Here is a 230686-nt window from a genome sequence, read left to right as displayed (position 1 = left end):
TGGCACCGAAGCCCTCCGTGCCCTTGTAGTTGCCCTCCTGCGTGGCAGTCAGCAGCGGGTGCAGCACCTTGATGGGCGCCTTGAACATTTCCACAAATTCAAGCAAGCCCTGGTTGGCCAGGCACAGGCCGCCGCTGTAGCTGTAGGCGTCGGTGTCGTCCTGCGCAAAGGTTTCGAGCTTGCGGATGTCCACCTTGCCCACCAGGCTGGAGATGTCCTGGTTGTTCTCGTCGCCCGGCTCGGTCTTGGCAATGCCCACCTGCTTGAGCACGCTGGGGTAGCGCTTGACCACACGGAACTGGCGGATGTCGCCGCCGTACTCTTCCAGCCGCTTCACCGCCCACGGTGACAACACGCGCTGTAGGTACCGACGCGGAATGCCGAACTGATCCTCCAGAACGGGGCCGTCTTCTGCGGCATCGAACAGGCCCAATGGCGATTCATTGACCGGCGAGCCCTTGAGCGCATAGAACGGCACCTTCTGCATCAGGGCCTTGAGACGCTCGGCAATCGAGCTCTTGCCGCCACCCACAGGGCCCAGCAGGTAGAGGATCTGCTTGCGCTCCTCCAGTCCCTGCGCGGCATGTCGAAAGAAGCTCACCACCTGCTCGATGGACTCCTCCATGCCGTAGAACTCGGTGAATGCGGGGTAGCGCTTGATGACCTTGTTGGCAAACAGCCGCGACAGGCGCGGGTCGTTGCGCGTGTCCACCATCTCGGGCTCGCCAATGGCTGCCAGCATGCGCTGGGCCGAGGTGGCGTAGGCCATGGGATCACGTTTGCATTCGGCGAGGTACTCGTCGATCGACATTTCCTCTTCGCGGCTACGGGCATAGCGCGCGGCGAAGTTGCTGATGGCATCCATACGACCTCCTGTGGCGGCACCCCTGGCGGGCTCAGGTGGTGCCACGGTGTTGCATTCGCAATCGCTACCGGCTTGACCCTTTGTAGCACCACGAGCTGCGCTTGAACAGCAAATTCGTGGACGCATGGCTGGCCTTTTCGGGGCGTTGCACACACAGCGATAGAGCGTGGCACACTGCGCGAAGTTCACCCCGCAAAATCCGCTTGCGGGTTGCCCCGGATAGGGTATGCACTGACAACCCACAGGTCATGTCGATGACCACTGCATGGACCATGCGCCCACGGCTTGTCCGCAGGACGCCCCCGCCCCCCGTCACAATGAACTGGCGCTGGAACCGTCGCCCCGGTACAGCCAGGGCACATCCAGCACCCGCTCGCCCAGCAGCTTGAGCGACAGGTCGCGCGCCCAGCGCACCGGCCCGATCGCGTGGAAGATGCGCCCGTTGCGCGTGGAGCGGGCTTGCACCCGTGCATTGCGCTGCCAGCGGTTGACGGCGTAGCGGCGCAGGCGCAGTGGCACGTCCAGGTCGTGCATAGACAAGGCGCGTTCAAGCTGGGCAGCGTCTTCAATCGCCATGCCCGCGCCCTGCGCCAAGTAGGGACGCATGGGGTGAGCAGCGTCGCCCAGCAGCGCCACCAGGCCTTGGGCCATGTCGTCGGGGCTGCGCACGGGGGGGCGGTCGCACAGGGGCCACAGGCGCCAGCCGCTGCCTGCGGCCTCTACGCTGTGCACGGCATGTTGTAGCGCGGTGCTGGTGCCGTGCAGGGCATATTCCAGGTCGCGGGCGTTGGCGTCGTGGTCCCAGGTTTCCAGGTTGGCGGGGGCGGGGCCTTGCACGATGAGCACCAGGTTTTGCAGCTCGCCCCGGCGCACGGGGTACTGCACCATGTGCAAGCGCGGGCCCAGCCAGGCGGTGACCTGGCGCGTGCGCAACGAGGGTGGCAGTGCGCTTTGCGGCAACAGGGCGCGGTAGGCCAGGTGCCCCGTCACTCGGGGGCTTTGGTAGCCCAGCAGTTGGGTGCGGGTGCGGCTCCACAGGCCGTCGGCGCCAATGAGGGCGTCGCCCTCAATCTCCTTGCCCTGGCTGGTGCACACCGTCACCACGGTCTCGGCCCCTGGCACGCTTTGGGCGGTGGTGCTGGCATCTGCAAAGGATTCGATGGCCAGGCCCTGGTGCAGTTGCGCATCGGTGTAGCGCTGCACGCCCTCGTGCAGCAGGGCATGCAAGTCGGCGCGGTGGATGGTGGCGTAGGCCGCCCCGTAGCGTTGCACCGCTGTGCGGCCCAGCGCCAGGGTGCCCAGCACCTGCCCGCTGAGGGCGCTGCGCACCTGCAACTTATCGGGGAAGGCCGCCACTTGCTGCAAGGCCTTTTGCAGGCCCCAGGCCTGCAGGCAGCGCACCACGTTGGGCCCCAGTTGCACGCCTGCACCGACCTCAGAGAACGCGGCCACGCGCTCGTACATGCGCACATCCCACCCGGCGCGGGACGCCGCCAGCGCCGCTGCCATGCCGCCAATGCCGCCTCCGGCAATCAATACCTGCTTTTTCATCCGAGCATTGTCGGGCCTGCGGGGGCGCCTAGGAGCCTGTCGGACTTGGAAATCGTCGGCTGCAAATTGACCTCAGCGGTCCATTTTTCACCGTCTTTTTGCCCCATAGCCCGGCTATGGGGCCGCAAATCCGGCAAAAACTGTCCTCGCCGGGGCCAATTTTCGCTTTCGACGCTCCAAGTCCGACAGGCTCCCAGGGCCTCCACAGGCCCTGCCCCAGATCAAGTTTTACGCTTCGGCGCCTGCGGGCCCGAGCGCGGCCTCCAACACCGCCACAGGCATGGGGCGGCCAAACAGATAGCCTTGAAACGCTGGGCAGCCATGCTGCTTGAGGAATTCAAGCTGGCCTGGCGTCTCCACCCCTTCGGCCACCACGCCCAAATCCAGGCTGTTGGCCAGCGCCAAGATCGTGCGCACGATGGCGGCGTCGTTGGGGTCGGTGAGAACGTCGCGCACAAAGCCCTGGTCGATCTTGAGCTGATCCAGCGGCAGGCGCTTGAGGTAGCTCAGAGACGAGTAGCCCGTGCCAAAGTCGTCCAGCGAGAAACCCACGCCCCGCTCGCGCAACTGCTGCATGCGGGCAATCACATCCTCCACGTCGGTCAGCAGCAGGCTCTCGGTCAGCTCCAGCTTCAAGCGCTCGGGGTTGGCGCCGGTCTGCTGCAGCACCTGCAGCAGCTGCTCCACAAAATCGGCCTGCCGAAACTGCCGCACGCTCACGTTGACCGACAGGAACAGCGCCCGGGTGAGCCGTGTGCGCGACCAGGCCACCAGTTGCTGGCAGGCTGCCTCCAACACCCACTGGCCCAGCGGAAGGATCAGCCCGGTCTGCTCTGCCATGCCAATGAACTCGGCGGGGGCGACTACGCCGCGCTGCGGGTGGTACCAGCGCACCAGGGCCTCGGCCCCCTGCAGTTGGCCGCTGCAGTCCACCACCGGCTGAAAGTACAGCCGCATCTCCTGCAGCTGCAAGCCCCGACGCAACTCAGTCTCCAGCACCGAGCGAGCGCGGGCGGCGGCCTGCATCTCTGGGTCAAAAAATCTCTGTGTATTGCGGCCAGCCGCCTTGGCTTGGTACATGGCCAGATCGGCGTGCTTGAGCAGTTCGTCCACCGAGCAGGGCTGGTGCGGGCCAAACAGCGCAATGCCAATGCTAGGGGTGCTGTGGTAGCCGATGTCGCCCTCAGGGCCCATCGCGTAGGGCTTGCCCAACGTGGTGATGATGTAGCTAGCAACCAGGGCGGCTTCGGCACTGGCCTGTGCAGCATCCGTGCTCAAGTCTTCCAGCAGCACTACAAACTCGTCGCCCCCAAAACGCGCCACGGTGTCGGTGGCACGCACGCAGCCTTGCAAACGCTGCGCCACCTGCACCAGCAGCTCGTCGCCCTGGTCATGGCCCTGGGTGTCGTTGAGGTCTTTGAAATTGTCCAGGTCAATGAACAACAAGGCGCCATACACAGGCCGCCGCGCCACAGTCTTGAGCGTGCGTTGCAGCCGGTCTACCAGCAACCTGCGGTTGGGCAGGCCAGTCAGGGCGTCGTAAAACGCCAGACGCTCAATCTGGCTTTCCACGCCCTTGCGCTCCGTGATGTCGCGGCCCACGCCGCGATAGCCCCGCAGAGCGCCCTGCCCGTCAAGCAAGGGCACACCGCTCACGCTGATCCAGTGCAAGGTGCCGTCAGGGCGCCTTCGCTGCAGTTCCAGGTCGCGAAAGGGCTGTTTGGATGCCAGCACGGCACGGTGGGTGGCCCAGTCGGCCTCGTTCATGTTCAGCGCGCCCAGCTCCCAGCGGGTGCGGCCCAGCACGTCTGCCTGGGTGATGCCGTTGATGCGCAAGTCGCCCGCCAGTTGCACGAAGCACCCTCGGGCATCGGTCTCCCAATACCAGTCCGAAGACAGATCGCTGAGCGAGCGAAAGCGCGCCTCGCTCTCGCGCAGCTCGGCCTCCACGCGCACATAGTCGCTCACATCGGCAAAGGTGCGGACCAGCCCGCCATCTTCGACCGCCGTCGTGCGCACTTCCAGCGTGCGGCCGTCGCGGGTGGCGCGCCAGTACAGGGCGGGCGATGCCGCTACGGCCCCTTGGGCTACGTACGCTTGCCCGCGCACATCCACCAGCGAATAGCCTTCGCCAAAATCACCACGCTGCGCCTGCACCTGCGTCACCTGCGCCAGCGTGGGCTGGGTGGTCATGAGCGATTCGGGCAGGTCCAGCAACTCCAAAACGCGCTGGTTATAGATGTGCACGCGACCATCGGGCCCGGTCTTTAAGATGCCTTGGCTCATGCGCCCCAGGGTGACCTGCAGCGCCAGCCGCTGCCGCTGCAATTGCCCCAGGGCCTGGGGCTGCTCTGGCCCCTGCGGCAAGGCGGGCTGCTGCAACAGCGCTGCCAGGCGCTGCAGCAGCTCGGGCAGATGTAGATGGGCCGCCTCATGGGATGCGCACGCAGGGCTTGCGTCCATGGGAACCTGCGCGCGCAGCACATAGTCGCCCAGCCCACAGCGAAAGCCCCGTGCGGCCAGCGCCTCTTGCGCCGGGGTCACGCACAGCAGCACAGGGTGCCCTGCGCACAGCGCCAGCGGCCCGGCCACATCGGTGGCCGTGGGCGGCAGGCACAGCACCACCGCCCGCCAAGCCTGCGAGGCCAGCGCGCCAGCCGCTTCGGCCGCGCAGGTGCCATGCACGACCCGGCAATCGGGCAGCGTGGTGGCCAGCAGCGCCTGGGCCGCCTGCGCGTGTGCCACATCCTCGTCAATCCAGAGCACCGCTGCGGTCATGCACGCGTCCTGGGGGGTGGGGGTTGTGTAGGCTGTGCGCCCTCCGGGTGGCTCAGGTCATGGTCGCGCTCAAACACGTCTACAGGGACCGGTCTGCCAAACAGATACCCCTGGAACCCCTCGCACCCGTGCAGCCTCAAAAACCCCAGCTGCCCCGCCGTCTCCACCCCCTCGGCCACCACCTCCAAGTCCAAGCTCTTGGCCAGCGCCAAGATCGTCCTCACAATCGCCGCGTCGTTCGGGTCGCTCAGCACGTCCCGCACAAAGCTCTGGTCTATCTTCACCTGGTCCAGCGGTAGCCGCTTGAGGTAGCTCAAACTCGAGTACCCCGTGCCAAAGTCATCCAGCGCAAAGCCCACCCCTTCTTTCTTGAGTTGCTCCATGCGCTCTATCGTGTCTTCTATGTCTCCCAGCAGCAGGCTTTCCGTGAGTTCGAGTTTGAGTCGGCTTGGGTCGGCTTGGCAGTCTTTCAAGGTGCCCAGCACTTGGGCCACGAAGCCTGCTTGTCTGAATTGCCGGGCGCTGACGTTCACGGACAGGGTCAGGTGCGCTGTGGCCGGGTTTTGCGCCCAGGCGGCCAGTTGGCTGCACGCGGTGTGCAGTACGGTTTGCCCCAGCGGCAGGATGAGGCCGGTTTGCTCTGCCAGGGGGATGAAGTCTGCCGGGCTGATCATGCCGCGCTGGGGGTGGCGCCAGCGGGCCAGTGCTTCTGCCCCCACGAGTTTGCCGTCTTGGTCCACCACGGGCTGGTAGTGCACCATGAGTTCGCCCCGCGCCAGGCCTTGGCGCAGGTCGGCTTCCAGGTTGGAGCGGGCGTTGACTGCCGCTTGCATGTCGGGGTCAAAGAAGCGTTGGGTGTTGCGTCCTGCAGCTTTGGCCTGGTACATGGCCAGGTCTGCGCGTTTGAGCAGTTCGTCTACGCTCAGGCGTTGTTCCCCGTACAGGGTGATGCCGATGCTGGGGGTGCTGTAGTGTTGCCCTCCGTCCAGCGCGAAGGGTTCGTTCAGGCTGGCCAGCAGTTTGTCGGCGACGATTTCTGCTTGGCTGGCGGCTTCGTGCAGGTCGGCGCTGAGGTTTTCCAGCATGACGACGAATTCGTCCCCCCCAAAGCGCGCGACGGTGTCGGCTTCGCGCACGCTGCCCACCAATCGGGCGGCCACTTGGGACAAAAGCTGGTCGCCCATGTCGTGGCCCAGGGTGTCGTTCAAGTCTTTGAAGTTATCGAGGTCGATGAACAGCAGCGCCCCTTGGGCTTTGGTGCGTTGGCCTGCGGCGATGGAGCGTTGCAGGCGGTCCAGCAGCAACCTGCGGTTGGGCAGCCCGGTCAATGCGTCGTAGAACGCCAGCCGCTCGATCTCTTGCTCTGCTCGCTTGCGGTCTGTGATGTCGCGGCAAACGCCCAGCACGCCCGTCACGCGGCCTTGCGAATCGCGGATGGGGGTTTTGATGGTTTCAAACTGGCCCTGGTAGCCGTCTTCGGCAAAGGTCAACGTCTCTTCGTACACCAACGGCTGCCAGGCCGCAATGGCCCGGCGGTCCATGGCACGGAATCTCTGGGCATCGGCTTCGGGCACAAAGTCCAGGTCGGTGAGGCCCACGATGTCACGCTCCGGGCGGCCCGCAAACCGCTCAAACACGGGATTGCCAGCCAGGTACACACCGTTCACATCCTTGAGGAACACCATGTCGGGCATGGCGTTGACCACGCGGGCCAGGTGGGTCTTTTGCTCGGCCAGCTCAAGCTCAATGCGCTTGACGTCCGTCAATTCATAGGCAAACAGCACCACTGCAGGGGGCGACTGACCGGCCGCTGACTCCGGCACGATGGTGGTGCGCCAGTACTGGGCGCCCCTCTCGGTGTCCGACCGGTGCTCAAACACCACGGTTTGCCCGGTGAACGCCTGCTCAATGGGCTCACGCAAACGCGCCATGAGCCAGGGAGCAATCACCTCGGGCAGACGCTGCCCCTGCAGGGCCTGCACTGGCTGCTGCAGCCAGTCGGCCTGCTGCGCGTTCATGTAGAGCACACGCAGGTCGCGGTCGATGCGCGCCACGCCGCCGGGCACCCGCCGCAGCACCTCGGCCATCTGCGCCTCGTGCGCATGGGCGGCCACTTCGGCCTGACGTTCGACGGTGATATCACTCTGCACCCCGTCCCATATCACCCGACCGCCATCCAGCGCACGGGGTGAAGCGCTCAAGCGCATCCAGCGCAACTCACCGTCCGGGCGGCGCATGCGCACCACCACCTCCATCGATGCCATGGCGTGGAACGACTCGCGGCGCGCGGCCACCAGCGCCTGCAAGTCTTCCGGAACGATCTGGCGGTGCAGCACCTCGATGTCGCTGAGCACCTGTGCAGCCGTCACGCCATTGAGCCGCTCAATCGCATCCCCCATGTGCACAAAACGGGTGGTGCCGTCGGCATCACGGACTATCTGGTAGAGCACGCTATTGGGCAAATTGCGCCCCAACAGCTGCAGTCTCAATTCACTGTCGCGCAAGCGCTCTTGCGCCTCGCGGACCTGCACGTAGGGGCGACGGATGCCAGCAATGAAAACGCCCTGGAACAGCAGCGCATACGCCAGCACCCGAAAGCCGTGGGCCAGCGGGTTGCCCCAACTGGAATGCTGGCCGTGCATGCCGCCCCCCAATCCCACCACCAGCTCACCACACATGAAAGCGCCCGCAGCCCAGGCCATGAATCGCTCACGCCCCTGCCCCGCTGTGCCCCAGTAAAGCCACACGGCCGTGGCGCCCAGCGCAACCACCAGGACCAGCCCCAGGGGCTTGCGCAGCCCTGTGTGCGCAAACCAGGCAGGCACACCTACCGAAGCCAGCCACAGCATGCCAAACGCCCACAGGCACGCCGCCGCAGCCCAGGCACGGGGCTGCCCCGGCAAGGAGTAGCGTGCTGCCACCAAGCTGAGCGCGGCCCACTCTGCCAGGCGTGCCCAGGTGCTCATCCACAGCGACACATCGGCCGAGCCCCCCGCCAAATGCCCCTCGGGCGAGTGGGCCACGGCACCGTGCAGAAAGTTGCACACCGCCGCCAGCCCAAACCCCACCACCAGCACGTTGGAGCGGCCCTGCTCGCGCGGGTCCAGCACGTTCAAGGAGACCGATACCACCAGCAACCCCAGCAGCACCGAGGCCAGCTCCATCAAAGGCTCGACCCCGTGCAGGGCATGCCCCTCGCCCCCCAGCAGCATGGACAGGAGTGGCAGCAACAGCACCAAGGCGGCCACCACCAGCACCACCGTCACGGCGGGTGCATCAGAGGCGAAGGCGCCTGCAAGAGCGCGGCGAGAAAGAAAACGCATAGGGCAGGGGCCGATTCGAAAACGTGAGCCACAACAAGCATTTGGAGCCGGCACCGCAAGGCGCCCGTGCAGGCCCGCACACCACACCACCTTGAAAGCCCCAACCGCAGACGCAGCAGCGGCGCAGATTCCCGACCGCATCGGTGAACATCCTCCACCACACAGGGCGGGGCGCTACCGCAGCAGCCTGCGCAAAAGAGGCTCTGCACAGCTTTGAGTGTATCTAGGCGTTAACGCCTGTCCATCCACTCTTCCCCGCCGTTGCGGCGCGGGTACGCCGCCAACGCCAGGCCGTTGGCACACCCCCTGCCCGCCCCCAGGCAGACCTAAGTCAAGACTGCAGCAGTTGCCGCAACACAAAAGGCAGGATGCCGCCTGCCTGGTAGTAATCCACCTCAATGGGCGTATCGATGCGCAAGGTCACCGTCACGTCCTGGTGGGTTCCATCGCCACGGTGGATCACCAGCTTGGCGTCGCTTTGCGGCGTGAGCGCGGGGTCTGGCACCACATCGATGACTTCGCTGCCCGTCAGGCCCAGCGTCTCCCACGACTGCCCGGCCTTGAACTGCAGCGGCAGCACGCCCATGCCAACGAGGTTGGAGCGGTGAATGCGCTCGAAGCTGCGCGCTACCACGGCCTTGATGCCGAGCAGCTGCGTGCCCTTGGCTGCCCAGTCGCGGCTGGAGCCGGTGCCATATTCCTCGCCCGCAAAAACCACCGTGGGCGTCTTTTGCGCCATGTACTGCATGGCGGCGTCGAAGATGAACATCTTCTCGCCATGCAGCGGGCCCTGGTTCTGGAAGACAGTCACGCCGCCCTCTTCGCGCGAGCCATCGGCCGTGGGCGGAATCATCAGGTTCTTGATGCGCACGTTGGCAAAGGTGCCGCGCACCATCACGTCGTGGTTGCCCCGGCGCGCGCCGTAGCTGTTGAAGTCTGCCTTTTGCACACCGTGCTGCAGCAGCCACTGGCCAGCAGGCGAGCTTTCCTTGATGGAGCCTGCGGGCGAGATGTGGTCGGTGGTGATGGAGTCGCCAAACAGCGCCATGACGCGGGCGCCGAGCACCGAGGGAAGCTTGGCATCTTTTTGGCCTCCAGCGCTTGACTCATAAGCGCTGGCAGCTCCATTTTCAATAGCAAATTGGGCGAAGAACGGTGGCTCGGCAATGTAGGTGCTGGCAGGCCAGGTGTAGGCGTTGCCGCTCACGCCTTTGATCTTTTCCCACAGCTTGCCGGGGTCGGTGGCAACCTTGGCGTAGTTCTCGCGGAAAGCCTTGCCGTTCATCGCGAACTTCAGCAGGGCGTGGACTTCATCGCTGGTCGGCCAGATGTCGCCCAGGTAAATGTCTTTGCCCCCCTTGCCCTGGCCCACCGGCTCGGTCATCAGGTCCTTGAGCACCGTGCCCGCAATGGCGTACGCCACCACCAGCGGCGGGCTGGCCAAAAAGTTGGCCTTGAGGTTGGGGTGGATGCGCGCCTCGAAATTGCGGTTGCCCGACAGCACGGCCGCGCAAATCAAATCATTGCGGGTGATGACCTCGTTCAACTCAGGCGTGAGGTCGCCTGCGTTGCCGATGCAGGTGGTGCAGCCGTAACCCGCCACCGAAAAGCCCAGCTTTTCCAAATACGGCAGCAGGCCAGTTTCGGTGAGGTATTCGGTGACGATGCGCGAGCCAGGCGCCAGCGAGGTCTTGATGTGCGGCTGCACCTTGAGCCCCGCCTCCACCGCCTTCTTGGCCAAGAGGCCCGCCGCCAGCAGCACGCTGGGGTTGCTGGTGTTGGTGCAGCTGGTGATGGCGGTAATCAGCACATCGCCATTGCCCACCGTAGGGTCTGCGCCTTTGGAGGGCAGCGTGGCGAGGGATGCCTGGTCATGCGCCGTGGCCAGTGCGGGCTTGTTGGCCTCCATCTCCACCACCGAGCGCGGGGCGCCCGCCGGGGTGGGTTTACCGTCGGGCGTGGACTCTTCGGCCACGGCGTCGCCATGGCGGTGGATGTGGTGGCGCGTGTGCAGCAGCTCGGCCGGGCGGTTGAAGCCGTTTTGCGCGTTGGGCTTGCTGAACAGATCGGCAAACTCGCTACTGACTTTGCCCAGCTCGATGCGGTCTTGCGGGCGCTTGGGCCCCGCCAGGCTGGGGGTAACGCTGCCAAGGTCGAGCTTGACCACCTGCGAGTAGTCCACCTCGCCCGCCAGCGGCACACCGAATAGGCCCTGGGCCTTGAAGTAGGCCTCGAACGCTTCGATCTCGGCCTTGGTGCGGCCCGTACCTTTGAAATAGTCAATCGTCTTTTCATCGACCGGGAAGAAACCCATGGTCGCGCCGTACTCGGGCGCCATGTTGCCGATGGTGGCGCGGTCGGGCAGCGCCAGGGTGCGCGTGCCTTCGCCAAAAAATTCGACAAACTTGCCCACCACCTTGTGCTTGCGCAGCAGTTCGGTCACCGTGAGCACCAGGTCGGTGGCCGTGACGCCTTCGCGCAGCTGGCCGGTCATCTCAAAGCCCACCACATCGGGCGTGAGGAAGTACACCGGCTGGCCCAGCATGGCGGCCTCGGCCTCGATGCCGCCCACGCCCCAGCCCACCACGCCGATGCCGTTGATCATGGTGGTGTGGCTGTCGGTGCCCACCAGGGTGTCGGGGTAGTACACGCCGTCTTTGCGCTTGTGCACACCGCGCGCCAGGTATTCGAGGTTGACCTGGTGCACGATGCCAAAGCCCGGAGGCACTACGCCAAAGGTGTCAAAGGCCTGCATGCCCCATTTCATGAACTCGTAGCGCTCGCGGTTGCGCTGGAATTCGAGCTTCATGTTCAGGTCGAGCGAATTCTTCTTGCCGTAGTGGTCGACCATGATCGAGTGGTCCACCACCAGGTCCACCGGCACCAGCGGCTCGATCTTCTTGGGGTTCTTGCCCAGGCGCGCGGCCACGCTGCGCATGGCGGCCAGGTCGGCCAGCAGCGGCACGCCGGTGAAGTCCTGCAACACCACGCGCGAGACGACGAAAGGGATTTCGTCCTTGCGGTCTGCGTTGGGCGTCCAGTGCGCCAACTCCTTGACATGCTCGGCCGTGACCTTGCGGCCATCGCAGTTGCGCAGCACCGATTCGAGCACGATGCGGATCGACACAGGCAGGCGGCGGATCTGCGGGAACTGCTTGGCCAGCGCGGGCAAGGAATAGAACTGGCCCTCTTTGCCAGACGCTGTCTTAAAGCGCTGGAGGGTGTAGGAAAACGCGTGGTGCGCGGAGGCAGACGGCAAGACTGTGGCTGGCTTGGGCAATGAGGCCATGGCGAACTCCTGTGAAGACAACGGGGGAGAAACCGGTTCAAAGAGCGTGAGCCCTTCCCGCCCTGTCATTTGCCGCAAGCATCAGAGCACTGGTGGCACGACCGGGCGGCAAAGGCGCGGGCGTCGGAACCCGTTGACGGTCTTTTCGAGGGCACGAAAGGCCATCCCCAGGTTCTGGGGGCGCTGCATCCATTCTGGCAGCCTCGGGCAAGGATGCAATCGTGGGGACATCCAGCGGCAGCCACCATGGCGAGGGGACGCCGCGAGGCAGACCGCCAAGGCCCGATGATTCACACACTGAATGCTGGGGCCATCGTGCGTAACACGGAAACTCCATTGGCGGGCATAACCAAGACACTTCTACGGATAACCCACATCGGGTTAACGACTTAAACCGCGCACGCACCACTTTGTGGCACAGAAGAAGCACGCCAAGCACCTACCCTTCTCACGCTGAACGCCCATCCCCCAGTGGGAAAAGCGCGCCGCACCTGTATTGCGCAGTTCTCAGGCCGCAATATGCCCAGGACCAAACTGGTCCATCGCAATGCCGCCAACAGCCCTACCCGCATGTTTAACTTTGATTAGAAAAGGGGCAGGCAGTGATGAAGCACACCGCGAGAGCCCCATTGTTTCCGAAACGTCAAAATGACACCAAAGTGTTTGCCTGAAAAACTGCTGGGAACAATGCGGGGGTAAAACACGGCCCACTTTTGTCACCGATGGGCCCGAAACCCTGCTGCAATGGCTGGTGACAAAATCACGGAAACCTGCATGCCAATGGATCAGCCATAAAAAAAGCCCGCTAACGCGGGCTTTTTTTATATTGACCGTGAATGACGGTCATTAAATGATGAATTGCTCACGGTTTTCGTTTTGAATCCACTTGGGCGCCTTGCCACGGCCCGTCCAGGTTTCACCAGTGGCGGGGTTGCGGTACTTAGGGGCCACCTTGGTACCTGCGCTGGCGCTGCGTGCGCGGCCCGTGGGGAATACGTCTTGCGAAGTCAAACCAAATTCAGCCACCAAAGCACGGACCTGGTTCACAGCGTCGCTCAGTTCGCGTCGGCGGGCTTCGCTGATTTGTTGCTCCAGGGCTTCACGTTGCTTCAGCAGTTCTTTGTAAGTGGTCATGGTGCGTAATCAAAAGTAAGTAGGACAGTTTCGCGATTATAAGAAAAAATAGCGCCTATCGCCCTTGAGTCCAGAAAATTGACGGAGTTCCGCAAGGAATTCAAATAACGCCTTCAAAAAGGCTGTATTTAGGGTCAGCGATTCAGCCCCAGTGCCCGCCACCCCGTCCAACCCTCTTGCGGCATAGCCACGCCACCTCTTGCATGGAATGGACCCATTCAGAATCTGGGCACGGCCTAGTCTGCCAATACCGACATCACCCACATCAGAAAATCCGTGTATCTCACCACACCGCCATTTCATCATTGCGCCGCCGCTGCCCGATCCAAAGATGGCTTTGCGGCGCAGGCTGCGCGGTATTTGCAGGAGAACGCCCTACGAAGCTGACTTGGCGGAAAATCGGCTCGATACCCATTTTTGGAACGACATGGCTATTTATTGCATCGGCGACATTCAAGGCTGCGACAGTGCATTGGGCAGGCTTTTGGACAGCATTGGTTTTTCACCCAGCCGCGACACCGTTTACCTGTTGGGCGACCTGGTCAACCGGGGCCCCGAATCGGCCGCTGTGCTGCGCCGCTGCGCCGCCCATGGCGACGCGCTGCGCGCGCTGCTCGGAAACCACGATCTGCACCTGCTGGCGGCCGCCCACGGCGCGCGCAAGCCCTCCAAGCGCGACACGCTCCACCACGTGCTCGACGCCCCAGACCGGGATGCACTACTGCAGTGGCTGCGCCACCAACCCCTGGCACGCCAGCATGAGCATGCGGGCGAAACGCTGCTGATGGTGCACGCAGGCGTATTGCCGCAATGGACGGCGCAGGACGCACTGGCTTTGGCCGATGAAGTGCATGCTGTATTGAAGGGCCCCGACCTGCCTGACTTTTTGCACCAGATGTACGGCAACCTGCCTGACCGCTGGAGCAACGCCCTGCAAGGCACCGAGCGGCTGCGGGTGATCGTCAACGCCTTCACGCGCCTGCGCTTTTGCTCGCCAGAGGGGGTGATGGACTTTGAAAGCACCGAAAGCGCAGCCAGCGCCCCGGCAGGCTTGGTGCCATGGTTCGAAGCCACAGGCCGCCGCACTGCAAACACGGTGATGGCCTTTGGGCATTGGTCTACGCTGGGCTGGCTGAACCGCCCTCACCTGCTGGGGCTGGACACAGGCTGCGTCTGGGGCGGCTGCCTCAGCGCTGTGAGGTTCGGCAGCACGCTGGCGCAGCGCGAGTTGATCCAGGTGCATTGCGAACAAGCCCAGGCGCCGGGCAATTGAGCAAACCGCAGGCGCTGTAGCCAGATCACTCAGACCACAGCGCTGAAATGCTGCCCGCGACCTGTCGCATGTCCGCAGCGAATGGCTGCACCACCCAAAGTGGCCGTGACTACACCGACACCAGCCTGCGCTGCATTGCCGCAGACTGCCAAATGCTGCCATCGCTTCGCGCCATCAGCACTGCCAGGCCCGGGGTTTGCTCAGCCAGCGCCCGGCCGGCCTCGGGGCCCCGCACCATCATGGCCGTGCCCAGGCCGTTGACTTCGGCCACCGAGCGGGCCACCAGGCTCACACCGTGCACGCCTTGCGTAGGCCAGCCCGTGTGGGGGTCCAGCACATGGTGCTGGCGCTGCCCTGCATGCATGAAGCAGCGCTCGTAGTCGCCAGACGACGCCACCACGGCAGGGCCTGGCAATGCCACAGCCCCCAGCAACTGCGACGGCGCACGCGGGTCGCGCAGCCCCACGCGCCATGGTCGACCCTGCAACTGGCCTTGCACCAGCACATCACCACCACCGTTGACCATGGCGTTCTCTATGCCATGCGCCTGCAGCACCTGCATGCCTGCTTCCAGAATCGGCAGCTTGGCAATCCCCCCCAAGTCCAGCGCCATGCCGGGTCGCTGCAAAAACGCCGTGCCAGCGCGCGCATCCAGCACCAGCGCACCGGCATTGACGTACTGCAACTGGCGAGCCACTTCGCGGGCATCGGGCATGCGCTGCTCACCCGCCCCAAAATGCCAAGCCTTGAGGCCACCCACGGTGGCATCAAAAGCACCGCCGGTCGCGGCAGACACGCGCTGTGCTTCCTGCAGCACCGCCATCACCACTGGCGGCACCGGCACAGCGCGCACGCCCGCAGCATCGCCAATGCGGCGCACCGCACTGTGGGGTTCAAAGCGGCTGAGCAAGGCCTGCAGCGCCTGCATGCGGGCAAAGGCCTGGTCCACCGCTTGCCGCAGCAGGGCCGTATCCGGGCCTTGCACCACGATGTCCACCGCCGTGCCCAGCAGCGTCTGGCGATCCCGCAGGACAACGCCTTGCACGGTACTTGGCGCGGCCACAAGCGCAGCGGCACGGCCTGACCAAGCCCAGGCCAAGCCACCCAGCAACGGCACCGCCATGACCAAGCGCCGGCGCCCCAGGGCGGACACCGCAGAAGAGAGGGCTTCGTGCCGCATGCCGCCTCCGTCAGATGGATTGATCGGCCATGAAGTCCACAGCGGCCTTGACTTCGTCGTCCGTCAGGCTGGCGCTGCCGCCACGGGCCGGCATCATGCCCTTGGCACCGGTAAAGCCTTCGCGGGCGTGCTTGTACAACACGTCTTTGCCCTGCGCAATGCGGGGGCCCCAGTCGGCCTTGTCCCCAGGCTTGGGGGCACCGGCCACACCGGCGGCGTGGCACATCGCGCAGGTTTTGCCGTACACCGATTTGCCCACCGTGTTTTCTGGCGCAGCGGGGGCTGCAGGCGCAGCTGCCACCGCAGGGGCCGGTGCCGCTACCGCAGGGGCTTCCGCAGGCTTTTTGTCACCACATCCGACCAGGGTCAACGCCAAGGCCGCCGCACACACCATGGAAATCTTTTTCATCTCAAACATCCTGTCTTTCGTTAAGTCCAAACCGTCAAACATTCAAGGCCAAAGGCAACACAGGCCATACACAGCACCTCGCCAGCCATCGGCTCTAACCGTGAAAGCAATGTAATTTGGCAGGGCCCTGATGGACAGGGGGGCGCCCTGCCAAAGGATGAGCCAGATCAATATGATTCATATTAGGTGAATCTATTATTGCCGCCATGTTACTCACCTGCCAACACCGATCACTGCGACTGTGGGTATTGGCCTGTTTCGTCTTCGCACTGCTGGTGGCGGCTGTATCCCCGGCCCTGCACCCCCGGGCGATGGAACTGGTGTGCTCCGGCACTGGCGCAGCCAAGTGGGTGGTGCAGACACCCGATGGCATGGTCCCGGCAGACGCTGCGGGCCTGGACTGCCCCGTGTGCCTGGCAGCCGATGCGCCGCCACCCGAGGTGGCCACGCTGGCGCCACCTGCCCCATCACCGCTGATCTATGCCACCTGGCACCGCCAGCCGCTGGAGCCTCCCCTTTCGCACCATCGCCCGCCAGCGCGGGCTCCCCCTGTTTTTTCCTGAGCCATCCTAAAGAGGTAAACCATGAGCGATAAAAAAGACCTGCAACCCGCCAACGCCGGCCTGGGCCGACGCAGCTTCATCAACACCGCCGCCCTCGTGGGCCTGACCGCTGGTGTGGCCGCTTGCACCGAAAAGCCCAGTGCCGCCACCCCTGCTGCACCGGCATCGGCCGCCCCCGCCGCCAGCCACGCGGCCGGCGGCGCCAACGTGCACCTCAAGCCCGGCGAGCTGGACACCTATTACGGCCTGTGGAGCGGCGGCCACACCGGCGACATGCGCGTGCTGGGCCTGCCCTCCGGCCGCGAGATCACACGCATCCCCTGCTTTGTGCCTGACGCCCTGGTGGGCTGGGGCATCACCAATGAATCCAAGGCCGTGATGGGCACCAAGGCCGATGGTCACCTCGAATACACGGTGGCCGACACCCACCACACCCACGCCTCGTACAAGGATGGCAACTACGACGGCCGCTACGCCTGGATCAACGACAAGATCAACAGCCGCATCGCGCGCATCCGCCTCGATTACTTCGTGTGCGACAAGATCACCAAGCTGCCCAACGTGCAGGGCTTTCACGGCATCTTCCCGGACAAGGCCGACCCGGTGGACCCCGCCATCAACTACACCACGCGCGTGTTCTGCGGCGGTGAGTTCGCCATTCCCCTGCCCAACACGGGCACAGAAGACTCGGGCAAATACCGTTCGATGTTCAGCTGCGTCGATGCAGAAACGATGGAAGTGCGCTGGCAAGTGCTGATCGACGGCAACTGCGACCTGGTCGCCACGTCATACGACGGCAAGCTGGCCGCCACCAACCAGTACAACGTGGAGATGGGTGCCAAGTACGAGGACATGATGTCCGCCGAACGCGATGCCTGTCTGTTCTTCAACGTGGGCCGCATCGAGGCCGCCGTGAAGGCTGGCAAGTTCAAGACCATCGGCACCAGCAAGGTGCCTGTGGTGGACGGAACGCACGAGGCCAACAAGGACCCCAAGACGGCGCTCACGGCGTACGTCTCCGTACCCAAGAACCCCCACGGCGTGAACGCCAGCCCCGACGGCAAGTACTTCATCTGCGCCGGCAAGCTCTCGCCCACTGGCACCGTGATCGAGCTGGCCAAGGTACTGGACTACTTTGACGGCAAGCTCGAAAAGCTGGACTCCGCCATCGTGGCCGAAGTGGAGCTGGGCCTGGGCCCACTGCACACCGCGTTCGACGGCCGTGGCAATGCCTACACCACCCTGTTCCTGGACAGCCAGGTCGTGAAGTGGAACGTGGAAGCCGCCATCAAGTTCCACGCGGGCGACAAGACCGCCAAGTACGTGGTGGACCGCCTGGACGTGCAATACCAGCCCGGCCACTTGAACGCATCGCAGTCCGAAACCAAGGCCGCCGACGGCAAGATCCTGGCCGTGGGTTGCAAGTTCTCCAAGGACCGCTTCCTGCCCGTGGGCCCGCTGCACCCCGAGAACGAACAGCTCATCGACATCTCGGGCGAGAAGATGGTGCTGCTGGCCGACCACCCCGTGCGTGGCGAGCCCCATGACTTCATCATCTTCAAGCGCGACCTGGTGCGCCCCAAGCAGGTCTACACGCTCGACGAGTTCCCGCTGGCGGTCAAGGACCCCAAGGAGTCCGGCGTGTTCCGCAGCGGCAAGAAGGTCACTGTGAAGATGACCTCGCAAGCCCCGGCCTTCAGCCTGCGCGAGTTCAAGCTCAAGAAGGGTGACGAGGTCACGCTGATCCTGACCAACCTGGACAAGATCGAAGACTTGACCCACGGCTTTGCGATCCCGAACTACAACGTGAACTTCATCGTGAACCCGCTGGAGACCAAGTCGGTGAGCTTCGTGGCCGACAAGCCCGGTGTGTTCTGGTGCTACTGCACGCACTTCTGCCATGCACTCCACTTGGAAATGCGCACTCGGATGATCGTGGAGGGTTAACCAGGGCGATCCCCCTGAGGCGCTGCGCGCCTTCCCCCTTCTCTCTGCGCGCTTCGCGCTCCGGGAAGGGGGACGCCACCAGCGCAGCGGGGCGGCCCTTGCGCGGTGGCCCTCGCCTGGAGCGCGCCAGTTGCGCAGGCCGCGCTTCTTGTAGAGCTGGAGTGTTTTGACCTCCCCCAGCCCGTTCAGGCTGAGCTTGTCGAAGCCCTGCACAACTCTCAGCAATGGCAACTCCGTAAAGCCGAGCAGATTGATATTTGAATTCAATTGGCCGCTAGCGCTTGATAAATAAGCGCTAGCAGCTATCAAAAAGATAGTCCCATGATGTCCCTCCGTCGGCAGTTCGCCACGCTTCTTCTGGTCTTGCTGGCAGCCCTTTGGCTGGTGCCGCGCGCCCATGCCGCAGCAGGCGCCTACGAGGCCGAGCTGCCCGCCGAACTGGCCAGCGCGCGCGACATGTGCGCACTGGTGCCGTGCAAGGACGTGTTTCCCGGCGCCAGCCATTTCTCTGAACGCAAGGGCCAGCCGCCCTATGTAGAGGCTTACGACAACGACAGCGCGCAAAAGAAGCTGCTGGGCTATGTGATGCTATCCACCGACATCACCGACACCCCCGCTTACTCCGGCAAGCCCGTGGTCACGCTGATTGGCATGGACAAAGAGGGCCGCTTCGTGGGCGTGAAGGTGCTCAAGCATTCCGAGCCCATCCTGCTGCTGGGCATCCCTGAATCCGCACTGCTCAAGTTCAACGCCCAGTACCTGGGCAAGTCGGTGGCAGACAAGATCGAGGTGGGCCAGTCGCGCCCCGATGAGAACGTGCTGGGCCTGGACGCCATCTCGGGCGCCACGGTCACCGTGATCGCGCAGAACCAGGTCATGATGGCCTCGGGCTCGGCCGTGGCGCGGCAGGTGGGCATCCTCGCGCCCACCGTGCGCGAGCCGGCCCGTTATGCCGAAACCGGCAAGTGCCTGACCTGGGCCGAGCTGGTGCAACAAGGCACTGTGCAGCGCCTGCGCGTGCAGCCCGAACAGGTGGGCCTGGACAAGGGCCCCGACCCGTTCATCGAGCTGTGGTTTGGCGACCTGAACCACCCCGACATTGGCAAAAGCGTGCTGGGCGAGAACGGCTGGAGCAACTTGCGCCTGCAGCTCAAGGAGGGCGAACACGCCTTCTTCATCGTCCGCACGGGCGGCAAGGAATCGTTCAAGGGCTCGGGCTTCGTGCGCGGCGGCATCTACGACCGCGTGCAGGTGCGCCAAGGCGCGGATTCGTTCACCTTCCGCGACCTGGACGCACTCAACTTGTATGGCATCGAGGCCGCAGGCGCGCCCAGCTACAACGAATCGGTCATCTTCATCATCCGCTCACCCGCGTTCTCGGCCGCCTACCCGTGGAAGCTGAGCTTTCTGGGCAACCGCGTGGATCGTGCCACGGGCACGCGCAGCTTCACCAGCTTTGACACGCCCTACTGGCTGCCCGCCGCCATGCTGCAAGGCGGGCGCCCCACCATTGAGGAGCCGGATGCCCCCTGGGTGCGCGTGTGGAAGTCGCGTGCGGTAGAGATTGCGCTGTTCGCCGCGCTGCTGATCGCCGTCACCGTGGTGTATGCCCTGCGCGAGAAGCTCACGCGCCTGTCCACCCACAAGAACAAGTGGCCGGTCAACGCCTTCAAGTACAGCTTCTGGGCCCTCAGCATTGGCTGGATCGGCTTTGGCGCCATGGCACAGCCTTCCATCACGCAGGTGCTGACCTGGTTCCACGCGCTGCTGTTCCAGTGGACCTGGTCGCTGTTCCTGTCCGACCCGTTCATCTTCCTGTTCTGGATCTTCATCATTGTCACCGTGTTCCTGTTCGGGCGCGGGCTGTTTTGCGGCTGGATGTGCCCGTTTGGCTCGCTGCAGGAGGGCATCTACAAGATCGCACGCGCCGTGGGCTTCAAGCGCTTCCAGACGCAGCTGCCGCAGAAGTGGCACGACCGGCTCAAGTGGGTGAAATACGGCGTCTTCTTCGGGCTGCTGGTGGTGTCGATGTTCTCGATGGGCCTGGCCGAAAAGCTGGCGGAAGTGGAACCGTTCAAGACCACCTTCCTGGTCGGTGTGCTGAACCGCGCCTGGCCCTACAGCCTGTTCGTGGCGGTCATCCTGGGCACATCGATTTTCATCGAACGGCCCTACTGCAAATACATCTGCCCACTGGGAGCCTCGCTGGCCATGCCCAGCACGTTCCGCTGGTTTGGCCTCAAGCGCAAGCAGGACTGCAACAGCTGCAAGGCCTGCGCCGTGGGCTGCGGTGCACAGGCGATTGACGCAGACGGCCGCATTGACCACCGCGAATGCCTGCACTGCCTGGACTGCATGATTCTCTACACCGATACCAAGGGCTGCCCGCCCCTGGCCAAGGAGCGCAAGCGCCGCGAAAAGGACGGCCTGGAGATCACACCCATCGGCGCCAACGGCTACTTCATCCCGATCCACCCGGCCACCGTGCAGGACCAGATCTCGGCCAAGGCCGCGAAGGGGCCTGACCCACGCATGCCCACCACGCCAGCACTGCCCGCACACAAGGCCGACGCCAAAGGCCTGCGATGGATCTGGCTGGAGCTGGTGGACCATCTGTGGCCCTGGAGCCGCGAAGGCTGGGCGTCGCGGCGCGCGCTGCAGATCGCGGGCTTCTCGCTGGCCGTCGCCGCCAGCGCGGCCTGGGTGATGACCGCCATGGGCTCGCTGTCGTCGGGCGCCATCATCGGCTGGTGGTTTGGCTGGAGCGTGTACGAGGTGCTGATCCGCCTGTCGGGCAAGCGCTATGTGAAGGACGGCCCGTGGTGGCAGGGCCAGTACCGCCGGGCGGGCGTGATGGACATGCTGAGCTATGTGGGCTTCAAGAACCTGCTGATCGGCGCGGCGCTGTTCCTGGCCATCAAGGCCGTGGTGGGACTGGCGTGATGAAGCCTCCCCTAGCTGCCACCGCATTCACCGCACTCATGGCGCTGGCTACGTGCCTGCTGGCCCTGCCCGCCCACGCTGCCACCGTGCAGGTGCGCCCCGGGCAAGACCTGCAAGCTGCCATCCAGGCCGCCAAACCGGGCGACACGGTGGAGGTGCAGCGTGGCTTCTACCGCGTGAACCTGCGCATCGACAAGGCCCTGACGCTGCGCGGCATCGACCGCCCCACCCTCAGCGGCGGGCAGCAGGGCGACACCGTCCGCGTCACCGCGCCCGACGTGGTGATCGAGGGCCTGATCGTGCGCGACTCGGGCACCAGCCTCAAGGACCAGAACGCGGGCATCTACATCTACCCCGGCGCCCACCGTGCCGTGGTGCGCCACAACGACCTCACCTACAACCTGTTCGGCTTGTGGATCGAGAAGGCCAACGACGTGCAGGTGCTGCACAACACCATCACCGGCCTGCGCGATGTGGGCTCGTCCCAGCGTGGCAACGGGGTGCAGCTGTACAACACCACGGGCGCGCGCATCGAGGGCAACCAGATCAGCTTTGTGCGCGACGCGCTGTATGTGGATGTATCGCACCACGCCGTGTTCCGGGGCAACAAGCTGCACCACAGCCGCTACGGCACGCACTACATGAACTCCTACTACAACCTGTGGGAGGACAACGACACCTACTACAACCGGGGCGGCCTGGCGCTGATGGAAGTGCGCGACCAGGTGGTGCGCAACAACCGCGCCTGGGGCAACACCGACCACGGCATCATGCTGCGCACCATGCAGGACTCGGTGATCGAGAACAACGTGGTGGCCGAGAACAACCGGGGCTTCTTCATCTATGACGTGGAGTACGTCACCCTGCGCGGCAACCTCGTCACGCGCAATACCGTGGGCGTGCACCTGTCGGCGGGCTCCACCCGCAACAAGGTCGAAGGCAACGACTTCATCGGCAACCGCGAGCAGGTGCGCTATGTGGGCGCCCGCGACGAGCGCTGGGGCACCGAGGGCGGCAACCACTGGAGCAACTACCTGGGCTGGGACCGCGACGGCAACGGCGTGGGCGACGTGCCCTACGAAGCCAACGACATGGTGGACCGCCTGACCTGGCGCCACCCCACCATCAAGCTGCTGCTGGCCAGCCCTGCCGTGCAGGCACTGCGCCTGGTGGGCCAACAGTTTCCGGTGCTGCGCGTGCCCACCGTGGTGGACCCCAAGCCCCGCATGCAACCGAACCACCCCGAACGGAGCCACTGGCGTGACCCGCAACCCACCCCCCATTGAGCTGACCAACCTGCGCGAGCCCGCCATTGAGGTGCGGGGCGTGCACAAGCACTACGGCGCACTGCACGCTGTGGACGGCATCGACCTGCGCGTGGAGCGCGGCGAAATCCTGGGCCTCATCGGCCACAACGGCGCGGGCAAAAGCACGCTGTTCAAGATGATCCTGGGACTCACGCCTGCTACCGAGGGCGAGATCCGCGTGGGCGGCACCCGCGTGCTGGGGCGAGACTTTCGCACCGCACGGCGCCACCTGGGCTACCTGCCCGAGAACGTGGTGCTGTACGACAACCTGAGCGGACTGGAGACGCTGTACTTTTTTGCCCGCCTTAAGGGCGCACCCCTGGCGCAATGCCCCACGCTGCTTGAACAGGTGGGCCTGGCCCACGCGGGCAAGCGCCCCGTGCGCGAATACTCCAAGGGCATGCGCCAGCGCCTGGGCTTTGCACAGGCGCTGCTGGGCGAACCCCAGGTGCTGCTGCTGGACGAGCCCACCAACGGCCTGGACCCGCAGGCCATCCGCGACTTCTACGCCACGCTGCGTGGCCTGCAGGCCCGGGGCGTGACCATCGTCATCACCTCGCACATCCTGGCCGAGCTGCAAGAGCGTGTGGACCGCCTGGCCATCCTGGCCGCTGGCAAGCTGCAGGCCCTGGGTAGCGTGCAGGCGCTGCGCGAGCAGACCCACATGCCGCTGGCCATCGCCCTCACCCTGGCGGCCACGGACCAAGCGGCGGGTGTGCTGGCACTGGCCGAGCTGCCGGGCATCACGACCACGGCCACCCCAGACGGCCTGCACGTGGAATGCCCCCGCAGCGCCAAGATGGCCGTGCTCGCCGCACTGGCGCCGCTGGGCGCACGGCTGCTGGATGTGAACATCCACGAACCTTCGCTCGAAGACGTGTACTTCGGGCTGCGCGAACAATGAAAAACCCTCTGCTTGCACGCTGCACAAGCCCCTCTCCCCTCGCGGGAGAGGGGTTGGGGAGAGGGGGCCTGAGCACGCGCTGCGCTTGCATCGCCCCCTCTCCCCCGCCCTCTCCCACAAGGGGAGAGGGAGCAACACCGCCCGCTGGGTGGGTTATGGATCACTGATATGGAATTCCACCAAATCCTCACCATCGCGGGCAAGGAGTTCCGCGACCGCATGCGCAACCGCTGGGTGCTGGCCGTGGCGCTGGTGTTCACCGTGTTCTCGCTGGCCATCGCCTACTTTGGCGGCGCGCAGCAGGGCACGGTGGGCTTTCGCTCCATCGAGTTCACCATCGCCAGCCTGGTCAGCCTGGTCATCTACCTCATCCCGCTGATCGCACTGCTGCTGGGCTTTGACGCCATCGTGGGCGAACGCGAGCGCGGCTCGCTCGACCTGCTGCTGTCGCTGCCCATCACGCGGCTGGAGCTGCTGCTGGGCAAGTACCTGGGGCTGGCGGCGGCGCTCACGCTCTCCACGCTGGCGGGGTTCGGGCTGGTGGCGGTGCTGCTGGTGCGGCAGTTCAGCGGGGCTGCGCTGTTCCACTACGGCGGCTTCATGATCAGCTCGGTGCTGCTGGGGCTGGCCTTTTTGAGCATGGCGGTGCTGCTATCGGTGCTCACGCACGAGCGCACACGCGCCTCCGGTCTGGCGATTGCCGCCTGGTTCTTTTTTGTGCTGGTGTTTGACCTGCTGCTGCTGGGCGCCCTGGTGGCCACAGGCGGCAGCGTCGGCGGCGAGGCCATGGCCTACCTGCTGCTGCTCAACCCGGCCGACGTTTTCCGCATCCTCAACGTGTTCTCGCTCGACGACGTGCGCACCCTGTACGGCCTGACCAGCATCGTGCCCCCTGCCCTGGCCAAGCCATGGCTGATGGGCGCGGTGATGGCGGGCTGGATCGTGGTGCCCCTGAGCCTGGCGAGCTGGAGATTCAAGCCATGACGAACAAATCCCACAACCAATACCAATACCAATGCGCCTGCGCCACCCGGCGCCAACTGCTGGGCTGGGCGGCCCTCGCATCGCTGGGCACGCTCACCGGCCTCACGGGCCTGACCGGCTGCAGCCAGGCGGACAACAGCGCGCAGTCCCTGAAACCCGTGGAGATCGACCGCACCACCAGCTGCGAACTCGACGGCATGCTGCTGGCCGACTACCCCGGCCCCAAGGCGCAGGTGCGCTTTGCAGGACAGGACAAGCCCTCTTTCTTCTGCGACACGGTGGAGCTGTTCAGCACCCTGCTGGCCGGTGAGCAGGTGCGTGCCGTGCAGGCCGTGTACGTGCAGGACATGGGCAAAGCCGACTGGAATGCACCACAGGGCCACTGGATAGACGGCAAGACCGCCATCTACGTGGTGGGCGGCAAGCGCCACGGCTCCATGGGCCCCACCATCGGCAGCTTTGCGCAAGAGGCTGACGCGAAAAAGTTTGCTGTTGAATATGGCGGCAAGGTTCTGCGCTTTGCCGAGATCACGCCCGCCATGGTGGACCTGAGCGGCGGGGCGCAACAAGACACCCGGATGTGAGGCCGCCATGCGCCTGCTGCCCCATCCTCCGCTTGCCCATACCGCCCGCCCCGTCCATGGCGACGCGCGCAAGCCCACCCGGCGCGGCGCGCTGGCCGCCTTGCTGCTGGGCACGGCCGGTGTAGCGGTATGGCAATGGCAGGCGCGGGCAGCGCAAGGCGCCATCTCTTCGGCCAACCTGCCTGGCGTGGGGAACGACGTGTGCATCGTGGCCCCTCCCACGCCGTACAACCCGGCATCCGGCCAGGCCCTGGCCGCTGCACGCGAGGTGCCCCAGGACGCCCGCTGCCCCGTGTGCGGCATGTACCCGGCGCGCGCGCGTGCCTGGGCGGCGCAGGTCATTTTTGCGGACGGGGATGCCTACTTTTTCGACTCACCGCTGAGCCTGATGCAGTACCTGGGCAATGTGGCCCACTACACGCGGGGCCGCACCCTTGAGGCCATCGTGGCCCGCTACGTGACCGATACCGGCACAGGGGCCTGGGTGGACGCACAGCAGGCGGTGTATGTGGCGGGCTCGTCGGCCCTGGGGCCCATGCGGGCGGGCAACCTGCCAGCGTTTGCCAACACGGTGGCTGCACAGCGGTTTGCGCAGCAGCGCGGGGGACGGGTGCTGGGTTTTGCGGCGGTAGACACCGCACTGCTCCAGTCGCTAGCACCCCAGCGCAGCAGTGCAGAAACCCACGCGCACTGAAACGGCCTACGGCACCTTTGCGATAGCAGCTGGAAAAGCTATCATTTTTATAGCTGCCAGCGCTTATCAACCAAGCGCTAGAAGCCCAAAAGATCTAAAAACCTACAGACCTGGGTAGATCCTGCCTACTCAGGCTTGGCTGGAAGGCTCGGGTGCAGGGGCCGAAGCCTTGAACAATGCCGCCACCTTGCGCTTGGGCTTGATGTTGGCCGAGACGCCACTGCGCACGGGCGCCTTGGCTGCGGCCTCCCAGGCGGGAGCGGCATCGGTGGTGCTGGGCTCGTACGGCTTGGCAAAGAACGGATCGCGCGACACAGCCGCTGGGCGAAAGCCACGGTGTTCGCGGTGTTCACGCCCTTCGCGGGGCTCACGAGATTCTCGAGGTTCGCGGCGATGGGCGGCACCGGCATCGCGCGGATCGCTGGAGTCAGCACCATCGCGCCAGGCACGGCGGCCGTCATTGATGCGCTCCTTGGGCCGGTCTTCGTCGTACTCCAGCGCTTCCAGGTCGATCTTCTTCTTGATCAGCTTCTCGATGTCGCCCACCAGGCGCGCATCGCTGCCCGAGACCAGCGTGACCGCCAGACCCGAGGCCCCGGCACGGCCAGTGCGGCCAATGCGGTGCACGTAGTCTTCGGCGTTGAAGGGCACGTCGAAGTTGAACACGGCGGGCACGTCCTTGATGTCCAGCCCACGTGCGGCCACGTCGGTACACACCAACAAATCCACTTCGCCTTTTTTGAAGGCCTCTAGCGCCTTCAGGCGCTCGTCCTGGCTCTTGTCACCGTGCAGTGCAGCGGTCTTCAAGCCTTCACGCTCCAGGCTGCGGGCCAAGCGGCCGCAGCCGAGCTTGCTGTTCACAAAAATGAAGGCCTGCTTGATGCCCCGGGTCTTGAGCACCTGGTGGATGGCACGGCGCTTGTCATCGTCGCCCGCGCTGTAGAAGCGCTGCTCCACGGTGGAGGCCGTCTCGTTCGGGCGGGCCACCTCGATGGTGATGGGGTTTTGCAGGTAGCTGCTGGCCAGGCGCTTGATCTCGGGTGAGAACGTGGCGCTGAACAAGAGCGTGGTGCGCTGCTTGGGCAGGTACGACAGGATGCGCTGCAGATCGGGCAGAAAGCCGATGTCCAGCATGCGGTCCGCCTCGTCGAGCACCACGTACTCGACTTGGTTGAGCACCGCGTTTTTGGCTTCGATGTGGTCGAGCAGACGGCCCGGCGTGGCCACCAGCACTTCCACGCCTTTTTTCAGCTCGATGGTCTGGGGCTTCATGTCCATGCCGCCAAACACCACCGTACTGCGCAGCTTGGTGTGCTTGGCGTACAGCGCAATCTGCTGGGCCACCTGATCGGCCAGCTCACGCGTGGGCAGCAGCACCAGCGCACGCACGGGGTGGCGGGCCGGCGAGGTCGAGCTGTTTTCGTGCTGGAGCAGGCGCTGCAGCAGCGGCAGCGAGAAAGCGGCGGTTTTGCCAGTGCCCGTCTGGGCAGCGCCCATGACGTCTTGCCCCGTCAGCACGACCGGAATGGCCTGCTCCTGGATAGGCGTCATGGATTCGTAGCCCATTTCGGCTACGGCGCGCGCTAGCGGCTCGGCCAGCGATAAATTGGAAAAGGAACTTGTCATTTAGCCCGCTATTGTCGCACCGTGGGCTGACAAAGGCATTTTTTTCGAAATTTGAAACGCCGCGCCATCCACTCACTCCCGAGAAAACCCGAATTCGCTATCAAATCGATAGCTGCCAGCGCTTATTTCAATAGACTTATCCAGCATTTCCGTCAAAAACACGAAACCACTGCATTCAACACGCCGCAGCCCCAACCCCACCCTGCCCGTGGGCTTGCTCACAGGCTGCGGGCAGAAAACGTGTCGCACGACTGCACGCTGCCTTGCTTGAGCCCCATGTGAAACCAGCGCTGGCGCTGGGCGCTGGTGCCGTGGGTGAAACTGTCGGGCACCACCGCCCCACCGCCAGCACGCTGCAGGGCATCGTCGCCAATGCGGGCGGCTGCGTTCATGGCCTCCTCCACATCGCCCTGCTCCAGAATCTGCCGCGCGTTTTGTGCATGGTGCGCCCACACCCCGGCAAAGCAATCGGCCTGCAGCTCCAGCCGCACCGACAGGGCGTTGTATTCCTTCTGGCTCACACGGCCGCGCATCTGGTCTACCTTGGCGCTGATGCCCAGCAAGTTCTGGACATGGTGGCCGACCTCGTGGGCCACCACGTAGGCCTGCGCAAAATCGCCAGGGGCGCCCAGGCGGTTCTTGAGCGTCTCGTAAAAACCCAGGTCGATGTAGACCTTGCGGTCGGCCGGGCAGTAAAAAGGGCCCATGGCCGCCTGGCCGGTGCCGCAGGCGGTGGGTGTGCTCCCACGGAACAAGACCAGGCGCGGCTCCTGGTAGCGCCCGCCCCCCTGGCGAAAAACCGTCTGCCACACGTCCTCGGTGTCGGCCAGCACGGTGGCTACAAACCGCGCCAGCTTGTCGTCGGCCGCAGGCCGATGGGCGGGGGCCTGCTGCACCTGGGCTGGGGGCGTACCGCCGCTGAGCAGCCCCAGGATAGTGAGCGGATTGACGCCCAGAATCCAGCCGCCCAGCAGCGCGATCACGATGGTGCCAATGCCAATGCTGCGCCCCCCAAAGACCGGGCTGCTACCGCCTCCACCCTCCTCCCGGCGGTCTTCCACATTGTCAGATTCCCGGTTGCCTTCCCATTTCACGATATCGCTCCTGCATCCCGCCACACGGCGGGGTTTGTGGGCTATCTTAGAACCTGTTTTCGGGGCACCCGCTGGGACCGTGGGCCACGAGGATCAAAACACAGCCTTCGGCCCGCAAATGCACGGGTCTATTGGGTCATAGAAAAGGTTCTTAGGCCCCAACCCTGTGTAAAGTGCCACTATACAGCCGCCCCGGCCCTGAGGCCGGCCCCCGATTTGAGCCCTGCGCCTCTCCTGCGGGCGCGCCAACCTACTACGAATCCACAAACCGACCATGACCGAGTCTTCCCCCCCAGGACACAGCCTGCGCACCCAGATTGCTTTGGTGTTTGGCACCCTGGTGGTGGCCTTGTCGGTGCTGCTATCGGTGGGGTTTGGCGAAGTGCTAAAGCAACGCATTCAGCGCGATGCAGGTGCATCGCTGCAAGGCGTGGCAGACAACACTGCCACGCTGCTGGCCAATGGTTTGTTTGACCGTGTGCGTGAGGTGCAGGTGCTTGCGTCGTCCGAGGTGCTGTGGCGCAACGGGCTGGAGGCCCCCGAGGTCATCCACATGCTGGCTCGCCAACAGGCCATCCACCCCCAAAGCCTGTGGCTGGGCGTGGCAGACGCTCAGGGCATTGTGCGAGTCGCATCGGGCAACATGCTGGTGGGCCAGAACGTGAGTGAGCGCCCCTGGTTTAAGGCGGGTATTCAAAACGCCTATGTGGGCGATGTACACCCGGCCAAGATGCTGGAAAGCCTGCTACCCCCCAGCCGCAATGGAGACCCCTACCGCTTCGTGGACTTCTCGGCCCCCATCCGCATCGGCCCCACCACGGTGGGCGTGCTGGGCGTGCACGGGTATTGGGAGTGGATTAACGAGATGATCCAGACGCTGATGCCTGCTGCCGCACAGGCCCAGCAGCTGGAGGTGTTCATTTTTGACAAGGCTGGCCAGCTCATTCACGCCCCGGCAGAGCAGCAAGCCTTGCTACAAAAGCGGGGCCAAACGTTGCCAGACCCGGCTTTTGACAAAGTACCGGCCGATGCGCAGCAGCCCGGCAAAACCTTGGTACTGCGGTGGGTAGACGACAAAAAATACCTCACAGCCCACACCCGCATGCAAGCCCGCAACGCCGAAAGCGACCTGGGCTGGCACATCGTGGCGCGCATGCCGGTAGACATCGCTTTTGCCGAGGCAGAGCAAGCGGTGCAGCGGGCACTGCTGGGGGGTTTGGCAGCCGCCTTGGTCGCCGCTTTTTTGGCTTGGCTGGCAGCACGTCGGCTGAGCGAAGACCTGGACGCACTGGCCCGTGCGGCGCAGGACCTGGAAGCGGGCAAGCCAGGGGCAGAAATCCCGGCCACGCAAAGCAGCCGCGAGGTACGGCGCCTGTCGTCGGCCCTGCGCCGCATGACCCACCGGCTGCTGGCCGCCAACGAGGCCATGGAAGCCCAGGTGCAGCTGCGCACCCAGCAACTGGAAGACGCCAACCGCGAGCTGGACCTGCAAGCCCGCAGCGATCCCCTGACGGGCCTGCTGAACCGCAGAGGCTTTGATGCGCAGTTGAATTACGCCCTGGCGCTGGCGCGCCGCAGTGGCCGCGCGTTGTCGCTCATCACGGTGGATGTGGACCACTTCAAGCGCATCAACGACACGCACGGCCACGACGTAGGCGATGAGGTATTGCAGCGCCTAGCCCACACGCTGGCACAGCGCCTGCGGGATTCGGACGTGGTCGCCCGGTTGGGGGGAGAAGAATTTGCAGCGCTGCTGCCCGACACCGATCTGGACGGCGCCCGGGCCATTGCCCAGACGCTGGTGGATGCGCAGGCGGCCCTCACCGACCCGGTGGTAGGCCGCATTACCGTGAGTGCGGGCGTATCGACTCTGCGCGGTGCCGATGACACGGCGCAGCGCCTGCTACGCCGGGGCGACGAAGCCCTGTACGAGGCCAAAGGCCAGGGCCGCAACAGGGTGGTGGTGCAGGGGTAGCCTGAGCCGCCTGCCCCGCAGGGGCCCAGGCCCGGCAGGGACTCAGAACTGGCCTCAGGCCTTGGGCAGTGTCACGCCCACCTGGCCTTGGTACTTGCCGCCGCGGTCCTTGTAGCTGACCTCGCAGACGTCGTCCTTGTCGCTTTCAAAGAACAGCACCTGAGCGCAACCTTCACCCGCATAAATGCGCGCTGGCAGCGGCGTGGTGTTGGAGAACTCCAGCGTCACATAGCCTTCCCATTCGGGCTCAAACGGGGTGACGTTGACGATGATGCCGCAGCGCGCATACGTGCTTTTGCCCAGGCAGATGGTGAGCACGTTGCGCGGAATGCGGAAGTACTCCATCGTGCGGGCCAGCGCAAAGCTGTTGGGGGGGATGATGCAGCTGTCGCCGTGGAAGTCAACAAAGCTCTTTTCATCGAAGTTCTTGGGGTCCACCACCGTGCTGTGGATGTTGGTGAAGACCTTGAATTCTGGCGCGCAGCGGATGTCGTACCCATAGCTGCTGGTGCCGTAGCTGATGATCTTGTGGCCATCGCGTTCACGGATCTGGCCGGGCTCGAAGGGCTCGATCATGCCGTGCTCTTCGGCCATGCGGCGGATCCACTTGTCGCTCTTGATACTCATCGGTTGACTCCTGCGATGCAGCACCCACCCCACTGCGCGTAGGCCCAAGAGGAAGGGTGCTATTAAATATGTAGCTGGCAGCGCTTTTACATCAAGCGCTAGGGGCATATTTTGCTTGAGAAATCACGGTTTGCTCGATCACCCGGTCGTCGCCCAGCACGATCAGCGCAAACAATAGCTCTTCCAGGCTCTGGGCCTGCTGCGTCTTGCGGGCCAGCAGCGCCGTGGCCTGGGGGTTGAGCACCACAAAGTCCGCCTCGCAGCCCGGCTGCAGGTTGCCCACTACCCCAGCCAGCCCCATGGCCTGCGCCGCGCCTGCCGTGTGTTGCCACCACAGCTGGGCGGGGCTCAGGCTCAGGCCGGTTTTGGTCTGGCCTTCGCGCGCCACGTAATACGCGGCCATCATGGTGTGAAACGGGCTGAAGCTGGTGCCCCCGCCCACATCACTGGCCAGCCCGTAACGAAACCCGGCCCGGTCAGCGCCTGCGTAGTCAAAGAAGCCACTGCCCAAAAACAAATTGCTGGTGGGGCTGATGGCGGCAGCGGTCTTGCGCTCGCGCATCAGCGCGCGGTCGGCATCATCGAAGTGGATGCAGTGGGCGTACACGGCCCGCTCGCGCATCAGGCCAAAGTCGTCATACACCGCCAAGTAGCTGCGCGAGCGCGGAAACAACTCTCGCGCCCAGCGGATTTCATCGAGGTTCTCGGCCACGTGCGACTGAATCCACACATCGCCGTAGCGGGCTGCCAGCTCACCCGCGCCACGCAGTTGCTCGGGCGTGCTGGTGGGGGCAAAGCGCGGCGTGATGGCGTAGCCCAGCCGGTCCACGCCATGCCAGCGCTGAATCAGGGCCTCGGTGTCGAGCAGGCTTTGCTCGGTCTGGTCGCGCACGCCATCGGGCGAGTGGCGGTCTTGCAGCACCTTGCCCGTCACCAGCCGCAGGCTGCGGCGCTGGGCCTCGGCAAACAGGGCGTCCACGGACTCGGGGTGCGACGTGGCAAACGCCAGCGCCGTGGTCACGCCATTGCGCAGCAGCTCGTCCACAAAGAACCCAGCTACCTCATCGGCATATTCAGGTTGGGCAAAGCGCGATTCGTGGGGAAAGGTGTAGTTCTCCAGCCAAGGCAGCAGGCCGTCAGCGGGTGAGCCAATCACATCCGTCTGTGGAAAGTGGACATGCAAATCCACAAAGCCCGGGGCCAGAATGCGCCCCGGCCAGTGCGTGACTGCGCCCTGCCCGGCCCCGGCCCATTGCGCAGCCAGCGCCTGCCAAGGGCCAGCAGCCACCACGCGCTGGCGGCCCTGGACATCAGGAGCCACGGCCAGCAGGCCGTCTTCGTCGTACAGGGCTTGGCCATCATCGGCAAAGCGCAACAGGGCAGATCGAAATACTTGCATGGGGCGAGCTTAAGGGGCCAAGGCACTCACGCCCATACCGGCGCGGTGATAGTGGGTAGAAACCGGTTAAAAGCCAGGTAGAAAAGGCCGGGTCAGCGCGGCAGCGAGCCTTTAACGCCCTCGACCAGAAAGTTCATTTGCAGAATCTGGGCATCGCTCAGCGTCTGCCCCGGCGCAATCACTTCGCGGCCTTCGGTGTCGCGCACCGCTGCCTTGCCTGCATGGAAGGGGTGCAGCTTGCCAGCGCCCACGGCCTTTTGCGCGGCCAGCACCTCTTGCTGCACGCCCTGCGGCACCTTGGGGCCAAAGTCGCCCACGCGGATCATGCCTTCACGCACGCCGCCCCACAGGTTGCCCGGCTTCCACTGGCCACTTTGCAGGGCACGCACCCGCTCGGTGTAGTACTGGCCCCACTGGTGCGTCACGGCGATGATCTGTGCGTCGGGGCCGGTCTTGCGCATGTCGGAGTGATAGGCAACAGCCATCTTGCCGCGCTCTTGCGCCGCTGCCATCACGGCGGTAGAGCCGGTGTGGAAGGCAATCACATCCACGTCCTGGTTGAACAGGGCCATGGCGGCATCGCGCTCCTTGGGCGGGTCAAACCACACGTTGAGCCACACCACCTTCACACTGGCCTGGGGGTTGACCGAGCGCATGCCCAGCGTGAAGGCGTTGATGCCCTGCAGCACTTCGGGGATGGGGAAGCCCGCCACATAGCCCGCCACGCCAGTCTTGCTCATGCGGCCCGCCGCCATGCCCGCCAGGTAACGGCCTTCGTAGTAGCGGGCATTGGCCGTGGCCACGTTCGCGGCCTGCTTGTAGCCGGTGATGGACTCGAACTTCACATTCGGAAAATCCTGCGCTACCTTGAGCGTGGGCTCCATGTAGCCAAAGCTGGGGGTGAAGATGATCTGGTGCCCGGTGGCGGCCAGATCGCGGATCACGCGCTCGGCATCCGCGCCTTCTGCCACGTTTTCGACAAAGGTGGTTTTGACCTGGTTGCCCAGAGCCGCCTCGACGGCCTTGCGCCCCTCTTCGTGCTGGCGCGTCCAGCCGGCTTCAGTGATGGGCGAGACATAGACAAAGCCGGCCTTCACAGGCTCGGTCGTCGGCTTCGCTGGGGTTTGGGGAAAAGCGGGGGAGATGAAAATGGCGCCCGCAAGCGCACTCACACAAGCCGCACGCAGTGCGGTGGCGAGGTTTTTGTACATGGTGTTCCTCTACATGGCCCGAAGTTCAGAAACAAGAAAACCGCCGGGCAGCGGTTTTCAAGAGCTGCGGATTCTACCGCTTGCTCAGGCCAGGCGCTTGAGTTTGGAATCCCCCTGGTAGCCCAGGCGGAACTGCCCAACCACTTCACTCAGGCGCAAAGCCTGGTCGTTCAGGCTCTGCGCTGCAGCGGTGGATTCTTCCACCAGCGCCGCGTTCTGTTGTGTCATCTGGTCCAGCTGCGTCACTGCGATGTTGACCTGGCCAATGCCATGGCTTTGCTCTTTGGTGGCGGCGCTGATCTCGCCCATCATGTCGGTCACGCGTTTGACGCTGGCCACGATCTCATCCATGGTCGAGCCCGCATCGCTCACCAGGCGGGCACCCGCCTCCACGCTCTCCACGCTGGCACCAATCAGGCCCTTGATCTCGCGGGCGGCATTGGCGGAGCGCTGGGCCAGGCTGCGCACTTCGCTGGCCACCACGGCAAAGCCACGACCTTGTTCGCCTGCGCGGGCCGCTTCCACAGCGGCATTCAGCGCCAGGATGTTGGTCTGGAAAGCGATGCTGTCGATCACGCCGATGATGTCGGAGATCTTCTTGGAGCTGTTGTTGATCTGGTCCATGGTGCTGACCACCTGGGCCACCACGTCGCCCCCACGCTGCGCCACTTGTGCGGCCGAGTTGGCCAGCACGCTGGCCTGGGTGGCCGCATCGGCGCTGTGCTGCACGGTGCTGGTCAGCTCTTCCATCGAGCTGGCCGTTTCTTGCAGGCTGCTGGCGGCGTTTTCGGTGCGGGCGCTCAAGTCCTGGTTGCCCGAAGCGATCTGGTGGCTGGCGGTGGAGATGTTGTCCACCACACCCCGCACTTGTTGCAGCGATGTTTGCAGCACCGTGCGCATCTGGTCGATGGCGCGCAGCAAGTGCCCGGTTTCGTCGTTGGAGTAAGACGCCTGGGGTTGCCCGGTCAGGTCCAGATTGGCAATGTCTTGGGCGTTGGCCTCGGCCCGCTTGAGCGGCCGCGTGATGCTGAGCGACAGGTACCAAGACAGTACCAAACCCAACATCAAGGAAATCAAGCCGCACACCACCAGCAGCACACTGGTTTGCGAGCGCAACTCATCGTTGCGCTTGGCAGCGGCATCCAGCTGGGCACGCTGACCCGTGGCCACTTCCTGCACACCGGCCACATAGCTGCGGGCCATGGGTTCAAAGCGTTCGGCAAACGCCTTGGCCGCGCCCTCGGTATCTCCCGCCTTTTTCAGCTTGCTCACTTCTTCACGCGCCGCCAGGTACGCCTTGCGCATGTCCGATATTTTGTCGTTCAGCACCTTCTGCTCAGGCGTCACCATCTGCGATTCGACGTACTTCTGCAACTCATTGGTCTCAGAAATGGCCGCCGCCGTGGCCGGGGCAAAGTACTCGATCAGGCTGGCGTCGCTGCTCTTGGCAATGGCCGCTGCGCGTTGCACGCCTGCAGTGGTGTTGCGCAGCCAGTCTGCAGCAGCGCGCTCCGTCTTGAGGTTCACCGCCAGCATGGCATCGGTGACCTCTCCCATTTGCCGCAGCTTGAACACGGCAAACAGGCTGGTCAGCAGCGACAGCGAAAGAATGAGCCCGAGCACACAGGCCAGGCGCTTGGCAATGGATAGCTGATTGAGAAACATAGGTGATGAGGGTGTGGGTTACGGAACTGGCCGACCAGCACCCGCGTGTGGGGGCCTGGCGGCAGGCTGCGCAACATCCGCCAGAAACCGCTCTGAGGAGTTGCGGCGCCATAGTCCGCGCATTCAGCGCACAAGGCTGGATGCAACAAAGTGCGACATGATACCCCCTCGCACCTTACAAAAGACAAACCGCAAACGGATTGTCAACCCAGGCACCACCCGGATACCAAAGCGCTCCACCGGGGCTGCGCGGGTGGCAACACCCTGCCCCCAGCACCTCAATAGTCGTGCTCGACAAACGTCTCAAAGGTCTCTTTGAGCTTGTGCTCCCAGACTCGCTTTTGGGGGTTGGACGCGAAGCTGGCTTCAAAACTGTTGAAAGCGAGCTGGTACGCGTGCTTGGCCGTGAGGCCCGTGGCGGCAAAGAGCTGGGTGAAGTTCTCGTTGATGTAACCGCCAAAGTACGCCGGGTCGTCGGAGTTGACCGTCGCAGCCAAGCCTGCATCCAGCAGCTGACCCAGGTTGTGGTCGGCCAGGTTGGGGAAGACGCACAGCTTCTGGTTCGACAACGGGCACACCGTGAGCGGAATGCGGTCTTGCGCCAAGCGCTGCATCAGCGCGGCGTCGTGCACCGCCTGCACGCCGTGGTCAATGCGCTCGACCTTGAGCACATCCAGCGCGCTCCAAATGTAGGCGGGCGGTCCTTCCTCGCCCGCATGGGCCACTAGGTGCAGGCCCAGCTCCTTGCAGCGGGCAAATACTCGTGCAAATTTTTCGGGCGGGTGCCCCACTTCGCTGCTGTCCAGCCCCACGCCGATGAATTGGTCGCGAAACGGCAACGCCTGCTCCAGCGTCTCGAACGCTGACTCTTCGCTCAGGTGGCGCAAGAAACACAGGATCAGCGAGGCATTCACGCCCAGCTTCTGGCCCGCGTCCACGCAGGCACGGTGCAGGCCCTGCACCACCGTAGCCATCGGCACGCCACGCTCGGTGTGCGTTTGCGGGTCAAAAAACAACTCGGCGTGCACCACGTTGTCGGCCGCAGCACGCTCAAAGTAGGCCCAAGCCATGTCGTAAAAGTCTTGCTCATGCAGCAGCACACTGGCACCCGCGTAGTAGATGTCGAGGAAGCTCTGCAGGTTGGTGAAGGCATAAGCGCGGCGCAGGCTCTCGACATCGGCATACGGCAAGGTGACGCCGTTGCGCTGGGCCAGCGCAAAAATCAACTCAGGCTCGAGCGAGCCTTCGATGTGGATGTGCAGCTCGGCTTTGGGCATCTTGCGCAGCAAGTCGGGCAGGCGCTCTGCAGAAATGGGAGGGACTTTGAACATCAGCAAGCTCCGTGGGTATTGTTGAAAACATCATGCCCTTTTGGTGCCCGGATGCAAACCGTTCAAACCAAGGACAGGAAGAAAAAAGGCCGCCCGAAGGCGGCCATGAAGGCGTGAAGCCAGCGCCTTACTTTTTGTCGGCACCGGGGATCTTGCCTTCCACGCCCTTGACGTAGAAGTTGATACCGCCCAAGAACTTGTCGTCGGCCACGGCGTCTTTTTCCAGCACGGGCTTGCCGTCCTGACCCACGATGGGGCCCTTCCAGATGACGAAGCTGCCGTCGGCCAAGCCCTTCTTCACTTCTTCGACCTTGGCCTTGGTTTCAGCAGGCACGTCTTCAGCGATGGAGACGATGTCGATCGCGCCTTCCTTCACGCCCCACCAGCTTTGGCCGGTGCTCCACTTGCCTTCCAGCGCATCACGCGTGGCCTTCACGTAGTAAGGGCCCCAGTTGATGACGGCCGATGCCAAGTGGGCCTTGGGGCCGTAGGCAGTCATGTCGCTGTCCCAGCCAAACGCGCGCTTGCCCTTTTCTTGGGCGGTCTTGAGCACGGCAGGCGAGTCGGTGTTCTGGAACAGCACGTCAGCGCCGCCGTTGATCAGGCTGGTGGCGGCTTCGGTTTCCTTGGGTGGGCTGAACCATTCGTTCACCCACACCACCTTGGTCTTGATCTTGGGGTTGACCGACTGCGCACCCAGCGTGAAGCTGTTGATGTTGCGGATCACTTCAGGGATTGGCACCGAGCCCACCACGCCCAGCGTGTTGGACTTGGTCATGGCGCCAGCGATCACGCCGGCCATGTAGGCGCCTTCGTAGGTGCGGCTGTCGTAGGTGCGCACGTTCTCGGCCGTCTTGTAGCCGGTGGCGTGCTCAAACTTCACGTCCTTGAGGTCGCCCGCGATCTTCTGGATGGATTCCATGTAGCCGAACGTGGTGCCAAAGATCAGCTTGTTGCCTTGGCCAGCCAGGTCGCGCAGCACGCGCTCGGCGTCGGCGGATTCGGGCACGCTTTCGACAAAGCTGGTCACGACCTTGTCGCCAAACTCTTTTTCGATGGCTTTGCGGCCGTTGTCATGGGCAAAAGACCAGCCGCCGTCACCCACAGGGCCCACGTAGGCAAAAGCGATCTTCAGTGGTTCGGGCTTGGGCGCTGGAGCAGAGGCAGCCGGCGCAGGTGCTGGGGCCGGTGCGGGCGCTGGCGCCTCGGTCTTGCCGCAGCCTACAACGGCAGCGGCAGCCAGGGCAGACAGTGCCGCCACTTTGAACAACGAACGCTTTTGCAGATCGGTCATGTCGATTCCTTGAAAGAAAACAGTGAAAACGGAGGGGAAAAACGGTAAACAACCATTATGAGCCGGGGTAAAACGGCTTACCGAGGGACGCGGGCATGTTGACGCGAATCCAGGCAGGGTTGCGCGAGATCAAGGCCAGCACCACGATGGTGGCGAGGTAGGGCAACATGCTCAGCAACTGGCTGGCCACCTGCACGCCCGTGGCTTGCAAATGGAACTGCAGCATCGTCACCCCACCAAACAGGTAAGCACCAAGCAACACCCGTGCCGGGCGCCAGGTGGCAAAGGTGGTGAGCGCCAGCGCAATCCAGCCGCGCCCGGCCACCATGCCCTCCACCCACAACGGGGTGTAGACGGTAGAGATGTAAGCCCCCGCCAACCCGCACAAAGCACCGCCCGCCACCACGGCAGCCAGGCGAATGCGGCGCACCGGGTAGCCCAGCGCATGCGCCGACTCGGGCGACTCGCCCACCGAGCGCAGCACCAAACCAGCGCGCGAACGGTACAAGAACCACACCAGCGCCACCACCAGCACCATGGTGATGTACACCAGCGGATGCTGCTGGAAGAGCGCAGGCCCCACCAGCGGGATGTCGCCCAACACGGGAATGGCGTACTTGGGCGATTCGGGCAGCTTGGCCTGCACGTAGCTGATGCCTGCAAACGCCGAGAAACCGACGCCAAACAGACTGAGCGCCAGCCCCGTGGCGTACTGGTTGGTGTTGAGCCAGATCACCAGCACGCCAAAGATGGCCGCCAGCACCGCGCCCGCAGCCATGCCCGCTGCAAAACCCAGCCAGGTGTTGCCCGTGTGCACCACGGTGGCAAAGCCTGCGATGGCGGCGCAGAGCATCATGCCCTCGGCACCCAGATTGACGATGCCCGCCTTTTCATTGATGAGCAGGCCCAGGGCCGCGATGGCCAGCACCGTGCCCGCGCTGAGCGTGGCGCCGATGAGCAATGCGTACGATTCCATCACTTGCCTCCCTTCGAGGCCACCCAGCGGATGCGGTAGGCAATCAACGTGTCACACGCCAGCAGCGTGAACAGCAACAGCCCTTGGAACACCCCGGTGAGGGACTTGGGCAAGCCCATGCGCGACTGCGCCAGCTCGCCGCCGATGTAGAACATGCTCATGAGAATGGCCGAAAGAATCATGCCTACGGGATGCAGGCGCCCCACAAAGGCCACGATGATGGCGGCGAAGCCGTAGCCTGCAGGCACATAGGGAGTGAGTTGGCCAATGGGCCCGGCCACCTCCAGCGCGCCCGCCAGACCCGCTGCACCGCCCGAAATCAGCAGCGCCGTCCACAGCGCGCGGCGCGATGAAAAGCCCGCATAGCGCGCTGCAGCAGGCGCCAACCCGCCCACCTGCTGCGCAAAGCCCGCCCGGGTGCGGAACAGAAACACCCACAGCGCCCCCGCCCCAGCCAGCGCCAGCAGCAAGCCAATCGACACGCGCGAGCCCTGCATCAGCCGAGGGATCTGCGTGACCTTCTCGAACGTCTTGGTCTGCGGAAAGTTGTAGCCCATCGGGTCCTTCCAGGGCCCGTACACCAGGTAGCCCAGCACCAACGTGGCGACATACACGAGCATCAAGCTCACCAGGATTTCGTTGGCGTTGAACTTGTCGCGCAGCAACGCCGTGAGCCCCGCCCAAGCCATGCCGCCGAGCACCCCGGCGAGCAAGATGGCGGGCACGATCCACGGCCCAGTGGTCTTGTCGGCCAGCAGCGCCACGCCGCCGGCCACCACCGCGCCAATCACAAACTGCCCCTCGGCACCAATGTTCCAGACGTTGGAGCGAAAGCACACCGCCAGCCCCAGCGCGATGAGCAACAGCGGAGTGGCCTTGACCATGAGTTCGCCGATGGCGTACTGCGACTTGATGGGTTCCCAGAAGAACACCTGCAGGCCCCGCACCGGATCTTTTCCCAGCGCCATGAACAGGGCCACACCAATAAGCACCGTCACGGCCAGCGCCAGCAGCGGCGAGCCGTAAGTCCACAGCCGCGAGGCCTGGGGGCGCGGTTCCAGCTTAAGCATGGTGCGCCTCCCCGGCTGCAGCCTGCTGGGCAGTTTGCGCCAGATGGGCCTGCACATCGGCATGCCACAGGCCGCTCATCCATTCGCCAATGCGCTGCACCGTCGCTTCGGAACGCGGCACAGAGGGCGACAAATGCCCCTTGGCCACCACATGCAGCCGGTCACAGATTTCAAACAATTCGTCCAGCTCCTCACTGACCACCAACACGGCGCAACCTGCATCGCGCAGCGCCAAAATGGATGCGCGGATTTGCGCTGCCGCCCCGACGTCCACGCCCCAGGTGGGCTGCGAGACGATCAGCAACTTAGGGTTGGCGTCAATCTCGCGCCCCACAATGAACTTTTGCAGGTTGCCACCCGACAGCGACTTGGCGGGCGCGTTGGGCCCACCGGCCTTGACGTTGAAGCGATGGATCAGTGCCTCGGCATGCTTTTGCAACGCCCCCACCTTGATCCAGCCGCTGCCGCTGACCGAGTTGGTGCGCGTGAGCAGCAGGTTGTGCGCCAGGCCCATGCTAGGCACGGCGCCGCGGCCCAAACGCTCTTCGGGCACAAAGTGCAGGCCCAGGGCTCGGCGCTGGGTGGGGCCCATGCGCCCGACGTTCTGGCCTGCCACCTGGATGCTGCCGGGCTCGGCGCGCTGGTCTTCGCCCGACAAGGCGTAGAGCATCTCTTTTTGGCCATTGCCGGACACACCTGCAATGCCCACCACCTCGCCAGCCTTGACTTCGAAGTCGACATCGATCAGGTCCACACCAAACTGGTCGGCGCGCGGCAGCGACAGCCCTTGCACACGCAGGACCGTGGCGCCGGTCTGCACTGCGCGGTGCTCCAGCGCAGGTGGCTCGGCGCCAATCATCAGGCGCGACAGGGACGCATTGGTTTCCTCGGCCGGGTTGCACACCCCAGTGAGCTTGCCGCCGCGCAGCACCGTGCAGGCGGTGCACAGCGCGCGAATCTCGTGCAGCTTGTGGCTGATGTAGAGGATGCTGCAGCCCTCGCTGGCCAGCTTGCGCAACACCACAAAGAGCTTTTCGACCGCCTGGGGCGTGAGCACCGAGGTGGGCTCGTCCAGGATCAGCAGCTTGGGATTCGTCAGCAGCGCACGGATGATTTCCACGCGCTGCATCTCGCCCACGCTCAAGGTGTGCACGGGGCGCAGCGGGTCAATATCGAGGCCGTACTCGGCCGCCTTGGTGGTGATGCTTTGGGTGACATCGGCCAGGGCCTGGCTCTTGTCCAGACCCAGCCACACGTTTTCGGCCACCGTCAGGGTGTCAAACAAGCTGAAGTGCTGGAACACCATGGCAATGCCCAGGGCGCGCGCTTCTTGCGGGTTGCGCACCTGCACGGCTTGGCCGTTGAAATGCACGCTGCCTTCGTCGGGCTTGACCGAGCCGTAGATGATTTTCATCAGCGTGGACTTGCCCGCGCCGTTTTCACCCAGCACAGCATGGATCTCGCCGGGCTGCACCGTCAGCGACACACCGCTGTTGGCCACCACGGCCGGATAGCGCTTGGTGATGCCCGCCAGCTGCAGCCGTGGCGGCGCCGCACCGGGCGCGGAGGAATGGGGGGGAGAACTCATGCGGGGATTGTCTCTCAGAATGACAACTTGTTATCTTTGGGCGTATAGGGGCAAATCATGCCTTGCGGCTTATTCAGCATGCGCAAGCAGCTATTCTTTTCGTAGCGATGCAGCGACGGACTTGACACTGTCGCGCAGCCACATGGCTGCGGCCGAATGGTGGGTGCGCGCATGCCACAGCTGGTAGTACAACAGGCGCGGAAACGCGACTGGGCTGGGCAGGATGGCCACCGGCAGCTGCGCCGTGAACCGCTCGCAAAACTGGCGCCCTGTGGTCAACACCAACAGGCTGGAGGCCACGATGTGCGGAATAGCGCTGAAATGCGCGCACCGTGCTGTGATGTTGCGCGACAGGCCCAGGCTGTCCAGGTGCGCATCGATCACGCCGCGCGCGCCGGGGTGGGTGGGCGTGGGGGCAATGTGCTCGGCCGCCAGCCAGTCGGCCTCGGTCCAGCCCCTGCGCACAGCGGGGTGGTCCTGGCCCACCAGGCACACCACTTCGTCGCCAAACAAACGGCCCATGTGCAGGTCTTCAGGCGGCTGGGGCCAGTTGCCGATCACCACGTCCACATCGCCCTGGGCCAGGTGGGCGTGGTAGTGGGCATCGGCCGACAGGGGCAGGATTTCAATGGGGCACAGGGGTGCCTGGGCCTTGATGCGGGCCACCAGCTGGGGCAAAAAAAGCGGGTCTAGGTAGTCGCTGGCCGCCACGCGAAAGGTGCGGGTGGCCGTGCGCGGATCAAACCCCCGCGCGTCAGAGAACAGCGCCTCGGCCGAGCGCAGGATCAGCGCGGCGGGCTCCACCATGCGCAGCGCGGCATCGGTGGGCATCATGCTGGCGCCCGATCGCACCAGCAACGGGTCGCCCGCCAGGTCGCGCAGGCGCTTGAGCGCCGCCGACACCGCCGGCTGGTGCATGCCCAGCCGTACGGCTGCGCGGGATACGCTGCGTTCAGTGAGCACGGTGTGCAAGACCCTTATGAGATGGAGGTCTATCTTGTCGAAAAGGGCTTGGTCTCTCATAGCGATGGGGGCATGGGTGCCATAAGCTTGCGCATATGCCAGTGGCAATACTGCGTTCTACCCTCTGCTGAACCTTTCAAAAATCGAAGTGATGTCCGCGATGACAACAAGACCCTTGCAATTCTTGCGCCGAGGCCAGCCCGTGGCGCTGGGCAATGTACCACCCGACCGCACCTTGCTGGAGGTGCTGCGCGAGGACCTGGGCTGCACCGGCACCAAGGAAGGCTGCGGCGAAGGCGACTGCGGCGCCTGCACCGTGGTGCTGGGCGAGGCCGATGGCCACGGCAAGGTACGCTACAGCGCGGTCAACAGCTGCATCCGCCTGGCCCATTCGATTGACGGGATGGCCCTGTGGACGGCGGAGGACCTGGCCGAAGACCCGCTGATCCAGCCGGTGGCCGGTACGGCCCGGACCGCCGACGGATCATCACTACACCCAGTGCAGGAAGCCATGGTGCAATGCCACGGCTCCCAATGCGGCTTTTGCACGCCCGGCTTTGTGATGAGCCTGTTTGGCATGTACCAAAACCAGGTCTGCCAGGGCCGCAGCATCTCGCGCGCCCAGGCCGCGCAGGACTTGTCGGGCAACCTGTGCCGCTGCACGGGCTACCGCCCCATTCTGGACGCCGCGCAGCAGATGGCCCAGCTGCCAGCCATGGCCGTGAATGAAACCGCGTTGCTACAAAAATTAGAGCTGCTTGCGCTTATCCCACAGGCGCCAGAGGCCAATTTGGCTTACATCGCCCCCACCACCCAGGCCGACCTGCTGGCCGCCCGCGCTGCCCACCCCCAGGCGCAGGTGGTGGCAGGCGCCACCGATGTGGGACTGTGGGCGACCAAGCAACACCGCCAGTTCCCCCAGGTGCTGGACGTGACCCGCGCCGCCGAGCTGCGCCGCATCGACGACACCCCCGAGCACATCGCCATCGGCGCCGCCGTGACACTGACCGATGCGTTTGCCCGGCTCACCGCCCAGTGGCCCAGCCTGGCCGAGTTTGCCCACCGCTTTGCGGGCCTGCCCGTGCGCAACTCGGGCACGCTGGGCGGCAACGTGGCCAACGGCTCGCCCATTGGCGACTCCATGCCGCTGCTGATCGCGCTGCGCGCCCAGGTGGTGCTGGCCAGCAAAGCGCGGGGTGAGCGCGCGCTGCCGCTGGAATCGCTGTACACCGGCTACCGCCAGAACGTGATGGCGCCAGACGAGCTATTGGTGCGCATCGTGGTGCCGAAGCCATCGGCCACTGAACAGCTCAAGGCCTACAAGATTTCCAAGCGCTTTGACGACGACATCTCCGCCGTGTGCCTGGTGTTAAACCTCGACATTGCAGGCGGCACGGTGCAGCGCGCCAGCATCGGCGCCGGTGGCGTGGCCGCTACCCCAGTGCGCGCACGGCAAACCGAGGCCGCACTGCAAGGCCAGCCCTGGACCGAGGCCACGGTGCAGCAAGCCACGCGCGTGCTGCAGGCCGAGTTCAGCCCCATCTCCGACATGCGCGCCAGTGGCGACTACCGCCGCACGGTGCTGGGCAACCTGCTGCAGCGCTTTTGGCTGGAAAGCCAGGGCGGTGCCCCGGCCAGCATCGCGCAACTGCACGCGACCAGTCTGGAGGGCGCGCTGTGAAAACACCCGCCATACACACCGTGCCTGATACCGCCCTGCCCGCCCCCGCACGCACCGCCATGGGGCAGTCGCACTTCCACGAAAGCGCCCGCGCCCAAGTCGCTGGTGCCGCCCACTACATCGACGACCTGCCCGAAGTGAAGGGCACGCTGTACGCAGCGCCCATCCTCTCCACCGTGGCCCACGGCACGCTCAACGGCGTGGATGCCAGCGCCGCCCGGGCCCTGCCCGGCGTGCGCGGCGTGGTGCTGGCGCAGGACGTGCCCGGCGACAAGCTGCTGGCCGCCTTTGCCCACGACGAGCCCGTGTTTGCCCACACCACCGTGCAGCACATCGGCCAAGTCATCGGGCTGGTGGTGGCAGATTCGGTGATGCAGGCGCGCCGCGCCGCGCGCGCCGTGAAGCTGGACATCACCCCCCTGCCCACCGTGCTGACGGTGCAAGACGCGCTGCAGGCCGAAAGCTATGTGCTGCCCCCGGTGTTTGTGCGCCGGGGCGACGCAGCGGCAGGCCTGGCGCAAGCCGCACACCGCCTCAGCGGCGCCTTTGAAGTGGGCGGGCAAGAGCACTTTTACCTGGAAGGCCAAATTGCCTACGCCCTGCCGCTGGAGCAAAAACAGTGGTGCATCTACTCCAGCACCCAGCACCCCGGTGAGGTGCAGCACTGGGTATCGCACGCTCTGGGCATTGACAACCACGCCGTGCGCGTGGAATGCCGCCGCCTGGGCGGTGGCTTTGGCGGCAAAGAGACCCAGGCCGGCCACCTGGCCGTGTGGGCCGCCGTGGCTGCGAACAAGTTCGGCCGCCCCGTCAAGCTGCGGCTAGACCGAGACGAAGACTTCATGGTGACGGGCAAGCGCCATCCGTTTGCGTACCAATACGAGGTTGGGTTTGACGACGCAGGTCGCATCACGGGCCTGAAGCTGCAGATGGCTGCCAACTGCGGCTTCAGCGCCGACCTGTCGGGCCCCGTGGCCGACCGCGCTGTGTTCCATGCCGACAACGCGTACTTTCTTGAAAATGTAGAGATCGCCTCGTACCGCTGCAAGACGAACACCCAGAGCCACACAGCGTTCCGAGGCTTTGGCGGACCGCAGGGCGTCATCGTCATCGAAGCCATCCTGGGCGACATCGCCCGTGCGCTGGGGCGCGATGCGCAGGACGTGCGTATGGCCAATCTGTACGGGCGCGATGCCAACGAGGGCCGCAACGTCACCCACTACCAAATGGCGGTGGAGGACAACATCCTGCATGCGCTGCTGCCGCAACTGGAGCAGACCGCCAGCTACCGCCAGCGCCAAGCCGACATTGCCACATGGAACGCGCAAAGCCCGGTGCTCAAGCGCGGCATCGCCATCACCCCGGTCAAGTTCGGCATCAGCTTCACGGCCACCCTGTTCAACCAAGCCGGCGCACTGGTACACGTCTATACCGACGGCAGCGTGCAGGTGAACCACGGCGGCACCGAAATGGGCCAAGGGCTGCACACCAAGGTGGCGCAGATCGTGGCCGATGAGTTGGGTGTGCCGCTGCACCGCGTGCTGGTCACGGCCAGCGACACCAGCAAGGTGCCCAACGCCAGCGCCACCGCCGCCAGCAGCGGCACCGACCTGAACGGCCGAGCCGCCCAATACGCCGCGCGCCATGTGCGCGACAACCTGGCATCGTTCGTGTGCGGGCTCGACGGCTGTGGCGCCGGGGCCATCCGCTTCGCGGGGGGGCAGGTCATCTCGCCCAAAGCCACGCGCAGCTTTGAGGCTGTGGTCAAAGAGGCCTACGCCAACCGCATCCAGCTGTGGAGCGACGGCTTCTACCGCACGCCCAAGATCCACTACGACAAGGCCACCCTCACCGGTCGGCCGTTCTACTACTTCAGCTACGGCGCGGCCTGCTCGGAGGTGGTGATCGACACCCTGACGGGCGAGAGCCGTGTGCTGAAGGTGGACATCCTGCACGACGTGGGCCACAGCATCAACCCGGCGATTGACGTGGGCCAGATCGAAGGCGGCTTTGTGCAGGGCATGGGCTGGCTCACCACCGAGCAGCTCGTTTGGAACGACAAGGGCTTGCTCACCACACATGCGCCCAGCACCTACAAGATTCCGGCCACGGGCGACATTCCGGCCCACTTCAAGGTCGACCTGTGGCCCGAGGCCAACCGCGAGGACAACGTGGGCGGCAGCAAGGCCGTGGGCGAGCCGCCCTTCATGCTGGCCGTCAGCGTGTACGAGGCGCTGCGCAATGCGGTAGCGGCCGGGCGTGACGAGAAAGCAGCCAGCACACCCGTGGTGCTGACTGCGCCTGCCACGGCAGAGAACGTGCTCCGGGCCTTGGGGCGGCTGGGCTGAAGCCCGGTTATTGAGTCGGAATGGACCCCATTGAACCGTTCACGCTGAGCCTGTCGAAGCGCCGCGCAAGGCTCGGGCAGGCTCAGCCCGAACGGATTTTCAAATTCAAAGAAGCCGACTCACCCAACAATGCGCGGGCAGCCCTCAGGCCGAGCCCAGCGCCAAGCGACCTGACGCAGGCATCTCGCGCGCGCGGCCGGTTTCCACCCGGTTGCGGCCTGCGCGCTTGGCGTCATAGCAGGCCATGTCGGCGGCGTACAGCACGGCGGCCACATCGGGCATGGAGGCATCCAACGCCACCAGCCCGATGCTCATGCTCAAAGTAAAACTGCTGCCCTGGTAGGACGGCACCCAGGCCTGTACCGCCTGTCGCAGTTGCTCGGCCACAGCCTGACCCCGCGCCAGGGCGCAACCCGGTAGCACCACGGCAAACTGGTCGCCGCCCACGCGTGCGGCCCAGCCTATCTGGCGCACTTGCGACTCCAACAGCCGCGCCACATGGCGCAGCGCATCGTCGCCCGCATCGTGCCCAGCCAGGTCGTTCAACAGCGTGAAATGGTCCAGGTCCATGAACAGCACGACGCCCTCCGCCAGTACACCCGACTGTGCGGTTGCACCATCGCTTCGCACACGGGTGCCGCGCTCCGCCAGCAAGGCGCCCAGGCGCTGGTCAAAGGCGGTGCGGTTGTAGAGCTGGGTCAGGGCATCGTGCGATGCCTCCCAGGTCTGCTGCTGCTGCGCTTGGCGCGCTGCGGTGATGTCTTCCAGAATCCACACCGTGCCACCATCCATCGGATCGGCCCGCACACCACGGCCCTGCACCCGGGCCCACACCGGGCTGCCGTCCTTGCGCATAAAGCACACATCGCCATCAAACGCGCCGTGCACTGCAAACTCGGCCTGCACCCGGGCGCCGGTGCGCTCATAGTCTTCGGCCGATGCGTAAATGGTGCGCGCAGGCTTGCCCTGCAGCTCTTTGGGGGTGTAGCCCAGCATCAGGCAGGCCTGGCGCCCCACCACCTCCAGCATGCCGTGGCGGGTGATGACGATGCCCACCGATGCGTGGTCCAAAATCGCCTGGAACTGGCCACCCAGCGTGGTTTGCAACGCTGCATGGTGGCTGCCCTGGCGGGCCAAGCGCTCCAGCACCTGCACCACATCGCCCACCTCGCCACCCGCCTGGGGCCACAGCCTCGGCGCCTTGGTGTCGTGGCGCAGCAGCTGCTGGGCAGCCATCTGCAGGTGGGCCAGTGGCTGGGCCATCCAGCCCAAAAGGGCCAGCAGGGCCAGCACACCTGCACCGATAGCGACCGCCAGCACCCACCACGCATCGCGCTGGGCACCAGCCAGGGGCGCGAGCAGCGCCTGCGAGTAGCTCACCCGAGCCACCATCCACTGCGGCAGCGGCATGCCCGCCATGCTCACGATGTGCTCTGGCAACACCTGCGAGTCCCCACGGCCCACCAGCGGCTGCGCCTGTTGCAGCCACCGGGCATAGACATCTGACAGGCCCGCTTCGTCGCGCACATTGCCCAGCACCCGGCTGGGGTCGGAATGCGCAAGGATGGTGCCGTCGCGAGAGAAAACCACCAAGCGCGAATGATCGCGCTCGGGCAACGCCATCGAAGGCGGCAGCAGGCCTTGTGACTGCAGCTTGAGCGCCCCCGCCAAAGCCCCCAGCACCGCACCGTCTTCGCGGCGCAGCGGCACGGTGAAGGCGATGCGCGCATCGCCCGTGCCCCCCGCAATCAGCTCCGACACCTGGGGTTTACCATCCGCCAGCGTGCGGCGCAGCACATCGCGCTCGGCAGGCTCCAGCGAGGCTGGTGGCACTGCGTGCCCGCCGCGCAGGTTCAGCCGCAGCTCGCCATCGCTGCCTGCAATCTGCACGGCGTCAAAAAACCCCAGCGCAGGCAGGCTCTGGTACGGCAGGGCTTCAGGGGCATTGGCGGGCTCCAGCATGCGCGGGGCAATGCCTGCAGCCACGGTGCGCAGCACCTTCTGGCTTTGCTCTATCTTGCTGGCCAGCAGTCGGGCGATCACCTCGACCTCGTCGGTCTGCTGCGCCACCACCCGGCGCACGGCCTCTTGGCTGGACACCTGCGACACATGCCATGCAGCGCCTACTCCGGCCAACAGCACGGCACACGCCGCCACCGTCATCATCCGCAGCACCATCGGTCCGGGCAGATGCCAGCTGGGCGCTTCGGACGGCTGCACAGCAGACGGCGGCGCGGTCATGGCGCACCCAAGCAGTGGCGCAATCCCGCCCCGGGGGCTACAGCGGCGTGGGCAGTGGAGATTGCAGGCATGGGGGCTGGATGAACCGTGGTGGGTTCCAGCAAATATACGCAGCCCCCCAGCCCCCTGGGTTGGGTGGAACCCTCATCAAATCACACGGAGAAACCCTAAGAACCTGTTCTAAGCCCCATCGACGATCTCGCCACATCGCCCTCACACGCCGCCCCCAACAAAAACGCCGCCCGTGCAACCCACTGCACGAACGGCGCTCAACCCTTGCGGGTGATTCGTCGAAAGAAAGGACTACTAACCGCAGAGGATCAGCTGCCCGCCATGGTCTGCAAGGCCAGCGGCTGCGGCAGGTTCAGCACATTGCCGGTGCCGTGGATGAGCCCCATCTCACGCAGATGGCGCAGCACGCGCGAGAAGGTCTCGGGGGCGATGCCCAGTTGCGCCGCAATCAGGCGCTTGCGCTGGTGCAGCGTGACGCGCATAGTGCCCGAAGGGTCTTGCTGCGCGTGGTTGAGCAGCCACTGCGCGCAGCGTGTTTCAGCATCGTGCGCCAAGCGGCTCACAGCCAGCTCAGACTGCTGGCGGTAGCCCATGGCCATGTCCAGCAGCAGGCCGCGCGCGCCCTCGGGCATGGCGGCCAGGCTGCTGCGAAAGTCGGCAATCGGGACGCGGCGCACCTGCACGCGGGTCTCGGCCACCATGTCCACCGGCAGCGGCAGGCCCAGCAAGGCCGATGCGGCGTCCAGCCAGAAGGGGCCCTCTACCGCACCCAACTGGTGCCGCAGGTAGCCTTCTTCGTAAAAGCCCCGCAGCACCCTGCCGCTCTCCAGGTGCAATACCGAGGTCAACACCTCGTGGCGCCTGCGCAGCACTTCGCCGGCGGCAAATACTTCCGTCTGGACGGGCAAGGAAAATAAGTTGGATGGCAGCATGCGATTGAATGTGCCGCCCCCACGCGCTTCAGGCTTTGAGCAAGATCAAAAGCCGCGCTGAACCTACCCCGATTAGCTCAAAGCCCGCAGCCATGCCCCTTTGGCAGCCGTCAGCCTGTGGCCAATCCGGCGCATTCAGCGCCCTGCATCCACGCGCATCGCAAGCGCTTGCGGCCAAAAGTGACAACATGCAACGGCCGGGGCATAAAACTTGCTCAGCCTTCTGGCATGCAGGCGAAGTGCACCACTTGGCGGCAATCGGCAGCGCCACAGCCGCCGATTGCGCAGCGGCGCAACTTGAGCGGCATTCTTTGTTTTTGCCTTGTTTACAACCCTTCCAACCCCAGGAGAATCCATGAAAAAAAACCTGTTGGCACTGTCCCTTTCGGTGGGCGGCGTGCTGCTGTGCGCTGGCGGCGCCCATGCGCAAAGCTCGGTCGAAGTGTCTGGTCTGGCCGATGCGTTTGCCGGCTCCATCAAAAACTCTGGCGACGCAGGCCGCAAGTCGGTGGTCGATAGTGGTGGCATGACCACCTCGTGGTTTGGTTTCAAGGGCACAGAAGACCTGGGCGGTGGGCTCAAGGCCAACTTCCAACTGACCTCTTTCATCAAGGTGGACGCCGGCAGCCAAGGCCGCTTCACCAACGACACTTTCTTCTCGCGCGATGCCAACGTCAGCCTGTCGGGCGGCTTTGGCTCGGTGATGCTGGGCCGCTGGATGGCCCCCAACTTCCTGCCCTCTGTGGTGGGCAACCCGCTGGGCGACTCGTTCACCTTCTCGCCCCTGATCCTGCACATGAACGTGCCTCTGTTCAACGGCACGGGCTGGGGCTCCACCACCCCGTCTGACACGGGCTGGAGCAACCAGCTGGTGTACAGCACGCCCGACATCGGCGGCTTCAAGGCCAACTTGCAGTACCAGTTTGGCGAGCAGGCTGGCAACAACGGCAAGAAGAACGTGGGCGCCAATTTCTTCTACTTTGGCGGCCCGCTGACACTGACCGGCTTCTATGAGCGCGACCAGATCAGCAACCCCGGCGCAGGCACGTACCTGGGCACCACCAAGAAGGACTGGATGCTGCTGGGCGCCTACGACTTCGGCGTGGTGAAGCCCTTTGTGAGCTATGGCCAGGCCAAGGCCGACAACAGCCCGAACAAGGCCAAGACCGTGCAACTGGGCGCCTCGGTGCCCGTGGGCCCTTCAGGCAAGGTGCTGGTTGAATGGGTGAAGACCGACCTGTCGCAAACCAAGGTGGACCGCAAGACCTACACCGTGGGCTACGACCACTTCCTGTCCAAGCGCACCGACGTGTACGCCATGTTCATGGGCGACAAGATCACCAACCAAACCTCTGGCACCAGCTTTGGCGTGGGCATTCGCCACCGCTTCTAAAACGGCTTGAGATGGGCGGGTCGCTTCGCAGCGTTCGAGGCGGCTGCTTGCCCGGCCCTGCCTATCAAGGTTTACCAAGGGGCCTGTTTCAGGCCCCTTTTTCTTTGGCGGCTTGGCTCCGGGGCGTGCCTTGGCAACTGTGCGCAGAGACTGCCCTTCGGAAATAGAAGGGGAATTGGCATCCAGAGCTCTAATCACAAGCGCAAGAAGCTATCAATTAAATAGCAAATCAAGGACTGCAACGCGCCTTTGCAGCGCCCCCCCGTGGACGGACCTGGACGCATCCGCTGCAGCAGCGGGCGTATGAGCGCAGAGGGGCTGCTGCCACCCCTCATGTTTTCTCCATTTGTAACCACATTGTCACAAGTCGCCGCTATCGTCAGCCCCTGCTCAGGGATTCAACACAAGCGATGCAAAACATTCAGTGCAGCCGACGGGAGGCGATGGTGGCGCAACTGTCGCCCGCTGCACGCTATGGCACGGGCGCACTCGCCAGCTTGATGCGCGAGGGGGCGCTGCACTGCGTCTTTCAGCCCCTGGCAGACCTGCGCGAGGGCAGCATCTACGCGCACGAGGCGCTGATCCGTGGCCCGCAAGGCACCGCCCTGCACACGCCCGATGCGCTGCTGGCACAAGCCGACAGCGAGGGCATTCTCCAAGACTTTGAGCTGTTTTGCGCCTTCACGGCCCTGGCGCAGTGGAGCAAGCAGGCCGCGCCTGGGCGCCTGTTTGTGAACATCAGCGCAGACGCCCTGGTGCACGGCGTGGGCCTGATCGGAGCCCAGCGGCTGGGCGAGGCCGTGCGCAGCCTGGGCCTGAGCGCCCGCATGCTGGTGCTGGAGATCACCGAGCACGAGCGGGTGACCGACATGCCCCTGCTGCGCCAAGCGATCGATGCCGTGCACGCCTGTGGCGCCCGCATGGCGCTGGATGACTTTGGCGATGGCCGCTCCAGCCTGCGGCTGTGGTCCGAGGTCAAGCCCGACTTCGTGAAGATCGACAAGTACTTCATCCGCGAGATCAGCGATCGGCCCGACAACCTGCAGATGCTGCAGGCCATCAAAGGCATTGCCGATGTGTTTGGCACCACGCTGATTGCCGAAGGCATTGAAACCCGCGACGACCTGCGCGCCCTGCGCGACCTGGACATTCCGTACGGCCAAGGCTGGCTGCTGGGCCGCCCGGCCATGGACCCACGCGACGCAGTAGAAGGCCCCGCGCTGGAAGTGATGCAGGACCGCCGTGTGGCTGTTTTGCCGCACCTGGGGCAGACCGCGCGCCCCGGCATCTTGCGCAGCCTGTTGGTGGTGCAGGCACCCACCGTGGCACCCGCCACCAGCAACGACGCGGTGGCCGCCATGTTCCACGAACGCACCGACCTGCACGCGCTGGCTGTGGTGGACGGCACCCGGCCCGTGGCGCTCATCAACCGCCAGCAGTTCATGAACCACTACGCCACGCTGTACTTTCGCGAGGTGCACGGCCGCAAGTCGTGCCTGGCGTTTGCCAACCACGCCCCGCGTGTGGTGGAGCTCGATTGCGACGTAGACCAGCTGGTGGGCATCCTCACATCGCAAGACCAGCGCTACCTGAGCGATGGCTACATCGTGACCGACAACGGCCGCTACCTGGGCCTGGGCACTGGCGACCAGCTGGTGCGTGCCGTGACGGAGACCCGCATCGAGGCCGCTCGCCACGCCAACCCGCTGACGTTTTTGCCCGGCAACATCCCCATCAGCATGCACATGCAGCGCCTGCTGGAGAGCGGTACCGATTTTGTGGCCTGCTATGCAGACCTCAACAACTTCAAGCCCTTCAACGACCACTACGGCTACTGGCGTGGCGACCAGATGATCCGCCTCGTCGCCCGACTGGCCACCGCGCACTGCGACGCGCGGCGCGACTTTGTGGGCCATGTGGGCGGGGACGATTTCATGCTGATCTTTCAGAGCAGCAACTGGCTGCAGCGCTGCAAGAACATCGTGGACGAGTTCGCGCGCGAAGCCATCACGCTGTTTGACGAGCCCGCGCGGCAGGCGGGCGGCATCCAGGCCGAAGACCGGCATGGCGTGCAGCGATTTTTTCCGTGTACCACGCTGGCCATTGGCGCGGTGCGCATCACCCCTGGGCGCTTTCGGCATGCCGAAGAAGTGGCCAACCTGGCGGCCGTGGCCAAACACGAGGCCAAGCAGGCAGCCACCGGCGTGGTGCTGCATGGAGGTTTTACAGAATCCGCCCTGGGCGCGCTGGCCGCCACGCGGGCGTTGCAGGATGTGCTGGCGGCGTAGGGATTTGGGAGGCAGTACGGTTGTTGGGCGTGTTGAGCGACTACACCGCAATGAGTGGACGCACGGCGCAGAGGCCGTGCCCGCCGCGTAGCCCAGTCGGCCATGGAGGTTGGAAGACCCACGAGGCAGGCCACCCTGCGTCGAGTCCAAGATCGCCTGTGAGCGCCGCAGACCAATCCCATCATTGGTTCTGTTCGCAACCCAAATCTAAGTCTCAGTCCCCCTGCCTTGAGACTTCGCAGGCTATAGTCCGCTCGACGGAGCCCTGCCGGTTTCGCAGAATTTTGATACCTGGGCGTTTTCACAGCGCATTGCCCAAAATCCCAGGCTGCAGGTCACATCCAGGCGAAATCGGTGTCCCAAATCTCCCGCACAGTCCAGCGCATTTCGCCACGTTAGCGGGATACATCCCGTGAGGCTTCGTAAACAACCATGGGCTACCTATGAAGCACAGCGAACGACATAGAACGCACCGAACAGGCTGGCTACGCGCGGGAGTTCTCGGCGCCAATGATGGGATTGTGTCTACTGCAAGCCTTGTCTTGGGCATCGCGGCGACAGGTGCCAGCACTAGGACGATTCTCGTTACAGGCGTTGCAAGTCTCGTCGCTGGGGCCATGTCCATGGCTGCAGGCGAGTACGTTTCTGTCAGCTCACAAGCCGACACCGAAAGCGCAGATCTGACTCGCGAAAAAGCTGAACTGGTGGAGAACCCCACTCAGGAGCATGCAGAGCTAGTGGCTATCTACGTCAAGCGCGGACTTGACGAAACATTGGCATCGAGCGTCGCAACAAAATTGATGGCACATGATGCGCTGGCCGCGCATGCGCGAGACGAGCTAGGCATATCGGATACCTTGGCCGCCAAACCCGTTCAGGCCGCGCTGGCATCCGCTGGCACGTTTGCCGCAGGCGCATTTCTACCCCTGCTAATGGTGCTCGTGCTACCGGCCTCTTCACTCATGTTGGGTCTTGCGGCTAGCTCACTCTTCTTCCTTGCAATCCTCGGGCTGATTGCAGCGCGCGCCGGGGGGTCTCCATTGCTCGTGTCTGCCACCCGTGTGACATTCTGGGGAGCATTGGCCATGGGACTTACCGCCGGAGTTGGAGCCCTCTTTGGTGTGGCAGCTTGACGCGTGCATCAACAGCTCGCTTAGCGTCAAAACCAAACCGCTTCCAAATGGGCATCTCAACGGCCATTGCATCGGTCACCAGCCAAACTGCCCGTTCAACGCGGACAAAAATTCTCTGCATTTTTGCCGATTGACCTCGGCGTTAAACATCAGCCTCCGCTGACGCCACCGCAGCTCCTGGCCTCATCCTGCCGCCGTGCTCCGCAAACCTCAAGGCCCCGTATTCGCCCCCGCCTCAAACCAGCGGCCAATCAGCGCACGCTCGGCGTCGGTGATCTGGGTGGCGTTGTTCATGGGCATGAGCTTTTGCACCACCGCCTGCTGGTAAATGGCCTGGGCGTTTTGCTTGACCAAGGCGGGCGAGTCGAGCCGCAGGTTCTTCATCTGCACCTGCGCGCCGTGGCACAGGTAGCAGCGCTGCTCCAGCACGGTTTGCACCGCTGCAAAATCAGCCTTGGCATCATTTTGGCCTGCAGCGCTTGCTGCACCTGCGCTAGCAGCTCCTGAAACAGGAGCAGAAACAGGCACCGACGCTACCGGCACCGGGCGCATCCACACGATGGCCCCCAAGATGACGGTCACCCCCACCAGCGCATACGGCAGCGGGTTGCCATTGCGGCCCAGCTTGTAGCCGTGGCGCATCACGAAGAACTGGCGAATGGCCGCGCCCGCAAACATCATCACGATGAGCACCAGCCAGTTTTGCGGGTAGTTCCAGGTAAAGCTGTAGTGGTTGCTGAGCATGGCAAACAGCACCGGCAGCGTGAAATAGGTGTTGTGCACGCTGCGCTGCTTGCCGCGCTTGCCGTGAATGGGGTCCACCGGCTGCCCGGCCTTGATCTGGCCGATGACGGTGCGCTGGCCGGGGATGATCCAGAAGAACACGTTGGCGCTCATGGCGGTGGCGATCATGGCGCCCACCAGCAAAAAGGCCGCGCGGCCTGCAAACCAGTGGCAGGCCAGCCAGGCGGCAAGGCACACCAGCCCAAACACCAGCGCGCCCACGATGGCGTCGCCGTTCTTCTTCTGACCAAAGATGCGGCAAATCGCGTCGTACAGCAGCCAGAACACCACGAAGAACGCCAGCGCCACCGCAATGGCCGTGGCGGGTGCCCAGTCCATGCGGGACTTGTCGATGAGGTAGGTGCTGGCGCTGTAGAGGTAAGACACCGTGAAAAGCGCAAAGCCGCTGAGCCAAGTGCTGTAGCTTTCCCAAAAGAACCAGTGCAGGTGCTTGGGCAGTTGCGGGGGCGACACCGCAAACTTGACCGGGTGGTAGAAGCCGCCGCCGTGCACGGCCCACAGCTCGCCGCTGACGCCCTGCTTTTTCAGGTCTTCGTCCTCGGGCGGCGTGAGGCTGCTGTCCAAAAAGACGAAGTAGAACGACGAGCCAATCCAAGCGATGGCGGTAATGACATGGACCCAGCGCAAAAGCAGGTTGGCCCAGTCGAGAACGTAGCTTTCCATATCTCAACCTTGGCAGCGCGGGGCGCTGCAAACCTGCTCACCACTGCGGGCGCTCTGAGCAGAACACACAGGTCGCGCACCTTGGCTGGCAAGCCTTTTGCATGCTTGTGCACGCAAAAACCGCCGGGCCGGGGCACCGCTGCGACCGCAACTCACCTACCGAAAACACCCCAAAGTGTATGCACGAATTGTTCCAGATTCAGCCTCGTCAAATCAGCCGCGTGGCCAGCTACAGCGTCAGGGTCTGCAGCAATTGCGCGGCCACGGCCACGGCAATCACCTCGGGCTGCTTGCCGTGAATGCCGGGCACGCCTATCGGGCTGGTCACCTGCGCCAGCTCGGCCGGGGCAAAGCCACGCTCGGCCAGACGGTGCGAGAAGGTGGCCCACTTGGTCTTGCTGCCAATCAGGCCAATGAAGGGCAAGTCGCCCTGCTGCCGCTGGCGGCGCAGGCAGGCAGCCACCACGTCCAGGTCTTCGGCGTGGCTGAAGCTCATGATGAGCACGCGCGAGCCCGCCGGCAGCGTGGGCACGGCCATGTGCACGGGCTCGGAATGTTCGCAGGCCACGCCCTCGGGCGGCATGGGCGGGAAGATGCCGTCGCGGCTGTCGATCCACGTCAGGGCAAAAGGCAGCGGCGCCAGCACCCGCGCCAGAGCGTGGCCCACGTGCCCGCCACCAAACAGGGCCACCGGCGTGCGCGGGCCCTGCAGCCGGGCGCTCAGGCTGTCGGCATCGGCCGGGCCCAGCGCCTCAAACTGCAGGTGCACCACCCCGCCACAGCACTGGCCCAGGGCCGGGCCCAGGGCGTAGCGCAACTGCGGCTCGCCGGGCTCGCCGGCCAGGCGGCGGCGCGCATCGGCCATGGCCTGGTGCTCCAGATGGCCGCCGCCAATGGTGCCAATCACGCGGTCGGCCAGCACGGCCATCCAGGCCCCGGGTTCCCTTGGGGCCGAGCCTTCGGTAGACTCCACCCTCACCAGCCACGCGGAAGCGCCACCCCGCAGCGCTTCCGCCAGCAAACGTACATCCGTCACATCGGCCCTTTCACCTTTCAAAGGCTGCACACGGCAGTGCCGCATGCAGCCAACGTGTTTCGAGTTTTCTGACTCCACACCCAGCATGCCATCCATTCCCCCCCAACGCGCCCCACGTGCTCATGCGGCCCGCCCCAGCTGGCTGCGCTGGCTGCTGGCCAGCGCCATGGCCGCCCTCGCAGCCTGCAAGTCCCCGCCGCCCGAGGCGCCCGCCGTGCAAGACAGCAAGATGCCCAGCCGCGACTCTGCGGCAGCGCCCCTCACAGCCACGGTGGCAGCCCCCAAAGCGTCTGCCGCCATCTCCGCGCGCGACTACCGCAAGGATGCCGCTGCGCACCTCTACAGCCAAAACCAGCAGCGCATCTACCAAGGCAAGCTGCCCGCCATGCTGTACGCGATTGGTGTGCTGGAGGTAGACATTGACCGCCAGGGCCGCGTGGCCCGCCTGCACTGGGCCCGCGCCCCCCGCCACGCCCCCGAGGTGGTAGCAGAGATTGAGCGCACCGTGCGCGCCGCCGCCCCCTACCCCACGCCCAGCCGCATGGGCAAGGTGACCTACATCGACACCTGGCTGTGGGACAAGAGCGGCAATTTCCAGCTCGACACCCTCACCGAAGGCCAACACTGAGCACCTGGCTGAACGTGTGGGTTGCCATGAAAGCGGGCACTGCTGGCGCTTTCATGGATTGATTGATGGCAAAAACCCCTCTGAGGCGCATTCAGTAAGCGCAAGCAGCTATCAATTAAGTAGCAAAAGACCCACAAACCTCCCAAGCCTCAAGACCCCCGATAGGTCGAATAGCTCCAGGGGCTGACGAGCAGGGGCACGTGGTAGTGCTGGTCGGCATGGGCAATGCCAAAGTCCAGGCTCACCTGGTTCAGAAAATTCGGCTCGGGCAACGCAACGCCCCGGGCCTGGAAGTACCCCGCCACATCAAACGTCAACCGGTAAGTGCCCGTGCGCAGGCTGGCGTTGTCAAACAAGGGCGCGTCGGTGCGCCCGTCGTGGTTGAGCACCAGCGCCTTGATCAGCGTGGCCTGCTCGCCCTGGGTGGCATACAGGCGCACCCCCATACCCGCAGCGGGGCAGCCGTGCATGGTGTCTAAAACGTGGGTACTCAGGCCCATGGTGTGTCTCCGGCAAATTCAAACAAAGAAACCGCAGCGGGCCGGGGCTGCAGAGCCCCTGACAAGCGGTGGGCGGCCAAGCGACGGACCGCTGGGTCGGCGCCACAGCCCCTGCGCGCGCATTGGTGTACGCCCAAAGTGTATGCAGTTTGTGTTCATCAAAAACACGCGCCGCACGAAATTGCCCCGCCCGCTGCGTTCAACGTTCAGCAGGTTTCATGCCCACCCCGACGGGCTGCGGCCCAGCCTGCAGCGCCTGCAATGCGAGGGCCGACAGGCGCTGCACCAGCGCCGGGTACTGCGATTCGGACGTGTTGCCGTAGCCCAGTACCAGCCCATTGCAGCCCGGCCGGGGCAGCAGCGCAAAGCGTGACAGCGGCGCGGGCGCCATGTCGTAGGCGCAGGCAGCCTCGGCCAGGGCCGTGTCGGGGCAATCGGGTGGCAACTGCACCGTCAGGTGCATGCCACTGTCGCCACCCAGCACCTGGTGCGGCACGGCCAGGTGCTGGGCCAGGGCCTGGCGCAGGGCCTGCTGGCGGCGGCGGTACAGGCGGCGCATGCGCCCCAGGTGGCGAGTGAACTGGCCCGTGTCGATGAAATCGGCCAGCGCCAGTTGCTCAAAGCGGTGGCCACCGCGCAGGGTTTCGTGCAGCAGCGTGTGGGCCTGTGCCGCCAGCGTAGCGGGCAACACCACAAACCCCAGCCGCAGCGCGGGGAACAGCGTCTTGCTGAACGTACCCACGTACAGCACGGGCGCACCGGGCTGCAGGCCCTGCATGGCTCCAATCAGCTCGCCCGCGTGGCGAAACTCGCTGTCGTAGTCGTCCTCAATCAACCACGCGCCATGGCGCTGCGCTTGCTGGATCAGCGCCAGGCGCCGCGCCGCCGACAGCACGGCCCCAGTGGGGTATTGGTGCGAAGGCGATGTGTACACCAGCCGGGGTGGCTGCGCGGCCCAGGCGCCCTCGGGTACGGCCAGCCCTGCGCCATCCACGGGCATGGGCACCAGTTTCATGTCGCCGCAGGCAAAGGCGGTTTGGGCGCCCCTGTAGCCGGGGTCTTCCAGCCAGGCGGTGTCGCCAGGGTTGGCCACCAGCCGCACGCACAGGGCCAGGGCCTCTTGCGCGCCTTCGGTGATGACCACTTGCTCGGGCGTGCACAGCACGCCACGCGCCACCGCCAAATGGTGTGACAAGGCCTGGCGCAAGGCAGGCTCGCCCGCCGGGTCGCCATAGCCCAGGGCGCTGACCCCGCCGCGCTGGTAGGCCCGGTCTACCGATCGCTTCCAGGCGCTCATGGGAAACCGCGCCAAGGCTGGCACGCCGGGGCGAAACGCCTGCGCCCCACCCGGGGCAGCACCCATGGTCGCAGGGGTCATCGTGGCGGCCGGCCCAGGGCGCACCCGGGCCACCCGTTCGGCCATCTGCCCAGCATGCCCTGCATGCCCGAGGGCCTGCCCGGCATCACCGGCGGCCAGCCCCACACGGGTGGCCCTCCTGAGCGGCTCTGCCAACGCTGGCGCATTACCCCGCCCCAGCGCAGCCACCCGCGTGCCCTGGCGGCTCGGCTCGATGTAGCCCTCAGCCCCCAGTTGCTCGTACACAGCCGTCACGCTGTTGCGCGACACCGCCAAATCCACCGCCAGCGCACGCGAGCCCGGCAGGCGGCACCCCGCAGGCAGGCGCCCCGCCCAAATAGCCGAACGCAGCCGCTGCAGCAGCTGGCGCTGCAGCGGCTCGGCGCCCGGCCCGCGCAGCAGGGGGGTTTGCAGCAGCACATCGGCCACGGGCGAAAAATGGTGCTCTGTCATTGCTATGGAGACCGGGTAGGGAACAAACATGGCGCCATCGTGGCACCATCAAATGGTTCTTTGATGGCTCTTTTTGAAGAGCCACTGGCATTCTAGAGTTGCACTCCTGCGCACCACCTTGCGTGCATCGTTTGGCCCCCCTAACTCACTTGCTCTCAGCCACCATGACCCAACGCACCAACGAATACGGCCAACCCATCGGCGAGCCCCTGCCCCACTGGAGCCCCCGGCCCGCCCCCACCGGCGTCACCCTCGCCGGTCGGTTTTGCCAGCTGGAGCCACTGAACGCGGCCCGCCACGCCGCAGACCTGTTTGCCGCCTACCAAACCGCACCCGACGGCCGCAACTGGACCTATCTGCCCATCGGCCCCTTTTCCAGCGAAGAGGACTACCGCCGACACGCCGAAGCGGCCGCGCAAAGCACCGACCCGCGCCACTTTGCGGTGACCGACACCGCCACCGGCAAGCCTGCGGGCACCCTGTCGCTCATGCGCATCGACCCCACCCATGGCTGCATTGAGGTGGGCCATGTCACCTTCTCGCCGCTGCTGCAACACACCCCCGCCTCCACCGAAGCGCAGTTTTTGCTCATGGCCTACGCCTTCGACACCTTGGGCTACCGCCGCTACGAGTGGAAGTGCGACAGCCTCAACGAGCCCTCGCGCCGCGCCGCGCTGCGGCTGGGCTTTCAGTTGGAAGGCATCTTTCGTCAAGCCCTGGTCTACAAAGGCCGCACCCGCGACACCGCCTGGTACTCCATCACCGATGCCGAATGGCCCACCGTGCGCGCCGCGCTGCACACCTGGCTGAGCGAGGACAACCTGGACGCGCAGGGCCAGCAGCGCCAGTCGCTCGCCGCCATCCGCGCGGCGCTGCCCGGCGCAGATTGAGGCCGAGGCAGAAGCAGGGTTCAATGCTGAAGTTGAGAGTGGACTTCTTTGAACTTGAAATAACCGTTCGGGCTGAGCCCGTCGAAGCCTCGCACAACGCTTCGACAAACTCAGCGTGACCGGCCCCAGTGGGCCCCTGCCGCATACGTTACCGCCCTACACTGGCACACCCTACCCCCAGCAACCAGGAGATGACTGAATGAACATCCGGCAAACCCTGCTGTCCGCCAGCCTTGCGCTGGCCTTGGCCAGCCTTGCAGCCTGCGGCTCTACCCCACCGCAAGCCACTGCAGCCCCTGCCACCCCTGTGGCGGCGCCCGCCGTGCAGCAAACAGCTGCCGCTGCAGCCGCCAGCGCCGCCTATGACTTTGACATGGACGTGTTCCACCCCGTGGTGGCCAACAACGGCATGGTGGCCACCGAGCAAGAGCTGGCCTCACGCATCGGGCTCGATATTCTGAAAGCCGGTGGCAACGCCGTAGACGCCGCCGTGGGCATTGGCTTTGCGCTAGCCGTGGCGCTGCCCAATGCGGGCAACATCGGCGGTGGCGGCTTCATGATGGTGCACGACGCCAAGACCGGCAAATCCGTGGCGCTGGACTTCCGCGAGGTGGCGCCCCTCAAGGCCAGCCGCAACATGTACCTGGACGACAAGGGCAACGTCATCAACGGAAAATCGCTCTACACCCACTACGCCGTGGGAGTGCCCGGCACCGTGGCCGGCATGGAGCATGCGCTGAAAAAATGGGGCACCCTGCCGCTCGACAAGGTGATTGCGCCATCGATTGCGCTGGCAGAAAAGGGCTTCCCCGTCAGCGAAACCCTAGCCAAGATCCTGCAGCAAGAAAAGAAGAACATGGGCAAGTGGCCCGCCACCACCGAGATCTTCTGGAAGAACGGCGAGCCCCTCAAGCGCGGCGACCTGCTGGTGCAAAAAGACCTGGGCCAATCCCTGCGCCTGATCGGCCAGCAGGGTGCCAAGGCCTTCTACGAAGGCGCCATCGCCCAGAAGATTGCCGCAGAAACCGCGCCGCACGCTGGCGCTGTGACGCTGCAAGACCTGCGCGAATACAAGGTGGCCGAACGCGAGCCCGTGCGCGGCACCTACCGTGGCTACGAAGTGGTGACTATGCCCCCGCCCTCTTCCGGCGGCACGCACCTGGTGCAAATCCTGAACATGCTGGAGCAGTGGCCCCTGGCCCTGTGGGGCCAGAACAGCGCCCAGACGCTGCACTACATGGCCGAGAGCAGCAAGCTGGCCTATGCTGACCGGTCCGAATACCTGGGCGACCCCGACTTCGTGAAGATTCCCTTGAAGGGCCTGACCTCCAAGCGCTACGCAGAATCACTGGCCAAGACCATCGATGGCAACCGTGCCCGCCCCGCCAAGGAGATCAAGCCCGGCCAGCCCCAGCCGTATGAAAGCGACCAGACCACCCACTACTCGGTGGTGGACAAGGCGGGCAACGCCGTGGCCGTGACCTACACGCTGAACACCAACTTTGGCAGCGGCATCGTCGCCAAGGGCACGGGCATCTTGCTGAACAACGAGATGGACGACTTCTCGGCCAAGCCCGGCGTGGCCAACGCCTACGGCCTGGTCGGCGGCGACGCCAACGCCGTGGCCGCCAAGAAGCGCCCCTTGTCTTCCATGACACCCACCCTGGTGCTCAAAGACGGCAAGCCCACGCTGGTGACCGGCAGCCCTGGCGGCGCCCGCATCATCACCACCGTGCTGCAAACCGTGGTGAACACCATCGACTTTGCCAACAACCCCGCCGAAGCCGCCGCCGCGCCGCGCATCCACCACCAGTGGACGCCCGACGAGCTGCGCGTGGAAAAGGGCCTCTCGCCCGACACGCTGGCCCTGCTCAAGCAACGCGGCCACAACATCGCGGTGAAGCCATCGATGGGCCGCACGCAGACCATCCAGATCCGCAATGGGCTGCTGTATGGGTACTCTGATCCGCGCAATCCGGATGGGCAGACGTTGGGGTATTGAGGGCTGATGACGGCGCGCCTGCTGCGAGGTGGGTGCGCTGGGATATGCAAAAAGGGCCGCACGATGTGCGGCCCTTTTTTCTGAGGATGACCCGTCCTATTTGGAGTGGACGGTTTCGGGGTCGTTTTGCAGTTGGCACTCCTTGGCAGGAAGCAATCACCAAATTTTGGCAATCTGAACCTCCCTTGTCAGAGCGCCCTCCGCAACGGCTATGCGCTCTGCGGTTTAACGGGAATCCAGCCTTGGAAACCCTGAATGATGCCCCAGAGCTTTTGCGGAATCTTGAGGCCGTCGACCTTTGCGGGATCAATCGCAGCCTCCAACTCCTGGCCCTGCTGCACTCGGTGGACCCAATCAGGGTTGATGATCAATCCTCGGCCGACCGCGACCATGGAAAGACCGGTGTCCAGGGCCTGGACGGCTTGGTCTGGCGTCTGGACACTGCCTGCAGCCAACACGGGAACACGCCCGGCTACCTGTTCAACGATGCGGGCAATGATGGTGTTTCCGGTCGAGTCACCCATCGGCTGATCAGACAAGAGATTTGCCAATGAGATGTGGATGTAATCGACACCCAGTTGCAGCAACTGCTCAATAAAAACCAGCGTCTGGTCAATACGATAGCCTTCTTCACCCGGCTCTTCCGGCGAGAGGCGCACGCCTATCGCAAAGGGACGATCGGCATGCTCTGCAATCACACGCTTGACCTCAGCCACGACAGCCAGCGGAAACCGCATGCGGTTTTCCTGCGAGCCACCCCATTTGTCAGTACGCACGTTCGTAGCGGGAGACAGAAAGTTCTGCAACAGGAAACCATGGGCCCCGTGCACTTCGATCCCATCGAAGCCGGCTTCGATGCCACGTCGCGCTGCCTCACCAAACGCTTTGACCATCTGATCGACTTCGTCACCCGTTAAAGCTCTTGGCGTCAACGGTGCCACGAAGGGCGTAGCCTTCGTCAGCACGGCACTCGCGCTCACTACATCGGCACCAGGAATAAGCTGCGGCAGGGCCTTGTTGCCAGCGTGGAACAGTTGCAGAAATGCAGATGCACCACCACTCTTCGCCGCATCGGCAAGCCGCCTGAGGCTCGGGATGAAGCTGTCATCCGCGGCAGAAAACTCATGCGTAAAGCCTATGCCGTTTTCTGTCACCTGAGCACAACCGGTGACAACCAGGCCGACACCCTTTACGCGGAGCCTGTAGTAGGCCTCTTCCTCGCCTGAAATCTGTAAATCGTCGGTGCCTGACCAGGTGGTCATCGGCGACATCACCACGCGATTGCGCAAAGTAATTCCGTCAACAAGAGGGAGAGGGCGAAACAAGGGACTGGTATCCGGGCGAGTCATCAAAATGCGCTCCATGAAAAGTGAAAGCATCATGGTATACGTCGTAAACCTAGAGTCAATTAGGCACTTAAAATCGCGTTGGTATCTTTGAAGAAACCTTCCGACTTTGGCCAAGACGTCCTTGATGACCCAGTTACCCGGTACTCGAAACAAGCCATGACACAACCCAAACTGAACATACAACCCGAATGCTTTTCGTCAGACTGCCCGAGTCGGGCGCTGTTTGATCAGGTGTCGGACAAATGGTCCATGATGGTGCTGGCGGTTCTGGACGATGGTCCGCACCGCTTCAACGCGATTAAACGGCGCTTGGAAGGCGTCACCCAGAAGGCCCTGACCCAATGCCTTCGGCGCCTGGAGCGTAACGGCCTGGTATCTCGGCGCGTCATTCCTAAGCCACTGTCAGTTGAATACGAGATCACTCCGCTGGGCCACACATTGCAACCCCCACTACGACAGCTCCATGCATGGACGCTGGATAAGCTGCCTCTGGTTGAAAAAGCGCGTCAAGCCTTCGACAACCAGAGCCCCGATTGAGACAAGGTCGGCACCGTACTCACCTGTTGCACAACCCCCACCCCTCAGGGTTCTCCAGAGTGCCCGCCCTCCCGCCACCCTACCTACACTGGGCCCAATCCACCACACAAAGGCGCTATGGCACACGTCAGCTGGACTCAACAGCCACCCACCAGCTGGGTGGCACAGGTCGATGGGCAGGCCATCTGCACACTCAAGGGCAAAGACATTGGTGGATGGAATGCCACCTGGGCGGGCGATCGTTTATGGCCGCCGCCAGCGCATTTGCCCAAGGCCACGCCGCAGCCTATGCGGTTTTTCAGCAGCCTGGACGAGGCCAAGGCGGCGGTGGAGCAGGCGCTGAACGCTTGACCGCTTGCACCCTTGGTGCTTTGAGCCTTGGCGCAGGATGAGAGGCATGCCCCAGACGGTCTTCACTCCCTCGCCCCTTGCGGGAGAGGGTTGGGGAGAGGGGTAGAACGGGCGCGCTGCCAACATAAGCCCCCTCTCCCCCGCCCTCTCCCGCGAGGGGAGAGGGAGCCAATCCCTGGCGCCGTAGCCTGTGCACAGGCTGATGGACCAGTTCTCGGCACGCATGCCTTCTGTTCTTCAAGCCTTTCAGGCCTCTAGCGCTTTATTCATAAGCGCGAGCAGCTACAAAATCAGTAGCACCCTGAAGTCATTCACATTGGTGTGCGTGGGCCCGGTCACCACCAGATCGCCTAAAGCGCTGAAGTAGCCATAGGCGTCATTGCGGTCCAGGTGGTCGTCCAGGCGCAGGCCCAGGGCGCGGCCCCGGGCCAGGGTATCGGGGGTGACGATGGCGCCGGCGTTGTCTTCCACGCCGTCGATGCCGTCGGTATCAGCCGCCAGGGCCCACACGCCGCTTTGGCCTTGCAGGGCCTGGGCCAGGCCCATGCAGAACTCACCCGCGCGGCCACCTCGGCCTTTGGCAGCGCCCTCGGGCCGGGGGCGCACCGTGACGGTGGTTTCGCCGCCTGACAGCAGCACGCAGGGGCGCGCAAACGGCGCGCCGCGCTGGGCCACAGCGCGGGCCAGGGCAGCGTGCACCTTGCCCACTTCGCGCGATTCGCCTTCGATTTCGTCAGACAGAATGTGCGCAGCCCAGCCTGCGGCACGGGCGGCGTGGGCAGCGGCTTCCAGCGATTGCTGGGGGGTGGCGATGAGGTGCACCGCATGGCCAGCAAACACGGCGTCGCCAGGCTTGGGGGTTTCGAGCAGACCCGCCTCTAGCGCCGCGCGCACGGCGGGCGGCACGGTGATGCGGTAGCGGGCCAGAATCGCCAGCGCATCGGCGCAGGTGCTGGCATCGGGCACGGTGGGGCCGCTGGCGATGATGGAGGGGTCGTCACCCGGCACATCGCTGATGGTGAGGGTGAACACACGCGCCGGGGCGCAGGCCGCAGCCAGCCGCCCGCCCTTGATGCGCGAGAGGTGCTTGCGCACGCAGTTCATCTCGCCAATGGCGGCGCCGCTGGCCAGCAATTCTTTGTTGATGCGCTGCTTCTCGGCCAGCGTGAGGCCGTCGGCCGGCAGCGTGAGCAGGGCCGAGCCGCCGCCAGAGATAAGGCAGATGACCAAGTCATCGGCCGTGAGGCCCTGGGTGAGCGCCAGCATGCGCTCGGCCGCCTGCAGGCCTGCGGCGTCGGGCACGGGGTGCGCGGCTTCCACCACTTCAATACGCTGCGCCAACCCGGTCGGCCGGGGTGGGATGTGGTCGTAACGGGTGACGACCAGGCCGCTGAGCGGTGCATCCGCAGGCCACAACGCCTCCAGCGCCTGCGCCATGGAGCCCCCGGCCTTGCCTGCGCCCAACACCAGGGTGCGGCCTTTGGGCGGGGCGGGCAGATGTTCTTTGAGGCCCTGCAGGGGCTGGGCGCGCTGCACGGCCACGTCGTACAGATGACGCAAGAAGGTGGCGGGGTGCTGGTGGGGGTCAGGCAAGGTCATGGCTTGGGATTGTGGTGCAGGCTGGGTGATTGATCCGCCACGAACCTGCTTGAACCGTTCACGCTGAGCTTATCGAATCGACGTGTGAAGCTTCGACCAGCGCAGCCCAAACGGGTGTTGGAAACATCAGGTTGCCCCATTGAAAGCCGTCCACAGACCGATGCCCCACCCTACTCCAGCACCACCTTCGCCTCTTTCACCAGGCGCGCAAAGCGCTCGGTGTCTTCCTTGATCTGGCGGGCCATTTGTTCGGGCGTGTTGCCGATGGGATCGGCACCGATGTCTTCCATCTTCTTGCGGAAGTCGGGCGACTGGATGATCTTGACCATCTCGGTGTTCAGGCGGGTGACCACATCTTTGGGTGTGCCCGCAGGGGCCAGCACGCCAAACCACGTGCCCAGGTCAAAGCCCTTGAGCCCGGCTTCGTCCAGCGTAGGCACATCAGGCAGCGCGGCAGAGCGCTTGGCCGTGGTCACCGCCAGGGCACGCAGCTTGCCCCCTTTGATGTGGGGCAGCACGGGCGTGATGGTGTCGAAGGACATGGTGATCTGCCCGCCCAACAGGTCGGTGGTCATGGGGCCGCTGCCCTTGTACGGGATGTGCAGCAACTGCACCCCGGCCATAGATTCAAACTGCGCGCCAATCAGGTGCTGGCCCGTGCCGTTGCCGTTGGAGCCAAAGGTGAGCTTGCCCGGCGCGCGCTTGGCCTGGGCGATCAGCTCGGGCACGGTGCGGATGGGTGTGGCCGCATCGGCCTGCACCACCAGCACGTTGGGCACCATGGCCACGGTGGTGATGGGGGCGAGGTCTTTTTGAAAATCGTACGGCAGTTTGCGGTACACGCTGGTGGCAATGGTGTGGTGCACCGCGCCCATCAGCAGCGTGTAGCCATCGGGCTTGGACTTGGCCACAAAGTCCGCGCCCAGCGTGGAGCCAGCACCAGGCTTGTTTTCCACAATGATGGGCTGGCCCAGGCTTTTGGACAGCTCTTGCCCCAGCGCGCGGGCCAGCACGTCGGTGGTGCCCCCTGCGGGAAAGGGCACGACCAAGCTGATGGTTTTGGAAGGCCAGGCCTGTGCAGCAGCGGTGCCGGCCAGGGCGCACAGCAGGGCTGCGCCAGCCAGGTTGCGCAGGGTGTGGCGCTTGGTGAAGTGAAACGTCGTCATGGCTTGTCTCCAATGTCGTTCGGTGGGTTGAGCCCCCAGCCGCCGCGCCTCTTGCTGGGCAGCGTGCGGGCCGGGGGATAAGCGCAGGGCTTGCGCTGAACCTGTGCTGGATGGGCTCAGACGGCCAGCCGCTCGCACACAGCGCGGGTGACCTGCGCGGTGGTGGCTTTGCCGCCCAGGTCGCCGGTGTGCAGGGCTGGGTCGGCGGTGACTTGCTCGATGGCGGCCATCAGGCGCTTGGCAGCGGCGTGCTCGCCCAGGTGTTCGAGCAGCATCACGCAGCTCCAGAACGTGCCCACGGGGTTGGCCAGGCCCTTGCCCATGATGTCGAAGGCCGAGCCATGGATGGGCTCGAACATGCTGGGGTAGCGGCGCTCGGGGTCGATGTTGCCGGTGGGGGCAATGCCCAGGCTGCCTGCCAGTGCTGCGGCCAGGTCAGAGAGGATGTCGGCGTGCAGGTTGGTAGCGACGATGGTGTCCAGCGTGGCCGGGCGGTTGACCATGCGGGCGGTGGCCGCGTCCACCAGCTCCTTGTCCCACTTCACATCGGGGAACTCCTGGCTGATCTGCTGCGCAATCTCGTCCCACATCACCATGGCGTGGCGCTGGGCGTTGCTCTTGGTGATGACGGTGAGCAGCTTGCGGGGACGCGACTGGGCCAGGCGGAAGGCGTAGCGCATGATGCGCTCGACCCCGGCGCGGGTCATCACGCTCAGGTCGGTGGCCACCTCGATGGGGTGGCCCTGGTGGGCGCGGCCGCCCACACCAGCGTATTCGCCTTCGGAGTTTTCGCGCACGATGACCCAGTCCAGGTCTTGGGGCGAGCAGCGCTTGAGCGGCGCATCAATGCCCGGCAGGATGCGCGTGGGCCGCACGTTGGCGTACTGGTCGAACCCCTGGCAAATCTTCAGGCGCAGGCCCCACAACGTGATGTGGTCAGGGATGTGTGGGTCGCCCGCCGAGCCGAACAGGATGGCGTCCTTGTCGCGCAGCTGGGCCAGGCCATCGGCGGGCATCATCTCGCCGTGGGCGCGGTACCAGTCGCCGCCCCAGCCATAGCTGGTGAACTCAAACGCCAGGCCGGGCTGGGATGCGGCCAGGGCCTGCAGCACCTCTTGCCCGGCGGGAATCACTTCCTTGCCAATGCCGTCGCCAGGGATGCAGGCGATGCGGTGGGTTTTGGGGGTGGCTTGGGTCATGTCATGGTCTCCTGATTTGAAGGGGGTCTGCGGTGGCTGGGTGTTCTCGGCATCCATGGGGTCATGGCCTGAGAACCTGCTCACAAAGCCGCCATGGGGCAAATCTAGCGGGCATATGATTCAAAAAGACACCCTTCAAGTTATCCTGTTGTTAACTTTAAAGAAACAATGAGCACACCGCTTTCTGCCCCTTCCGAGATGGCGTTCTTCAGCCTGCTGGCACGCTGTGGCAGCTTTTCGGCCACGGCGCGCGAGTTGAACGTGAGCACGCCCGCCGTGAGCAAGCGCCTGGCGCAGATGGAGGCGCGACTGGGCGTGCAGCTGCTCAACCGCACCACGCGGCGCGTCAGCCTCACGCCCGAGGGCGAGACCTATCTGGCGCACGCGCGGCGCATCCTGGCCGACATTGCCGACATGGAGCAACTGGTCTCACGCACGCAGTCCACCCCACAGGGGCTGCTGCGGGTGAATGCCACGCTGGGCTTTGGGCGCAGCCACATTGCGCCGCTGATTTCAGACTTTGTGCGCAGCCACCCGCAGGTGCAGGTGCAACTGCAGTTGTCGGTAGACCCGCCGCCACTGGCGTCGGACGCGTTTGACGTGTGCATCCGCTTTGGCGAGCCGCCCGACGCCCGCGTGATTGCACGGCGCATTGCGCCCAACCGGCGGCTGCTGTGCGCATCGCCCGCCTACCTGGCGCAGCGCGGCACCCCCAAGATACCGAGCGACCTGGCCCGCCACGACTGCATTGGCATACGCCAGGGCGACGACGCCTACGGCCAATGGCGGCTGAGCCCTGCCCGCAAGAGCGGCGCGGTGGAGGTGGTGAAGGTGCGTGGCGGCCTGAGCACCAACGATGGCGAAATCGCCGTGAACTGGGCACTGGAGGGCCACGGCATCGTGATGCGCGCCGAGTGGGACGTGGCCCGCTACCTGCGCAGCGGCCGCTTGGTGCAGGTGCTGGCAGACCACCACACGCCCCCGGCCGATATCTACGCCATCTACCCCCAGCGCCACCAGGCGGCGGCGCGGGTGCGGGCGTTTGTGGACTTTTTGGTGGGGCGGTTTGCCAGCAGCACGCCGGGGGATTGAACTCTTTCACCCCAAACAGTCCACCAAAAGTGTATACAAAACGCCGCTTGCGGCTATCATGCAGCGCATGGATAACTCGACCACCAGCCTCATCGTGACGCGCCTGACCCGCGCCATCGTCGAGCACCGCCTGCAGCCGGGCACCAAGCTGGCCGAACAAAAGCTGGCCGACCACTTTGGCGTGTCGCGCACGCTGGTGCGGCAAGCGCTGTTTCAGCTGGCACAAAACCGCCTGGTGCGGCTGGAGCCCGCGCGGGGCGCCTTTGTGGCCGCCCCCTCGGCCGACGAGGCGCGCCAGGTGTTTGCCGTGCGCCGCATGCTCGAGGCCGAGATGGTGCGCGCCTTCATGCAACAGGTCACCCCCGCCAAGCTGCGCGCACTGCGCGAGCACGTAGCCCGCGAAAAACAGGCGGTAGACCAGGGCGATGCGCCTGAGCGTACCGAGCTGCTGGGCGACTTCCATGTGCGCATGGCCGAGCTGATGGGCAACCAGGTGCTGGCGCAGATGCTGGGCGATTTGATCTCGCGCTGCTCACTCATCACGCTGATGTACCAAAGCGCCAGCGCCGCCGAACACTCGCACGAAGAGCACGCCGACATCGTCAAGGCCCTGGGGGCCAAGGACGAAGAGCGGGCCGTGCAGCTCATGCAGGCACATTTGCTGCATGTGGAAGAAAGCCTGATCTTTGACCGCCCAGCGCCCATCAACGACCTGTCTCTGGCGCTGTCTTGAACCCTGTCTTGGCAGTGCAGCCTCACCCGCCCCTTTCAAGCCCACCCACCATGATCTACGACGCCACCGCCCCTTACCCCCGCGACCTGATTGGCTACGGCAAAAACCCGCCCCACGCCCAGTGGCCCGGCGGCGCCCGCATTGCGGTGCAGTTTGTGCTGAACTACGAAGAAGGCGGCGAGAACGCCACGCTGCACGGCGATGCGGGCAGCGAGCAGTTCCTGTCTGAAATGTTCAACCCCGCCAGCTATCCTGAGCGGCACATGAGCATGGAAGGCATCTACGAGTACGGCTCGCGGGCGGGGGTGTGGCGGATCCTGCGCGAGTTTGAAAAGCGCGGGCTACCGCTCACCGTGTTTGGCGTATCGACCGCGCTGCAGCGCCACCCCGAGCTGACCGCCGCCTTTGTGGAGCTGGGGCACGAGATTGCCTGCCACGGTCTCAAGTGGATCCACTACCAGCACGTGCCCGAAGAGGTCGAGCGGGCGCACATGGCCGAGGCGATGGACATCATCCAGAAGCTGACCGGCCACAGGCCCGTGGGCTGGTACACCGGCCGCGACAGCCCCAACACGCACCGCTTGGTGGCCGACTTTGGCGGTTTTGAATACGACAGCGACTACTACGGCGACGACCTGCCGTTTTGGATGAAGGTGCAGCGCACCGACGGCAGCGCCGTGCACCAGCTCATCGTGCCCTACACGCTGGACTGCAACGACATGCGCTTTGCCCTGCCGCAAGGCTATTCGCACGCCGATCCGTTCTTCCAGTACCTGAAAGACACCTTTGACGCGCTGTACACAGAAGGTGACCCCGCCGGTGACAACGCCCCCAAGATGATGAGCATCGGCATGCACTGCCGCCTGCTGGGCCGCCCCGGTCGCATCACCGCATTGCAGCGATTCCTCGACCACATTGCCCAGCACGACAAGGTGTGGGTGGCACGGCGCATCGACATTGCCCGCCACTGGGCGCAGCACCACCCGGCACCCGCCGTGTGAGCCCTATTTATGAATCAAATTGGCCTCCAGCGCTTGTCAATCAAGCGCGAGCAGCTCACTTTTTTGAAGCACCTACCATGCCACTGACCCTGGAACAACTCAACGCCGCGAGCCCCACAGAAGCGCTGGCGCTGCTGGACGGGCTGTACGAACACTCGCCCTGGATTGCAGAGCAAGCCCTGGCGCAGCGGCCCTTTCGCAGCCAGGCCCAACTGCAACACGCCCTGGCGCAGGTGGTGCGCACCGCGGGCACCGAGGCGCAACTGGGGCTGATCCGCGCCCACCCTGAGCTGGCGGGCAAAGCCATGGTGGCCCAAAGCCTCACGGCCGAATCCACCCACGAGCAAAGCAAGGCGGGCCTGACGCAGTGCACGCCCGAGGAGTTTGAGCGCATTCAGCAGCTCAACGCGGCCTACAACGAACGCTTTGGCTTCCCGTTCATCCTGGCGGTGCGTGGGCCGCGCGGCACGGGCCTGGGTAAGCGCGAAATCATCGACACCTTTGCCCGGCGGCTGGACAACCACCCTGAGTTCGAACTGGCCGAGGCCCTGCGCAACATCCACCGTATTGCCGAGATTCGCCTGAACGACAAGTTCGGCACCGAGCCCCTGCTGGGCGGCGATGTGTGGGACTGGCAAGAGCAACTGGCCGAACTCTCTGACCCCGGCTTTGCCGAAAAGGGCCAGCTCACCGTCACCTACCTCACCGACGCGCACCGCGCCTGCGCACAGCGCATCAGCCACTGGATGCGCGACTGCGGCTTTGACGATGTGGAGATTGACGCCGTGGGCAACGTAGTGGGCCGCTACCACCCAGCGGAGCCGGCGGCCCCAGGCAAGCGCTACCTGATGACCGGCAGCCACTACGACACGGTGCGCAACGGCGGCAAATACGACGGCCGCCTGGGCATCTTCGTGCCCATGGCCTGCGTGCGCGAGCTGCACCGCACCGGCCAGCGCCTGCCGTTCGGCATCGAGGTGGTGGGCTTTGCCGAAGAAGAAGGCCAGCGCTACAAGGCCACCTTCCTGGGCTCGGGCGCGCTGATCGGCCACTTCAACCCTGCGTGGCTGGAGCAAAAGGACGCCGACGGCGTGACCATGCGCGAGGCCATGCAGCATGCGGGCCTGTGCATTGACGACATTGCCAAGCTGCAGCGCGACCCGGCGCAGTACCTGGGCTTTATCGAAGTGCACATCGAACAGGGCCCCGTGCTCAACGAGCTGGACCTGCCCCTGGGCGTGGTCACCTCCATCAACGGCGGCGTGCGCTTTGTGGCCGAGATGATCGGCACCGCCAGCCACGCGGGCACCACCCCCATGGACCGCCGCCGCGATGCGGCTGTTGCCGTGGCCGAGCTGGCGCTGTATGTGGAGCAGCGCGCCGCGCAGGATGGCGACTCTGTGGGCACCATTGGGCAGCTGAATGTGCCCGGCGGCTCCATCAACGTGGTGCCGGGGCGCTGCCAGTTCAGCCTGGATTTGCGTGCGCCCACCGACGCGCAGCGTGACGCCCTGGTGCGCGATGTGCTGGACGAACTCGCCCGCATTGCCCAGCGGCGCGGCCTGCGCTACACCCTGGAAGAATCCATGCGCGCCGCCGCTGCACCCAGCGCGCCCGCATTGCAAAACCACTGGGAGCGCGCCGTGGACACCCTGGGCGTGCCAGTGTTCCGCATGCCCAGCGGCGCGGGGCACGACGCCATGAAACTGCACTCCATCTTGCCGCAGGCGATGCTGTTCGTGCGCGGCCAAAACTCGGGCATCAGCCACAACCCGCTCGAATCCACCACCCACAACGACATGCAGCTGGCCGTGGACGCCTTCACCCAGGTGCTGCACCAGCTTGCCGAGGAACCACAACCATGACTACGAACAACAACTACGCCGCGCTGGACGCCTGGATCGACCAGCACTTTGATGAGGAAGTGCACTTTTTGCAGGCCCTGGTGCGTGTGCCCACCGACACGCCGCCCGGCAACAACGCACCCCATGCCGAACGCACGGCAGAGCTGCTCAAAGACTTTGGCTACGAAGCCGAGAAGCACGCTGTGCCCGCTGCCGATGTGCAGGCCTACGGCATGGAGTCCATCACCAACCTCATCGTGCGCCGCCCCTACGGAGCGCCGGGCGATGGCGGCAAGACCATTGCCCTGAACGCCCATGGCGACGTGGTGCCGCCCGGTGAGGGCTGGACCCACGACCCCTACGGCGCCGAAATTGCAGACGGCAAGATGTATGGCCGCGCCACCGCCGTGAGCAAGAGCGACTTTGCCAGCTTCACCTTTGCCGTGCGGGCGCTGGAAGCCGTCGCCAAGCCCACGAAGGGCGCGGTGGAACTGCACTTCACCTACGACGAAGAATTTGGCGGCGAGTTGGGCCCTGGCTGGCTGCTGAAGAACGGCCTGGCCAAGCCCGACCTGATGATTGCTGCAGGCTTCAGCTACGAAGTGGTCACCGCCCACAACGGCTGCCTGCAAATGGAAGTGACCGTGCACGGCAAGATGGCCCACGCCGCCGTGCCCCACACCGGCGTGGATGCGCTGCAAGGCGCCGTGCACATCCTGAACGCGCTGTATGCGCAGAACGATGAATACAAGAAGGTCACATCCAAGGTCGAAGGCATCAAGCACCCGTACCTGAACGTGGGCCGCATTGAGGGCGGCACCAATACCAACGTGGTGCCCGGCAAGGTGATGTTCAAGCTCGACCGCCGCATGATCCCCGAAGAGAACCCGGTGGAGGTCGAAGCCAACATCCGCCGCATCATCGAGCAGGCGGCGGGCGAGCGCGCTGGCATCAGCGTGGACATCAAGCGCCTGCTGCTGGCCAACGCCATGACCCCGCTGGCGGGCAATGCACCGCTGGTCGATGCGATCCAGAAACACGCGCAGGCCGTGATCGGCGAGCCCGTGCCCGCCGTAGGCACCCCGCTGTACACCGACGTGCGGCTGTATGTAGAGCGCGGCATCCCCGGCGTGATCTATGGCGCCGGGCCGCGCACCGTGCTCGAATCCCACGCCAAGCGGGCCGACGAACGCCTGCAACTGGAAGACCTGCGCCGTGCCACCAAGGTGATCGCACGGGCGCTGAGCGATCTGCTGCGCTGACAAGCAAGCCACTTTGGCGGCATCTACCACCACGCCGGGCCTGTGTGCCCGGCTTTTTTATGCCCGCAGGAGGCGTTCAGCAGGGATAACCCGCAGTTCTCGGTAGGCATTCATGTCTACACTTTTTGTATGCAATTTTCGCGTACATAAATTGCCAATCAACGGGAACTCTTCATGCAACGCTTTTTTCGCTCACTGTTTGGCCGCGTCGTACTGGCACTGATCGCCGGGGTCGTGGTAGGGCTGCTCTGGCCTCAATGGGCGGTGCAACTCAAACCGCTGGGCGATGGCTTCATCAAACTGATCAAAATGCTGGTGCCGCTGATCGTGTTCTGCGTGGTCGTGCACGGCATCGCAGGCACAGGCGACTTGCGCCGCGTCGGTCGACTGGGCGTGAAAGCGCTGATTTACTTTGAGGTGATCACCAGCATTGCCTTGGTGCTGGGGCTGGTGCTGGCCTTTGTCTTTGAGCCAGGGGTGGGCATGAATGTGGACCCCAAGGCACTGGATGCTGCAGCCATGAGCAGCTATGCAGACAACGCCCACAAGCTCTCAGGAGGCGGCTTTAGTGACTTCTTGCTCAAGCTCATCCCCACCACGGCCGTGAGCGCATTTGCTACGGGAGACGTGCTGCAGGTGCTGCTGTTCTCGATGGTGTTTGGCTGTGCACTGGCACTGATCGGTGAACGCGGCAAAAACGTGGTCGCGCTGATCGACGAGTTCTCTGCAGTGCTGTTTCGCGCCATGGGCTTGATCATCCAGCTCGCGCCTCTGGGGGTGCTGGGTGCTGTGGCGTTCACGGTGGGCAAGTACGGCATCGGCTCGCTCAAGCAGCTGGGCATGCTGGTCGGTCTTTTCTACTTCGCCGTCGCGCTGTTTGTCTTGGTGGTGCTGGGCACGGTCATGCGCCTGTCAGGCCTGAGCCTTTTCAAACTGCTGCGCTACCTGCGCGAGGAGCTGGCAGTCGTTTTCGCAACGACTTCCTCCGACAGCGTGCTGCCCCAGGTGATGGCCAAGCTCAAGCACCTGGGGGTGCGGGACTCGACCGTGGGGCTGGTGATTCCCACCGGTTATTCGTTCAACCTGGATGCGTTCTCGATCTACATCACTCTGGCGGCCGTGTTTATCGCCCAGGCCACCAACACACCCATCAGCATGACGGACTTGCTAACCATCCTGGCCATTTCGCTGGTCACCTCCAAGGGCGCCCACGGCGTGCCGGGCTCGGCCATAGTGGTGCTAGCCGCCACCCTTCAGGCCATCCCAGCCATACCCGCCATCGGCTTGGTGATGGTGCTGTCGGTGGACTGGTTCATGGGCATTGCGCGAGCGCTGGGCAACCTGATTGGCAACTGCGTGGCCACCATCGCCATCGCGGCATGGGAAGGCGACATTGACCGGGAGCGCGCCCAGGCGGTGCTCAACGGTGAAAAGGTTCCAGAGGAGCAATAGGCGCCCCTACAGGCCGTTTGGATTTTCAGCAACAGTTCTGTAAATAAATGCAACACAGGCCCAATTCGATGTGTAATTTCTATGCCTGTTTTTGAAAGCTTCCATGATCCAAACCCTGCGCGCCAAGATTCTTACCATCAGCACCGCAACGGTCATAGGCGCGTTGGCGGTGACTGGAGCGGCCACCTACTCCATCACCCGCTCCAACACTTTCGCGACCATTGAGCAGGACCTTGATGCGATCACGGCGGGCAACGCTACAGCGATAGACCAGTGGGTGGCAGCCAAGGGACTGGCTGTTCAGGCCACCGCTGCGGTGGTGGAGCATGGAGACCCCCAAGGCTTTGTGCGCCAGCTCAGCAAGTCGGGCGGCTTCCCCATCACCACGGTCGGGTGGGAAGACAAAACTTTTTTCTCTACCACCACTACCGCCCCGGGCTACGACCCCACGGCACGCCCCTGGTACAAAACGGCCGCACAAGCGGGCAAGCTGTCGGTAACCAAGCCCTACGGAGACTCCACCACCGGCATGCCGTACGTGGCGTTCGTTGCACCCATGCTGCGTGACGGCAAGCTCGCTGGTGTGGTCAGTGGCGCAGTGCCGCTGGATGGGGTGCGCGAAGTGGTGTCCACCATCCGCCCAACGCCCAGCAGCATGGGTTTTGTGGTGAACAGTGACGGGCTGATCCTGGCACATGCAGACCCCAAGCTGGCGCTCAAGCCAGCCACCGAAGTTTCGCCTTTGCTGGCCCCTGCAGCGCTGGCCGACCTGACAAAGTCTAGCCAGCCCTTGCAGGTAGATATGGGGGGCGCAGCCAAGCTGCTCAAAGGGCGCGCGGTGCAAGGCACCGACTGGATCCTGGTGGTGGCGCTGGACAAGGCCGAGGCCACAGCCGGCCTGCGCAGTGTGCTTCAGACACTGGCCATCGCCATCGTGCTGCTGGCCTTGGGCGCCGCCGGCATCGCTGGCCTGCTCACAGCAACGTCGTTCCGCCGACTTTCGCAGGTTCGCGATGCCATGGACAAGATTGGCTCCGGAGGAGGCGATCTCACGCAGCGGTTGCCCGTTTCGGGACAAGATGAAGTGGCGCAAATTGCATCCTCCTTCAATACCTTCATAGATCAGATCAGCACCGTTTTAAAGGACGTGCGCAACGGCATTGAGTCCATGAAGACGGCCACGGACGAAATCCGTGCCGGCAATCAGGACTTGTCCAACCGCACCGAGGGGTCGGCCAGCAGCCTCCAAGAGACCTCTGCCTCGCTGTCGCAGCTCACCGTGGCCGTGAAGCAGTCTGCAGATTCAGCCAGCCTGGCCACCCGGCTGGCGGGAGAGGCCAGCGCCTCGGCGCTCAAGGGCGGCGAAGTGGTCGCCAGCGCTGTGGCTACTATGGACGATATCTCCAAGGCGTCCACAAAGATCGGCGAGATCATCGGCGTGATTGATTCGATCGCCTTCCAGACCAATATCCTGGCGCTCAACGCCGCCGTCGAAGCCGCACGCGCAGGCGAACAAGGCCGGGGTTTTGCGGTGGTGGCCAGCGAAGTGCGCAACTTGGCGCAGCGCAGTGCCGCAGCAGCCCGCGAGATCAAGACACTGATTGATGCGTCCAGCGCCAGCGTAAAAACGGGCGCGGAACGGGTGCGGGCTACCGGCGACACCATGGCCGCCATTGTTCAAGGCATCCAGCGCGTCACTCTCACCATCGGCGAAATCAATGGTTCCATGGCGGAGCAGAGCAGTGGCATCAGTCAGATCAATCAAGCCGTCACGGAGATGGATCGCTCCACCCAACAAAACGCTGCATTGGTGGAAGAATCCACCGCAGCATCAGCCGTGTTGAACGAGCAGGCCCACAACCTGTCGCGCACAGTGGCTGGGTTCACCCTGGATGCCTCTGGCGCCTCTGCGGATTATTCGCAAGGTACCCCCCGGTTAGCAGGGCACCGCTGAGAGGCGACGGATCACAGAGAACGCCGGGGCATTGAGAAATCCGCTAACCTTACTCCGCGCCCACGGCAGATGATCTCTCGAGATCGTCTTGCCTTACATTCGCATCGTCCAGTTGCCCCCATACGAAGATCCGGGCTCCGGGCCCCACGACGGCCCCGCCCCCGTTGATCAATTCATGCACACAAGGCATGAGGCATACAGCCATGCCGCGCTGGACATGTATTAAGCTCCATCGCACCGTTTCGCACACTCTTTCCTTCTATGACACAGACCTTGTCTGCCGCCGAACAGGCACTGCGCGACGCAGCGCGCGAATACCACCGCAACCCCAGCCGGGGCAAGATCTCCGTCACGCCGACCAAGCCCCTGTCCAACCAGCGCGATCTGTCGCTGGCGTATTCGCCCGGCGTGGCCTATCCCTGTCTGGACATCGCTGCCGACCCCTCGAAGGCGTTTGACTACACCTCGCGCGGCAACCTGGTGGCCGTCATCACCAACGGCACGGCCGTGCTGGGCCTGGGCGACATTGGCCCGCTGGCCAGCAAGCCCGTGATGGAAGGCAAGGGCTGCCTGTTCAAGAAGTTTGCAGGCGTCGATGTGTTCGACATCGAACTGGCCGAGCGCGACCCCGACAAGCTCATCGAAATCATCGCCAGCCTGGAACCCACGCTGGGCGGCATCAACCTTGAAGACATCAAGGCACCCGAGTGCTTCTACATCGAGCAAGAGCTGTCCAAGCGCATGAACATCCCGGTGTTCCATGACGACCAGCACGGCACCGCCATCATCAGCAGCGCCGCCCTGCTCAACGGCCTGGAGTTGGTGGGCAAGGACATTGGCAGCGTGAAGCTGGCCGTGTCGGGCGCTGGTGCCGCCGCCATTGCCTGCCTGAACGTGATGGTGGGCCTGGGCGTCAAGCGCGAGAACATCTTCGTGTGCGACTCCAAGGGCGTGATCTACGAAGGCCGCCCTGGCGGCTATGACGAATCCAAAGCGCAGTACGCGCAAAAGACCGACGCGCGCACGCTGGCCGATGCCGTCAACGGTGCCGACGTATTCCTTGGCTGCTCGGCCCCCGGCGTGCTGACGGCCGAGATGGTCAAGACGATGGCGGCCAAGCCCATCATCCTGGCGCTGGCCAACCCCGAGCCTGAAATCCGCCCCGAGCTGGCCAAGGCCGTGCGCCCCGATTGCATCATTGCCACCGGCCGCTCGGACTACCCCAACCAGGTCAACAACGTTCTGTGCTTCCCGTACATCTTCCGCGGCGCGCTGGACTGCGGCGCCACCAAGATCACCGAAGCCATGAAGCTGGCCTGCGTGCGCCAGATCGCCGATCTGGCCAAGGCCGATATCAGCGAGGAAGTGGCCAACGCCTATGCAGGCAAAGAGCTGACCTTTGGCCCCGACTACCTGATCCCCACGCCGTTCGACTCGCGCCTGATCCTCAAGATCGCGCCCGCTGTGGCCAAGGCCGCCGCCGAATCCGGTGTGGCCACACGCCCCATCGAAGACATGGAGGCTTACAAGGAAAGCCTGTCGCGTTTTGTCTACCAAACCGGCATGCTCATGCGCCCGGTGGTCACCGCCGCCAAGGCCCTGCCTGATGCGCAAAAACGCGTGGCCTATGCCGACGGCGAGGACGAGCGTGCCCTGCGTGCCGCGCAGATGGCCATCGACGACAAGATTGCCCACCCCATCCTGATCGGCCGCCCCGCCGTGATCGCGGCCCGCATTGAAAAAGCGGGCCTGCGCATGCAGATCGGCAAGGACGTGGAGGTGTGCAACCCTGAAGACGACCCACGTTTCCGCCAGTACTGGGAGCACTACCATGCGCTGATGAAGCGCAATGGCGCCACCCCTGAAGTGGCCAAGGCCGCCGTGCGCCGCTCCAACACCATCATCGCCTCGCTGATGGTCAAGCTCGGCGACGCCGACGCCATGATCTGCGGCCTGGTGGGCCTGTACGAAACGCACCTGGAGCGCATCCACAGCATCATCGGCCGCCAAGCGGGTGCCAACGACTACGCCGCGCTCAATGCCCTGATGACCAACCAGGGCCCGCTGTTCATCGCCGACACCTACGTGAACGAGAACCCCACGGCCGAGCAACTGGCCGACATCGCCTGGATGTCGGTGCAGGAAGTGCAGCGCTTTGGCATTCCGGCCAAGGTGGCGTTTTTGTCGCACTCGAGCTACGGTTCGTCCAAGCGCCCCTCGGCCCGCAAGATGCGCGAAGCACGCGACCTCTTCGTGGCGCGCCACCCCGAGATCGAGTGCGATGGCGAACTGCACGGCGATGCTGCGCTGGAGCCCGGCATCCGCAAGACCTACATGGCCGAAGGCGAATCGACCCTGAGCGGCTCCGCCAACCTTCTGGTCTGCCCGAACATCGACGCAGCCAACATCCTGTACAACGTGCTCAAGACCACCACCAGCGGTGGTGTGACCGTAGGCCCGATCCTGATGGGCTCTGCCGCCACGGCCTACATCCTGACGCCCGCAGCCACCGTGCGCCGGGTGTTCAACATGACCGCCCTGGCCGTGGCCAGCGCTGCGGCGCGCGCAGCCTGATCCGATCGGATTCGCACTCAAAAAAGAAAGGCCCTTCGGGGCCTTTCTTTTTGGGTGGATTGAACTGTAGACCTCAGCACGGTCGCGTCAGTGCACCGACACATCCACAAAGTCTGCCACTGGCGGCAGATGCTCAGCCAGCCAGTCCGAGTCCAGTTGCAACGCCCTTTTGATTTCCTCGGGCAAGCTGGCGATGGTGTCGGCGGGGGACTTGGGCTCCTCCAGTGCAATCTCGGCCAGCAGCATGGCCACGTGCACGATGCCACCCAGACGGCAAAACGGCGTGGCGGCCACAGGGTCTTCGGCGGTGTCCAGGGCGCGCACGATGGAATCCGGGAAGCGCCAGCGTTTGGCCAGCTCCGCCGTCACCTGCGCCTCGGTAAAGCCCAGCAAGCGCTTTTCGCGCTCCCAGCGGCCACCTGCCTGGTGGGGCAGTTGCTCAATGGCGGCCATTTGCTCGGGCGCTTTTTGCGCAATGATCAATTCACCAATGCGCACCAAAAACCCGGCCAGCCAGGACTGCTGCACATCCGAGCCCAGCGTGCGCGCCAACCACTGCGCATAGCCTGCAGTGGCCATGCTTTCCTTCCAGAAGGCGTCAGCCTCTATGCCCGGCGTGTCTTTGAACATGCCAGTCATGCAGGCCGCCAAGGCCAGGGTGCGCACCTGGTTCAGCCCCACCAGCGTTAACGCATCGTCCAGCGTGGCCACCTGCCGCGCCAGCCCAAAGCGGGAGCTGTTGGCCAAGCGGATGAGCTTGGCCGTCAAGGCCGGGTCGCGCGCAATGGCGCTGCGCACCTTCTCAAACGGGATGTCATCGTCCTGCATCGTCGCCACCAGTTCCCGCGCCACGTCGGGCATGGTGGGCAATTGCACGTTGTCAAAAAACTCTGTCAGGTGTGGCATAGGTGAGCCCTCTCGTGGGTCTTTGAAGAACCCGAAGACGCAAGCCTTCGTGCTGCAGTGCAACGGGCTGCGCACCCTTCTCCAGGAACCCTGTACCGCAGCGCCTATGGCCTGCGAGGCAATGCCCTGTTTTTTGGATGCTGCGACTTCGTTGTACCACCGCCTACGGCCCCTCGTCTGCGTGTTTGTCCCAATCCGTTGCAACGGTGCACGCACCATTTCGGGAAACCCTCCATGCCCGGCCGCACCACTTCGGTGAAGAATGGTTTGCCACGCTGCGCTGCCCTTGCTAAAACCCGGCAGTGCGCTTGAAAGCGGGCATCGTTTTTGCTGAATAGCTTGCACAGCCAAGGCATTGCTGCCTTTTTCCTTCCGTTTTTATTTGGCAACCGCCAGGAGCTACCCCATGAAAAAAAGAACGTTCATGCACACCGCAGCAGCACTGGCGCTGGCAAGCGCATTGCCTGCTGCGCATGCGCAAAGCACGCCCATCAAATTCCAGCTCGACTGGCGCTTCGAAGGCCCAGCTGCGCTGTTTTTGCAGCCCGCAGCCAAGGGCTACTTCAAGGCCGCTGGGCTGGACGTGACGGTGGACGCTGGCAACGGCTCGGGCGGCGCAGTGCAGCGCGTGGCCTCGGGCACCTACGACATGGGCTTTGCCGACCTGGCTGCCGTGATGGAATTCCACGCCAACAACCCCGACGCGCAGAACAAACCCGTGGCGGTGATGATGGTCTACAACAACACGCCCGCATCGGTGATGGCGCTCAAGAAAAGCGGTATCGCCACGCCCGCCGACCTGGCTGGCAAGAAGCTGGGCGCCCCGGTGTTTGACGCCGGGCGCCGCGCCTTCCCCATCTTCCAAAAAGCCAACAAGGTCGGCAACGTGCAGTGGACGGCCATGGACCCCCCGCTGCGCGAGACCATGCTGGTGCGCGGCGACGTGGACGCCATCACCGGCTTCACTTTCACTTCGTTGCTGAACCTGGAAGCCCGGGGCGTGAAGACCGCCGACGTGGTCGTGCTGCCCTACGCCGACTTTGGCGTGAAGCTGTACGGCAACGTGATCATTGCTTCGCCCAAGCTCATCAAAGAGAACCCCGCTGCCGTCAAGGCCTTCCTGTCGGCATTCACCAAGGGCGCCAAGGAAGTCATCGCCAACCCCGCCGCCGCCATCGAGCATGTGCGCGCCCGCGATGGCATCGTGAACGTGGCGCTGGAAACGCGCCGCCTGCAACTGGCCATCGACACCGTGGTCAACAGCGCCGACGCGCGTGCCGAAGGCTTTGGCCAAGCCAAGCCGGGCCGCCTGTCGCTGATGGCGTCGCAGGTGTCGGATGCCTTCAACACCAAGACCCGTGTGAACGCAGACGATGTGTGGAACGGCAGCTTCTTGCCCAGCACGGCTGAGCTGAACATCCTGCCGAAGAAGTGACACCCCCTGAGTCGCTTCGCGCCTTCCCCCTCTCTCGACTCGCTGCGCGAGTCGGGAGGGGGACGCCCCCGGTGCGGCGGGGCGGCCCTTGCACGGGGGCGCTGGCCTGGGCCGCGCCCAGCATCAACCTCGGTGCACAAACACTACTCACTACGGACCTCTGATGCAGGCTGCTGATTCCTTTTTTGTGGACTTTCGCGATGTCTGGCTCGCCTACAACGACGAGCTGCGCGCGGAGAACCACTTTGCCGTCGAGGCCATCGACCTGCAAATCCGCCAGGGCGAGTTCATTGCCATCGTCGGCCCCTCGGGCTGCGGCAAGTCCACCTTCATGAAGCTGGCCACCGGCCTGAAGATGCCATCGATGGGCAAGATCCTCATCGACGGCCAGCCCGTGACCGGGCCGCTCAAAGTCTCGGGCATGGCGTTCCAGGCGCCCTCGCTGCTGCCCTGGCGTACCACGGTGGACAACGTGCTGCTGCCGCTGGAGATCGTCGAGCCGTACCGCAGCAACTTCAAACAAAAGCGCAAGGAATACGAAGAGCGCGCCCGCAAGCTGCTGCAAAAGGTCGGGCTGGCGGGCTATGAGGACAAATTCCCTTGGCAGTTGTCGGGCGGCATGCAGCAGCGCGCCAGCATCTGCCGTGCCTTGATCCACGAGCCCAAGATGCTGCTGCTGGACGAGCCCTTTGGCGCGCTTGACGCCTTCACCCGCGAAGAGCTGTGGTGCATCTTGCGCGACCTGTGGACCGAGCAGAAATTCAACGTGATCCTGGTCACACACGACCTGCGCGAGTCCGTCTTCTTGGCAGACACCGTGTATGTGATGAGCAAGAGCCCCGGCCGGTTTGTGGTGCGCAAGGAGATCAAGCTGCCGCGCCCGCGCGAGCTGGAGATCACCTACACCAAGGAATTCACCGACATCGTGCACGAGCTGCGCGGCCACATTGGCGCCCTGCGTAAGGCTGGCGCGCCCATCCAGCAATAAACAAGGCGAGTCATGCACAAGAAAACCGTGGAGCGCTGGTCCCCCTGGATCCTGCTCGGCGCCATCATCCTGCTGTGGCAGATCGTCTGCTCGGCCTTCAGCGTCCCTGAATACCTTTTCCCCAGCCCCTGGGCCATTGGCACCCAGCTGGTGGAGTTTGGCGGCGTCATCGCAGGTCACGCCTGGCGCACCTACTGGGTCACCATGGCGGGCTTTGGCATTGCCATCGTGGTGGGCGTGCTGCTGGGCTTTGTCATCGGCAGCTCGCGCCTGGCCTATGCCGCCGTGTACCCGCTGATGACGGCCTTCAACGCCCTGCCCAAGGCCGCGTTCGTGCCCATCCTCGTAGTGTGGTTCGGCATCGGCGTGGGGCCAGCCATCCTCACGGCCTTTCTCATCAGCTTCTTTCCCATCATGGTCAACATTGCCACTGGCCTGGCCACGCTGGAGCCGGAGCTGGAAGACGTGCTGCGCGTGCTGGGCGCCAAACGCTGGGATGTGCTGACCAAGGTGGGCCTGCCGCGCTCGCTGCCCTACTTTTATGGATCGCTCAAAGTAGCCATCACCCTGGCCTTTGTGGGCACCACGGTGAGCGAGATGACCGCCGCCAACGAGGGCATTGGCTACCTGCTCATCAGCGCGGGTTCGTCCATGCAAATGGGCCTGGCGTTTGCCGGGCTGATGGTGGTGGGCGCCATGGCGATGGCCATGTACGAGCTGTTCAGCTGGGTCGAAAAGCGCACCACAGGCTGGGCACATCGGGGGTCACAGGGCGAGTGAGGCCTGGGCTGGGGGTGGGCCAAGAGCAGCCATCGGCACATGCCTCTGTACCCTTGAAGAAAATGGGCTCTAGCGCTTTATGGAAAAGCGCAAGCAGCTCTTTTTTTAGGAGCAAATCACCCCATCCACCTTGCCCACTGGGGGCCACCGCTATACTGCCCGCCCCAATGCACCGCAGGATGACACCCGCATGCGCCTGACCGCCTTTTTCCCCTCCCCTCCTGTCGTGGGGGCAGCCCTTGCCACCGTCGCAGCCTTGGCACTGGCAGGTTGTGGCGCAACCGCCACCCGCTCCAACCCCGAGCCCCAGCCGTCCCTGGCCACCACCACGGCCCCGGTGCGCATTGGCATTGCGCTGGGCGGCGGCGCAGCCAAGGGGTTTGCGCACATCGGCGTCATCAAAATGCTCGAAGCCAATGGCTTTGCCCCCGCCGTCATCTCCGGCACCAGCGCAGGCAGCGTGGTGGGCGCGCTGTATGCCAGCGGCATGAATGCGTTCGAGATGCAGGAAAAAGCCGTGGCGCTGGACGAGGCCAAGATCCGCGATTTGCAGTGGTCTTCGGGCGGATTGGTGCAGGGGCAGAAGCTGGAAGACTATGTGAACGAGCAGGTACGCCGCAAACCCCTGGAACAACTGGCCAAGCCCTTCGTGGCCGTGGCCACTCGGCTCGAAGACGGTGAGCGCACCGTGTTTGCGCGCGGCAACACCGGCCAGGCGGTGCGAGCCTCCAGCAGCGTGCCGGGCGTGTTCCAGCCCGTCACCATAGGCAAGTACCACTTCGTGGATGGCGGCATCGTGAGCCCCGTGCCCGTGGATGCGGCCCGCCAGCTGGGCGCCGACATCGTCATCGCTGTAGACATCTCCAACAAGGCCCGGGGGCAGTCGCCGGGCGACATGCTAGGCACGCTGGGCCAGTCCATTGCCATCATGGGCCAGAAGCTCGGTCAGGCCGAGCTGGCCCGCGCCGATGTGATCATCCGCCCCCAGGTGCTGGACATTGGATCGGCCGACTTCAGCCAACGCGCCAACGCCATCGTGGAAGGCGAGAAAGCCGCCCTGGCCGTGATGCCGCAAATCCGCGAACGTGTGGCCCGGCTGCAAACCGAGCGCGCCAGCACGGCACGGGCAGCACAGCAAAGGGCGGCGCAGGAACAGTTGCAGGCCTGTCTGGACAACCGCTCCAGCATGCAAAAGCTAGCGGGTCTGGCGGGCATGGACGATCGGTGCAGCCCCGCCAAATAGGGCCGCCGCCGCAGCGCTGCGCTGCCACCTTGGGGTACATTCGCCCATGCATTGGCGCTTGCCCTGGGCGCTGAGGTCAGCCGCCCAACACTCCCACTATCGCTCGCCATGTCGTCCCCTTTTTCTGCCGTCAAGCCCAGCCTCAAGCTGGCCGACCAGGTCGCCAGCACGCTGGAGGCTGAAATCCGCACGGGCCGCATTCAGGCGGGTGGCAAGCTGCCTACCGAGGCCGTACTGGCGCAGCAGTTTGAGGTGAGCCGCACGGTGGTGCGCGAGGCGATCTCCCGGCTCAAGTCGCTGGGGCTGGTCGACTCGCGCCAAGGCAGCGGCGTGTATGTGCAAGCCCCCGGCATCGCGCCACTGCAGTTTGACCTGGCCCATGCCGCATCGCGCGAGGCCGTGATGCAGATTGTGGAAGTGCGGCGCGCGCTGGAGTCTGAAGTGGCCGAGCTGGCCGCACAGCGCCGCACGGCAGCCGATGTGCTGGCCATTCGCGCCGCCATGCAGCGCATCAGTGACGCAGTGCAGGCCGGTGGAGACGGCGCCGAGGAAGACGTGGAATTTCACCGCGCCATTGCCAGGGCGGCCGGCAATCCCTTCCTGATCAGCACACTGGACTACCTGGCCCGCTTCCTCAGCGGCGCTACCCGGGTCACACGCGCCAACGAAGCCAGGCGCAGTGACTTTGCCAGGGCTGTCACGCAAGAGCACGAATGCATCGTGGCCGCCATTGAGAGCGGCAACCCCGGCGCTGCACGGCACGCCGCCACAGAACACATGCGCAATGCGCTCAGCCGCATTGCGCAGGCAGACCCGGCCTTCTGGGCGCAGCATGGCGCCCGCTTGGCGCAACCGCTGGTGAATGCGTCTGCGGACTGAGGTCGCGGGGGGCCACCGCCCTTTTGCGGTTTAGCGGTTTTGCACTGATCCTGGAGCCGCACTGCAACCCGCTGCGCTCAAGCCAGATCCGGCCAGAGTCCGCGCGCCCGCCATACGCCAAGCCACTGCATCAAAGCTGAGCGCAACGAGCCAGATGGCCAGTTTGCCCCTCGGCGCGCCATCGGCACGCCCTCGGCACGCGACGTTCAAATTGCGCCGACACACAGCTGCGCTCCCTCATTCGAGCATCCCTTTGACTAGGGTTAACCCGCAAACTCACCCGCACGCTAAATTTGTATGATGACCATATAAACACACTAACTAGGGTACCGCCCTGCGCGCTCGCCCTTCCATCCCGGAGATATCCCGTACATGTCCACCCTCGCACTTCTCGGCATCGGCGCCGGCAGCATTGGCCTGCTCCTGCTGCTCATCATCCGCTGGCAGGTCCACGCCTTCGTGGCCATGATGCTGGTGAGCTTTCTGGTGGCGTTTGCCACGGGCATGCCCATTGGCGACATCATCAGCACGCTGATTGCAGGCATGGGCGGCACACTGGGTTCGGTCGCCATCCTGGTGGCGCTGGGCTCCATGCTGGGGCGCATGATCGAAGTCTCGGGTGGCGCGGCCAGCCTGGCCAACCGCTTCACGCAACTGCTGGGCCCCACGCGGGTGCCGATGGCGCTCACAGCCGCAGCGCTGGTGCTGGCCATCCCGGTATTTTTTGACGTGGGCTTCATCATCCTGGTGCCCATCGTCTACGGCTTTTGCAAGGCGGCGGGCGTCAACCCCATCAAGTTCGGCCTGCCCGTGGCGGGCATCATGCTGGCAGCCCACGTGGTGGTGCCACCGCATCCCGGCATCGTGGGTGGGGCGGCCATCGTCAAGGGCGATATCGGCTGGATCACCATCATTGGCCTGGCCATCTGCATTCCGCTGGCGGCGCTGTCGCAGTATGTGTCGGGCTGGCTCAACCGCAAGGGCTACCCCATGCTGCCCACCACGGCCGAGCAGTTTGCGGCCTTTGGCAACAGCGAAGAAAGCAAGGCCAGCAAGGCTGGTAATGCCCCCGGCGTCGGCACCATCATGGCGCTGATCATCATTCCTCTGGCCCTCATCATGGCAGGCACCACGGGCGCTACCCTACTGCCCAAGGGCGACAGTCTGCGCAATGTGCTGGGCTTCATCGGCTCGCCCATCTTTGCGCTGATGGTGGCCGTGGGCTTGGCCATGTTTCTGCTGGGCCGCAACCAAGGCTGGAACCGCGAGCGCACCAACGCCATCATGGAATCCGCCCTGCCCCCGGCCGCCACCGTGATCCTGGTAACCGGCGCGGGCGGCGTGTTTGCCAAGGTGCTCACCGCCAGTGGCATTGGCGCTGCGCTGTCGCAAAGCCTCACGGCCACGCACCTGCCACTGATTTTGCTGGCGTTCATCATCTCGCTGGCCCTGCGCGCTGCACAGGGTTCGGCCACCGTGGCCATCATCACCACCTGCGGCCTGCTGGCCGATGCGATGGCGGGTGGCGGGTATTCCCCCTTGCAAGTGGCGCTGCTCACGGTTGCCATTGGCTTTGGCAGCCTGGGCCTGTCGCACGTCAACGATTCGGGCTTCTGGATCGTGACCCGCTACTTGGGCCTGAGCGTGGGCGATGGCCTGCGCACCTGGACCGTGCTGACCACCGTGCTGGGCCTGGCGGGCTTTGCCCTCACCGCCCTGCTGTGGGTGGCGGTTGCCTGATTTTTTCTCTTTGCTTTAGAAAGACACCACTATGACCCAACCCACCGTCGGCATCATCGGCCTGGGCGCCATGGGCGCTGGCATTGCCAAGACCCTGCGCAACAACGGCTTCACCATCCACGTGTGCGACGTGCGCCCCGGCGTGGCCGATGCCTTTGTGGCCGAAGGCGGCACAGCCCACGCCACCACCGCTGCGCTGGCGGCGGTGAGTGATGTGGTGGTGTCGGTGGTGGTCAACGCGGCGCAGACCGAGAGCGTGCTGTTTGGCGACGATGGCAAGGGCGGTGCAGCCAGCACCATGCGCCCCGGCAGTACCTTTGTGATGTGCTCCACCGTGGACCCCAACTGGTCTGTGGCACTGGAAGCCCGCCTGAACGCGTTGGGCCTGCACTACGTGGACGCGCCCATCTCCGGCGGCGCAGCCAAGGCTGCATCGGGCCAGATGACCATGATGACCTCGGCCAAGCCCGAGGCCTATGCCACAGCGGGCGCCGTGCTCGACGGCATGGCTGGCAAGGTGTACCGCCTGGGTGACAAGGCGGGCGCGGGCAGCAAGGTCAAGATCATCAACCAGTTGCTGGCCGGTGTGCACATTGCCGTGGCCGCCGAAGCCATGGCCCTGGGCCTGCGCGAAGGCGTGGAAGCCAGCGCCTTGTATGAAGTGATCACGAACAGCGCGGGCAATAGCTGGATGTTTGAAAACCGCATGGCCCATGTGCTGGCGGGCGACTACACGCCGCTGTCGGCCGTCGATATTTTTGTGAAGGACCTGGGCCTGGTGCTGGACACCGCACGCGCCAGCAAATTCCCCCTGCCACTGGCGGCCACCGCGCACCAGATGTTCATGCAGGCATCGACCGCAGGCTTTGCCAAGGAAGATGACAGCGCCGTGATCAAGATCTTCCCGGGCATCACGCTGCCCGCAAGCAAGGACAAGGCATGACGCGCGCACGTGCACTGTTGGGCTGCATTGCCGACGACTTCACCGGCGCGACCGATCTGGCCAACAACCTGGTGCGCGCAGGCATGCGCGTGGTGCAGGCCATGGGTGTGCCCACGGCACCTTTGGATGCCGAGGCCGATGCCATCGTGGTGGCCCTGAAGTCGCGCACCATTCCGAAGGACGAAGCCATCGCCCAATCGCTGGCTGCGCTGCAATGGCTGAAGGCGCAAGGTGCTGAGCAGATCTACTTCAAGTACTGCTCTACCTTTGACAGCACGGCCGAAGGCAACATCGGCCCCGTGACCGATGCGCTGATGCAGGCCCTGGGCACCGACTTCACCATCGCCACGCCCGCCTTCCCCGACAACAAGCGCACCGTATTCAAGGGCTACCTGTTTGTGGGCGATGTGCTGCTGAACGAGAGCGGCATGCAAAACCACCCGCTCACGCCCATGACCGACCCCAACCTGGTGCGCGTGCTGCAGGCGCAGACCGAGAGCCGCGTGGGCCTGATCGACCACAGCGTTGTCGCACAGGGCGAGGCCGCCATCCGCGCACGCATCGACCAGCTCAAGGCCGAGGGCGTGCGCATGGCCGTGGTCGATGCGGTGTCGAACGCCGACCTGCTGCGCCTGGGCCCAGCGCTTAAGGGCATGCCGTTGGTCACAGCGGGCTCTGGCGTGGCCATTGGCTTGCCGGGCAACTTTGGCGTGGCGCCCAGCAACGAGGCCGCCCGCCTGCCCGCTGCGCAAGGGCTGCAGGCCATCGTGTCGGGCAGCTGCTCGGTGGCGACCAACCAGCAGGTGATGGATTTCATCAAGGCGGGCAAGCCAGCCCTCGCCATCGACCCTTTGCGCATCGCAGCAGGCGTGGACGTGGCCGCCGAAGCGCTGGCCTGGGCTGAGGGCCACATTGGCCAAGGCCCGGTGCTGGTGTATTCCACCGCCGAGCCCTCGGCCGTGCGCGCTATTCAGGGCAAGCTCGGTTCTGAGAAAGCCGGTGCCATGGTGGAGGAAACCATTGCCGCCATTGCCTGCGGCCTGGTGCAGCGTGGGGTGCGCCAGCTCATCGTGGCGGGCGGTGAAACCTCCGGCGCCTGTGTGCAGGCCCTGGGCATCACGCAAATGCGCATTGGCGCGCAGATCGACCCCGGCGTGCCGTGGTGCCATGCCGTGGCCCCCGATGCCAAGGACGGCCTGCACATCACGCTGAAGTCGGGCAATTTCGGTAGCACCGACTTCTTCACCAAAGCTTTTGCACAATTGCGGGCATGACCTCTACCCCCGCCTTCATGGATGAGAGACAGGCCCGCGACGAGATCTGCCGCGTGGGCCGCAGCCTGTTTGAGCGGGGCTATGTGCACGCCACCGCGGGCAACATCAGCGTGCGCCTGGCAGACGGCTACCTCATCACCCCCACCGATGCCTGCCTGGGAACGTTGCAGCCCGAGCGGCTGGCCCGCCTGGACGCCCAGGGACAGCAGGTGGCGGGCGACCGGGCCAGCAAGACCATTGCGCTGCACCGGCAGATTTACGAGGCATCGGCATCGACAGCCGCACCCGCGCGCTGCGTGATCCACACCCACAGCACGCACCTGGTGGCCTGCTCGCTGCAAGCCGACACGGCTGCGGGTGGCCAGCTGGCGCCCGATGCGCAATTGCTGCCCCCTATCACGCCCTACTTCGTCATGAAGGTGGGCCGCGTGCCGCACATCCCGTACCACCGCCCGGGTGATGCCGCAGCAGCAACACTGGTGGCGCAGACCATCACCTGCTATGCCGCCAACGGCAGCCCGGTGCGTGCCGTGATGCTGGCGCGCCTGGGGCCCAATGTGTGGCACGACACACCGGCTGCGGCCATGGCTGTGCTCGAAGAACTGGAAGAAACCGCCCGCCTGTGGCTGCAGTGCCAGCCCCGCCCCACGCCGCTGACAGGGCCCCAAATTGAAGACTTGCGCCAGACTTTTGGTGCCCACTGGTAACCACAACGGTAGAACAAGGAGACGTTCATGACCCTTTCCTTCTGGCGCAAAGCCTTCGCCCCCGTGCTGCTGGGCGTGCTGGCCACAGGCAGTGCCGCAGCCGCAGACTACCCGCCTCCCCAACACAGCGAATGGGTCGCGAGGGACTTCCGTTTTCAAAGTGGCCAGACCCTGCCCGAACTCAAGGTCGCCTACACCACGGTGGGTGACCCCAAAGGTGAGCCGGTGCTGGTGCTGCATGGCACCAACGGCTCGGCAGAGTCCATGCTGACGCCGGGCTTTGCTGGCACCCTGTTTGGCCCAGGCCAGCCACTGGATGCACGCAAATATTTCATCATCCTGCCCGATGCGATCGGCACGGGCCGCTCCAGCAAGCCGTCGGACGGCCTGCGTGCGGCCTTTCCGGCCTACAACTACGACGACATGGTGGCCGCGCAATACCGGCTGGTCACCGAACACCTGGGCCTGCGCCATGTGCGCGCCATCATCGGCAACTCCATGGGCGGCATGCACACCTGGGTCTGGGCCCAGCGTTACCCCGATTTCATGGACATTGCCGTGCCCATGGCCTCACTGCCCGCAGCCATGTCGGGCCGCAACTGGATGATGCGCAAATTGCTGGTCGACGCCATCCGCAACGACCCCGAATGGCAGGGTGGCAACTACACCCGACAGCCGCGCAGCCTGCAGTTCGCGTCGGTGTTCTTTGGCACGGGCACCAACGGTGGCAACCAGGGCCTGCAAAAACTCGCCCCCACGCGCGCTGCAGCCGATGCGCTGGTGGAGCAGCGGCTCAAAGCCCCCTTCCGCGGCGACGCCAACGACCACATCTACCAGTGGGAGGCATCACGCGACTACGACCCCGAGCAGGGTTTGGAACGCATCACTGCGCGCGTGCTGGCCATCAACTCGGCGGACGATGAACGCAACCCACCCGAGCTTGGCGTGCTCGACAAGGCCATCGCCCGCATTGCGCATGCGCAGGCCTACGTGATTCCCGCCAGCACAGAAACCGTAGGCCACGGCACCGTCGGCTTGGCGCGCTTCTACCAAGACCGACTGGCCCAGGTGCTGATCACTGCACCACGCCGCTGACCCTCTCCCACCAGGACACCTTTCATGCCCCGTTTTGCCGCCAACCTGTCCATGCTCTACAACGACGTGGACTTTCTCGACCGTTTTTCTGCTGCCGCACAGGATGGCTTCAAGGCGGTGGAGTACCTCTTTCCCTATGCCTACCCTGCGCAAGAACTGGCCACACGCCTGCAGGCCAATGGCCTGCAGCAGGTGCTGTTCAACGCCCCGCCCGGCAACTGGGACGCGGGCGAGCGCGGGCTGGCCAGCCTGCCTGGGCGCGAGGCCGAGTTCCGCGACGGCATTGCCAAAGCCATCGAATACGCCCAGGCCCTGCAATGCCCCCGCATCCATGTGATGGCGGGGCTGGTGCCCCAGGGTGCTGACGCGGCCACCGTGCGCGCCACCTACATCGCCAACGTGCGCTACGCCGCAGAGCAGGCGGCACCCCACGGCATCCAGATCCTGCTGGAGCCCATCAACGGCCGTGACATGCCCGGCTTCTTCCTGAGCCGCCAGGACCAGGCCCATGCGCTGATCGCCGAGATCGGTGCCACCAACGTCAAGGTGCAGATGGACCTGTACCACTGCCAGATCGTGGAAGGCGACCTGGCGATGAAGGTGCGTCAATACCTGCCCACGGGCAACGTCGGCCACTTCCAGATTGCCGGTGTGCCCGAGCGCCACGAGCCCGATGTGGGCGAAGTGAACTACACCTACCTGTTCAAGCTGCTGGACAGCCTGGGCTACGACGGCTGGATTGGCTGCGAATACCGCCCGGCGCGGGGTGCCGCAGCCCACGCCACCAGCGATGGGCTGGGCTGGCTCAAGCCCTGGCTGTAACGTAGTAAGAGCGGCGAACAAAACTCAGCGTAGCGGCCCTGGCTAGGCGGTCCGTCGCAGGCATTACGCAAGGTACGACAAGACGGAACAACGACGCCAGGGGAGTTTTGTTAGCCGCCCTCAACGCCGCTCAGTTGCAGCGGTATGGAATATGCTTGCTAGATAAAACGGGCTGCTGCGCTTGTCAACAAAGCGCAAGCAGCTATATTTTTAATAGCAAACAGACATCCATCATGCCCTGGCACGCGCGCCTGCAACTGAACTACACCCTCGAAAACGCCCGGACCGTAGCGCGGTTTGAGCACAACGGGCCACTGCGCATTCTGCAAAGCCTGTACCCCGAAGGCGACAGCGTTTGCCACAACGTGCTGGTGCACCCGCCGGGCGGTTTGGTGGGCGGCGACACACTGGAGATTGCCGCCACCGTGGGCACAGGGGCGCACGGGCTGGTCACCACACCGGGGGCCACGCGGTTTTACCGATCGGCTGGCGAGCTGGCGCTGCAGCGCACCCACCTCAACCTGGCCGAGAACGCGCGCCTGGAATGGCTGCCGCTGGAGGCACTTTGCTACAACGCCTGCCGCGCCCGCAACCACCTGACGCTGGCGCTGGCCACAGGCGCTGAATGCATGGGCTGGGACGTCACGGCCCTGGGCCTGCCCCACGCCAACCAGCCCTTTGAGACGGGCCATTTTGAGCAGCACATCGAAGTGCCTGGCGTGTGGCTGGAGCGCGGCACCATCAACGCAGCAGACCACCAGCTGCTACACAGCCCCCTGGGCCTGGCCGGCCATCGCTGCATGGCCAGCATGTTCTTTGCCACAGGCACCCCACTGGACCGCACCCGCCGCGACGCGGCACTGGACGCAGCCCGGGCGGTGATGGATCTGCACCCGCTCAAAGCCACAGCGGGCGCCACCAGCCCCAACGACCGCACGGTGGTGGTGCGCGTGCTGGCACCGCAGGTGGAGCCGGCCATGCAGTTGCTGCGGCAAGTGCGCAGCGCATGGCGGGCGGGCCTGTGGCAACTTGATGCCGTGCAGCCGCGTATCTGGGCGATGTAGACGCCGGTTGAAGGCAAAAAACAAGTCTTTTAGGCCTGCTGCGCCAGAGGAATAAGCGCAGAGCGCTATTTAATTAATAGCAAATCCACTCAATGTCGGGGCGCGGCAGAGGCTGCTGCAGCCATCGCCGCCGGTGCTATCGCGCATGTTGTGGCCGTGCTTGGTGCCGCCAACACCGCGCCTTTGTGGTGGCCTCCACAAACCGGCATGCAGGCCAAGGCGACGGTGCAGCAATCTCTGCGCACGCCGCTCCACAGCAGTGCGGCCCGCTGTCCGGCACACCGTCTGGTTCTTCGTCGAGTTCTCCATCTGGTGAACGCCACGCTGCGTCTACAGCCCATGCCCCAGGCGCGGGGCACAGGTCTTTGTGCACATCTGTCGCAAAACTGTCTTATGGTTTTCCCGCATCTCCCGCCCTGAGCGTCCGGAAACCGGGGCTGCAGCGAGGTCACTCGGGTTTGTACGTGTATTCACAAATTTAGTTAGTAAATATAACTAAATACCGATGCAGAACCAGCCTCACACCCAGGTCAGACGGGCACCCAAGACGCCACTCGCCGCAGCGTTCAGCGCCGCTGGAGGGGCTCTGGCATGTCTGCCGTTGCCATCGCAGGCTCAGCATCTCGGCATCCCTCAGCCGCCAGCGCGGCACCTGGGTCATGCGACGTTCACAAGACGGCGCACGACCTTTGAACCACCCCAGCATCCACACAGAAAGAACCTGACCATGCAGAGACAAACCTCACTTCCTTCGCAGCAACACCAAGACGACACAGCCCAGCTGGTCGCGGCGCACCAGCGCCACCCTGGCGCGCCGTGGGCGCGCGCACTGGGCCTGGCCGTGCTGGCCACCGTGTCCATGGCAGCGCAGGCGCAAACTGGCAGCTCCAGCGTGACGCTGTACGGGATCGTTGATGCATCCGTCGGTCGTTTCAACGGCGCTGCCGCGGGGATCAATGCGCAAAACTCCGCCATCAGCAAGGTCGAAGGCGGCAGCATGTCTACCAGTCGCTGGGGCCTGCGTGGCAACGAAGATTTGGGCGGCGGGCTGCAGGCCAGCTTTGAGATGTCGTCCTTCATCCGCAACGATACGGGGGCCGCAGGCCGCAGTGACGCCATCGGCGCGCCGGTGAATGTGGCGGCAGACCCCTTCTTCTCGCGCATGGCCTGGGTGGCCCTGTCGCACAAGGACTTTGGCCGGGTGCGCCTTGGCAATGTGACCACCCTGATGTTCGCCAACAGTATTGGCTCCAACGCGTTTGGGGACGGCACCATCTTCGCTCCGCTGAATCTGGTCACCTTTGTGGGCAGCCCACTGACCGGGGGCACAGCCTGGACCAACTCTGTGGTGTACGACAGTCCCAACATCGCTGGCTTTACCGGGGCTGCCGCGTATGCCGCATCGGAAGCGCAAGGCGGGGGCAACCGCGCGTTGCGCGTGGCCTATGCCCAGGGCCCTTTGGCCACATCGCTGGCTTGGCAGAGCGTGAAAAAGAACCCGCAAACCTTTGCCGATGGCACGTCGCCCAACAACACGCGCAGCTGGCAATGGGCTGGCTCGTATGACTTCAAGGCCGTCAAGCTGTGGGCTCACCTGGGCCGCATTGAGAACAAGGGCACCGAAGCCGCGCCGCTGGATGTGTCGTACCGCGTGTGGGATCTGAGCGCCACCGTGCCCGTGGGCAATGGCAACATTCTGGCGGGCTACGCATCACGCCGCACCAGCGACGCCGTGGGCCCGGTGCCAGCCACCGCTGCGGGCGGCAATGTGCAGCGCAAGGTATTCACCGTGGGTTATGACTACTGGATGTCCAAGCGCACAGACCTGTATGCAATGGTCATGCGTGACAGCACCCGCACTAACACGGTGGGCAGCGGCTTGCTCAACGCCAGCGGCACCAGCTTTGCGGTGGGCATGCGGCACGCGTTCTGATCAGTGCGGCACCGCTGGTGGGCGGTGCCGTCTTCCTTTTTTCAAGCGATCCAAGGTTGGGGCGCCCCTCGGGCGCCCCTTTTTTATCCGGCGGCCAACGGCAAGCCATCGGCCTTGAACATGGCGCGAATGCCCCGCACCGCCTGCCGAATGCGGGCCTCGTTTTCTATCAGCGCAAACCGCACGTACTCATCTCCCTGGTCACCAAAACCGATGCCTGGCGATACGCACACCTTGGCTTTTTCCAGCAGTTGCCGCGCAAACTCCAGCGACCCCAGGGCGCGATAGGGCTCAGGAATGCGGGCCCAGATGTACATGCTGGCCTTGGGGCAGTCGACCGCCCAGCCCGCTTCGGTCAACCCCTTGTAGAGGACATCGCGGCGGCTTTGGTACTGGGCGGCAATGTCTTTCACGCACTGCTGGTCACCCTCCAGCGCGGCAATCGCCGCCACCTGCAGGGGCGTGAAGGTGCCGTAGTCGTGATAGCTCTTGATACGGGCCAGCGCCGCCACCAGGTCAGGATTGCCCACCATGAAGCCCACACGCCAGCCGGCCATGTTGTAGCTTTTGCTGAGCGTGAAAAACTCCACCGCCACATCTTTGGCGCCGGGCACTTCCATGATGCTGGGGGCGCGGTAGCCGTCGTACACGATGTCGGCATAGGCCAGGTCGTGCACCACCAGAATGTCGTGCTTTTTCGCCAGCGCAATGACACGCTCAAAAAAGCCCAGCTCCACACACTGCGCCGTGGGGTTGCTCGGGAAGCCGAAGATCATCATCTTGGGCTTGGGGTAGCTGCCGCGAATGGCTTTTTCCAGCTCGGCAAAAAAATCCACATCGGGCGCCACAGGCACGCTGCGAATGTCTGCCCCGGCAATCACCGCGCCGTAGATGTGGATGGGGTAGCTCGGGTCGGGCACCAGCACGGTGTCGCCCCGGTCCAGCGTGGCCAGCATGAGGTGGGCCAGGCCCTCCTTGGAGCCGATGGTGACGATGGCCTCGGTATCGGGGTTGATGTCCACGGCATACCGGTCTTTGTACCAGTGGCTGATGGCGCGGCGCAGGCGCGGAATGCCCTTGCTGGCGCTGTAGCCGTGGGTATCGGGCCGCTGGGCCACTTCGGTGAGCTTGGCGACGATGTGCGGTGGCGTGGCCCCATCGGGGTTGCCCATGCTCATGTCGATGATGTCTTCGCCCCGGCGGCGCGCGGCCAGTTTCAGCTCGGCCGTGATGTTGAAGACGTAGGGAGGGAGGCGATCAATGCGCGCGAAACGGCGCTTGCCTTGCGATGCAGACATGCTGGTGAACTTTCACGTAAGCGCCCGGAACCGTCCGAGCGACGTGGCCAACAATGAGGTTAGCCCGTATTCACTGTAACGCACAACTGGGTGGTCGTGCTCGTCCGCCACAGGGATGTAGCAACGCCGCTACGCCCGATGCCCTCAGACTATGGCGCGAGGGGTACGCCGCTCACTCGCCGTAGCCCACGCAAAAATACCGACGCCGCCCAGGCCCAGCACCACGCCCACCCAGCCGGTGGACGTCCAGCCCATGCCCGCCGCGATGGACACGCCGCCAAGCCAGGCACCCAGCGCATTGGCCGCATTGAAGGCCGAGTGGTTGAGTGCAGCGGCCAAGGTCTGCGCGTCGCCAGCCACATCCATCAGGCGGATCTGCAATGCAGGGCCAATGGCGACCACTGTGCCCAAGAAGAAGGTGGCCAGCGCAGCAGTAATCGGGTGGTGCGCGGCAGGCACGAAGAGCGCCATGACCACGATGGACCACAGCAGCACCTTGCCAACGGCGGGCATCAGCGCCTTGTCGGCCATGCGCGAGCCGACAATGTTGCCTGCAACCATGCCCAGGCCGAACAGCGAGAGCACGAAGGGCATCAACGCCGGTGGCATACCTGCCACCTCCAGCAGCGTGGGCTTGATGTAGCTGAACACCGCAAACATGCCGCCAAAGCCGATGGCGCCAATGCCCAGCGTGAACCACACCTGCTTGCGCGCAAGCGCGCCCAACTCGCGCAGCGGGCTGGCGCCGTGCGATGCGGGCATGTTGGGCACCCAAAGGTGCACCATGGCGACGGCGGCCAACGCAATCAAACCCACGAAGACAAACGCGGCGCGCCAGCCAAACACCTCGCCCAGCGCCGCAGCGATGGGCACGCCCACCAGCGTGGCGGTGGTCAGCCCCAGCATGACCCAGCCCACAGCCCGCGCACGGCGCCCTGGGGGTGCCAGGGCCGCAGCCACCAGCGCGGCCACGCCAAAGTAGGTGCCATGGGGCAGGCCGGTGAACAGGCGCATGGCGCTGAGCGATGCGTAGCCAGGTGCCAGGGCCGATGCAAAGTTGCCCAAGGCGTACACCGCCATCAATGCCATCAGCAACGCCCGCCGCCCCCAGTGGGCACATAGCACCGCCAGCACTGGCGCGCCCACCACCACACCCAGGGCGTAGGCGCTGATCACGTGGCCCGCCTGCGGGATGCTGACACCGATGTCGCGCGCCACCTCAGGCAGCAAACCCATGATGACGAATTCGCCAGTGCCAATAGAGAAGCCCCCCACCCCCAGGGCCAGCACGGCACGCACCAGGGTGCGGTCATCGGTCGGGGTGGATGCGAGAGACGTTGAGGGCAAAGGCGCGGTCATGACAAAAGCAACAGCAGAGGAAGGCCACCCCGAAAGACAGCGAGGCAACACAGGCAACAGACGGGGTTGGAGGCAGGAAAGAGCGCGAAAAAGCGCGAAAAAGAAACAGAGTTACGGGGGTAAACCCGATTTATGTAACCATAGCACGCCATCCACAGACTTGCAGGGCCAGGGGAATGCGTCGCACGGGTGACGCGCAGGACGGGCAACACGGTCCGTCCATGTCACCATGGCAGCCCCAGAGCCCATCCCGTTTGGAAGGACTGCGAATGACGAAAGCCCCCAGCACAGCCGACACCCTTGCCGACACCGTCCAGGTGCTGGCGTTCGACATCTTTGGCACGGTGGTGGACTGGCACGGCAGCATCGTGCGCGAGATGCAGACAACGCACCCAGGCGTGGACGGCGATGCCTTTGCACGGGCCTGGCGCGCTGGTTACCAGCCGGCCATGGCCCGAGTGATGACGGGTGAGCAAGGCTGGACGCTGATCGATGACTTGCACCGAGGCATCCTGGAAGAGATTCTTCCGCGCTTTGGTCTCGCGCACCTGTCCGAAGCCGAACGGCACCACCTCAACCGGGTGTGGCACCGCCTGGATGCCTGGGCCGACAGTGTGGAAGGCCTGCAGCGGCTCAAGACCCGGTTCACTATCACCACACTCTCCAACGGCAATATCGGCCTGCTGACCAACATGGCCAAGCGCGCTGGACTGCCGTGGGATTGCGTATTGAGTGCGGAGGTCTTCAAAGCCTACAAGCCAGCGCCTGCCACCTACCTGGGTGTGGCAAAGGTCTTTGACCTTGCCCCGCAACAGGTGGCGCTGGTGGCGGCCCACCATGACGATTTGGCCGCAGCACGCGCTTGCGGCCTGCGCACGGTCTACATCGAGCGACCCCTGGAGTTTGGTGCCCAGCACATCAAAGAGGTGACACCGCAGCCCGGCAACGACCTGCATTGCGCCAGTCTGCTTGCCTTGGCACAAGCGCTGGGCTGCTAGGGCCCCTGCGCACGCATCATGGCGCCGCGTGCATCTGCGACCTCAGGCACTGGCGCCTCGGGCTTACCCGGCAGCCACCATCATCTGCACAAACATCTGCGCACGTGCCTCAAACTCCGCGCTGGTCGAGGTGAATTCCACACCCGCCATAGGATGGGGGGTGTCGGTTTTGAGGGTCACGACCCGGGCATAGAGGTCTCGGGCCTGGTATTGCACCAAAGTCAGGTCGAAAGACAGGCGCACCTCGCCTTGCAAATCCAGCGACTCGACCAACTCCAGCATGGCTCCGTGGTAGCCCATGTCACGGATCACGGCTTGGGCCACATGGGGCAGGACAACGCCGTCCTGCACGATCTGGTAAGTGCACGGAATCCGCACCTCCACCCGGTGGCTGCGTCGGAACTCCTGGCGAGGCACTTTGAGCCTGCGCGTGGGAATGGCCACCAGCTCGCGCATGCTGATGGGCTGGCTGTAGCCCTTGACAAAGACCTGCATGGGCGCGGTGGCAGACACCAGTCCCCAGCAGCGCTCATAGGTTTCTTCGCTGATCAGCACCTGCCCACGCAAACTGAAGGCCTGCAACCTGAAAGCCAGGTTGACCAAATCCCCCATCACGGTGAAATGCGAGAACGCGTCCGACCCGATGCGCCCTGCCAGTGCCTTGCCCGTGCTCAAACCAATGCCCATGAACACCTGCGGTATGCGGTCACGCATGTGCTCCATGTTCAGGTCGCGCATGGCCATTTGCATCTCTACCGCGCACATCACGGCACGCTCCACATCGTCGCTTCGGGACTTTTCCGCGCCAAAAAACACCTTGATCGCATCGCCCGAGAGCTGGTCGATGGTGCCTTGGTACCGGGTGATGACTTCAATGAGCTTGGCCAGGCAGCGGTTCAAAGGCTCCAGGTCGGCGCCTTCGGGGCTGTGGCTGTCGGTCACTGGGCCGCCGCGCAGCTTGGCCCACAGCACCGTAACGTCGCGCGAAACCAAAGAAAACGTGTAAGGCGCAGGGCTGACCCGCGCTGCCATGCGCAACGTGGCGGACATTTCTGCCAGGGCCGAGGCGCTGAGCGGGCTCCCTTTGTCGCGGGAGACCAGGCCATCGAGGTGCTGGAGAACCTCATCGGGATCAAAGGCAGATGGACCGGGGGTCGAGGCGGTAGTGTCTTTGTCCATGGTTGTACTGAAAGCCCATCTATTGGCACTGCAAACTTGCAATCGAGCGGAAAACCGTCCACCAAATCCCTGGCACGGCCCACCACAGCAGAATAGGTCCGCCTTGAAGGATGGTCAATATCGCGTTTCCACGTGCCTGTGCGCTCCCGGCAACAACCCCTCTGCAACAGCCCCTACACCAGCTGCATCGACTCCACACAGACAAAGTCGCCCGCTTTCGCATCAAAGTCCCAGCGCTGGGCAAGGCGCTGCTGAGGTGCAGGCCCACCGTGATCCAGGCCCAAGGCGGGCACGACGGACTGTACCTGCAGCACCACCAAACTATTCGGCTGCCCCCAGCGCAAACGGTGCGACACCGCCGTGCCCGCCTGCATGGACCACAACCCGGGCAAGGGCTGTGACAAGCCTGGCTGGTGCACGTGGCCCGAAAGCAGCATGTCCGCACCCGCCTCGCGCCAGCGCGCCACCGCCGCATCAGCCCCCAGAGGGCGGTGGGATCGGTCCTGCGCGCAGCGCGCCACCAGAGGGTGGTGGCTGGCCACAATGCACCAGGCATCGTTCGGCGCGGCCAGCAAATCTGCAGCCACCCGGTCCACCTGGCGCGCAGACAGGCTGCCCCGCTCATGCCGCCAAGGCCGGGTGGTGTTCACCCCCACCACACAAAACGGACCAACCTGCTGATGCGGCTCCAGCTGCGCCCCAAACTGTGCGGCAAAGCGGTCGTACGCACGCCCCCAGCGCAGCCACCAGGCAAACAGTGGCAAGTCGTGGTTGCCTGCCAGCACCACACGCTCGGGCACGCCCAGCCCCTGAATGAAATCATGCGCCTGCGCAAATTGTGCGCGGGTGGCGCGTTGGGTCAGGTCGCCCGACACCACCACCACACGGATCTGCAACGCATGGGCCAGGCGCTGCACCGCGGCGCACACCTGCGGGTCGTGCGCACCAAAGTGCAGGTCGGACAAATGCATCAGCCGCTGCGGCTGCATAGCCGGTAAATCCATCGCCAAGGATTCCTCTGACAAAAGCGATTGCGTGCACTGAGCTTCATGGCTTCGGCGGCAGAGCCGCCCTGGACCATGAAAGTTATTTCACATTAAGCGGTGACCAGCGATGGGGCAGCGCCCGTAGCGGCTGGCAAAGGCTCCACCCGCGATGCGGGCGTGCGCTCCAGCCTTGTGGGCGCCACCAGCCACAACGGTCGTGGGTGCAGTTTGAAGCACAGCGGTGCATCCATGCGCTCACGCTCGCCGTCAAACGCAACTTTGACCCGGCCCTTGCGCCAGCCGCTGGGGCTCACGGTCAGCTCGGTGCAGGCCAGGCTCAGCACGGCTGGGTCTTGCTTCAACTGCCCCAGGGCCGCCCGCCACACAGTGCGCGCCATGGCCCAGCGGCCCTGGGGCTTGAGCAGCACCACCGCCAGCTGCCCCCCCTGCGCCACCGACTGCGCTTGGGGCAGCCCCACCTGCTCCAGCTGCAGCGGGTTGTTGCCCACAAACAAGGTGGTCACCTGGTGCTCTTGCTCGTACACCTGCGCGCCCTGGTGGGTGCGCACCAGCACCCGCCAGCGCCGCCCTGATGATGGCCGCAGCATGCTCCACACCGCCGCGCCCATGGCCACCCAGCGCGAGCGGCCAAACCGGCGCGTGGCCTGCTCCCGCTCGGCCAGCAGGCGCGGGTACAAGCCCACGCTGGCGTTCACCAGAAACACGCGGTCGTTCACAAAGCCCACCTGCACCGGCCGCAGCTCACCTGCGCGCAGGGCTTGCAGCATCTGCAGCACGGCCGCCTCGGCATCCATCGGCAGGCCCTGCTCGCGGCTGAAATAGTTGAAAGTACCCATGGGCACGACTCCCATGGGCACCCCGGCGCGCAGGGCCGCAGCGGCCACAGCGTTGATGGTGCCATCTCCCCCGGCCGCCACCAGCAGCCCCGCACTGTCGCGCGCAGCGGCTGCTGCATGGTCGGCCAGCTGCACGATATCGCCCCGCTCCCGTGGCACGTGCCACACCACAGGATGGTCACACTGGGCAAAGGCCCCACTCAGTTGCGAGCGCGCCAGGTCCAGATCAGCCCCCGGGCGCAGGGGCACCACCAGGTGAACGGGGCTTTGGGCATGGAGCAGCAAGGGGCTTTGGAAATCGGTCATGGCAGCGGGCAGGCGTGGTGCCTGCGGAGGGTTTTGTGAGAGACAAGCGCCGCCGGGCGCATACCCATGGATGGTGCCCAGCCCCTCGTCCCATGGCAGCCAGCGCGCTGCGCTGCTGCATGTCAGCAGGCACCTACAAAGGCGCACCGCCCACCCACCGATACCGTGCCAGCGGCGGGGAATAGCCTGCCGCTACCGGCCACTTCGTGTAAAAACACGGCCCTTGCCAGCGCTGCTGCGCTGCACCCGCCCACCTTTGCCGTAACCCAAAGAAGAAGCCCCTGATGACCCTGGACACCTTGGCCCCCTGGATCGCCCAACACCCCCTACCGCTGTGGCTGTGCGGCATGGCCCTGTGTGCCCTGCTGGGCGGCCTGGCACTGCAAGGCCTGCGGGCATTGCGCCACCAGCCATCGCCCCTGCGCCGCTGGCTGCACCCCACCAGCGCCAGCACTTTGCTGGTGATGGCCATGGCTGCTGCCGCCTGCGCGCTGCTGGCGGGCGGCGCGGTGCTGGCTGCCCTGGCCGAGAGTGGGCAGGCCACAGGCACCTGGGGGCGGGTGGACGAGGCCATTGCCCACCAGCTGCGCACCCAGGCCAGCATGGGCGACCTGCGGTGGTTTGCCACCGTCACCCATCTGGGCGACAGCTGGGTGCTGGCGGCATTGACCGTGGCGGTGACAGCAGCGCTGTGGTGGCGCAAGCACCGCCTGCTGGCCGTGGGCTGGTTCGTGGCCATGGCCGGCAACGGGCTGTTGACCAAGATCCTCAAAGACGTGTTCGCCCGCGTGCGGCCCGAACATGTGCACAGCGCAGCCCAGGCCGATGGCTTCAGCTTTCCGAGCGGGCACAGCAGCGCATCCATCGTGGCCTACGCCATGCTGGCGTATCTGGCGGTGCGGCTGCTGCCTCGGCGCTGGCACCTGCCTGCGGCCTGTGCAGCAGGCGCGCTGGTCTTCACCACCGGTTTCAGCCGCGTGGTGCTGCACGTGCACTACGCCAGCGATGTGCTGGCCGGCTGGCTGCTGGGTGGGACCTGGATGGTTTGCACCGTGCTCATCATGGACAGCATGGCCCGCTGGCGCGGCGCACCACCCACGCTAGCCCACCAATAGAAGCGAAGGCAGGTTTCAAATGGCCACGAGGTTGCGAATGCCCTTGGCCTCCATCTCGCTGCCAGGACCGCGTGCGATGACTTCGCCGCGCTCCATCACCAGGTAGTCGTCCGCCAGTTCCTGGGCAAAGTCGTAGTACTGCTCGCACAGCAAAATGGCCATCTCGCCGGTGTCAGCCAGCATGCGGATGACGCGGCCAATGTCCTTGATGATGCTGGGCTGGATGCCTTCGGTGGGCTCGTCCAGGATCAGCAAACGCGGGCCGGGCGCCAGCGCGCGGGCAATGGCCAGCTGCTGTTGCTGCCCGCCCGAAAGGTCACCGCCCCTGCGCCCCAGCATTTGCTTGAGCACCGGGAACAGTTCGTACAGGTGCGCCGGAATAGGCGTGGAGCCGCTTTTGTAGGCCAGGCCCATGCGCAGGTTCTCTTCCACCGTAAGGCGGCCAAAAATCTCGCGGCCTTGCGGCACAAAGCCAATGCCTGCACGGGCCCGGTCGTAGGGCGTGGCTTTGTCGATGGGCTTGCCGTCAAAGCTGATGCTACCGCTTCTGATGGGCACCAAGCCCATGAGGCTCTTGAGCAGCGTGGTCTTGCCCACGCCGTTGCGCCCGAGCAGCACGGTGACTTTGCCGGGGGTAGCTGTAAGGCTCACGTCGCGCAGGATGTGGGAGCCGCCGTAGTACTGGTTGATGTTTTGGACGGTGAGCATGGTGGTTTTTTGAGTGTTTTTGGGCTCTAGCGCATGTATATCAAGCGCTAGGCGCTATTTTTTTTGAAGCGTTTCGTATGCTTGCTCAGAGGCAGTCCGGATGTGTTGAGCGCAAACCAACCGTTCGGGCTGTGCTTGTCGAAGTCGGGGCACACGCCCCAACCCCGTTCGGGCTGAGCCTGTCGAAGCCGGGGCTCGCTTGCTAATCTGACGGCGTGCATGTGCCAGGGGCGGGTGCCGGGATGTGCGCCCGGCGGCGCACCTTCTTTTGGTGCAACCCGCTGCGCGGGTTATCTTGCGTCGCCAAGGTGCGCTACGCGCACGGAGCGCTCGCGTTGAAACACTCCAGCCCCAAAAGAAGGCAAAAGAAGGCGACCCCACTGTCTGCGTCCCTGCGCTTCGCTTCGGGCAACCTGCGGTGCTCGCGTCCAGCGGGGTCTCGCTCAAACTCGCTGCGCTCAGACAGTCGCGAGCCCTGATCCGCTGGCCGCTGCGCTCCTCGGCGCATACAAAGGGGCGGGGCAGCAGAACAGCCGAACATCCATTCGGGCCATCGCGTTGCTCGGCCCCGTCTCGCGGGCGCAAGCGCCTCGCGCTGTCGGCAGCCGCTGGCGTTGGGCGCGACCTAGACCGGGTCGAGCGCAGCGACGACCCGTGTGGCTGTTCGGCTGTCCACCCCCTGTGGCTGCGCCTGCGTCGGGGCGGTTGCGGGGTGGCTAGCGCGTCGCAGCGCGCGAGCTTCGTCATCTGACTCGCTGCGGCTGTCTGAACGAAGCGCCTCAGGCGCGCAGTGAGTTCCGCAGCGCACCCCGCAACCGCCCCGACGCAGGTTGCCCCTTCGCTATGCGAAGGGGTCGCAGACTTGGGGTCGCCTTCTTTTGCCTTCTTTTCTTGGCGAAGCAAGAAAAGAAGGTGCGCCGCCGGGCGCACATCCCGGCACCCACCCTTGGCACAGGCATACAACTCAATTAGAGAGCAAGCCCAGGCTTCGACAAGCTCAGCACGAACGGGTTGAGACTGCCCCCCCGGCTTCGACAAGCTCAGCCCCAACGGATATCGGGCAGCCAAAAGACCAGAGACGAAGAAGCGGCACACCACCATCACCGCCCCAGATAAACCTCAATCACCCGCTCGTCCGCCTGCACCTGGTCCAGCGTCCCCTCGGCCAACACCGAGCCATCGCACAGCACCGTCACCTTCTCCGAGATGGTGCGGATGAACCCCATGTCATGCTCCACCACCATCAGCGAATGCTTGCCCTTGAGCGTGAGGAACAACTCCGCAGTCCGCGCCGTCTCCTCATCCGTCATCCCCGCCACCGGCTCGTCCAGCAGCAACAGCTTCGGGTCCTGCATCAGCAGCATTCCAATCTCCAGCCACTGCTTTTGCCCGTGGCTCAGATTGCCCGACTGCCGCGTCACGCTGCCCGCGAGGTGAATCGTGTGCAGCACATCGGCCAGCCGGTCCGACTGCGCAGAGTCCAGCTTGAAGAACATGCTCGACTTCACGCCCTTGTGGGTCTTCAAAGCCAGTTCCAGGTTTTCAAACACCGAGAGCTGCTCGAACACCGTGGGTTTTTGGAACTTGCGGCCGATGCCCAGGCTGGCGATCTCGGGCTCGTTGTGGCGCAGCAGGTCGATGGTGCTGCCGAAGAATACCGAGCCCTGTTGGGGCCGGGTCTTGCCGGTGATGATGTCCATCATCGTAGTCTTGCCGGCACCATTGGGGCCGATGATGCAACGCAGCTCGCCGGGGGCAATGTCCAGGCTCAGGCCATTGATGGCCTTGAAGCCGTCAAAGCTCACATGCACATCTTCCAGGTACAGGATGCGGCCGTGGGTCACATCCACCTCACCCGGCGTGGCGATGCGCGAGAAACCCGCCGCACGGCCGCCCGACTCGGTTTGGCCCACCGGCGCAGGCGCCTGCTTGGCCTCGATGCGCCGTGCGCCCTCTTCCATCAAATCGGGCGTCATTGCGCAGCTCCTTTCTTGGCTTTCAACTTCTTGACCAGGCCCACGACCCCATCGGGCAAGAACAGCGTGACGGCAATGAACAGCGCACCCAGGAAGTACAACCAGAACTCTGGCGCCGTCACCGTGAGCCAGCTCTTGGCACCATTGACGATGAACGCGCCCACGATAGGCCCGATCAGCGTGGCGCGGCCACCCACGGCCGCCCACACGGCGATCTCGATGGAGTTGGCAGCGCTCATTTCGCCGGGGTTGATGATGCCGACCTGGGGCACATACAGCGCGCCCGCCACGCCGCACATCATGGCGCTGATGGTCCAGACGGTGAGCTTGTAGGGCAGCGGCGAGTAGCCCGAGAACATGACGCGCGTCTCGGCATCGCGCACGGCCTGCAGCACGCGGCCAAACTTGCTGCGCACCAGCCAGCGCGCCATCAGGAAGAAGCCCAGCAGCGCCAGCCCGGTCAGCACAAACAAGGTCATGCGCATGTTCTGCGTGGCCATGGGCGTGCCCAAGATGCGCTTGAAATCCGTGAACCCGTTGTTGCCGCCAAAGCCCGTTTCGTTGCGGAAGAACAGCAGCATGGCCGCGTACGTCATGGCCTGCGTGATGATGGAAAAGTACACGCCCTTGATGCGCGAGCGGAAGGCGAAGTAGCCGAACACGAACGCGATGACGCCCGGCACGGCCACGATGAGGATCAGCGTGGCGATGAAGCTGTCAGACAGCGCCCAGTGCCAGGGCAGCTCCTTCCAGTCCAGGAATACCATGAAGTCCGGCAGGTCGCTCTTGTAGTTGCCGTCGCGGCCGATCTGGCGCATGAGGTACATGCCCATCACGTAGCCGCCCAGCGCAAAGAACAGGCCGTGGCCCAGACTGAGGATGCCGGTGTAGCCCCAGATAAGGTCCATGGCCAGCGCGCAGATGGCGTAGCACATGATCTTGCCGAGCAGCGCCACGGCGTAGTCCGACAGGTGAAACACGCTGCCCGCAGGCACCCACAGGTTGAGCACGGGCGCCACGGCGCACACCACGATGAGCGCCACGATAAAGGCCGACCAGCCACCGCGCGTGAGCAAGGGTGCCGGTGCGGGCAGTTGAATGATTGTTGGAGAGGGAGTAGTCATGGTGTGTCTCTGATGGCCACTCAATCAGCGGTACGCCCTTTGACCGCGAAGATGCCCTGGGGCCGCTTCTGGATGAAGATGATGATGAACACCAGAACCGCAATCTTGGCCAGCACTGCGCCCGCCCAGCCTTCGAGGAACTTGTTGAGAATGCCCAGGCCCAGCGCGGCATACACGGTGCCGGCCAGCTGGCCTACGCCGCCCAGCACCACCACCATGAAGGCATCGACGATGTAGCTCTGGCCCAGGTCCGGCCCCACGTTGCCCACCTGGCTCAGCGCGCAACCCGCCAGGCCCGCAATGCCCGAGCCCAACGCAAAGGCCATGGTGTCGATGCGCGCAGTGTTCACGCCCATGCACGAGGCAATGGGGCGGTTTTGCGTCACGCCGCGCACAAACAGGCCCAGCCGTGTGCGGCCAATCAGGTAGCCCATGCCCAGCAGCACGGCGATGGCAAAGCCGATGATGACAAGCCGGTTATAGGGCAGCGTGAGGTTGGAGAGCACCTGCACGCCACCGCTCATCCACGAGGGGTTTTCCACCCCCACGTTCTGGGCACCAAAAATCGTGCGCACCAGTTGCATCAGCACCAGGCTGATACCCCAGGTGGCCAGCAGCGTCTCCAGCGGGCGGCCATACAGAAAGCGCAGAACGCCCCGCTCCAGCACGGCGCCCACGGCAGCCGATGCGCCAAAGGCCAGTGGCAGCGCAGCGACCAGGTACCAGTCGAACGCGCCCGGAAAATACTTTTGAAAGATGCCCTGCACCACATAGGTGGCGTAAGCGCCGATCATCATCAGTTCGCCGTGGGCCATGTTGATCACGCCCATGAGGCCGTACGTAATGGCCAGGCCCAAGGCGACGAGCAGCAGGATGGAGCCCAAGCTGATGCCCGAGAACGCGGCGCCCAGGCGCTCGCCCCAGGCCAGCTGGCCGTCAATGGCTTTGAGCGCGGCTTGCAAGGCCGCCTTGACCTTGGTGTCTTCTTCCACCGTGACGCGCTCGTTGAGCAGCAGGCGCGTGTCGGGCGTGGCGCTGAGCGACAGCGCCTGCGCGGCGGCAATGCGCTGTGCAGCGTCGTCGCTACCCAGCAAGGTGGCGGCGCGGGCCAGCTCCAGCTGGGTCTTGATCTTGCCGTTGGTTTCTTGCGCCAAAGCCTTGTCGAGCAGGGGCAGACGGCCCGCGTCGGGTTCTTTGGTCAGCGCCTTGGCGGCGGCCATGCGCTTGGCTTCGTCCTTGCCAAACAGCGCCAGGCCCGCCAGGGCCGTGTCGATTTCGCCGCGCATGCGGTTGTTGTTGATGATGTCTTCGGCATCAGCGGGCACAGGCACCTCAGCACCGGTGACAGGGTCCATGCCCTTGTCATCGCGCACGATCAGCGCCTTGCCGTCAGCCACCTTCACCGCATCGTCGGCCAGCGCCTGCAAAAAGGCGGCGGTGCGCTCACTGGGCTCCACCACAGCTTGCTGCACGGCAGCCACGCGGTCATCGGTCTCGCCAGCAGCCATGGCCAGGGCCTGCTCGGCGGTGAGTGCTTGTGCCTGCGCAGTTGCGTAAAGCAAGAGGCAGACGAAGAGGCGAGGTATGAAAGAGAAATTCATGGAGGGGCCAGTCGGTCAATATGCAAAGGCCCGCGCAGAGGGCAGGGCCTAGACCAGTGCCCCCGCGCAAGGGCCTACGCCGGCCGCGCCGCCCCGCCGCGCTGGGGGCGTCCCCCTCCCACGCGGAACGTGAGAGAGGGGGAAGCGGCGCAGCCGCTCAGGGGGTGATCACTTCTTCTCGGGCTCGTCAGCCTTCTTGTCATTGCCTTCGATGTACGGGCTCCATGGCTTGGCCTTCACAGGTCCAGGCGTCTTCCACACCACGTTGAACTGGCCGTCAGCCTTGATCTCGCCGATGAACACGCTCTTGTGCAGGTGGTGGTTCTTCTCGTCCATCTTGCTGACGATGCCGCTAGGTGCCTTGAAGGTCTGGCCAGCCATCGCTGCGATCACCTTGTCGGTGTCGGTGCTCTTGGCCTTGGTCACGGCCTGGGCCCACATGTTCACGCCGATGTAGGTGGCTTCCATCGGGTCGTTGGTCAGCGGCTTGTCCTTGTGGCCCGCAATGCCCTTAGCCTTGGAGTAGTCGCTCCACTTCTTGATGAAGGCGGTGTTCTCAGGGTTCTTGATGGACTGGAAGTAGTTCCAGGCAGCCAGGTGGCCCACCAGCGGCTTGGTGTCCACGCCGCGCAGTTCTTCTTCACCCACAGAGAAGGCAACCACGGGCACGTCCTTAGCCTTCAGGCCAGCGTTGCCCAGTTCCTTGTAGAACGGCACGTTGGAGTCACCGTTGATGGTGGACACCACCGCCGTCTTGCCGCCCTGGCTGAACTTCTTGATGTCGGCCACGATGGTCTGGTAGTCAGAGTGGCCAAACGGTGTGTACTTCTCGTCGATATCCGAATCCTTCACGCCCTTGGACTTGAGGTAGGCGCGCAGGATCTTGTTGGTCGTGCGGGGGTACACATAGTCGGTTCCCAGCAGCACCCAGCGCTTGGCACCGCCGCCGTCCTTGCTCATCAGGTAATCCACCGCAGGGATGGCTTGCTGGTTAGGTGCAGCGCCGGTGTAGAACACGTTCTTGGACAGCTCTTCACCCTCGTACTGCACGGGGTAGAACAGCAGGCCATTCATTTCTTCGACCACGGGCAGTACCGACTTGCGCGACACCGAAGTCCAGCAGCCGAAGATGACCGACACCTTGTCTTGGCCCAGCAGCTGCTTGGTCTTTTCGGCGAACAGGGGCCAGTTAGAGGCCGGATCCACGATCACGGGTTCGAGCTTCTTGCCCAGCAAGCCGCCCTTGGCGTTGATCTCGTCAATGGCCATCAGCACGGTGTCTTTGAGCACCGTTTCAGAAATAGCCATGGTGCCCGACAGGCTGTGCAGCACACCCACCTTGATGGTGTCTGCCGCGTGGGCAGGCAGGGCAGACAGGCCAGCGAGCGTAGCGACGGCCGCGAGGGCTTTGAGGGAATAACGACGTTGCATGTGATCTCCGGTAGGTAAGGGGGTCAAACCGCTTCGCCCTGCCCGCCGGGGTTGCCAGTGGGCCGTTTGGTGCGATGGAATGGATTCTGGAGAGCCCCTGGCATTCGGGAAATACGCCGGGTGGCGTACACAGAACCCCTGGTTGCCCCTGAAACCCGGTCGAAATCTCCCGCATCTGCAATGCCAAATTTTTCTGGACGACCGCAAAAGCCTGTCGTAAATTGCGCGCCGCTACCGGGGGAGGGACTCCATCGGAGGCATATCAGACCCACACACCCGACATACGATGAAAAAGCCCAGCGCCCTCCGCTTTGCGTACCTGCTGACGCCCACCGCGCTCGCCCTGGCCCTTGCGGGCTGCGGCGGCGGAGCCTCCTCAGCCCCGCAAATATCGACCAAGGATTACTCACTGGCCGAACAAACCGCCGTGCAAACGCCTTACATGGCCCTGGACATCGCCATCAATGTGGACGAGTTGCCCATGGCCAAAAGCAAGCGCGCCCAGGCTGTGGCGTACGCGCTGGTGCAAAAGCACCAGCAGCTCAAATCAGGCGGCCTTGCCACCAAGGAAACCGTGACCGAGACCGCTTGCGATGCGGGCGGCAGCTACCACTATCGAGAACTGGACGGCCAAGACATCATCGAATTCAGCGACTGCCGCTTTGACGATGGTGAAGAATTGATGCCCGGCGTGCGCCTTATCACCAGCTTGAGCGGCACCGTGCGCTACACCTTTGTGGAAGATGCCTCGATGGACTTGGCGTACAAGACGGAGGAAAACACCGTCACCCGCTACCTCACAGCAGAGGGCGCAGAGACCAACCGCGAAACCATCGCCAGCGCCTTCTGGTTTGGCTCCAACGCGCAGGGCTACCACTTCAAAGACATGAACTACCAGGTGCGCTACCAAGGCGACAACCGGGACTATGTGCTGGCCGGCGAGGGCTTCAAGGCCACGATTGACCTGAAGACGGGTATGCAGTTGAAAGGCACCGTTCGGGCCGAAGGCACCATGGGCGATCTCAAGCTACCGCTGACCCAATTTCAGTTCACCACCGAGAGCCCACTGCTGTTTGCCAGTACCGACGGTTTCAGCGACGTTGCAGCAGGCCGCGTGCTCATCACAGCAGGGGACACCTCGGCCTTGCGCCTGACCTATACCGGTGCCAACACGTACACCACGGCCGTGGCCAACCCCTGACTTCCAATCACCACGAGACCCACCATGCTGAACCGAATTCTGTGCATCCTGCTGGCACTGAGCGCCTCACTTTGGGCCCCTGCTGCACTGGCATCCAGCCCCTCGGAGCCCGCCTACAAATCCCAATTGCAAGGCTGCTTTGAAAACAGCCGCCCCACTGAATCCATGCGCAACATCAATGCCTGGCTGGCTGCTGGCAAATCGAAATTTCCCAGTTACTCCAATGCACTCAGCGTCAGCCTGAACTGCATGCGCTCGACCTGCGGCAGCAACAACGGCTTGTGTTGCAACACCTACGCGTCCATGTTCGGACTATCGGGCAGCGAACACAGCGCACTTTTTAACCAGTGCATGGGCCGCTAATCAAGCGGCGGCATCCTCCGGCCTGGGGACTGGCTGCGAGTGCGGGCCTGCTGTGCGCGCTGGCCTTCCCCCGCTGGCAGAGCGTACCCCTGGAGCCCTTGGCCTGGTTCGGTTTGGTACCACTGCTGATAGCGCTGGAGCGGCGCCAGCACCCCTGGTGGTGCTGCACAGCGTTCGCACTCACCTACCAAGCCACGCAGTTGGGCCCGCTCATGGCGCTGCTCGGCCCATGGGTGGGGGTACTACTCGTCAACGCCATTGGTGTGTGGCTGCAGCCCGTCAGTTACCTGTTGCTGCGCCGCTTTGTCTCTCAGGGCTTTGCATTGGCGGTGTGGGTACCGCTGGGGGTGGTGCTGGAGTGGGCACAAGCCACTCTGCTGGCCACCAACGCCCCCTGGTGGGTGATAGGCGCATCGCAGGCACGCCTACTACCGGAGGTTCAGTTCATCCATGCGACGGGCGTATGGGGGCTGACGGGCTGGCTGCTGATGCTCAATACCCTGGCCTTCTGGGCCTGGCAGCACCGTGCACAAACCCGCAAAGCGCTGCACTGCGTGCTGCTGGCGGCCACCACGTTGGCTGCCCCCTGGACCTACGGGCATTGGCGACTGACACAAGCGCAACAGGCACCGCACGATTCAGCAGCCACCACGCTGCGGGTGGCTGTGGTGGGGCCAGGCCTGCCAGAGCCCGGCACCGATCGCATCCCGCTCGCACTGCAGGCCAGTGAAGCAGTACAGCTCCTGCGGCCCGACATGGTGGCATGGCCCGAGGGCGTCAACGTGCCCGGCATGCCCAACACCCCCAGCATGCGCAACCCTTTGCAGCAGAGCGTGGCGCAATGGCAAACCCCGCTGCTTCTGGTGGGCACGCAGTTCCGCATCTATGGCCCGGAACTGGCGCACACGGCGTTCTCACAAGCCATTGCGGCGCCTTATGAGGCGCGCACCGGCAGCGTCTGGCTAACGCCTGCGCAAACAGCATCGGACCCTGCCCTGTTCGTGCCCAAGCAGCACCTGGTGCCCTTTCAGGAGGGACTTCCTGCCACCGAAGTGGCTCCCTCGCTGGCCGCAGCCCTGCACCCACTGGCCCAGCACGGGCGGGCGCACTGGTTCACGGCCAGCCGTGAAGATCCCCTGCAACTGCCGCAAGTAAGACGAGAGGGCGATGCGCAACAACCCACGACCATCGCACCGCTGCTGTGCTTTGAAATTCTGTTTCCCGCCACACTCGCACAACGCGTGCGCCAAGGTGCACAGCTGGTGGTCTGGCAGACCAACGATGAAGATGCGCAAGCCGGACACTACGCCTACCAGTTTGCCCAGTTTGCGCGCCTGCGCGCGGTAGAGACGGGCCGGGACATCGTGCGTGTGAACACCGATGGCGACCACCAGCACATCGATGCCTGGGGTCGCACCGTGGAGCAGCTGCCGCGCAGCAGCGCCCCCACGCATGGGCTGTTCACCGTGCCAGCGCGCCGGGGCTTGACGCTGTCCACGCAGGCGCCCCTCGCCTTCGTTTCGGGCTGCGCTGCCATTGCCATGCTGCTGATGCTGTACTGCTGGCGCCGGCGTATCAGCCGTTGAGCACAACCCGCACCGGCGCACTTGCCCCCGATGGGCACCAGGATGCGTTGGGCGCTCTTGCCATTCCAGCAGGAACGCGGCCCCATGATGCTGGACAACTTGTCCACCGCCGCTGGAGTTGCGGGACGTATATTCCTGACGCCCAGTCACATTGCCATTCCGAGCCTCGTCATGGCCACTCTGCGCCAATGGATGCCACTGCTTTTTTCACGGGAGTATTTTTGTGCCGAACACTGACGCACCACCAAGCCTGGAAGAACTTGCTGCGCTGGAGGCGCTGTTCGTCGACATGGACAGTTACTTCAGTGAAAGCGGTGAACGCCGCCGCTTCATGCACACGGCCAACGCGCTGATCGACAGTGACCTGCAACTCTTGCAGGCCGTGCTGGCAGGCAAGCTCACCCGCGAAGCGGCCCGAGAGGGCGCAGCCCAGGCGCACAGCCCGCTGCGCATTGCCAACGCGTTGCTGGAGCTGGAGACCACGGTCCGAAAAAGCAAGGACCTGGTGCTGCTGGACTTCATCTTTACGCTGCTGCAATCGAAAAAAGTGGTCACAGGCCTGAACCGTGCGTGGTTCTTTCCCTGGGAAAAGGCGCTGGTGCTGAACAAGCAACTGAGCGCTGATCAGTTGCGCTTTGTCTGGATGAACAGGAAGGCGCATTACGCCAAGGAACTGGTGCCCGACTCTGTGCGCCTGCTGGCCAAGCACACCAGGTGCCCGCCGGATGTACTTGAAGTCGTGCTGCCCATTGACGACGCAAGGCTGCGCAAGATCATCGCTATGCACCCCAATACATCGGCGGAACTCACGCGTTTCTTTCTCAACAGCCCGCGCAAGCCCGAGCGCCTGAACCTAGCGATGTCGCGCCATGCCAGCAGCGACGTGTTGTTGAGCCTGCTGCGCGACAAGCATGACGAGGTCAGCCGCGCTGCGAAGAAGAACCTGACCCAGCGCTTTCCTGAGCTGCAGACCACCGACGCAGCGATTGATGCGGCCATCGCCACTCAAATCGCCAAGCCTTACGTCAAACCAGCCAACCCCAAACCTGAATTCAACCCTTGGAAAGCCGCCCAGGCCGGCCACGGTGAGATTCTGGCCATGGACAGTGGCCAGCGCAAACGGGTGGCCGACGCCACCACCGATGCAGCGCTGCTGCGCCTGCTGGCCACCGACAGCAGCAAGGCGGTGCGCAGGGCCGTGGCAAAACGGGGGTACTGCGATCTGGACGTACTCAAGGTGCTGGCCAAAGACCCAGACACCGAGACGTCGAACAACGCGCTGAGGGGCATTTCCAAGGAGGCTCCGCACGCCGTTGCCGAAGACTTGCTCAGCACCGAGGCGGTGGATGCCGCGTACCGGCAGATCGCTGCACACGTTGCGAAGCACAGCCACCGCTTTTACAGCGATGACAAATACAGCGTGCAAGACAAACAGAATTTTGTCCAGGCGATGCTGGTGGCCGAGCACACGAACAACCCCATGATTCAGCGGATGCTGGTCAAAGAGCTGCAAGCCATCCCCGAGACACATTCAGCTCGCTGGGAGCTGCTCGCATGCGCATCTGCCAACAGGCATCTGGGCGAGACCGTCAGCAGAAAAATCATCGTTGACCTGGGGTTCGGCGGGTTTGAGCCCATCCAGCGATGCAATAGCGCGGCCCTGCTGCAAGAGCTGCTAACGCCGGGCGCCATCCAGCCGCACTACCACTCCACCGTGCAAGCCCGCCTGGCTGAATTGGTGTCAACAGAAGCCGCGAACTAGGACGAGGCAAAAGCGGCGGCCCCCTATGACACGGGTGGCGGCAGGGCTGGGCAAAGACGGTCCCCGCCCATTTACAGCGATTTACTCCGAAGCAAACAAGGACAAGTTGTTGCCATCGGCGCTGTACACCGCATTGCGCCCAGTGCCCTTGGCTTGGTAGAGCGCATGGTCCGCACGATTGACCAATGCCTCGAAATTCAGGGATTCACCCGGCAAGCCGGTGACCACCCCTATGCTCACCGTGACAGACAGGCGCGGGCCCTGATCGTGGACGGGCATGCCCATGGCTGCCACTTCGCTGCGAAAGGATTCAGCAGCCTTCAAGGCGCTGGGCCCGTCCGTCTCAGGCAGCACGATCACGAACTCCTCGCCCCCAAACCTGGCAACGATGTCTCCCCCAGCACGCTTGCGCGTCTGGAAGACCTGGGCCACTGCGCAGAGCATGCGGTCTCCGACCAAGTGCCCCCAGGCGTCGTTGACCGATTTGAAGAAGTCGATATCGACCACCAGCACAGACAAGGGGTGGCCAAAGCGCTCGGCGCGTCGGCACTCGGCATCCCCCAGTTGCATGAGCGTGCGCCGATTGCAAAGGCCGGTGAGAGGGTCCTTGGACGCCAGGCCCTCCAGCGTTTCGTTGAGCTGCTGCAGCAGTGCGTTTTGCTCGCGCAATTGCTGGTTGATATCTGCAATCTCTTGCTCGCGGCGCTTGCGATCGTCGATGTTGAACGTGACGCCAATCAAGCGGCGCCCCGGTATGACTGCGTGGGTATCCATGATGCGTCCGTAATTCGCAAACCACACCCACGCCCCCTGCTTGGAACGCAAACGAAATTCGCAGCGGTACTGCGGTGTGACGCCGCTGAGATGGTCGTGCACAGACTGGCGCACCACCTCTACATCATCGGGATGAACGAGGTCAAACAGATCAGGCATCCGGGAGGCCATCTCTTCTGGGGTGTAGCCCAGCTCGGTGAACGTCTTGGTGGCCTGGCGGGTGACGGCCCCGGTGACAAGGTCGTTCTCCCACAGGTCCAGCCCTGCGGCCTCCAGGGCAAGTTCCAGCCGGTCCTGGTTCAGCTCCGACTCATCGTGCAGGGGCCATGCCAGTGGCGCAGCACCTGCTTCTGCGGCGGCCGCCGCATGCGGCATGCGCGCAGCACTGGCGTCGTCACCCGCAACGGGGCGGGTGTTCAGATGGGAGGTGCCGCCGGGCGGTTTTGCTTGCTCCATGCGTCAGGCCTGGGGCATGGCCCCGGCACACGGCAGACCGCTCTGCAGCACCACAAACCCAGCCCACACGTGGGCACAGCCACCTGGCTGCGGCGCAGCGCTGGCAGGCGCACCCAGGCCACGGCCTTTGGACGCGCCGCAGCAAAACACCAGATCGTCACTGGCGATGTCTCTCCAATCCGGTAGCCCGGAGGTCCCAGCCCACATCATGCGCCCCTGATACTTTTAGTAACAGGTGACGATACGCGACAGCAAGGCAAAGTCAACCCGAAAGTTACGGGGTGATACTTATGCTTTATGGGCTTTCAAGCCCCGATAGCGTGTGGAGAGCACCTCAGAACCTGCTTCGCTGGGTGTGATAGATCCGAAACGAACCGACTTGAACCGTTCACCAAACCGAGTCGATGCGCAGTGCGAGGTTTCGACCAGCTCCACCCGAACAGATCTTTCAAGTTCAAAGAGCCCGGCCCAACCCCAACAAGCCCATCAAAACAGAAGCGTCGCCCGGGCTGCGATCACGGCAGCCCTCACGGGCCACCCGGTCAGGCGATGCGCGCAATCACCGCGCCCAGCGCCTGTGCGGTGCCTGCCGCCGCAGCCAAGGTCACGCGCCCGGCGCGGTGCGCTGTCACCTGCATCTCCATCTTCATGGCTTCCATCACGGCAATCACATCGCCCTCTTGCACCGTGTCGCCATCGGCCACCTTCCAGGCGTGTAGATTGCCGGCGATGGGCGACGTGACGGCGGCGGCATCCACCGCAGCCTCTGCCGGTGCGGCGGCACCAGCGCCCTGCCCGCCTACTGCCGCCAAGCCTTGCAGCAGCACCGCTGGCAGGCCCAGTTGCACGCGGCGGCCGTCGATCTCGATGGCGGTGCGCAGCAAGCTGGTGTCTGCCGCAGGCACCGCCCGCACCGCGGCGGCCAGCGGGGTGGCAAAGTCGGATTCGATCCAGCGGGTGTGCACCTTGAAACCGTCAGCACCCACAAAGTCGGGGTGGTCGATCACGGCACGGTGAAAGGGCAGCACCGAAGCCACGCCTTCGATCTGGAACTCGCGCAGCGCACGGCGGGCACGGGCCAGGGCCTGCTCGCGCGTCGCGCCGCTCACGATGAGCTTGGCCATGAGCGAATCGAACGTGCCGGGCACGACCGAGCCGGTCTGCACGCCCGTATCCAGCCGCACGCCGGGGCCCGAGGGCGCATCAAAGCGCTGCACCGGGCCGGGCGTGGGCAAGAAGCCCCGGCCTACGTCTTCTGCGTTGATGCGGAACTCGATGGAATGGCCCAGCGGCGCGGGCGTTTGCGTGATGGACAGCGGCAGGCCATCGGCCACACGCAGCTGCTCCACCACCAAGTCCACGCCTGTGGTTTGCTCGGTCACAGGGTGCTCTACCTGCAGGCGGGTGTTCACCTCCAGGAACGAGATGGCGCCGCTTTGGCTCAGCAAAAATTCCACCGTGCCCGCGCTCACATAGCCTGCCGCAGCGCAGATGTCGCGTGCGGCGGTGTGGATGCGTTCGCGCTGGGCGTCGCTCAAAAACGGCGCGGGGGCCTCTTCCACCAGCTTCTGGTTGCGCCGCTGCAGCGAGCAGTCGCGCGTGCCCAGCACCACCACGTTGCCATGGGTGTCAGCCAGCACCTGGGCCTCGATGTGGCGGGGCTTGTCGAGGAACTGCTCCACAAAGCATTCGCCCCGGCCAAAGGCGGTGACGGCTTCGCGCACGGCGGATTCGAACAGCTCGGCCACTTCGTCCATGCGCCAGGCGATCTTCATGCCGCGCCCGCCGCCACCAAAGGCGGCCTTGATGATGATGGGCAAGCCGTTCTTCTCAGCAAAGGCCAGTACTTCGCTCGCGTCCTTCACCGGGTCGGGCGTGCCCGCCACCAGCGGCGCGCCCACTTGCAGTGCAATCTTGCGTGCAGACACCTTGTCGCCCAGTTGGGCAATGGTGGCAGGGCGAGGGCCAATCCAGGCCAGGCCCGCATCGATCACGGCCTGGGCAAAGGCGGCGTTTTCCGAGAGGAAGCCGTAGCCGGGGTGCACGGCATCAGCGCTGCTCTTTTTGGCAATGGCCAGGAGCTTTTCGACGTTGAGGTAGGTGTCTGCGGGGCGGTCGCCATCGAGGCCATAGGCTTCATCGCACATGCGGGTATGCAGTGCATCGATGTCGGCATTGGCGTATACGGCGACGGACTGCACGCCGTAGTCGGCACAGGCGCGGGCGATGCGGACGGCGATCTCGCCTCGGTTGGCGATCAAAACTTTTTTCATATCAATGTTCCGGTGTTCTTTGAAAGTGCAACCAACGGCACGAACAATCAAGGCGCAAGCTCTGCAAACGGCTGGATCGGGTTGAACCGCAGCCACGCGCCCACAGGGATCTGCCCTGCGCGGTCGAGGTGGTACGGCGCCACGCCGCCGATGACCGGGTAGCCGCCGGTGAGCGGGTGGTCGGCCAAAAACAGCACGGGCTGGCCGCTGGGCGGCACCTGCAGGGCACCCAGGGCTGTGCCTTCGCTGGGCAGCTCGCCGGTGATGGCGCGGTTTAGCGGCACCTCGCCCGCCAGGCGCAGGCCCACGCGGTTGGATTGGGGCGTGACCTGCCAGCGCTGGGCTGCAAAGCGGGCGATGGCCTCGGGCGTGAACCAATCGGTGCGCGGGCCCATCACCACGTCCAGCACCACTTCGTGTTCTAACGTGGGCAGATAGGCGGGCGGCAGCTCGGGCGCTGCCACCACGCTGGTGGCAGGGGCTGGGCACACACCCAGCCAGTCGCCCACCGCCACAGGGGCGGGGCCGACATGGGCCAGGGTGTCGGTGGCGCAGCTGCCCATCACTGGTGCTTCAGCAAAGCCGCCGCGCACGGCCACATAGCAGCGCGCGCCTGCGGTGGGCTGGCCCACAGCCAGGGTGTCGCCATCGGCCAGGGCCACGGGCGCGTAGCGCGACATGGGCCAGCGCTGCCCAGAGGCCGTGGTCAGCGTCAGCACGGCATCGGCACCGGTGACGGCCACCACGTTCTCACCCACGCTGCGCAACTGCAGGCCACCGCCCACGGTCTCCAGCGCGGCCAGGTGGCTGGCATTGCCCACCAAGCGGTTGGCGGCCTTGAGGGCGGCCTGGTCCATGGCCCCCGATGCCGACACGCCCTGCCCTGCTTGGCCGTGGCGGCCCAGGTCTTGGAAGACGGTGAGCAGCCCGGTGGCGCGCACCTGCAACGCGGCCTGCTCTGCGCCAAGGCTTTGCTGCGTGCGGCCAGAGGGTTTAAGGTCTTTTTGGCCTGCAGCGCCCGCTGAATAAGCGCTAGCAGCTATTGATTTGGTAGCAATATCCACAAAGCGCACACGGTAGCCCGGCTGCAGCAAGGCGGGCTGTGCGCGGGCAATGTCCCACATGGCCTCGGGCGTAGTGCCGATGATTTGCCACCCGCCCGGGCTGGCCTGCGGGTACACCCCGCTGAAGGTGCCCGCTAGCCCCACAGAGCCCGCAGGCAAGCGGGTGCGCGGGGTGCTGCGGCGCGGCACGTTCAGGCTGGGGTGGCCGCCGCTCAGGTAGGCAAAGCCGGGCGCAAAGCCGGTGAAGGCCACGGTGTACTCGCTGCCCGTGTGGCGGCGCACCACTTCCTCGGGAGTGATGCCCAGAATCTGCGCCACCTCGGCCAGGTCTTCGCCGTGGTAATGCACCGGGATTTCGACCAAGGTATCGCTGCGCTCAGCGCGCTGCGACAGGTCGCGCTGGGCAATGTGTTGCACCAGCGTGGCGGCACTGGTGGCCGAGGGGCGGTAGCGCACCAGGATGGTCCGCGCAGCGGGGACCAGTTCTTCCACACCGGCCAGCGGGGTGTGCTGCAGCGAGGCCAGCAGCGCCAGGGTTTCGTCCAGGTCGGCCAGCTCGACGAGCAGCGAATTGAGGGTGACGGGCAAGAAACGCATGCCGCCTTACCCCTGGACAGCGGCCATGGAAGGGGCCATGAATGGAGCCATGAACGAAGCGATATTGATGCCATCGGCGTCAAAGCGCTTGCGCAGCTCTCGTGCAATGCCCACGGCGTCAGGGCTGTCGCCGTGCACGCAGATCGAGTCGGCCTCGATGCGCACGGTGCTGCCGTCGATGGCCTCGACCACGCCCTCGCGCACCAGGCGCACCATGCGCTGGGCGATCACTTCGGGGTCGTGCAGCACGGCGCCTTTTTCGCGGCGCGACACCAGCGCGCCCTGCGGGGTGTAGGCGCGGTCGGCAAATGCTTCGGACACCACGCGCAGGCCCGCATCGCGGGCCCACTGCACCAGGGGCGATCCGGCCAGGGCCACCAGGGTCAACTGCGGGTTGATGGTGCGAAGGGCGGTGATCACGTCCTCGGCCTGGCGCGCATCGTGCGCGATGGTGTTGTAGAGCGCGCCGTGGGGCTTGACATAGCGCACCGCAGTGCCAGCCGCCGCCGCCAGCCCTTGCAGAGCACCAATCTGGTAGATCACATCGGCCACCAGCTCGGCGCTGGAGATGTCCATGCTGCGACGGCCAAAGCCCTTGAGGTCTGGGTAGGCCACGTGGGCGCCCACCACCACGCCGCGCGCTGCGGCGGCGCGCAGGGTTTGCAATATGCCGACAGGGTCACCCGCATGGAAGCCGCAGGCCACATTGGCGCTGCTGACAATCTCCAGCATGGCGGCGTCGTCGCCCATCGACCATGCGCCCAGGCTTTCACCCAGATCGCTGTTGAGGTCCATCGTTGTCATCGTGTTCTCCAGGTGCTGCCGCGTGCCTTGCGCGCGGCCAGCTTCGTCAAAAAATGCGGACCCCATGTCAATGCAGCGCGCCACCGACTTCGCGCACATCGGTCTGGTGGGCCAATGCGGTTTCAATGGCCACTTGCAAGCCGCGTACCTGTGTGGCCAAGGCCATGCTGGGCATGCCGGGGTGCAATGCCGCCAGCTCGGGCAAGGTAGGCACATGGATAAAGCCACCACGTACGCCCCCTGTCCCCGTGGCCAGGTGGTGCATCAGCGCATAGAAGATGTGGTTGCACACAAAGGTGCCTGCGGTGTTGGACACCGCAGCGGGCACGCCCTGGGCCCGCATGTCGCGCACCATGGCCTTGATGGGCAAGGTGCTGAAATACGCGGCCGGGCCACCGGCGTGCACCGCCGTGTCCACCGGCTGGCGCCCGGCGTTGTCGGGGATGCGGGCGTCGTCCACGTTGATGGCCACGCGCTCGGGCGTGATCTCGGTGCGCCCACCGGCCAGGCCCAGGCAGATCACCAGTGTGGGCTGCCACTGCGCAACCGCCTGCTCCAGGCGGGCGATGGCATCGCCAAAGACGCAGGGCAGCTGCACGGCGCGCACGGTGCAAGCACCGTCCATCGCAGCAGGCTGCCAGCCGTCCAGCGCGCGGGCCACTTCCCACGAGGGATTGAGCGGGTCTTTGTCAAACGGCTCAAAGCCGGTGAGCAGGACGTTCTGCGTCATGGCGTTTCCTTGGGGTTAGTTGGGGGTTAACTGGGGGTTAACTGGGGTTAACGGAACATCAGGAAGTACAGCAAAAACACGTTGGCCGTGAGCAGTGCCAGGGCCGTGGGCACCTGGGCGCGGATGACGGCGTTCTTGTCCGGCAGCTCCAGCAGCGCGGCAGGCACGATGTTGAAGTTGGCCGCCATCGGCGTCAGGAGTGTGCCGCAATAGCCCGACAGCATGCCAATGGCCGCCATCACGGCGGGGTCACCGTGGTACACGCCCACCAGCACGGGCACGCCCACACCGCCCGTCATCACCGGGAAGGCGGCAAACCCGTTGCCCATGATGATGGTGAACAGCGCCATGCCCACCACGTACACGGCCACCGCCACAAAGCGCAGGTCCATGTTGATGTAGGTGGTGGTGACGTAGGCCACGGCCTTGCCCACACCGGCGTCCGAGAACACCAGGCCCAGCATGCCCAGCATTTGCGGCAGCACCAGGGCCCAGCCCAGCGCGTCGGTCAGGCGGCGCGATTCGCGCATGCCTTGTGCAGGGGTTTCACGCGTCAGCCAGCACACCAGCGCCAGCGACAGGACGCAGCCCACGCCCAAGCTCACCAGCGTGGTGTTCTTGGGGTCCAGCAGCGGCACGCCGCCTATCGACAAGTGCTTGGCCGACAGGGTACCGATCATGGTGACCAGCGGAATCGCCAGGGCTGGGGCAAACAGCTTGTTGCCCAGGCGCTTGGCGCTGGCCGCGTATTCGGCCACGCTGGGGCTTTTGTGCTGGCCACCGGCCACGCCGCCAAAGCCCGCAATCAGCGCCATGGCCACGGCACCCACGCCCACCCACAGCGGCGGCAGCTGGTCGCCCACCAGGAACACCAGGGCATACAGGCCCCAGAACAAGCCGCTGCTCACGCGCTTGGGGTTGCTGCCATCGGTGAAGGTGGCAATGGACGTGAGGGCCAGCACGGCGCCCACCAGGTAGTACAGGTATTGGATGGAGAGAATCATCGCGGCACTCCTCAGGCAGCTTTGTTGGAAGAAGCCGCAGCAGCGGACAACGGCTCGATGCCCTCGGCCTTCAGCTCACGGGCCAGCACACCGTCCAGGCGGTACAGGCGCCAGGCGTGGATGGCAAACGCGCAGATGGCGGTGGGGATGCCCCAGAAAGCGACGTGCAGCGGCTCTACATCAATGCCCGCTTCGTGCAGGAAGGTCGTCATCAGCACAATGGCACCGAAGGCGACGAAGATGTCCTCGCCAAAGAACAGGCCCACGTTGTCTGTGGCAGCCGAGAAGGCGCGCAGCTTGTGGCGAATGCGCTCAGGCAGCGTGCCGTAGCGCGCCTCGGTGGCGCCTTCGGCCATGGGCGCCAGCAGTGGGCGCACCATTTGCGGGTGGCCACCCAAGCTGGTCAGGCCAATGGCAGCGGTGAGCTGGCGCGCAGCCAGGTACACGATGAGCAGGCGGCCTGCGGTGGCTGACTTGATGGAGCTGATCCAGTTTTGCGCGTGCTGGCGCAGGCCGTGGCGCTCGAGCAGGCCAATCACCGCCAGGGGCAGCAAGATGATGAGCGGCAGGTTGCGCGTCTTGATAAAGCCCGTGCCGATGGTGGCCAGGATTTTGTCGATGGGAAACCCGGCTGCCAGGGCGGTGCCCACGGCCGTGACGATCACGACCAGCATGGGGTTAAACCGCAGGACAAAGCCCACGATGATGATGGCCACCCCGATGAGCGGCCACAGATTGACGTCACTAAGCATGTTGATCTTTCATTGAACACACAAACAACCTGCACAGCACTGCCCCCCTGAACCAGGGCACAGGCACCACTGCGCGCACTTTTCCTCTGCCGCTGCGTGCAGACCCCAAAGTCCTCAGCACACAGCCAGCTGCCTCTCGCCATGCAACTTGCATGCCACATCAACGAACAAAACATGCACTATTGAGTGGTAATCTAATAATTTTTGTTGAACAAAAAATATATCGTTGTTTTACGATTTGTCGATTTTGCCCAACAAAGCAACACACCCACCCTCGGTAAAAACCCTCGGTTTCCGCATAAACCATGGGGTTTGGGACGCCAGAAGCCGCTGCGCGCCTCTCCGATGGGCCCGCCCGGCGGGTGCAGGAGAGGCCCAGCAAATGCGCCAAAGGGGCCCCCAAAGTGCGCGGTTGCTGGGCTTCTTTCCCCTTACCATCCGGACATGAAGTCAGAACTGAGCAACCCCCAAACACTGAATGACCGCATGGCGGAGCTGATCCGCCAGAAGATCGTGCACGGGGAGTTCACGCCGGGCCAGCGCCTGTCCGAAGCGGCCCTGAGCGAGAGCCTGGAGATATCGCGCAACACCCTGCGCGAGGTGTTCCGACTGCTGACCAAGGAGGGGTTGCTCAAGCACGAGCCCAACCGGGGCGTGTTTGTGGCCATCCCCAGCATCGCGTCCATCATCGACATCTACCGGGTGCGCCGACTGATTGAGTGCCAGGCCCTGGCACAGGCCTACCCCCGCCACCCCGCCAAAAAGCACCTGCGAGACGCGGTGGAGATGGCCCAGCGCTGCCGTGACGCGGGCGACTGGCAAGGGGTAGGCACGGCCAACATGGAGTTCCACATGGCCATCGTGGAGCTAGCCGACAGCGAGCGCCTGAACGTGGTCTTCTCGCACCTGCTGGCCGAGCTGCGGCTGGCCTTTGGCCTGCTCAACGACCCGGAATTTCTGCACATGCCGTATGTGGAGATGAACGTGAACATCCTGGAGCTGTTCGAGGCTGGCAAGCTGCAAGAGGCGTCTGCCGCGCTCAACGAGTACCTGGTGCATTCCGAGCGCATCGTGCTGGCGGTGTATGCACGGCGGATTTCGGATGGCGGGCAGCCCAAGTAAGCAGGGCCTGGGCACGCCGGGCTGCAGCACTGCCGCCCAAACGTTTACGGCGCACGGGTATGCCTTGGTGGAAGACGCCGTGCCAGCCCCGCAATGCCAGGCACTGGCCGCGATGGCGAGCCGGGACGAAGCGGCCGCCCACACCCTCTCGGGCGGCACGCGCAACATGCTGGCGCAGCCCTGGTGCGCCGCCCTGGCCCAACAGCTGCGCGAGCACCCGGCCATCGCCGCCTGCCTGCCCGCCGATGCGCGGGCCGTGCAGTGCACCTATTTTGAAAAAACCGCCCACCGCAACTGGCTGGTGGCCCCGCACCAGGACCTGAGCGTGCCGGTGGCCCAGCAGGTGGCCACGCCCGGCTGGCAAGGCTGGTCGGCCAAGGAGGGGCATTGGTTTGTGCAGCCACCCGCCGCGTGGCTGGCGCACATGGTGGCAGTGCGGCTGCACCTGGATGACTGCGGGCCCTGCGACGGGCCGCTGCGCGTGCTGCCCGGCACGCACACCCAAGGCCACCTGTCGCCCGCCGCCATGGCTTCCCTGCGCCAACAGGGCACAGAGGCGGTGTGTACCGCACCCGCAGGGGCTGCGCTGCTGATGCGCCCGCTGCTGGTACACGCCTCGTCCAAATCCACGGGCACGGGCCGCAGGCGGGTGCTGCATTTTGTGTTTGGCCCAGCCGCCCTGCCCCATGGGCTGCAGTGGCACACCGCCGTCTGACGGCATCCCTTCAGCCCTGCAATCCCATGCCCTTTACCCCTTTCCACATGGGCGCAGGCCTGGCCCTCAAGGCCGTGGCCGGGCGCCACTTCAGCGTGCTCACCTTCGGCATTGCCCAGGTGGCGATGGACATTGAGCCGCTGGTGGGCATGCTGCGCGGCGCGGCCGTGCTGCATGGCCCCACGCACACCTACCTGGGCGCTGTGCCCATCGCGCTGGCCACGGCCGCGCTGGCGCCCTGGCTGTGCCGCCCGTTGCTGCGGCGCTGGAACCAGGAGGTGCAGCACCACCGCGTGGCATGGCTGAGCGAGGGCGAGCAGTGGCGGCCTCGCACGGTGTGGATCAGCGCCCTGGCAGGCACCTGGTCGCATGTGGTGCTGGACAGCGTGATGCACGCCGACATCACGCCCTGGGCGCCATGGTCTGACGCCAATGGCCTGTACGCCTGGGTGTCGCTGTCCACCCTGCACGGGCTGTGCGTGGCGGGCATGGTGGTGAGCGCAGCAGCGTGGGTGGCCCGGCGCTGGCTGGGCTCCAAACGCCCTGGCAAGGGCTGAAGCGCACACGCCGCCCTAAAAAACGCAAGAAGCTATATTTTTTATAGCTGCCAGCGCTCTATTTCAAAGCGCCAAAGGCCTATTTGGCTTAAAAAATCACCACATCTGCCGGGGCCACTACCACCCGGTCGCGCCCGCTGGATTTGGCCTGGTACAAGGCCGCATCTGCACGCGCCAGCAGCAACTCGAACGTGGTGTCGCCTGCCTGCACAGCAGCTACCCCGATGCTGACGGTACAGCGAGGGGCATCCGCCAAGGGTGCTGCGCTGCGCACAGTGGCAGCCACCCGCTCGGCCACCACCTGGGCGGCTGCCAGGTCGGTGCCCGGCATCAGCACCACGAACTCTTCGCCACCGTAGCGCCCCAAGCGGTCTGCACTGCGCAGGGCTGCGCGCACTTGGCCTGCCAAGTCGCGCAGCACGGCATCTCCCATGGGGTGGCCGTGCGTGTCGTTGATCTGCTTGAAGTGGTCCACGTCCAGCATGCCGATGGCAAACGGCTGCTGGTAACGCTGCCAACGCTGCATCTCCGAGGCAGCCAACTCCATCCAGGCGCGGCGCACCAGCGCGCCGGTCAGGCTGTCGTGCGTGGCCAGGTGCTCAAACTCCGAGCGCACGCGCTCACTGGCCATCAGCAACACCCCCACGCTGACGAGCAACACCGAAAAGCTGAAAGTGCCCAAGTAAGCGGCCTGGGCCAGCGAGGGGGCAAAGCGGTCAGAGTCCGCGCTGTCCAGCCACAACGACGACACCCCACGCGCCAACAACACCAGTGCCTGGGCAGTCAGCACCCCGGCAGCCAGGCGGCTGGAGAACCCATGGCCGTGGCGCAGCAACAAGCGCACATGGGCCACGCAGATCAGTGCCAGGGTGCTGGTGAAGATCAACACGCGCACTCGGTAGTCTGGCTGCACCCACAAAAACACCGCCATGAGGGACAGCGCGCCGACGGCCACCATGCCCCACCGCCGCCATGCCACGGGCTGGCCAAAGAAGCGCTGGCTGCCAAACAGAAAAAAGGCAAACCCGGTCATCAACAACCCATTGCCCGCCAGCACCAACAGCCAGTTGGGCAACAAGCCGTTGAGCACAAAAAGCACCGTGGACGACGCGCACAGCAGCGGCGCCAACCCCCAAAAGCGCAGGCCCCGGATAGACGCAGGAAAATTCGCGCGCACCCCGAGCAGCACCAAGCCCAGCACCACAGCCATGATGCCGGACATGGCAGCCAGCGAACGCAGATCAAGGGAAGGCATCAAGTCACACAGGACACAAAAAGGGCGAAAGAGAGCGCGAGTGTAGTCACTTTTTGTTACAAACAATGCCCGATGGCAAAGTGGACTCTGCACGGGGCCTCAAGCCCCTCTGCGCGCATCGCCGAGCCGTGTGCATCGGCAGCCTCGGGCGGTCTGCGTTGTTGCAAGCACTCCCAATAGCTAAGAGCTTGTTCAGAATCTTTTGGGCAACTTCGCCAGGAACGCCAGATGGATGAGTTTCAGGCTGGTGTTGTTGATCCGGCATCAGTGAAGTTGAATCAAGCGGCATAGCGAACCGGATCATGCTGGGAGTATTTTCGAATCCTCTCGAACTGACGTTGCTCACTGCGTAGATCACGGAAAGTGGCTTTGACCCACTGCAGCTTCGCGCGGGCTGGCGCCAGTTTCGTGACCGCCTGCTGAATGTCAGCATTGGCCATTTCATCGGGGCCCAGCTCTGCGCTGTAGCTTGGCAGATAGAACACCTGAATCGCATCCGCATGCTCAGCCATCTGGCCCGTGGGGGCGAAGCCGTGACCGCGCACATCGTCACTGCGCAGGCCGCTTTCGGCCCCCCATTGAATCTCGGTTCCCTCAGCCTTGGCCGCTGCCGCAATGACGGGGTAGTCCTCTTCGTGCCATTTCTTGACCGCTGCAGGCGATTGCCCGCAAGCCTTCTTCATGCGCTTTTGCGGTGTGAAGCCCCAGCGGGCTAGATACTTCCCATGGTGCGTACTTGCCTCTTGAAGCCAAAGCGCTGCTCGATCAACTGCGCCACGGCACAGCGTGCCCACAACGCGCAAGGCATCTTGGGTTGATCCGCTGACTTCTCCGTGATCAGCTTCTGAACCTGTACTTTTTGCTGGGCGCTGGGCGGCCGCTTGCCGCCCAATCCGCTTCCGCCCAGCGTATCGGGCAGCGCTTTCGCTCCGTGCTGCTCATAGCGCTTGCAAATGCTGAACACATCCGTCCTCCCCCTCTGTTGCGCAATCTCATCAAGCGTTTGGCCCGCCTTGCGCAATCGGATGACCAGCACCCAACGCTGGTGGCGAGCCGCTTTGGACATACTTCTCAGGTCGCTTGCGTTCATCACTGAACTGATGATGACAGGCTTCAAAAATCCAAATGACTGGAGGCCGGATCAATAGCTGTATCTGCCCCCGCTTTGGCATAGCTTGACCTGGGATTTGGGTTGTTTCAGCCTTTTTTGGGTTTGTGCAGAAAAGCCGATGAAGTTCCACAACGCGAGTACGGACCTTGGTGATCACATCCGTTTATCCAGGTTTCAAACGCGTCCTGATCGGAGTCACCGTGGTGGAGTTGTCCGAGCGAGAAACGATCGCTAGTTGCCGCAGCATGCGCATGCCATCTTGTGTGCCCAGAACGTCGGCCAACGAGTAGCGCTCCAGCACGGCGAAGAACGCGGCGAGCGCTAGGTCCAGCGGACCCGGAAGGTTGCAAACCCCGTTGAGTTTGCATTGCGCACAGCCCACCAGGTCTATGTGCCCCTCGGTGTAGCGAATGAGTTTGCCTATGTTGATCTCGGTAGCGGGCCTGCCCAGCCGGATGCCACCGTTGCGGCCCCGGACGGATTTGATATAGCCCTCGGCCGCGAGCTTGCTGACAACCTTCATCAAGTGGTTGTCAGAGATTTCATAGGCACCCGCGATCTCCCCCACGGAACACAGCCGCTCCGTGTGGGCAGCCAGGTAGAGCATGACGCGAACGGCGAAGTCAGAAAACTGGGTCAGGCGCACCGTAGCCTCCAATTAAACAAGTATTTCATTTGCATGTTTATAGATTCCTCGATAAACTGGCATCCAAGATACATCATTTAACGAGGCTTGTGATGCTTATTGCTGAAACATGTCCGCCTCTAGCCCTGGACGAGGCCGGCATTTCGACCTTGATTGCTACTTTTTATGCCCGCGTTCGGGAAGACGAGTCGCTGGGCCCGGTGTTTGCCCGCGCAATACCCGAAGGGCACTGGGCAGAGCACCTCGGCCACATGAACGCCTTTTGGTCTTCTGTGATGCTGTCGTCCGGCCGCTACCACGGCAAGCCGGTGCAAATGCATGCCAAGCATCTGGATGTGCTCACCCCCGCCATGTTTACCCGCTGGCTGGAGCTGTGGACGCAGACCACCCATGAGTTGTTTTCGCCAGAGCAGGCCAGGTTGTTTGTCCACAAGGCCAGCCAGATCGCCACCAGCTTGCAATTTGCATTGTTTGATTCCAACACAGCGCCTTAGCCCTTCGCCCCTTCCGCACCCCACAGCCACCCCCCAACAAAACCCATCGTCACCCCGGAGCCCCCATGTCTTTTTCTACGCCCCCCATTGACCTGTCTGTTCACCATGCGCCCGGTGCTGCATCCGACCGCTTTGCACTGGCTGTGACCAAGTTGCTGCGCTGGTGTGCCGATACCTTTTTTGCCAAACGCTATGGACACCGCGCCATCGTTCTGGAGACCGTAGCCGCCGTGCCCGGCATGGTGGGCGCCACGCTCACCCACCTGCGTTGCCTGCGCCGGATGGAGAACGACAAAGGTTGGATCCGTACCCTGATGGAAGAGGCCGAGAACGAGCGCATGCACTTGATGACCTTCATCGAAGTGGCGCAACCTACCTTGTTCGAGCGCGTGGTGATCCTGACCGTGCAGTGGGTTTTCTACCTCGGCTTTTCGCTGCTGTACCTCATCAGCCCCCGCACAGCGCACCGCTTGGTGGGCTACTTTGAGGAGGAGGCGGTGGTCAGCTACACGCTCTACCTTGAGGAGATCGATGCGGGCCGGGTTGCCAATATCCCGGCACCGGCGATTGCCCGCCAGTACTGGGGCTTGCCCCCGTCGGCCACCTTGCGCGATGTCGTGCTGGCGGTGCGCGCCGATGAAGCCCACCACCGCGACGTGAACCACAGCCTGGCCGCAGAGCTCGGCGGGGCAAGCCCTGCAGGCAACCCTTCGCCCTACCCATGGCATGCCAGCACGACAGAGCTGACTCCCCAAGAAGCCGGCCCTTACCGCGTGACGGCGGATTTCACCCAGGACAACTTGCCGGCCGCTCTCCAGAAAGAACACAACACGGCCAAAGACGTGTGGGGCGTGATCCGCGTGAAAGAAGGCAGCCTCCGGCTGACCCACCTGGACACCGGAAACGTCGAGCTTCTCGATGCGCAGACGCCGGGCTATGTGACGCCGCTGAGCCCGCATTTTGTGGAGCCGGTGGGAGCCGTCAAGGTCTGTATCGAGTTCTATGACCACAACCCGCGCCGCCATTGATCAGTCCCCACCAACCCCGAACATCCACAAGAAAGAAAGCACATGCTGAGCACTGAACATACCGCCATCATCAAAGCCACCGTCCCGCTGCTGGAGACGGGCGGCGAGGCGCTTACCACCCACTTTTACCAAGTCTTGATGAGCGAGTACCCGGAAGTTCGCCCCCTGTTCAATCAGACGCACCAGCAACAAGGCACCCAAGCCCGCGCCTTGGCCAATGCGGTGCTGAAGTACGCACGCCATATCGACAACTTGGGCGCTTTGGGCCAACTGCCCGCGCAAATCATCCAGAAGCACGTGTCGCTGCAAATACTGCCGGAGCACTACCCCATGGTGGGCACTTGCTTGCTGCGCGCCATCCGCGAGGTCCTGGGCGACGCCATTGCCACCGACGCGGTGATCGAGGCCTGGGGCGCCGCCTACTGGCAACTCGCCAACATCTTGATCGGCGCAGAGAGTGCGCAATACGCCCAAAACGCCGCTGCGCCCGGCGGATGGCGCGGTGCGCGCCAGTTTGCGGTGATGGAGAAGAAGGTGGAAAGCACTGAGATCACCTCCTTCGTGCTCGCCCCGGTCGATGGTGGCGCGGTGCTGAACTACCAGCCCGGCCAGTACCTGGGCCTCAAGTTGCTCATCAACGGCCAGGAAGTGCGTCGCAACTACTCACTCTCCCAAAAGGCAGATGGCCGCACCCTGCGCATCAGCGTCAAGCGCGAGCCCGATGGCGTGGTATCCAATTACCTGCACAAGCAAGTCGAGGTAGGCGTGGTGCTCGATGTGTTTCCACCCGCCGGCGAGTTTGTGCTGGGGGCGGGCACCGCACCTCTGGCCCTGATCAGCGGCGGCGTGGGCATTACCCCCACCTTGGCCATGGCAGAAACAGCGTTGGAGCAAGGTGAGCGGGATGTTGTGTTTATTCACTACGCACGCAACCCCGAGGTGCATGCGTTCAAGGAAACACTCGCTGCCTGGGCGCGCAAGTACCCGCGCCTCAAGCTGCACCTGGCCTATGAGGAAGGCGCCACCGAAGGCGTTGCCTGCGGCCGCCCCAGCCTGGCGCACATCCAGCAATGGGTGCCGGCAGACGCCGATGCCTACTTCCTCGGCCCCAAGCCCTTCATGCAGTGCATCAACCGGGCGCTGGCTGACCACGGACTCCCCACCGAGCGGCGCCACTTTGAGTTCTTCGGCCCCACCGAAGCACTGAACTGAACGCAGACCACCCCCCTACACAAGGAGCACCCTATGAGCGACCTCTGGCTTCCCACCCTGATCACCGCCAATCCCCAAGAGGGGTTTGCGCTGGCCGTCACCCTGAGCCGACGCGGTGTCAAAACCACCCAACCGGACACCGATGTGCTCAAGAAATTGCGCCCGGAATATGCCAACGATGCCAATGGCCTGACCGCAGCCTCCCAGGTCATCGCCATCAACTTCCAGACCGTGGCCGCCGCCAATCAGTACTGGCGACATCTCGAAGCGGCGACGTCCTAAACGCTCTTCAATCGGCTTTGTTGCACAAACCAACCTTATTGCGCTGGTTGCCTCAGCGCAATGAGCGAATCCAAGGGTCCAAAGACCCGCTGCAAGAAGATCCCTGGGGACGATACAAGCGGGCAACCAGAGTCCAGCACGCGCCCTGAGAACCTGAGGCCTGCATTCACAGCACCAGGGCCACTTTGTCAGGGGGCAAGCTGCCGCTCACGCTCGAGCCATTCGCGCAGGCGACGCACGCCCTCAACCAGCCGCCCCACATCCTTGGAAGCAAAACACCAGCGCAGCCAGCCCTGGGCCTCGGGGCCGAAGGCATCGCCGGGGGCAAGGCCCAGACCAGCCTCGGCCACCAGGCGCTTAGCAACGGCCATGGAGTCATCAAACCCTTCGAGCCGAAAAAACGCATACATGCCGCCATGTGCCGCAGCCACCTGCACGCCAGGAATGGCCGCCAGCAAGGGCACCAAGGTGTCGCGGCAGGTTTTGAAATGCGCCACCACGCGCGGCGTGATCTCTTTGCGGTAGGCCAGCGCGGCCAGTGCCGCGCGCTGGGTGAACACGCTGGCGCACGAGGTGTTGAACTCAATCAGCTTGCCCATGGCATCGACCAGCGCCTCAGGCAGCACCAGCCACCCTAGGCGCCAGCCGGTCATCAAAAAGCTTTTGGAAAAGCTGTGCGCCACCAGCAGACGATCGTCGGGCGAGGCCACGTCGAGGAAGCTGGGCGCGCAGCCGTGGACGGTGGGCTCGTAGTAGAGCTTTTCGTAGACCTCGTCGGCCAGGATCCAGGTGCCGGTGCTGCGGCAATGCGCCAGGATTTGCTGCTGCTCGTCGCGCGTGAGCGTCCAGCCCGTGGGGTTGTTGGGCGCGTTGACGATGAGCAGCCTGGTGCGCACCGTGATGGCGCCCAGCAGCGCGGGCAGGTCCAGCCCCCAGGCACCGCCCTGCGGCCGCAGCGGCACGCAGCGCACCTGCGCCCCCATGATCGTGGGCTGCGCCACCAGGTTGGGCCACACGGGCGTGACGATGACGACCTCATCGCCTGCATCCACCAGCGCCTGCACCGCCAGCATCAACGCGCTGACCCCGCCCGAGGTGACCACGATGCGGCCTGCAGCCACGCCTGCCGTGGGATGCGACTCCCCCATGTACTGCGCCAGCGATTCGCGCAGCTCGGGCAGGCCGCAGTTCTGCGAATAGAAGGTTTCGCCGCTTTCCAGCGACTCGATGGCAGCGCGGCGGATCAAGCCGGGGGTGACTTCATCGCTCTCGCCAAACCAGAAGGCCAGCACGTCTTTGCGCCCCATGCCAGCGTTGGCGATTTCACGGATTTTGGAAGCTTCCAGATGGGCAATGACTTGGCGCATGCGGCGGGGTCCTTCAGCGGTGGGTAGATCAAGCGAGGCAAGGGCCCCAATGTAATTCGGCTGAGGAGGCAGAAACCCATGTTGCCTCCTTTTCCCTTCTGTGCGGAGCAAAGGCACATGCCCTGGGAGCGTTCCGTCCTTGCAAAACATCTTCTTTCACTATAAAAAAGATAGCTTATTGCGCTTCATAGACGGGCCTTAGACCCAGATAGGAAAGACAGACAATCTTTTCGCGACGAGACACTCCCGCCCCAGTGCGAGGCAGCAAACGCTCCCACTATGGGCCACAAGGTCGCACCAAGACACCGCAGCATGAAGACGCGAGGTGAAAAGGCATCGCAAGGCGATCGAAGATGAACGATGCAGAACTGGAGCGAGCACGGTCCAGGTAGCCAATCAAGCCTCCTTGTGAAACAATCATTTGACAATTAAGCCATGGCTTTGCAAAACGCCTCATGCGCATCAGCCTCCAGCTTGATATGACTGAGAGACATAGGCACAGCCCCATTTGCCCAACCCTCATAGCCCTTCGTTGGCTCGTTCAAACACCACAACCTTATGTTCAAAGCCCGTCACTCGATTGCAGTTCTCCTTGCCGCAAGCACCGCCTTGCTCGCACCGATCACGGCACAGGCTCTCCAGCCAGAGTCGGGCATGTGGGCCGTCAATGGAGAGGTCACCGGAAAGCCAGGGCGTGGTCTGCAAATTGACGCTCAGGGCGGGCGCAATCTGATCGTGACTTACTTTGGTTATCGGGAAGATGGCTCGTCCATGTTCCTTCAGGCCAGCGGGCCCCGGCAGGACGATGGCACATTCACCGCTGAATTGGTCGAGTTCCAAGGAGGAAAAGCGCTGGGAGCCCCCGTCAGGGATGGACAGGTGCGCAAGGTGGTTGGCAGTATCTCCATTGCCTTTTACACTGCCACGACGGCCAGTGTGACGCTTCCCGGCGAAGCACCCGCAAGAATGACTCGGTTTCAATACGAAGACCACACGGCCCGCTTCAACCGTGAGGGCCGCTATGCCATCTCCTATGCCTTGTCCACCTTCGGCAGCCTGATACCTGCCACAGTGACCTTCAAACTGGAGAACGGCAACTTCTACATGAGTCGCTACAACAGTGAACTGGACACGTGTGAATACAGAGGGCTCTATGAACCCGCAGGCCGAGGCATCCAGGCCCAGGGCTTTGTTAACTGCAAACAGGCCACATCGTCGTCTTCAGACTGGTTCTGGACTGAAGAGATGGAGGTGGATGAACAGGGGTCGTATAGGGCCGTGATCTGGAGGAATATATTCAATCCTTCGGTCGAATACCACTACGGACTGTGCCAGGCAGCCGGTGTTTTCTTGACCCCTAATCGCTGCACCAAGCCATAGCGTACAAGGGTATCCCAATGGCACACGAGGAGGCCTCAGCCGCCTCGTTGCTACTCATCCTTCAAACTGCGGGTGCAACTGCCGAATCCGGTTCATAGTCATACCTGCCGCCGCCGTGCGCGTCTCTACCCCCAGCTTGGCAAACACGCGCTCCAGGTGCTTTTTGACGGTGGCGGGGCTAGCACCGAGGATGTCACCAATGTCGCGGTTGATCTTGCCCTTGACCACCCAGTACAGCACCTCGGCCTCGCGGGCGGTGAGCTTGAAGGACAGGCTCATCGATTCGATGATCTTCGCGTCAGACACCTCGCGCATCACGATGAGCCAGTCACCGCCGCCCGCGCTGTCGCCTGCCTGCTGGTGCAGGCGAAAGGTGAGGCGGCGCGCGCCCTGCTCTACCGCCAGGCGCGGTGGCTCGGCCAGCGACGCGGCCAGCAGCTCGGCGGCGTTGTCGGCCAGCACATGGCGGCGCAGCCAGGCCTGCACGGGCTCGGGGGCCCACTGGCCATAAGCAGTGGGTGTGCCATCGGGCCCCACCTCACCAAAGTAACTTTGCAGCAGCTCCCGCGCCAGCGGGGTTTGCCAGACGATGCGGCCGTCTGACGCGCGCACGGTGATGCTGGCGTAGCCAAAGGCGTCGAGCGCGTTGCGCGCCTCGCGGGCTTGGGCGGCGTCTTGCCGGGCCTTGCGGGCGGCGCCCAGGTGCACCTGCATGCGGGCCATCACCTCGCGCGGTTTGATGGGCTTGGTGACGTAGTCGATGCCTCCGGCCTCTAACGCGGCCACCAGGTGCTCGGTCTCGGTCAGGCCGGTCATGAAGATGATGGGGATGTGCGCGGTGGCGGGGCTGGCCTTCAGGCGCCGCGCGACTTCAAAACCGTCCATGCCGGGCATCATGGCGTCGAGCAGCACGATGTCGGGCAACGCCTGCGCAGCGCGCTGCAAGGCCGCCTCGCCATGCATGGCGACCAGCACGGTGTAGCCCGATTCGTCGAGTGCGTCGTGCAGCACGGCCAGGTTGTCGGGCACGTCGTCTACGATCAGCACCACATCGCTGTCGGCGCGGTCGAGCATGTGGGCGGGAGATGGCGGCATGGAGGGGGCCAGAGGGGGACTGTTCATGGTGAGGCTTCTTGCTCCAGGATCTGGCCCATGGCGTCGAACTGGAACTGCTGCGCCAACTGCCGCATGTGCAGCACAAAGGCAGCATGCTCGGGGTGCTGGCGCTCGATGTCGGCCAGCGCGTTGAGGATACCCCGGTAGTAACCCAGCGATACGGACTGCGCCAGATCGGCCAGCGCGGCTGCGGGCGGTGCTGTGCGCAGCCCGGCTGGGGCTGGCGCCGCAGATGAAGGTGCCGATGAAGGTGCTGAGTAAGGTGCAGATAGGGAAGGAGGTGCAGATGCCGCAGCGCCCGCATCCTGCGGCACGTCGCGCACCGGCCCGGGGCGCTGCCCGCCTGCTGTGGGCTGCCACGCTGGCAAGGCAGGCGGCTGGGGCACAAGGGCCACCGCAGGCGCGTCATCCAGCCACACCAGCTCCAGCCGGCGCTCCAGCCAGTCCAGCAATTCGCTGTGGCGCACAGGCTTGACGATGAAGTCCTCTGGGCGAATGCCCGCGTCGTTCTCCAGGGTCTTGTCAAAGGCGTTGGCCGAGACCACGGCAATGCAGGCGCCTGCCTCCTGCCCATGGTCGGGCGGGTCTTCAGCACCGCCACCAGTCGCCGCAGCCCAGCCCTGCGCGCGAATGCGCCGAATGGTCTCCCACCCGTCAATCCCGGGCATGGCCAGGTCCATGAAGATGGCGTGGGGGCGGTAGCCCGTGGCCAGCAGGTCCAGCGCATCGTGGCCGCTGGCGGCTTGGCGCAGCTCAAAGCCTAAAGGCTCCAGCAACTGGCGCAGCAGCTCGCGGTCGGGCTCTTCGTTGTCTACCACCAGAATGCGGCGGCGCTCGCCCGCGTAGCCGGTGCGGGGCCTGGGCGCGCGCAGGGCCCGCAGTGCAGGCGCGGCCCAACCGCCCTGCTTGCCCAGCGCGTCGGCATGCACCTCGGGCAAAAAGAGTTTGACGTGAAAGACCGAGCCCACGCCGGGCTGGCTGGTCACCGTCAGCTCGCCGCCCATCAGCGCGGTGAGCATCTTGGCAATGGTCAGCCCCAGGCCCGCACCGGGGGCGCCCGCTGTGGCGCTGCTGCCGCCCGAGCCGCCGCGCGTGAAGGGCTCGAAGATGCGCTCAATCTCATCCACCGACAGGCCGGGGCCCGTGTCCTGCACATCGATGCGCGCCATTTCGCGGGCATAGCGCACGCGCAGCGTGACGGTGCCCTGCGCGGTGAACTTGATGGCGTTGCCCAGCAAGTTGATGAGGATTTGCCGCAGGCGCTTGTCGTCAGCGCGCACCACCTCGGGAATCACGCCCTGCACATCAAACACAAAGGCCAAGCCCTTGGCGGCGGCCTGCAATTCAAACAGGCCGGCCATCTCGTGCAGGCCATCGGCAAAGCGCATGGGCGCTACATCGAGCGTGAGCTTGCCTGATTCGATGCGGGCAATGTCCAGCGTGCCTTCGATGAGCGAAAGCAAATGCTCGCCCCCCCGGCGAATCACATGCACTGCCTGCTTGCGGTGCGCAGGCACCGTAGGGTCTTCGCCCATCAATTGCGCATAGCCCAGGATGGAGTTCAGCGGCGTGCGGATCTCGTGGCTGATGGCGCTGATGTAGCGGCTCTTGGCCTGGTTGGCCTGGTCGGCGGCGCGCTTGGCTTCTTCAGCCACCTGGCGGGCTTGCTCGGCCACGCTGCGGGCGGTCTGCAGGGCTTCGTCGGTCTGGCGGTGCAGGTCAATTTCTCGCACCAGCAGGCCGGTCTGGCGGTTGGATTCTTCTTGCGCCACCTGGCGGCTTTTGTGCGCCAGCACCAGCCACCACGCCACGATGCCCGAGATGACCAGCAGCGCGAGATACGCCTTGAGCAGGCCCGAGCGCAGCGCCACCTCGGGGGCGGCCAGCACTTCGGTGTCGGTCATGGCCTGGGCGATGGTGTTGAGCTCTTGGTGGTACAGCAGGCCCATCACGGCGGCCAGCAGCGGGGCAATCACCAGCATCAGCAGCAAAAAGTGCCCCAGGCCCGTGTCCAGATAGCGCCACACCGCGCGCGGTAGCACCCAGCGCAGCGCGGCAGACCATTGCACCGCCATGCTGGCGTGCGGCTTGCACAGGTCGCCGCAGCGGGCATCCAGCGTGCAGCACAGCGAGCAGATGGCGCCCCGGTAGGCGGGGCACTGGGCCATGTCGGGGGCTTCGTATTCGCGCTCGCAGATCACGCAGCGCTGCACGGTGTAGCGCACATAGCTGCCACCGTCGCCACCGGTGCCGGTGCCGGTGCCGACCTGGCCGCTGACCGGCCCGTGCATGGGCACCGCCACCGGATCAGGTACCGGGTCGGGTACCGGCTCGCTGCGGCGGGCAATGTAGTACTTGCCCTGGGTGGCCCAGGCAATGAGCGGCGCGGTGACAAAAGCCACGGCCATCGCAATCACCGCCGAGAACGCCTGCGGCAGCGGGCCAAACAACCCCAAGTGCGCGCTGATGGACACGCTGGACGCCAGCGCCATGGCCCCCACGCCCACCGGGTTGATGTCATACAGGTGCGCGCGCTTGAATTCAATGCCCTTGGGCGACAGGCCCAGCGGCTTGTTGATGACCAGGTCGGCCACCACCGACATGATCCAGGCGATGGCGATGTTGGAGTACAACCCCAGCACCTCGCCCATGGCGCGGAACACGTTCATCTCCATCAGCATGAAGGCAATCAGCGTGTTGAACACCACCCACACCACCCGCCCCGGGTGGCTGTGCGTCAGGCGCGAGAAAAAGTTGGACCACGCCAGCGACCCCGCATAGGCGTTGGTCACATTGATCTTGAGCTGCGACACCACCACGAACAGCGCCGTGGCCGCCACCGCCCAGCTGTAGTTGGGGAAGACGTATTCATACGCCGCCAGGTACATCTGGTTGGGGTCTACCGCCCGGTCCACCGGCACCATATGGCTCAAGGCCAGGTAGGCCAGCAGCGCCCCGCCCAGCATCTTGAGCACACCCAGCACCACCCAGCCGGGCCCGCCCACCAGCACGCCCAGCCACCAGCGCCCGCGCCTGCCCGGCGTGGGTGCAGGCATGAAGCGCAAATAGTCGGCCTGCTCCCCCATCTGGGTGATGAGGGCAATGCCCACCGTCAGCGCCGCACCAAACATGGGCAGTTGAAAGCGATTTCCTAGCGCGGATTCACCACCATAGTGCGAAATACCGGAAAACGCACCAGGATCGCGCATCAGCACCACCCCAAACGGCACCACCAGCATCACCAGCCACAGCGGCTGCGTCCACACCTGCAGGCGGCTGATGGCCGACACGCCGTGCGTGACCAGCGGGATCACCACCAGTGCGCAAATCAGGTAGCCCCAGCGCGGCGGAATGTCGAGCGCCAGCTCCAGCGCATAGGCCATCACGGCGGCTTCGAGCGCGAAAAAGATGAACGTGAAGCTGGCGTAGATCAACGAAGTGAGCGTGGAGCCGATGTAGCCAAAGCCCGCGCCGCGCGTGAGCAAATCCATGTCCACGCCATAACGCGCCGCATACACGCTGATGGGCAAGCCCGCCAAAAAGATGATGAGCCCCGTGGCCACAATGGCCCAGAAGGCGTTAATAAAGCCATATTGCACCAGCAGCGTGGCCCCCACGGCTTCCAGGATCAGGAACGACGCTGCCCCAAACGCCGTGTTGGCCACCCGCCACTCCGACCACTTGCGAAAGCGCTGCGGGGTGTAGCGCAGCGCATAGTCTTCCATGGTCTCGGTCGCTACCCAGCTGTTGTAGTCGCGGCGAACCTTGACGACCTGCTGAGGGGGCTGGCTGGGGTCGGCGGGGGTTGCGGGAAGCATGGACATGGGGTGCCAGGGTGCAGGTTCCATGCCACAGATTCCTTGGATGGCGTCGGCACCATGGAACGGGAAACCACCGTTCGGGCTGAGCCTGTCGAAGCCTTGCGCGGCGCTTCGACTGCGCTCAGTGAACGGCTCCAAACGGCTACAAGCGGCTCCAGTCAGTTCGGACCAGCCCCATCACTCCGCCCTAACTTCGCCGCACCTGCGCCCTCTGGCGTATGGCGGGCACGGGGCTTGCTGCCTATGATGGGCTAGCGTCCACTCAATCACTCGGTACACCATGGAACTGACCCCTCGCGAAAAAGACAAGCTCCTGATCTTTACCGCTGCCCTGCTGGCCGAGCGCCGCAAGGCCCGGGGCCTGAAGCTCAACTACCCCGAGGCGGTGGCCCTGATCAGCGCCGCTGTGATGGAAGGCGCGCGCGATGGCAAGACCGTGGCCCAGCTCATGAGCGAAGGCCGCGCCGTGCTGACCCGCGCCGACGTGATGGACGGCATTGCCGAGATGATTCCGGACATTCAGGTCGAAGCCACCTTTCCGGATGGCACCAAGCTCGTGACGGTGCACCAACCGATCTTATGAAGCCCCCCTGTGTCGCCTTCGGCACCTTACCCCGAGGGGGACGCAACCGGTGGCCTGGCAAAGCCAGTTGCACGGTGGCACTGGCGCAATCCAGCGCGCCTCGCACTACGCCTGTCCACCAGACGCCAGGGCGCTGACACGGCCCGCCCCCTTTTTTGGAGATTCACCCATGCTTTCCACTCGCACCAAATCCGCTCTTATTCTGATAGCTGCCAGCGCTTTATCCATGAGCGCTAGCGCCCATACAGGCGTAGAAGCGCACAGTCATAGCGGTTTCATCAGCGGCTTTTTACACCCCCTGTTCGGGCTGGACCACCTGGCCGCCATGGTGGCCGTGGGCCTGTGGAGTGCGCTGGCAGCGCGCAAGGCCGGGCCCGAGCTGGCCTGGGGTCCTGTGGGCTTTGCCACCATGCTGCTGGTGGGCGCAGTGATGGGCCTGCAGGGCGTGGCCGTGCCTGCGGTCGAGCCGATGATTGCGGCCTCGCTGCTCGTCACCGGCCTGCTGGTGGTGTCGCGCCTGCGCGTGCCGGGCCTGGTGGCTGCGCTGGGCGTGGGGGTGTTTGCCGTGTTCCACGGCGTGGCGCACGGGCTGGAGCTGGCGGGCGAGGCCAGTGCCTGGCCCACCCTGGTGGGCATGCTCGCAGCCACCGTGCTGCTGCACTGCGCGGGCCTGGCCGCAGGCTGGGCGCTGCGCCAGCGCACGGTGTGGATCAGCCGCACCGCAGGCATGGCCGTGGCGGTGATGGGCGGTGCCCTGCTGATGCAGGTGGCGTGATGGCACGGGCCCTCTGCGCGCTTACCAAGCCGACAAGCCCCTCTCCCGCCAGGGGAGAGGGTGTAAACCCAACCATGGATAACTGACCATGATCCCAGGCGAACTCATCACCGAACCCGGCGAGCACCCGCTCAACACCGGCCGCCGCACCTTGACCCTGGTGGTGCGCAACACCGCCGACCGGCCCATTCAAGTCGGCTCGCACTACCACTTTGCCGAAACCAACAACGCCCTGGGCTTTGACCGGACGGCTGCACGCGGCATGCGGCTGAACATCGCGTCTGGCACCGCCGTGCGCTTTGAGCCTGGGCAGGAGCGCACCGTCGAGCTGGTGGACTACGCGGGCGAGCGCAAGGTGTACGGCTTTCAGGGCCTGACGCACGGCGCGCTCTGAACATTGAAACAAATCGGCCTCTAGCGCTTGATAAATAAGCGCTGGCAGCTATCAAAAACATAGTATCCAGTTCTTGCGGAGCAACCCCATGGCAACCATTGGACGACGCGCCTACGCCGAAATGTTCGGCCCCACCGTGGGCGACCGCCTGCGCCTGGCCGACACCGAACTCATCCTTGAAGTCGAGGCCGACTACACCTTGCGCGCGGGCAGCTACGGTGAAGAAGTGAAGTTTGGCGGCGGCAAAACCATCCGCGACGGCATGGCCCAAAGCCAGCGCACCAATGCACAAGGGGCGGTAGACACCGTACTGACCAACGCCTTGGTGATTGACCACACCGGCATCTTCAAGGCCGACATTGGCCTCAAGGCAGGCCGCATCGCCGCCATCGGCAAGGCAGGCAACCCCGACACCCAGCCGGGCGTAGACATCATCATCGGCCCCGGCACCGAGGTCATCAGCTGCGAGGGCAACATCGTCACCGCAGGCGGTATCGACAGCCACATCCACTTCATCTGCCCGCAGCAGATTGAGGAAGCCTTGGCCAGTGGCGTGACCACCATACTGGGCGGCGGCACCGGCCCCGCCACGGGCACGCTGGCCACCACCTGCACGTCAGGCCCCTTCAACATGGAGCGCATGCTGCAAGCGGCCGATGCCTTCCCGATGAACATCGGCTTTTTGGGCAAAGGCAACGCCAGCCTGCCCGATGCGCTGCACGAGCAGATCAACGCGGGCGCCATCGGCCTCAAGCTGCACGAAGACTGGGGCACCACGCCCTCGGCCATCAGCAACTGCCTGGACGTGGCGGACGAGACCGACACGCAGGTGGCCATTCACAGCGACACGCTCAACGAATCGGGCTTTGTAGAGAACACCATTGCCGCCGTGGCCGGGCGCGGCATCTGCGCCTTCCACACCGAAGGCGCAGGCGGCGGGCACGCGCCCGACATCCTGCGCGTGGTGGGCGAGGACAACTTCCTGCCATCGTCCACCAACCCCACCATGCCCTACACGCACAACACGCTGGACGAGCATGTGGACATGCTCATGGTGTGCCACCACCTCGATGCCAGCATTGCCGAAGACCTGGCCTTTGCCGAAAGCCGCATCCGCAAAGAGACGATTGCCGCCGAAGACATCCTGCACGACCTGGGCGCTATCAGCATGATGAGCAGCGACAGCCAGGCCATGGGCCGTGTGGGCGAGGTCATCCTGCGCACCTGGCAGACAGCGCACAAGATGAAGGTGCAGCGCGGCTGGCTGGCCCCCACTGCAGGCCGCGATGAGCTGGCCGAAATCCTGCAGCGCAACGACAACTTCCGCATCAAGCGCTACGTGGCCAAGTACACCATCAACCCCGCCATTGCCCACGGCATTGCCCATGAAGTGGGTTCGCTCGAAGTGGGCAAGTGGGCCGACATCGTGATCTGGAAACCCGCGTTCTTTGGTGTGAAGCCCGCGCTCATCTTGAAGGGCGGGCTCATCGCCATGGCCGCTATGGGTGACCCGAATGCATCCATCCCCACGCCGCAGCCGGTGCACTACCGGCCCATGTTTGGCGCATTTGGCGGGGCCGTGGCCAAGACCTCGCTCACCTTTGTCTCGCAAGCAGGGCTGAACGCAGGCATTGGCGAGCGCTTTGGCCTGACCAAGCGGCTGTCTGCCGTGCGCAATATTCGCAGCGTGCGCAAGCAGCACATGGTGCACAACAGCTACACGCCCAAGATGGAAATCGACGCGCAAACCTACACCGTGCGTGCCGACGGCCAGCTGCTCACCTGCGAACCCGCCACCGTGCTGCCCATGGCCCAGCGCTACTTTTTGTTCTGAGCAACGCATGGCTACCCACCCCACCTTGCTACACATTCGCCTGGACGACCTGAGCGACCCGCGCATCGAGGCGTTCATGGAGGAGCACCTGCGGGACATGCGCGCCACCTCGCCCCCCGAAAGCGTGCACGCGCTGGACATGGTCCGGCTGCGCCAGCCCGAAATCCGCTTCTGGACCGCTTGGCTGCCTGACGACGCTGCCGCCGCCCCGGGCCGGCTGGTGGGCACAGGCGCCCTCAAACACCTGGGCGACGGGCATGCCGAGCTGAAGTCCATGCGCACTGCAGCGGCGGTGCGCGGCCAGGGCGTGGGCCGCGCGGTGCTAGAACATATCCTGGGCCAGGCGGTAGACCTGGGCTACGAGCGCATCAGCCTGGAAACAGGCAGCCAGCCGTTTTTTGAGCCTGCACACCAGCTCTACCTGCGCTACGGCTTTATCGACTGCGAGCCCTTTGGCAGCTATGGCCCAGACCCGCACAGCCGCTTCATGACACGGGCGCTTTAGAACATTGGCACTGTTGCACCGGGGCATGGCCAGGCGGCGCCACAATGCGGGCAGCACACACTGTCACGCCCAGGGTCTGACACCCCACCCGAGCCGCAGCCCGAGCAACACCCCTATACCGACCGCACCACCATGATCCAGGTTTCCAAACTCATCCCCCAAAGCCAAGGCCTGGCCCCCGTGCTGCTCAAGCGCGCCAGCACCGTCGAACTCGACTGGGACGTGCGCCAAAAAAGCCGCTTTTCCACCACCGACTCGGCCGGGCGCGAGCTGGGCGTTTTCTTGCCGCGTGGCACCTTTGTGCGCGGCGGCGATGTGCTGGTGGCCGAAGACGGCTCGCTGGTCCGCGTGGTCGCAGCACCGCAGCCGGTGCTGGTCATCACCCACTGCCAACAACACGGCACTGCGTTTGACCTGACCCGCGCCGCCTACCACCTGGGCAATCGCCATGTGCCCATCGAGCTACAGCCCGACCACCTCAAGATCGAACCCGACCATGTGCTGGCCGACATGCTGCGCGCCATGCACCTGATCGTGACCGAGCAGCACCTGGCGTTTGAACCCGAAGGCGGTGCGTATGCCGCAGGGCATGGCGGCGGGCACCACCACGGGGGTCATGGACATGGGCACGACCATCACCACGGTCACGACCCCGACCATCCACACTCACATGCCCACGATCATGGGCAAAGCCACGATCACAGCCATGCCAGCGCCCCCGCTGCAACTGCCGCAGCCCCTGCCCGTGGGCGCACCGTATCCATCCCGGTGGTCGCCCAAGGGCATGTGCACGGCCCCCACTGCAACCACGACCACTGAGCTGGCAATGGGCCGCACGCAGCGCAACCCCCTCTCCGTTCGGGCTGAGCCCGTCGAAGCCAGGGCACCCGTCGAGCCCACTCCATCCGTTCGGGCTGAGCCTGTCGAAGCCAGGGCGTGCTCCACGCGCCACCTCGCCCCACACCCCCAGCCACTGGGCTAACCCACCGCCACCATGCGCACCGACCGCCCCACGCCCCTGCCCGCCGCCAGCTTCTTGCAGCTGATGTGGCTGGCCTCCCCAGCGCTGCCCGTGGGCGGTTTTTCGTATTCCGAAGGGCTGGAAAGCGCCATTGAAAACGCGGGCCTCGCCAGCGAAGCCGCCGTAGGCGACTGGCTGCTGGACCAGCTGCACATCACCCAGGCCCGTGGCGACATGGCCCTCATCGCCAAGGCCGTAGGTGCCTGGCGGCGCGGCCACGGCGGCGACCTGGCGCATGTGCGCGAACTCAACGACTGGGTGCTGCACACCCGCGAAACGAGCGAGCTGCGCCTGCAAACCGAGCAAATGGGCCGCTCGATGGCCGACTGGCTGCGCAACCAGTACCAAGGCGACGAGGCCCTGATGCCCGCCGTGCGCCACTTGGCCGCCTTGCCCCCCACCTACCCCGTGGCGTTTGCTCTGGCCGCCTCCGTCACCCAAGCCCCCGTGCGCGATGTGCTGCTGGCCTACGCCTTTGGCTGGGCCGAGAACATGGTGCAGGCCGCCCTCAAATCCATGCAGCTGGGCCAAAGCGCAGGCCAGCGCATCCTGGCCCGGCTGGCAGACGCCATTCCGCCCGCCGCAGACCACGCCATCGGCCTGATGGACAGCGAGCGCCAGGCCTTCTCGCCCATGCTGGCCATCCTAAGCGCCCAGCACGAAGTGCAATATTCAAGGCTTTTTCGCTCCTAGCGCAAGCAATATAAGCGCTAGAAGCTATCTATTTAATAGCAAATTACGCCACAAAACACACCATGACCACCGCACTGCACCACATCCCGAACCGCACCAAAAACCTGCCCCCGCTGCGCGTAGGCATTGGCGGCCCCGTAGGCTCCGGCAAAACCACGCTGCTGGAGATGCTGTGCAAGGCCATGCGCGACGACTACGACCTCATCGCCATCACCAACGACATCTACACCAAGGAAGACCAGCGCCTGCTCACCGTCAGCGGCGCCCTGCCCGCCGAGCGCATCCTGGGCGTGGAGACCGGCGGCTGCCCCCACACCGCCATTCGCGAAGACTGCTCCATCAACTTAGAGGCCATCGACCGCATGCTGGGCGAGTTCCCCAACGCCGACATCGTGTTTGTGGAAAGCGGCGGCGACAACCTGGCCGCCACCTTCAGCCCCGAGCTGAGCGACCTCACCATCTACGTCATCGACGTGGCCGCGGGCGAAAAAATCCCCCGCAAAGGCGGCCCCGGCATCACCAAAAGCGACCTGTTCGTCATCAACAAAACCGACCTGGCCCCCCACGTAGGCGCCAACCTCGATGTGATGCGTGCCGACACCACCCGCATGCGCACCAACGCCCAGGGCCTCAAACCCTTCTCCATGACCAACCTCAAAACACTGGACGGCCTGGCCGAAGTCATCGCGTTCATCGAGACACGCGGCATGCTCACCAAAACCGCCCGCGCAAGCAGCTAGAATACGCAGCTTCCAAATCTGGAGACTTGGGTGAGTGGTTTAAACCAGCAGTCTTGAAAACTGCCGACGGGCAACCGTCCGTGAGTTCGAATCTCACAGTCTCCGCCAGGACCCCTTATCGATTAGCAGGTTGAGGTTGAAGCAAAGGCTCCGCCCCAACCTCCCCACACAAAAAAGCCCTGCCACTTCACTGTGGCAGGGCTTTTTCTTTGGCCTTCGCGCAACTTCAGCTAGCGCCGGGCGCGTTCACCGCAGCGCTGCGCGCGGCAGCGCGAGAAGGTGGCTTACGCCGCCATCGTGGGGTAGTCGGTGTAGCCGACAGGGCCAGGCGTATAGAACGTATTGGCGTCGGGCGCATTCAGTGGCGCGCCGGCCTTGATGCGTGCGGGCAGATCGGGGTTGGCCAAGAAGCTGGTGCCAAAGGCCACTGCATCGAGCTTGCCGTCGGCAATGGCCTGGGTGGCTTCTTCGGCGGTGTAGCCCATGTTGCCGACCAGCACGCCTTGGTACTTGGCGCGTGCCACGGTCATCACATCACCGTGCTGGGCTTGGAGGAAGTCTGCGCGCATGACGTGCAGATAGGCCAGCTTGTAGGCGTTGAGCTTTTCAGCCAGGAAGCCGATCAGGGCCACGGGATCGCTGTCTTTCATGCTGTTGAAGCTGTTCAGGGGCGACAGGCGCAGGCCGACGCGGTCGCTGCCGATGGCAGCGGTCACGGCAGTCAGCACTTCAAACAGGAAGCGTGCGCGGTTTTCCATGGAGCCGCCGTAGCCGTCGGTGCGGTCGTTCGCGCCATCGCGCAAAAACTGATCGATGAGATAGCCGTTGGCGCCGTGCACTTCCACGCCGTCAAAGCCTGCGGCAATGGCGTTTTTGGCGCCCTGGACGAAGGCAGCCACGATGGCGGGAATTTCAGTTTCTGTGAGCACATGGGCGGGTACGTGCGGCACCTTGCCCGTGGGGGTGTGGATGTCGCCCTCCACTGGCGTGGCGGTGGACGAGACGGTGCGTGCACCGTCGTTGATGGCAGGGTGCGCGGCCCGGCCTGCGTGCCAGATTTGCATGAAAATACGGCCGCCCTTGGCATGCACAGCCGATGTCACTTGCTTCCAGGCGGCAACTTGCTCGTCGGAATAAATGCCAGGCTCTGCGATAAAAGCCGAGGTGTTGGGGGCCACCATCGTGCATTCGGTGATGAGCAAACCGCCGCTGGCGCGCTGGGCGTAATACTCGGCCATCATGGCGTTGGGCATGTGGCCCGCGTCTGCGCGTGCACGCGTCAGGGGTGCCAGCAGGATGCGGTTGGGAAGTGTCAGGGCGCCGACTTGCAGAGGGTGAAATAGCATGGGATGGATCGTGGTCAGGGTGGAAAGAGGCCGTGAGCGCAGTGCGCTGGCAGGCCAAAGCAACTGGGTTGAGTGCACAACTATATGCATTTGGCAAAACCATTGAGCACTCAAGTGAATAGCAGAGTGTGCTTGGACGGGGCTTGAGGCTGGGGGACAATCTGACCGATGAAAAACCCGTCGACCACCGACATGGGCCCTGAAAACCCCTGCAGCTACCAGAGAGAAACGCTGGGCGATTTGCCGTGCACGAACATCTCGATCCGGCGGGCGGCCCGCAGGCTGGCATATCTGTACGACGAGGCTGCGGAGTGTGTGGACTTGAAAGCAACCCAAGTCACCCTGGCGGGCACGATCGACCAGATGACCGATGTTCAAACGGCCCTGGGCCCCACGCTGCTGGAGTTGGCTGGCGCGCTCGCGATACAGATTTCGGCATTGACGCATGCGCTAAGGCCTTTGGTGCGCGATGGGCTCGTCGCCCTGCAGCCGGATGCCCAAGACAAACGCACCAAGCGTGCTGCACTCACCGAGCAGGGCAAGGCCCGACTCAAGCAGGCTTTGCAGGCGTGGTCTGCCGTGAACCACCGCGTGGAAGAGGTGCTGGGGCCTGAGTCTGCAGGCCTGCTGAGGGCACTGGCAGATCAGGTGGCGTCGGACGGTTTTTTGCTGGCGTACCGGGACGCAGCCGAGCGGCAGCAGGCTAAATAGACTCTTTACCCCTGTCTACTGCATAGATCACGCGGCAATCCATGCCTGGCCTTGTTTTGCCCCGACTTGAATGACCAAGCTATTGACCACCCTTGCCCTTTGGGCGCTGGCAGCCTTGTGCCACGCCGAGGGCAGCTTGCTGAAAGTGCCGACCCGCGATGGCGTCACGACTACGCTGTTCTGGGAGGCAGTGCCTGGCGCTAACGCCACGGTGCTGCTGTTTCCTGGAGGGGCTGGGGGCTTTGGCAAGGTGGAGGCAGGCAGGGCCACGGGGCAGAATTTTCTGGTGCGCTCTGCGCCCTACTTTGTGGCCAACGGGTTCAATGTGGCCATCTTCGGCCGGCCCAGCGACACGCAGGACCTGGGCTATGCCGACCGGATCAGCGAGACGCACATGGCCGATGTGCACAAGGTGCTGGAGTTTGTGAAGCACAAGGCGGATGCACCCGTGTGGCTGGTGGGCACCAGCCGGGGCACGATTTCTGCCACGGCGGCGGCGATTCATCTGCCCGGCGAGATGGCGGGGCTGGTGCTGACAGCCAGTGTGGTCAGCGACCAAAAACCTGGGGCCATCCCCAAGCAGGCGCTGGACCGCATCCGGGTGCCGGTGCTAGTGATGCACCATGCCCAGGACGCCTGCCCGTTGTGCAAACCACACGAGGTGCCTGCGATCTTGCGCGGGCTGACGAACGCGCCGGTCAAGAAGGAGATCATGCTCAATGGCGGCGCAAACCCCACGGGCCATGTGTGCGAGGCGCTGCACTGGCACGGCTTCATTGGCATGGAGCGCGAGGCGGTGGATGGGATGGCGGGCTGGATGAAGGCTCCACGGCCTTGAAGTGAGGGTAGCGCGAGGCCACTGAAGCCCAGGCAAAGCGAGCACCCCTCAACCCAAATGCGCCACATCGACTGGGTGGCCTGGTTCGCTTTTTGAGCGACCACGTAACCCCAACCCACCCTAATCCAGCTGCCAGCCCCTCAGCGCCCCGCCCTATTCCCCCCCGCCATGCAGGAGCGGGGCTTCATCGGCATTACTTGGCAGCAGCGCGGGCAGCGTCCGCCTTGGCTTTGGCCTCGGTGGCCTTGCGCTGCAACTCTGCGGCTTCCTTGTCCGCAGCTTCCGCGTCTTTGGGCTTGTTGGCTTTGCGTGCGGCCTCGGCGCGGGCTTTGGCTTCGTCGGTTTTGCGTTGCAAATCCGCCGCCTCTTTGTCGGCTGCCTCGGCTTCCTTGGCCTTCTTTTCCTTGTCGGATGGCGCAGTGGCACTGGCCAAGGCATTGCCTGCCATGGTGCCTGCCACGGCACCCACAGCGACGGCCCCCATGGTGCCCATCATGCTGGGCGCTGCTGCCGGTGCCGCAGCGGGTGCGGCCGACGGTGCGCCAGTGGCTGGGGTGTTGGCTGCCGTGGCCGGGGTGGTCGCTGCGGGTGCAGGATTGGTGGCTGCAGGTGCAGCGGGGCTGGCAGCCTTCGTCGCAGCCGGGGCTGCAGGCGCCGGGGCGCTGCGGGTGGGCTGCGCAGCTTTGCTACCACCCAGCCGCTTGGCGTGGGCAAGGTGCGGCGCCAGCAAAGCGGCCACGGCCAGGGCAGCAATAGCGGCAGATGAGCGGGAAGGTGTCTTCATGGGTAGTGTGTGATCTCTGACAACAATGACCGGGCCATTGTGCAAAGAGGCCCCCTCAAAACACCCGCATGGGCCTATGGGTGGTGGGTGTTTGGCGCGGTGCAGCCAGCACCACCCCTTCCCTACACGCCCTTGTTGCGCATCCAGTCGGCCGTGCCCATGAAGCTCTCGCGCAGGCGCGCGCGCAGGTCGTCGGGCACGCCCGTCTCGCCCATGGCCTGGTCCATGCAGGCCACCCACTGGTCGCGCTCTTTGATGCCGATGGAAAACGGCATGTGCCGCGCACGCAGGCGTGGGTGGCCGAACTGGTCGGTGTAGTACGAGGGGCCGCCCAGCCAGCCGCACAGAAACCAAAAGAGCCTTTGCCGGGCATTGTCCAAATCGGGACCGTGGGCTGCGCGCAGTTCGGTGTAGGCACTCTCCAGGTCCATCAGGTCGTAGAAGCGGTCGGTCAGGGCCTGCACGCGGGCCTCGCCCCCGATCCATTCAAAGGGCGTGGCTGGCGTGGCGGGGGTGGTTGGGTTCTCGTTATTCATCATCAAATGGGCCTCTAGCGCTTGATAAACAAGCGCTAGCAGCTCTACTTTTTATAGCAATTACTCGGCAGCGCGGCGCAGTGTCTCGACCACGGGGCGGCGCAGCACATCGCGCAGACCCCACCAGCCGGCCAGCAGGGCCAGTACGGCACCGGCCAAAGAGCCGACCAGTGGCACCCACAGCGATGCCGTCCAGGCAAAGTCAAACACGTAGCGCGCCAGCGCCCAACCCACGGCCACAGCCACGGTGCTGGCCAAAAAGCCCGCCAGCAGGCCCACGCCCAACAGCTCGGCCCGCTGCACCTGGCGCAGCAGGCTGGCGCGGGCCCCCACGGCGCGCATGATGGCGAACTCGCGGGCGCGCTCTTCGCGGGTGGCGGTGACGGCGGCAAACAGCACCACCAAGCCCGCTGCCAGCGTGAAGGCGAACAAAAATTCCACCGCACGGATGACCTGATCGAGAACGCGCTGCACTTGGGTGATGGTGCTGGCCATGTCCACGTTGGTGATGTTGGGGAATTGGCGCACCAGCGCGTTGTCAAAGCCCTGGGTTTCAGGGGCGCGGTACGCGGCCAGATAGGTCACGGCCACGCCTTCGAGCTGCTGCACCGGGTACATGACGAAGAAGTTGGCGCGCATCGAGCCCCAGTCCACCTTGCGCAGGCTGGTGATGCGGGCTTCGTTCTGCACGCCGCCGATGTCAAACAACACGCGGTCGCCCAGCTTGAGGCCCAGGGTCTGGGCAATGCCCTCTTCCACGCTCACGGCACCGGCTTCGTTGTCGGTCCAGCGGCCTGCCACGATCTGGTTGTGGTCAGGCTGCTGAACGGCGGTAGAGAGGTTGAACTCGCGGTCCACCAAGCGCTTGGCGCGGTCTTCGGTGTAGGTGTCCGGCCCCACGGGTTGTCCATTCACGGCCAGCAGGCGGCCACGGATCATGGGGTACCAGTCGTACTTGGCCACGCCGCTGGTCTGCAGGGTTTTCTGAAAATCGTCGGCCTGCTCGGGCATCACGTTGATGACGAAACGGTTGGGCGCATCGGGCGGGGTGGCCTGGCGCCAGCTGCTGATGAGGTCGGTGCGCAGCAGCACCAGCAGCACCAGGGCCAGCAGGCCCACGGCCAGGCTGCTGACTTGCACCACGGCATAGGCCGGGCGGGCCGAGATTTGCCGTGTGGCCAGCACCAGCCAGCGCGGGGCGGTGGTCTCATTCACGCTTTTGCGCAGCAGCTTCACGGCCACCCAGCTCAGGCCCGCAAACAGGGCCACGGCCCCAGCAAAGCCACCCACGGCGATGAGGCCCAGCTTGAGGTCGCTGCTCACGGCCAGCAGCAGCGCGGCAAAGCCCGCCACACCCACGCACAGCACGGCCAGCGATGCAGGCTTGAGCCCGCCTACGTCGCGGCGGATGACGCGCAGCGGCGGCACCTGGGCCAGCTGCAGCACGGGCGGCAGGCCAAAGGCAAACAGCAGCGTGAGCCCCATGCCCAAACCAAAGGCCACGGGCCACAGGCTGGGCGCGGGCAAGGCCGATTCCACCAGCCCGGCCAGCAGCATCACAAACACGTTGTGCACCAGGTAGCCCAGGGCCACGCCCAAGGCGCTGGCAAACAGGCCGATCAGCGCAAATTCGGTGGTGTAGGCGCCCGCAATGGTGCGCTGGCTTTGCCCCAGCACGCGCAGCATGGCCGAGGCATCGAGGTGGTCGGCCGCAAAGCCGCGTGCCGCCAGCGCCACGGCCACGGCCGAGAGCAGCGCGGCCAGCAAGGCCACGAGGTTCAAGAACTTTTGGGCGCGGTCCAGCGTCTGGCGCATCTCGGGGCGGCCGCTCTCTAGCGACTCGACCCGCACGGCACGCACCTCGGGCTTTTTGACTTCGGCATTGGCCCAATCAGCAAAGGCCTTGACGGCGGCGGGTGCCCCCGCCACGGCAAAGCGGTAGGTGATGCGGCTGGCGGGCTGCACCAGGCCGGTGGCGGGCACATCGGCCGCGTTGAGCAGGACGCGCGGCGCAAAGCTCATGAAGCCCGCACCCCGGTCGGGCTCGATGACGATGATGCGGGCGATGCGCAACTGGGCATCGCCCAGCAGCAGCTTGTCGCCCATGGCCAGGCCCAGCGCGTCCAGCAAGGGCGCATCCACCCACACGTCGCCGGGGGCGGGAATGTCCCGGGTGGTTTGCTCTGGGCCGCCCGGTGCGTTGGCCACTTTGAGGGTGCCGCGCAGCGGGTAGCCCGCCTCTACGCTTTTGAAGGCCACGAGCTTGCTGGCACCGCCTTGCGCATCGCTGGCGCGGCCCATGGTGGGAAAGCCCATGGTGCCCACAGTTTGCAAGCCCAGCGCACGGGCTTTGTCCACAAAGGCTGCGGGCGTGGGGTTGTCGCTGGCCACCACGGCATCGCCGCCCAGCAGTTGCAGGGCATCGCGCTGCAGGCCGCCTTGCAGGCGGTCGGCAAAAAAGCCCACCGAGGTGAGCGCGGCCACCGCCAGCGTGACGGCCACCATCAACAAACGCAGCTCGCCCGCGCGCAGGTCGCGCAGCAAGGTGCGCCAACCCAGGCGCAAGAAGGACAGATTCATGGGCGCAAACCTTAGCGCAATTGCACGGCGCGGTGCGCCATAGGGGTTTGCGCGACCAGGCCTTTGCCACCGGGCCGCTGCATGGGCGCAGGCATGGCCGCCTCAGACGCCAGGCGCTGGGCCAGGGCTTTGAGCACGGGGTCAATCTCGGCCCCCACACGCATCTGCGGGTTGGAGAAGCCATCGGCCTTGCCCGCCTCCACCTCGCGCTGGGCGATGATGGGAACGGCTTTTTGGAAGGCCTCGGTGAAGGAGTAAGTGCTGCGCAGTTGCTCGTCGAACACCGCACGTCCAAAGAAGGTCAGCTCAGAGCGCGTGCCGCAGCCGTAGGAGGTGTGCGTGGCGTCTGCGGCCGTCATGATGAGCGTGGACGGGGTGGCCAGCGTATCAACCCAGCCGCCGGAATAGCAGGCCGAGATGGCAATCACGCGGTGGCGAACGCCCGCGTCGTCCAGCATGTGGCGCAGCAACTCAGGCGTCATCGGGTCCACCTGCAAGGGCGGGTGGGCGGCAGCGAGTTGGTGGTTGCGCGCACCGTGCGAGGTCATGTAGACCACAAGCACGTCCTGCTCGCGGTCCATAGTGACGGCCAAAGCGTCCACGGCGCTGCGCAGGTTCTCTGGCGTGGCCCACAGGTGGGTGTCGGCCGTCTCGGCATGGTTGAGCAGGTGCAGTACCCGGCCATCGGCGTCAAAACGGTCTTGCAGCAGGTCGCTCACCATAGTGCTTTCGCGGCGAAACACCTCTTCGCCCGCATAGGGGGCAAATACCAGGCCGTACACATCCACCACGCCGGGGCGCTCGGGGGTGAGGTCTTGGGTGTAGGCCTCCAGCATGAGCTGCTGGCCCTCAAACACCGATTGCGACAGAGGCACGCCTGCGGGTTGCGGGTCTTGCCCTTCGGCGTCGGCCGCATCGGCCGCTGCCTGCGCATCCACCACGGGCTTCCAGGTGGGCTCCACCCCCAAGCCCAATTGCACGGCCGTGCCCGCCACCAGGCACAGCGCAAACACCGCAGTGCGCCAGCGCGACCGCACGAAACGCGCCGTGAGCCGCACCAAAACGGCATACGAACACAAGATGACGGCAATGGCAGACAGCCCCAGCAGCAGCTCGGGCAGCGTCCAGGCCAAACGGTCTTGCCAGGCAGGCATGCCAGCACTGGCCTCGTCGCTCGCAGGAATCAAGAGCAAAGGAATCACCCACGGCAGCACAGCCAAGCTACTCAACAGCAGCCAGGCAGGCACACCACCTGCCAGCGCCCCAGCCGGTCCAGGCGCCTGTTTCTGCACCGGCCACATGGCCCACCAGGCCGCGCCCAGCAATGCCAACGACAACCAATGCTGGCCCAGCCACGCCTGGGCATTGAATTCCACCGGCCCCACGGCCACGGCAGCCCACCATTCGCCCAGCACCACCAAGCCCCAGCTCACCACCATGGCACTGATGAGCTGCGCCGGGGTGGGCGCTGCCGCCCCCGTGCGGGGGGCCATGAAGACAGCGGCGCGCAGGCTCTCCAGCACCCAGCGGTACCAGGGCAGGCGCGTGGATACAGCAGACCCGGCGGCGGGATGGGATGGCGGTGCGCCGCCCGCAGCCCCAGCCTGTGCCACGGGGGCGGAGGAGGCGTCTGGAGCGGTAGAGGCGGCAGGAACAGGGGAAGGCGCGGGGGCTTCTGTGGATTGTGGCTCGACGGTCATGCCCCAATCATGCCATTAGATAAAAATGGCACCTAGCGCTTATTCAACAAGCGCTAGCAGCTACGTTTTTAATAGCAACCATGCATTCAACAAGGAGGCCAGCGCCACGCTCAGGCCAACCCAGGCTGCAACACCAGCCGGTGTACGCCCGTGTAGCAAACAAAACGCCGGTTGGTCGCCCGGCCAATGGCGCACAGCCCCAGCTGCTGCGCCACGGCGTGGCCCATTTGCGTCATGCCGCTGCGCGAGACGACGATGGGCACCCCCATCTGGGCAGACTTGATGACCATCTCACTGGTCAATCGCCCGGTGGTGTAGAACACCTTGTCGGCCCCGGCCATGGGCTGAAAGGGGGCCGCACCGCCCTGCCCCTCTTCCAGATCGATGGCATCGCTGCCGTCCAGGGACTTCGGTTCCGGGTTCATCCACATCCAGCCTGCAATGGTGTCGATGGCGTTGTGGCGGCCCACGTCTTCCACAAAGGTCAGCATGGCATCGCCCCGGAACAGAGCGCAGCCGTGCACCGAGCCCGCAGACTTGTAGGTCGTCTCTTTCAGGCGAATGGCGTTGACCAAGCCGTACAGCTGCGATTGGGTCAACTGGGCTTCGGGCAGTTCAATGCGGTCCACCTCGTCCATCAATCCACCAAACACGCTGCCCTGGCCGCAGCCTGTGGTCACCACCTTGCTGGCGGTGCGCTCTTCAATGCGGGCAATGCCGTGGCGCGTGCGCACGGCGGCGGCATTCACGTCCCAGTCCACGGTGATGGACTCGATGTCAAACACCGACTCCACCAACCGCTGGTTGCGCAGGTAGCCCAGCACCAGCAGCTCGGGGTGGGCACCCAGCGTCATCAGGGTGACGAGTTCACGCCGATCCACATACACGGTCAGGGGCCGCTCAGCGGGGATGTGCACGGCCTCGGTCTCGCCCCGTTCATTGATCACCTCCACCGCATGCGTCAGCGGTGCCTGCGCCTGGGTCAAGTGCGGCAAGGCCAGGGTAGAACCAGGAACGGGGTGGGGCATGGCAGCGGTCATGGCGGCAGGGTACACGCAAAAAAGCCGCAAGCGAAGTGCGCTTGCGGCTTGGGGAAGTCAGGGGTAAAGACCCCTTCAGAGTGAGAGCGGCTCACAAAACTCAGCGTAGCGGTTGTGGCTAGGCGCTGCGTCGCAGGCAGTACGCGTAGTACGACAAGACGCGGCAACGAAGCCAGAAGAGTTTTGTTAGCTGCTCTTAAGACTTGGGCGCCGAGGCCGCTGGCGTGTTCGTGCTAGGCGGGCTGCTGGCCGTGCCGGGTGGCGAATGGGCACCGGCCGCCTCTTGCGGCTTGGCTGCAGGTGGGGTGTAGGCAAAAGGCCCTGGTTCGGCACAGGCAGGCACTGCCGCAGCCGGTTTGGCGTCCTTGTTGGACTTGCGGTAGTGCGCTGCTACACGGTCTTGTGACTGGCACAGCTTGTAGTTGTCTACCTTGCCTGCCCAAGCGGCCTTGGCAGCGGCTTCGGCGGCTTTTTCTGCGGCTTCAGGGCTGGGGGCTGGCAGCTTGGCCGAGGCCACAGAGCACAGTGCGCTCAGGCCCAATGCCAAGGTTGCGAGCACGGAGGGTCGGAAAAAATGCGTCATGGTGCGTTGCCTCATACCTGTGCGGGTTGGCCCGCAGATGGCGTTGCGGCAGCACCCGCCTGGGGGGCTGCACTGCGTTGCCGTGGGATCTTGCCGGCCTGAACGTCGTCGTACCACAACTCGTGGTGCTCCTTGGCCCAGGCGTCGCTCACATAGCCGGTCTTCATGGCCTTGTAGGCACCCTTCATACCCACGGTGCCCATGTAGATATGGCCGCAAATCAGCGCCATCATCCAGATCGCCAAGGTCGCGTGGATCATGTGGGCGATTTGCATGTCGCCGCGCACATCGCCAAAGCCGGGGATGAGCTTGTCGAGCACCAAGCCCGTGGCCACCACAAAGATGCCAGGGATGGTGATGCCCCACCAGAACAGGCCCTTCTCACCCGCATTGAAGCGGTGCGAAGGCACCTCGTGGCCATCGCCACCACCCAGCATGCCACCGCCCTTGGCCAGCCACACAAAGTCGGCGCGGTTGGCGATGTTGTCCTTGATGAACGTGAGCACGATGACGGCCAGAGACACGGCAAACAACGGGCCCATGAAGTTGTGCACGTTCTTGAGCGCATAGGTCAGCCAGCCAAACAGCGTGCTGCCCAACACAGGCAACAGGAAGAACTTGCCAAACGCCATGACGATGCCAGAGACCGCCAGTGCAATGAACGCAAACGCATTGGCCCAGTGGGCTGCGCGTTCAAACGGCGTGAACCGCTCAATGCCTTTGGTGCCCGTGTCCGGGTGGTCGTGGCCCATGGGGCCTTTGGCGAAGTAGAAGATGCCCAAGGCCAGCAGCACGATGGCGAACAGCGCCGCACCGTACGGAATGATCCATTGGTTGCGCACCTCACGCCAAGCCTCGCCCGCATTGGTAAAGCGCGAGCCGGGGTACTGCACAAAGGGCTGGATCAGGTTGCCCGCCTCGGGGGCCTGGGCCTTGGGCAGGCTGCTGTAGCCCGTCACGCCCTGCCCCACCTGGCGCCACATGGGCGCGTTGTTGCCGGGCTGCACCTTCATGCGCTCACCGTTGGTTTGCTCGGCATAGCCGAGCTCGGCGCTGGCGTCGGGCTTCACTTCAAAAATGTTTTGGCCTTGCACGCCTGCCACCGCAGCGGCAGCAGGTGCCTGGCCCACGGTGCCCGAGGCGGTCGGCCCGGCGGGCGTCTGGGCTTGCGCAGCGAAGGCACCCAAGGTCAGCAGCAAGGCACAGAGACTGTGTTTCATGGCGGACCTCGCTCAGGGCTTCTGGTTGCGGGAGTACTCGTTTTGCCCGTATTGCTGGCGTGCGCGCAACTGCTGCTCCCAGCTGGTCTTGTCCCCCGCAGTCCAGCCGGGCTGCGTGAAGTTGCTGCCGGTGCCCGCGTAGGGTGCGGCGTCGTGCTTGACGCCACCGCCGGTCTGCGGCTTCTCGGAGCAGGCCGACAGGGCTGCGCCCAAGACAAGGGCCATGGAGAGGGTAGAGACAATGCGCTTCATGACTTGGCTCCTGCGGGGGGTTGGCCCGCCTGCTTGGAGCCGTAGGCCGTGCCCCAGCCCCACACTTCGGCGCCCTTGCCGCGTTGCACCACACGGTTGCGAAAGATGTCCGCCACCACATCGCCATCGCCAGCCAGCAGCGCCTTGGTCGAGCACATTTCTGCGCACGCGGGCAGCTTGCCTTCGGCCAGGCGATTGCGGCCGTATTTTTCAAATTCGGCCTGGCTGCCGTGGGTTTCGGGCCCACCGGCGCAGAAGGTGCACTTGTCCATCTTGCCGCGCACGCCAAACGTGCCTTGCGATGGAAACTGGGGCGCGCCAAAGGGGCAGGCGTAACTGCAGTAGCCGCAGCCAATGCACACGTCCTTATCGTGCAACACCACGCCCTCTTCGGTGCGGTAGAAGCAGTTGACGGGGCAAACGGCCATGCAAGGGGCATCGCTGCAGTGCATGCAAGCCACCGAGATGGACTTCTCGCCGGGCACACCGTCGTTCAGAGTCACCACGCGGCGGCGGTTTACGCCCCACGGGACTTCGTGTTCGTTCTTGCAAGCGGTCACGCAGCCGTTGCACTCGATGCAACGCTCAGCGTCGCAGATGAATTTCATTCGTGCCATTTTTGTGTCTCCTGCTCAGTGGCGGGCGCTCACGCGCTCTCCACGTTGCACACCGTGGTCTTGGTTTCTTGCATCATGGTCACGCTGTCGTAGCCATAGGTGGTAGCGGTGTTCACGGCCTCGCCGCGCACCAAGGGAGCTGCGCCCTTGGGGTAGTGCGCCAGCATGTCAGCGCCTTGCCAACGGCCCGAGAAGTGGAAGGGCATCCACACCGTATCGGGCGAGACGCGCTCGGTCACCAGCGCTTGCACATTCAGGCGCGCACCGGTGGGCGAGCTCAGCCACACGCGGCCACCGTTGCGGATGCCACGGTCTGCAGCCGTCTTGGGGTTGATCTCGACAAAGGCTTCTTGCTGCAGCTCGGCCAACCAGGGGTTGGAGCGGGTTTCCTCGCCACCGCCCTCGTACTCGACCAGACGGCCGGACGTGAGGATGAGCGGGAACTTCTCGTGCACCTTGTCGGCCACGTTCTTCTCTTGCACGGTCTTGTACAAGGTGGGCAGACGCCAGAAGGCCTTCTTGTCGTCGTGCGTGGGGTACTTGGCCATCATGTCGGGGCGGGTGCCATACAAAGGCTCGCGGTGCTGCGGGATGGGGTCCGGGAAGTTCCATACCACCGCACGCGCCTTGGCGTTGCCAAACGGGTGGCAGCCATGCACCTTCATCGCCACACGGATGATGCCGCCCGAAGAGTCGGTCTTCCAGTTCTTGCCTTCGGCAGCCTTCTTCTCGGCATCGGTCAGGTCATCCCACCAGCCGAGCTTTTTCAGCAGCACGTGGTCAAACTCAGGGTAGCCGGTGGTGATGTCTGCTCCCACCGAATGCGACCCATCTTCGGCCAGCAGGTTCTCGCCGTTGCGCTCCACACCAAAGTTGGCGCGGAAGTTGCCGCCGCCGTCCATGACGTGCTTGGAGGTGTCGTACAGGTTGGGCGAGCCAGGGTGCTTGAGTTCGGGCGTTCCGAAGCATGGCCAGGGCAGGCCAAAGTAGTCGCCGCCAAAGTCGTAGCCGGTTTCCTTGTCTTTGCCGCCCTTGGCCTTGAGGGTCTTCACATCGAACACGTGCATGTTCTTCATGTGGGCCTTCAAGCGCTCGGGGCTTTGGCCGGTGTAGCCAATGGTCCAGACGCTCTTGTTGATTTCACGCAGGATGTCCTCGACCATGGGCTCGTCCATGCCCTTGACCTTCTGCATCTTGTAGTTCTTGACCAGCTCTTTATCAAAGCCCAGTTTTTGCGCGAACTGGTACATGATCATGTGGTCAGAGCGGCTTTCCCACAACGGCTCGATGACCTTCTCGCGCCACTGGATGGAGCGATTAGAGGCCGTGCACGAGCCGCTGGTTTCAAACTGGGTCGCCGCAGGCAGCAGGTACACCGCGCGGTTGGGGTTCAGGTCTTCTGCCTTGCCGGGCATGGCCGCCATGGCGGCTGTGGCGGATGGGTAGGGGTCCACCACCACCAGCAGGTCCAGCTTGTCCATGGCGCGTTTCATTTCGAGGCCACGGGTTTGGGAGTTGGGGGCATGCCCCCAGTAGAAGACGCCGCGCAGGTTGCTGTCCTGGTCGATCAGCTCGTTTTTCTCCAGCACACCGTCGATCCAGCGCGAGACGGTGATGCCGTTCTTGGTCATCATCGCGGGCGATGCGTATTGCTTTTTGATCCACTCGAAGTCCACGCCCCAGGTCGTGGCGAAGTGCTTCCAAGCGCCTTCGGCCAAGCCATAGTAGCCCGGCAGCGAATCGGGGTTAGGGCCGACATCGGTTGCGCCTTGCACGTTGTCGTGGCCGCGGAAGATGTTGGTGCCACCGCCCGACTTGCCGATGTTGCCCAGCGCCAGTTGCAAGATGCACGAAGCGCGCACGATGGCATTGCCAATGGTGTGCTGCGTCTGGCCCATGCACCACACGATGGTGCCAGGGCGGTTTTCGTTGAGGATCTTGGCGACCTTGAATGTGGTGGCCTCGTTCACGCCGCAGGCTTCTTCCACCTTGTCGGGTGTCCACTTGGCCAGGACTTCTTCGCGCACCTTGTCCATGCCATAGACGCGGTCGTGCAGGTACTTCTTGTCTTCCCAGCCATTTTTGAAGATGTGGTACAGCACCCCAAACAGGAAGGGAATGTCCGTGCCCGAGCGGATGCGCACGTATTCGTCGGCCTTGGCCGCCGTGCGGGTAAAGCGCGGGTCCACCACGATGACCTTGCAACCGGTTTCCTTGGCGTGCAGCAAGTGCAGCATGCTCACCGGGTGGGCTTCGGCGGCGTTCGAGCCAATGTACAGAGCGACCTTTGCGTTTTGCATGTCGTTGTACGAATTGGTCATGGCGCCATAACCCCAGGTGTTGGCAACGCCCGCCACCGTGGTGGAGTGGCAGATGCGGGCCTGGTGGTCGCAGTTGTTGGTGCCCCAGAAGCTGACAAACTTGCGCAACAGGTAGGCCTGCTCGTTGTTGTGCTTGGACGAGCCGATGAAGTACACGCTGTCTGGCCCGCTGGCCTGGCGCAGCTCTTTCATCTTGTCGGTGATTTCGGTCAGCGCGGTGTCCCAGCTGATGCGCTCGTACTTGCCGTTGACGAGCTTCATCGGGTAGCGCAAGCGGTACTCGCCGTGGCCGTGTTCACGCAGCGCCGCGCCCTTGGCGCAGTGGGCACCCAGATTGATAGGGGAATCAAACACGGGTTCTTGGCGCACCCACACGCCGTTTTCCACCACCGCATCGACAGCACAACCCACCGAGCAGTGCGAGCACACGGTGCGACGCACTTCGATCTTGCTGTCGCCAATGCCGACCTTGGCGCCCTCGGCCGCCTGGGACTTTTTGACCAGCGTGAGCTGCGATGCCGCGATGCCCACCCCCACGCCCAGGCCGGAGCGGCGCAGGAACGAGCGGCGGTCCATGGTAGGCAACGCCTGGGCCAAGCCGCGGCGCAGGCTGTGAACGAAAGGAGACGATGCCGATGCACCCTGGGGTGCATGCGCAGACTTTTTAGTGAGCAACATGGTGCGCCCCGAAATCAAAGTTGGGTGGTTTTGTAGTACTGCTTGACGTGCGCAGAGAGGTGGTAGCCACCTCCCTTTTCAGGCGCAACGCGGGCGGGCTCTGCGGCCACGACCTCGGACGGAGCGACACGGGGCAGAACGGCCACAGCCGCAGCGCCCGCGCTCACGGCGGCGGCGCCTGCAAAAAAGCTGCGGCGGGAAGAAGAGGAAGAAGCCGTGGTGGCATTGGCCACACGGTCAGAAGGCTGGCGGTCCTGCATGCTTGTCTCCAGGAGGGCTGGCAGTTATGAAATGGATTGCATAGGGAGTCTAAGCGAGCCAGGGCAGCTTCGCAACGAGGCGAGCACTAACCCCACTAGCGCACTTGAGCTTTGCCCCATGTCAAGGCCTGAGGCGAAACAGCCTCCACTCAGGTCAACATGTCAAAGCCCTGCGACTCCACGGCCACAAAGGCCCTGGTAAGCCGGGCTACAGCGGCATAAAACTGGGCGGCGGGGTGAGCCTCGAGCGCATCACACATGGCGGGCACCCAGGGCAGCACGTGGGCTGCAAAAAAGCCCTGTTGCTCCGTCAGGTTGCAGACGGACATGTCGTCCCCTGCAATCAAGTAGCGCATCACTTCGCACACGTAGGCCACGTGGTCTTCGGTTTCGGGCATGGTGGCGTCGCGTGCCAGGCCCAGGCGGTCCAGCTCGCTGCGCAGGCGGGCCAGGGGCTTTTCATTCAAAAAGCCTGCCAGGTAATGGGAGGCGTAGACAAACACCTCGGGCTTGCCCACGCCACCAAACAAGCGCTCGTATTCGGCGGCAATGGCTGCATCGTCCTGCGCCCGCGCGGCGCCCACCAGCTGCTGCCAGGGCTCTTGCAAAAAGCCGCCCTCCATGGGCGCTTCGGTCACGGCCACGCGCAAAGCCGCCAGCAGCTCAGGGGTGGGTGCGGCGTAGTACAGCTGCGCCAAAACGCCGTACAGCTCGGCACGGGCGGTTTCTTCGTCCAGCGCGGAGCTGCCGGGCAGGGTCAAAGAGGCAGTAGCACTCACAGGTCGGTCACTTTCGATTCGTTTTGGGCGGAATACAGGTCGATCACGCGGCAGTCGCTGCACATCTTCAGGCGCTCTAGCGCCTCCCCCTGGAACATGGCGTGCCCGGCCAACTTGCCCAGCATGGCTTCAATGGCTTTGACGGTGCCAAAGGGTTTGCTGCAGCGTACACAAGCCCAGGGCTTGGCCTCGTTGAGCACCTGCAGCTGCGCACGCTCAGGCGCCAGCAGCAAGCGTGGCTGCAGGGTGATGGCGTTCTCAGGGCAGGTGGTCTCACACAGGCCGCATTGCACGCAGTTCTTTTCCAGAAAGCGCAGCTGCGGCATTTGGGGGTTGTCTTGCAGGGCGCTGGCTGGGCAGGCGCTCACGCAGCTCAGGCACAGGGTACAGCGGTCTTTGTTGACCGTGATGGCACCCAGCGGCGAGCCCTGGGCGGGCAACTCTATGGCAGCGGGCAAGGCGGCAGCGCCCATGGGGGCCTGCTCGATCAGGTGGTCCAGCGCCATCTCCAGCGTGCTGCGCTTTTCCTGCGCCACGGCAAACCGGGCCACTACTGCGGGGGTTTTCTGGCGGGTCTGGCCCAGCGTTTGCAGCGCGGCGTCCAACTCGGTGGGGTGCTTGGCCTCCAGCATGCGCATGTGGGTGCCTGTGTAGCCCAGGCCATTGAGCAGGCGCTGCGCTACCTCCATCTGGGCGCGCAGGCCGTCCAGGTACTGCGGGGCTTCTTCGTCGGTCACCAGCAGCACAATCTGCGCAGCACCGTATGCCACGGCGCTGAGCCACAAGTCCACCCCGGTACTGGCCGTGTGCCACAGCGCCACCGGGATCACATGGGCGGGCACGCCGTGGGCCACCTTGAGCTGCGCGGCTCGGCCCAGCTCGTTCACCAGCGCTTGCCCACGCTCCTGGCTGTGCAGCAGCAGCACCGCATCCTTGCCGCCTGCAGCGGCGTAGGTGGAGAGCAAAGTCTTGAAGCGCTGGCCCTGCTCTGCCGCAGGCGGGTAGGCGTAGGTCATCGCCCCGGTAGGGCACACGGTGGTGCAGGCACCGCAGCCCACGCACAGGTTGGGATTGACGACCACGCGCTGTCGGGCCTTGTCGCTGCTGATGGCCTCGGCCGAGCAAATGTCCACGCAGGCATTGCAGCCCACCGTGGCGTTGCGGCTGTGGGCGCAGAGCTTTTGCTTGTATTCAAAGAACTTGGGCTTTTCAAACTCCCCCACCATCTCGCGCAGTTTGAGCACTGTGGCCACATCGCGTCCGTCGCTGCGCAGGTAGCCTTGCGGCGGCGCGTGCTGCAAAAAGGTAGGCGTGGCGTCGGCGCGGCGCATGTCCAGCACCAGGTCAAACTGGGCCGTCTCAGGCGAGGCAGCACGCTGAAAATCGATGGCGCCGGCGACCTGGCAGACCTTCACACAGTCGCGGTGCGACTGGCAGGCAGACAGATCCACCTGGTAGTCAAGCCCAATGGCGTTCTCAGGGCAGGCCGCCACGCACGCGTTGCAGCGGGTGCACAGGTCGAGCTGGATAGGGTTGTCATCGCGCCAACGCAGCTCAAAGGCGCCAAGCCAGCCCGTCAGGGCTTCGATGCGCCCAGCCAGCACGGGGTAGCGCCGCTCTTGCGCGCCACCAGCTTGGCCGGGGCCTTGCGCAAACAGGGTCACGTTCAACACATCGGACACCAGGGCAGCCACCTGCTCGGCTGCATCCAGCGGGCCAATGATGAGCAAGCGCCCCGCACTCTTGTAAGTGACCACCGGCACGGGCGGCGGTTCGGGCAAATGGGCGGCGGCCAGCAAGGCAGCCAGCTTCGGGCCAGCCTTGGTTGCGTCACGGCTCCAACCTCCGGTTTCGCGGATATTGACGAAGCGGATGGGCGACAGCGCCCCTTCGGTCTGCTGGCCCAGCTCGGCAAACAGGCGCTGCTCCTGGGTGCAGGCCACCACCACGTCCTCGCCAGAGCGGATAGCCTGGGTGAAAGCGCCCGCCTCTCTGCGGCAAAGGGTGGAGTGGAGGGTCAGGTCTTCACGAAGCGCTGCGCCCAGGGCCTGGGCGTTCAACGGCATCGTCTGGTTGCAATCGCAGATGAGCGTGGTCATGTTCTGGGTGGCTGGCTGGTGCTGACACCCCAGGCTCTGGTTCTGAGCCCACAGGTACCGCCCCAAGCGGGCTAGGAATGGCTGTGCATACCCCAGACTGTGCCACGTCTTGTGCCGATTCCGCCAGATCACCCTCTGTCTGCGGTGCGGACGCGGGGTCTTTCAGGGCATCTGCCGCTTCGGGCAAAGGCTGCTGCACCGCCATCTGCGGACTTTCAGGCTCGGGGTCGACCAAGCCCATGAATTGCGCGCTGGCCATCTGGCGCAGCATCGCCGCTGGCAGCGGGTCGGGTTGCGTGTAATCGTCGATGTAGATGTCCAGCCCGTCCATCACATTGAAGTGCGGGTCGGTAAACAGTTTTTTCATCGCCGTGTTGCGCACTTCTGGCGCTACAGCGCGGCCCACAAAAGGCTTGAAGTCGGATTCGATGGACAGGGCCTGCGCCTCTTGCAGCGTGGGCAACGGAGCGGGCTCAGGTATTGCGGCAGCGGGCTGCGCGGCCTGCTGCGTGACCGCCGCTGGGGGCACACCCACGGCATGCGCCGCCTGCACAGGCGGCGCTGGACGCGGTGGTTCCGGCTCTTGGAGGGGCTTGCCCTCACGCACCTCCTGCTTGCGCCGCGACCAGCGACCCAAAAACCCGTCAGCCACGGCCACCACCCCCTCGGTGCTTTTCGGTGCTGACCGATGCAGGGTTGCCAAAGCGATCCTGCAGCGGCTGAAAACTGTCGGGCCGCTTGCGGCGCTTAGGCTCGGGCTGGTAGTGCTCGGCCACAAAAGCCTGCAAGGCGGCTAAAACCTCAGGCGGCACGGGCACCTGCTCAGCGGTCTCTTGCGCATCCAGCCAGCGCCCTGCGTCGTGGTAGCTCAGGCTGACTTCTACCGGGCGTGCCAGGCGCTGCGCACTGTCTGCGCCCTCGGCGGGCTCCTCGTCCAGCCGCCACAGCACAAACCAGCAGGGCGCGGGAGACGTGGCGTTGAGGTGATAGCCCTCGGCATCATCGCGAAACAACTCCACGGAGAAGCCGGGGAAGAGCCACTGCGCCACCTCATCGGTTTGCCGCAGCAGGCGCGGTGCCGTTCCAAACGCGGGCTCCTGGGGAACCACGTCTTCCAGCACCCACCGCCAGGGCTGCCAACGGTTGTCCAATTGCTCGCGGCGCATGATGACCGCAACTTGAAAAACAGGGCGTGTTTGCATGGCCGAACTGTAACGCCGGGCCAATGCCCCATGGTCGCAGATGGCCTAACAGTCCTTTTTAAGCGCCAGCAGCGTACAAAACGGCCCGTGGCGAGCGGCACAAGCCCCACAGGCGGACACCAGCCAGCTCGGCCAATTGCACCCCTGTGGCTGTGGGGGCGGATATGGTGGCCAGGGCGCTAATGCCCACGCGGGCGCACTTGCGCACCAGCTCATGGCTGCCACGGCTGGTGAGCACGACAAAGCCGGGCTCCTGCAAGCACCCATCGCGCGCCAATCCGCCAATGAGTTTGTCCAGCGCGTTGTGGCGCCCCACGTCTTCGCACACGGCCAACAGCGCCCCGTCCAGGCTGGCCCAGCCGGCGGCGTGCAAAGAGCCCGCCTGGGCGTTGACCCACTGCTGCTGCTGCAGTGCGTCAAAGGCGCGCAGCACCGTGGCGGCATCGACTTGCGCCATCCAAGGTTTGGCGGGCAGGCGCTCCGGGGTCATGTCCAGCGCGGCCAGGCTTTCCACGCCGCACACACCGCAGCCTGTGCGGCCTGACATGCTGCGGCGGCGCTGCTTCAGACGCTCAAAGCAGCGCACAGAAATGTCCATGCGCACCTCGACGGCCGAGACACCGGGCGGCAACACTGCCGTCGCGCCATCCACGCAATGCACCTCCATGCCACGGCAATCGTCAGCGCGGTCCAGAATGCCCTCGCTCAACGCAAAGCCCAAGGCAAACGCTTCCAGTTGGTCCGGCGTGGCCATCATCACGGCGTGCGATACACCGTTGAACACCATGGCCACAGGGACTTCTGCCGCCAACCAATCTGGGCGCTGCGCACCGTCTGCGGGCAAGCCCGCTTCGCCAAACACGCGCACCGTGCGCTCATGCACCACGGGCAGGGCCAATGCGGCCTCGGCATCGTGGGGTAGGCACGCCAACCCGGCCTCTATGCCCATGCCCATCTGCGCGCTCATACCAGCTCCTGCACTGGCGGCGCGCCCGGTGCGTCGGCAACCAGGGCGGCAGCCTCCAGACCGTGCGGGGTGATTCGCGCCACCCAGCGTCCATCTTCCTGGCGCAGATCCACCCACCCTGGCCCTGCCTGTCCGCCAATGGACGCAGAGCCCATGACGGCCAGTTGGCGCATGAGCACGCTCCCGCTCTGCCCCAATTGCTTGCCCAGGCGGGGCAAAGACACGGGGGTCTGCTCGGCCGCCAGCATCTGCAAAATCTGGCAGGCCAGGGGATCGGTGGGTCTGTGCGTCAAGCCAACGCCCCTGCAGCGGCGCCCGTTGCGCCACTCTCGGCCCCTGCATCTGCGTCGATTGCAGCCAAATGCCGTACCAGCACCACCGGAATGGATTTGGAGGTAGGCGTTCCGGCAAGGTCGGCCACCGCCGTCAAGGGCACCAACGGGTTGGTCTCGGGGTAGTACGCAGCCAAATTGCCGCGAGGAATGTCATACGCCACCAGCTTGAACCGATCCGCCCGCCGTTCTTGCCCATCGCTCCACAGCGTCTGGATGTCCACCCAGTCGCCGTCCTTCATGCCCAGCTCGCGAATGTCCTCGGCATGTATGAACACCACGCGGCGCTGGCCATAGACCCCACGGTAGCGGTCGTCCATGCCGTAAATGGTGGTGTTGTACTGGTCGTGCGAACGGGTGGTGAGCAAGGTGAACACCACCGTGTCGCGCACCCGCTCGCGCGCCAGATGCGAAGGCGTATCGCGGGGCACAGGGTGCGTGTAGAAGCTGGCCTTGCCCGAAGCCGTGGCCCATACCCGCTCGCTGGCCGTGTTGCGCAGCCTGAATCCGCCAGGCGCTGCGACACGGGTGTTGAAGTCTTTGAAATCGGGGAACACCTGCTCTATCAGGTCGCGGATGCGGCGGTAGTCTTCCACCAGCCACAGCCAGGGCGTGTTGCTGCGCCCGCCCAACGTGGCCGCAGCCAGCCGGGCCACGATGGCAGGCTCAGACAACAGGTGCTCCGACGCTGGTGGGTTGATGCCCATAGAGAGGTGCACCATGCTCATCGAGTCCTCCACCGTCACACCCTGCGCGCCACTGGCCTGCATGTCAATCTCAGTGCGGCCCAGGCACGGCAGGATCAACGCCTCGCGCCCATGCACCAGATGGCTGCGGTTGAGCTTGGTGGTGACATGCACGGTGAGGTCGCAGCGCTGCAGGGCTTTCCAGGTTTCGTAGGTGTCTGGCGTGGCGGCGGCAAAGTTGCCGCCCAGCGCAAAAAACACCTTGCCCTGCCCCGCCAGCATCTGGCCAATCGCCTCCACCGTGTCCACACCGGGTTTGCGCGGCGGCTCAAAGCCAAACACATCGCGCAGCTTGTCCAGCAAGGCGGCGGGCGGCTTCTCCCAGATGCCCATGGTGCGGTCGCCCTGCACGTTGCTGTGGCCGCGCACCGGGCAAGGCCCCGCGCCTTCGCGTCCCACATTGCCGCGCATCATGAGCCAGCTCACGATGGCCTGGATGGTGGCCACGGAATACTTGTGCTGCGTGATGCCCATGCCCCAGCAGGCGATCACGTTCTTGGCACCGATGTAGATGTCGCCCGCCGCACGGATCTGCGCCTCGGTCAGGCCCGACTCCTGCTCCAGCAGCGCCCACGACTCGGCCCGCAAGTCGGCGGCCAGTGCCTCAAAGCCCGTGGTGTGCTCGGCAATGAAAGCGTGGTCCAAAACCCCGCCGCGCTGGTCTTCCTGCTCCAGCACATGCTTCATCATGCCTTTGACGGCTGCAAAATCGCCGCCCACGCGCAACTGAAAGTAGTGCGTGCTGATGGGCGATGAGCCCAGGGTTGCCATCTCCATCTTGTTTTGCGGGTCGGCAAAGCGCTCAAGGCCCCGCTCGCGCAGGGGGTTGAAGCTCACGATGCGCGCACCACGCTTGTGGGCGTCGCGCAGTTCGGCCAGCATGCGTGGGTGGTTGGTGCCAGGGTTCTGTCCAAAAATGAAAATCGCGTCGGCGCACTCAAAGTCGTGCAGCGTGACGGTGCCCTTGCCCACCCCAATTTGCGGGCGCATGCCACTGCCGCTGGGCTCGTGGCACATGTTCGAGCAATCAGGAAAATTGTTGGTGCCGTACTGGCGCACGAACAACTGGTACAAAAACGCAGCCTCGTTGCTGGCGCGGCCCGAGGTATAAAAAATCGCCTGATTCGGATCTGGCAGCGCGTTGAGATGGCGTGCGATCAGCGCAAACGCGTCATCCCAGGCAATGGGCTGGTAGCGGTCTGAGGGCGCGTCGTACACCATGGGCTGCGTCAAGCGCCCCTGGTCTTCCAGCCAGAAGTCGCTTTGCGTCTGCAGATCGGCCACGGTGTGCTGGGCAAAAAACTCCGCCCCCGCGCGGCGCTCGGTGGCTTCGGCCGCCACGGCCTTGGCACCGTTCTCACAAAACTCGAAGGTCGATGCGTGGTTGCGATCGGGCCAGGCACAGCCGGGGCAGTCAAACCCATCGGGCTGGTTGGCCGACAGCAAGGTCTTCGCGCCCTTGAGGGGGATGTCCTGGCGAAGCAGCGTGTTCTTCACGCTGTTCAAAGCGCCCCAGCCACCGGCTGGGCCTTTGTAAAACTCAATTTTTTCTTGTTTCATCGCCGACTCCCGGACTGAACGAAAACCCAAAGGCGCTGCAGCAGGCCCCGCCCAAGGCGAGGAACCTGCTGCGCGCCCACATCACTGCTTGTACTGCCACCTCAGCGCGATGGCGGGCACCTGCAAACAGCGCCCACGGCTCGCGCGAGGTTATTCACTGAAAGAACTTGGCTGCGCTCAACAGTGTCTTGTAGGTACCCCAGGCAAGCGGCAAGCCCACCGCCAGCCAGGCCAGCACCACCACAGCGGTGCTGGTGCGCTCGGCGCTGTTGCCACCCACGCCCACTTCGGCAGCCACGGCCTTGTCGTGGGCCAGTTTCTTCTCGTGGGCCAGCTCGGCATCGGTCATGAAGTGCTTGTCGGCCACGGGGCGCACCAGCAGGTTGGCAATCAGGCCTACCACCAGCATGCCCACCAGGATGTACATGGTCTGGTTGTAGACCTGCTCGCGCGGAATGCCCAGGCCCAGTTGGTACTCACGCATGTAGTTCACCACCACCGGGCCCAATATGCCCGCCGTGGCCCACGCGGTCAGCAAGCGGCCATGGATGGCGCCCACCATTTGCGTGCCAAACAGGTCGGCCAAGTAGGCGGGCACTGTGGCAAAACCACCACCGTACATCGACAAGATGACGCAGAACGCGCCCACAAACAGCAGCTTGCTGCCCGCACCGGCCGACGAAGGAATGCTGAAATACAGCAAACCGCCCAACACGAAGAACACGGTGTAGGTGAGCTTGCGGCCCAGCTTGTCTGACAGGCTGGCCCAGAAGAAGCGGCCGCCAATATTGAACAGCGACAGCAGTGCGGTGAAGCCACCGGCCACAGCAGCGATGGCAGCCAGCTCTTCCTTGCTCAGCTCGGTGAACTTCTTGCCAATGCCCACCAAACCGCCGCCAAACACTTCTTGCAGCATGGGGCTGGCCATGCCGATCACGCCAATGCCGGCCGACACGTTCATGCACAGTACCACCCACACCAGCCAGAACTGGGGAATGCCCCACACCTTCTTCACATGCACATGGCGCTGCGTGATCATGGCGTTGGCCGTGAGCGTGGCCGGCGGCGTCCAGCCCTCAGGCTTCCAGCCGCTGGGTGGCACGCGGTAGCCCAGGGCACCGGCCATCATGAAGGCAAAGTACACCAGTGCCATGACCACAAAGGTCTGCATCACGCCCGCATCAGTGGGAGTAGCAAAGAACTTCATCAGCTCCACCGCCAGGGGCGAGCCAATCATGGCACCGCCACCAAAGCCCATGATGGCCATACCGGTGGCCATGCCCCGGCGGTCTGGGAACCACTTGATCAGCGTGGACACGGGCGAGATATAGCCCAGCCCCAGCCCAATGCCGCCGATGACGCCCGAGCCCAGGATCATCATCCAGAACTGGTGGGTGTGGATGCCCAGGGCCGAAAGCAGCATGCCGCCGCACCAGCACACGGCCGACACCACCCCGGCCTTGCGGGGGCCCGCACGCTCGAGCCAGCCACCCCAGATGGCCGCAGAGCAGCCCAGGAACACAAAGAACAGTGTGTACATCCAGCCCAGCGTGGCCACGGTCCAATCGCACTGCGTGGTGAACAACTGGGTGAAAAAGCCCACGTCCTTGCCGCAGGCCGCACCGGCGCCGGCCGTTTGCAGCGCCTTGGACAGCGGCAGCCAGAACACGGAAAAGCCGTAGGCCATGCCGATACACAGGTGGATGGCCAAGGCTGCTGGCGGCACCAGCCAACGGTTAAAGCCAGGGCCGGCAATGATGCGTTCTTTGCTCAGAAAACCTGGCGCGGCCGAGTCATCCTGAGTCAAAGGCACGCTTGCTGTAGAAGCTGTCATGTATTCCCTCTCCCTTTCGCGCCAATACGGCGTTGTTTCTTGATGCAAATCAAAATCAGGAGTGGAGTTTCAGTACAGCGGCAACCGGGCGTCAAATTAAATCAAAGCATCGCTTGATTCATACGGCGAATGTATGCAGCACGGTGCATAGCCAAGTTTCCCAGTAACGGCCCAAGCACGGGCTAGTGCGCCAGGTCTCCACAGTGGTCGCTCAACTGCGCTTGCCACTCGGGGGATTCCAACAGCGCCAGCGCCGCCTCCAGCGCCCGCGAAGTGCGGGGCCCGCGTTGGGTCATGAAGCCAATGGGAGTGCGCACATCAGGCCCCACCAGGGGCAGCGCCTCCAGGCCGCGCTCGCTGCGCACGGCAGCCACCATGGCGCTGGGCAAAATGCTGCACACCTGGCCCGCCGCCACGCTCAGCACCAGGGTCAGCACCGAATTCGTCTCAATGGCTGGCACCACAGGTGCACCCGCCTCGCCCAGGGCCTGGTCGATGATGAAACGGTTGTGCATTTCTGCCGTCAGCAGGCACAGCGGCAACTGCCCTGCATCGCGCCATGCCATGGGCGCCCCGATGCGCAGGTGATCGGGGGCAGGCTCGGCCGCCCGGCGCAGCAGGTAATAGCGCTCTGTGCACTGCGGCCAGGACCGCAGGCTGGCACGCTGCGCCTGCATGCGCTCGCTGTAACCCACCGCCAGATCGATGGAGAGATCTTCCAGCCCCTGCTCCAGCTCCAGCGAACTCATCGACAGCACGACCGAGGCGATGCCTGGGTGGCGGGCCTGCAGCAGCGCCGCAAAGCGTGACAGCACCGGCACCGCCGTGGGGGTAGATGCCATGCGCAGGCAGCCACGGGGCATGTCCTGCAAGCTGCTCAGTTCCTGGCGCAACACCTCGCTCTCGCGCAGCATGCGCTGCGCGGTGGTGAGCACCGCCTGGCCTTCGTGCGTGAGCCCCACATACGCGCGCCCCCGCTGCACGATGACCACACCAAACTCTTCCTCCAGCGACCGCAGGGCGTTGGAGAGCGCGGGCTGCGTGATGTGGCAGGCCTGCGCTGCCCGGCCAAAGTGCCGGTGCTCGTGCAGCGCCACCAGATAGCGCAGGGACGCGAGCAGGTTCATGGGGTTACGCCTTGCCTGCGCACAAAGAGGGAGCGCGGCTTGCCCACCCAAGCCATGGGGTCAGCAACCCCACCACAGGGACCTCTTGCAAGGGCGATCCGCTCATAGATTCAAAGGCTTTTAGGCCGCTAGCACCCTACCAATAAGCGCAAGCAGCTATAGATTCAATAGCAAAAAACTCAGGTGTTCTTGCTGATTGAGATGGTCGGGAATTTGTTGGAAAAGTCCTTGGCCTGCTGGGCGATCTTCACCGCCACGTCACGGGCCACCTTCTTGTAGATCTGGGCGACTTCGCCATCGGGGTCGGCCACCACGGTGGGCTTGCCGCTGTCGGCCTGCAGGCGGATGCTCATGTTCAGCGGCAGCGCACCCAGGTAGTCCATGCCATAGTCGGCGGCCATCTTCTTGCCGCCGTCGGCGCCAAAGATGTGCTCCACATGGCCGCAGTTGCTGCACACGTGGGCCGCCATGTTCTCGACGATGCCGAGGATGGGCACCCCTACCTTCTCAAACATCTTGATGCCCTTCTTGGCGTCCAGCAGGGCAATGTCCTGCGGCGTGGTCACGATCACGGCGCCCGTCATGGGCACGCGCTGGCTCAGGGTGAGCTGGATGTCGCCGGTGCCAGGGGGCATGTCGATGATGAGATAGTCGAGGTCCTTCCAGTTGGTCTGGCGCAGCAGTTGTTCCAGCGCCTGCGTGGCCATGGGGCCGCGCCAGATCATGGCTTCGTCCTGGTCCACCAAAAAGCCGATGGACATGACCTGCACGCCGTAGTTCTCCAGCGGCTCCATGGTCTTGCCGTCTTCGCTCTCGGGGCGGCGGTTGATGCCCAGCATCATGGGCTGGCTGGGGCCGTAGATGTCGGCGTCCAGCACGCCCACGCTGGCACCCTCGGCGGCCAAAGCCAGGGCCAGGTTGGCGGCCGTGGTGCTTTTGCCCACACCGCCCTTGCCCGAGGCCACAGCGATGATGTTCTTGACCTGGGGCAGCAGTTGCACGCCGCGCTGCACGGCATGCGCGATGACCTTGGTGGTGATGTTGACCGACACGTTGTCCACCCCGGCCACGCCCTTGGCGGCGGCCACCAGGCTGCGGCGCAGCTCGGGCACCAGGCTCTTGGCGGGGTAGCCCAGTTCCACGTCAAACGCCACGTCGCCACCGGTGATCTGCACATTGCGCAGGGCGCGCGTGCTCACAAAATCCTTGCCCGTGTGGGGGTCCAGCACGCTGGAGAGTGCGGCCAAAAGGCCCTGTTCGGTGACTGCCATTCAAATAACTCCTGTGGGGGCCGCTAGTCTATCCAAGAGGCTTTCACTGGTTTTTACTGGGGGCAAGGCACCTTCATATTCCATTTCCAAATCATTCCTGACTAGGCGCGAAGCCGCAGACAGTGCTGAAGCACGGCAAGGCGAAGCAACAACGTCAGGGGTGATTTAGAAATGGAATTAGGTAGCCGAAACACCGTTGCAACCACACCAACGTGCCCGCCACCCCCTGCGCCTGCACGACAATGCGCACCCATTGCCCCTGTTGCCTGCATCCCCCCCAACGCCTGAGCGAGACGCCACCGTGAAATTCAAGATGTCCGAAAACTCCCTGTTTGCCCTGCTGCTGCGCTCGCCGTGGTGGATCAGCTTTGTGCTGGTGGCGGCCATTGCACTGGTGTCCAGGGCCTTGCTGCCTGCGGAATACTTTGTGCTCGGGGCGCTCAGCGGTTTTCCGCTGTTTGTGGTGGGCTGCATAGCGGCCTGGCGGCAGCTGCGCGCACCCAGCGCGGCCAAGGTGCAGCAGATGCTGGACAGCACCCAGTCCATGCCCTGGAGCGCCTTCTCCCAGGCACTCACCCACGCCTGGGTCGGTCAGGGGTTTGACGTGAATGTGGCGTCCAAAGGTCCGGTGGACCTGCGACTGACCAAGGGCGAACAGACCATTTTGGTCAGCGCCAAGCGCTGGAAGGCCGCCACGCACGGCATCGAGCCCCTGCGCGAGCTGTACAACGCCGTGCAGGCCCAAAACGCCCAGGGCGCCCTGTATGTAGCAGGCCAAGGCAGCGTGAGCGAAAGCGCCGCCCTGTTTGCCCGCGACCACGGCATCACCCTCGTGCAAGGCCCCGCCCTGGCGGCACTGTTGCTCGGCTGAGACAAGTCCCCACGCAGTGGCGCACCATGCCACTGCATCTACGGGTTTTCACAAACCAAAGCGGGGGCCCTGCGCAGCACACTTTGGGCATCCCGTTCGCTGTAACGGCCCACGGGCAGACCCGCTTGCACACCAACGGTTTTCGACATGACCCACCGCGCCCCGCCTGAGCCCCCCCAAACCCCGTCCACCGGCCTGCTGCTGACCGGCGGCGGCGCCCGCGCCGCCTACCAGGTGGGCGTGCTCGAAGCCATCGCCGACCTGCGCCAAGCCTGCGGCGCGGGGCAGCAGCCCAACCCCTTTCCCATCATCACCGGCACCTCGGCCGGGGCCATCAACGCAGCGGCGCTGGCCTGCGGGGCCGACAACTTTGACCGCGCCGTGCGCCGCATTGCCCGCGTGTGGCGACAGTTCCACGCCAGCCAGGTGTACGGCGCCGATTCACTGAGCGTGATGCGCAGCGGCGCGCGCTGGCTCACGCTGGTCTCGCTGGGCTGGGCCCTGGCCCGCTGGCGTCGCATGCGGCCCAAATCGCTGCTGGACAACTCCCCGCTCGAAAAGCTGCTGGTCAAGATGGTGCCCCTGGTGCGCCTGCCGCGTCTCATCCGCAAGGGGCACCTCAAGGCGCTGGCCGTCACGGCGTCCAGCTACAGCTCGGGCGAGCACGTCACGTTTTTTGAGTCGGCCGAGGCTGTGCAGCCCTGGGTGCGCTCGCAGCGCAAGGCCGCGCGTGACCGCATCACGCACGAACACCTGCTGGCCTCCTCGGCCATTCCGTTCATCTTCCCGGCCAAAGGCATCGAGGTGGACGACCACGTCGAGTACTTTGGCGACGGCTCCATGCGCCAGTCCGCTCCCATCGCGCCCGCCATCCACCTGGGGGCAGAGCGCGTCCTCGTCATCGGCGCCGGGCGCATGCACGAGCCCAAGGGCGACACCGCCGCCAACCCTACGACCAACTATCCAACGCTGGCGCAGATTGCGGGGCACGCACTGTCCAACATCTTTCTGGATGCGCTGGCGGTGGATGTGGAGCGGGTGCAGCGCATTAACCAGACCTTGTCGCTCATCCCTGAAGAAAAACGCACCCACAGCAGCCTGCGCCCCATTGAGCTGCTAGTGATCGCCCCCTCGCAGCGGCTGGACGCCGTGGCCGCCCGCCACGTGGGCGACCTGCCAGGCCCTGTGCGCACCATGCTGGGCGCCTTGGGAGTCACATCGAACATGGCCGACGTGCGCGGCGCGGCGCTGGCCAGCTACCTGCTGTTTGAAGCAGGCTACACCCAGGAGCTGATGGCCCTGGGCCGCACCGACACCCTGGCCATGCGCGCCGAGGTGTGCCGGTTTTTTGGCTGGACCGACACGGGCGCTGAAGTGACCACCCAGGCACACCGGTAACTCGGCTGGCACTCGCCTAAAATCGCGGGTTCCGCCTGAGAAAGTGTCCTCCCATGTCGTCCTCCGCCCGCAAACTCTTCGTTACCACCGCCCTGCCGTACGCCAACGGCAACTTCCACATCGGCCACATCATGGAATACATCCAGGCCGACATCTGGGTGCGGTACCAGCGAATGCAGGGCAACGCTGTCAACTTCGTGGGTGCCGACGACACGCATGGCGCGCCCATCATGATTGCCGCCGAAAAGGCAGGCAAAACGCCCCAGCAGTTCGTGGCCGACATTGCTGCGGGCCGCAAGCAGTACCTGGACGGCTTTCACATCAGCTTTGACAACTGGCACAGCACCGACGCGCCCGAAAACCACGAACTGGCCCGCCAGATCTACCGCGACCTGCGCGACCGCGCAGACGGCTCGCTGATTGAAGTGCGCACCATCGAGCAGTTCTTCGACCCCGAGAAGAACATGTTCTTGCCCGACCGCTACATCAAGGGCGAATGCCCCAAGTGCCACGCCAAGGACCAGTACGGCGACAACTGCGAAGTGTGCGGCTCGGTCTATGCGCCCACCGACCTCATCAACCCGTTCTCGGCCCTGTCAGGCGCCAAGCCGGAGCTGAAGAATTCGGAGCATTTCTTCTTCAAGCTGTCGGACCCACGCTGCGTGGAGTTTCTGGAGAAGTGGACACAAGACGGCAAGCTGCAGCCCGAGGTGGCCAACAAGATCAAGGAATGGTTCACCGTCCGCACCAACCCCGACGGCACCACCAGCGAAGGCCTGGGCGACTGGGACATCAGCCGCGATGCGCCCTACTTCGGCATCGAGATCCCCGACGCGCCAGGCAAATACTTCTACGTGTGGCTGGACGCCCCCGTGGGCTACCTGGCGTCGCTGAAGAACCTGCTCGAAAAGCGCGGCGAAAGCTACGACGCCTACATGGCCGACCCGGCCATGGAGCAGTACCACTTCATCGGCAAGGACATCGTCACCTTCCACACGCTGTTCTGGCCCGCCATGCTGCACTTCAGCGGCCGCAAGACGCCCAACAACGTATTCGTGCACGGCTTTTTGACCGTGAACAACGGCGAGAAGATGAGCAAGAGCCGCGGCACCGGCCTGGACCCGCTCAAGTACCTGAGCCTGGGCATGAACGCCGAATGGCTGCGTTACTACTTGGCCGCCAAGCTAAGCGCGCGCAATGAAGATATCGACTTCAATGCTGAAGACTTCATGCTGCGCGTGAACAGCGATTTGATCGGCAAGTACGTGAACATTGCCAGCCGCGCAGCGGGCTTTTTGACCAAGCGGTTTGAGGGCAAGCTGACCAGCGAGTTCGGCGCCACCGGCACGGCTTTGCTGGCAGAGGTGCGCGGTGCGCGCGACGCTATTGCCCAGTTGTACGAAAGCCGCGAATACAGCAAGGCCACGCGCGAGATCATGCTGCTGGCCGACAAGGTCAACGCCTATGTGGACCAGAACAAACCCTGGGACCTGGCCAAGAACGCCGACAACAACGAAGCCCTACACCAAGTCTGCTCGGTGCTGATCAACACCTTTGCGGCGCTCACGCGCTATCTGTCGCCCGTGCTGCCTGGACTGGCACAGGCGGTGCAGGCTTTTGTGGGGGTGGATATGCAACGCTGGGATGTGGCGGGCGATGTGCAGGCCATCCAGCCCTACAACCACCTGATGCAGCGCGTAACCCCTGAGCAGCTTGAAGCATTGTTTGAGGCCCCGGCACAAGCAGAACAGGCGCCAGCAGCTACAGAAACCGTAGCAACCAGTGCCCATCCCGGCGGCGAAGAACTCGCTCCCACCATCACCATCGACGACTTCACCAAGATCGACCTGCGCATTGCGCTGATCGTGAACTGCGAGCCGGTGGAAGGTTCGACCAAGCTGCTGCGCCTGACGCTGGACGTGGGCGAGGGCCGCACGCGCAACGTCTTTTCAGGCATCGCCAGCGCCTACAAGCCAGAAGACCTGATCGGCAAACACACCGTGATGGTGGCCAACCTAGCCCCGCGCAAGATGAAGTTTGGCGTGAGCGAAGGCATGGTGCTGGCCGCCAGCCATGGCGACGAGAAGGCCAACCCCGGCATCTACGTGCTCAACCCCTGGCCCGGCGCCACGCCCGGCATGCGCGTGCGCTGATCGCCAGCGATTGGATCAGGCGACAAGGCCCTCATTGCGAGGGCCTTTTTTCTTGCCCCAAGAGACCGGCAAGTACCCGGCGGATATCGCTGCTCATTCCATTTCTAGAGCGTGTTATGAACTTTGCTGCGTGAGCACGGAGCCAAGGGTAGAGTTTGCAGATGCCCCGCAAGCCTTACCCGACAGACGTCAGCGATGAAGAATGGAGCTTCGCTGCGCCCTACCTGACCTTGATGAATCAGCACGCGCCCCAGCGCGAGCATGATCTGCGCGAAGTCTTCAACGCGCTGCGCTGGCTGGTGCGCGCAGGAGCGCCCTGGCGGATGCTGCCCAACGATCTGCCGCCGTGGGAGGCGGTCTACCAGCAAAGCAGGCGTTGGCTTGACGCGGGCTGCTTCGAGGCGATAGTGTCGGATCTGCGCTCCATCATTCGCGTAGCACAGGGGCGCCAGGGCCAGCCCAGCGCAGTAGTGATGGATGGGCGCACGCTGCAATCGAGTTGCGAGAGCGGTCCACGTGCAGGCTACGACGGCTACAAACGCAAGCGCGGCAGCAAGGTGCACATGGCCGTGGACACGCTGGGCCACTTGCTGGCAGTGCATGTCACGCCTGCAGACGAACAGGAACGTGCGCAGGTGCAGCGCCTGTGCGAAGACGTACAGCAGGCCACGGGCCACACGGTACAACTGGCCTGGGCAGACCAAGGCTACACGGGTGAAGCGGCATCCAAAGCGGCGCAGGACAACGGCATCGACCTGCACATCGTGAAGCTGCCCGAGGCAAAGAAAGGCTTTGTACTGCTGCCGCGCCGCTGGGTGGTGGAGAGAAGCTTCGGCTGGCTGGCGAGGTTTCGCAGGCTATCGCGGGACTACGAGCGACTACCCGAAGTGCTCGGCGGGCTGCATTTCCTGGTGTTTGCGGTGCTCATGTTGCCCGCTGCCGCACGGGTGCTGGCTGCAGCGGGAAGTTCATAACACGCTCTAAATCACCCCTGACGTTGTTGCTTCGCCTTGCCGTGCTTCAGCACTGTCTGCGGCTTCGCGCCTAGTCAGGAATGATTTGGAAATGGAATCAGCCAGAGTCTTCTTGCCCCACCTGCGCCAACAGCAGCGCCAGAAGCTCCGGAACGTCGAGTACCTCTGCGGCCTCCTCTTGAGCATCGCTACCGCTGCGCGCCCTGGAAAAACGCCATGGCTCTCCGGGCCCCAATCCATGGAGATGCAGCACTTCGCCGGACTCCAGCCACAGCACGGGGGCGAGCACACGGCAGCCGGCGGCCATGCAGGCAGCCGCCTCGGCACGCCCGGCCTCAGGGGCAAAATCCGCCTCCCAGGCCAGCAATAGGGTGGTGTCATCCACACGCTGCAGGGTCTCGGGCTGGGCGAAAGGTGCGAGTGCTTGGAGCCCCTCGTTGGCCACCTCCAGCGATATCGCGGCGCCTGCTTGCGGCTGTGCGCCCAGAAAGCTCTCGACGCCACGAGAATGCGCCGCCGTCGGGCTTCTCACCAAGCAAAAGAAACCGGTGCCGACCGGGCCAGCACCAGGCTGGGCCAAAGGGACGGGCTCAGGCACAGGCACAGGCGCCGCCGCCATTTCACGGGTGTCCACAGCGCTCGCTGCCAAAGGGTGCGCGAACACGATCGCACCGTGCTCAACCCTCAGGCGCTGGTCTTGTGGGATGGCGTGGTAGACGGTGTCCAGCAAAGCCAGCAGGTTCGGCCCCCACTGGCGCCGAAAGTAGCGCCCGCAGAAATCGATAACGCGGTGATCCTGGTACCCGAGTGGCTCCTGCGCCTGACTGCTGAACAAGTCTGTGGCCAGGTTGTGGATGCTCTCCATGTCCTTGCCAAGACCTACAAACTGCTCGACCCCCTCCCAGCAGTCGACGACCAAGGCACTCTCGGTGGTACCGCGATAGCAGGCCAGGGAGAGAAACTTGGAAAACATGCTGCCACACAGGTGCTGGAACGCCGTGGCGGAGGTGACTTGCGGCAAAGCGCGCACCAGGCAGCGAATGCGCGCGTGCAGGTCCAGGCCAGGCTGGTGATGCCGAGGGCCGTCGAAATAGCGCACCAAATCGATGGCCATATCGGTGACCGATGCCTGCTTGTAGTGCTGCAGGATGGCGGCGAACGCCCCCTCACTGACCACCGGCGATGCAAGGCAGAGGTAAGCATGGACGTACGTGCCCAGCGGATTGATGCGGCTGATAAGTTCACCCGGATCACGGATGCGCTCATCGCGGGACTCTATCTGGCCTTCAAAGCACAGACGCTTCAGCGCGGGGCCCAATGTTTTCTTTTTGAACTCGCCCAATTCAACGTTCGCAAGAATGTCGTCATACAGACGCTCGCGCTCTGGAGTTCGCAAGGCTGCGTCAGCAGGATAGATTTGGATGAAATCAGAGGTCATGGGCCAGCCCGATGTGGGGCGAAGTGGTGGTCGGTGCATATCTGCAACGTCGCAGAATTCTAGTGAGCAGCCTGCGCTTGGGACTGGACAACTTGTCCAGCGTTGCGCCCTGCAGCTACGGGCGCCACCGATGCTGACGCATGACGAACCCAAAGCCATGGAGCCGCCGTCACACCGAAGTCAATGTGGAGTCATCCCCCCACGTACCGCCCAGGCCGGTGGCTGATCCACAAAAACACGCCCATCACCACAGCGGCCAGCACCGAATAGAACACCCGCTCCAGCGGCACCACAAACAAGGCCAGCAGCAGCACCACGCAGTCAATCACCAGTTGCACCTTGCCCGCACGAATGCCGTAGCGGTTTTGCATGTAAAGCGAAACGATGGTGGCGCCGCCCAAGCTGGCCCGGTGGCGTGCGAGAAAGAGGCAGCCTGCCCCCAGCAGCAACCCGCCCAGCAGCGAGGCAAACAGCGGGTTGATGTAGCTGACCTGCATCACATGCGGGAACAGCTCGGTCAGCAGTGACAGCAGCGCCACACTGATGAATGTCTTGAGCGTGAACTCGCGGCCCATGCGCGTCCAGGCGAACCAGTAAAACGGCAGGTTCACCATAAAGAACAGCTTGCCGAACGAGATGTCGGTGACGTAGTGCAGCAAAAACGCAATGCCCGCTGTGCTGCCGATGAGCAGACCGGCCTGGTTGAACAGCATGAGCGCCATGGCCACAAACAGGGTGCCCGAGAACAGGGCTTGCGCATCTTCGTAGGCGCCGTGGCGCAAAGACACCACAGGGTCCGGGGCGGGCGCAGCGCCAGATTCAGCAGGAGACATGGAAAAAACTCTTGATTTTGAAAATGGAGGGCCAGGACCTTGTGAGCCCCAACGCCATTGGATCCCTGTCACGGGAGCACGAGAACACAAGCAAGCAGCGCGCCAAACGCAAGCTTGCCCAGTGGCAGGCGGCGCCCAGCGCCGCGATTGCTATTAAATAAATAGCTTCCAGCGCTTATGGTTAAAGCGCTGGGGCCTATTTTCTTCTATTTTCAAAAACTAAGAACCTGTTCTCACAGCACACCCGGCCCTATTTGCCGCCGCCCTTGAACTCAGGCGCATCCAGGTCGTCACCGGTCTGGGTGCGGACCACGCGCCAATCCGGGCCGTGCACCACGGTGAACACCTTGGGCGAGGGGCTGCCATCGGCAAAGCGCCAATCCACTGCCGTTTCATTTTTGAGCGCATAGTGCGCCGTCTTGGCGGGCTTGCCCAGCAGGCGGCGCACCTCGGCCATGGGCATGCCGGGCTGCACCCGGGCAAAGTTGGCGGGGGTCAGCACCTGGCGCACGGCGGCCACCTTGCCATCGGGGCCCAGGGTGATCATGTAGTTGACCTGGCCTGCAGGCTGGCGGTTGTATTCCAGCGTACGGCCCCCATCGGCCTCGTTCCACACGTTTTCAGGCGCGCCAAAGCGGTCGCGCACATCGGCCTCGGTCGATTGCCCCGGTTGCAGCTCGCTGATGCGCTGCGGATCGCAGCCGCTGGTGGTCAGCAAAACCAGGGCCGCAAAGACGGGGGTCAATGCGGCTGAGACTGCGGTGGCGGCAGCGCTTTGGGCGCGTCGAAAAAATGGCATGGCGTCGTCCCGGTAAAATCCAACAAAAGAGGTTAACAGTCCATGTCCATTTTCCGCCGCCCCGATTACCAATCCGACGCCACCCAGTTCATCAACCAGCTCAAGGCCACCAAGCCCGAGCTGGATCAGCAACAGCAGACAGGCCGCGCCCTGCTGTGGGACAAGCAGGTCGACCGCACCCTGTGGGGTGACTACCGCCAAGGCGAGGTTGCGCAAAAGCCGTACGTCTACCAGACCAACGCGGACTGACGTCTTGCGGCGGCTGGCATTTGCAATGAAATTGGCACCTAGCGCTTTTAAAAGAAGCGCTAGCAGCTACACATTTCATAGCAAATCATGAGCAACGCCAGCCCCCAGCCTGCCGCCGATGTGGCAGATGCCCTGGCAGCCACGGCGGCCAGCGGTATGCCCAACGTGGTCGACCAGGTGGCGCTGGCGCGCCTGTACGGTGAGCCGCTGTTTGCGCTGCCCACCGACCTGTACATCCCGCCCGACGCGCTCGAAGTCTTCCTCGAAGCCTTTGAAGGCCCGCTGGATTTGCTGCTATACCTGATCCGCAAGCAGAACTTCAACATCCTCGACATCCCCATGGTGGGGGTCACCAAGCAGTATTTGGTGTACGTGGATGAGATCCGCAGCCGCAACCTGGAGTTGGCGGCCGAGTATTTGCTGATGGCGGCGATGCTCATTGAGATCAAGTCGCGCATGCTGCTGCCGCCCAAGAAACAGGCCGAGGGCGAGGAGCCCGAAGACCCGCGCGCCGAGCTGGTGCGCCGCCTGCTGGAATACGAGCAGATGAAGATGGCCGCGGCCCGCCTGGGGCAAATTCCGCAGTACGGCCGCGACTTTTTGAAGGCCCAGGTCTATATTGAGCAAAGCCTGCAGCCGCGCTTTCCCGATGTGCACGTGGTGGAGTTGCGGGACGCCTGGCGCGACATCCTGAAACGCGCCAAGCTCGTGCAGCACCACAAGATCACCCGCGAAGAGCTGAGCGTGCGCGAATACATGAGCATGGTGCTCAAGACACTGCAAGGCCGCCGCTTTGTGGAGTTTGAAGAGCTCTTCGAGCCCGCCAAAGGCAGCACCGTGCTGGTGGTGACCTTCATCGCGCTGCTGGAGCTGGCCAAAGAGACGCTGATCGAGATCACGCAGGCCGAGGCGTTTGCCCCCATCTACGTGCGCCTCGCTTACACGCCGGTCTAGGCCGGCCCCGCTGTTCACCGCCCTGGCCGGTGGCCTTGGCACACACCCTTACTTCACCCGCAAGCCATGGCATCCCACGACTTCGACGTTCTCATCGTAGGCAGTGGCCTCGCTGGCCTCTCGGCGGCCCTGCACCTGGCGCTCACACACCGCGTGGCCGTCATCACCAAGCGCACGCTGCAAGATGGATCGAGCGGCTGGGCGCAAGGCGGCATTGCCGCCGTGCTGGCCGACGATGACAGCTTTGCCGCCCACATTGAAGACACGCTGGTCGCAGGCGCGGGCCTGTGCGATCTGGCCACCACGCGCTTTGTGGTGGAGAACGCCCCGGCATCGATTGCCTGGCTGCGCGAGCTGGGCGTGCCCTTCACGCTCGAAGGTGACCAACTGCACCTGACGCGCGAGGGCGGCCACAGCGCACGCCGCATCGCCCATGTGACCGACGCCACGGGCGCGGCGGTGCAGCGCACGCTGATCGACGTGGTGCGCGCCACCCCCGGCATTACGCTGTTTGAGCAGCACACGCTGGTGGACCTGATCACCACACGCAAGCTGGGCTTGCCCGGCAACCGGTGCCTGGGGCTATATGCGCTCGACAGCGACACCGATGAGGTCGTCACCTTCCGCGCGCCGCAGACCATTTTGGCCACAGGCGGCGCGGGCAAGGTGTACCTGTACACCACCAACCCCGACACCGCCACGGGCGACGGCATTGCCGCCGCCTGGCGCGCAGGCTGCCGCGTGGCCAACATGGAGTTCATCCAATTCCACCCCACGGGCCTGTACCACCCGCACGAAAAGTCCTTCCTCATCAGCGAGGCCGTGCGTGGCGAAGGAGGCAAGTTGCTTCTCCCCCCATCGGCGGGCGGTACGCGCTTCATGCTCGACCACGACCCGCGCGCCGAACTGGCGCCCCGCGATGTGGTCGCCCGCGCCATCGACTTCGAGATGAAAAAGCACGGCCTCGACTGCGTGCACCTCGACATCTCGCACCAGAGCCCCGCGTTTTTGCAAGAGCACTTCCCCAACATCCTGGCGCACTGCGCGTCGCTGGGCATCGACATCACGAAGGAACCCATCCCCGTGGTGCCAACGGCCCACTTCACCTGTGGCGGTGTGCTGACCGACCTGGCCGGACGCACCGACCTGCCTGGCCTGTACGCCGTGGGCGAAGTGGCCTGCACCGGGCTGCATGGCGCCAATCGGCTGGCCAGCAACTCGCTGCTCGAATGCATGGTGTTTGCCCGCGCGGCTGCGCAAGCCATTGCTGCGGCCCCCGCCACCGCACTACCCACCGTGCCCACATGGGACGACAGCCGCGTGACCGACGCGGATGAATGTGTCGTCATCTCCCACAACTGGGACGAGCTGCGCCGCTTCATGTGGGACTACGTGGGCATCGTGCGCACCAACAAGCGCCTGGAGCGTGCCGCGCACCGCATTGCCATGCTGCAGGGCGAAATCCAGGAGTTCTACGCGCACTTCCACATCACGCGCGACCTGCTGGAGCTGCGCAACCTGGTGCAGGTGGCCGATCTGATCGTGAAAAGCGCCCAGCTGCGCCGCGAAAGCCGGGGCCTGCACTACAGCCGCGACTACCCCGACATGGCTGCCCCCGCTGCCCCCACCCTCTTAGTCCCTCCGGTGCCCCGATGACCTACAGCGTCAAAGAAATCTTCTACACCTTGCAAGGCGAAGGTGGCCAGGCGGGCGCGCCCGCCGTGTTCTGCCGCTTTGCGGGCTGCAACCTCTGGACGGGCCGTGAGCAGGACCGCGCGCAGGCCATCTGCCAGTTCTGCGACACCGACTTTGTGGGCACCGACGGCACGCTGGGTGGCAAGTTTGAGACGGCTGCGCTGCTGGCGCAAACCATCTCCGCGCAATGGCCCGTGGGCGCAGGCCACCGCTTGGTGGTACTGACCGGTGGCGAGCCCCTGCTGCAGGTCGATACCGCACTCATCGACGCGCTGCACGCGCAGCAGTTCCGCATCGCCGTCGAAAGCAACGGCACCGTGAAGGCCCCCGAAGGCATCGACTGGCTGTGCATCAGCCCCAAGGCAGGCGCCCCCTTTGTGCAGCGCAGCGGGCAAGAGCTGAAACTGGTGTGGCCCCAACCCGGCTTCGACCTGCCAACGCTGGAGCAGGGCACCGACTTTGCCCACCGCTACCTGCAGCCCATGGACGGGCCCCTGCAACGCCAAAACACCGCTCTGTGCATAGACACCTGCATGCGCCACCCCGCTTGGCGCCTGAGCCTGCAAACCCACAAGCTGACCGGGATTCGTTGATCCGACGCCATTGCGGACGCCCACCTTCCTGCTCCCCGTTGAACCGGCCTCTGCCCCTTTTTTTGCCATGCAACTGACCATTCGCCAACGCTTTTTCTTCGATGCTGCGCACACCCTGCGCCGTGAGATCGAGGCCGAGGGCAGCCGCCGCATCCACGGCCACACCTACCACGCCGAAGTGGCCCTGACCGGCCCGCTCGATCCCGCCACCGGCATGGTGCAAGACCTGGGCCATCTGCGCGCGCGCTTGGCCCAAGTGCGCGAGCAGCTCGACCACCACTTTCTGGACGAAGTCCCAGGCCTGGGCGTGCCCACGCTAGAGCACCTGTGCCTCTTCATCGCCCGCGCCGTGGCCGATCTGCACCCCAGCCAGGTGCGTGTGTGGCGCGATGCCGTGGGCGACGCGTGCACGCTGGACCTGCCCCAGGCGCCCAGCGCCTGACCCGGCCCGCACACCATGACCGCAACCCTTGCATCCCTCGCTGAACGCAGCCTGGCCCATGTGTGGCACCCCTGCACCCAAATGAAGCGCCACGAGGCGCAGCCGCCCATTGCCATCGCCCGGGCCCAAGGGCCCTGGCTGTATGCAGAGGGCGGCCAGCGGTACCTGGACGGCATCAGCTCCTGGTGGGTCAACCTGTTCGGGCACAGCCACCCGCACATCAAGGCCGCGCTGGCCGATCAGCTCGACAAGCTCGACCACGTCCTGCTGGCAGGCTTCACGCATGCGCCGGTGGTAGAGCTGTCCGAGCGCCTGGGCGCCCTCACCGGCCTGGGCCATGCGTTCTACGGCAGCGACGGCGCATCGGCCACCGAGATCGCGCTGAAGATGAGCGCGCACTACTGGCGCAACTGCGGCCGCCCCGGCAAGAGCCGCTTCATCGGCCTGGCCGGGGGCTACCACGGCGAAACCGTGGGCGCCCTGGCCGTCACGGACATCCCGCTGTTTCGAGAGGCCTACGCCCCGCTGGTGCGCCTGGCTGCCACCGTGCCCAGCCCCGACGCCCGCCAGGCCCAGCCGGGCGAGACCGCCGCCGACGTGGCCCGCCGCGCCGCCGCCGCGCTGGAGCAATGGCTGCAAGAGCACCATGCCGACACCGCCGCCCTGATCGTCGAGCCCCTGGTGCAATGCGCCGCAGGCATGGCCATGCACGATGCCGAGTACCTGCGCCTCGCCCGCGCCCTGTGCAGCCGCTACGAGGTGCACCTGGTGGTGGATGAAATCGCGGTGGGCTTTGGCCGCACCGGCACGATGTTTGCCCACCAGCAGGCGGGCATCCAGCCCGACTTCATTTGCCTGTCCAAAGGCATTACCGGGGGCACGCTGCCGCTGTCGGCCGTGCTCACCACCGATGCGGTGTACGCCGCGTTCTACGACGACAACGTGGCCCGTGGCTTTTTGCATTCGCACTCGTACACCGGCAACCCGCTGGCCTGCCGCGCAGCGGTGGCCACCTTGGAGCTGTTTGAGCAGCTCGATGCACTGACCGCCAACGCCGCCCTGGCCCAGCGCATCGACGCGGCCTGCGCCCCCATCACCCACCACCCCCGCGTGCGCCACGCGCGGCGGCTGGGCATGGTCTGGGCGTGGGATGTGGACAGCACGCTGCCCGACTTTGCCCGCCGCTACCACCAGCACGCGCTGGCGCAGGGGCTGCTGCTGCGGCCCATCTCCAACGGAGCCGATCACACCCTGTATGCCATGCCACCCTATGTGCTGGACGACGAAGCCGTACAGTGCCTGGCAACAGGCGCGCTCCATGCCCTGCAAGCCACGCTGGCGCAGGAGCCCGCATGACCGCGTGCTTTGTGGTGGGCACCGATACGGGCGTGGGCAAAACCCATATCTCCTGCGCGCTGCTGCAGGCCCTTGCACTGCACCACCGCCGCGTGGTGGGCATGAAGCCGGTGGCAGCGGGCGTAGTGCCCTGGGGCGAAGGCTGGGCCAGCGAGGACAGCATTGCCCTGCGCGCCGCATCGACCCTGGCCGTTGCCCCCGAGCTGGACACGCCCGTGCTGCTGCCCGACCCGCTGTCGCCCCACATCGCCGCCGCACGCGCGGGGGTGCAGATCGACATCGCCACCATCGTGCAGGCCTACCAGGCACTGGCCGCGCAGGCCGATGCCGTGGTGGTGGAAGGGGCTGGGGGCTTTCATGTGCCGCTGTCGACCACCACCACGGGGGCTGACCTGGCCGTCGCGCTAGGGCTGCCCATGGTGCTAGTGGTAGGCCTGCGACTGGGCTGCCTCAACCACGCCCTGCTGACAGCAGAGGCCATTGCCGCACGCGGGCTGACGCTGGCAGGCTGGGTGGTCAACCGGGTGGACCCGGACATGCTGGCGCCCGAAGAGAACATTGCCTGGCTGCAACAGCGCCTGGGCGCCCCGCTGCTGGCCGACATTCCCTGGGGCGAGCACACCGCCCACAGCTTGGCAGCCCACTTTGATCTGCCCGCAGACTGGACACGATGAACACCGCTGCCCCCATCTCTGCCCCCCCACCTACAGCCTCCTGGCTGGACGAGCTGCCTGGCCGCATGGCGGCCTTGAAGGGCGAGCACCTGCTGCGCGTGCGCCGCACCGTGGCCCCGGCGGGCGGTGCCATGCTGCAAATCGACGGCCAGCCCATGCTGGCCTTTTGCAGCAACGATTACCTGGGCCTGGCCAGCCACCCCGCGCTGGCCACCGCCGCGAGCGAGGCCGCCCACGCCTACGGCCTGGGCTCGGGCGGCTCGCCCCTGGTCAGCGGCCACAGCACGGCCAATGCGCTGCTCGAGCACGCCCTGGCCCGCTTTGTGGGTCTGCCGCGTGCGCTGTACTTTTACGCAGGGTATGCCACCAACGTGGGCATCATCCCTGCGCTGGTGGGTGCGGACGATGCCTTGTTCTCGGACGCACTCAACCACGCCTGCCTGATCGACGGCGCGCGCCTGTCACGCGCCACCATCCACCGCTACCCGCATGCCGATCTGGCCGCACTGGAAGCTGCCCTGGCCAGCAGCCCCGCGCGGCGCAAGCTGGTGGTGACCGATGCCGTCTTCAGCATGGACGGCGACGTGGCCGATATCCCAGCCCTGCTGGCCCTGTGTGAGCGCTACGACGCGCTGCTGCTCATTGATGATGCCCACGGCTTTGGCGTGCTGGGTGCCCCCGGCCAGGAGGGGCGCGGCACGCTGGCGCACTATGGACTGACGGGCGAGAACGCCTCGCCGCGCATCCTGTACATGGCCACGCTGGGCAAGGCCGCCGGCGTGGCTGGCGCCTTTGTGGCGGGCAGTGATGTGCTGTTGGAGTGGCTGCTGCAAAAAACCCGCACCTACATCTTTGCCACCGCCGCCCCCGCCCTGCTGGCCAAGGCGCTGCAGACCAGCCTGCAAGTGATGCAGACCGAAACCTGGCGCTACACGCATCTGCAGCAGCTTATTGCCCGCCTGCAAGCGGGCCTGGCGCCTGTGCTGCAGCGCACGCCGTGGCAGCTGATGCCGTCCACAACGCCCATCCAGCCGCTGGTGATTGGCAGCAATGCCGCCGCCATGGACGCCATGGACGCCCTGCGCGCACGCGGCCTGTGGGTGCCCGCCATTCGCCCACCCACCGTACCTGAGGGCACAGCGCGGCTACGCATTGCGCTGTCGGCTGCGCATACGCAGCAAAATATTGATCGGCTGGTGCAAGCACTGGCAGAACATGCAGAGTCGCTGCGCTGCGACCCTTGACCCTGCCCACTGATCGCGGATCGCGGATCGCGGATAAGCCACAGAGTGTCGCTAGCTTCTTTCTGCTGCTCGCTAGCCGTTCACCCCTGCATAGCGCCAGCAGGCACGCGCCTGCGTAGCCACTTGCGCCCGCGAGTCCACCTGCCGTAGCACTGAACTGGCACACCTGGGCAAAGCGCCGGCGCTTGCGGCACGGCAGCAGCAGGGGGGGGCGGCAAACCACTACCGCACCTGCGGGAAATGCACCGGTCGATAGACTGCGCCGCCGCCCGAACAGCCCCTGCTGCGGGCCTTCTTCCATCACCCTGCCCGTCTGCATGCCTCAAGGCCCTGCGCCAGCGGGGCGGTGGCAAAGCCGCATTTGACTTCGCCCACACCATGCTCGCCAGCGCCGCCTTGCTTCTAATCACCGGGTTCTTCATCGTTCTGGGGCATGACGGCCGGCGGGTGGCACAACTGCTGGTGCTGTTTTTGCCGGCCGCAGTGTGGCTGGCCTGGCCGGTGCGCAGCGCAGCATGGCGCCATGCACGGCGCGCCAGCGTGTGCCTGCTGGTCATGGCCTTTGCGGCAGACGGCATGTTGCGCGCGTACTTGCTCGAAACCTACCAATCTGCCCCCGACAGCACCGCCGTGCTGGGCGCCCTGGCCAACACCAACCTGCGCGAAATGCACGAATACCTGCGCATGCACTGGCGCACCGGGCTGCTGGGCGCTGCTGTATGGCTGACCGCTGGCGCCCTCGGCTGGCGCTTGGCAGCACCGGGCAGCCCCAGCGCAGTGGCACCACCGCCCCGACGTTGGCAGGTGGCCGGCTTGGCTGCGGTGTTGCTGCTGTGCGCGGTGGCCTGGGCCAGCAAGCCCTGGCGGCGGTTGCACCCGCTGCTGTACTGGCCTGCCTGGACGCAGTCGCTGGCCGACCAGCAAGCCCGGTGGCAAGACCAGACGCAGGGCCGCGCGGCCCTGCTGCAACGCGCACAGGCGCAGGCCCCTGTGGTGACTCACCCGGGCCCCTCTACCGTGGTGCTGGTGATCACAGACAGCATCAACCGCGACAACATGCAGCTGTATGGCTACGGCCGCGCCACCACGCCCCGCCTGGTAGACATGCAGCGTCTGCAACCCGAGCACATGCTGGTGCTGCGCAATGCCTGGTCGGCAGACGCCAGCACGCTGCCCGCGCTCGACAACCTGTTCGCGTTCGGTCAGCCCCATGCGGCAGCGCCCCAACACCTCATCGCACTGGCGCGTGCAGCCGGCTATAAGGTCTGGTGGATGAGCAACCACGACGACATGGCAGTGGAGCAGCAACACGCCCGGCTGGCCGATGTGGTGGACATGGTCAACCGCACGCCAGGCCGTGCCAGCGCGTCGCTAGACGGCGAACTGCTCGACTGCATTCAGGAAGCCATCGACGACCCTACAGAGCGCAAATTCATCATCGTGCACCTGCTGGGCGCCCACCCCCACTACCGGCTGCGCTTTCCGCCCGACCAAAACCCTTTTGACGACGCAGTGGACCGCGTGGAGTCGCAACTACAGGCGCAAGGCCGCCCGGCGTGGGTGCGGCGCTTTCGGCAGGACTACGACGCTGCGCTGCTGTACCACGACTTTGTGGTGGCAGAGTCACTGCGCATCACACAGTCGGGCGCCCGGGCGCCAGGGCGCAGCGCGTGGGTGTATCTGTCTGACCACGGACAGGAAGTGGGCCATGTCGACAACCGTGCGGGGCACAGCCCGGGCACCGAATCGGGCTACCGCATTCCGGCCATCGTGTGGAACAGCCACGCCCGCGCATCGGCCGATGTAGCGCTGCGCCCCTTTCGCGCAGACTGGGCGGGCTGGACGATAGCAGACACCCTGGGCCTGGACTGGCCCGGCGAGCAACCCGAGCGCAATGTGCTGACCCGGCAATACCAGTGGCAGCCTCCGTCGCTGCCGGTGCAAGTGCGCTCCCTCACCGATTGAGCGTGCGCGCTCTGGGCCCTGGGCGCAGCTACCGGTGTCCATTGCAAAGTGCCCAAGGCACAGCCCTCCCGGGCCCAAGCATGCAAAACGGTTCACAAACGGTGCACACTTGGCGTCTGTGGGCGTTTTATCGCCCCGCCATTTCCAACCGCAACGAAAGTACACGCACATGCCCCATCTGGTCATTGAAACCACCGCCAACCTCGGCACGTATCCCAAAGCCCAGGTCCTGAAAGAACTGGCCGCATCCCTGACAGCGCACCCACAGATTCCGGTCGAGGCCGACCTGAAAATCCGCTTTGTGGACGTGACCGACTTTGTGATGGGCACCGCCCCCGAGCTACGCGGCTTTGTACATGCCGAGCTGCGCCTGATGACGGGCCGCACACCCGAGGCCAAGACCGAGTTGGCAGGACGTGTGCTGGAGGTGCTGCAGCGCCTGACACCCCGCCCTGCAGGCATGTCAGTGCAGCTGAGCGTGGAAGTGCGCGACATGGACCGCGCCACCTACGCCAAAGCACGGCTCGAATAAAAACCACTGCTGGGGCTGCCCTGCCACACGCCAGCAGTCAGGCGGACCAAGGGGAAGAAGGCGGGCAAAGAGCCCGCCCTGCCCCTCAATACCCCGCCGCCAACCCGTCGCGGCGCGGGTCGCTCGCAGCCACATAGCCTTGCACAGCCGGGTTGCCCGCACGCCAGATGAACTGGCCTGCGCCAAAGTCCTGGTACGAGTCGTTGATCACATCGATCTCGTGCCCCAGGTCTTTGAGGCCCTGCACGGTGGCCGCGTTCATGGCCGCTTCCACGTTGATGTTGAGCCCCTTGTTGAAGCGCCAGCGCGGCGCATCGCAGGCGGCCTGCAGGTTCTGGCGGTAGTCCAGCATGCGCACCAGCGTTTGCATGTGGCCTTGCGGCTGCATGTTGCCGCCCATCACGCCGTAGCTCATCACGGGCTGGCCGTCCTTGGTCACAAAGGCCGGGATGATGGTGTGAAACGGCCGCTTGCCCGGCGCCACCACGTTCGGGCTGGCAGCGTCCAGGCTGAAGCCGTGGCCCCGGTTTTGCAGGCTGATGCCGAAGGTGGGCTCCACGCAACCCGAGCCAAAGCCCATGTAGTTGCTCTGGATGAAGCTGACCATCATGCCGCTCTCATCGGCTGCCGTGAGGTAGATGGTGCCGCCCTTGACAGGGTTGCCCGCCTTGAAGTCTTGTGCACGGCCCAGGTCGATCATGCGGGCGCGCGATGCCAGATAGGCGTCATCGAGCATCTGCTCGGGCGTCACTTCCATGGTCGATGGCTCGGACACATAGCGGTATACGTCGGCAAACGCGAGCTTCATGGCCTCGATCTGCAGGTGCTGCGAGACCACCGAATCCACCGGCAGACTGGCCATGTCGAATTTCTCCAGAATACCCAGCGCAATCAGCGCGGCGATGCCTTGGCCGTTGGGTGGGATCTCGTGCAGCGTGTAGCCCCGGTAGTCGCGCGCGATGGGCGTCACCCACTCAGGCTGATAGCTGGCCAGGTCTTTCACCGTCAGGGCGCCGCCCTGCTCTTTGGCAAACGCGGCCAGGGCTTCAGCGATTTCACCTTCGTACAGCGCGTCGCCGTGGGTGGCGGCAATGGCCTTGAGTGCACGCGCAGCAGCAGGGAAGCGGAACAGCTCCCCCACCTCGGGCGCACGGCCCCAGGGCAAGAACGTGCCAGCGAAGCCCGCCATGCCTTGCAACACTGGCGTGGCGGCGGCCCACTTTTGCTGCACCACCGGCGGCACCAGGTAGCCGCGTTCAGCCACCTCAATGGCTGGCGCCATCAGGTCGCCAAACGGCAGCTTGCCAAAGCGCTGGCTTAAAGCGACCCAGCCACGCACCGCGCCGGGGATGGTCACTGAGTCAATGCCGCGCATGGGCGGCGTGGTGGCGTCTGCGCCGTACTTGGCCTTGAAGTACTCAGGCGTCCAGGCCTGAGGGGCGCGGCCCGAGGCGTTGAGGCCGTGCAGTTGCTGCCCATCCCACAAGATGCAGAACGCATCGCTGCCCAGGCCGTTGCTCACGGGCTCCACCAGCGTCATCACGGCGGCGGTGGCCACGGCGGCATCCACCGCGTTGCCACCCTGCTGCAGGATGCGCAGACCGGCTTGCGCCGCCAGCGGGTGCGAGGTGGACACCACGTTGCGTGCGAACACCGGGATGCGGGTAGAGAGGTAAGGGTTTTGGTAGTTGAACTGCATGCGGTCTCCTAGGCTTTTTGTGATGGCTTGGCTTGAATACTGGGCCGGAACACCTTGCGGCGTTGGCCCACTCTGCTTATTCGTTGACGATCTTGCGCTCGGTGATGATGCGCTTCCACTTGGCCAGGTCGTCCGCCACCATCTTGCTGAACTGGGTGGGTGTGCTCGTCACGGGCTCAATGCCCAAGGTGGTGAGCTTGTTGCGCACCTCGGGGTCGTTCAGCGCCTGGTTGGCGGCGGTGTTCACCCGGGTCACGATGTCGGCACCCAAGCCCTTGGGGCCGTACAGACCAAACCAGGTGTTGGACTCATAGCCGGGCAACGTGTCGGCAATGGGCGGCAAATCGGGCGCCAGCGGGCTGCGTTTGAGCGTGGTGACGCCCAGCGCACGCAGGCGGCCATCGCGCACATGGGGCATGCCGGTGGGCAATGAATCGAACAGCACGTCGAGCTGGCCGCTCACCAGGTCTGGAATCGCCAGCGCCGTGCCCTTGTAGGGAATGTGCGTCACATACAGACCCGCCTGCGCCTTGAACAGCTCGGCCGTCAATTGAACGATGGTGCCGTTGCCGCTGGAGGCGTAGTTGAGCTTGCCGGGGTTCTTGCGCGCGTATTCGATCCACTCTTTGACCGTTTTGGCGGGCGAGCTGTTGGGCACCAGCATGATGCTGGGCGCATTGCCGACGTGGGCAATCGGCGTGAAGTCGCGCACCGTGTCGTAGGGCAGCTTGCCCCCCATGGCCGGGCCAATCGAGTGCGTGCTGGTGGTGGCCAACAGCAGCGTCAGGCCATCAGCCGGGGCCTTGGCCGCCATGTCCGACCCCAGGCTGCCCCCTGCGCCAGGCTTGTTGTCAATGACGATGGAGGTGCCCAGCTTTTCGCCCATCTTCTGCGACAGGGTGCGCGCAAACAGGTCGGTGGCACCGCCCGCCGGGAAGGGCACGATCAGGCGGATGGGTTTGCTGGCCTGGGCCAGCGCTGCAGGCGCGGTGGCGCCCAGCGCCAGGGCGGCGGCCAGGCCGCGCAGAAAGTGGTGGCGACGGATCATGGATCGATTCCTTGCAAGAGGGAGAGCAGAAACAACGAAAAGAAGGCGCCTTCAACGCCCCCAATGTAGGCGCTGGCTATCCATCAAAACAGATAATCAAAGTTATTTCACTATGACGTCATGTCATAAACAGCCTAATGAAACCATCTGCCGCCCCTAGCGAAGAAGTCTCTTTGCAGCAGTTCCGCGCGCTGGCGGCCATTGCACAGACGGGCAGCTTCACGCTGGCGGCCGATGCGCTGCAGCTGACGCAGCCCGCCGTGAGCCACCTGGTCAAGCGCATGGAGCAGCAGCTGGGCCAGCCGCTGGTGGTGCGCGGGCGGCGCATTCGCCTTACCGACGCGGGGCAGATGATGGCCGACACGGCCCAGCGCGCGCTGCGCATGATTGACGAGTCGGTGCACGCCTGCCGCTCGCAAGCACAGCTGCAGGAGGGCCGCGTGGTGGTGGCCGTGGGGCACCTCACGGCCGGGGCGCTGCTGCCCGCGCTGCTGGCGCGCTTCTCCAAGGCACACCCGCAACTGGTGGCCACGCTGCACGACAGCAATGCTGCGCAGATGGTGGCGCAGGTGCTCTCGCGCGAGGCGGACTTGGCGCTGGGCTCGGACATCGGGCAGACGCATTCCGAGCTGGCGACCGAGCGCCTGTTCAGCGAGCGCATGGCGCTGTTTTTGCGGCACGACCACCCGCTGGCCCACCGCGCCAGTGTGCAGGGACGCGACCTGGACGGCCTGCCCCTGGTGCATGTGAACCCCGATGCCGTGGTGTGGCGCGCCATCAGCCGCGAGCTGAGCACCGTGGCCAACGTGTACCCGCAGGTGGTGCACCATGTCTCGATGCTGACCACCGCGTTCGGCATGATCCAGGCGGGCGCCGGGGTGGCGCTGCTGCCGCGCTATGTGGCGCGCCTCATGCCGCCCGACCTGCGCGCCTTGCCCATCGTGCGGCCGGTGCTGGAGTTTCCGGTGGTCGCCATCCGCCTGGCCAAACAGCCCCTGAGCCCGGCGGCCATGGCGTTTTTGACCATGGCACGCCAGCACCTCAAGCCTTCCGTTGCAACGACCTGAGCAAGGCTTGACCCCGCGTTGCGCTGACGCGCTCGGCTGCGTTTTGCTTGCTTTTTGGAGCGGCCACAACGACTCAGCGAAGCGGCCCTGGCCAGGCATTCCGTCGCAGGCAGTACAAGCCGTACGACAAGACGGAACAACGACGCCAGGGGGTTGTGTTGGCCGCTGTCAGTTGCTTTCTTTCACCACACGGCCATTCAAGGGCTGCAGGGGCCGAGCGTTGGCGTTGTAGATCTGGCGAAACGCCTTGATCTGCTGTGGGCTGAGCTTGACGGGCTCTTTGAGCACCATCCACTTCACGCCTTCGGAGCATGGGGGCGTGGTGAGCGAGCCCTCGAAACTGTAGTAGCCCTTTTTGGCAGGCAACAAGGCGGGCAGATCCAGCGAGAGGCCATCGACCGTGACCTGCTCACCCACCCGTGGCAGATGGGCAAAGATGGGCGCCCATGCGGGGTTGGTCTTGCCGGGCTGTATCAACACGGCCACCACGCCCAGTTTGCCGTCTTCATCCTTGTGCACAAAGTGGGCCACCATGGCGGCGTGCTTGCCAGCCACCGCCTCCTCACTGGGGGTGTGGAAATGAAACTGCAGCAGCTCCAGCTTTTTGCCATCCACGACCAGGTTGTTGCCTGCGGGCAAGTTGACCTGCACGGTATGGCCGTTGTTGACCAGCGTGGGAGCGGCAGCGGCGTACTGGAAGTCCAGCGCGGGCAAATCGGCCTTGACGGGGTTGCGAATGTCCACCGGGCTCTGGGCACTGCCGCGCGCGCAGGCTTCGAAGGAAGACTCCAGCTCGCCCCAGTGCTTGGGGCCGCCATGGCCTTGGTAGGCCCAATGGGCGTGCTGATTGCTGGCAAAGGCCATGGTGGCGCACAGGGCCACCGATGCCAACGCCACTTGTCGAATCCATTTGGAGTGTTTCATGTTTTGAACAGACAAAAACGGCAAGTCCTCTCCATGCCACTGCGCCCACCAACACCCGGGGTTCGAAGAAAAAAGGAGAGTGACCAGATCATGGGGCCCCGGGCAAGGCTCAGTGAAGCAGGCGCGCAAACACCTGCAAGGCGCGATGATGCACCCGCCTCGCACAACTTGCCAGTGCAAAACTACCTACCCCAAACCACGAACTTTTGCAGCGCTAAAAGCTCTCGCGCTCGGCGTTTGCATCCCTTGCAAGGAAAGCCTGCGCTCAAGACACAGTGTGTTCACATAGCGGCCTTGGCGGCGCCTGGCAGGCTGGCTTGCTACACCGCCGAAGGCACCACCCGCGCCGCCAGCCAACCGCGCAGGCTGTTCACAAAGGCCCATTCACGCACCTGCGGCACATCGCTCAGGCGCAGCACGGCCTCCACCACGCGGCCTTCGCGCAGGGCCACGGCTCGGCCCACGCCGGGCAGCAGGCCACTGGCCAGCGGGGGCGTCACCCAGCGGCCATCGGGCAGCAGCGCGGCGATGTTGCCGCGTGTGCATTCGGTGATCTCACCCGCCCCGTTGTAGAGCAAGGCATCGAACACCCCAGGCTGCGTGGCCGCATCGGGCGTAAAGGCGTCGTAATGAGCGCGGCGCGTGGTCTTGAAGCGGGTGAACTCGCTGTGCGCCTCGGCAAAAGGCTGCCCAGCCAGTTGCAACAGCACGGGCACGGCGGTGGTCTGCATGGCAAATGCCTCGGCACGTGGCTGGCCTGTGGCGTCCAGCAGCAGGCGCACACGCCATAGGCCCTCGGGGTGCTGCGCGGCCAGGGCCTGCAGGCACTGCTGCACACGGGCAGCATCCCACACAAAGCCAAAGTGCTGCGCTGCCACGCCCATGCGGGCCAGGTGCTCGCCCGCGTGGCGCAGTTGCCCAGCGTCCAGCGCCAGGGTTTCCAGAATCTCAAACGGCATGCTCGCCCTTTCCACAAAAGCGCGCTTGTGGCGCCACTCGTTCCACTCGGCCTCGGCCTCGGCCCCGGAGGTGATGCCACTGCCAATGCCGCACACCGCCTGCGGGGCTGCACCCTGCGCACCCGCGCGCAGCACCACCGTGCGGATGGGCACATTGAAGGTGGCAGCCACCGGGTGCAAGCCCTGGACAACGCCTGGGCCCGCTGCGCGGTCAGTGGCCGGGCCCGCAGGCCGCACCACGCCCACCGCGCCGCAATACACGCCGCGCGGCTGCGGCTCTAACGCGTGGATCATCTGCATGGCCCGCACCTTGGGCGCACCGGTGACGGAGCCGCAGGGGAATAAGGCAGCAAACACATCGGCCAGCGTGGTGCCGGGGCGCGTGCGGGCCACCACGTCCGAAGTCATCTGCCACACCGTAGGCAGCGCCTGGGTGGCAAACAACGCAGGCACCCGCACGCTGTGGGGCAAGGCCACACGCGACACGTCGTTGCGCAGCAGGTCCACGATCATCACGTTCTCGGCACGCTCCTTGGGGGCCGTGCGCAGGTGTTCGGCATGGGCTGCGTCTTGCTCAGGGGTGGCCCCGCGCGGGGCGGTGCCCTTCATGGGGCGGGCCAGCAAGGGCCCTTCGCCTGCTGGGCTGTCCAGCCCTTCCTGCCAATCAAAAAACAGCTCAGGCGACACGGACAGCACCTGCTCTGCACCCGCATTGATGCAGGCCGCATACCCCTGAGGCTGGGCCCGGTGCAAGGCGGCAAACAGGTCTGCTGCCTGCCCATGCAGCGTGCCCTGCAGCGGCGCGGTGTAGTTCACCTGGTACAGCTCGCCGTTGCCAATCGCCCGCTGGATGTAGGCAATGGCGGCATCAAAGTCCTGGCGCGCCATGCCCGCCTGCCAATCCACGCTGGGGGCATCGCCGGTTGCGCCGGGGGGCGAGGCGTCCGCAGCCCATGGCTCGGCGTGGTCGTACACGGCAAACCAGGCCAGGGGGCCATCAGCCGCGTGGGTCTGCAAGGCGGCATCGAACGCGGCAGCCGCTTCATAGCGCACATAACCCACGCACCATGATCCTTGCCGTGCGGCGGCGTGCACAGCGTCCAGCACCGCACGCACCTGGGTGGGCGCGTCGGCGCGCAGCACCTGGCGTGGCAAGCCAAACTGGCAGCGCAGGCGTGGCGCATCAGGCTGCAGAGGCTGGGAGAAGTCGATGCAGGACATAAAGAGTCAAATGGGCCCCTAGGGCAATCCAATCAAGCGCAGACAGCTATGTTTTTCATAGCAAAATCGCCAGCACGCCGGGCCTTGCGGCCCCACGTTGCCAGGCACCTGCGCCAAGGCAAAGGTGGCAAGGATAGCCACATTGCGCCACCCCCCGCAGCGCACCCCCTTGGCCACCCGCCTCGCGACATAGCCTTCACCCCGCGTGGCGGGGCCGTCGCCCGGCGCGGGTCTTCACGTCCTCAAGCCCTCACTGGCCGCTGTAGGGCAAGGAGGAGTGGTGAACCACGATGCGCAGTTTGCCCGCGTCGTCCTTCACATAAGACCAGGTCTTGTCCACCGTCGTCACCTTGCCGCCTTTGTCGGTCATCACTACGTTGCCCATGCTGGAGGCCGAATCGCCCGCAACAAAGATGGCTGCATTTTTAGATTCACAACGCGTCCACCCCTTCAGGGCAAAGCCCGTGTCGTTGGGGAAGTTGTTGTCGCCCCCCACAAAGTAGGCCACCGCGCCCGAACGGGTCGTGCGGAAGGTTTGTGGCGCTGTGGTCAGCGTGGGCTTGAACAGCACGGCCCCCAGCTGGTAGCCGTAGGCGGCGTCGATGACTTTCTCGGCCAAGGCCTTGGCGGCGGGCTGTCCGCCCTTGTCGTGGGCAGCACTGATGTCCACCAGTGCCTGGCACCAGGCCGCCTGCGCAGCGGTGACTTCGGATTCGGTGATGGCCCGGTTCACCACGGTGGCATGGCCCAGGGTGCTGAGCCCGGCCAGAACAAGGGATGCAATAGGAGCGAGGTGGCGTGCTTTCATTTCAGAAATTCCTTCACAAGCGGACGGTGGGTTAACGATGGAGGCACAGGGTGTGCAACCACAGAGATGCATTGGAAGACGCTGGAATGAACCACCCGTGGACGCCACATGAACGGCGCCTGATGCCCACATTAACGCCAGATGAACAAGGGCATCGGCGCCGACGGTGCAGCGACAATGCCCACATGTTCCGCCGCCGACTCAGCCTCGTCCTCGTCCTGCTGGCCGCCGCCGTCACGCTGCAGGGTCTGGCGGCCGTGGTAGCGGTGCGAGAGGCCGAACGGCAAGTGGTGCGGGGCCGCGTGGCCAGCGACACCCTGCAGCGGTTTGTGGAGCTGTCCTCCACCAAGCAACGCCTGCGCGCCTGGGCCACGCAGCACCAGATCGGCGCGGGTGGAGCTCCGGCTGAGCGCGACACCCTGGTCGAGCGCATGCAGGCGCAACTGCAGTCGCTGGTGGCGCTGGCGCGCGATGCCGAAACCATGGGCCTTGCCGAAGAGGCGCCAGAAGAACACGCCGCCCGCCTGGACGCCCTGCGCGTGCTGACCCACAGCGTGGCCCAGCTGGGCGCTGCGGTGCGCGAGATGCAGCCCCTCACGCCCGAGGTGCAAGCCAGCGCCGTGTGGAACGCGCTGACCGCAGTGTTCGAACAGTCCGAAGGGCGCGATCTGCGCGAACTGGTGGCCCAGAGTATCGCGCGCGAACAGGCCGCCATGCAGCGAGAGCGCGCCGCCGCCGATGCCTCTTTGGCCCGCATGCGGGCGCTGTGGATTGGCACAGCCCTGGCCCTGGCGCTGGGCGCCTTGGCGGCCACGCTGTACTTTGGGCGCGCCTTGCGCCGCCCACTGCATGCGCTGGCAGACGGCGCACGGGCACTGCAGCAAGGGCAATTGCACCACCGCATCAATCTGCCAGGCCGCAACGAGTTTGCCGATGCTGCGCGCAGCATGAACGCCATGGCCGACGAGCTGGAACGCCATCGCCAGCGCGAGCTGCAACAGCGCCAGGTGCTGGAAGCCACCGTGCGTGAGCGCACGGCCGATTTGCACCAGGCCAACGAATCGCTGCAGCGCACCGACCTGCGACGGCGCCAGCTGCTGGCCGACATCAGCCACGAGCTGCGCACCCCCACCACCGCCATAAGGGGCGAGGCCGAGGTGACGCTGCGCGGCGGCGAGCGACCGGCCAGCGAATACCGTGAGGCGCTGGCCCGCATCGTCGACATCTCACGCCAGCAGGGCAAGGTGATTGACGACCTGCTGGCCATGGCCCGCACCGACATGGAGACCTTCAGCGTGGCCCGCGAGCCCGTGGTGCTGCAGCACCAGGTGCTGGACGCACTGGCACTGGCCACCGCCTTAGCGGCAGAGCAAGGCGTGCGCCTGCAACAGCAGGCAGAGGCCACCATGCCCGAGCCGCTGACCGTGTTTGGCGATGCACAGCGCCTGACCCAACTGGTGCTGCTGTTGCTGGACAACGCCATCCGCTACTCGCACCCCGGCGGCCGTGTTGACTGGTGCCTGCGTGTGCAAGAAGGCAGTGCAGAGTTGCTTGTGTGCGACGAAGGCATTGGCATCCCGGCGCAGGAGCTGCCTCAGGTGTTTGAGCGGCATTTCCGGGGCAGTGCGGCCCGCCAGCACCGTGCCAGCGGCAGCGGCCTGGGGCTGCCCATTGCACGCGCGCTGGCGCAAGCCCATGGTGGCACGCTGGAGCTGCAAAGTCCCTGGCCCTTAGGTGCTGCAGAGGGCGGCACCTGTGCCAGGCTGCGGCTGCCACTGTGGCACGGGGCGCAGGGTGGCCACGCTGCACTGCTGGCAACTCCAAACACAGGCATGGCATGAACATTCTTTTGGTGGAAGATGATCCCCGGATCGCAGACTTCTTGATGCGTGGCCTGAGGGCCGAAGGGCACAGCGTGCAGCGCGCCGCCCACGGCGTAGAAGGCCTGGCACTGGCCCAGGACGCCGCCCGCAGCGCCCAGCCAGGCGACGCGGCCACGGTGCTGGTCCTGGACTTGATGCTGCCCGGCATGAACGGCATGGAGATTTGCCAGACCCTGCGCGCCACCGGGGTGTCGCTGCCCATCCTCATGCTCACCGCCTTGAGCACGCTGGAAGACCGCGTGGCGGGGCTGCGCATGGGCGCGGACGACTACCTGTGCAAGCCCTTTGAATTTGAAGAACTGCTGGCCCGCCTGGAAGCCCTGGCCCGCCGCGCCCGCCCCTTGCAGCCAGGTCGGTCCAGCCGCCTGCAGATAGACGACTTGGTGCTAGACCGCGAGAGCATGAAGGCCACGCGTGCCGGTCAAGCCCTGACGCTGACGGCCCGCGAGCTGGCGCTGCTGGAGCTGCTGATGAGCGCCCCGGGACGCCTGTTCAGCCGCGAACGCATCCTGGCCAGCGTGTGGGGCCACAGCGAAGACCCGCTCACCAACGTGGTGGACGTGTACATCCGCCGCCTGCGCAGCAAGATCGATGACGGCCACGCCACCGCGCTGATCCACACCATGCGCGGACTGGGCTACCGGATGGAGGCGCAGGCACCTCCGGCTGCGGCATGAGCCAATTTTTTGGATAAAAAGCACTGCCAGAGCTTGATGAACAAGCGCTGGCAGCTACATTTTTAATAGCAAAAAATTAAGCAGCGCCCAAGTGCGGCACCAGGCCCACCGTGGGTTGCCCATTTTTAAGCGCTGCGGTAAAGGCCAGCATACGGTCAATCGGCTGGCGCGCGCGGGGGATGAGCGCGGGCTCTACGTGCACGGCGTTGGCCCCCGTCTCCAGCACGCGGGCCACATCGGCCAGGCCGTTCATCGCCATCCAAGGGCAGTGCGCGCAGCTCTTGCAGGTGGCGCTGTTGCCAGCAGTGGGGGCTTCGTAAAACGTCTTGCCGGGGTTGAGCGTGCGCAGCTTGTGCATCATGCCGTTGTCGGTGGCCACGATGAATTCGGTGGCATCCATCTCGCGTGCGGCCTTGAGGATGGCGCTAGTGGAGCCTACGGCATCGGCCAGTGCCACCACATCGGCAGGGCTTTCGGGGTGCACCAGCACTTTGGCGCGCGGGTGCTCTTTTTTGAGCAGCTCCAGCTCCAGCGCCTTGAACTCGTCGTGCACGATGCAAGCGCCGTTCCAGAACACCATGTCTGCGCCCGTTTCGCGCTGGATGTAGGCGCCCAGGTGGCGGTCGGGCGCCCACAAAATCTTTTGGCCTGCGGCCTTGAGGGCGCTCACGATCTCCAGCGCGCAGCTCGATGTCACGAGCCAGTCGGCCCGCGCCTTCACCGCCGCGCTGGTGTTGGCGTACACCACCACGGTGCGGTCAGGGTGCTGGTCGCAAAACGCATTGAACTCGTCGATGGGGCAACCCAGGTCGAGCGAGCAGGTGGCGTCCAGGTCGGGCATGAGCACGGTCTTTTCCGGGCTCAAAATCTTGGCCGTCTCGCCCATGAAGCGCACACCGCTCACCACCAGGGTCTGTGCGGCGTGGTCGCGGCCAAAGCGGGCCATCTCCAGCGAGTCGCTGACCAAGCCGCCGGTTTCTTCGGCCAAATCTTGCAAGTCCGGGTGCACGTAGTAGTGCGACACCATGACCGCGTTTTTTTCCTTGAGCAGGCGGCGGATCTTGTCCTTGAGCGCGGCACGCTCGGCCTGCGAGGGCTCGGGCGGCACGCGGGCCCAGGCGTGCTTGGTGGAGCAGACAGAACCCGCAGCCGCTTCGTCGGGCTGCTCGTATTCGACGTTAATGCGGTTCAGGGTTGCGTTGCTCATGCCAGCTCCTGTAGGCGCATCGAAAAATCGGTGGCCTTGACATCCTTGGTCAGCGTGCCAATCGAGATGCGGTCCACACCGGTTTCAGCCAGCTCGCGCAGGCCCGCCAGCGTCACGCCGCCTGAGATTTCGAGGATGGCACCACCGCCCGCATGCGCCGCGTTGATCCGTACCGCCTCGCGCAGCATGGGCAGCGGCATGTTGTCCAGCAGCACCATCTTGGCGCCCGCGTCCAGCGCCTCGGCCAGCTGCTCCAGCGTTTCCACCTCAATCTCGATAAAGCGGGCCTGAGCGGCCACCGCCTGCGCCGCTTTCAGCACCGCCGTCACGCCACCCGCTGCGGCAATGTGGTTCTCTTTGATGAGCACCGCATCGTGCAAGCCAATGCGGTGGTTGGTGCCACCGCCCACGCGCACGGCGTACTTTTGCGCCAGGCGCAGACCAGGGAGGGTCTTGCGCGTGTCCACGATATGGGCGCGGGTGCCCGCCACCACGTCCACATAGGTGCGCGTTTTGGTGGCCACAGCCGACAGCAGTTGCAGAAAGTTCAGCGCGGTGCGCTCGGCGCTCAGCAGCGCACGGGCGTTGCCCTCCAGCTCCAGCACGACCTGGTCGGCCGCGCAGCGCTGGCCCTCGACCACATGCCAGGTGATCTGCACCGTGGGGTCCAGCGCGCGCAGGGCGGCTTCAGCCCAGGGGGCACCGCAAATCACGGCGTCTTCGCGCGCCAGGATGCGGGCACGGGCGCGGCGGGCGGGGTCAATCAGGCCGGCGGTGAGGTCGCCAGCGCCTACATCTTCGGCCAGTGCGCGGGCTACGTCTTGCTGTGCCAGTGCGGCCACGGCCGCCGTGGTTTCATCGTCTCGATTTTTCATGGTGGGCAAGCATAGCGGCATCGCGCAGGCTCGCGGTACTTTTTGACGGGTGCCTTGGCGCCTGCTTGCGGTCTCGCAGCGGCGTTGGCAGGACGCGATGCCAAGCGGGGTGCAGCATAGGCCATGGGCAACGGTCCAGTACAGCCAAGGATGCCCGACCGGTGGACGACGGCAAGGCCGTCAGTCCGCCTCGTCCGCCTCGTCCGCTGGGCCGTGCGGGCGGCGGCTGGCGCACAGATCGGCAGGCGCTCTACCGGCCACATTGCGGGCGCCATCGTCCGCACCGTGGCTGCGCAGCAGGTCGATGAGCTTCGGGTTGTCATCCAGCGCGAACCAGAGCGTCCCCCCGCCCGGCTCGTTCACCCACGTCTGGCCGCTGCAGTAATGCAGGGCCGTATTGCCGTACGCGTCTGCCGCATGCAGGTCGGCCCCGGCGGACAGCAGGTACTGGACAAGCGCCAGGTCGTCTGTCAGCGCGGCCGCCATCAAGGCCGTGCCAAGGCGGCCCACCGGCCCCTTGAACGCGCTGGCGACCTTTGTTGCGCGGGCATTCACGTCGCAGCCCAGTTCCTCTACCAGATAACGCACCATCTCCAGCTTGCCGGGCACGATGCTATAGGCAGAGCAAGCGCCAACCAGCAGATCAGGCCCCGCCAGGTGCGCGTGGTGCTGGGCGAGCTTGCGCACCATGTCCAGCGACAGGCTGCGGACTGCGCCCTGCAGCGCGCCCGCGTTGACCGTTGCGCCGTGTGCCATGAGCAGATCAACGAACTCCACGCTGCCAGACTCTGCCGCCAGGCCCAGGGCGTCCAAGCCATCCCTGTTGCGCGCGCCCATGTCCGGACAGCGTTGCAGCACGGTGTGCAGGTTGTGCACATTCCTTTCCCACTCTTGTGCCGCATAGGCTTCTTCTTCCGGGTCGTCGTCGTCGTCGTCGCCGTCGTCGGTGTCGGTGTCGCCGTCCATCTGCGCATCTGCACGCGCCGAAATGGCCCAGCGGTAACTCGTACTCGCCGCGAGCAACGGCGTGTCGCCGTTGTAGTCGCAAAAGTCCACGCTGCCTTCGCTGGCGATCACGGCATCGAGTTCAGCCAAGGTGATCTTGCGATCTCCCATCTCGCTGATGAAGTCATCGGCCGCTTCGCTGGCGTGGTGGCGGGCGTCCTGCTCGTCGTCCACATCCTCACCGGCTTCGATCATCGCCAGCTTGCTCCCCTCGGACAGGGAGCCTGGGTTCTCTTCGTGCGCCAACGTTTCAATGAAGTCCCAGTAGTAGGCCGAGAGGTCCACGCTCTCGCTGCTTGCGAAAGGCACCAGCACCAGATCGCCACCATCCACATCGCATTGCGTGCCCAGCAGCTCAAACGCCCGCGCAAGATAGCGCGTGCTGGCGAACTCTTCGGGGTTCTGCAAGTAGTCCGCGATCACCATGTGCTTGGGGCACCCGCGCTGCAAGCTCGTCAAAGCGGCGGCATGGTCGGCCGCACGGATTCGGAAAGCTCCAGGTTCACTGACAAATGCGCTGGTTTGCATGGGTTCACTCTCTCGTCTTGGGTTGGTTGGGTTTGAAATGGGCACCTGGCCTCAGCCGGTCCAGCGTGTGCTCGTATAGAAGGCCGGTGCCAGAACCTTGGCGTCGTTGTTCCAGGGCTCGCTCACAACGACCTCGCCGTTGCGGGCTGCTGCGATCAGGGCTTGGAATGAAGCGGAAAACTCGCGCTCCGTGAGCAACGCCTGCGCCCGGCGCACAAAACGGCTGCGCGGGCTGTCGAGGGCTTCCTGGTCCACGTCGAAATGAAAGATGCGGTACACCGCCAGCATCACCAGCTCGCGCCACACGGGATCTTCCGGCACATCCTCTTGCGCGCAGTGGTGGTACCAGAGGTCCATCGGCCGCTCGTACTGGAACAGCATGTCGCTGCTGCCCCGGTTCAGGGGGGCAGGCCACACCAGCCACTGGCCCATGGTCCACAGCGTGTCCAGCGTGAAGCGGTGCCGCCTCAACGGGAACTCTTCGTAATCCATGGTGTACCGGGGTGCCCGGTAGCAGTAGGTGTCGCGCGTCACCGGCAGGCGCACGGTTTGCTGTGTGATGTCGGGCCACATCAGATTGAACAGGCGTTCGTTCTGGCCATCGGTATGCACCTCAATGCGTCGGCAGTCCGCAAAGGGCTCGGGCGCAGGCGCCAGGCTGGCGGCCACTTGGGGCAGTTCTTTTTCCAGATCGGCGATGCGAAACATCCGCAGACTGCCCGACGCAGGCTCGGACAGACCGATCTGCCACAACGTGTTGAACCCGATCAACCGGTCGTCCCAACGGGCGTGGGGGTTGTCCATGAACTGGTCGCGCAAAGGGCGCAGCACCGCGTCGTCACGGCTAGGGTGCAGGTACAGAAAGAGCAGCAGGTCCAGATGCCGCGTGGTGGAACCTTGGCTCCAGTCATGGAGCTTCTTCCACTCGGGCAGCTGGCCCTTGAGGAAGTACTGCTTGATGAGGCTGCGGGCTTTCTTGTTCTTGTCCAGCACGTACAGCAGCTTCTCAATCTCCAGCCACTGCTGCTTGCGCTCGGCCATCCAAGCCTTGTCAGTGGTTTTCCAGTGGCTGGTATCGAATCCCTCCCAATACTCCATCGCACCCTCTTGTGTGTCTTGCTTTGTAGGACCCCAGTGCGGCGGCCGATTGCGATGGATGATAGCCAGTGCATTGCGTTGTGCACTGGACAAGTTGTCAGGTGTCGCCGTTCAACGCCCCGCCGCGCGATAGGCAATGGGCTGGGGTGCGCCCGCCCTGCGCATGCCGGTAGCCCGGCAGGTCACCACGCTCCGAGCGTGCGCCAAGAATCAGCGCTGCGCTAGGTGTTCCTTGGCAGTCAGCTGCAACTCGTAGCTGAAAAAATTATTGCGCCCCTGAGCCTTGGCGGCATACAGCGCCTCATCTGCCCGGGTCACCATCCCCAGGTTTGAAGTTTGCTCGTCTGGAACGCAAGTGGTAATCCCACCGGAAACAGTGACCACCCCCGACACTGACGACGCCGGGTGGACGATGCCACGAGACGCCAGCACCTCTGTCAGAGCCCTGGCAAACATCATGGCGCCAGAGCGAGGCGTGTTGGGCAACACCAGCGCGAACTCCTCGCCCCCCACCCGACAGGCGGTGTCCGTCGGACGCTGACACACCGAGCCCAACACTTTGGATACAGTTTGCAGACACAGATCACCCTCAGGGTGCCCCAAAGTGTCGTTGTATTGCTTGAAGAAGTCGATGTCGCAGATCATCAGCGTGAGAGGCAAACGGTGGCGCCGCGCCAGCAATATCTGCTCATGGAGGATTCGATCAAACCCACGTCGGTTGATCAGACCCGTCAATGCATCACGCTCAATCAGCGAATTGAGCCGTTTGTTGGCCTCATACAGTTCCTCCGTCACGGAGACCAATCGGCGCTGCATCGTCAGTAAACGCTGCATGGCGCGCAGTTTTGCGGCCAAAACGGTGCTGCGCACGGGCTTGATGAGGTAGTCGTCGCCCCCCACTCGAATGCCTTCCCACAGGTCTTCGTCACTGTCCAGCCCGGTGAGAAAAATGATCGGCGTCCAGTGCCCACCGTCCATATTTCGGATCTGCTCTGCAATCCAATGCCCGCTATGCCCTGGCATTTGGATGTCCAGCAGCACGATGTCAGGCTTGTGGGCGGCAAACATCTCGATCGCTTCAATGGCCGAGCGCGCCTGCACCACCTCGCGCACCCCCATTTTTATAAGCTGCTCAGCCAACACGAGACGCACCGAATCCTGATCATCGACGATGAGGATACGCAAATCAGTGTTCTGAAGAATCGCCATGTTTGATTGTCTTTCTTGGGACCAAGCACTCCAAGCCTGGGGCTGTCAGCATATGCCATTTCCCTGAGCCACGGCGAAGGCAAGGGTTTAGGCAAAGGCGGTCAGAGCGCCTGCGCCCCCAAAGCCGATTACACAGAGCAGACTAGGGGACATTCCCTTATCAGGCGCGCCGTATTCCCGCCACAATCACCATCGCTTGCTACAGCGCACAACACCGCAATACCCTGAGGACCCTTCGTGCCAGCCGCTTCCGTTCCAGCCCACGAAACCCAAAGACTACAGGCCCTGCACCGACTGGCAGTGCTTGACAGCCCCGCAGACCCTGCCTTCGATGCGCTGGTGCAAGCCGCCGCCACCGTCACTGGCAGCCCCATCTCTTTGATCAGCCTGGTGGACGCACATCGCCAGTGGTTCAAGGCCAACGTGGGCCTGGAGGGCGTACAAGAAACGCCGCGCGAACTCGCCTTTTGCGCACACGCCATATTGGGCTCCGAGGTCTTTGAAGTGAGCGACGCATCTGCCGATGCCCGCTTCGCGGACAACGCGCTGGTCACCGGCAAGCCAGACATCAGGTTTTATGCAGGTGCCCCACTGACGCTTGAAGACGGACAACGCATCGGCACACTGTGCGTGATTGACCGGCAGCCCCGCAAGCTGACAGACACCCAGCGGCATTTGCTAGCGCTGCTGGCCCGCACCGCCGTGCAACTGCTGGAGGGTCGTCTTGCTTTGCAAAGCGAGCGTGCACTGCACGCCAAGGCAGACCAAGCAGGTGCCATGATGAGGGGAAGCTTTGATGCCATCCTTGGCGTTGCCTCCAATGGCGTCATCCACCAGTGGAACGATGCCGCGCTGCGCCTGACGGGCTACAGCGCTGCGGCCATACAGGGGCGCGCACTGCAGAGCCTGCTACCCAGCCTGTGCCTGGCTAGCCACGAAAAAGCTCAGGCCTGCTTGCGCGGGGAACTGGCTGGTGCCATCGTCGACACCCAGCTGTGCACAGCCGATGGCCGCACCCTGGATATCTCGCTGAGCCTGGCGCCGGTGGCTGAGTCACCAATGCATCCAGCAGGGCTGGTCATCGTGCTGCGAGACATGAGCGAACACCGTGCGGCGCTCAAAGCACTGGCAGACAGCGAGGCACGGTTCCGTGCACTCAATGACGCATCGCATCTGGGCATCTTCACCACCGATCTCAACGGAACCTGCAACTACACCAACGAGCGCTGGCAGTCCATTTTTGGTCTGAGTCTGGACCAAAGCCTGGGGACAGGCTGGTCCAGCGCCGTGCACCCCAGCGACAAAGAGGACGTTCAAAGCAAGTGGCAACAGCATGCGCTGGCTGGACTGGAGCTGGATACCGAGTTTCGGGTTCTAAGTGGCGACGGTATGGTCCGCCAAGTCCGCGCGCGCGCACGCCCCACGGCAGCCTTGGGCCCGAGTCTGCCCCCAGGCTATGTAGGCACCGTCGAGGACATTACGCTGCAGCGCCAGACAGAAGCGGCGCTGTCTGCAGAGCGTGACCTGCTGCGTCAGCTCTACAAAATGACACCCGCCATGCTGCATTCCATTGATGCGCGGGGCCAGTTGCTTTCCGTCAGCTCCCTATGGCTAGAGACCCTGGGCTATACAGAAGCGGAGGTGATTGGCCGCCCCATCGGGTCGTTACTGACACCGCAGTCTCGCGACATGTTGCAACTCCTTCTCGATGAGTTTGTCCGCACTGGAACAGCCAAGGACCTGCCCTACCAAATGGTCTGCAAAAGCGGCAAGGTCATCGACGTACTTCTTTCCGCTATTTTGCTGCGCAACCCCGATGGCACGCCCCTGCGAAGCATCAGCGTGGTGCAAGACGTGACGCAGAAACTGCGGTCTGAACGCGCGCTGCGCGACGAGCGTTGGCGCCTTGCATCCATCATTGAGGGCACCGGCACCGGCACCTGGGAGTGGAACTTCCAGACCGATGAGCTTCGCATCAACAGCAATGCAGCGCACATGCTCGGGTACAAACTGGAGGAGCTACAGCCCCTGCGCGGCCAATTTCGCACGCAGATAGCGCACCCTGTGGAGATGGAGCAAGTCAGCGCCCGACTGCGCAATCACCTGCAAGGTCTGACCGAGAGCCACGACGCCGAATTGCGCCTGAAGCACAAAGCCGGGCACTGGATTTGGTTGGAGGAGCGCGGACGGGTCATGACGCGCACAGCGCAGGGCGCGCCAGAGTGGGTCTATGGCGTGCTCGTAGATATCACAGAACGCAAGCTGCAGGAACTGGCGCTGCGCAAAAGCCAAGACCTATTGAATCGCACAGGCGAAGTCGCAGGCGTTGGCGGCTGGGAAGTCGATCTGACCACTGGCGAACTCACATGGTCAGAGCAAACCCGCAAAATCCATGGAGTCCCCGCACATTTCAAACCCCAGCTGGCCACAGCGATCCACTTCTACGCCCCCGAAGGCCGCCCCCACATCGAGAGCGCGGTATCGCACGCCATTCAAACAGGTGAGGGCTGGGACTTAGAGCTGCCGTTAATTCGACAAGACGGACAACGCATTTGGGTGCGGGCAGTGGGGCATGCAGAGTTCGAGAATGGGCAAGCCGTTCGGCTGGTCGGAGCGTTTCAAGACATCACGCACCTGCACCAGCTAACCACCCAGCTCACTGAGCAACACGAACTCATGCGCGTGACGCTGCAATCCATCGGCGACGCGGTGATCACCACCGATGCGCACGGCAGCGTCACTTGGCTCAACCCGGTGGCAGAACGAATGACGGGCTGGAACAACACCGCAGCGCGTGGACTCCCGGTGGCACAAGTTTTCCAGATCATCAACGAAGACACACGGGCACCGGCCGAAAACCCTGTTCAACTGTGCCTGCAGCAACAACGGGTATGCGGCTTGGCCGCAGGCACCGTCTTGATCTCTCACAACGGAACGGAGTTAGCGATCGAAGACTCTGCCGCCCCCATACGCAACGAACAAGGGCAGGTGCTGGGTGCCGTGCTGGTGTTCCATGACGTCACTGAGCAACGGCGCCTGAGCGGAGAGATGACCTACCGGGCGACGCATGATGCGCTGACCGGCCTGTGCAACCGCGCAGAGTTCGAAACACGACTCACCACGCTGATGGGGCAACGCCAATCGCAGGAAGTGCCGCACGCGCTGATGTTTCTGGACTTGGATCAGTTCAAAATTGTCAATGACACCTGCGGCCATGCTGCGGGCGATATGCTGCTTCAGCAAGTTAGCCGCTTGCTGTCAGACAGCGTACGCGCACGGGATACGGTGGCGCGCTTAGGGGGGGACGAATTTGCGATTCTGCTGGAACGCTGCCCCGCAGAGCATGCTGCACGCCTGGCCCAAAAAATTTGCGACCGCATGGAGGACTACCGCTTCCTGCATGATGAGCGCCGTTTTCGGGTGGGGGCCAGTATCGGCTTGGTGCCGCTGGTCGGACAATGGGCCACTCCCACTGCGGCGCTCCAAGCGGCAGATGCAGCTTGCTACGCAGCCAAAGAAGGGGGGCGCAACCGAGTCCACCAGTGGGTGGACAACGACCAGGGCTCGCAGGCACGCCAAGGCAACGCGCAATGGGCCAACCGCCTCGCACAGGCGATGGACGACAACGAGTTCGTTCTGTACGCACAGTGCATCACGCCCATCAATACCCAAGGCAAGGCCCGCATCACCGCCGCCAGTGGCCACGGGGAAACCCTGCACGCAGAAATTCTGCTTCGGCTGGTTGACACCGACGGCACGCTGGTCTCCCCAGCCTTGTTCATACCCGCTGCAGAGCGATTTCACCTCGCCTCGCGCCTGGACCGCTGGGTGCTTGACCAAACCATCCAAGCGCTTGGCGCCCTGCCCAGCCTGGAGCACATCGGCACTATCAGCGTGAACCTCTCGGGGCAATCCATTGGCGACCGGGCCTTCCACAGGCAAGCCGTCGAAAAGCTGACGATCGCAGGGGCTGACATCTGCCAGCGACTGTGCCTAGAAATCACCGAAACCGCCGCCATCACCAAACTCGCCGACGCCTGCGCATTCATCGACCAAGTGCGTGCGTTGGGCGTGCGCATCGCGCTAGACGACTTCGGTGCAGGGGCGTCGTCCTTCAGCTACCTCAAGAGCCTCAGAGTTGACTTGCTCAAAATTGACGGCCACTTCATCCGAGGCCTATTGGATGACCCCCTCAGCGATGTAGCCGTGCGCTGCTTCGTTGACCTGGCGGGCGTGCTGCAGCTAGAGACTGTGGCCGAATACGTGCACAGCGGCTCCGTATTAGAGCGCGTGACAGACATCGGCATCCACTACGCACAGGGCTTTCACCTGCACAGGCCCGAGCCCCTGCATCAGCTGCTACACAGCCAGCTACAGCAGGCCCTACTGCTCGCCAAATAAAACGGCCGACGGATCAGGACGCGATGGATCGCGGGCCACGGCACGGGTGCTCATCACGCCCCCAGAGGTAGGTGTATCCACATGGGCTGCAGGTGGCATAGACTCGCGGCAATTTTTTTGGAGACGACGCCCCCACGAGGGCGAGCTTGTATGAGCCAACCCAGCACCACCCCTTACGGCACCCTGCCCCCTGCATCACCCCTGCCCCAGCGCCGCCCCGTGAGCCTGCCGCGCCTGGCCCAAATGCGCGAGGCCGGAGAAAAAATCACCATGCTCACCGCCTACGACGCCACCTTTGCCGCCGTGGCCGATGCGGCGGGCGTGGACTGCATCCTGGTGGGCGACTCGCTGGGCATGGTGTGCCAGGGCCTGCCCAGCACCGTGGGCGTGCTGCTGGACACCATGGCCTACCACACCGCCAGCGTGGCGCGCGGCCTGCAGCGCGTGCAGGGCACGGCCTGGTTGGTGGCCGACCTGCCCTACGGCACCTATGCCGAAAGCCGCGAACAAGCACTGCGCAGCGCCTGCACGCTGATGCAGGCGGGCGCGCACATGGTCAAGCTCGAAGGCGGCGGCTGGACAGCACCGACGGTCGAATTTCTGGTGCAGCGCGGCGTGCCCGTGTGCGCCCACCTGGGCCTGACGCCGCAAACCGTACACGCCCTGGGCGGCTACCGCGTGCAGGGCAAAACCGACGAGGCCGCCCGCACCCTGCGCCAAGACGCCCACGACCTGCAAAACGCCGGTGCCACCATGCTGGTGCTGGAGATGGTGCCCACCACCCTGGCCGCCGAGCTGACGGCCGAGCTGCCCCACTGCCACACCATCGGCATTGGCGCGGGTAACGGCACCGCAGGCCAGGTGCTGGTGTTGCACGACATGCTGGGCATGAACCTGGGCAAGATGCCCAAGTTCGTCCACAACTTCATGCAGGACGCGGGCAGCGTGCGCGGGGCCATGGAGGCTTATGTGCAAGCCGTCAAGCAAGGCCGCTTCCCCGACAACGCACTGCACGCCTGGTAAGCCCTGAACCCATGCTCCACTCCCGCACGTTCAGGCTGAGCCCGTCAAAGCCGGGGCACACCTCCAACCGTTCGGGCTGAGCCTGTCGAAGCCAAGGCGCACTCTGGTAAAAGCCCTTCGACAAGCTCAGGGCGAACGGAGGTGGATCGACGCACCGGCCCACTACACACCCCTAGCAACCCATTGCACCTGACCCCACCCCATGCTCATCACCCACACCATCGACGAACTGCGCCAGGCCCTGGCCCCCTACCGCCGCCCCGCATTTGTGCCCACCATGGGCAACCTGCACGAAGGCCACATCAGCCTGGTGCGCCAGGCCAAGCCCCTGGGCGACGTGACGGTGGCCAGCATCTTTGTCAACCGCCTGCAGTTTTTGCCGCACGAAGACTTTGACAGCTACCCCCGCACCTGGGAGGCCGACTGCGCCGCCCTGCAAGGCGCGGGCTGCGATGTGCTGTTTGCCCCGCGCGAAACCGACCTGTACCCCCAGCCGCAAACCTTCAAGGTGCACCCCGACGCCGCCCTGGCCGACTTGCTCGAAGGCCACTTTCGCCCCGGCTTTTTCACGGGCGTGGCCACTGTGGTGATGAAGCTGTTTGCCTGCGTGCTGGGCCAGACGGGCGGCGTGGCCGTGTTTGGCAAGAAGGACTACCAGCAGCTCATGGTCATCCGCCAGATGGTGCAGCAGTTTGCGCTGCCCATCGCCATCGTGGCGGGCGACACCGCCCGCGCACCGGATGGCCTGGCCCTGAGCTCGCGCAACGGCTACCTGAGCCTGCAAGAGCGCCAAGAAGCCGTGGCCCTGTCGCAAGCACTGCAGCAACTGAGCGAGCGCTGGCTGGCCGCACTGCAGCACAACGACATCACCGCCCCGCGCCACGCGCTAGAGCAACAAGCCATGGACGTGCTGCGCGCCCGAGGCTGGCAGCCCGACTACCTCACGGTGCGCCGCCGCACCGACCTGCAACCCGCCACCGCCCACGACGGCGCAGGCACCCTCGTGACCCTGGGCGCCGCACGGCTGGGCAGCACGCGGCTGATTGACAACCTGGAGTTTTGACGACTGCGGCACCACCACCCTCGCCCACTCGGGCTGGACATCCTGCGCACTCCCACCGTTCGGGCTGAACCTGTCGAAGCTGCAGCGAGCCACCCCAGAACTCCTAAAAAGATAGCTGCCAGCGCCTTATCTACAAGCGCTAGCGGCCACTTTTCCTGATTAGCGACATATCTCAGAGTGAGCAGAACAAAGCCTAGGCGCAGGACTCCAACGGACATGCCGAGTTCTCGGCGCCAAGGAGCAAGCGATGTCCATCAACGCGATCCAGTTCCAACGGGGCCTGTCACTGCCTCAGTTTCAGAGCCTTTACTGCAGCGAGCAGCAGTGCGAGCAGGCCCTGGTGGGCGCACGATGGCCCTTGGGCTGGCGGTGCGCGCACTGCGGCTGCAAGCGCTTTTTTCACACCCGCAATGGCACGGGTCGACTGCTGTGGGAGTGCTTCCTTTGTGGCTACCAAAGCTCCTCCATCGTGGGCACTGTAATGGAACACTCCCATGTGCCCCTGAGGCTGTGGTTCCTGGCCATGTACCTGCTGACGCAGAACAAGAATGCCATCAGCGCCCTGGCGCTCAAGCGCCAGTTGGGCGTGTCCTACAAAACGGCATGGCTGATGAAGCACAAACTGATGCAGGCCATGGCCCAGCGCGATGCGCGCTACCTGCTGCAAGGGCGGGTGGAGATTGACGATGCCTACCTTGGGGGCGAGCGGGCAGGACACATCAACGGCGGGCGCCGCGCAGCCAACAAGACGGCCTTCGTCGCTGCGGTGCAGACCAGCACCGATGGCCGGCCCCTGTACATGTGCCTGACACCTGTGGCGGACTTCACCAACGAGCACATGCGGCAATGGGCACAGGCTCACCTAGCGGCGCGCTGCCACGTGGTCAGCGACGGCACTCGGGCCTTTGCGCAAGTGCAGCAGGCGCAGGCTACGCATGAGCGCTACGTGACTGGCGGTGGGCGCAAGGGGGCACAGACACCTCAGCTGCGTTGGGTGAACACCTTGCTGGGCAACCTCAAGACCAGCATGGCGGGCACCTATCACTCGTTTGACCATACCAGGTATGCACAGCGCTACTTGGCCGAGTTCTGCTGGCGATTCAACCGCCGCTTTGATCTGCCTGCCATGCTGCCCAGGCTGTTGAAAGCCTTGGTGACTGCTGGGCCACTGCCTTTGAAAGTGCTGCGGGTATCTGAGGTAAGTAGCTAATCAGGCCACTTTTTCCATAAAAAATCGACGCCAATGACCTAAAAAGCCCTGGGCGTACACCAAGCCACGGCAAGCATGAGCGGTGCAACAAACCTGTGCAAAACGCCCCAGGGTGCGATGCGAGCCGCTCTCAGCATCCTCACACTGAGCGTCGGCGCACAGTCCACATCCCCATGGCTGCGGCCAACAAAGACATCCATAACAGGCCCCATTCGCTCAGTGTAGGAATCGATGTCGCGCCTACGGGGGGAGCAGGCAACAACACGGGCGCAAACGGGTCGCGAATCGTGCCCACCGTGGTGTCGCTATCACCCTCGCCGTTGTCCGTCACCGTGTAGTTCACGGTCTTCCGGTCTGCGCTGATAGACACCGTGGTCGGCGTGAACCATTCCGATGCACCACCCGCCGTCTTGGGCCCGTGCTTGAGCAACTGCACGCCCGTCGCCAACGCTGTGGGGTAGGTGATGGACACCGCCAGCGTCGCGCCTGCGCAGCCTGTGGCCTCAAAGCGGAACACGCCATGCGGGAACGTGGCACGCGCTGGCGCGCCTGCGGGCACATTGTTGTCAAACTGCGCAGAGGCGATCGTGCAGCCTGGCGTGCCGCCGCCAATGGTCACCGAGGCGTTGCCGCCACTGGGCAGTGGCAGGGATGGGCGCGTCATTACCTGCGGCGTGGCTGTGACGCCTGCAGAGCTGTCGCTTTCGCCCACGCCGTTGAGGGCCTTGACGGTGAAGGTGTAGGTGGTGCCGTTGCTCAGACCATCGACCTTGCAGGTGGTGGCCGGGGCAGCGATGGTGCAGGTGCGCGCTGGCGAGCCAGGGCTGGCCGTGACGGTGTAGCTTTGGATGGCGCTGTCGTTGTCGGAGGCAGGAGCCGTCCAGCTCACGGCCACCGCCCCATCACCTGCCACAGCCTGCACGTTGCGGGGCACCGTGGGTGCGCCGGGCACCACCAGCATGGGCGCAAACGGGTCGCGAATCGTGCCCACCGTGGTGTCGCTATCACCCTCGCCGTTGTCCGTCACCGTGTAGTTCACGGTCTTCCGGTCTGCGCTGATAGACACCGTGGTCGGCGTGAACCATTCCGATGCACCACCCGCCGTCTTGGGCCCGTGCTTGAGCAACTGCACGCCCGTCGCCAACGCTGTGGGGTAGGTGATGGACACCGCCAGCGTCGCGCCTGCGCAGCCTGTGGCCTCAAAGCGGAACACGCCATGCGGGAACGTGGCACGCGCTGGCGCGCCTGCGGGCACATTGTTGTCAAACTGCGCAGAGGCGATCGTGCAGCCTGGCGTGCCGCCGCCAATGGTCACCGAGGCGTTGCCGCCTCCGGGCAGCGGCAGTGCGGGTTGCGTGATCACCTGCGGGGTGGCTGTGACGCCTGACGATTCGTCGCTGCTACCCAAGTCATTGGTAGCCTTGACGGTGAAGGTGTGGGCTGTGCCGTTGGTCAGGCCATTGATCGTGCAGGCGGTGGTCGGGGCGGTGATGGTGCACGAGCCTACCGCCGGGCCTGCTCTGGCCGTAACGGTGTAACTGCTGATGGTGCCGTGGTTTGATGGGGGTGGCGCCCAGCTGACGGTTACCGCGCTGTCTCCTGCCACGGCTTGCACGCCTGTGGGCGCCATGGCGGCGATGACCGATACGGGCGACAGGCTTGTCGTGGTGGTGCCATCTCCCAGCTGCCCACTGCCGTTGCTGCCCCAACAGTACCCCCCGCCTAAAGCCGTAACCGCGCAGGTTCCAAAGCCGCCTGCGTCCAGGCTCTGCACATCACTCAGGTCTGGCACGGCCACAAGCGCAGAGCGATCTACGCCGCTGCCATCACCCAACTGGCCGGCATTGTTTCGGCCTGTGCAAAACACAGCCCCAGCGCTGGTCAACGCGCAGGTGTGACCGAGGCCCACAGCAGCAGCTTTCATTCCGCTGGCTACCACGGTTGGCGTGTTGCGCTGGGTGGTTGTTCCGTCGCCAAGCTGGCCGTCACTGTTGTAACCCCAGCAAGACATGGTACCGGCGCCATTCACTACACAAGTGTGCAAGTCCCCCGCTGCCAGGGACCGCGCTGCACCCGTCTGTGTGGACACCTGCACGAACTCCAGGCGCTGGGTGGTTGTTCCGTCGCCCAGCTGTCCTCGGTCGTTTTTTCCCCAGCAATAAATTTGCGTGTTGCTGGAGGGGGTGATCGCCGCGCAACTGTGGCCCCATCCTGCTGCCAGGTTGAGCGCGCCAAACGGCAGTCGATACACCGCCCGTGGCGTGTCTTGGTCGTCCGTAAAGCGATCCCCCAGTTGACCGTCGCCATTGCGACCCCAGCAAAACGTTTCCCCGTTGGCCATTGCGCAGGTGTGTTGAATGCCCGCTGCCAGGGCATACACAGGTTCATTCAGCCCAGGAACAGCCACTGGCGTATTGCGCTGGATATTCGAGTCGTCGCCCAGTTGGCCATAGGTGTTTTCGCCCCAACAGTACACACTATTATTGGTTCTGGCACAGGTGTGATAAGCACCTGCAGCCACCTCAATCACACCGCCGGGCAAGCCTGATACAGCCACTGGCGTGGTGCGCTGGGTGGTCGTGCCATCGCCCAATTGCCCGCTGCTGTTACTGCCCCAGCAGTACACAGCCCCGCCATTGGTCAGCGCACAAGCATGCCCTAACCCCACGGTCACTGACTTCAAACCGCTGGCCAGGCCAGCAGGGCCTTGTTGCACCTGGGCATGGGCGCTACCCGACCACGCCAATGCAAGGCACAGCAGTAAAACCAGCGCCAGCAGGTGGCGCAAAGGGCGGTGAGAGCCGCCCAAATACCGGGCAAAAACGAGGATGGGCCGAGCATGGGGCGACCAGGTCCAGGCAAACATGAAAATCCTTATAAATACGCACTGTGAATGCAACTGACCACAGGGATGTGTGGCCATGGGGTGGGCCACAGCGTTTCGGGTAACCAGCCTTGTGGAAAAAACCGCCGCAATGTAGCCAGAGAAATCCAAGATGTAAACAAAAATAGTTCACACCCAGGGGGCCCTCTGCGCTCCATTGCGCGCCGTGAGCGTTGGCGGATTCAGATGGTCTGCAGCGCGGCACATTCACGACACCGCTGGCGCGATTGCCAAGGCTCGCGATGGGCCTGTGGCTGTGCTTTGCGCCTGGGGGCCCCCGCAGGACGGCGCACTCGTCCGCTGGGATAAAGAACGGCGAAGCAGACCCATCCTGCGCCACCCCGATCGGGCAGGCCCTGCCAACGCAGAGGCAGCCGCCCCGCACGCCCCCACCCGCTCGGGCAGCGCCACCCGAAGCCGGAGCTGCGGCCGATTACTATCAATATCATAGCTACCAGCGCTTGATACATAAGCGCTCAAGGCCATTTTTACTTGAATAGTTACCTGCCTCAGACACACCGCGCGCACTGAGCCCGTCGAAGGGATGTGTGCAAATAGCGCCCTGGCTTCGACAAGCTCAGCCTGAACGGCCAGCGGATGGGCAGTCTGAGGCCAGTCGCCCATCAGGCGCTTTCACGGCACAACCACCGCACTGCAACGGCCAGGCGCGTTACGCCCCCGCCCCTTGCTGGAGAGGGCCGGAGAGGACTGGAGAGAGTTGGAGAGAGCTGGAGAGAAGGGGTGAAGCCTGCGCAGCGCTGCGACCAGCTCAGCGTGAACGGCCGTGAACGCACCCGCGCGGCAGAGACCGGCAGAGCGCTTGCCTGGACGAGCACTGGCCCACACCGCGTGGCGCAGCGCACCCGCACCACACACCTACACCACGCACACCGCCCCCTCACACCAAGCCATCAACGACCGTCGATAGCCATCGACAGCCGGTCCACAGCCACCCACGCCCAGATCCCCCGGCCTACGCCGCAGCCGCTCCCCGCCCCTGGTACGCCTGCGCGATGAAGGGCTTGGCCGCATCCAGGTCGGCCATGGTGGCCAGCGCCAACTCCACATCGCCCGTGCCCCAGTGGCCCAGCTGCGACACATCGCGCGCGCCCGGCAGCACGGCCTGGATGGCGGGCAGGCTGTGCGCGGGCTCCAGCCGCAGGTACAGCAGCACGCGCGTGCGCTGCAGCACCACGCTGGCAAAGTTCTTGATGCGCTTGAACGCCAGGTACAGCCGCAGCTCTTTGCGCTGCACATCGTCGCCCAGCGACAAGGTGTAGTCCTCCAGCGAGGCCAGCACATCCAGCAACGGCTCGGGCAACGTAGCCAGGATGTCTGCGTAAGCTTTGTCTGGCCCCACGGGCTTGGCGCCCAGCGCTGTAGGCAGCCCAGTTGGCAGCCCTGTTAGCAGCGCTGTAGGCAACGCGGTAGGCTGCACTGCGGCGGGGGTTGACGTGGGCGGCAGGCCAGAGCGGGTGGCAGGCGGCTGTGCCTGCTGCACCGCCACCGCCGGGCTGCTGCCCACCCGGCGCGGCGCCTGCGGGGGCGAGTACGCATGGGCCAGCTCCAGCAACAGCAACTCGCGGCCAAAGCGGCGGTAGCGCATGAGCTCAATGCTGCGCTGGATCTGCTGCACCGCATGCCCGTCGTATTTGGTGAAATCTGCCGCAATGCACACCAGGCGCGGCGCGCTCCAGTCAATCGCGTCGGCCGCCGCACGGCCCAGTTGCTCCAGCACCAGCAGCTTGAACTCGGCCCGGTGGTCCATCAACCAGTCCAGGTAAAACAGGCCCTGGTTGATCACGTTCTCGCCCACCGAGCGCTTGTATTCAATGATCACCGGGCAGTGGTTCTCGTCCATGCCCAGCGTGTCAATGCGCCCGCCATGCGTCTTGCCCGTGGAGTATTCGGTGGCCAGAAAGCGGATGCCCAGCAGCACCTCCAGGTTGGCCTCGATCAGCGTCTGCAGCGGCTTCTCCAGGTCAGACGCCTCGCCCTGCAGCGCCGTGGCCTGCCCGGCCTGGATGCGGAATAGCTGGATATCGCTCATGCCACGCGGTTCCCGTTCTGGTGGTAATGCATCATTCACTATCAAATCAGTAGCTACCAGCGCTTGTTTTATAAGTGCTGGCGGCCATTTTCACTACATATCGGCCACAGCCGCCGCCTTGCGGCCCCGCCCCCTGCCCGCACCGGCTTTGGACGCGGGCGCCGCCGTGGCGCGCTGGGCCTGCAGGCGGCGCAGCAGCTCGGCGGCGGGCTCGTCGTTCGGGTCTTGCGGCACCAGCTCGCCGCGAAAGGCCTTGGCCAACAGCGCGGGGGTGAGGCGGGTGGCGGTGCAGCTCTACAGGCGGCACGCCCCATTGCTGCTCTAGCGCGTCCAGCCGCTCTTTCAGCGCAGGGTGTTTGTCGGCCTTGTGCTGGGCGCTGCGCAGCACGCGCATGAGCTTTTGGTTCAGCTCGTCGAGCACGTCGTGCGCGTGGCTGCGGCCAGGTGCGCTGCCGGGGGCGGTGTAGGCGGTGGGGTGGTTCAGTTCGTCGAGCAGTTGCTCCATGTCGACCTGCGGGTTTTTGACCAGCGGCTTCATGGTGTTGACGCTTTGCAGGGTGGCGTACAGGTCCACCGGGTCGTAAATCTTGAAGACGGTTTTGCCAATGTCGTCGCAGCGGCGGGTGGCGCGGCCAATCATCTGCTCGTACAAGATGCGCGACTTCACCCGGCGCATGAACACCAAGTGGCAGATGGCGGGCACGTCGATGCCGGTGGTGAGCAGGTCTACGGTGACGGCGATGCTGGGAAAGCGTTCGTTTTTGTAGCGGCGAATCAGCTGGTCTACCTTGTCACACGCGCCGGTGATTTTTTGCACGGCGGCCTGGTTGTATTGCTCGCCGTAGATGCCCTCAAACGCCTGGCCCAGCAGGCGCACCACCATGTCGGCGTGCGCATCGGTGGCGCAAAAAACCATGGTTTTTTCTTCGCCCAGCGGGTCCAGCTCCTGGGCCAGTTGCTCGCAGATGATGCGGTTGAAGTCTTCGTTGATGACGCGGCGGTTGAAGCTCTCCACCTCAAAGTGCAGCTCGTCGTCGAGCTCGGCGGCTTCGATCTCGCCGGTGCTGAGGTTCAGGCTCTCTACCGTGTCGCCCTTGGCGAAGTGGATGCCGTGCTTGCTGAGCAGGGTTTCGTAGCGGATGGGCGGCTCGTAGTCGATGAGCCAGTCGTCGGCCACGGCTTCGCGGTAGGAGTAGGTGTAGACCGGTTTGCCAAAAATCTCGCTGGTGTGCTGGGCGGGGGTGGCAGTCAGGCCGATTTTGGCGGCGTCAAAGTAGTCGAGCACGCGGCGGTAGCTGCTGAGGTACTGGGCCGGGTCGCGCAGGGCGAGTTCGCCCTCGGTCATGTCTTGGTCGAGCGTGTAGCCACGGTGGGCTTCGTCCACGATGATGCAGTCGTAGGCATCGAGCGGGGGCGGGTTGTCGCTGCCCAAAATGCGGCGCGCCATGGCCTGCACGGTGGCCACTTGCACGCGGGTTTCGGCCTGGGCGGCCATGTCGCCCAGGTCGGCAATGTTGTAGATCTTGGACAGGGGCTGGTCTTGCTCCAGCGGGGCTTCATTGAAGTTGTCCATGGCCTGGGTGCCCAGGGCGGTGCGGTCCACCAAAAACAAGATGCGGCGAAAGCGCTCGGCCTTCAAGAACCGGTACATCAGGCCAATGATGGTGCGGGTTTTGCCGGTGCCGGTGGCCATGGCGAGCAGGCAGTTGCTTTGGCCCTGGGCCAAGGCCGCTTCGACGGCCGCAATGGCTTTGACCTGGTAGTCGCGCAGGCGCAGGTAGGCAAAGCTCTCTTGCGCCAAGCGGGCCTGGGCGTCGGCTTTGGAGCGGGTGAGTTGGTCGAGCAGGCCCTGGGGCGAGTGAAAGCCGGGCAGCACCTTGCGCAGGTTGGCGGTTTGGCGCACGTCGCGGTGCCAGGTGCCGCTGGCCTCGGGGCTTTGCTTGATGAGCGGGCGGCCATTGCACGAGTACACAAACGGCAACTGAAAGCTGCCGCCTTCGCCATCGGGCCAGGGGGCGGCGCGGCCCTCCACCGCCCAGGCGGGCTGGTGCTCAGGGGCCAATGGCAGGCCCCGGGCGTAGCGCTCGGCCTGCGGAATTTTGCCCGCCACGTTGGTGTTCAGGCGCTTGGCCTCGACCGCTGCAATGGGGGTGAGCCCGGCAAACAGGATGTAGTCGGCGCTTTGCTTGCCCTGGGTGGGCCACTCGGCAATGGCTTTGTTTTTGCCTTTTTCGGGGCGGGCGCCTCGGGCGTGGGTGCTGTGGACGGTGTCGGCCTCCCAGCCAGCGTCGATGAGCTGTTGGTCGATCAGCAGCCGGGTGGCGGCCTCGTCCATCTGCACTTGCTGGGCGGCCTGGGCTGAGCGCTCGGCCCACAGGCGCAGGGCAGCGGCGTCGCCCTGCGCTGTGGTGGCTGTGGTGGCTGTGGTGGCTGTGGTGGCTATGGTGGCTATGGTGGCTATGGTGGCTGCGGGGGCTGCGGCCTTGGCTGCGGCGTCGGCGCGCTGGCGTTCTTGCAGGGCTGTTTGCAGGTCGGCCAGGCGCTGGCTGGCGTCTTCGGCCAGTTGTTCGTAAATGGCGCGCTCTTCTTGCGCGCGCTGGGCCATGTCGCGCTCTTGCGCGGCCTGGGCTTCGAGCAGTTGGGCCAGTTCTGCCTGGGCCGCTTGGGCGGTCTGGGTTTGCTGCAGTTGGCCTTGCAGCGCGGTGATTTGCCGCTGCAGGGTGACGAGCTTTTGGCTGGGGTCGTCGGGCAGGACAAACGGGCCGGGCTTGAACTGCGGCGCGTTGCCAAAGGTGCGGTGGAACCACAGGGCCAGCTCGCGGGCGAGCTTGAGGGATTCGAGCCCCTCGCGGTAGCCAATGCGGTGGTTGACCTGGTGCGCGGCCTCGTTGCCGCGCTGGCGCAGCACATGCAACATCTGGCGCACCTGCGCGTCCAGCCCCAGGCGCTGGTCCACGGCGCGCAGCAGCTCGGCCTGGGTGCTTTGGCCCACCGTGAGGCCAATGCGGTCAGCCACCTCTTGCGTGAGGCTTTCGGCCAGCAGGCGCAGCTTGAGGACGCAACTGGCGGGGTCGTAGGGGTAGAGGCGTTCGGCGGTGGCGCCCAGCTCGGCCAGCAAGGGGGAGTGGGAGGTCAGAAAACTGAAGTTGCTCGTACTCATCGGGCCCGTTGGTGTCCAAATGTTAACTGGGGCCACAGCATAACCCGCCCTGCCCGACCCATCGCCGTGCCAGGGCCCAGCTTTCGCGCTCCATCCAACACAGTCAGTTTGGCCAAGATCAACGCCAACAACCCGGTGCCGTGGAGCAGGACGTTGCCCTGTGCGCGAGAGCGTCGCCTGGTCAGCACGCAGTGGCTGGAGGATCGGGCGTTTGTTTGAACGGGCTGGCGATGAGAGGCTGATGGCGACAACTACCGGGCAGGCTGCTTCAGCGCCTGCCAGGCCTGACGCAACGAGCCCTGGTACAGCCACCCCAGCCCACACATGCCATACAGCGACAGCGATGCGGGAAAGTTCACATCCCGCATCAGGGCCAGCGCGGCGGGGTCTTTCAAAGACCAGTAGAGGGCGTAGCAGCCGTCCACAGTCAACCAAGCCAGAAACAGCGCCAACGGCAAGGCGCGCCAATGGCGCCGCACCAGTACCCGCAGGCTCCAGGGCGCGGTGGCGTAGGCCAGCAGCCCCATGATGAAGCTGATGGGCACGTCCCAGTCTGGGGCGGGCGTCAGCTCTGCTCCCAACAGCAGCAGGCCAATGCCCAACGCCAGCGTGGCCAGCTTCCATGGCCGCAGGCATTCACGCCACTGCGTGCGCCATTGCAGATCGGGCGGAAGTGCCATGCTTGGCAAGCGCTTCATGTCAGCGTCAGTCCACCACCGTCAGCTTGGCCACACTCAACGCTAGCCATTTGGTGCCGTGGCGCGGGAAGTTGACCTGGGCGCGGGCGTCGTCACCCGTGCCTTCAATGGCCAGCACTTTGCCTTCGCCAAACTTGGTGTGGAACACGGCAATGCCTGCGCGCAGGCCGTGCGAGGGTGCGGCTTTTTGCGGGGGCACGGGGGGGCTGGCAAAGGTTTCAGACTTGAAGCCAAAATTGCCTCTAGCGCTTGATCCATAAGCGCTGCCAGCTCCTGAATTAGGAGCATAGGCGCCAAAACCCTGCTGCTTGGGCGTGATCCACTTGAGGCACTCTTCGGGCAATTCGTCAAAGAAGCGGCTCTTGACGTTGTAGCGCGTCTGGCCGTGCAGCATGCGCGTTTGCGAGTGGCTGAGGTACAGGCGCTTGCGGGCACGGGTGATGGCCACGTACATCAGGCGGCGCTCTTCTTCCAGGCCGTCGCGGTCGCTCGACGCGTTGTCGTGCGGGAACAGGCCCTCTTCCATGCCGCCGATGAACACACCGTCGAACTCCAGGCCCTTGCTGGCGTGCACGGTCATGAGCTGCACGGCGTCTTGCCCGGCCTGGGCCTGGTTGTCGCCGGCCTCAAGCGCAGCGTGGGTGAGGAAGGCGGCCAGGGGCGAGAGGGTTTCGCCCGTGTCGGCGTCGACGATGCCCGCTACGGCGGGCTTCAAAGGCTCGTCGAGCATGGGGGCGTTGGGGTTGATCCCTTGGCTAACCACGCTTTGGGTGAGCGGTGTGCCATGCTCGTCCAGCGGCAGCGCCACCGCGTCGCGGCCAAAGCCTTCCTGGGTGACAAAGCTCTCGGCGGCGTTAACGAGTTCCTGCAAGTTCTCGATGCGGTCGGCGCCTTCTTTTTCGGTGCGAAAGTGCTCGACCAAGCCGGTGGTTTCAAGCACCTGCTCGATGATGCTGCGCAGATTCTGCCCTTCAGTCTGCTCACGCAGCACGTCGACCATGGCAACGAACGCCTTGAAGTTGGTTCCAGCCTTGCCGGGCACGGCGCTCACGGCGTCGTGCAACGAGCAGCCAGCGGTGCGGGCGGCGTCTTGCAGCACCTCAATGCTGCGCGCGCCAATGCCGCGCGGCGGAAAGTTGACCACGCGGGTGAAGCTGGTGTCGTCGTGCGGGTTCTCCAAAAGGCGCAGATACGCCAATGCGTGCTTGATTTCAGCGCGCTCGAAAAAGCGCAGGCCGCCGTACACGCGGTAGGGCACGCTGGCATTGAACAGCGCCGATTCGATCACCCGGCTTTGCGCATTGCTGCGGTAGAGCACGGCGATTTCCTTGCGATCAAACCCGTCGCTGCGAACCAGTTGCTTGATCTCATCGACCATCCACTGCGCCTCGGCCAGGTCGGAGCTGGCCTCGTACACGCGCACGGGCTCGCCTGCGCCCTGCGTGGTGCGCAGGTTTTTGCCCAGGCGGCGGCTGTTGTGGCTGATGAGGGCGTTGGCCGAGTCGAGGATGTTGCTGTAGCTGCGGTAGTTTTGCTCGAGTTTGATCTGGCGCTGCACATCGAACTCGCGCACGAAGTCGGTCATGTTGCCCACGCGCGCGCCACGAAAGGCGTAGATGCTCTGGTCGTCGTCGCCCACGGCAATCACGCTACCGCGCGCCTCGTAGCGCCCGCCCACGTCGTTGCCCGCCAGTTGCTTGAGCCAGGCGTATTGCAGCTTGTTGGTGTCCTGGAACTCATCGACCAGGATGTGGGCAAAGCGGCGCTGGTAGTGCTCGCGGATTGGGTCGTTGTCGCGCAGCAGCTCGTAAGAGCGCAGCATCAGCTCGCCAAAGTCCACCACGCCTTCGCGCTGGCATTGTTCTTCGTAGAGCTGGTAGATCTCGACCTTCTTGCGGGCGTCACTGTCGTGCGCTTCCACATCTGCAGGGCGCAGGCCTTCTTCCTTGCAATTGGCAATGAAGTACGACAGCTGCTTGGGCGGAAAGCGCTCGTCGTCCACGTTGTGCTGCTTGCACAGGCGCTTGATGGCCGAGAGCTGGTCTTGCGTGTCCAGAATCTGGAAGGTCTGCGCTAGCCCCGCCGCCTTGTGGTGGGCGCGCAAAAGCCGGTTGCACAGGCCGTGGAAGGTGCCAATCCACATGCCGCGCACGTTCACGGGCAGCATGGCCGAGAGGCGGGCCACCATCTCCTTGGCGGCCTTGTTGGTAAAGGTGACGGCCAGGATGCCGCCGGGCGTGGCGTGCCCGTTTTGCAGCAGCCAGGCGATGCGGGTGGTGAGCACACGGGTCTTGCCCGAGCCCGCGCCCGCCAGGATCAGCGCGTGGCCTGCGGGCAGGGTGACGGCGGCGAGCTGTTCGGGGTTGAGGTTGTGCAACAGGGGCGAGAGGCCCGCCGCAGCGGCCGGGGCAGGGGGCGCGCCGCTGTCGGGCGCGTCCGAGAACATATCTTGTGGGAACATGTGCCCATTGTAGAAAGCCACCCCACCCCATGGCCCGCATGAAACCCCTTGCCTTTGTTGCCAGCACGTTTGCCACAGCCGTCCTGGCATGCCACGCACCCTACGCGGCAGCCCAGGCCAGTTGCAGCAGCGATGGCACCGTGCGCCCCACTGCGCTGTTTGAACGCTTCATCAGCGCCGACTGCGAGGCCTGCTGGGCCGACCCGGCGGCGCCTGCGCCATCGGCAACGACCACCGTGGTGCTGGACTGGATCGTGCCCAGCGCGCAGGGAGATGACGCGCCACTGTCTGCCGCAGCCACCAGCGACGCCGTGCAGCGCTTGCAGGCGCTGGGCCGCCCGGCTCCGGCCGGCACCGATGTGGCGGTGTCGCCTGTGCAGCCCCCTGCCCGCCCGCTGCGCCTGCGGGTGGCCAACGGGCCGCCCATCAATGACTACCTGGGCACGGGCATTGCGCTGGCCCGCCCACCCGGCGTGGCGCTGCCCGTTGAAGGCTGGCAGTACCACCTGTTGCTGGTAGAGGCCGTGCCCGCAGGCAGCGACGGCACGGCGGTGGCGCGGAATTTGGTCAGAAACATGCTCTATGGCTCATGGAACCAGCGCAGCCAGCTATCAAAAAATGAGCATTTCCACTGGATGGAGAACCGCCCCATGCGCATCCCCACCGGCGCCCAGCCCGAGCGACTGCACATGGTGGGCTGGCTGCAAGACGCGCAGGGCCGTGTGCTGGCAGCAGCCCAGTCTGTATGCAGGTAATACAGCCGACGTTATGACAAGCACGCCATAGGCGCCTAGAATCAATCACCGGGCCCAAGTTTCTTGACGCCCGGTTTTTTGTGCCTGTGCAACCAGGGTTCGGTGTTGGCTCTTACGCCCTCGCCCACAAGGCCGGTCCCAAGCCAAGCGCCCACCGTGGCAAAAATCCTTTTGCCGCGTCCTTTGATGGAGCTTGGAATCTCATGGAAATCTTCGACTACGACAACGTTTTGCTGCTGCCCCGCAAGTGCCGTGTGGAAAGCCGCTCGGAGTGCGACGCCAGCGTGGAGCTGGGCGGGCGCCGCTTTCGCCTGCCGGTCGTGCCTGCCAACATGAAGACGGTGGTGGACGAAACCATCTGCACCTGGATGGCGCAAAACGGCTACTTCTACGTGATGCACCGCTTTGACCTGGACAACCTGCAGTTCGTTAAAGACATGCACGCCAAGGGCTGCTACGCGTCGATTTCGCTGGGCGTCAAAAAGCCCGACTACGACACGGTGGACCAGTTGGTGGCCCAAGGCATCACGCCCGAGTACATCACCATCGACATTGCCCACGGGCATGCCGACAGCGTGAAGAACATGATTGGTTACCTCAAGCAGCACCTGCCCAAGGCGTTCGTGATCGCAGGCAATGTGGCGACCCCCGAGGCCATCATCGACCTGGAAAACTGGGGCGCCGACGCCACCAAGGTGGGCGTGGGCCCGGGCAAGGTGTGCATTACCAAGCTCAAGACGGGGTTTGGCACGGGCGGCTGGCAGCTGTCGGCGCTGAAGTGGTGCGCTCGTGTGGCCACCAAGCCCATCATTGCCGACGGCGGCATCCGCAGCCACGGCGACATTGCCAAGAGCATCCGCTTTGGCGCCAGCATGGTGATGATCGGCTCGCTGTTTGCGGGCCACGAAGAATCACCCGGCAAGACGGTGGAGGTGGATGGTGAGCTGTTCAAGGAGTACTACGGCTCGGCCTCAGACTTCAACAAGGGCGAGTACAAGCACGTGGAAGGCAAGCGCATTCTGGAGCCCGTCAAGGGCAAGCTGGCCGACACGCTGATCGAGATGGAGCAGGATGTGCAAAGCTCCATCAGCTACTCGGGTGGCACCAAGCTCATGGACGTGCGCAAGGTGAACTACGTGATTCTGGGCGGTGACAACGCGGGCGAGCACCTGCTGATGTAGCGCCCACAGGTGCCGAGGCCTGTGCTACGCCAGGGCGCGTGTAGCGGTCCCGTGCCAAGCCGCTGCACAAGGACCGCCGCGCTGGCGGCATCCCTCATCCGGGCTCAGCGCACGAAAAGGGAAAAGGCGTGCAACGCCGCAAGAAGTGGCCCCTGCTTCACGCGCGCAGCAGGTTCAGCGCCATGTGGTGCAGGTCATGCCCCGGCTTGGCCAGCGCGTCCACAATACTGAAGTGGTGCAGCCCCGGCAGGATC

The 230686-nt window shown here is 64.5% G+C and carries 181 protein-coding genes, 1 tRNA gene and 2 pseudogenes (2 of these 184 running past the window's edge); 89 read left to right on the top strand and 95 right to left on the bottom strand.

The window, feature by feature from the left end; translation table 11 throughout:
• The 6 genes from C8C98_RS15635 to C8C98_RS15610 all read right to left on the bottom strand — a co-directional run.
• Nucleotides 1-865: the beginning of a PrkA family serine protein kinase gene (locus C8C98_RS15635; protein ID WP_121455029.1), read on the bottom strand. 1058 nt of this gene lie to the left of the window's left edge; the window shows 865 of its 1923 coding nt (coding positions 1-865); its start codon is at nucleotides 863-865; its stop codon lies off the left edge, out of view.
• A 312-nt stretch (nucleotides 866-1177) separates the two neighbouring features.
• Nucleotides 1178-2416, bottom strand: a complete 1239-nt coding sequence (locus C8C98_RS15630; protein ID WP_121455028.1) for an FAD-dependent monooxygenase — start codon at nucleotides 2414-2416, stop codon at nucleotides 1178-1180.
• A gap of 228 nt (nucleotides 2417-2644) precedes the next feature.
• Nucleotides 2645-5194 (bottom strand): bifunctional diguanylate cyclase/phosphodiesterase, encoded by a 2550-nt coding sequence (locus C8C98_RS15625; RefSeq protein ID WP_121455027.1) that lies wholly within the window; start codon nucleotides 5192-5194, stop codon nucleotides 2645-2647.
• Nucleotides 5191-8517 carry an EAL domain-containing protein gene (locus tag C8C98_RS15620; RefSeq protein ID WP_121455026.1) on the bottom strand — a complete coding sequence of 1109 codons (3327 nt, stop codon included), beginning with the start codon at nucleotides 8515-8517 and terminating at the stop codon, nucleotides 5191-5193. The genes C8C98_RS15625 and C8C98_RS15620 overlap by 4 nt, the downstream gene beginning before the upstream one ends.
• A gap of 331 nt (nucleotides 8518-8848) precedes the next feature.
• Nucleotides 8849-11806, bottom strand: a complete 2958-nt coding sequence (locus C8C98_RS15615) for an aconitate hydratase (protein ID WP_121456307.1) — start codon at nucleotides 11804-11806, stop codon at nucleotides 8849-8851.
• An 846-nt stretch (nucleotides 11807-12652) separates the two neighbouring features.
• Nucleotides 12653-12940, bottom strand: a complete 288-nt coding sequence (locus C8C98_RS15610) for an H-NS family nucleoid-associated regulatory protein (RefSeq protein ID WP_099654920.1) — start codon at nucleotides 12938-12940, stop codon at nucleotides 12653-12655.
• A 427-nt stretch (nucleotides 12941-13367) separates the two neighbouring features.
• Between C8C98_RS15610 and C8C98_RS15605 the strand changes: the two genes are divergently transcribed.
• On the top strand, nucleotides 13368-14213 hold the full coding sequence (locus tag C8C98_RS15605) for a symmetrical bis(5'-nucleosyl)-tetraphosphatase (RefSeq protein WP_121455025.1): 846 nt from the start codon (nucleotides 13368-13370) through the stop codon (nucleotides 14211-14213).
• A gap of 109 nt (nucleotides 14214-14322) precedes the next feature.
• On the opposite strand, the gene C8C98_RS15600 is transcribed toward C8C98_RS15605, so the two are convergent.
• Nucleotides 14323-15393 carry an FAD:protein FMN transferase gene (locus C8C98_RS15600; RefSeq protein WP_121455024.1) on the bottom strand — a complete coding sequence of 357 codons (1071 nt, stop codon included), beginning with the start codon at nucleotides 15391-15393 and terminating at the stop codon, nucleotides 14323-14325.
• A gap of 10 nt (nucleotides 15394-15403) precedes the next feature.
• Nucleotides 15404-15802 carry a cytochrome c5 family protein gene (locus C8C98_RS15595; RefSeq protein WP_121456306.1) on the bottom strand — a complete coding sequence of 133 codons (399 nt, stop codon included), beginning with the start codon at nucleotides 15800-15802 and terminating at the stop codon, nucleotides 15404-15406.
• A gap of 206 nt (nucleotides 15803-16008) precedes the next feature.
• On the opposite strand from C8C98_RS15595, the gene C8C98_RS15590 reads away from it, so the two are divergent.
• From C8C98_RS15590 to C8C98_RS15555, 8 genes are all read left to right on the top strand, one after another.
• Nucleotides 16009-16365, top strand: coding sequence for a hypothetical protein (locus C8C98_RS15590; protein ID WP_147436378.1), 357 nt, complete (start codon nucleotides 16009-16011; stop codon nucleotides 16363-16365).
• Nucleotides 16366-16386: 21 nt separating this feature from the next.
• Entirely contained in the window at nucleotides 16387-18312 is a 1926-nt protein-coding gene (nosZ, locus tag C8C98_RS15585) for a TAT-dependent nitrous-oxide reductase (RefSeq protein ID WP_121455022.1), read from the top strand.
• 321 nt (nucleotides 18313-18633) lie between these two features.
• Complete coding sequence (locus C8C98_RS15580; RefSeq protein WP_121455021.1) at nucleotides 18634-21255, top strand: NosR/NirI family protein; 2622 nt, start codon at nucleotides 18634-18636, stop codon at nucleotides 21253-21255.
• Nucleotides 21256-21293: 38 nt separating this feature from the next.
• On the top strand, nucleotides 21294-22541 hold the full coding sequence (locus C8C98_RS15575; protein WP_121456305.1) for a nitrous oxide reductase family maturation protein NosD: 1248 nt from the start codon (nucleotides 21294-21296) through the stop codon (nucleotides 22539-22541).
• A complete protein-coding gene (locus C8C98_RS15570; RefSeq protein ID WP_121455020.1) occupies nucleotides 22516-23466 on the top strand; it encodes an ABC transporter ATP-binding protein in 951 nt (316 codons plus the stop codon). Before C8C98_RS15575 ends, C8C98_RS15570 begins: the two co-directional genes overlap by 26 nt.
• 168 nt (nucleotides 23467-23634) lie before the next feature.
• Nucleotides 23635-24450, top strand: coding sequence for an ABC transporter permease (locus tag C8C98_RS15565; RefSeq protein ID WP_121455019.1), 816 nt, complete (start codon nucleotides 23635-23637; stop codon nucleotides 24448-24450).
• Nucleotides 24447-25034 (top strand): nitrous oxide reductase accessory protein NosL, encoded by a 588-nt coding sequence (locus C8C98_RS15560; RefSeq protein WP_121455018.1) that lies wholly within the window; start codon nucleotides 24447-24449, stop codon nucleotides 25032-25034. The genes C8C98_RS15565 and C8C98_RS15560 overlap by 4 nt, the downstream gene beginning before the upstream one ends.
• Nucleotides 25035-25041: 7 nt before the next feature.
• Nucleotides 25042-25728: a nitrous oxide reductase accessory protein NosL gene (locus C8C98_RS15555; protein WP_121455017.1), complete on the top strand. Its 687-nt coding sequence runs from the start codon at nucleotides 25042-25044 to the stop codon at nucleotides 25726-25728.
• A gap of 129 nt (nucleotides 25729-25857) precedes the next feature.
• Here the strand turns inward: C8C98_RS15555 and C8C98_RS15550 are convergent, their stop codons facing one another.
• Together C8C98_RS15550 and C8C98_RS15545 are read right to left on the bottom strand one after the other, a co-directional pair.
• Nucleotides 25858-27354 (bottom strand): DEAD/DEAH box helicase, encoded by a 1497-nt coding sequence (locus C8C98_RS15550; RefSeq protein ID WP_121455016.1) that lies wholly within the window; start codon nucleotides 27352-27354, stop codon nucleotides 25858-25860.
• Between the two features lie 218 nt (nucleotides 27355-27572).
• Nucleotides 27573-28448 (bottom strand): neutral zinc metallopeptidase, encoded by an 876-nt coding sequence (locus C8C98_RS15545; RefSeq protein ID WP_121455015.1) that lies wholly within the window; start codon nucleotides 28446-28448, stop codon nucleotides 27573-27575.
• A gap of 274 nt (nucleotides 28449-28722) precedes the next feature.
• On the opposite strand from C8C98_RS15545, the gene C8C98_RS15540 reads away from it, so the two are divergent.
• Complete coding sequence (locus C8C98_RS15540; RefSeq protein WP_121455014.1) at nucleotides 28723-30423, top strand: diguanylate cyclase; 1701 nt, start codon at nucleotides 28723-28725, stop codon at nucleotides 30421-30423.
• 54 nt (nucleotides 30424-30477) lie between these two features.
• Here C8C98_RS15540 and dcd read toward each other — a convergent pair whose 3' ends face one another.
• The 10 genes from dcd to C8C98_RS15490 all read right to left on the bottom strand — a co-directional run bounded on the left by dcd (nucleotide 30478) and on the right by C8C98_RS15490 (nucleotide 42607).
• Nucleotides 30478-31050, bottom strand: a complete 573-nt coding sequence (dcd, locus tag C8C98_RS15535) for a dCTP deaminase (RefSeq protein WP_121455013.1) — start codon at nucleotides 31048-31050, stop codon at nucleotides 30478-30480.
• A gap of 91 nt (nucleotides 31051-31141) precedes the next feature.
• A complete protein-coding gene (gene guaD, locus C8C98_RS15530; protein ID WP_121455012.1) occupies nucleotides 31142-32449 on the bottom strand; it encodes a guanine deaminase in 1308 nt (435 codons plus the stop codon).
• 92 nt (nucleotides 32450-32541) lie between these two features.
• Complete coding sequence (locus C8C98_RS15525; RefSeq protein WP_121455011.1) at nucleotides 32542-33660, bottom strand: BMP family ABC transporter substrate-binding protein; 1119 nt, start codon at nucleotides 33658-33660, stop codon at nucleotides 32542-32544.
• Between the two features lie 84 nt (nucleotides 33661-33744).
• Nucleotides 33745-35325, bottom strand: a complete 1581-nt coding sequence (locus C8C98_RS15520) for a methyl-accepting chemotaxis protein (protein WP_121455010.1) — start codon at nucleotides 35323-35325, stop codon at nucleotides 33745-33747.
• Between the two features lie 278 nt (nucleotides 35326-35603).
• Entirely contained in the window at nucleotides 35604-36656 is a 1053-nt protein-coding gene (locus C8C98_RS15515) for an adenosine deaminase (protein WP_121455009.1), read from the bottom strand.
• Nucleotides 36657-36783: 127 nt separating this feature from the next.
• Nucleotides 36784-37950 carry a BMP family ABC transporter substrate-binding protein gene (locus C8C98_RS15510; protein WP_121455008.1) on the bottom strand — a complete coding sequence of 389 codons (1167 nt, stop codon included), beginning with the start codon at nucleotides 37948-37950 and terminating at the stop codon, nucleotides 36784-36786.
• 55 nt (nucleotides 37951-38005) lie between these two features.
• Nucleotides 38006-38926: an ABC transporter permease gene (locus C8C98_RS15505; protein WP_121455007.1), complete on the bottom strand. Its 921-nt coding sequence runs from the start codon at nucleotides 38924-38926 to the stop codon at nucleotides 38006-38008.
• A complete protein-coding gene (locus C8C98_RS15500) occupies nucleotides 38926-39996 on the bottom strand; it encodes an ABC transporter permease (RefSeq protein ID WP_121455006.1) in 1071 nt (356 codons plus the stop codon). Before C8C98_RS15500 ends, C8C98_RS15505 begins: the two co-directional genes overlap by 1 nt.
• Complete coding sequence (locus C8C98_RS15495; protein WP_121455005.1) at nucleotides 39989-41584, bottom strand: ABC transporter ATP-binding protein; 1596 nt, start codon at nucleotides 41582-41584, stop codon at nucleotides 39989-39991. The genes C8C98_RS15500 and C8C98_RS15495 overlap by 8 nt, the downstream gene beginning before the upstream one ends.
• A gap of 90 nt (nucleotides 41585-41674) precedes the next feature.
• Nucleotides 41675-42607 carry a LysR family transcriptional regulator gene (locus C8C98_RS15490; RefSeq protein ID WP_121456304.1) on the bottom strand — a complete coding sequence of 311 codons (933 nt, stop codon included), beginning with the start codon at nucleotides 42605-42607 and terminating at the stop codon, nucleotides 41675-41677.
• Between the two features lie 100 nt (nucleotides 42608-42707).
• Here C8C98_RS15490 and xdhA point away from each other — a divergent pair, with 100 nt between their 5' ends.
• Both xdhA and xdhB read left to right on the top strand, forming a co-directional pair.
• Nucleotides 42708-44228 carry a xanthine dehydrogenase small subunit gene (gene xdhA / locus C8C98_RS15485; protein WP_121455004.1) on the top strand — a complete coding sequence of 507 codons (1521 nt, stop codon included), beginning with the start codon at nucleotides 42708-42710 and terminating at the stop codon, nucleotides 44226-44228.
• Between the two features lie 59 nt (nucleotides 44229-44287).
• A complete protein-coding gene (xdhB, locus tag C8C98_RS15480) occupies nucleotides 44288-46576 on the top strand; it encodes a xanthine dehydrogenase molybdopterin binding subunit (protein WP_121456303.1) in 2289 nt (762 codons plus the stop codon).
• A gap of 144 nt (nucleotides 46577-46720) precedes the next feature.
• Here the strand turns inward: xdhB and C8C98_RS15475 are convergent, their stop codons facing one another.
• Together C8C98_RS15475 and C8C98_RS15470 are read right to left on the bottom strand one after the other, a co-directional pair.
• Nucleotides 46721-48817 carry a diguanylate cyclase domain-containing protein gene (locus C8C98_RS15475; RefSeq protein WP_121455003.1) on the bottom strand — a complete coding sequence of 699 codons (2097 nt, stop codon included), beginning with the start codon at nucleotides 48815-48817 and terminating at the stop codon, nucleotides 46721-46723.
• Between the two features lie 320 nt (nucleotides 48818-49137).
• Nucleotides 49138-49761 (bottom strand): Crp/Fnr family transcriptional regulator, encoded by a 624-nt coding sequence (locus tag C8C98_RS15470; RefSeq protein WP_099654896.1) that lies wholly within the window; start codon nucleotides 49759-49761, stop codon nucleotides 49138-49140.
• Between the two features lie 355 nt (nucleotides 49762-50116).
• Between C8C98_RS15470 and C8C98_RS15465 the strand changes: the two genes are divergently transcribed.
• The 3 genes from C8C98_RS15465 (at nucleotide 50117) to C8C98_RS15455 (ending at nucleotide 54575) form a co-directional block, all read left to right on the top strand.
• Entirely contained in the window at nucleotides 50117-51154 is a 1038-nt protein-coding gene (locus tag C8C98_RS15465) for a porin (RefSeq protein WP_121455002.1), read from the top strand.
• 410 nt (nucleotides 51155-51564) lie between these two features.
• Nucleotides 51565-53442: a phosphodiesterase gene (locus C8C98_RS15460; RefSeq protein ID WP_233574562.1), complete on the top strand. Its 1878-nt coding sequence runs from the start codon at nucleotides 51565-51567 to the stop codon at nucleotides 53440-53442.
• A gap of 443 nt (nucleotides 53443-53885) precedes the next feature.
• Nucleotides 53886-54575: a VIT family protein gene (locus C8C98_RS15455; RefSeq protein ID WP_121455000.1), complete on the top strand. Its 690-nt coding sequence runs from the start codon at nucleotides 53886-53888 to the stop codon at nucleotides 54573-54575.
• A 210-nt stretch (nucleotides 54576-54785) separates the two neighbouring features.
• Here C8C98_RS15455 and C8C98_RS15450 read toward each other — a convergent pair whose 3' ends face one another.
• The gene (locus tag C8C98_RS15450; RefSeq protein WP_121454999.1) at nucleotides 54786-56042 is read right to left on the bottom strand and encodes a urate hydroxylase PuuD; all 1257 of its coding nucleotides are present in this window, start codon (nucleotides 56040-56042) and stop codon (nucleotides 54786-54788) included.
• A 229-nt stretch (nucleotides 56043-56271) separates the two neighbouring features.
• On the bottom strand, nucleotides 56272-57078 hold the full coding sequence (xdhC, locus tag C8C98_RS15445) for a xanthine dehydrogenase accessory protein XdhC (RefSeq protein ID WP_233574561.1): 807 nt from the start codon (nucleotides 57076-57078) through the stop codon (nucleotides 56272-56274).
• An 85-nt stretch (nucleotides 57079-57163) separates the two neighbouring features.
• On the opposite strand from xdhC, the gene C8C98_RS15440 reads away from it, so the two are divergent.
• Nucleotides 57164-57706, top strand: coding sequence for a hypothetical protein (locus tag C8C98_RS15440; protein WP_370450411.1), 543 nt, complete (start codon nucleotides 57164-57166; stop codon nucleotides 57704-57706).
• A 149-nt stretch (nucleotides 57707-57855) separates the two neighbouring features.
• Here the strand turns inward: C8C98_RS15440 and uraH are convergent, their stop codons facing one another.
• Nucleotides 57856-58206 (bottom strand): hydroxyisourate hydrolase, encoded by a 351-nt coding sequence (uraH, locus tag C8C98_RS15435; RefSeq protein ID WP_121454998.1) that lies wholly within the window; start codon nucleotides 58204-58206, stop codon nucleotides 57856-57858.
• Nucleotides 58207-58405: 199 nt separating this feature from the next.
• A complete protein-coding gene (locus C8C98_RS15430; RefSeq protein ID WP_121454997.1) occupies nucleotides 58406-60016 on the bottom strand; it encodes a PLP-dependent aminotransferase family protein in 1611 nt (536 codons plus the stop codon).
• 164 nt (nucleotides 60017-60180) lie between these two features.
• Here C8C98_RS15430 and C8C98_RS15425 point away from each other — a divergent pair.
• Both C8C98_RS15425 and ggt read left to right on the top strand, forming a co-directional pair.
• Nucleotides 60181-60900 (top strand): annotated as a pseudogene (locus C8C98_RS15425) (GNAT family N-acetyltransferase); the annotation flags it as partial.
• Nucleotides 60901-61105: 205 nt separating this feature from the next.
• Nucleotides 61106-62908 (top strand): gamma-glutamyltransferase, encoded by a 1803-nt coding sequence (gene ggt, locus C8C98_RS15420; RefSeq protein ID WP_121454995.1) that lies wholly within the window; start codon nucleotides 61106-61108, stop codon nucleotides 62906-62908.
• A 209-nt stretch (nucleotides 62909-63117) separates the two neighbouring features.
• Here ggt and C8C98_RS15415 read toward each other — a convergent pair whose 3' ends face one another.
• Nucleotides 63118-64290: an NADH-dependent flavin oxidoreductase gene (locus C8C98_RS15415; protein WP_233574560.1), complete on the bottom strand. Its 1173-nt coding sequence runs from the start codon at nucleotides 64288-64290 to the stop codon at nucleotides 63118-63120.
• A 123-nt stretch (nucleotides 64291-64413) separates the two neighbouring features.
• Between C8C98_RS15415 and C8C98_RS15410 the strand changes: the two genes are divergently transcribed.
• Nucleotides 64414-64794, top strand: a complete 381-nt coding sequence (locus C8C98_RS15410) for a helix-turn-helix domain-containing protein (RefSeq protein ID WP_121454994.1) — start codon at nucleotides 64414-64416, stop codon at nucleotides 64792-64794.
• A gap of 117 nt (nucleotides 64795-64911) precedes the next feature.
• On the top strand, nucleotides 64912-65145 hold the full coding sequence (locus C8C98_RS15405) for a hypothetical protein (RefSeq protein WP_121454993.1): 234 nt from the start codon (nucleotides 64912-64914) through the stop codon (nucleotides 65143-65145).
• Between the two features lie 282 nt (nucleotides 65146-65427).
• Here the strand turns inward: C8C98_RS15405 and C8C98_RS15400 are convergent, their stop codons facing one another.
• From C8C98_RS15400 to C8C98_RS15390, 3 genes are all read right to left on the bottom strand, one after another.
• The gene (locus C8C98_RS15400) at nucleotides 65428-66744 is read right to left on the bottom strand and encodes a glycerate kinase (protein WP_121454992.1); all 1317 of its coding nucleotides are present in this window, start codon (nucleotides 66742-66744) and stop codon (nucleotides 65428-65430) included.
• 170 nt (nucleotides 66745-66914) lie between these two features.
• On the bottom strand, nucleotides 66915-67910 hold the full coding sequence (locus tag C8C98_RS15395; protein WP_121454991.1) for a tripartite tricarboxylate transporter substrate binding protein: 996 nt from the start codon (nucleotides 67908-67910) through the stop codon (nucleotides 66915-66917).
• Between the two features lie 116 nt (nucleotides 67911-68026).
• Nucleotides 68027-69109 (bottom strand): tartrate dehydrogenase, encoded by a 1083-nt coding sequence (locus tag C8C98_RS15390; protein WP_121456299.1) that lies wholly within the window; start codon nucleotides 69107-69109, stop codon nucleotides 68027-68029.
• Nucleotides 69110-69277: 168 nt separating this feature from the next.
• Here C8C98_RS15390 and C8C98_RS15385 point away from each other — a divergent pair, with 168 nt between their 5' ends.
• From C8C98_RS15385 to C8C98_RS15350, 8 genes are all read left to right on the top strand, one after another.
• Nucleotides 69278-70201: a LysR family transcriptional regulator gene (locus C8C98_RS15385; RefSeq protein WP_121454990.1), complete on the top strand. Its 924-nt coding sequence runs from the start codon at nucleotides 69278-69280 to the stop codon at nucleotides 70199-70201.
• Between the two features lie 58 nt (nucleotides 70202-70259).
• Nucleotides 70260-70934 carry a GntR family transcriptional regulator gene (locus tag C8C98_RS15380; RefSeq protein WP_121456298.1) on the top strand — a complete coding sequence of 225 codons (675 nt, stop codon included), beginning with the start codon at nucleotides 70260-70262 and terminating at the stop codon, nucleotides 70932-70934.
• 50 nt (nucleotides 70935-70984) lie between these two features.
• Nucleotides 70985-71935, top strand: a complete 951-nt coding sequence (gene puuE, locus C8C98_RS15375) for an allantoinase PuuE (RefSeq protein ID WP_121454989.1) — start codon at nucleotides 70985-70987, stop codon at nucleotides 71933-71935.
• A 77-nt stretch (nucleotides 71936-72012) separates the two neighbouring features.
• Nucleotides 72013-73800: a 2-oxo-4-hydroxy-4-carboxy-5-ureidoimidazoline decarboxylase gene (gene uraD / locus C8C98_RS15370; protein ID WP_121454988.1), complete on the top strand. Its 1788-nt coding sequence runs from the start codon at nucleotides 72013-72015 to the stop codon at nucleotides 73798-73800.
• Nucleotides 73797-75041: an ArgE/DapE family deacylase gene (locus C8C98_RS15365; RefSeq protein ID WP_121454987.1), complete on the top strand. Its 1245-nt coding sequence runs from the start codon at nucleotides 73797-73799 to the stop codon at nucleotides 75039-75041. Before uraD ends, C8C98_RS15365 begins: the two co-directional genes overlap by 4 nt.
• 174 nt (nucleotides 75042-75215) lie before the next feature.
• A complete protein-coding gene (locus C8C98_RS15360; RefSeq protein ID WP_121454986.1) occupies nucleotides 75216-76493 on the top strand; it encodes a C4-dicarboxylate transporter DctA in 1278 nt (425 codons plus the stop codon).
• A 103-nt stretch (nucleotides 76494-76596) separates the two neighbouring features.
• Nucleotides 76597-78447, top strand: a complete 1851-nt coding sequence (locus C8C98_RS15355) for a methyl-accepting chemotaxis protein (protein WP_121454985.1) — start codon at nucleotides 76597-76599, stop codon at nucleotides 78445-78447.
• Nucleotides 78448-78708: 261 nt separating this feature from the next.
• Nucleotides 78709-81021: an NADP-dependent malic enzyme gene (locus C8C98_RS15350; RefSeq protein WP_121454984.1), complete on the top strand. Its 2313-nt coding sequence runs from the start codon at nucleotides 78709-78711 to the stop codon at nucleotides 81019-81021.
• An 87-nt stretch (nucleotides 81022-81108) separates the two neighbouring features.
• On the opposite strand, the gene C8C98_RS15345 is transcribed toward C8C98_RS15350, so the two are convergent.
• Nucleotides 81109-81927, bottom strand: a complete 819-nt coding sequence (locus C8C98_RS15345; protein ID WP_121454983.1) for an HDOD domain-containing protein — start codon at nucleotides 81925-81927, stop codon at nucleotides 81109-81111.
• 406 nt (nucleotides 81928-82333) lie between these two features.
• On the opposite strand from C8C98_RS15345, the gene C8C98_RS15340 reads away from it, so the two are divergent.
• From C8C98_RS15340 to C8C98_RS15280, 13 genes are all read left to right on the top strand, one after another.
• Nucleotides 82334-83362 (top strand): ABC transporter substrate-binding protein, encoded by a 1029-nt coding sequence (locus tag C8C98_RS15340; protein ID WP_121454982.1) that lies wholly within the window; start codon nucleotides 82334-82336, stop codon nucleotides 83360-83362.
• A 163-nt stretch (nucleotides 83363-83525) separates the two neighbouring features.
• A complete protein-coding gene (locus tag C8C98_RS15335) occupies nucleotides 83526-84350 on the top strand; it encodes an ABC transporter ATP-binding protein (protein ID WP_121454981.1) in 825 nt (274 codons plus the stop codon).
• Between the two features lie 12 nt (nucleotides 84351-84362).
• On the top strand, nucleotides 84363-85130 hold the full coding sequence (locus C8C98_RS15330; RefSeq protein ID WP_121454980.1) for an ABC transporter permease: 768 nt from the start codon (nucleotides 84363-84365) through the stop codon (nucleotides 85128-85130).
• A gap of 190 nt (nucleotides 85131-85320) precedes the next feature.
• Complete coding sequence (locus C8C98_RS15325; protein WP_121456297.1) at nucleotides 85321-86373, top strand: patatin-like phospholipase family protein; 1053 nt, start codon at nucleotides 85321-85323, stop codon at nucleotides 86371-86373.
• A gap of 108 nt (nucleotides 86374-86481) precedes the next feature.
• Complete coding sequence (locus tag C8C98_RS15320) at nucleotides 86482-87252, top strand: FadR/GntR family transcriptional regulator (RefSeq protein ID WP_121454979.1); 771 nt, start codon at nucleotides 86482-86484, stop codon at nucleotides 87250-87252.
• 372 nt (nucleotides 87253-87624) lie between these two features.
• Entirely contained in the window at nucleotides 87625-88992 is a 1368-nt protein-coding gene (locus tag C8C98_RS15315) for a GntP family transporter (RefSeq protein ID WP_121454978.1), read from the top strand.
• Nucleotides 88993-89023: 31 nt separating this feature from the next.
• On the top strand, nucleotides 89024-89935 hold the full coding sequence (ltnD, locus tag C8C98_RS15310) for an L-threonate dehydrogenase (RefSeq protein ID WP_121454977.1): 912 nt from the start codon (nucleotides 89024-89026) through the stop codon (nucleotides 89933-89935).
• Nucleotides 89932-91209 (top strand): 3-oxo-tetronate kinase, encoded by a 1278-nt coding sequence (otnK, locus tag C8C98_RS15305; RefSeq protein ID WP_121454976.1) that lies wholly within the window; start codon nucleotides 89932-89934, stop codon nucleotides 91207-91209. The genes ltnD and otnK overlap by 4 nt, the downstream gene beginning before the upstream one ends.
• A 17-nt stretch (nucleotides 91210-91226) precedes the next feature.
• A complete protein-coding gene (locus C8C98_RS15300; protein WP_121456296.1) occupies nucleotides 91227-91916 on the top strand; it encodes an aldolase in 690 nt (229 codons plus the stop codon).
• Nucleotides 91917-91943: 27 nt separating this feature from the next.
• Nucleotides 91944-93011: an alpha/beta fold hydrolase gene (locus C8C98_RS15295; RefSeq protein ID WP_121454975.1), complete on the top strand. Its 1068-nt coding sequence runs from the start codon at nucleotides 91944-91946 to the stop codon at nucleotides 93009-93011.
• A 24-nt stretch (nucleotides 93012-93035) separates the two neighbouring features.
• Nucleotides 93036-93833: a 2-oxo-tetronate isomerase gene (otnI, locus tag C8C98_RS15290; protein ID WP_121454974.1), complete on the top strand. Its 798-nt coding sequence runs from the start codon at nucleotides 93036-93038 to the stop codon at nucleotides 93831-93833.
• A gap of 233 nt (nucleotides 93834-94066) precedes the next feature.
• Nucleotides 94067-94897, top strand: a complete 831-nt coding sequence (locus C8C98_RS15285; RefSeq protein ID WP_121454973.1) for an urease accessory protein UreD — start codon at nucleotides 94067-94069, stop codon at nucleotides 94895-94897.
• Nucleotides 94898-95624: 727 nt separating this feature from the next.
• Nucleotides 95625-96830, top strand: coding sequence for a porin (locus tag C8C98_RS15280; protein ID WP_121454972.1), 1206 nt, complete (start codon nucleotides 95625-95627; stop codon nucleotides 96828-96830).
• Nucleotides 96831-96913: 83 nt separating this feature from the next.
• Here the strand turns inward: C8C98_RS15280 and alaC are convergent, their stop codons facing one another.
• Both alaC and C8C98_RS15270 read right to left on the bottom strand, forming a co-directional pair.
• The gene (gene alaC, locus C8C98_RS15275) at nucleotides 96914-98128 is read right to left on the bottom strand and encodes an alanine transaminase (protein ID WP_121454971.1); all 1215 of its coding nucleotides are present in this window, start codon (nucleotides 98126-98128) and stop codon (nucleotides 96914-96916) included.
• Nucleotides 98129-98272: 144 nt separating this feature from the next.
• Complete coding sequence (locus C8C98_RS15270) at nucleotides 98273-99487, bottom strand: MFS transporter (RefSeq protein ID WP_121454970.1); 1215 nt, start codon at nucleotides 99485-99487, stop codon at nucleotides 98273-98275.
• Nucleotides 99488-99756: 269 nt separating this feature from the next.
• Here C8C98_RS15270 and C8C98_RS15265 point away from each other — a divergent pair, with 269 nt between their 5' ends.
• Nucleotides 99757-100485, top strand: coding sequence for a haloacid dehalogenase type II (locus tag C8C98_RS15265; protein WP_121454969.1), 729 nt, complete (start codon nucleotides 99757-99759; stop codon nucleotides 100483-100485).
• Nucleotides 100486-100548: 63 nt separating this feature from the next.
• Here C8C98_RS15265 and C8C98_RS15260 read toward each other — a convergent pair whose 3' ends face one another.
• The 3 genes from C8C98_RS15260 to C8C98_RS15250 all read right to left on the bottom strand — a co-directional run bounded on the left by C8C98_RS15260 (nucleotide 100549) and on the right by C8C98_RS15250 (nucleotide 103813).
• A complete protein-coding gene (locus C8C98_RS15260) occupies nucleotides 100549-101664 on the bottom strand; it encodes an adenylate/guanylate cyclase domain-containing protein (RefSeq protein ID WP_121454968.1) in 1116 nt (371 codons plus the stop codon).
• Nucleotides 101665-101837: 173 nt separating this feature from the next.
• Nucleotides 101838-102635 carry a metallophosphoesterase gene (locus C8C98_RS15255; protein WP_121456295.1) on the bottom strand — a complete coding sequence of 266 codons (798 nt, stop codon included), beginning with the start codon at nucleotides 102633-102635 and terminating at the stop codon, nucleotides 101838-101840.
• Nucleotides 102636-102760: 125 nt separating this feature from the next.
• Nucleotides 102761-103813 carry a diacylglycerol kinase family protein gene (locus C8C98_RS15250; protein WP_121454967.1) on the bottom strand — a complete coding sequence of 351 codons (1053 nt, stop codon included), beginning with the start codon at nucleotides 103811-103813 and terminating at the stop codon, nucleotides 102761-102763.
• 284 nt (nucleotides 103814-104097) lie between these two features.
• Here C8C98_RS15250 and C8C98_RS15245 point away from each other — a divergent pair, with 284 nt between their 5' ends.
• Nucleotides 104098-104928 carry a phosphatase PAP2 family protein gene (locus C8C98_RS15245; RefSeq protein WP_121454966.1) on the top strand — a complete coding sequence of 277 codons (831 nt, stop codon included), beginning with the start codon at nucleotides 104098-104100 and terminating at the stop codon, nucleotides 104926-104928.
• A 15-nt stretch (nucleotides 104929-104943) separates the two neighbouring features.
• Here the strand turns inward: C8C98_RS15245 and urtE are convergent, their stop codons facing one another.
• From urtE to urtA, 5 genes are all read right to left on the bottom strand, one after another.
• Entirely contained in the window at nucleotides 104944-105636 is a 693-nt protein-coding gene (urtE, locus tag C8C98_RS15240) for an urea ABC transporter ATP-binding subunit UrtE (RefSeq protein ID WP_121454965.1), read from the bottom strand.
• Between the two features lie 1100 nt (nucleotides 105637-106736).
• Entirely contained in the window at nucleotides 106737-107612 is an 876-nt protein-coding gene (urtD, locus tag C8C98_RS15230; RefSeq protein WP_121454963.1) for an urea ABC transporter ATP-binding protein UrtD, read from the bottom strand.
• Nucleotides 107609-108736 carry an urea ABC transporter permease subunit UrtC gene (gene urtC / locus C8C98_RS15225; protein WP_121454962.1) on the bottom strand — a complete coding sequence of 376 codons (1128 nt, stop codon included), beginning with the start codon at nucleotides 108734-108736 and terminating at the stop codon, nucleotides 107609-107611. Before urtC ends, urtD begins: the two co-directional genes overlap by 4 nt.
• Before the next feature lie 20 nt (nucleotides 108737-108756).
• A complete protein-coding gene (gene urtB / locus C8C98_RS15220; RefSeq protein ID WP_121454961.1) occupies nucleotides 108757-110337 on the bottom strand; it encodes an urea ABC transporter permease subunit UrtB in 1581 nt (526 codons plus the stop codon).
• Nucleotides 110338-110505: 168 nt separating this feature from the next.
• A complete protein-coding gene (gene urtA, locus C8C98_RS15215) occupies nucleotides 110506-111768 on the bottom strand; it encodes an urea ABC transporter substrate-binding protein (protein WP_121454960.1) in 1263 nt (420 codons plus the stop codon).
• 286 nt (nucleotides 111769-112054) lie between these two features.
• Between urtA and C8C98_RS15210 the strand changes: the two genes are divergently transcribed.
• The 4 genes from C8C98_RS15210 (at nucleotide 112055) to C8C98_RS15190 (ending at nucleotide 116680) form a co-directional block, all read left to right on the top strand.
• Nucleotides 112055-112969, top strand: a complete 915-nt coding sequence (locus tag C8C98_RS15210; protein WP_121454959.1) for a hypothetical protein — start codon at nucleotides 112055-112057, stop codon at nucleotides 112967-112969.
• 24 nt (nucleotides 112970-112993) lie between these two features.
• Nucleotides 112994-113332 carry a hypothetical protein gene (locus C8C98_RS15205; protein WP_121454958.1) on the top strand — a complete coding sequence of 113 codons (339 nt, stop codon included), beginning with the start codon at nucleotides 112994-112996 and terminating at the stop codon, nucleotides 113330-113332.
• Entirely contained in the window at nucleotides 113317-114918 is a 1602-nt protein-coding gene (locus C8C98_RS15200; RefSeq protein WP_121454957.1) for a hypothetical protein, read from the top strand. The genes C8C98_RS15205 and C8C98_RS15200 overlap by 16 nt, the downstream gene beginning before the upstream one ends.
• A 223-nt stretch (nucleotides 114919-115141) precedes the next feature.
• Nucleotides 115142-116680, top strand: coding sequence for a hypothetical protein (locus C8C98_RS15190; protein ID WP_121454955.1), 1539 nt, complete (start codon nucleotides 115142-115144; stop codon nucleotides 116678-116680).
• Nucleotides 116681-116761: 81 nt separating this feature from the next.
• Here the strand turns inward: C8C98_RS15190 and C8C98_RS15185 are convergent, their stop codons facing one another.
• From C8C98_RS15185 to C8C98_RS15155, 7 genes are all read right to left on the bottom strand, one after another.
• The gene (locus tag C8C98_RS15185) at nucleotides 116762-117910 is read right to left on the bottom strand and encodes a sensor domain-containing diguanylate cyclase (RefSeq protein WP_233574559.1); all 1149 of its coding nucleotides are present in this window, start codon (nucleotides 117908-117910) and stop codon (nucleotides 116762-116764) included.
• 542 nt (nucleotides 117911-118452) lie between these two features.
• Complete coding sequence (locus tag C8C98_RS15180) at nucleotides 118453-120183, bottom strand: biotin carboxylase N-terminal domain-containing protein (RefSeq protein ID WP_121454954.1); 1731 nt, start codon at nucleotides 120181-120183, stop codon at nucleotides 118453-118455.
• Between the two features lie 47 nt (nucleotides 120184-120230).
• Nucleotides 120231-121844, bottom strand: a complete 1614-nt coding sequence (gene pxpB, locus C8C98_RS15175; protein ID WP_121454953.1) for a 5-oxoprolinase subunit PxpB — start codon at nucleotides 121842-121844, stop codon at nucleotides 120231-120233.
• Nucleotides 121845-121850: 6 nt separating this feature from the next.
• The gene (locus tag C8C98_RS15170) at nucleotides 121851-122648 is read right to left on the bottom strand and encodes a LamB/YcsF family protein (RefSeq protein WP_121456293.1); all 798 of its coding nucleotides are present in this window, start codon (nucleotides 122646-122648) and stop codon (nucleotides 121851-121853) included.
• Nucleotides 122649-122715: 67 nt separating this feature from the next.
• Nucleotides 122716-123378: a pyroglutamyl-peptidase I gene (gene pcp, locus C8C98_RS15165; RefSeq protein WP_121454952.1), complete on the bottom strand. Its 663-nt coding sequence runs from the start codon at nucleotides 123376-123378 to the stop codon at nucleotides 122716-122718.
• A 47-nt stretch (nucleotides 123379-123425) separates the two neighbouring features.
• Complete coding sequence (locus tag C8C98_RS15160) at nucleotides 123426-124382, bottom strand: DUF979 domain-containing protein (RefSeq protein WP_099654839.1); 957 nt, start codon at nucleotides 124380-124382, stop codon at nucleotides 123426-123428.
• Between the two features lie 11 nt (nucleotides 124383-124393).
• Entirely contained in the window at nucleotides 124394-125134 is a 741-nt protein-coding gene (locus C8C98_RS15155) for a DUF969 domain-containing protein (RefSeq protein WP_099654838.1), read from the bottom strand.
• A gap of 444 nt (nucleotides 125135-125578) precedes the next feature.
• On the opposite strand from C8C98_RS15155, the gene C8C98_RS15150 reads away from it, so the two are divergent.
• The 3 genes from C8C98_RS15150 to C8C98_RS15140 are packed head-to-tail and all read left to right on the top strand — an operon-like array spanning nucleotide 125579 to nucleotide 127528.
• Nucleotides 125579-126256 (top strand): GntR family transcriptional regulator, encoded by a 678-nt coding sequence (locus tag C8C98_RS15150; protein ID WP_121454951.1) that lies wholly within the window; start codon nucleotides 125579-125581, stop codon nucleotides 126254-126256.
• Nucleotides 126237-126971, top strand: coding sequence for a phytanoyl-CoA dioxygenase family protein (locus C8C98_RS15145; protein WP_121454950.1), 735 nt, complete (start codon nucleotides 126237-126239; stop codon nucleotides 126969-126971). Before C8C98_RS15150 ends, C8C98_RS15145 begins: the two co-directional genes overlap by 20 nt.
• Before the next feature lie 26 nt (nucleotides 126972-126997).
• Complete coding sequence (locus C8C98_RS15140) at nucleotides 126998-127528, top strand: DUF4184 family protein (protein ID WP_121454949.1); 531 nt, start codon at nucleotides 126998-127000, stop codon at nucleotides 127526-127528.
• An 88-nt stretch (nucleotides 127529-127616) separates the two neighbouring features.
• Here C8C98_RS15140 and C8C98_RS15135 read toward each other — a convergent pair whose 3' ends face one another.
• From C8C98_RS15135 to C8C98_RS15125, 3 genes and pseudogenes are all read right to left on the bottom strand, one after another.
• Entirely contained in the window at nucleotides 127617-128783 is a 1167-nt protein-coding gene (locus tag C8C98_RS15135) for a GGDEF domain-containing protein (protein ID WP_121454948.1), read from the bottom strand.
• Between the two features lie 278 nt (nucleotides 128784-129061).
• Nucleotides 129062-129873 (bottom strand): annotated as a pseudogene (locus tag C8C98_RS15130) (winged helix-turn-helix domain-containing protein).
• Between the two features lie 184 nt (nucleotides 129874-130057).
• The gene (locus C8C98_RS15125) at nucleotides 130058-130540 is read right to left on the bottom strand and encodes an Rrf2 family transcriptional regulator (protein ID WP_121456292.1); all 483 of its coding nucleotides are present in this window, start codon (nucleotides 130538-130540) and stop codon (nucleotides 130058-130060) included.
• A 92-nt stretch (nucleotides 130541-130632) separates the two neighbouring features.
• On the opposite strand from C8C98_RS15125, the gene C8C98_RS15120 reads away from it, so the two are divergent.
• From C8C98_RS15120 to C8C98_RS15105, 4 genes are all read left to right on the top strand, one after another.
• The gene (locus tag C8C98_RS15120; protein ID WP_121454947.1) at nucleotides 130633-131034 is read left to right on the top strand and encodes a group III truncated hemoglobin; all 402 of its coding nucleotides are present in this window, start codon (nucleotides 130633-130635) and stop codon (nucleotides 131032-131034) included.
• Nucleotides 131035-131099: 65 nt separating this feature from the next.
• The gene (locus C8C98_RS15115; RefSeq protein WP_121454946.1) at nucleotides 131100-132062 is read left to right on the top strand and encodes an alternative oxidase; all 963 of its coding nucleotides are present in this window, start codon (nucleotides 131100-131102) and stop codon (nucleotides 132060-132062) included.
• Nucleotides 132063-132104: 42 nt separating this feature from the next.
• Nucleotides 132105-133274 carry an NO-inducible flavohemoprotein gene (gene hmpA / locus C8C98_RS15110; RefSeq protein ID WP_121454945.1) on the top strand — a complete coding sequence of 390 codons (1170 nt, stop codon included), beginning with the start codon at nucleotides 132105-132107 and terminating at the stop codon, nucleotides 133272-133274.
• Between the two features lie 33 nt (nucleotides 133275-133307).
• Nucleotides 133308-133556 carry a hexameric tyrosine-coordinated heme protein gene (locus C8C98_RS15105; protein WP_121454944.1) on the top strand — a complete coding sequence of 83 codons (249 nt, stop codon included), beginning with the start codon at nucleotides 133308-133310 and terminating at the stop codon, nucleotides 133554-133556.
• Between the two features lie 188 nt (nucleotides 133557-133744).
• On the opposite strand, the gene C8C98_RS15100 is transcribed toward C8C98_RS15105, so the two are convergent.
• Entirely contained in the window at nucleotides 133745-134923 is a 1179-nt protein-coding gene (locus C8C98_RS15100; protein WP_121454943.1) for a pyridoxal phosphate-dependent aminotransferase, read from the bottom strand.
• A 558-nt stretch (nucleotides 134924-135481) separates the two neighbouring features.
• Here C8C98_RS15100 and C8C98_RS15095 point away from each other — a divergent pair.
• A complete protein-coding gene (locus C8C98_RS15095) occupies nucleotides 135482-136303 on the top strand; it encodes a hypothetical protein (protein WP_121454942.1) in 822 nt (273 codons plus the stop codon).
• A 54-nt stretch (nucleotides 136304-136357) separates the two neighbouring features.
• Here the strand turns inward: C8C98_RS15095 and C8C98_RS15090 are convergent, their stop codons facing one another.
• Both C8C98_RS15090 and C8C98_RS15085 read right to left on the bottom strand, forming a co-directional pair.
• Entirely contained in the window at nucleotides 136358-137425 is a 1068-nt protein-coding gene (locus C8C98_RS15090; RefSeq protein ID WP_121454941.1) for a response regulator, read from the bottom strand.
• Complete coding sequence (locus C8C98_RS15085) at nucleotides 137422-141243, bottom strand: ATP-binding protein (protein ID WP_121456291.1); 3822 nt, start codon at nucleotides 141241-141243, stop codon at nucleotides 137422-137424. Before C8C98_RS15085 ends, C8C98_RS15090 begins: the two co-directional genes overlap by 4 nt.
• Nucleotides 141244-141520: 277 nt before the next feature.
• Here C8C98_RS15085 and C8C98_RS15080 point away from each other — a divergent pair, with 277 nt between their 5' ends.
• From C8C98_RS15080 to C8C98_RS15040, 9 genes are all read left to right on the top strand, one after another.
• Complete coding sequence (locus C8C98_RS15080; protein WP_121454940.1) at nucleotides 141521-141823, top strand: urease subunit gamma; 303 nt, start codon at nucleotides 141521-141523, stop codon at nucleotides 141821-141823.
• A 169-nt stretch (nucleotides 141824-141992) separates the two neighbouring features.
• Complete coding sequence (locus tag C8C98_RS15075) at nucleotides 141993-142598, top strand: HupE/UreJ family protein (RefSeq protein WP_121454939.1); 606 nt, start codon at nucleotides 141993-141995, stop codon at nucleotides 142596-142598.
• A gap of 88 nt (nucleotides 142599-142686) precedes the next feature.
• Nucleotides 142687-142992, top strand: coding sequence for an urease subunit beta (locus C8C98_RS15070; protein WP_121454938.1), 306 nt, complete (start codon nucleotides 142687-142689; stop codon nucleotides 142990-142992).
• Between the two features lie 88 nt (nucleotides 142993-143080).
• Nucleotides 143081-144826: an urease subunit alpha gene (ureC, locus tag C8C98_RS15065; RefSeq protein WP_121454937.1), complete on the top strand. Its 1746-nt coding sequence runs from the start codon at nucleotides 143081-143083 to the stop codon at nucleotides 144824-144826.
• A 7-nt stretch (nucleotides 144827-144833) separates the two neighbouring features.
• Nucleotides 144834-145331 (top strand): GNAT family N-acetyltransferase, encoded by a 498-nt coding sequence (locus C8C98_RS15060; RefSeq protein ID WP_121454936.1) that lies wholly within the window; start codon nucleotides 144834-144836, stop codon nucleotides 145329-145331.
• Nucleotides 145332-145463: 132 nt separating this feature from the next.
• Nucleotides 145464-146150, top strand: coding sequence for an urease accessory protein UreE (gene ureE / locus C8C98_RS15055; RefSeq protein WP_121454935.1), 687 nt, complete (start codon nucleotides 145464-145466; stop codon nucleotides 146148-146150).
• A gap of 175 nt (nucleotides 146151-146325) precedes the next feature.
• Entirely contained in the window at nucleotides 146326-147045 is a 720-nt protein-coding gene (locus C8C98_RS15050; RefSeq protein ID WP_121454934.1) for an urease accessory protein UreF, read from the top strand.
• A 62-nt stretch (nucleotides 147046-147107) separates the two neighbouring features.
• Complete coding sequence (gene ureG / locus C8C98_RS15045) at nucleotides 147108-147785, top strand: urease accessory protein UreG (RefSeq protein ID WP_121454933.1); 678 nt, start codon at nucleotides 147108-147110, stop codon at nucleotides 147783-147785.
• Between the two features lie 20 nt (nucleotides 147786-147805).
• A tRNA-Ser gene (locus C8C98_RS15040) sits at nucleotides 147806-147893 on the top strand.
• Nucleotides 147894-148069: 176 nt separating this feature from the next.
• Here the strand turns inward: C8C98_RS15040 and C8C98_RS15035 are convergent.
• Nucleotides 148070-149131, bottom strand: coding sequence for an alkene reductase (locus C8C98_RS15035; RefSeq protein WP_121454932.1), 1062 nt, complete (start codon nucleotides 149129-149131; stop codon nucleotides 148070-148072).
• 168 nt (nucleotides 149132-149299) lie between these two features.
• Here C8C98_RS15035 and C8C98_RS15030 point away from each other — a divergent pair, with 168 nt between their 5' ends.
• Both C8C98_RS15030 and C8C98_RS15025 read left to right on the top strand, forming a co-directional pair.
• Nucleotides 149300-149842 carry a MarR family winged helix-turn-helix transcriptional regulator gene (locus C8C98_RS15030; RefSeq protein ID WP_121454931.1) on the top strand — a complete coding sequence of 181 codons (543 nt, stop codon included), beginning with the start codon at nucleotides 149300-149302 and terminating at the stop codon, nucleotides 149840-149842.
• 70 nt (nucleotides 149843-149912) lie between these two features.
• The gene (locus C8C98_RS15025; RefSeq protein ID WP_121454930.1) at nucleotides 149913-150680 is read left to right on the top strand and encodes an alpha/beta hydrolase; all 768 of its coding nucleotides are present in this window, start codon (nucleotides 149913-149915) and stop codon (nucleotides 150678-150680) included.
• 193 nt (nucleotides 150681-150873) lie between these two features.
• Here the strand turns inward: C8C98_RS15025 and C8C98_RS21820 are convergent, their stop codons facing one another.
• The 21 genes from C8C98_RS21820 to apbC all read right to left on the bottom strand — a co-directional run bounded on the left by C8C98_RS21820 (nucleotide 150874) and on the right by apbC (nucleotide 175168).
• Nucleotides 150874-151464 carry an ABC transporter substrate-binding protein gene (locus C8C98_RS21820; protein ID WP_158600174.1) on the bottom strand — a complete coding sequence of 197 codons (591 nt, stop codon included), beginning with the start codon at nucleotides 151462-151464 and terminating at the stop codon, nucleotides 150874-150876.
• Between the two features lie 122 nt (nucleotides 151465-151586).
• Entirely contained in the window at nucleotides 151587-152000 is a 414-nt protein-coding gene (locus C8C98_RS15015; RefSeq protein ID WP_370450410.1) for a group II truncated hemoglobin, read from the bottom strand.
• A gap of 60 nt (nucleotides 152001-152060) precedes the next feature.
• Nucleotides 152061-154580 carry an ABC transporter permease gene (locus C8C98_RS15010; RefSeq protein WP_121454927.1) on the bottom strand — a complete coding sequence of 840 codons (2520 nt, stop codon included), beginning with the start codon at nucleotides 154578-154580 and terminating at the stop codon, nucleotides 152061-152063.
• Between the two features lie 11 nt (nucleotides 154581-154591).
• Nucleotides 154592-156280 (bottom strand): C13 family peptidase, encoded by a 1689-nt coding sequence (locus C8C98_RS15005; protein ID WP_121454926.1) that lies wholly within the window; start codon nucleotides 156278-156280, stop codon nucleotides 154592-154594.
• 110 nt (nucleotides 156281-156390) lie between these two features.
• Nucleotides 156391-157320 carry a formate dehydrogenase accessory sulfurtransferase FdhD gene (locus tag C8C98_RS15000; protein ID WP_121454925.1) on the bottom strand — a complete coding sequence of 310 codons (930 nt, stop codon included), beginning with the start codon at nucleotides 157318-157320 and terminating at the stop codon, nucleotides 156391-156393.
• Nucleotides 157321-157516: 196 nt separating this feature from the next.
• Entirely contained in the window at nucleotides 157517-157903 is a 387-nt protein-coding gene (locus tag C8C98_RS14995) for a hypothetical protein (RefSeq protein WP_121454924.1), read from the bottom strand.
• A gap of 11 nt (nucleotides 157904-157914) precedes the next feature.
• Entirely contained in the window at nucleotides 157915-159123 is a 1209-nt protein-coding gene (locus tag C8C98_RS14990) for a formate dehydrogenase subunit gamma (RefSeq protein WP_121454923.1), read from the bottom strand.
• 12 nt (nucleotides 159124-159135) lie between these two features.
• Nucleotides 159136-159375 (bottom strand): hypothetical protein, encoded by a 240-nt coding sequence (locus C8C98_RS14985; protein ID WP_121454922.1) that lies wholly within the window; start codon nucleotides 159373-159375, stop codon nucleotides 159136-159138.
• Nucleotides 159372-159992: a formate dehydrogenase FDH3 subunit beta gene (gene fdh3B / locus C8C98_RS14980; RefSeq protein ID WP_099658511.1), complete on the bottom strand. Its 621-nt coding sequence runs from the start codon at nucleotides 159990-159992 to the stop codon at nucleotides 159372-159374. The genes C8C98_RS14985 and fdh3B overlap by 4 nt, the downstream gene beginning before the upstream one ends.
• Before the next feature lie 29 nt (nucleotides 159993-160021).
• Entirely contained in the window at nucleotides 160022-162991 is a 2970-nt protein-coding gene (locus C8C98_RS14975) for a formate dehydrogenase subunit alpha (RefSeq protein ID WP_121454921.1), read from the bottom strand.
• A gap of 14 nt (nucleotides 162992-163005) precedes the next feature.
• The gene (locus C8C98_RS14970) at nucleotides 163006-163251 is read right to left on the bottom strand and encodes a formate dehydrogenase (RefSeq protein ID WP_121454920.1); all 246 of its coding nucleotides are present in this window, start codon (nucleotides 163249-163251) and stop codon (nucleotides 163006-163008) included.
• A 149-nt stretch (nucleotides 163252-163400) separates the two neighbouring features.
• The gene (locus C8C98_RS14965) at nucleotides 163401-164030 is read right to left on the bottom strand and encodes a molecular chaperone (protein WP_121454919.1); all 630 of its coding nucleotides are present in this window, start codon (nucleotides 164028-164030) and stop codon (nucleotides 163401-163403) included.
• Complete coding sequence (locus C8C98_RS14960) at nucleotides 164027-166096, bottom strand: 4Fe-4S binding protein (protein WP_121454918.1); 2070 nt, start codon at nucleotides 166094-166096, stop codon at nucleotides 164027-164029. The genes C8C98_RS14965 and C8C98_RS14960 overlap by 4 nt, the downstream gene beginning before the upstream one ends.
• The gene (locus C8C98_RS14955; protein ID WP_121456290.1) at nucleotides 166056-166781 is read right to left on the bottom strand and encodes a DUF3306 domain-containing protein; all 726 of its coding nucleotides are present in this window, start codon (nucleotides 166779-166781) and stop codon (nucleotides 166056-166058) included. The genes C8C98_RS14960 and C8C98_RS14955 overlap by 41 nt, the downstream gene beginning before the upstream one ends.
• Nucleotides 166774-167331 carry a DUF3305 domain-containing protein gene (locus tag C8C98_RS14950; RefSeq protein WP_121454917.1) on the bottom strand — a complete coding sequence of 186 codons (558 nt, stop codon included), beginning with the start codon at nucleotides 167329-167331 and terminating at the stop codon, nucleotides 166774-166776. Before C8C98_RS14950 ends, C8C98_RS14955 begins: the two co-directional genes overlap by 8 nt.
• A 58-nt stretch (nucleotides 167332-167389) precedes the next feature.
• Nucleotides 167390-168298 (bottom strand): formate dehydrogenase accessory sulfurtransferase FdhD, encoded by a 909-nt coding sequence (gene fdhD / locus C8C98_RS14945; RefSeq protein ID WP_121454916.1) that lies wholly within the window; start codon nucleotides 168296-168298, stop codon nucleotides 167390-167392.
• A complete protein-coding gene (locus tag C8C98_RS21915) occupies nucleotides 168295-168591 on the bottom strand; it encodes a hypothetical protein (RefSeq protein WP_199726675.1) in 297 nt (98 codons plus the stop codon). Before C8C98_RS21915 ends, fdhD begins: the two co-directional genes overlap by 4 nt.
• The gene (locus C8C98_RS14935) at nucleotides 168588-170936 is read right to left on the bottom strand and encodes an FdhF/YdeP family oxidoreductase (protein WP_121454915.1); all 2349 of its coding nucleotides are present in this window, start codon (nucleotides 170934-170936) and stop codon (nucleotides 168588-168590) included. Before C8C98_RS14935 ends, C8C98_RS21915 begins: the two co-directional genes overlap by 4 nt.
• 154 nt (nucleotides 170937-171090) lie before the next feature.
• Complete coding sequence (locus C8C98_RS14930; RefSeq protein ID WP_121454914.1) at nucleotides 171091-172770, bottom strand: OFA family MFS transporter; 1680 nt, start codon at nucleotides 172768-172770, stop codon at nucleotides 171091-171093.
• A gap of 182 nt (nucleotides 172771-172952) precedes the next feature.
• Entirely contained in the window at nucleotides 172953-173897 is a 945-nt protein-coding gene (locus C8C98_RS14925) for a LysR substrate-binding domain-containing protein (RefSeq protein WP_121454913.1), read from the bottom strand.
• A gap of 179 nt (nucleotides 173898-174076) precedes the next feature.
• The gene (gene apbC / locus C8C98_RS14920; protein WP_099740523.1) at nucleotides 174077-175168 is read right to left on the bottom strand and encodes an iron-sulfur cluster carrier protein ApbC; all 1092 of its coding nucleotides are present in this window, start codon (nucleotides 175166-175168) and stop codon (nucleotides 174077-174079) included.
• A 313-nt stretch (nucleotides 175169-175481) separates the two neighbouring features.
• Here apbC and C8C98_RS14915 point away from each other — a divergent pair, with 313 nt between their 5' ends.
• The 4 genes from C8C98_RS14915 (at nucleotide 175482) to C8C98_RS14900 (ending at nucleotide 180564) form a co-directional block, all read left to right on the top strand.
• Nucleotides 175482-176039 carry a restriction endonuclease gene (locus C8C98_RS14915; RefSeq protein ID WP_121456289.1) on the top strand — a complete coding sequence of 186 codons (558 nt, stop codon included), beginning with the start codon at nucleotides 175482-175484 and terminating at the stop codon, nucleotides 176037-176039.
• Between the two features lie 147 nt (nucleotides 176040-176186).
• On the top strand, nucleotides 176187-177437 hold the full coding sequence (locus C8C98_RS14910) for a patatin-like phospholipase family protein (RefSeq protein WP_121454912.1): 1251 nt from the start codon (nucleotides 176187-176189) through the stop codon (nucleotides 177435-177437).
• Nucleotides 177438-177490: 53 nt separating this feature from the next.
• A complete protein-coding gene (gene metG, locus C8C98_RS14905) occupies nucleotides 177491-179590 on the top strand; it encodes a methionine--tRNA ligase (RefSeq protein ID WP_121454911.1) in 2100 nt (699 codons plus the stop codon).
• A 161-nt stretch (nucleotides 179591-179751) separates the two neighbouring features.
• Nucleotides 179752-180564 (top strand): IS5 family transposase, encoded by an 813-nt coding sequence (locus tag C8C98_RS14900; RefSeq protein WP_121454226.1) that lies wholly within the window; start codon nucleotides 179752-179754, stop codon nucleotides 180562-180564.
• Between the two features lie 97 nt (nucleotides 180565-180661).
• Here the strand turns inward: C8C98_RS14900 and C8C98_RS14895 are convergent, their stop codons facing one another.
• The 3 genes from C8C98_RS14895 to C8C98_RS14885 form a co-directional block, all read right to left on the bottom strand.
• Nucleotides 180662-182002 (bottom strand): hypothetical protein, encoded by a 1341-nt coding sequence (locus tag C8C98_RS14895; protein ID WP_121454910.1) that lies wholly within the window; start codon nucleotides 182000-182002, stop codon nucleotides 180662-180664.
• A 191-nt stretch (nucleotides 182003-182193) separates the two neighbouring features.
• Entirely contained in the window at nucleotides 182194-182835 is a 642-nt protein-coding gene (locus C8C98_RS14890; RefSeq protein WP_121454909.1) for a YitT family protein, read from the bottom strand.
• A gap of 250 nt (nucleotides 182836-183085) precedes the next feature.
• Entirely contained in the window at nucleotides 183086-183634 is a 549-nt protein-coding gene (locus tag C8C98_RS14885; protein WP_233574557.1) for an outer membrane protein assembly factor BamE, read from the bottom strand.
• Nucleotides 183635-183676: 42 nt separating this feature from the next.
• Between C8C98_RS14885 and C8C98_RS14880 the strand changes: the two genes are divergently transcribed.
• From C8C98_RS14880 to C8C98_RS14835, 10 genes are all read left to right on the top strand, one after another.
• Nucleotides 183677-183883: a DUF3460 family protein gene (locus C8C98_RS14880; protein WP_121454908.1), complete on the top strand. Its 207-nt coding sequence runs from the start codon at nucleotides 183677-183679 to the stop codon at nucleotides 183881-183883.
• Between the two features lie 87 nt (nucleotides 183884-183970).
• Nucleotides 183971-184837: a ScpA family protein gene (locus tag C8C98_RS14875; RefSeq protein ID WP_370450409.1), complete on the top strand. Its 867-nt coding sequence runs from the start codon at nucleotides 183971-183973 to the stop codon at nucleotides 184835-184837.
• 66 nt (nucleotides 184838-184903) lie between these two features.
• Nucleotides 184904-186493 carry an L-aspartate oxidase gene (gene nadB / locus C8C98_RS14870; protein WP_121454907.1) on the top strand — a complete coding sequence of 530 codons (1590 nt, stop codon included), beginning with the start codon at nucleotides 184904-184906 and terminating at the stop codon, nucleotides 186491-186493.
• Nucleotides 186490-187125, top strand: coding sequence for a 7-carboxy-7-deazaguanine synthase (gene queE / locus C8C98_RS14865; RefSeq protein WP_121454906.1), 636 nt, complete (start codon nucleotides 186490-186492; stop codon nucleotides 187123-187125). Before nadB ends, queE begins: the two co-directional genes overlap by 4 nt.
• A gap of 67 nt (nucleotides 187126-187192) precedes the next feature.
• Nucleotides 187193-187567 (top strand): 6-carboxytetrahydropterin synthase, encoded by a 375-nt coding sequence (locus C8C98_RS14860; RefSeq protein ID WP_099658493.1) that lies wholly within the window; start codon nucleotides 187193-187195, stop codon nucleotides 187565-187567.
• 15 nt (nucleotides 187568-187582) lie between these two features.
• Nucleotides 187583-188923, top strand: coding sequence for an adenosylmethionine--8-amino-7-oxononanoate transaminase (gene bioA / locus C8C98_RS14855; protein ID WP_121454905.1), 1341 nt, complete (start codon nucleotides 187583-187585; stop codon nucleotides 188921-188923).
• A complete protein-coding gene (gene bioD, locus C8C98_RS14850) occupies nucleotides 188920-189597 on the top strand; it encodes a dethiobiotin synthase (protein ID WP_121454904.1) in 678 nt (225 codons plus the stop codon). Before bioA ends, bioD begins: the two co-directional genes overlap by 4 nt.
• Nucleotides 189594-190841: an 8-amino-7-oxononanoate synthase gene (gene bioF, locus C8C98_RS14845; protein WP_121454903.1), complete on the top strand. Its 1248-nt coding sequence runs from the start codon at nucleotides 189594-189596 to the stop codon at nucleotides 190839-190841. The genes bioD and bioF overlap by 4 nt, the downstream gene beginning before the upstream one ends.
• A gap of 378 nt (nucleotides 190842-191219) precedes the next feature.
• Entirely contained in the window at nucleotides 191220-192806 is a 1587-nt protein-coding gene (locus C8C98_RS14840) for a phosphoethanolamine transferase (protein WP_199726601.1), read from the top strand.
• 169 nt (nucleotides 192807-192975) lie between these two features.
• Nucleotides 192976-193338, top strand: coding sequence for a 5-carboxymethyl-2-hydroxymuconate Delta-isomerase (locus C8C98_RS14835; protein ID WP_121454901.1), 363 nt, complete (start codon nucleotides 192976-192978; stop codon nucleotides 193336-193338).
• Between the two features lie 85 nt (nucleotides 193339-193423).
• On the opposite strand, the gene C8C98_RS14830 is transcribed toward C8C98_RS14835, so the two are convergent.
• Both C8C98_RS14830 and C8C98_RS14825 read right to left on the bottom strand, forming a co-directional pair.
• A complete protein-coding gene (locus C8C98_RS14830) occupies nucleotides 193424-195037 on the bottom strand; it encodes a gamma-glutamyltransferase family protein (RefSeq protein ID WP_121454900.1) in 1614 nt (537 codons plus the stop codon).
• Between the two features lie 76 nt (nucleotides 195038-195113).
• A complete protein-coding gene (locus tag C8C98_RS14825; RefSeq protein WP_370450408.1) occupies nucleotides 195114-196085 on the bottom strand; it encodes a tripartite tricarboxylate transporter substrate binding protein in 972 nt (323 codons plus the stop codon).
• Between the two features lie 137 nt (nucleotides 196086-196222).
• Between C8C98_RS14825 and C8C98_RS14820 the strand changes: the two genes are divergently transcribed.
• Entirely contained in the window at nucleotides 196223-197152 is a 930-nt protein-coding gene (locus C8C98_RS14820; RefSeq protein ID WP_121454899.1) for a LysR family transcriptional regulator, read from the top strand.
• A gap of 168 nt (nucleotides 197153-197320) precedes the next feature.
• On the opposite strand, the gene C8C98_RS14815 is transcribed toward C8C98_RS14820, so the two are convergent.
• The 3 genes from C8C98_RS14815 to C8C98_RS14805 form a co-directional block, all read right to left on the bottom strand.
• Nucleotides 197321-198076 (bottom strand): carbonic anhydrase, encoded by a 756-nt coding sequence (locus tag C8C98_RS14815; protein WP_121454898.1) that lies wholly within the window; start codon nucleotides 198074-198076, stop codon nucleotides 197321-197323.
• Between the two features lie 320 nt (nucleotides 198077-198396).
• Nucleotides 198397-200256, bottom strand: coding sequence for a chorismate-binding protein (locus C8C98_RS14810; RefSeq protein ID WP_121454897.1), 1860 nt, complete (start codon nucleotides 200254-200256; stop codon nucleotides 198397-198399).
• 250 nt (nucleotides 200257-200506) lie between these two features.
• Nucleotides 200507-201064, bottom strand: a complete 558-nt coding sequence (locus C8C98_RS14805; protein WP_121454896.1) for a hypothetical protein — start codon at nucleotides 201062-201064, stop codon at nucleotides 200507-200509.
• 185 nt (nucleotides 201065-201249) lie between these two features.
• Here C8C98_RS14805 and C8C98_RS14800 point away from each other — a divergent pair, with 185 nt between their 5' ends.
• A complete protein-coding gene (locus tag C8C98_RS14800) occupies nucleotides 201250-202905 on the top strand; it encodes a HAMP domain-containing sensor histidine kinase (RefSeq protein WP_121454895.1) in 1656 nt (551 codons plus the stop codon).
• Entirely contained in the window at nucleotides 202902-203624 is a 723-nt protein-coding gene (locus tag C8C98_RS14795) for a response regulator transcription factor (protein ID WP_121454894.1), read from the top strand. Before C8C98_RS14800 ends, C8C98_RS14795 begins: the two co-directional genes overlap by 4 nt.
• A gap of 76 nt (nucleotides 203625-203700) precedes the next feature.
• Here C8C98_RS14795 and nadA read toward each other — a convergent pair whose 3' ends face one another.
• The 5 genes from nadA to C8C98_RS14770 all read right to left on the bottom strand — a co-directional run bounded on the left by nadA (nucleotide 203701) and on the right by C8C98_RS14770 (nucleotide 209546).
• Complete coding sequence (gene nadA / locus C8C98_RS14790) at nucleotides 203701-204831, bottom strand: quinolinate synthase NadA (RefSeq protein ID WP_121454893.1); 1131 nt, start codon at nucleotides 204829-204831, stop codon at nucleotides 203701-203703.
• Complete coding sequence (gene nadC, locus C8C98_RS14785) at nucleotides 204828-205706, bottom strand: carboxylating nicotinate-nucleotide diphosphorylase (protein ID WP_121454892.1); 879 nt, start codon at nucleotides 205704-205706, stop codon at nucleotides 204828-204830. The genes nadA and nadC overlap by 4 nt, the downstream gene beginning before the upstream one ends.
• A gap of 180 nt (nucleotides 205707-205886) precedes the next feature.
• Nucleotides 205887-207239 (bottom strand): ankyrin repeat domain-containing protein, encoded by a 1353-nt coding sequence (locus tag C8C98_RS14780; protein WP_121454891.1) that lies wholly within the window; start codon nucleotides 207237-207239, stop codon nucleotides 205887-205889.
• A gap of 51 nt (nucleotides 207240-207290) precedes the next feature.
• The gene (locus C8C98_RS14775; RefSeq protein WP_233574556.1) at nucleotides 207291-208430 is read right to left on the bottom strand and encodes a hypothetical protein; all 1140 of its coding nucleotides are present in this window, start codon (nucleotides 208428-208430) and stop codon (nucleotides 207291-207293) included.
• Between the two features lie 117 nt (nucleotides 208431-208547).
• Nucleotides 208548-209546: a diguanylate cyclase domain-containing protein gene (locus tag C8C98_RS14770; protein WP_121454889.1), complete on the bottom strand. Its 999-nt coding sequence runs from the start codon at nucleotides 209544-209546 to the stop codon at nucleotides 208548-208550.
• A gap of 237 nt (nucleotides 209547-209783) precedes the next feature.
• Here C8C98_RS14770 and C8C98_RS14765 point away from each other — a divergent pair, with 237 nt between their 5' ends.
• From C8C98_RS14765 to C8C98_RS14750, 4 genes are all read left to right on the top strand, one after another.
• Entirely contained in the window at nucleotides 209784-213947 is a 4164-nt protein-coding gene (locus C8C98_RS14765; protein WP_121454888.1) for a PAS domain S-box protein, read from the top strand.
• Nucleotides 213948-214097: 150 nt separating this feature from the next.
• Complete coding sequence (gene panB / locus C8C98_RS14760) at nucleotides 214098-214970, top strand: 3-methyl-2-oxobutanoate hydroxymethyltransferase (RefSeq protein WP_121454887.1); 873 nt, start codon at nucleotides 214098-214100, stop codon at nucleotides 214968-214970.
• Between the two features lie 202 nt (nucleotides 214971-215172).
• Nucleotides 215173-216033, top strand: a complete 861-nt coding sequence (gene panC, locus C8C98_RS14755) for a pantoate--beta-alanine ligase (RefSeq protein ID WP_121454886.1) — start codon at nucleotides 215173-215175, stop codon at nucleotides 216031-216033.
• A 247-nt stretch (nucleotides 216034-216280) separates the two neighbouring features.
• On the top strand, nucleotides 216281-217243 hold the full coding sequence (locus C8C98_RS14750) for an IS1595 family transposase (RefSeq protein ID WP_121452643.1): 963 nt from the start codon (nucleotides 216281-216283) through the stop codon (nucleotides 217241-217243).
• 139 nt (nucleotides 217244-217382) lie between these two features.
• Here C8C98_RS14750 and C8C98_RS14745 read toward each other — a convergent pair whose 3' ends face one another.
• The 5 genes from C8C98_RS14745 to C8C98_RS14725 all read right to left on the bottom strand — a co-directional run bounded on the left by C8C98_RS14745 (nucleotide 217383) and on the right by C8C98_RS14725 (nucleotide 228496).
• The gene (locus C8C98_RS14745; RefSeq protein WP_158600173.1) at nucleotides 217383-220109 is read right to left on the bottom strand and encodes an IPTL-CTERM sorting domain-containing protein; all 2727 of its coding nucleotides are present in this window, start codon (nucleotides 220107-220109) and stop codon (nucleotides 217383-217385) included.
• Nucleotides 220110-221100: 991 nt separating this feature from the next.
• Nucleotides 221101-222177 carry a DUF5655 domain-containing protein gene (locus tag C8C98_RS14740; RefSeq protein WP_121454884.1) on the bottom strand — a complete coding sequence of 359 codons (1077 nt, stop codon included), beginning with the start codon at nucleotides 222175-222177 and terminating at the stop codon, nucleotides 221101-221103.
• A 46-nt stretch (nucleotides 222178-222223) separates the two neighbouring features.
• The gene (gene hsdR, locus C8C98_RS14735) at nucleotides 222224-225337 is read right to left on the bottom strand and encodes a type I restriction-modification system endonuclease (RefSeq protein WP_121454883.1); all 3114 of its coding nucleotides are present in this window, start codon (nucleotides 225335-225337) and stop codon (nucleotides 222224-222226) included.
• A gap of 251 nt (nucleotides 225338-225588) precedes the next feature.
• On the bottom strand, nucleotides 225589-226035 hold the full coding sequence (locus tag C8C98_RS14730; protein WP_233574555.1) for a hypothetical protein: 447 nt from the start codon (nucleotides 226033-226035) through the stop codon (nucleotides 225589-225591).
• Nucleotides 226036-226042: 7 nt separating this feature from the next.
• Complete coding sequence (locus C8C98_RS14725; protein WP_121454881.1) at nucleotides 226043-228496, bottom strand: UvrD-helicase domain-containing protein; 2454 nt, start codon at nucleotides 228494-228496, stop codon at nucleotides 226043-226045.
• A 38-nt stretch (nucleotides 228497-228534) separates the two neighbouring features.
• On the opposite strand from C8C98_RS14725, the gene C8C98_RS14720 reads away from it, so the two are divergent.
• Both C8C98_RS14720 and C8C98_RS14715 read left to right on the top strand, forming a co-directional pair.
• Nucleotides 228535-229251, top strand: a complete 717-nt coding sequence (locus tag C8C98_RS14720) for a hypothetical protein (RefSeq protein WP_121456285.1) — start codon at nucleotides 228535-228537, stop codon at nucleotides 229249-229251.
• Nucleotides 229252-229454: 203 nt separating this feature from the next.
• Nucleotides 229455-230432: a GMP reductase gene (locus C8C98_RS14715; protein WP_121454880.1), complete on the top strand. Its 978-nt coding sequence runs from the start codon at nucleotides 229455-229457 to the stop codon at nucleotides 230430-230432.
• 157 nt (nucleotides 230433-230589) lie between these two features.
• Here C8C98_RS14715 and C8C98_RS14710 read toward each other — a convergent pair whose 3' ends face one another.
• On the bottom strand, nucleotides 230590-230686 hold the 3' end of the coding sequence (locus C8C98_RS14710; protein WP_121454879.1) for an alpha/beta hydrolase. The gene runs 785 nt beyond the window's last position; 97 of the gene's 882 nt are visible here — the last part of the coding sequence; its start codon lies off the right edge, out of view; the stop codon is at nucleotides 230590-230592.

This window comes from Acidovorax sp. 106 (genome assembly GCF_003663825.1).
Classification (GTDB): domain Bacteria; phylum Pseudomonadota; class Gammaproteobacteria; order Burkholderiales; family Burkholderiaceae_C; genus Acidovorax.
This window is presented reverse-complemented; position numbering and strand designations above follow the sequence as displayed.

What these genes read in the sequence shown, in the direction of transcription:
- C8C98_RS15630 (WP_121455028.1), bottom strand. Translation starts at nt 2,416, where the DNA reads ATGAAAAAGCAGGTATTGATTGCCGGAGGCGGCATTGGCGGCATGGCA.
- C8C98_RS15625 (WP_121455027.1), bottom strand. Translation starts at nt 5,194, where the DNA reads ATGACCGCAGCGGTGCTCTGGATTGACGAGGATGTGGCACACGCGCAG.
- C8C98_RS15620 (WP_121455026.1), bottom strand. Translation starts at nt 8,517, where the DNA reads ATGCGTTTTCTTTCTCGCCGCGCTCTTGCAGGCGCCTTCGCCTCTGAT.
- C8C98_RS15615 (WP_121456307.1), bottom strand. Translation starts at nt 11,806, where the DNA reads ATGGCCTCATTGCCCAAGCCAGCCACAGTCTTGCCGTCTGCCTCCGCG.
- C8C98_RS15610 (WP_099654920.1), bottom strand. Translation starts at nt 12,940, where the DNA reads ATGACCACTTACAAAGAACTGCTGAAGCAACGTGAAGCCCTGGAGCAA.
- C8C98_RS15605 (WP_121455025.1), top strand. Translation starts at nt 13,368, where the DNA reads ATGGCTATTTATTGCATCGGCGACATTCAAGGCTGCGACAGTGCATTG.
- C8C98_RS15600 (WP_121455024.1), bottom strand. Translation starts at nt 15,393, where the DNA reads ATGCGGCACGAAGCCCTCTCTTCTGCGGTGTCCGCCCTGGGGCGCCGG.
- C8C98_RS15595 (WP_121456306.1), bottom strand. Translation starts at nt 15,802, where the DNA reads ATGAAAAAGATTTCCATGGTGTGTGCGGCGGCCTTGGCGTTGACCCTG.
- C8C98_RS15590 (WP_147436378.1), top strand. Translation starts at nt 16,009, where the DNA reads ATGTTACTCACCTGCCAACACCGATCACTGCGACTGTGGGTATTGGCC.
- nosZ (WP_121455022.1), top strand. Translation starts at nt 16,387, where the DNA reads ATGAGCGATAAAAAAGACCTGCAACCCGCCAACGCCGGCCTGGGCCGA.
- C8C98_RS15580 (WP_121455021.1), top strand. Translation starts at nt 18,634, where the DNA reads ATGATGTCCCTCCGTCGGCAGTTCGCCACGCTTCTTCTGGTCTTGCTG.
- C8C98_RS15575 (WP_121456305.1), top strand. Translation starts at nt 21,294, where the DNA reads ATGGCGCTGGCTACGTGCCTGCTGGCCCTGCCCGCCCACGCTGCCACC.
- C8C98_RS15565 (WP_121455019.1), top strand. Translation starts at nt 23,635, where the DNA reads ATGGAATTCCACCAAATCCTCACCATCGCGGGCAAGGAGTTCCGCGAC.
- C8C98_RS15560 (WP_121455018.1), top strand. Translation starts at nt 24,447, where the DNA reads ATGACGAACAAATCCCACAACCAATACCAATACCAATGCGCCTGCGCC.
- C8C98_RS15555 (WP_121455017.1), top strand. Translation starts at nt 25,042, where the DNA reads ATGCGCCTGCTGCCCCATCCTCCGCTTGCCCATACCGCCCGCCCCGTC.
- C8C98_RS15550 (WP_121455016.1), bottom strand. Translation starts at nt 27,354, where the DNA reads ATGACAAGTTCCTTTTCCAATTTATCGCTGGCCGAGCCGCTAGCGCGC.
- C8C98_RS15540 (WP_121455014.1), top strand. Translation starts at nt 28,723, where the DNA reads ATGACCGAGTCTTCCCCCCCAGGACACAGCCTGCGCACCCAGATTGCT.
- dcd (WP_121455013.1), bottom strand. Translation starts at nt 31,050, where the DNA reads ATGAGTATCAAGAGCGACAAGTGGATCCGCCGCATGGCCGAAGAGCAC.
- guaD (WP_121455012.1), bottom strand. Translation starts at nt 32,449, where the DNA reads ATGCAAGTATTTCGATCTGCCCTGTTGCGCTTTGCCGATGATGGCCAA.
- C8C98_RS15525 (WP_121455011.1), bottom strand. Translation starts at nt 33,660, where the DNA reads ATGTACAAAAACCTCGCCACCGCACTGCGTGCGGCTTGTGTGAGTGCG.
- C8C98_RS15520 (WP_121455010.1), bottom strand. Translation starts at nt 35,325, where the DNA reads ATGTTTCTCAATCAGCTATCCATTGCCAAGCGCCTGGCCTGTGTGCTC.
- C8C98_RS15515 (WP_121455009.1), bottom strand. Translation starts at nt 36,656, where the DNA reads ATGTTCAAAGTCCCTCCCATTTCTGCAGAGCGCCTGCCCGACTTGCTG.
- C8C98_RS15510 (WP_121455008.1), bottom strand. Translation starts at nt 37,950, where the DNA reads ATGACCGATCTGCAAAAGCGTTCGTTGTTCAAAGTGGCGGCACTGTCT.
- C8C98_RS15505 (WP_121455007.1), bottom strand. Translation starts at nt 38,926, where the DNA reads ATGGAATCGTACGCATTGCTCATCGGCGCCACGCTCAGCGCGGGCACG.
- C8C98_RS15500 (WP_121455006.1), bottom strand. Translation starts at nt 39,996, where the DNA reads ATGCTTAAGCTGGAACCGCGCCCCCAGGCCTCGCGGCTGTGGACTTAC.
- C8C98_RS15495 (WP_121455005.1), bottom strand. Translation starts at nt 41,584, where the DNA reads ATGAGTTCTCCCCCCCATTCCTCCGCGCCCGGTGCGGCGCCGCCACGG.
- C8C98_RS15490 (WP_121456304.1), bottom strand. Translation starts at nt 42,607, where the DNA reads ATGAGAGACCAAGCCCTTTTCGACAAGATAGACCTCCATCTCATAAGG.
- xdhA (WP_121455004.1), top strand. Translation starts at nt 42,708, where the DNA reads ATGACAACAAGACCCTTGCAATTCTTGCGCCGAGGCCAGCCCGTGGCG.
- xdhB (WP_121456303.1), top strand. Translation starts at nt 44,288, where the DNA reads ATGGGGCAGTCGCACTTCCACGAAAGCGCCCGCGCCCAAGTCGCTGGT.
- C8C98_RS15475 (WP_121455003.1), bottom strand. Translation starts at nt 48,817, where the DNA reads ATGACCGCGCCGCCGTCTGCTGTGCAGCCGTCCGAAGCGCCCAGCTGG.
- C8C98_RS15470 (WP_099654896.1), bottom strand. Translation starts at nt 49,761, where the DNA reads ATGCTGCCATCCAACTTATTTTCCTTGCCCGTCCAGACGGAAGTATTT.
- C8C98_RS15465 (WP_121455002.1), top strand. Translation starts at nt 50,117, where the DNA reads ATGAAAAAAAACCTGTTGGCACTGTCCCTTTCGGTGGGCGGCGTGCTG.
- C8C98_RS15460 (WP_233574562.1), top strand. Translation starts at nt 51,565, where the DNA reads ATGCAAAACATTCAGTGCAGCCGACGGGAGGCGATGGTGGCGCAACTG.
- C8C98_RS15455 (WP_121455000.1), top strand. Translation starts at nt 53,886, where the DNA reads ATGAAGCACAGCGAACGACATAGAACGCACCGAACAGGCTGGCTACGC.
- C8C98_RS15450 (WP_121454999.1), bottom strand. Translation starts at nt 56,042, where the DNA reads ATGGAAAGCTACGTTCTCGACTGGGCCAACCTGCTTTTGCGCTGGGTC.
- C8C98_RS15440 (WP_370450411.1), top strand. Translation starts at nt 57,164, where the DNA reads ATGCCATCCATTCCCCCCCAACGCGCCCCACGTGCTCATGCGGCCCGC.
- uraH (WP_121454998.1), bottom strand. Translation starts at nt 58,206, where the DNA reads ATGGGCCTGAGTACCCACGTTTTAGACACCATGCACGGCTGCCCCGCT.
- C8C98_RS15430 (WP_121454997.1), bottom strand. Translation starts at nt 60,016, where the DNA reads ATGACAGAGCACCATTTTTCGCCCGTGGCCGATGTGCTGCTGCAAACC.
- ggt (WP_121454995.1), top strand. Translation starts at nt 61,106, where the DNA reads ATGAACATCCGGCAAACCCTGCTGTCCGCCAGCCTTGCGCTGGCCTTG.
- C8C98_RS15415 (WP_233574560.1), bottom strand. Translation starts at nt 64,290, where the DNA reads ATGATGCTTTCACTTTTCATGGAGCGCATTTTGATGACTCGCCCGGAT.
- C8C98_RS15410 (WP_121454994.1), top strand. Translation starts at nt 64,414, where the DNA reads ATGACACAACCCAAACTGAACATACAACCCGAATGCTTTTCGTCAGAC.
- C8C98_RS15405 (WP_121454993.1), top strand. Translation starts at nt 64,912, where the DNA reads ATGGCACACGTCAGCTGGACTCAACAGCCACCCACCAGCTGGGTGGCA.
- C8C98_RS15400 (WP_121454992.1), bottom strand. Translation starts at nt 66,744, where the DNA reads ATGACCTTGCCTGACCCCCACCAGCACCCCGCCACCTTCTTGCGTCAT.
- C8C98_RS15395 (WP_121454991.1), bottom strand. Translation starts at nt 67,910, where the DNA reads ATGACGACGTTTCACTTCACCAAGCGCCACACCCTGCGCAACCTGGCT.
- C8C98_RS15390 (WP_121456299.1), bottom strand. Translation starts at nt 69,109, where the DNA reads ATGACCCAAGCCACCCCCAAAACCCACCGCATCGCCTGCATCCCTGGC.
- C8C98_RS15385 (WP_121454990.1), top strand. Translation starts at nt 69,278, where the DNA reads ATGAGCACACCGCTTTCTGCCCCTTCCGAGATGGCGTTCTTCAGCCTG.
- C8C98_RS15380 (WP_121456298.1), top strand. Translation starts at nt 70,260, where the DNA reads ATGCAGCGCATGGATAACTCGACCACCAGCCTCATCGTGACGCGCCTG.
- puuE (WP_121454989.1), top strand. Translation starts at nt 70,985, where the DNA reads ATGATCTACGACGCCACCGCCCCTTACCCCCGCGACCTGATTGGCTAC.
- uraD (WP_121454988.1), top strand. Translation starts at nt 72,013, where the DNA reads ATGCCACTGACCCTGGAACAACTCAACGCCGCGAGCCCCACAGAAGCG.
- C8C98_RS15365 (WP_121454987.1), top strand. Translation starts at nt 73,797, where the DNA reads ATGACTACGAACAACAACTACGCCGCGCTGGACGCCTGGATCGACCAG.
- C8C98_RS15360 (WP_121454986.1), top strand. Translation starts at nt 75,216, where the DNA reads ATGCAACGCTTTTTTCGCTCACTGTTTGGCCGCGTCGTACTGGCACTG.
- C8C98_RS15355 (WP_121454985.1), top strand. Translation starts at nt 76,597, where the DNA reads ATGATCCAAACCCTGCGCGCCAAGATTCTTACCATCAGCACCGCAACG.
- C8C98_RS15350 (WP_121454984.1), top strand. Translation starts at nt 78,709, where the DNA reads ATGACACAGACCTTGTCTGCCGCCGAACAGGCACTGCGCGACGCAGCG.
- C8C98_RS15345 (WP_121454983.1), bottom strand. Translation starts at nt 81,927, where the DNA reads ATGCCACACCTGACAGAGTTTTTTGACAACGTGCAATTGCCCACCATG.
- C8C98_RS15340 (WP_121454982.1), top strand. Translation starts at nt 82,334, where the DNA reads ATGAAAAAAAGAACGTTCATGCACACCGCAGCAGCACTGGCGCTGGCA.
- C8C98_RS15335 (WP_121454981.1), top strand. Translation starts at nt 83,526, where the DNA reads ATGCAGGCTGCTGATTCCTTTTTTGTGGACTTTCGCGATGTCTGGCTC.
- C8C98_RS15330 (WP_121454980.1), top strand. Translation starts at nt 84,363, where the DNA reads ATGCACAAGAAAACCGTGGAGCGCTGGTCCCCCTGGATCCTGCTCGGC.
- C8C98_RS15325 (WP_121456297.1), top strand. Translation starts at nt 85,321, where the DNA reads ATGCGCCTGACCGCCTTTTTCCCCTCCCCTCCTGTCGTGGGGGCAGCC.
- C8C98_RS15320 (WP_121454979.1), top strand. Translation starts at nt 86,482, where the DNA reads ATGTCGTCCCCTTTTTCTGCCGTCAAGCCCAGCCTCAAGCTGGCCGAC.
- C8C98_RS15315 (WP_121454978.1), top strand. Translation starts at nt 87,625, where the DNA reads ATGTCCACCCTCGCACTTCTCGGCATCGGCGCCGGCAGCATTGGCCTG.
- ltnD (WP_121454977.1), top strand. Translation starts at nt 89,024, where the DNA reads ATGACCCAACCCACCGTCGGCATCATCGGCCTGGGCGCCATGGGCGCT.
- otnK (WP_121454976.1), top strand. Translation starts at nt 89,932, where the DNA reads ATGACGCGCGCACGTGCACTGTTGGGCTGCATTGCCGACGACTTCACC.
- C8C98_RS15300 (WP_121456296.1), top strand. Translation starts at nt 91,227, where the DNA reads ATGGATGAGAGACAGGCCCGCGACGAGATCTGCCGCGTGGGCCGCAGC.
- C8C98_RS15295 (WP_121454975.1), top strand. Translation starts at nt 91,944, where the DNA reads ATGACCCTTTCCTTCTGGCGCAAAGCCTTCGCCCCCGTGCTGCTGGGC.
- otnI (WP_121454974.1), top strand. Translation starts at nt 93,036, where the DNA reads ATGCCCCGTTTTGCCGCCAACCTGTCCATGCTCTACAACGACGTGGAC.
- C8C98_RS15285 (WP_121454973.1), top strand. Translation starts at nt 94,067, where the DNA reads ATGCCCTGGCACGCGCGCCTGCAACTGAACTACACCCTCGAAAACGCC.
- C8C98_RS15280 (WP_121454972.1), top strand. Translation starts at nt 95,625, where the DNA reads ATGCAGAGACAAACCTCACTTCCTTCGCAGCAACACCAAGACGACACA.
- alaC (WP_121454971.1), bottom strand. Translation starts at nt 98,128, where the DNA reads ATGTCTGCATCGCAAGGCAAGCGCCGTTTCGCGCGCATTGATCGCCTC.
- C8C98_RS15270 (WP_121454970.1), bottom strand. Translation starts at nt 99,487, where the DNA reads ATGACCGCGCCTTTGCCCTCAACGTCTCTCGCATCCACCCCGACCGAT.
- C8C98_RS15265 (WP_121454969.1), top strand. Translation starts at nt 99,757, where the DNA reads ATGACGAAAGCCCCCAGCACAGCCGACACCCTTGCCGACACCGTCCAG.
- C8C98_RS15260 (WP_121454968.1), bottom strand. Translation starts at nt 101,664, where the DNA reads ATGGACAAAGACACTACCGCCTCGACCCCCGGTCCATCTGCCTTTGAT.
- C8C98_RS15255 (WP_121456295.1), bottom strand. Translation starts at nt 102,635, where the DNA reads ATGCATTTGTCCGACCTGCACTTTGGTGCGCACGACCCGCAGGTGTGC.
- C8C98_RS15250 (WP_121454967.1), bottom strand. Translation starts at nt 103,813, where the DNA reads ATGACCGATTTCCAAAGCCCCTTGCTGCTCCATGCCCAAAGCCCCGTT.
- C8C98_RS15245 (WP_121454966.1), top strand. Translation starts at nt 104,098, where the DNA reads ATGACCCTGGACACCTTGGCCCCCTGGATCGCCCAACACCCCCTACCG.
- urtE (WP_121454965.1), bottom strand. Translation starts at nt 105,636, where the DNA reads ATGCTCACCGTCCAAAACATCAACCAGTACTACGGCGGCTCCCACATC.
- urtD (WP_121454963.1), bottom strand. Translation starts at nt 107,612, where the DNA reads ATGACGCCCGATTTGATGGAAGAGGGCGCACGGCGCATCGAGGCCAAG.
- urtC (WP_121454962.1), bottom strand. Translation starts at nt 108,736, where the DNA reads ATGACTACTCCCTCTCCAACAATCATTCAACTGCCCGCACCGGCACCC.
- urtB (WP_121454961.1), bottom strand. Translation starts at nt 110,337, where the DNA reads ATGAATTTCTCTTTCATACCTCGCCTCTTCGTCTGCCTCTTGCTTTAC.
- urtA (WP_121454960.1), bottom strand. Translation starts at nt 111,768, where the DNA reads ATGCAACGTCGTTATTCCCTCAAAGCCCTCGCGGCCGTCGCTACGCTC.
- C8C98_RS15210 (WP_121454959.1), top strand. Translation starts at nt 112,055, where the DNA reads ATGAAAAAGCCCAGCGCCCTCCGCTTTGCGTACCTGCTGACGCCCACC.
- C8C98_RS15205 (WP_121454958.1), top strand. Translation starts at nt 112,994, where the DNA reads ATGCTGAACCGAATTCTGTGCATCCTGCTGGCACTGAGCGCCTCACTT.
- C8C98_RS15185 (WP_233574559.1), bottom strand. Translation starts at nt 117,910, where the DNA reads ATGGAGCAAGCAAAACCGCCCGGCGGCACCTCCCATCTGAACACCCGC.
- C8C98_RS15180 (WP_121454954.1), bottom strand. Translation starts at nt 120,183, where the DNA reads ATGAAAAAAGTTTTGATCGCCAACCGAGGCGAGATCGCCGTCCGCATC.
- pxpB (WP_121454953.1), bottom strand. Translation starts at nt 121,844, where the DNA reads ATGCGTTTCTTGCCCGTCACCCTCAATTCGCTGCTCGTCGAGCTGGCC.
- C8C98_RS15170 (WP_121456293.1), bottom strand. Translation starts at nt 122,648, where the DNA reads ATGACAACGATGGACCTCAACAGCGATCTGGGTGAAAGCCTGGGCGCA.
- pcp (WP_121454952.1), bottom strand. Translation starts at nt 123,378, where the DNA reads ATGACGCAGAACGTCCTGCTCACCGGCTTTGAGCCGTTTGACAAAGAC.
- C8C98_RS15160 (WP_099654839.1), bottom strand. Translation starts at nt 124,382, where the DNA reads ATGATTCTCTCCATCCAATACCTGTACTACCTGGTGGGCGCCGTGCTG.
- C8C98_RS15155 (WP_099654838.1), bottom strand. Translation starts at nt 125,134, where the DNA reads ATGCTTAGTGACGTCAATCTGTGGCCGCTCATCGGGGTGGCCATCATC.
- C8C98_RS15150 (WP_121454951.1), top strand. Translation starts at nt 125,579, where the DNA reads ATGAAGTCAGAACTGAGCAACCCCCAAACACTGAATGACCGCATGGCG.
- C8C98_RS15145 (WP_121454950.1), top strand. Translation starts at nt 126,237, where the DNA reads ATGGCGGGCAGCCCAAGTAAGCAGGGCCTGGGCACGCCGGGCTGCAGC.
- C8C98_RS15140 (WP_121454949.1), top strand. Translation starts at nt 126,998, where the DNA reads ATGCCCTTTACCCCTTTCCACATGGGCGCAGGCCTGGCCCTCAAGGCC.
- C8C98_RS15135 (WP_121454948.1), bottom strand. Translation starts at nt 128,783, where the DNA reads ATGCCTTCCCTTGATCTGCGTTCGCTGGCTGCCATGTCCGGCATCATG.
- C8C98_RS15120 (WP_121454947.1), top strand. Translation starts at nt 130,633, where the DNA reads ATGCTTATTGCTGAAACATGTCCGCCTCTAGCCCTGGACGAGGCCGGC.
- C8C98_RS15115 (WP_121454946.1), top strand. Translation starts at nt 131,100, where the DNA reads ATGTCTTTTTCTACGCCCCCCATTGACCTGTCTGTTCACCATGCGCCC.
- hmpA (WP_121454945.1), top strand. Translation starts at nt 132,105, where the DNA reads ATGCTGAGCACTGAACATACCGCCATCATCAAAGCCACCGTCCCGCTG.
- C8C98_RS15105 (WP_121454944.1), top strand. Translation starts at nt 133,308, where the DNA reads ATGAGCGACCTCTGGCTTCCCACCCTGATCACCGCCAATCCCCAAGAG.
- C8C98_RS15100 (WP_121454943.1), bottom strand. Translation starts at nt 134,923, where the DNA reads ATGCGCCAAGTCATTGCCCATCTGGAAGCTTCCAAAATCCGTGAAATC.
- C8C98_RS15095 (WP_121454942.1), top strand. Translation starts at nt 135,482, where the DNA reads ATGTTCAAAGCCCGTCACTCGATTGCAGTTCTCCTTGCCGCAAGCACC.
- C8C98_RS15090 (WP_121454941.1), bottom strand. Translation starts at nt 137,425, where the DNA reads ATGAACAGTCCCCCTCTGGCCCCCTCCATGCCGCCATCTCCCGCCCAC.
- C8C98_RS15085 (WP_121456291.1), bottom strand. Translation starts at nt 141,243, where the DNA reads ATGTCCATGCTTCCCGCAACCCCCGCCGACCCCAGCCAGCCCCCTCAG.
- C8C98_RS15080 (WP_121454940.1), top strand. Translation starts at nt 141,521, where the DNA reads ATGGAACTGACCCCTCGCGAAAAAGACAAGCTCCTGATCTTTACCGCT.
- C8C98_RS15075 (WP_121454939.1), top strand. Translation starts at nt 141,993, where the DNA reads ATGCTTTCCACTCGCACCAAATCCGCTCTTATTCTGATAGCTGCCAGC.
- C8C98_RS15070 (WP_121454938.1), top strand. Translation starts at nt 142,687, where the DNA reads ATGATCCCAGGCGAACTCATCACCGAACCCGGCGAGCACCCGCTCAAC.
- ureC (WP_121454937.1), top strand. Translation starts at nt 143,081, where the DNA reads ATGGCAACCATTGGACGACGCGCCTACGCCGAAATGTTCGGCCCCACC.
- C8C98_RS15060 (WP_121454936.1), top strand. Translation starts at nt 144,834, where the DNA reads ATGGCTACCCACCCCACCTTGCTACACATTCGCCTGGACGACCTGAGC.
- ureE (WP_121454935.1), top strand. Translation starts at nt 145,464, where the DNA reads ATGATCCAGGTTTCCAAACTCATCCCCCAAAGCCAAGGCCTGGCCCCC.
- C8C98_RS15050 (WP_121454934.1), top strand. Translation starts at nt 146,326, where the DNA reads ATGCGCACCGACCGCCCCACGCCCCTGCCCGCCGCCAGCTTCTTGCAG.
- ureG (WP_121454933.1), top strand. Translation starts at nt 147,108, where the DNA reads ATGACCACCGCACTGCACCACATCCCGAACCGCACCAAAAACCTGCCC.
- C8C98_RS15035 (WP_121454932.1), bottom strand. Translation starts at nt 149,131, where the DNA reads ATGCTATTTCACCCTCTGCAAGTCGGCGCCCTGACACTTCCCAACCGC.
- C8C98_RS15030 (WP_121454931.1), top strand. Translation starts at nt 149,300, where the DNA reads ATGAAAAACCCGTCGACCACCGACATGGGCCCTGAAAACCCCTGCAGC.
- C8C98_RS15025 (WP_121454930.1), top strand. Translation starts at nt 149,913, where the DNA reads ATGACCAAGCTATTGACCACCCTTGCCCTTTGGGCGCTGGCAGCCTTG.
- C8C98_RS21820 (WP_158600174.1), bottom strand. Translation starts at nt 151,464, where the DNA reads ATGAAGACACCTTCCCGCTCATCTGCCGCTATTGCTGCCCTGGCCGTG.
- C8C98_RS15015 (WP_370450410.1), bottom strand. Translation starts at nt 152,000, where the DNA reads ATGAATAACGAGAACCCAACCACCCCCGCCACGCCAGCCACGCCCTTT.
- C8C98_RS15010 (WP_121454927.1), bottom strand. Translation starts at nt 154,580, where the DNA reads ATGAATCTGTCCTTCTTGCGCCTGGGTTGGCGCACCTTGCTGCGCGAC.
- C8C98_RS15005 (WP_121454926.1), bottom strand. Translation starts at nt 156,280, where the DNA reads ATGACCGTCGAGCCACAATCCACAGAAGCCCCCGCGCCTTCCCCTGTT.
- C8C98_RS15000 (WP_121454925.1), bottom strand. Translation starts at nt 157,320, where the DNA reads ATGACCGCTGCCATGCCCCACCCCGTTCCTGGTTCTACCCTGGCCTTG.
- C8C98_RS14995 (WP_121454924.1), bottom strand. Translation starts at nt 157,903, where the DNA reads ATGACGCATTTTTTCCGACCCTCCGTGCTCGCAACCTTGGCATTGGGC.
- C8C98_RS14990 (WP_121454923.1), bottom strand. Translation starts at nt 159,123, where the DNA reads ATGAAACACAGTCTCTGTGCCTTGCTGCTGACCTTGGGTGCCTTCGCT.
- C8C98_RS14985 (WP_121454922.1), bottom strand. Translation starts at nt 159,375, where the DNA reads ATGAAGCGCATTGTCTCTACCCTCTCCATGGCCCTTGTCTTGGGCGCA.
- fdh3B (WP_099658511.1), bottom strand. Translation starts at nt 159,992, where the DNA reads ATGGCACGAATGAAATTCATCTGCGACGCTGAGCGTTGCATCGAGTGC.
- C8C98_RS14975 (WP_121454921.1), bottom strand. Translation starts at nt 162,991, where the DNA reads ATGTTGCTCACTAAAAAGTCTGCGCATGCACCCCAGGGTGCATCGGCA.
- C8C98_RS14970 (WP_121454920.1), bottom strand. Translation starts at nt 163,251, where the DNA reads ATGCAGGACCGCCAGCCTTCTGACCGTGTGGCCAATGCCACCACGGCT.
- C8C98_RS14960 (WP_121454918.1), bottom strand. Translation starts at nt 166,096, where the DNA reads ATGCCGTTGAACGCCCAGGCCCTGGGCGCAGCGCTTCGTGAAGACCTG.
- C8C98_RS14950 (WP_121454917.1), bottom strand. Translation starts at nt 167,331, where the DNA reads ATGCAAACACGCCCTGTTTTTCAAGTTGCGGTCATCATGCGCCGCGAG.
- fdhD (WP_121454916.1), bottom strand. Translation starts at nt 168,298, where the DNA reads ATGAGCGCGCAGATGGGCATGGGCATAGAGGCCGGGTTGGCGTGCCTA.
- C8C98_RS14935 (WP_121454915.1), bottom strand. Translation starts at nt 170,936, where the DNA reads ATGAAACAAGAAAAAATTGAGTTTTACAAAGGCCCAGCCGGTGGCTGG.
- C8C98_RS14930 (WP_121454914.1), bottom strand. Translation starts at nt 172,770, where the DNA reads ATGACAGCTTCTACAGCAAGCGTGCCTTTGACTCAGGATGACTCGGCC.
- C8C98_RS14925 (WP_121454913.1), bottom strand. Translation starts at nt 173,897, where the DNA reads ATGAACCTGCTCGCGTCCCTGCGCTATCTGGTGGCGCTGCACGAGCAC.
- apbC (WP_099740523.1), bottom strand. Translation starts at nt 175,168, where the DNA reads ATGGCAGTCACCGAACAGGGCCTTTTGGCCGCACTCTCCAGCGTGCTG.
- C8C98_RS14915 (WP_121456289.1), top strand. Translation starts at nt 175,482, where the DNA reads ATGTCCGAAAACTCCCTGTTTGCCCTGCTGCTGCGCTCGCCGTGGTGG.
- C8C98_RS14910 (WP_121454912.1), top strand. Translation starts at nt 176,187, where the DNA reads ATGACCCACCGCGCCCCGCCTGAGCCCCCCCAAACCCCGTCCACCGGC.
- metG (WP_121454911.1), top strand. Translation starts at nt 177,491, where the DNA reads ATGTCGTCCTCCGCCCGCAAACTCTTCGTTACCACCGCCCTGCCGTAC.
- C8C98_RS14900 (WP_121454226.1), top strand. Translation starts at nt 179,752, where the DNA reads ATGCCCCGCAAGCCTTACCCGACAGACGTCAGCGATGAAGAATGGAGC.
- C8C98_RS14895 (WP_121454910.1), bottom strand. Translation starts at nt 182,002, where the DNA reads ATGACCTCTGATTTCATCCAAATCTATCCTGCTGACGCAGCCTTGCGA.
- C8C98_RS14890 (WP_121454909.1), bottom strand. Translation starts at nt 182,835, where the DNA reads ATGTCTCCTGCTGAATCTGGCGCTGCGCCCGCCCCGGACCCTGTGGTG.
- C8C98_RS14885 (WP_233574557.1), bottom strand. Translation starts at nt 183,634, where the DNA reads ATGCCATTTTTTCGACGCGCCCAAAGCGCTGCCGCCACCGCAGTCTCA.
- C8C98_RS14880 (WP_121454908.1), top strand. Translation starts at nt 183,677, where the DNA reads ATGTCCATTTTCCGCCGCCCCGATTACCAATCCGACGCCACCCAGTTC.
- C8C98_RS14875 (WP_370450409.1), top strand. Translation starts at nt 183,971, where the DNA reads ATGAGCAACGCCAGCCCCCAGCCTGCCGCCGATGTGGCAGATGCCCTG.
- nadB (WP_121454907.1), top strand. Translation starts at nt 184,904, where the DNA reads ATGGCATCCCACGACTTCGACGTTCTCATCGTAGGCAGTGGCCTCGCT.
- queE (WP_121454906.1), top strand. Translation starts at nt 186,490, where the DNA reads ATGACCTACAGCGTCAAAGAAATCTTCTACACCTTGCAAGGCGAAGGT.
- C8C98_RS14860 (WP_099658493.1), top strand. Translation starts at nt 187,193, where the DNA reads ATGCAACTGACCATTCGCCAACGCTTTTTCTTCGATGCTGCGCACACC.
- bioA (WP_121454905.1), top strand. Translation starts at nt 187,583, where the DNA reads ATGACCGCAACCCTTGCATCCCTCGCTGAACGCAGCCTGGCCCATGTG.
- bioD (WP_121454904.1), top strand. Translation starts at nt 188,920, where the DNA reads ATGACCGCGTGCTTTGTGGTGGGCACCGATACGGGCGTGGGCAAAACC.
- bioF (WP_121454903.1), top strand. Translation starts at nt 189,594, where the DNA reads ATGAACACCGCTGCCCCCATCTCTGCCCCCCCACCTACAGCCTCCTGG.
- C8C98_RS14840 (WP_199726601.1), top strand. Translation starts at nt 191,220, where the DNA reads ATGCTCGCCAGCGCCGCCTTGCTTCTAATCACCGGGTTCTTCATCGTT.
- C8C98_RS14835 (WP_121454901.1), top strand. Translation starts at nt 192,976, where the DNA reads ATGCCCCATCTGGTCATTGAAACCACCGCCAACCTCGGCACGTATCCC.
- C8C98_RS14830 (WP_121454900.1), bottom strand. Translation starts at nt 195,037, where the DNA reads ATGCAGTTCAACTACCAAAACCCTTACCTCTCTACCCGCATCCCGGTG.
- C8C98_RS14825 (WP_370450408.1), bottom strand. Translation starts at nt 196,085, where the DNA reads ATGATCCGTCGCCACCACTTTCTGCGCGGCCTGGCCGCCGCCCTGGCG.
- C8C98_RS14820 (WP_121454899.1), top strand. Translation starts at nt 196,223, where the DNA reads ATGAAACCATCTGCCGCCCCTAGCGAAGAAGTCTCTTTGCAGCAGTTC.
- C8C98_RS14815 (WP_121454898.1), bottom strand. Translation starts at nt 198,076, where the DNA reads ATGAAACACTCCAAATGGATTCGACAAGTGGCGTTGGCATCGGTGGCC.
- C8C98_RS14810 (WP_121454897.1), bottom strand. Translation starts at nt 200,256, where the DNA reads ATGTCCTGCATCGACTTCTCCCAGCCTCTGCAGCCTGATGCGCCACGC.
- C8C98_RS14805 (WP_121454896.1), bottom strand. Translation starts at nt 201,064, where the DNA reads ATGAAAGCACGCCACCTCGCTCCTATTGCATCCCTTGTTCTGGCCGGG.
- C8C98_RS14800 (WP_121454895.1), top strand. Translation starts at nt 201,250, where the DNA reads ATGTTCCGCCGCCGACTCAGCCTCGTCCTCGTCCTGCTGGCCGCCGCC.
- C8C98_RS14795 (WP_121454894.1), top strand. Translation starts at nt 202,902, where the DNA reads ATGAACATTCTTTTGGTGGAAGATGATCCCCGGATCGCAGACTTCTTG.
- nadA (WP_121454893.1), bottom strand. Translation starts at nt 204,831, where the DNA reads ATGAGCAACGCAACCCTGAACCGCATTAACGTCGAATACGAGCAGCCC.
- nadC (WP_121454892.1), bottom strand. Translation starts at nt 205,706, where the DNA reads ATGAAAAATCGAGACGATGAAACCACGGCGGCCGTGGCCGCACTGGCA.
- C8C98_RS14780 (WP_121454891.1), bottom strand. Translation starts at nt 207,239, where the DNA reads ATGCAAACCAGCGCATTTGTCAGTGAACCTGGAGCTTTCCGAATCCGT.
- C8C98_RS14770 (WP_121454889.1), bottom strand. Translation starts at nt 209,546, where the DNA reads ATGGCGATTCTTCAGAACACTGATTTGCGTATCCTCATCGTCGATGAT.
- panB (WP_121454887.1), top strand. Translation starts at nt 214,098, where the DNA reads ATGAGCCAACCCAGCACCACCCCTTACGGCACCCTGCCCCCTGCATCA.
- panC (WP_121454886.1), top strand. Translation starts at nt 215,173, where the DNA reads ATGCTCATCACCCACACCATCGACGAACTGCGCCAGGCCCTGGCCCCC.
- C8C98_RS14750 (WP_121452643.1), top strand. Translation starts at nt 216,281, where the DNA reads ATGTCCATCAACGCGATCCAGTTCCAACGGGGCCTGTCACTGCCTCAG.
- C8C98_RS14745 (WP_158600173.1), bottom strand. Translation starts at nt 220,109, where the DNA reads ATGTTTGCCTGGACCTGGTCGCCCCATGCTCGGCCCATCCTCGTTTTT.
- C8C98_RS14740 (WP_121454884.1), bottom strand. Translation starts at nt 222,177, where the DNA reads ATGAGCGATATCCAGCTATTCCGCATCCAGGCCGGGCAGGCCACGGCG.
- hsdR (WP_121454883.1), bottom strand. Translation starts at nt 225,337, where the DNA reads ATGAGTACGAGCAACTTCAGTTTTCTGACCTCCCACTCCCCCTTGCTG.
- C8C98_RS14730 (WP_233574555.1), bottom strand. Translation starts at nt 226,035, where the DNA reads ATGAAGCGCTTGCCAAGCATGGCACTTCCGCCCGATCTGCAATGGCGC.
- C8C98_RS14725 (WP_121454881.1), bottom strand. Translation starts at nt 228,496, where the DNA reads ATGTTCCCACAAGATATGTTCTCGGACGCGCCCGACAGCGGCGCGCCC.
- C8C98_RS14720 (WP_121456285.1), top strand. Translation starts at nt 228,535, where the DNA reads ATGAAACCCCTTGCCTTTGTTGCCAGCACGTTTGCCACAGCCGTCCTG.
- C8C98_RS14715 (WP_121454880.1), top strand. Translation starts at nt 229,455, where the DNA reads ATGGAAATCTTCGACTACGACAACGTTTTGCTGCTGCCCCGCAAGTGC.